We start from the raw sequence: 227,143 nt of genomic DNA, 5'->3' as shown, positions 1-227,143 counted from the left end.
TCAAGGCTGTTCTATCAGGCTACAGCTACTTTCCAAACCAGGCGCTCAATTCCGTGCGCTCCACCATGGGCAACGCCAGCGAAGCCGATATGGTCGAGCGCCTTTCGGGCAGAGAGATGATGGTGTTGCAACAATTGGCACGGGGCAAGACCAACAAGGAGATCGCCGACGGTATGTTCCTCAGCAACAAGACCGTCAGCACCTACAAGACTCGCCTGTTGCTCAAGCTCAATGCTCGGTCGCTGGTTGACTTGATCGAGTTGGCGCAGCGTAACGGACTGGTATAGGGGTGACGCAACTCCCCGAATAACCAGGGCAACCGGCAGAAAAAAGCCTCCGTCAGGGAGGCTTCCGGTCGTTGGTCGCTTGTTCAGAGGTCGAAGTCGTAATCGGCCAATTGTTTTTGCAAGCGTCGCTCTTCCAGAAGATTGTCGATGGTGCGGCGTTTGCTTAGATTGGTTTTTGCCACCTCTACAGGGGCTTCTGCCACATCGTCATCCGACTCAACGAGGTCGTCTTCTACTTCCAGTTGTTCCTTGCCAGTGCTCATAAGGTTAACTCCAGGCTAAGACTGCCGTTGGCGCTCCTTATAACGAGAATTGATGAAGCGGTAAAAAAGATTTTTTCAATCGACTCATCGAAAAAGTTAATGATCGCTCAATCGTCGGACGTCTTGTCCTTGTATTCGCACAGGTCTTCGATGCGGCAACTCCCGCAACGTGGCTTGCGGGCTTGGCAAACGTAGCGCCCATGAAGAATCAGCCAATGGTGGGAGTCCAGCAGATAGGGTTTGGGCACGAACTTCATGAGCTGCTTTTCTACTTCCACCACGTTCTTGCCGCGAGCGATACCGGTACGGTTGCTCACCCGGAAAATGTGCGTGTCCACGGCCATGGTCAGTTGCCGAAACGCGGTATTGAGTACCACATTGGCGGTCTTTCGCCCCACACCCGGCAACGCTTCCAGCGCTTCGCGCGTTTGCGGTACTTCACTGCCATGCCGTTCTATCAATAGGCGGCAGGTCTCGATGACATTCTTGGCCTTGCTGTTGTACAGGCCGATGGTCTTGATGTATTGCGACAAACCCTCCACACCCAAGGCATAGATCGCCTCTGGCGTATTGGCGACGGGATACAGCTTTGCGGTGGCCTTGTTGACGCCAACATCCGTGGACTGCGCCGACAGAATTACCGCAATCAGCAACTCGAACGGTGACGAGTAGGCGAGTTCGGTCTTGGGTTCCGGATTGTCTTCGTGAAACCGGCGGAAAATTTCCAGACGTTTTGCGGCATTCATGGGGCGCAGGGGTCCTTACGCTCGATCAGCGTTGTATCGAGTAGTGGGTCAAGCACCATGGGTATCTACCTGGCGCTGTGCTTCATCCAATCGGTGTTGCGCTTGGGCCAACTGTTGCGGGTCGGCATGCTGATCCTGGGCTTTTTTCAGCTCGGCGCGGCGCATAGCCAGCTGAATCTTGGCGCGTTTTAGATCGGCATTACTGGAGGGCGGCGTCGGCGTGATTGTATGGCTCGCCTCTAGGGCGGCCAGTGCCTGCTCCGACGTTTCGAACTGTTGCTGTAGCGCAATCAATTGCGATTGTTGCTCAAAGGTCGGTGGATGCCCAAACGCCTTCAAGGACTTGTGCAACTGGGCGCGGCTCATCGCGACATTGATCTTGGCTTTCTTTACCGCCGCGTCCCGGGCAGCCTGTGCTTCGTCAAGTTGAACGGGCTCTATCGCCGGCGATCGCTTGAGCCTGGCAAGGCGCTCGGCCAATTTGTGTTCTTCTTCCTGGTGTAGGCGCGCGTTACGTTGTTCGAAGCGCTGCCGTGCGCGGTTGCGCTTGAAATCGCGTTGGCGGCGCTCCTCGTCGCTCTTCGCCAGGCCGCCCACAATCGCCAGGACTGTCGTTGGTGGGCGCATTTCGATGCAGTCTACCGGGCAGGGCGCTACGCACAGGTCGCAGCCCGTGCACTCGTCGATGATCACTGTGTGCATCAACTTGGCCGCGCCGACGATTGCGTCCACCGGGCACGCCTGGATGCACTTGGTGCAGCCGATGCATTCAGCTTCACGGATATACGCCACCTGTGCAGGCGCCTCGCCCCGGGTTGTATCCAGCTTCAGTACCGGCACGCTCAGCAACTGCGACAACCCGATAATGGTTTCCTGGCCGCCCGGCGGGCACTTGTTGATCGCCTCACCCTGGGCAATACCCTCGGCGTAAGGCCTGCAGCCCGGATGCCCGCATTTGCCGCATTGGGTCTGTGGCAGGAGCGCGTCGATACGTTGAATGAGGTTCATGCGTTGGTCATTGCGTTGAAACCCAGGAGCGTCACCCGAGTGATGACAATCCCCAGGGCATGCCGGTTAAACAAACAGAACCTGATTATCCGGCAACCAAGAGAGGGGCACTAGCTGAAAAGCCCTGTCGCCGAGACGACAGGGCTGTTGGGCAGGGCTTACTTGATGCGCTGGCCCGGCTTGGCGCCGCTGTCAGGGCTCAGCAGGTAGATCTCTTCACCGCCGGGGCCGGCCGCCATCACCATGCCTTCGGAAATACCGAACTTCATTTTCCGAGGCTTGAGGTTGGCGATCATCATGGTCAGGCGACCATCGAGTTTGGACGGGTCCGGATAAGCGCTTTTGATTCCGGAAAATACGTTGCGTTGCTCGTCACCGATATCCAATGTCAGGCGCAGCAGCTTGTCGGCACCTTCCACGGCTTCGGCCTTGACGATCAACGCGACGCGCAGGTCCACGGCGGCAAAGGCGTCGAACTCGATTTCTGGAGAAATCGGGTCCTTGGCCAATTCACCATTACCTGCCGGTGCCGTCGAGCCGGTATCGGTCTGGCTGGCAACCAGGTCTTCTTTCGAGGCGTCGGTCATGGCCTGGACTTTTACCGGGTCAATACGGGTCATCAGCGGCTTGAACTCGTTCAACGTGTGATTGCTGAGCAAGGTGGCGTGGTCGTTCCAGGTCAACGGCGCCACATTCAGGAACGCTTCGGCGTCGGCGGCCAGCAACGGCAACACCGGCTTGAGGAAGATCACCAGTTGGCGGAATAGGTTGACGCCGGTGGCGCAGATCGCCTGGACTTCAGCCTGCTTGCCTTCCTGCTTGTTCAACGACCACGGTGCCTTGTCGGCGATCCAGGCGTTGGCGCGGTCAGCCAGGCCCATGATTTCGCGCATGGCGCGGGCGAAGTCGCGTGCTTCATAGGCGTCGGCGATGCTTGGCGCGGCGGCCAGGAACGCGTCGGTCAGTTCCGGCGCAGCGTTTTCGGCGACCAGTACACCGGCGTTACCCTTGTGGATAAAACCAGCGCATCGGCTGGCGATGTTGACGACTTTGCCCACGAGGTCCGAGTTGACCTTCTGTATGAAGTCTTCCAGGTTCAGGTCCAGGTCATCGACGCCACGGCCCAGCTTGGAGGCGTAGTAGTAGCGCAGGTATTCAGGCGACAGGTGGTCCAGGTAGGTGCGCGCCTTGATAAAGGTGCCGCGCGACTTGGACATTTTCTGACCGTTGACCGTCAGGTAGCCATGCACGTTGATGCCGGTCGGCTTGCGGTAGCCCGAGCCTTCGAGCATCGCCGGCCAGAACAGCGCGTGGAAATTGACGATGTCCTTGCCGATGAAGTGGTACAGCTCGGCGGTGGAGTCTTTGCCCCAGAACGCATCGAAGTCCAGCTGCGGCGTACGCTCGCACAGGTTTTTGAAACTGGCCATGTAACCGATCGGCGCGTCCAGCCACACATAGAAGTACTTGCCCGGCTCACCCGGGATCTCGAAGCCGAAATACGGCGCATCGCGGGAGATGTCCCACTGCTGCAGGCCACTGTCGAGCCATTCGGAGAGTTTGTTGGCGACGGCGTCCTGCAAGGTGCCGCTGCGGGTCCAGGTTTGCAGCATTTGCTGGAAATCCGGGAGCTTGAAGAAGAAGTGCTGGGAGTCCTTGAGCACCGGCGTGGCGCCGGAAATCGCCGACTTCGGATCCTTCAGGTCGGTCGGTGCGTAGGTGGCGCCGCATTTTTCGCAGTTGTCGCCGTACTGGTCTTCGGTGCCGCATTTCGGGCAGGTGCCCTTGATGAAGCGGTCGGCCAGGAACATTTTCTTTTCCGGGTCGAAATACTGGGTCACCGAACGCTGGTCGATGTGCCCCGCTTCCTTCAATCGCAGGTAGATCTGGCTCGACAGCTCGCGGTTTTCTTCGCAGTGGGTCGAATGGAAGTTGTCGAAGTCCACCAGGAACTCGGCAAAGTCGGCGCTGTGTTCAGCCTGCACGTTGGCGATCAGTTGTTCCGGGGTGATGCCTTCCTTTTCGGCGCGCAACATGATGGCCGAACCGTGGGCGTCGTCCGCGCAGACATAGATGCATTGGTTGCCGCGATGTTTCTGGAAACGCACCCACATATCGGTCTGGATGTACTCAAGCATATGGCCAAGATGGATGGAACCATTGGCATAGGGCAGGGCGCTGGTGACGAGGATCTTGCGTGGCTCGGACATGGGGCTCGGCTACTTGATGAAACGGAGGTCGGCCACTATAAAGCGCCGGCGGATATATTTCACCCCGTGGCGCTGTTTCCGAATCTTCCGAACCTTCGAAAGCATGCCGTTAATTCGCCGGAACGGTTAGGATAGCCGCCTGTTTCAGTCAGTCTTTTTCGGGAGTAGCTCATGAGCGCCGTGAATCGCGCAGCGGTGGAAGCCGTTCTTCGCCAGTACACCGACCCCTATTTGAACCAGGACCCGGTCAGTGCCGGCTGTGTGCGTGGCATCGAGGTCCAGGGCGATCAGGTGTCAGTGCAAATGGAACTGGGCTACGCCGCCGGCTTGTTCAAGAGCGGCTGGGCGCAGATGCTGCAAATGGCCATCGAAAACCTCGACGGCGTGCGCTCGGCCAAGGTTGACATTCAATGCGTGATCGCGCCGCACAAGGCCCAGGCGCAGATCCCGGGCCTGGCCAACGTTAAAAACGTTGTCGCGGTGGCGTCCGGCAAGGGCGGCGTGGGTAAATCCACCACAGCGGCCAACCTGGCGCTGGCCCTGGCCCGTGAGGGTGCGCGCGTGGGCATCCTCGACGCGGACATTTACGGGCCCAGCCAGGGCGTGATGTTTGGCATTGCCGAAGGCACGCGGCCCAAGGTCAAGGACCAGAAGTGGTTCGTGCCGATCGAGTCCCTGGGCGTGGAAGTGATGTCCATGGCCTTCCTCACCGACGACAACACGCCGATGGTGTGGCGTGGGCCGATGGTGTCCGGGGCGTTGCTGCAATTGGTCACCCAGACCGCGTGGGGCGACTTGGATTACCTGGTGATCGACATGCCGCCAGGCACTGGTGATATCCAACTGACCCTGGCGCAGAAAGTCCCGGTGGCCGGCTCCGTGGTCGTGACCACCCCTCAAGACCTGGCGCTATTGGACGCGAAAAAGGGCGTTGAGATGTTCCGCAAGGTCAACATTCCGGTGTTGGGTGTGGTGGAGAACATGGCCGTGCACATCTGCTCCAACTGCGGTCACGCCGAGCATCTGTTCGGTGAAGGTGGTGGCGAAAAGCTGGCGACCCAGTACGGGGTGGAACTGTTGGCCTCGCTACCGTTGTCGATGCAGATTCGCGAACAGGCTGACGGCGGTAAGCCAACGGTGATGGCAGAGCCGGATAGCCAGATCGCCCTGATTTATCAGGAACTGGCTCGTCATGTGGGCGCGCGGATCGTGTTGCAGGAAGCCGCTGCCCCGGCGATGCCGACGATTACCGTCAGCGACGACTGAGATTGTTTAAGGTAAAAGGCCTCGACAGTGTCGGGGCTTTTTTACGCCTGGCAGAGGGGCAATGTGCGCTGATTACCCCTTTACGCAATTGTTCGTGTAAGCAATGGCTTACTTTTTCGTAAGCGTTTGGGGTTTTTATTCGCCGTATCCGTCTCGAAATTGCGAACGTGTTTTCTATCTTATTGAAATATAAGAATTATTTTCTGGTGTCTAAGCGGGTAAGCCCATCAGTGCGCTGGTAGCATCTCGTTGAACTTCCCTTGGAACTCTCTAACATCAGCCCTGTGTCCACGGATTGGCACGGCCATCACGGAACGATGGTTCAAGGAATATCGCGGGATGCGATTCATCAGGATGATGAAAAGGAATACAGGGACTAGGGAAAAAATGTGGGCGGGTCATACCGCCCCTTTTTTCGCCTGTAGGAAAGTGAACGCAGGCACCAGAATGCAAAAAAGGCCCTTGAGGGCCTTTTTTTGTTGGGCAGCGGCGTTTTAGCGCTCTAGTTGCTCAATCTTATTGGGTTTGCCATCCCACTCAGCGGCATCCGGCATCGGATCTTTGCGCTCGGTGATGTTCGGCCACACTTCTGCCAGCTCGACGTTCAACTGGATGAACTGTTCCATACCCGCAGGCACTTCGTCCTCGGAGAAAATCGCAACGGCCGGGCATTCTGGCTCACACAGGGCGCAGTCAATGCACTCGTCCGGGTGGATAACCAGGAAGTTCGGGCCTTCGTAGAAGCAGTCCACCGGACACACTTCTACGCAGTCGGTGTACTTGCACTTGATGCAGTTGTCGGTGACGACGAAGGTCATTTCTAATTTTCTCCTCAGGCGGCGGCAGCGAAACCCTTTATGGCAGGGCTCGCGAGGTTCGGGAGCGATAGTCTGCAGGCCAGGCTAAAAGTCTGCAGCATCCCAAACCGCGCGAGAGTCTACCAGCTTGCAAGCGTCTGCGTTATATCCGAGTCTTCAGTGCATATAACATTTCGAGCGCTTTACGCGGAGTCAAGTCATCCAGATCAAGCTTTGCCAACTCATCCAGCACCGGATGGGGCAGGCTGGCGAACAGGTCGCTCTGGTGTGGCGCCGAGGGCTTGCGGTTGCTCTTGGCAGGGCTGGCGACCACGGTTTCGTGCGGCATGGCCGTGGTTTCCAGGCGGCTGAGGTGCTCGCGGGCGCGCAGGATAACGTCGTTCGGCACACCCGCCAGTTGCGCCACGGCCAGGCCGTAACTCTGGCTGGCCGGCCCTGGCAGCACATGGTGCAGGAATACAATGCGCTCGTTGTGCTCGGTGGCATTGAGGTGCACGTTGGCCACCAGCGGCTCGCTTTCAGGCAACACGGTCAGTTCGAAATAGTGGGTGGCGAACAGCGTATAGGCGCGCAGATGGGCCAAGCGCTCGGCCGCCGCCCATGCCAGGGACAGGCCGTCAAAGGTACTAGTGCCGCGACCCACCTCGTCCATCAGCACCAGGCTGCGTTCGGTGGCATTGTGCAGGATGTTTGCGGTTTCACTCATTTCGACCATGAAAGTCGAACGACCACCGGCCAAGTCATCGCTGGAGCCGATCCGCGTGAAAATACGGTCGACCAGGGACAGCTCGCAACTGGCCGCCGGCACAAAGCTGCCGATGTGCGCCAGCAACACGATCAACGCGGTCTGGCGCATGTAGGTGGATTTACCGCCCATGTTCGGGCCAGTGATCACCAGCATGCGGGTGTCGTCGTCCAGCGACAGGTCGTTGGCGACGAACGGCGTGGTCAACACCTGCTCCACCACGGGGTGGCGTCCTTGCACGATGCGCATGCACGGTTCGCCGACAAAGCGCGGGCAGTTCAGGTCCAGGTTCAGCGCACGTTCCGCGAAGTTGCTCAGTACGTCCAGTTCCGACAGGGCTGCCGCAGTGTCTTGCAGCGGCGCCAGTTGGCCGATCAAGTCCTCCAGCAGCGCCTCGTAGAGCATCTTTTCGCGGGCGAGCGCACGGCTCTTGGCCGACAGCGCCTTGTCTTCGAACTCTTTCAGCTCCGGGGTGATAAAACGCTCGGCTCCCTTGAGGGTCTGGCGGCGCTGATAATCAATCGGCGCCTGCTCGGCCTGTTTGCTCGGCAGCTCAATAAAGTAGCCATGCACGCGGTTGTAGCCGACCTTCAGGTTGGCCAGGCCGGTACGGGCTTTTTCGCGGGCTTCCAGGTCGATCAGGAATTGCCCGGCGTTTTCGCTCAGGGCTTGCAGCTCGTCCAACTCACTGTCGTAACCGGTCTTGAGCACTCCGCCGTCGCGGATGATCGCCGGCGGGTTGTCGATGATCGCTTTGTCCAGCAGCGCCGCGAGTTCTGGGTAAGTGCTGCTGGTGACGGCCAACTGTTGCAGGTGCGGTGCGTCCAGGTCGGTCATCGCTGCTTGCAGTTGCGGCAGCGCGCCGAGTGCGTCGCGCAGGCGCGCCAGGTCACGGGGGCGCGCGTTACGCAGGCCGATACGCGCCAGGATGCGCTCGATATCGCCGATTTCTTTCAGTTGGGGTTGCAGCTTTTCAAAGCGATAGCCGTCCAGCAGGCACGTGATAGAGGACTGACGCGCTTGCAGCACCTTCAAGTCCCGCAGCGGACGGTTCAGCCAACGGGTCAGCAAGCGGCTGCCCATGGCCGTTTGGCAGCGATCGACCACCGATTGCAGGGTATTGTCGCGTCCGCCGGACAGGTTGGTGTCCAGCTCCAGATTGCGACGGCTGGCGCCATCCAGCACGACGGTGTCATCCAGGCGTTCGTGGCGCAGGCTACGCAAGTGCGGCAGGGCGGTGCGCTGGGTTTCCTTGGCATAGCTGAGCAGGCAACCGGCGGCGCCGATGGCGAGGGTCAGGGTTTCGCAACCGAAACCCTTGAGGTCCTGTACGGAAAATTGCTGGCACAGGCTCTTTAACGCCGAATCGCGCTCAAAATCCCACGGCGCGCGCCGCTTGGTCCCACGACGTTTTTCCGCCGGCAGGTCTTTTGGCCAATCATCCGGGATCATCAACTCCACCGGATTGATCCGCTCCAACTCCGCCAGCAGGTTCTCCCAGCCCTTGATCTCCAGCACCGTGAAATTACCGCTGGTGATATCCAGCACCGCCAGTCCGAACAAGCGTTCATCGCCCAGTACCGCGGCGATCAGGTTATCGCGACGCTCATCCAGCAGCGCTTCGTCACTCACCGTACCCGGCGTAATGATGCGCACCACCTGACGCTCCACCGGCCCCTTGCTGGTGGCGGGGTCACCGATCTGCTCACAGATCACCACCGATTCACCCAGTTTCACCAACTTGGCCAGGTAACCTTCCAGTGAGTGGTAAGGAATCCCACACATCGGAATCGCCTGCCCCGCCGACTGCCCGCGCGCGGTCAGGGTGATGTCCAGCAGCTTGGCGGCCTTCTTCGCATCTTCGTAGAAGATCTCGTAGAAATCGCCCATGCGATAGAACATCAACTGATCAGGGTGCTGGTTTTTCAGGCGCCAGTACTGCTGCATCATCGGGGTGTGGGAGGACAGATCGGACGTATTTTTACTCATTGGGTAGTAGGCAAATTCGTTGAAAGTGATGGGGCAAAGGGCGCGCTTGGCCCAGCAGTTTTTGCGATGGCGGCAAGGTTAACATGCGAGGTCGGCCCTTCGCAGGTCGCAAACGGAGAGGCAAAATATGAAAGGGTATGACTCAACCACGTGGGTTACAAATTCAGGTCATACACCGTAGAAGTGGTTCAGCAGTATCAGCTCACATACGGCTACAAAAATGCACAACACAATGAAGCCGGGGCTGAAGACGCGCTTGCGGTGGGACGAGCCCTCTCCCAGAGAACTTAGGTCTGCACCATCGGACACTACGGCCATAAGTGCCAGGAGGCCGAGGATCCAGGCCTTGGTCCAGAAACTATAGGTTCGCCATTGACTCATCCTTGCCCGCCCATCCCGTCGATATCTGCGATGTAGAAAAGGTTAACACTCAAGCCTGACCTTCGCAGGTCTGCTAAAAGGTATGCCGAGTGCATAAATAATGCATTTTGATGCAGGTCAGCATTTGCCAACCCCTTAAACACCCGGCACTATCCTCGTTATGCAAAAACGCAACGTTTCTATCGTCTTAAGAGAACTGCTGGGCCGCGACCGGATCTCCCCCACGGAGCTTTACCGGCGCACCGGAGTGCCTCAATCCACGCTGTCCCGGATCCTCAGCGGCAAAATCGTTGATCCATCGGACAAGCACATTTCCCGTATCGCCGAGTATTTTTGCGTCAGCACCGATCAACTGCGCGGACGTGTGGCGCTGGGCGTTTCGCGCGAAGAGGGGCGCGACCCGATGCATTCGGAACTCAAGGACATAAGCCTGTGGGACGATGACACCCCCGTGAATGATGACGAGGTATCGATCCCCTTTTTGCGCGAGGTTGAATTGGCTGCTGGATCAGGAAGATTCGTCATTGAGGAAAGCGAAAAGGCCAGCCTGCGTTTTGGAAAGCGCAGCCTGCGGCATAACGGAGTGCAGTTCGACCAGGCCAAATGTGTGACGGTGCGCGGCAATAGTATGTTGCCGGTGCTGCGCGATGGCGCGACGGTCGGAGTGAATGCCGGAAAAAGCGCGATTGGCGACATTGTCGATGGCGACCTGTATGCCATTAATCACAATGGCCAGTTGCGGGTTAAACAGCTCTATCGCCTGCCCTCGGGTATTCGCCTGCGCAGTTTCAATCGTGATGAGCACCCGGATGAAGACTACAGCTTCCAGGATATTCAGGATGAGCAGATCAGCATCCTCGGCCATGTGTTCTGGTGGGGCATGTACGCCCGCTAACCATCTTCTGTCAGACGAAGCCCGCCAACGTGCGGGCTTTTTTACCTGTAAAAAATCACTAAACCCTAAGCCTGTCGGGCTATAAATGCGTATGTGCATTTTGCCGAGAGAAATAAATGCATTAATGCATTGACTGTATATGCATCCAGTAATACTCTTCATCTCAAGCCAGCCAACAAGGTCTGGTGGAGGCGGCAAGGATGCTGCCTAGGAAGACAGGGAAGGCACGCAACATCGGCAAGGACGCCATCCGAGCGATGGCAAGGACGCCAGGCAACACCGGCAAGGATGCCGACGCTCTTTAGTTACAAGGTTGTATCCAGATAAACAGTAATGAATCGGCTTTGACGGTTCGGAAGGTTGGTCTGGGTGTACAGCTTGAAGCATCAGAACAGTTATCCGGCAGACAAGGATCGTGGTCGGAAAAACATCAAGGACCAATCCGTAACGCGCCAGTAGCGCCGAAGGACCGTATTACTGAAAAGCCTGGGCAACCGGGCTTTTTGGAATGCCTGCCTATACGGAATTACCCAGACACCGGCATGTTGCCGGCGTTGCTCAGCCAGGAGGCGCGACATGACAACCGAGCAGCAAGCGTTAGCGGAAATGCCTATCTGGCTGGTGATCGTACTGGCGCTGATCGGCGCAGTGTCCGGCGAAATGTGGCGCGCCGACAAGGAGGGCGCTCGCGGTTGGTCCCTGGTACGGCGCCTGGCGCTGCGATCCGGAGCGTGCATGGTCTGCGGTGTTTCGGCGTTGATGTTGTGCTACGCCGCGGGTATGTCGATCTGGACCGCCGGCGCGATTGGTTGCCTCACCGCCATGGCGGGGGCCGACGTCGCCATCGGCCTTTATGAGCGTTGGGCGGCCAAGCGTATCGGCGTCAACCAGGGCCCACCTTCCCGGCCGGATCAGCAATAACTGTGTGCTTTTTAGTCGAAGGGGGGCGTGCCTGCCAGGCCTATGTGCGTGGCGTCGCCTGTTAGCGTCTTGATTCAGTCTGTCGCTTGCGTGTGCGATTCGCTCCTGTAGGGTAGGCGAACGCCCGCCCACTTCTGGAGACGCCCGTGAACGACATCACCCCACTTGCTGCTGAACTAGGCCGACGTTTGCAGGTGCTCAATGCCCATGTCACCACCGCTGAGTCCTGTACGGGCGGCGGGATCGCCGAAGCCATCACGCGGGTTCCGGGGAGTTCTGCCTGGTTCGAAGCGGGGTACGTCACCTACTCCAATCGGCAGAAGACCCGGCAGTTGAACGTGCCGGAGGATTTGTTTCCAAAAGTGGGCGCGGTCAGTCGGGAAGTGGTGGAGGCCATGGTGCGCGGCGCCCAGGAAAAAAGCCTGGCGCGGTTTGCCGTGGCGGTCAGCGGTGTGGCGGGGCCGGACGGCGGCTCGCCGGACAAGCCGGTGGGCACTGTATGGCTCGCGTTCGGTGTGGGCGATGAGGTGACCGCCGAGCTTGAGCACTTCGCCGGCAACCGCGACGAGGTCCGCCGACAAACGGTAAAGGCCGCCCTTGAGGGCTTGTTGCGACGAGCTGCAGCAGAAATAGAAAATCAGGGGTAGGCGATCTCCGATCTTTGTGGAACAATACTGTCTACTTATACAGGTGTTGGCCGTCAGGCCTTATTGATTACGTGAGGACTTTAATGGACGACAACAAGAAGAAAGCCTTGGCTGCGGCCCTGGGTCAGATCGAACGTCAATTCGGCAAGGGTGCCGTAATGCGTATGGGCGATCACGACCGTCAGGCGATCCCGGCTATTTCCACTGGCTCTCTGGGTCTGGACATTGCGCTCGGCATTGGCGGTCTGCCAAAAGGCCGTATCGTTGAAATCTACGGTCCTGAATCTTCGGGTAAAACTACCCTGACCCTGTCGGTGATCGCCCAGGCACAGAAAATGGGCGCCACCTGTGCGTTCGTCGATGCCGAACATGCCCTAGACCCTGAATACGCCGGCAAGCTGGGTGTCAACGTTGACGACCTGCTGGTTTCCCAGCCGGATACTGGTGAGCAAGCCCTGGAAATCACTGACATGCTGGTGCGCTCCAACGCCATCGACGTGATCGTGGTTGACTCCGTGGCTGCCCTGGTACCGAAGGCGGAAATCGAAGGCGAAATGGGCGACATGCACGTGGGCCTGCAAGCCCGTCTGATGTCCCAGGCGTTGCGTAAAATCACCGGCAACATCAAGAACGCGAACTGCCTGGTGATCTTCATCAACCAGATCCGTATGAAGATCGGCGTAATGTTCGGCAGCCCGGAAACCACCACCGGTGGTAACGCGCTGAAGTTCTACGCTTCGGTCCGTCTGGACATCCGTCGTACCGGCGCGGTGAAGGAAGGTGACGAGGTTGTCGGTAGCGAAACCCGCGTCAAGGTTGTGAAGAACAAAGTGGCTCCACCATTCCGTCAGGCCGAGTTCCAGATTCTCTACGGTAAGGGTATCTACCTGAACGGCGAGATGATCGATCTGGGCGTGCTGCACGGTTTCGTTGAGAAGTCCGGTGCCTGGTATGCCTACAACGGCAGCAAGATCGGACAAGGCAAGGCCAACTCGGCCAAGTTCCTGGCAGATAACCCGGACATCGCTGCCACGCTTGAAAAGCAGATCCGCGACAAGCTGCTGACGGCCGCGCCAGACGTGAAAGCAGCCGCCAACCGCGAGCCGGTTGAAGAAGTAGAAGAAGCCGACACTGACATCTGAAGCAAACGATGACAGTTGTACTGGATACACTCGTCGCCGTTCGGCGCACTGCGATGGACCTGCTCGCTCGACGCGAGCACGGTCGAGTCGAGCTGACGCGTAAACTGCGTCAGCGCGGCGCAGACCCCGAGATGATCGATACAGCACTCGACCGGTTGACGGAAGAAGGGTTGTTGTCGGAATCCCGTTACCTTGAGAGTTTTGTCTCCTACCGCGCCCGCTCCGGTTACGGCCCTGCGCGAATTCGTGAAGAGTTGAGCCAGCGTGGTCTGCAACGTGCCGATATCGACCTTGCCCTGCGCGAGTGCGGTATCAGTTGGCAGGCGCAGTTGGAAGACACTTGGCGGCGCAAGTTCTCTGGCCAGATGCCCATCGATGCCAAGGAGCGAGCGAAACAAGGCCGCTTCCTGAGTTATCGCGGATTTTCTATGGAGATGATCAGCCGCTTGTTGAGCGGCCGAGACATGGATGACTGAGTTGACTGTGGCGAGGGAGCTTGCTCCCGCAGAGCTGCACAGCAGCCCTAAATCCTCCATCACCGACCTGATTCGCCACAAAAAAGACCCACTATGAAAATAGTGGGTCTTTTTTTGCGCTTAAAAATCAAGCCGTTTCCGGCGCCACCCGCTGCTGTGTCTTCCCTTGAGCCGATGCCCAGTTCTCCGGCAAGTTGATGTAATCCACCAACTCTCGCAACCGGCCCTGATCTCGCCCATTGAAGTTGAACACCAGCCGTGTCAAATGGCTGAATTTTGGCTCGTCATGATCCTCACCCGTATAGGCAAGTTGCTGGAATTCCCCGCTCAATCGCAGGCTGGCAAATTCACTCTGCAGATATTTAAGCGCTCGATCACTCAGCGGGTGATTCATACGCACCACAAACTCGCGCTTCAACCAGCGCGTGGAATGGAAGTTCGCATAAAACTGATTGATTTCCTCCACCGCTTCTTCAGCGCTGTATACCAAGCGCACTAACTTGAGGTCGGTCGGCAAGATATAGCGATTGGCTTCTAATTGGTTACGGATAAAGTCCAGGGCACCTTGCCAAAACCCGCCACCTGGCGCGTCCAGCAATACCACCGGTACCAGCGGACTCTTGCCGGTCTGGATCAGGGTCAGCACTTCCAGCGCTTCATCCAGTGTGCCGAAGCCGCCCGGGCACAGTACCAACGCATCGGCTTCCTTGACGAAAAACAGCTTGCGCGTAAAGAAGAAGTGGAACGACAGCAGATTCTCGGTGCCATCAATGGTCGGGTTGGCGTGCTGTTCAAACGGCAGGGTGATATTGAACCCCAGGCTGTGCTCCAGGCCGGCGCCTTCATGCGCCGCGGCCATTATGCCCCCGCCGCCGCCGGTGATTACCATCAAGTCGGAGCGTGCCAGCGCGGCGCCCACTTCACGGGCCAGGGCATACAGGGGACTTTCCACGGGCGTGCGCGCGGAGCCGAATACCGTGACTTTGCGTCGGCCCTTGAACTGTTCGAGCACGCGAAAGGCATGGTCCAGTTCGCGGATGGCTTGCAGGGTGATCTTGGCGTTCCAACGGTTGCGGTCGTCCTGGGCCATGCGTAGCACGGTGAGGATCATGTCGCGATACAGAGGGATATTCGGGCTGTTGGGGGCGATCAGATGGAGTTGCGCTTCGACCTGTTGCGTGAGGTCGGCTCCACTTTCTTCAAAGTGCCGGAGCAGGCTGTCATTCGGTTCGTATGGCATTCAACGTCTCCTTCTTACAGGGCCCGGATGGCCGACGAGCGATTCGCCGGAGGCTACGACACTGCATGTGTCGCTGCTTGCCGCAGAGGGCAACCTTCTTTTGCCCTGAAAATGTTACAGAACAGCATGAGAAATGCTGTGAGTGAGCTGTGGGGGATGGCCTGATGATGGGCTGAAAAACCCTTGCCTGGCAACCGCTTATTGGTCACTCACACGGAGTCTAGCTGCAGGCGGAGCGTTGAAGCGGGGGAAGTGCGCGTCACTGGCCAGCAACGCGCGAAGTCAGGCAGAGGTTACTTTTTCTTCTTGGCTGAAGCGGGGGCAGGGCAATCCGCTTCCACGAACTTCACCGACGCCACCGGGCGGTTAGTTTTGTTCTCGGTGATTTCGTAGCGCATGACCGCGCCCTTGGCCATCAGCTCGCGATAACCCTTGTTCAGGCACACGCTCTGGCCCAGCTGGAAATACACAGCCTTAGGGTTGGCCCGCATCTGTTCGGCGCGGTCGGGCAGTACGCTGAGGTGATCGATCAGTTGCATGCCTTCAACGGTGTAGGCCACTTCCAGGGTTTTTTCATCGATTTCCCGGGGCAGGTCCTTGTTGCTTTCGGTTGCGACGCTTTGCAGCTTCCTGTTCATTTGCGCCTCCAGCAGCGAGGCCGCCTGGGCGCCTACGGGCAAAACCAGCGCAAGCGCAATGGATGGGGCGGCAAGGCGCAGCATGGAACGCAGCATGAAACTCTCCTGATTCGGTTACTGGTGCATAGACCAGCCACTGCGCTGTGCGTTCAGTGGCGGGCAATTATAGGTGAGCCCTTGCCACTACAGCCAGGCGTATCGCTGGTAAACTGCCGCCACTTCAACCTTTCTTGAGCTATCCCGTGTCGATCTCTCCGTCCCTGCGGCGCATCCGATGAACCACGCCGTCTCCCGCCTGCGTACCCAGCGTCTGGCGCGTGCTATCAAGCCCTTCGTCAACCGGGGCTCCCGTGCCGAACGCTGCCCCGGTTGCCGGGTGATCCCCGAGTACTGCCTGTGCGATTGGCGGCCCAGGGTCCAGGCCAAGTCCGCCATGTGCCTGCTGATGCATGATGTCGAGCCGATGAAGCCCAGCAACACTGGCTGGTTGATCGCCGATGTCATCGAAGACACGACCGCCTTCGCGTGGTCGCGAACCGAAGTCGATCCCGAGTTGCTCACCTTGCTCGCTGACCCGCAATGGCAGCCCTATATCGTGTTCCCCGGCGAATTCGTGGCGCCTGAACGGGTGGTCGGTGAGGTCAAGGTGGAAGAGGGCAAGCGCCCGTTGTTTATCCTGCTGGATGGCACTTGGAGTGAAGCGCGCAAGATGTTTCGCAAGAGCCCTTATTTGGAGCATTTGCCGGTCCTGAGCCTGGCGCCTGAGCAACTGTCGCGTTACAAACTGCGCCGGTCCAAGCGCGATGATCATTTCTGCACCGCCGAAGTCGCCGCCTTGTGTCTGGAGTTGGCCGCCGACGGTGCCGCCAGCGAAGTACTGGACGCCTACCTCGACGTCTTCAGCACTCATTACCTGGCCGCCAAGTTCCAGATGCCTTTGGACCCGACTGATATCGTCCATACTCGACTGGCGCCCTATATACCGAGCGTATAGCCAGACGACGTTTGCATGATGGCACCGTAAAGCCACTCGCCGCTAAAATGCCCACTGGGCGTGGTGCTTGACCCCCCAGGCTACGCTGGGCATGCTGGGCGCCGATTGGGGCGCAACCGTGACTTTTCGACGTCGTTCCAGGCGCTTTTGACGTCGAGTTTGCCCTGTGGCAATGGCTGCCTGGCCGCTGCCGTGTGTACTGGCGAACCCTGAACCCATCAGGGCTGCCTTAAAAAACAGGATCATTTAATCAATGGCCACATACGAAATCCTGATAGCCGATGACCATCCGCTGTTTCGCAGTGCGCTGCATCAAGCGGTGACCCTGGGCCTTGGCCCGGACGTGCGCCTGGTCGAAGTGGCCAGCATTGCCGAGTTGGAGACCCGCCTCGCCGAAAAGTCCGACTGGGATCTGGTGCTGCTCGACCTGAACATGCCCGGTGCCTACGGTTTTTCGGGGTTGGTGTTGTTACGCGGGCAATACCCGCAGATCCCGGTGGTGATGGTCTCGGCCCAGGAAGACGCCGACGTGGTGGTGCGCTCCAAAGAGTTTGGCGCTAGCGGTTTCATTCCCAAGTCCAGCGCCATGGACGATATTCAGAACGCCGTGCGCAAAGTGCTCGATGGCGATGTGTCCTGGCCGCCGCAGGCGTTCGAAGAAATCAACGTGTCCGACGAAGCCAAGGCTGCCCGTGACGGCCTCGCCAGTTTGACGCCCCAGCAGTTTCGGGTGCTGACCATGGTCTGCGAAGGGCTGCTGAACAAGCAGATTGCCTACGAGCTGAGCGTGTCGGAAGCGACCATCAAGGCGCATGTGACAGCAATTTTCCGCAAACTGAATGTGCGGACGCGGACTCAGGCGGCGCTGCTTTTGCAACAACTTGAGTCAATTTCGTCGCAATAAAATGTCACGGGTTCACGCTTTTTTGACTTTGCGTGATCTAGCTTCCCCACTTCTTTGGTTCAGTTGCCTACGTCTATGTCGCCTTTCAAGGGTCAAACCGGTATCAAACGTATCTTCAATGCGGGGGGCTATTCCCTGGATGGCCTGCGCGCGGCTTTCACTGGCGAGGCGGCTTTCCGTCAGTTGGTGCTGCTCAACGTGATCCTGATCCCGCTGAGCTTTTTCCTGAACGTCAGCCGGGTCGAGCGCGCTTTGCTGATTGCGGTATGCCTGTTGGCCCTGATTGTCGAGTTGCTCAACTCGGCGGTGGAAGCGGCCATCGATCGCATCTCCCTGGACCGCCACCCCCTGTCGAAAAACGCCAAGGACATGGGCAGCGCCGCGCAATTCGTCGCGCTGACCATGATCACTCTGGTATGGGCAGTGATCCTGGTCTGAGCCTCAGGCAATGTTCGGCAGTACGATCTCGTCGCTGCGTTGAACCCCAGCGGTGAAAGCGCGACACAGCTCCAAAAACTCGCGCATCGCCGAGGTCTGGTACTTCTGCTTGTGCCAGATGAAGTAGAACTGTCGTGCCAGGTCCAGGTCCGGGGTCTCCACCGGCACCAGGCTGCCGCGCCGAAACGCGTCGCGCAGCGCCAAGCGCGAGATGCAGCCAATCCCCAATCCGGATTCCACGGCGCGCTTGATCGCTTCGGTGTGTTCCAGCTCCAGGCGGATATTCAGTGCGCTGCGGTGATGGCGCATGGCCTGGTCGAAAGTCAGGCGCGTGCCTGAGCCTTGTTCGCGCAGGATCCACGCTTCATGGGTCAGCTCTTGCATCGTTGCCACGCCGCGTTTGGCCAAGTGATGCTGCGGCGCGCAAAACACCACCAACTCATCTTCGACCCAGGTTTGCACTTCGATGTCCGGATGGCTGCAGTCGCCTTCGATTAGACCCAGGTCAATTTCGTAATGCGCAACCTGGTGCACGATATTGGCAGTGTTTTGCACATGCAGCTTCACTTGGCTTTCCGGGTGCTGCTGCATGAAGCTGCCGATCAACAGCGTCGCCAGGTAATTACCGATGGTCAAGGTGGCGCCGACTGCCAGGGAGCCGAAGCCGGACTTGCCATTGAGCAAGTCCTCGATCTCCTTGGCCTGGTCCAGCAATGCCACCGCCTGCGGTAATAGCTGATGGCCGAGCGCGTTGAGGCTCAGGCGTTTACCGGCACGGTCGAATAATTGGCAGCTGGATTGGCGCTCCAACTCGGTAATCGACGTGCTGGCCGCAGATTGGGATAAGGCCAGAAGGCCAGCAGCGCGTGAGACGCTTTCCTGCTGGGCGACGGCGACGAAGACTTGCAGTTGACGGAGAGTAAATCGCATATCGATATAACCGATAACCCTTATCTTAATAATCCAGTTAACAGATATTGTCGCCGCCATTAGAATGCTGTGCAATTGCGCGCTTCATCTCTGGCGCAGACCCACTTCCAGGAGTCCCCCGTACATGAGCAACATGAACCACGAGCGTGTCCTCAGTGTTCATCACTGGAACGACACTCTGTTCAGCTTCAAGTGCACCCGTGATCCGGGCCTGCGCTTCGAGAACGGTCAGTTCGTGATGATCGGCCTGCAACAGCCCAACGGCCGCCCGCTCATGCGTGCTTACTCCATTGCCAGCCCGAACTGGGAAGAACATCTGGAGTTCTTCAGCATCAAGGTGCCGGATGGCCCGCTGACTTCCCAATTGCAGCACTTGAAGGAAGGCGACGAGATCATCATCAGCAAAAAGCCGACAGGCACCCTGGTGCTTGACGATTTGAAGCCGGGCAAACACCTGTACTTGCTCAGCACGGGTACCGGTTTGGCGCCGTTCATGAGCGTGATCCAGGACCCAGAGACCTACGAACGCTTCGAAAAAGTGATCCTGTGCCACGGCGTGCGTTACGTCAACGAAGTCGCCTACCGCGAATTCATTACCGAGCACCTGCCGCAGAACGAATTCTTCGGCGAGGCCCTGCGTGACAAGCTGATCTACTACCCGACCGTGACCCGCGAGCCCTTCGAGAACGAAGGTCGCCTGACCGACCTGATGCGCAGCGGCAAACTGTTCCGCGACATCGGCCTGCCGCCGATCAACCCCGAGGACGACCGCGCCATGCTGTGTGGCAGCCCAAGCATGTTGGATGAGACCAGCGAAGTGCTGAACAGCTTCGGCCTGAAAGTTTCGCCACGGATGCGTGAGCCGGGTGACTACTTGATCGAGCGTGCATTCGTCGAGAAGTAAAACAGTCAGGCCATGTGCTGACTTCGCAACACAGTAGAACCCAATGTGCGAGGGGCTTGCCCCTTCCACATTGGGTTTCCGGTTTATCCGGCAGGCACCACTTCCAATACACAAATGACGCCAGCTTCAGGGTAGTGCCACCGCACATCCACATCCCAGAACTGCGCTCCGTATTCGCGCTCAGGCCCAGGCGTTTGATACGCCGGCCGTGGATCTTGCGCCAAACACTGATCAATCAACTCCACCAACGGTTCACCAAGGCGCTGCGCATGGCCTTGTGCCTGCTGCAGCGCTGTCTTCAGCCACTGCACCGCAATCAACGCCGGCGCACCACTGGCGATGCCATTGGTGGCCGTGTCGACAATATCGGCATACGGCACATACGGCTTGATATCCAAAACCGGTGTGCCATCGAGCAAATCGATCCCGGAAATCCATAGCCGGCCCGCTTCCACCTTGTCCAGCTTGACCACCGACTGGCCGATGCCGTTGGGCCGATGGGTCGCACGGGTGGCAAATACGCCCATGGACGTGTTGCCGCCCAGGCGAGGCGGGCGCACTTTGAGGCGTGGTGTGTCTTCCAGGGCCTGGTGGAACAGGAACAGCAACCACACATGGCTGACCTGCTCCAAGCCCTGCACCGCCTCACCACCGTCGAACGGCGCCACCAACTCCAGCACGCCCCGGGCTGCAGGCGCCAGTTGCGGTTGGCGCGGGATGGCGAACTTCTCCTTGAAGCAGGAGCGAACGAAGCCGACGGGCGAGACTTGATAGCTCATGGTTTACGCACGAACCCGCAGGGTCAGCCCCTTGAGGAAGTTGCGCAGCAACTGGTCACCACAGGTGCGGTAGTTGGTGTGGCCGAACTTGCGAAACAGCGCGCTCAGTTCCGGCTTGGACACCGGGAATTCGGCGGCCTTGAGGATGGCATGCATGTCGTCTTCCTTGAGTTCGAAGGCCACGCGCAGCTTCTTGAGGATGATGTTGTTGGTCACCGGCGTTTCGATCGGCTGCGGTGGACGGCTTTCGTCCTTGCCGCGCTTGAAGATCACCAGGCCGTCCAGAAAGTGGGCCATAACGTCGTCCGGGCAGAACACAAAGCCTTCTTCTTCGTCTTTCTTGAGGTAGGTCAGCAGGTCGTCCTTGGTCACGTCCATGCCGCCGAGCTTGATGATCTCGACCATCTTGTTGTCGCTGATGTCGAGCATGTAGCGCACGCTGCGCAGTACGTCGTTGTGAATCATGGTGGGCAATCCTGGTATTCAACTGAGGGCACCGCCTATCGGGCGGTACCGAGAAAAGGGGAGCGGCTTAGAACTTCTCTTTGCCGGACAGGTAACGCCATTGACCGACCGGCACCTTGCCGATGGACACGCCGCCGATGCGGATGCGGCGAATGGCCACAACCTTCAGGCCAACGGCTTCGCAGAACAACGCGATCACGCCGGGCTGTGGGTTTTTCATCGCAAAGCGCAGGCGGTTTTCGTTCTGCCAGCTGGCTTTGACCGCTGGCAGCTCTTTGCCTTTGTAGGTCAGGCCGTGGTTGAGGCGGTTGAGCCCGTGGGCAACCATGTCGCCCTCGACCTCCACCACGTATTCCTGCTCGATCTTGGCTGCATCGGCGGTCAACTTGCGCAGAATTTTCCAGTCCTGGGTAAAGACCAGCAGGCCGCTGGCCTTGGCCTGCAGGTCGGCGCTGGCGGTCAGGCGCAGGAAGTGGCCCTTGAGCGGGCGCTTGCTGAAGCGGTGTTCTTCGGACAGGGTGTCGGCGCTGATCGAGGCCATGGCCGTCTCGGCATCCACGCCGGCAGGGGCGTGAAGCAGGATGGTCACCGGCTCCGGCGCGGTGGCCTTGGCCTCGGGGTCGAGTTCGACCTTCTCGGTGGTGACCTTGAACTGCGGCTCGTCGATCACTTCGCCGTCCACCGAGACCCAGCCGCCTTCGATAAACAGCTCAGCCTCCCGACGGGAGCAACCGACCAGTTCGATAAGGCGTTTGGAGAGGCGTATGGGGTCAGTCATGACAAGGGCCGTAACAAAAGGGGGCGGCTATTGTACCTGCCTGGCGCCGGTTAATCCCGGCCCCATTTCAGCGCGGTGCTCTATTGATCAAACGCAATTCAAAATGGCGCGGTGTGGGTCAGCCACGGCATCGTTGCTGCTGCTGGCGCAAACGCAGATGCAGCAACGGATAAGGCTGGCCCAGGCCGTCATGCGCCGAACGACCGATTACTTCGAACCCAAACTTTAAATAAAACCCCAGGGCCTGGGGGTTCTGTTCGTTGACGTCCAGTTCCTCGGCGTTCATATGCTCAACCGCATACCCCAGCAGTTGCCGGCCGAGGCCCTGGCCACGGTGCTGTGGGTCGATAAACAGCATCTCCACTTTGCCCGCTGCTACGCCGGCAAACCCGGTGATGCGCTGGCGCGAGTCCTTGGTGCAGATCAGCATCACGGCGTCGAGGTAGCGGGTCAGCACCAACTCTTTGAGCAACACGATGTAACTGTCCGGCAAGAAATCGTGGGTGGCCCGCACCGAAGCCTCCCAGATCCGCGCCAATGCTGGGTAGTCACTGGTTTTAGGTGTGTGGATAACCGAATGCTGACGCATGCCCGCTGCCCCTCGCTGTGAACGGTGCTGATGGGCGAAACAATAGACCTAAAAAAGCCCTGCATCTTGTCCAGAAGCAGGGCTTTTTTATTCTTTACCGATCAGGCGCGTTTTTCCGCCCACAAGTCGTACTCGTCGGCATCGGTCACCGTGCACCACACCTTGTCGCCCGGCTTCAAGCCGCTGGCGTCGTCGATAAACACGTTACCGTCGATTTCCGGCGCGTCGAAGAAGCAGCGGCCAACGGCACCTTGCTCGTCGACTTCGTCGATCAATACTTCGATTTCCTTACCGATGCGCAGTTGCAGGCGCGCCGAGCTGATCGCCTGTTGGTGCGCCATGAAGCGTTCCCACCGGTCTTGCTTGACGTCGTCCGGCACCACGGCCAGGTCCAGCAGGTTGGCGGGGGCGCCTTCCACTGGCGAATACTGGAAGCAGCCGACGCGGTCCAACTGGGCCTCGGTCAGCCAGTCCAGCAGGTACTGGAAGTCTTCTTCGGTTTCGCCGGGGAAGCCGACGATGAAGGTGGAGCGGATGATCAGCTCAGGGCAGATCTGGCGCCAGTTCTTGATGCGCGCCAGGGTCTTGTCTTCGAAGGCCGGGCGTTTCATGGCCTTGAGCACTTTCGGGCTGGCGTGCTGGAACGGAATGTCCAGGTACGGCAGGATCTTGCCAGCGGCCATCAGCGGAATCAGCTCATCGACGTGCGGGTACGGGTAAACGTAATGCAGGCGCACCCACACGCCCAGGCTGCTGAGGGCTTCGCACAGTTCGGTCATGCGGGTCTTCACCGGCGCGCCGTTCCAGAAACCGGTGCGGTATTTCACGTCGACGCCGTAGGCGCTGGTGTCTTGGGAGATCACCAACAGCTCTTTGACGCCGGATTTGACCAGGCGCTGGGCCTCGTCCAGCACATCGCCCACCGGGCGGCTGACCAGTTTGCCGCGCATCGACGGGATGATGCAGAAACTGCAGCTGTGGTTGCAGCCTTCGGAAATCTTCAGGTACGCGTAGTGGCGTGGCGTCAGCTTGATGCCTTGCGGCGGCACCAGGTCGATCAGCGGGTTGTGGTCCTGGCGCGGCGGCACCACGTCGTGCACGGCGTTGACCACCTGCTCGTACTGCTGCGGGCCGGTCACCGCCAGCACGCTGGGGTGCACGTTGCGGATATTGCCTTCTTCCACGCCCATGCAGCCGGTCACGATGACCTTGCCGTTTTCCTTGATCGCTTCGCCGATCACTTCCAGCGACTCAGCCTTGGCCGAGTCGATGAAACCGCAGGTGTTGACCACCACCACATCGGCGTCCTGGTAAGTGGACACGACGTCATAGCCTTCCATACGCAGTTGCGTGAGGATGCGCTCGGAGTCGACGAGCGCCTTCGGGCAACCCAGGGAAACAAAGCCAACCTTGGGGTTGGCTTTTGCGATGGTGGTGGACATGTCTAACCTCGGTATTGAATGACGCCGCCGGTCGTGCACGACGAGGCAACGGACGGGCGCTTGGCGCGCCTCTGATCAAAAAGTGCGCAATTCTAGCGACGGGCAAAGCAATTGACCAGCTTTATGCAGGGAAATGCGACGAGTGCTGCGCTGGGTAATTCGCAGTGCGGCTACTTACGCTTTTTAAGCGTGAACATCTTGCTCTGTACGGTGAGATACGACTTTGGACATCCCCACGCCCAACGCCTGAAGCACTTTGAGCAGGGTGGAGAGCTTCGGGTCGCCGCCGACTGCAATGGACCGGTACAGATTTGCCCGATTGAGTCCCGTGTTCTGGGACAGGTTGAGCATCCCTCCACGCGCTTCCACCACTCGACGGACAGCGACAAGAAAGGCGTCCTCACCACCCGCTTCATCGATTTCTTCAAGTGCGGCGGATAGATACTCCAGAGCGAAGGCTTCGTTGTCTCGGAGCATTTCAAGGACGCTGTCTTCATGAGAGCGAGTACGAATAGTCATTTTTGCTGCACCTTATAGGATTTCCAGAGAGCCTTGGCTTGCTCGATGTCGTTCTGCTGCCTGGCCTTTGAGCCACCGCCCAACAGGAAAACAATTTTTCGGTCCTGGAGTGCGTAATACACGCGAAACCCAGGCCCAAAGTCGAGCTTCATTTCAAAGACCCCATCACCCACCGGCTCGGTTATTCCGAAGTAACCGAGTGACGCTCGGTCCACTCGGGTGGTGATTCTTGCTTTAGAACGATTGTCTTGAACGGTGTCTAGCCAGGCTTGGTAGATATCCACGCCATTGGCGGACAGCACGTGTTTCACTTCGTACATAAGGAATGTACCTTAAAAGAGACATGTCGATGATTGAGTTTCTATATCGACTGCGATCGCCGTGCGCGGGCACGTTTGATAGAGCGAACCAAGCCGGCCAAGGATTTCTTAATCGCATCGTTAAGGTAGGCACCGCCGAGTCGCGCCAAAATATACGGTCGGTGGTAAGTGTGATCAATGCAGGCAAAAAGGCTCCAAAAGGCTGTGTCAGTCATAACTGATCGCCTAAAGCAGCCTCTAAAGCACTTGAGCAGGGAAATGCGACGAGTGCTGCGCTATGCTTCGCGCCGTTACCCACCGGGAAAACCCGTGGGTCAACAAAACGTCTGTTACGAGAAGTAAAACAGCGCATGCTAGGGTCAGCTTAGAGGCGTTGTTTATAAAAGACCGCAGGTCAAAGGGCAGGAGTGGTTGATGGGTCAGGCAAGTAGTCAGGCAGCGGGTGCCGAGCATTCCAACGTCAAGCCGATTGGCATGCTGGTGGCAGCGGTTGGGGTGGTTTACGGCGATATCGGGACCAGCCCGCTCTATACCCTTAAAGAGGTGTTCACCGGCGGTTATGGGGTTCAGGTCAATCATGATGGTGTGCTTGGGATCCTGGCGCTGATCTTCTGGTCGCTGATCTGGGTGGTGTCGATCAAATACATGTTGTTTGTGCTGCGTGCCGACAACCAGGGGGAGGGCGGCATCATGGCCCTGACGGCGCTGGCTCGACGGGCGGCAGGGGAGCGCAGGAAGTTGCGCAGTTTCCTGGTGGTCTGTGGCCTGTGCGGCGCGGCGCTGTTCTACGGCGACAGCATGATCACCCCGGCGATTTCCGTATTGTCGGCGGTAGAAGGCCTGGAACTGGCGTTCGATGGCCTGGAAAAATGGGTCGTGCCCATTGCGCTGGTGGTGCTGGTGGCGCTGTTCCTGATCCAGAAGCACGGCACCGACCGTATCGGCAAGTTATTCGGACCGGTGATGGTGACCTGGTTCCTGGTGCTGGGCGGCCTGGGCATCTATGGCATCTCCCAGCATCCGGAAGTGCTCAAGGCCTTGAACCCGATCTGGGCCGTGCGGTTCTTCGAAGCTCACCCAGGCATTGGCGTGGCCATCCTTGGCGCCGTGGTGCTGGCATTGACCGGCGCTGAAGCGCTGTATGCCGATATGGGCCATTTTGGCCGCAAGCCCATCGCTCGCGCCTGGTTCATGCTGGTACTGCCGGCGCTGGTGCTCAATTATTTCGGCCAGGGTGCCCTGCTGCTGGGCGACCCGGAAGCCGCGCGCAACCCGTTCTACCTGCTGGCGCCGAGCTGGGCGCTGATCCCGCTGGTGGGGTTGTCGACCCTGGCTACGGTGATCGCCTCCCAAGCGGTGATTTCCGGGGCGTTCTCGTTGACGCGCCAGGCGATCCAGCTGGGTTACATCCCGCGCATGCATATTCAACACACCTCCAGCGCCGAACAGGGCCAGATCTATATCGGCGCGGTGAACTGGTCGCTGATGGTCGGCGTGATCCTGCTGGTGCTGGGCTTCGAGTCCTCCAACGCGTTGGCCTCGGCCTACGGTGTGGCCGTGACGGGCACCATGCTGATGACCACCATCCTGGTCTCGGCCGTGATGCTGCTGCTGTGGAAATGGCCACCGGTGCTGGCCGTGCCGGTACTGCTTTGCTGCCTGTTGGTCGACGGGCTGTATTTTGCGGCCAACGTGCCGAAAATCATCCAGGGCGGCGCGTTCCCCGTGGTCGCGGGGATCGTGCTGTTCGTGTTGATGACGACCTGGAAGCGCGGCAAGCAATTGCTAGTAGATCGCCTCGACGAAGGCGGCCTGCCGCTGCCGATCTTTATCAGCAGCATCCGCGTGCAACCGCCCCATCGCGTGCAGGGCACGGCGGTGTTCTTGACCGCGCGGCCGGATGCAGTGCCCCATGCGCTGTTGCACAACCTGCTGCATAACCAGGTGCTGCACGAGCAAGTGGTGCTGCTGACGGTGGTGTACGAAGACATTCCGCGCGTACCGGCCTCTCGGCGTTTCGAGGTGGATGCCTACGGTGAAGGTTTCTTCCGTGTGATTCTGCATTTCGGCTTCACCGACGAGCCGGATGTGCCTCAAGCGCTGAAACTGTGCCATCTGGACGATCTGGATTTCAGCCCGATGCGCACCACCTACTTCCTCAGCCGCGAAACGGTGATTGCCTCCAAACTCGAGGGCATGGCGCGCTGGCGCGAAGGTTTGTTTGCCTTCATGTTGAAGAACGCCAACGGCAACCTGCGCTTCTTCAAACTCCCGGTAAACCGAGTGATCGAGCTGGGCACCCAGGTCGAAATGTAGCCTGGCGCTGTACGGGGGCCGGCAATCGGCTCCCGTTTTGTCTTCTGAACCCTGTGCAATCGAGCGTTGTCGACTAGGCTCTACTCACCGTTAGAGAGTCTTGAAGCTCGCCCACAGAACCCGGAAGAGGTGCGCCATGAGTCAGCTGCTCGAACCCTATACCCTGCGTCAATTGACCCTGCTCAACCGCATTGCGGTGTCACCGATGTGCCAATACTCCAGTGACGATGGCCTGGCCAATGATTGGCACCTGGTCCACCTCGGCAGTCGTGCCGTCGGCGGGGCCGGGCTGATATTCACCGAGGCCACCGCCGTGACCGCCGACGGCCGCATCACCGCCCAGGACCTGGGCCTGTGGAATGACCAGCAGATTGAACCGCTGCAACGGATCACCCGTTTCATTGCCGCCCAGGGCGCGGTGGCGGGGATTCAACTGGCCCATGCCGGGCGCAAGGCCAGCACCCACCGGCCATGGATCGGCAAGCATGGCAGTGTCAAGCCCGAGGATGGTGGCTGGGTGCCGGTAGCGCCTTCGCCGATTGCCTTCGACCCGCAACACACCCAACCCAAGCAGCTGGATGAAGGGCAGATCCAGCAAGTGGTCGCCGACTTTGTCGCCGCCGCCAAACGCGCATTGACGGCGGGTTTCGAGGTGGTAGAGATCCACGCCGCGCATGGTTACCTGTTGCACCAATTCCTCTCGCCCCTCAGCAACCAGCGCCAGGACCAGTACGGCGGCTCGTTTGAAAATCGCATCCGCCTGGTGCTTGAGGTAACCAGGGCCGTGCGCGAAGTCTGGCCCCAAGAACTGCCGCTGTTCGTACGGGTGTCGGCCACCGACTGGGTGGAAGACGGCTGGAACCCCGATGAAACCGTGGAACTGGCGCGCCGCCTGAAAGATTTGGGCGTGGACCTGATCGACGTTTCCTCCGGTGGCACCGCCGCCAATGCCGAGATCCCCACTGGCCCCGGCTACCAGACACGGTTTGCCGAGCGCGTGCGCAAAGAGTCGGGCATCGCCACCGGCACCGTGGGCATGATCACCGAACCGGCCCAGGCCGAGCACATTCTGCGCACTTGCCAGGCCGATATCATCTTCCTGGCCCGCGAACTGCTGCGCGACCCGTACTGGCCGTTGCACGCCGACGATGACCTGGGCGGGCGCAAAGCGATCTGGCCGGCGCAGTACCAACGGGCGACTCATCGGGACCAGCCGATTCATGAGTCTGACTTGCGCGATTGAGTTTTTCTCGGCAGTCGTAAACCCACCCTGAGCCGGTGGGTTTTTTTTTGCGTATGGTCGTGGGATTTGGCTGTAGGTATTTGTTACCGAAGGGGTTTTTTAAGTGAATGCTCTAAAAAAATCCCACACGTAACGAGATTGTTTCTACGCTTAGGGTAGGACTGGTTGCTGGCCCAAGAAGTCAGTCTTGTCCAGGGAGGCGTAGCGCTTCACAGAAGGCACTGGGTGGGTGGGCGCCGTGAGTATTTGATCGAGATCAGGAGAAGCAGTCCATGGCCAAGTCCTATGGTGTAGCGGGTGTGGTGGCGTCTTTTTTGGCCCGCAGGCTGTCCTTGCGTGGTCGCAGGTTGAGTTCGGATGAGGCCGAATTGCTTACGCAGTATCGCGCTTTGAACGAAAACGATCAGGTGGCGATGCGTTATCTGGTGGGAGCGATGAAGAGTGTGTCGCGGTTTTAGGGTCAACGTAGAACCAGGGTGGGAGGGGGCTTGCTCCCGATGCGGTGTACCAGTCGGCTAACCTGTCACTGACACATCACTCTTGAGAGCAAGCCCTTCTCACATGGGTATCAGGTGTACTTGCGCAGCTCCGGCGCCGGCGGGAAGTACTGATACAGCCAGGTTTCACTCAAGGTGCGGTCCTGCGTGCGGATAAACAGGCGCAGCTCCACCGGTTCAACGCTGTCGCTGGTCGGGTACCAATCGAACAGGATGCGGTAGCCCTTGATGTTGTCCAGCACCAGCACGCTGAAGTCTTTCACTTCACCGTGGGAACAGGTCACCACCGGCTCGATCCCGGTGCCGGCGGGCAGGCGATCCAGGCCACCGCCTTTGAAGTCCACGGCGAAACGGCGCGCCCACACGTCCGGGTAATGCTCGCCCGGCGCCCAGCCTTCGGTGAAGCCGCCCATGCCTGAGCGGGTCGCGTCGACTTGCGCCAACGGTGTGCTCACCGGCGGCAAGGCGCTCCAGTACAGCTTGTAGCCGTAGTTGAGCGAGTCGCCGGCCGCCACCGGTTTTTTCGGGGTCCAGAAGGCCACGATATTATCCAGGGTTTCGCCCGTTGTCGGAATTTCCAGCAGGTCGATCGAGCCTTCGCCCCAGGCGGTGGTCGGTTCTACCCACAGGCTTGGGCGCTTGCTGTACCAGTCCACGGTGTCCTGGTAGCTGGCGAACTCATGGTCGGTCTGCACCAGGCCGAAGCCTTTCGGGTCTTTGTCGGTGAAGGTGTTGAACTGCAGCTTGGCCGGGTTATTCAGCGGGCGGCAGATCCACTCGCCATTGCCGCGCCACATCGCCAAGCGGTCCGAGTCGTGGATCTGTGGGTGGATGGTGTCGCACATCCGACGCTCATGGGTGCCGCAACTGAACATGCTGGTCATCGGTGCGATGCCCAGTTGTTCGATGGTGGTACGTGCATTGATATGCGCATCGATGGCCATCACCACCTGGCTGGCCTGGCAGTCGATATCGAAACGGTAGGCGCCGGTGGCGCTCGGCGAGTCGAGCAGGGCGTAGACCACGAAGCGGGTGGCGTCCTTGTCCGGGGTTTCGAACCAGAACTGCGTGAAGTCGGGGAATTCCTCGCGTTTTTTTGCATAGGTGTCGATGGCCAGGCCACGTGCCGACAGGCCGTATTGGCCGGTGGCATCCACCGCGCGGAAGTAACTGGCGCCGAGGAACGACAGCACGTCATGGCGATCCAGTTCCGGTGCCTTGAACAGCTTGAAGCCGGAGAAGCCCAGGTCGCCGGTCAGCTGTTGGGTGTCGACGGTGGTTTTTTCATAGTTGAACAGTGACGGACGAAAGTGCACCTCCCGCGCTTCACGGGTCTTGGGGTCGACGCTGTGCATGCGCACCGGCGTCTTGAAACCCATGCCGACGTGAAAGAACTGCACGTCCAGTTGGCCGTTCAACTCTTTCCACAGCGAATGCTTGCCGTCGTAGCCGATGGCGTTGAAATTCTGCGGGGTCATGCTCGCCAGGGTTGGCGGCAGCACCTGTTTGGTGTCTTTGTACGCGGTCCCGGCGAGTTGCTTGGCCTGGGCTTTCAGCGTGTCGAAGTCGAACGCCACGGCCTTGCCATCGGCGGCGCGGTTACCCGCCCAAGCCTGCGCGGCCAGCAGGCCGCTGGCCGATAAACCGGTGTAAGCCGCAATGGCCATGGACGCTTTGAGCAAATTCCTGCGATGCATAGAGACAACCTGTCGTGAGCAAATCCCGCGCCGTACCTGGCACGTGCTGGATCAGAAATTACGGTTCGGACATGCCTTCGGCCAAACGCAACGGACATTAAACAGACGCCGGATAGCTTAAGCGGTTCGGTGGGGAAGGAAAATTGATTGATGGCGGGGTGATGGCAGTGCATATGAAACAAGACGTTTCCGAGCCTGTGAGGGGAATACCCTACCCCGAAATCATGCAGATAAAAAACGGGGAGGGACTTGCTCCCTCCCCCATTGGCTTCAGTGCTTGAACATCACATGGCGAACGGTGGTGTAGTCCTCCAGCCCATACATGGACATGTCCTTGCCATACCCCGACAGTTTCTGACCGCCATGGGGCATTTCGCTGACGAGCATAAAGTGGGTATTTACCCAGGTGCAGCCGTACTGCAAGCGTGCGGCCAAGCGATGGGCTCGCCCTACATCGGCGGTCCATATGGATGACGCCAGGCCGTAGTCCGAATCATTGGCCCAGTTCAGCACCTGGGCTTCGTCGGCGAACTTGGTCACCGACACCACCGGCCCAAACACCTCGCGGCGCACGATCTCGTCGTCCTGCTGCGCATCGGCCAATACCGTCGGCTCAAAGAAGAACCCATTGCCTTGCACGGCCTTGCCACCCGTGACCAGGCGGATATGTGGCTGCGCCACGGCACGTTCGACAAACCCGGCGACGCGGTCCCGGTGCTGCGCGGTGATCAACGGGCCCAACTCGGTGGCCGGGTCATCCTGCAAGCCGTACTTGATGCTCGACACGGCGATGCCGAGTTTCTCGACGAAGGCATCGTAGATATCCGCCTGGGCATAAATGCGGCACGCGGCGGTGCAGTCCTGGCCGGCGTTGTAAAAGCCGAAGGTGCGGATGCCTTCCACGGCGGCGTCGATGTCTGCGTCGTTGAAAATAATCACCGGGGCCTTGCCACCCAGCTCCATGTGCATGCGCTTCACGCCGTCAGCGGTGCTGGAAATGATATTCGCGCCGGTGGCGATGGAGCCGGTCAACGACACCATGCGCACTTTCGGGTGGCTGACCAATGGGCTGCCCACCGTAGGCCCACGACCGAACACCAGGTTGAGCACGCCAGCCGGAAAAATCCGCGCCGCCAGCTCAACCATGCGCAACGCCGTCAGCGGGGTTTGCTCCGACGGTTTGAGCACCACGGTATTACCGGCGGCCAGGGCCGGGGCGATTTTCCAGGCGACCATCATCAGTGGGTAGTTCCACGGCGCGATAGAGGCGATCACGCCCACCGGATCGCGGCGGATCATCGACGTATGGCCCGGCAGGTATTCACCGCCCGCCGAGCCGCTCATGCAGCGGCTGGCGCCGGCAAAAAAGCGGAACACGTCGGCAATCGCCGGTATCTCGTCGTTCAGTGCGGCGTTGTACGGCTTGCCGCAGTTGTCCGATTCGAGCTTGGCCAGCTCAGCGCCGTGGGCTTCGATCGCGTCCGCCAGTTTCAGCAGCAGCAGCGAACGGTCCTTCGGCGCGGTTTGCGACCAGCTTTCAAAGGCCGCGTCGGCGGCACGCACGGCGGCGTCGACCTGGGCTTCGCTGGCTTCGTTGATTTCCACCAGCACCCGGCCCAATGACGGGTTGAATACGGCCTGGGCCGGGCCTTCGCCTTGTACCAGTTGGCCGTTGATCAGCAGTTTGGTTTGCATGGTTCAGCTCTCCTCAAACGAATGTTATTTCCCTGAAGAAACCGGCTCTAAATGTGGGAGGGGGCTTGCCCCCGATGGCAGTACATCAGACAGCCCTGTATTGACTGAAATACAGCTATCGGGAGCAAGCCCCCTTCCACATTGGAATCGCATTCCTCCAGTCAAGTTATTTACCGCCACTACCGGCCACGCTTTCCCCGCCACGTGTCAGGTAATAGGCCCCCAGAATCGGGACCATCGTCACCAGCATCACCAGCATCGCCACCACATTAGTCACCGGCACGTCCCGTGGGCGGCTGAGCTGGTTGAGCAGCCAAAGCGGCAAGGTGCGCTCGTGGCCGGCGGTGAAGGTGGTGACGATGATTTCGTCAAACGACAGCGCAAAGGCGAGCATGCCGCCGGCCAGCAGCGCCGAGCCCAGGTTGGGCATGATGATGTAGCGAAAGGTCTGCCAGCCGTCGGCGCCCAGGTCCATCGAGGCTTCGATCAGGCTGTGGGAGGTACGGCGCAACCGTGCGATCACGTTGTTGTAGACGATCACCACGCAGAACGTTGCGTGGCCGACGATGATGGTGAACATCCCAGGCTCGATGCCCAGCGTCTTGAACGTGGCCAGCAAGGCGATACCGGTGATGATCCCCGGCAGCGCAATCGGCAGGATCAGCATCAGCGACACACCTTGCTTGCCGAAGAACTCCCGGCGATACAACGCCGCCGACGCCAGCGTGCCGAGCACCATGGCAATCAGGGTGGCAATCGCGGCGATCTGCAGCGACAGCTTGATCGCTTCCAGCACATCCGGCCGGGCGAAGGCCACGCTGAACCACTTCAAGGTAAACCCCTGGGGCGGGAAGCTGAACGCGGCCTCTTCGGTATTGAAGGCGTAGAGGAAGATGATCAGGATCGGGAAGTGCAGAAACACCAGGCCGCCCCAGGCTGCGATTTTCAGGCCCAGTGATGATTGATCAGAGTGCATCGAAGGCCCCCAGGCGTTTGACGATGGACAGGTACACGGCGATCAACACGATCGGCACCAGGGTGAACGCCGCGGCCATGGGCATATTGCCGATGGCGCCTTGCTGGGCGTAGACCATGCCGCCGACAAAGTAGCCCGGCGGGCCCACCAGTTGCGGCACGATGAAATCGCCCAGGGTCAGTGAAAACGTAAAGATCGAACCGGCGGCGATCCCTGGCACCGACAACGGCAGAATCACCTGCATAAAGGTCTGGCGCGGCTTGGCGCCCAGGTCGGCCGAGGCTTGCAGCAGCGACGGCGGCAAACGCTCCAGCGCTGCCTGGATCGGCAGGATCATGAACGGCAGCCAGATATACACAAACACCATGAACCGCCCGAGGTGCGAGGTGCTCAAGGTGCTGCCGCCCACGCCGGGAATGCCCAGCACGAACTGCAACAGCGGCTCCAGCCCCAGGTGCTGCACGAACCACTGCGCCACGCCGCCCTTGGCCAGCAGCAGTGTCCAGGCGTACGCCTTGACGATATAGCTGGCCCACATCGGCATCATCACCGCGATATAGAAAAACGCCTTGGTCTTGCCCGTGGTGTAGCGCGCCATGTAGTAGGCGATAGGGAAGGCCACGATCGCGCTGGCGATCGACACCACGATGGCCATGCTCAAGGTGCGCAGGATGATGTCGAAGTTCGACGGCTGGAACAGCGCGGCGAAGTTGGCCAGGGTCAGGTCCGGCGTGACCGCCATGGTGAAATCGTCGAAGGTGTAGAAACCTTGCCAGAGCAGGGTCAGCAGCGAACCCAGGTAGATCGCGCCGAACCAGATCAACGGCGGTATCAGCAACATCGCCAGGTAGAGGTTGGGCTTGCGGTACAGCAGGTTGGAAAACCTGCGCAGCGGCGGTTGTCGGGAAACGGCCAGGCTCATCTCACACCTCGCCTGTGCTGTCGGCCAGCGGCGTCATGGCTTGCCGCGCCCAGCGTGCGGTGATGGTCTGGCCGACCTGATGCGCACTGCTGGTATCGAGCCACTGGTTGTTGGCCTGGCTGATGTTCAGCGCCTGGCCGTTTGCCAGTTTCAACTCGTAGCGCGTGGCACTGCCCTGGTACTGGATGTCGTGGAGCACACCGCTGATTTCCACGTCACCGGCCGCCACCGGGCCTTCGGCAAAACGCACGTGTTCCGGGCGGATCGAAAACGCCTGCGCACTGCCGCTCAGCAGCTGGGCCAGCTCGCCGCGAATCACGTTGGAGGTGCCGACAAACTCCGCCACGAACGCGGTGGCCGGTTTCATATAGAGGTTGCGCGGGGTGTCGACCTGTTCGATGCGGCCTTTGTTGAATACCGCCACGCGGTCGGACATTGACAGCGCTTCGGTCTGGTCGTGGGTCACGAAGATAAACGTGATGCCCAATTGCCGTTGCAGCTTTTTCAGCTCGCTTTGCATCTGTTCGCGCAGCTTGAGGTCGAGGGCGCCCAACGGTTCGTCGAGCAGCAACACCCGCGGGCGATTGACCAGCGCGCGGGCCAGGGCTACGCGTTGGCGTTGGCCGCCGGAGAGTTGCACCGGTTTGCGCTCGCCATAGCCGCCCAGGGCCACCATGGCCAGGGTTTCTTCGGCACGGCTCAGGCGCTCGGCCTTGCCCACGCCTTTGACTTTGAGGCCGTAGGCCACGTTGTCGCGCACGGTCATGTGGGGGAACAGCGCGTAATCCTGGAACACGGTGTTGACGTCGCGCTGGTAGGGCGGCAAGCCGGCGGCTTCCTCGCCATGAATACGGATCGAGCCCGCGCTCGGCTGCTCGAAGCCTGCGATCAGGCGCAGGCAGGTGGTCTTGCCCGAGCCCGAAGGGCCGAGCATGGAAAAGAACTCGCCGTCCTGGATATCGATGCAAACCCGGTCAACGGCCTTTACTTCGCCGAACTGACGAGAAACGTGGGTGAATTGGACTGCAAGCGTCATGGTGCGGTGCTCCAAAAAAGCATGGGCCGTCGCAGCGGCCCGGCCTGGGCTTCTGAAAAAACAACAGATCTGTGAATACGGTCAGTGTGGGAGGGAGCAAGCCCCCTCCCACAGGGGCCTATGTTGTCTGAAGGGCCTCAGCGCCCACCCATGATCGCGATGTAATCCTGGGTCCAGCGGCTGTACGGCACGAACTTGCCGCCTTCGGCCTGCGGGGTTTTCCAGAAGGCGATCTTGTCGAACTGGTCGAACCCGTTGGTCTTGCAGCCTTCGGCGCCGAGCAGTTCGCTCTCTTTACACGCTGCGGGCACCGCCGGCAGCGAGCCGAACCAGGCGGCCACATCGCCCTGGACCTTGGGTTGCAGCGACCAGTCCATCCACTTGTAGGCGCAGTTGGGGTGTTTGGCCTCGCTGTGCAACATGGTGGTGTCGGCCCAACCGGTGGCGCCTTCTTTCGGGATGGTCGAGGCGATCGGCTGCTTCTCGTTTTGCAGGCCGTTGACCTGATACGGCCAGGCGCTGGAGGCCACCACGCCTTCGTTTTTGAAGTCACTCATTTGCACGGTGGTGTCGTGCCAGTAGCGGTGGATCAGCGGTTGCTGGGCGCGCAACACGTCGAGCACGGCCTTGTATTGGGTTTCGGTCAGTTCGTACGGGTTCTGGATACCCAGCTCCGGCTTGGTCGACTTGAGGTACAGCGCCGCATCGGCGATGTAGATCGGGCCGTCATAGGCCTGCACGCGACCCTTGTTCGGTTTGCCGTCCGGCAGGTTCTGCGCCTTGAACAGCACATCCCAACTGGTGGGCGCGGTCTTGAACACGTTGGTGTTGTACATCAATACGTTCGGGCCCCATTGGTAAGGGGTGCCGTAGGTTTGCTGGCCTACCACGTACCACGGCCCGTCCTTGAGGCGCGGGTCGATGTTTTTCCAGTTGGCGATCAACGCGGTGTTGATCGGTTGCACCCGTTTGCCGGCGATCAAGCGCAGCGATGCGTCACCCGACGCGGTGACCAGGTCGTAACCCCCCTTGGCCATCAGGCTTACCATTTCGTCCGAGGTGGCGGCGGTTTTCACGTTGACCTTGCAGCCGGTTTCCTTCTCGAAACCGGTGACCCAGTCGTAGGCCTTGTCGCTTTCGCCGCGTTCGATATAGCCGGGCCAGGCGACGATATCCAACTGGCCTTCACCTGCGCCAACGGCCTTGAGCGGTTCGGCGGCCTGAACGCTGACGCTGGCCAGCAGCGCGGTGGTCAAGGCGCTGAGTAATGCTGTCTTGTGCGCGGACATGGGGGTTCCCTCTTCTTTAATTATGGTCGGGGCAGTGTTTTGAACCGGTGACGCATGAGCGTAGTTGTTGTTTTAAAGATGCTGGCCGTGGCGAGCCATGATGTGGCGCACCACGCTGTAGTCCTGTAGCGAATCGCTGGACAGATCCTTGCCATACCCCGAGCGCTTCAAGCCGCCGTGGGGCATCTCGCTGACCAGCATGAAATGGCTGTTGATCCAGGTGCAGCCGTATTGCAGACGCGCCGCCACTTGCATGGCCTTGTCCAGGTTTTGCGTCCACACCGACGAGGCCAGGCCGTATTCGGACTCGTTGGCCCAGTCCACCGCGTGTTCCAGCTCGTCAAACCGCGTCACGGTGACCACCGGGCCGAACACTTCGCGCTGCACGATTTCATCATTCTGTTTACAGCCGGCGAGCAAGGTCGGCTGGTAATAAAAGCCCGCCCCGGAATGCACGGCGGCACCGGTGACGCGTTCGATATGCGGCTGGCCGAGGGCGCGTTCGACAAAACTGGCCACGCGGTCGCGCTGGCGCGTGCTGATCAGCGGGCCCAGTTCATTGTCGGCATCGCGCTTGCCGGCAAAACGCAGGCTGCTGACCGCTGCGCCCAGTTCGGCGACCAAGGTGTCGTGGATACCGGCCTGGGCGTAAATACGGCACGCGGCGGTGCAATCCTGGCCAGCGTTGTAATAACCGTAAGCGCGCACGCCCTCGACCACGGCTTGCAGGTCGGCGTCGTTGCACACAATGACCGGGGCCTTGCCGCCCAGTTCCAAATGGGTGCGCTTGAGGGTCTTGGCGGCGGCCTGGAGGATCTTTTGCCCGGTGACGATATCGCCGGTCAGCGAGACCATGCGTACTTTCGGGTGACTGACCAAGTGGCTGCCGACGCCTTCCCCGCCGCCACACAGGATGTTGATCACCCCGCGTGGTAACAAATCCTTCAGGGCCGGCGCCAGGGCGAGGATCGACAACGGCGTGTGCTCCGACGGCTTGAACACTAAGGTGTTGCCGGCGGCCAGTGCCGGGGCGATTTTCCAGGCGGCCATCATCAACGGGTAATTCCATGGGGCGATGGACGCCACCACGCCAATCGGGTCGCGCCGCACCATGCTGGTGTAGCCCGGCAGGTATTCGCCGCTGAGCTGGCCGGTTTGGCAACGTACGGCACCGGCGAAGAAGCGGAACACGTCGACGGTGGCACTCAAGTCATCCTGGCGCGCCAGGTGCAGCGGCTTGCCGCAGTTCAGGGATTCCAGGCGGGCCAGGTAGTCGGCTTGTTTTTCGATGGCATCGGCGATGCCGAGCAGGATGTTGGAGCGTTGCTGCGGCGTGGTGCGCGACCAACCGGCAAATGCACGGTGGGCGGCCAGGATGGCGCTTTCGACTTGCTCGGGGCTGGCTTCGGCGATCTGGGTGAGCACTTCGCCGGTGGCCGGGTTGAGGATCGGCTCGACAAACCCTTGGCCAGGGACCAGTTCGCCGTCGATCAGCAACGCAGTGAGCAGCGGAGTGGGCGCGCCGGACATTTTTCGTGATCTCTTTTCTTGTGCGGTCATGGGCGTTCTCTTACAAGGCGCCTGACCTTCTCTTAGGGGATCAACAGAGACTAGAGGCCAGGCACGAGCTCAACAAATACTAAATACTGAATGCAGCATTCGATTAAATAGATGACTTGCGTGGGTGTGGCTGCTCCCGGGCCACGGTAAGGAATGGGTCGACCAGCGCGGGCCTTGCCGTGCCACGGCGCCAGGCCAGGCCTACGTCGAGGGTCTGGCTGAGGTCGGCAATGGGCCGCGCTTCAATGATGTCGCCCTCCAGTGACCAGGGCCGGTAGGTCATGTCGGGCTGGATCGACACGCCCAGGCCTGCGGCAACCAGGCTACGCACGGCTTCCGTCGATGCCGTGCGCAATGTGACGCGCGGTTGCAACCCTGCGCTGGTCCACAGGCGCTGGGCGTTGTGGCCCATTTCGTCGACGTTCAGTTGGATCAGCGGCTCGCGCGCCACATCGGCGAGGTTGATGCTGTCGTGCTCCAGCAGCGGATGTTGCGCCGGCAGCCACAGGCGATGGGGCGAATGGGTCAGCACTTCGGTCTGCAACGCATGGCGGTCTTCCAGGTTGGAGAGGATCAGCACGCCCACGTCGATCTCGCCGCTGACCAGCAAATGCTCGATATACGGGCGCTCGTCTTCCATCACGCGGAGTTCCACATTGGGGTAGGCACGCTGGAAACGGGTGAGCAGGTCCGCCAGGTAATAGCCGGCGACCAGGCTGGTCACGCCGATGATCAGCTGCCCAGCCACCTGGTCGGTGCTCTGTTGCAGGCTGCGCTTGGCGTTGTCGACGGTGGCGAGGATCAGGTGCGCCTGGCGCAGGAACTGGTGGCCCTGGTGGGTCAGCGTCATGCCCTTGGCGTGGCGGTTGAACAGGTTGACGCCGATTTCCTGCTCCAATTGCTGGATCGCCAGGGTCAGGGTCGATTGGGAGATGAACGCGGTTTGCGCGGCGGCGGAGATCGAACCGGTCTCGGCCACGGCAATGAAGTGCCGGATTTGACGCAGGGTCATCATGCTGGAATTACCGGTGGGGTGTTTTTATAGATTTGATCGAGTGTATATCGATTTTAGCGAACGGCACCGGCGTTACATCTGGAAGCACTCTAGATCGGGGTTTTTTGGCACTTAGTTTTACGCTGGTGGCCTATTGGTCCTATGAACCCAAGTGTCTGGAGGCTTTTATGAACACCCGTGGATTGCTCGATCAGTTGCTCAAATCGGGCCAGGACATGTTGCAAAACAAAGCTGGCGGCCAACGTAAGCAGGACGATAAAGGCGCATTGGGCGGTTTGCTCGGCAGCGGTGGGCTGGGCAGCCTGCTCGGCGGCGCGGGTGGCGGTGCCTTGGCGGCCGGCGCCATGGGCCTGTTGCTGGGCAACAAAAAGGCGCGCAAATTCGGCGGCAAGGCCCTCACTTATGGCGGGCTGGCGGCGCTGGGCGTGATCGCCTACAAGGCCTACGGCAACTGGCAGGCCAATCAGGCCGGCGCCCCTCGGGGCGAACCGCAAACCATTGACCGCCTGCCACCGGCCCAGGTCGAGCAACACAGCCAGGGCATCCTCAAGGCGCTGGTGGCCGCGGCAAAAGCCGACGGGCATGTGGACGAGCGCGAGCGCGCACTGATCGAGGGTGAATTCACCAAACTGGACAATGACCGCGAACTGCAAAGCTGGCTGCACGCCGAACTGAACAAACCGCTGGACCCGGCCGACGTGGCGCGAGCGGCCGGCACCCCGGAAATGGCCGCCGAGATGTATATCGCCAGCGTGATGTTGGTGGACGAAGAAAACTTCATGGAAAAGGCCTATCTGGACGAATTGGCGCGTCAACTCAAGCTTGAACCAGGTTTGAAACTGGAGCTGGAAAAGCAAGTGCGCCAAGCCACCCTCTGAGCCTTTGCGCTTATATCAGGCACCCCGTCTGGTGCAATACCCCGGGGTGTTTTTGCAATTTGCGAGCGCTGCATCCAAACCCATTGATTTATGAGGGCTTGCGCTCGGCTATACTGCCCTCCATTTGAATGGCCCTCCGAGGAATTACTGTGAAGAATTGGACCTTGCGCCAACGCATCTTGGCAAGCTTTGCGGTCATTATCGCCATCATGCTGCTCATGGTTGTGGTCTCGTATTCGCGGTTGATGAAGATCGAATCCAGCGAAGTCGCGGTGCGCGACGATGCGGTGCCGGGGGTGTACCTCAGTTCGATGATCCGCAGCGCGTGGGTCGACAGTTACCTGCATACCCTGGAACTTCTGGGCCTGCGCGAAGATAAAAAGCTCAGCGATGCCGACAAGGCCGAGTTCATAAGCTTCGAAACGCGCATGCTGCAGCAGATGGCGCTCTACGAGAAAACCATCGCCGCCGGTGACGACCGTTCCGAGTTCGACAAATTCGAAACCTTGCACCAGCTCTACAACAAGAGCCTGGCCACCGTGAAAGAAAGCTTGCAGCGCGGTGACGTCGCGGCCGCGCGCAAAGAGTTCGACACGCAACTGACTCCGGCCTGGACCGCAGGCCGGATGAAGCTCAACGACATCATTACCGAAAACAAGAATGTCGCCGACCGTGCGACCAACGCCATTGATGATGCGGTGTCCGCCGCGAAAATCAGCATGTTCCTGTCGCTGCTCGTGGCCCTCTTCGCCGCCGGCCTGTGCGGCCTGCTGCTGATGCGCGCAATCATGGCGCCGATGCAGCGTATCGTCGAAATCCTTGAGGTCATGCGGACCGGTGACCTGAGCAAGCGCCTGAACCTTGAGCGCAAGGACGAATTCGGCGCCGTGGAAACCGGCTTCAACGACATGATGACCGAACTGACGGCCCTGGTGTCCCAGGCCCAGCGCTCGTCGGTACAGGTGACCACCTCGGTGACAGAGATTGCCGCCACCTCCAAGCAGCAGCAGGCCACGGCCACTGAAACCGCTGCCACCACCACCGAAATCGGCGCCACCTCGCGGGAAATCGCCGCCACGTCCAAAGACTTGGTCCGCACCATGACCGAAGTGTCCACCGCCGCCGACCAGGCTTCGGTGGCCGCCGGTTCCGGCCAGCAGGGCCTGGCCCGCATGGAAGAGACCATGCACTCGGTGATGGGCGCCGCCGACTTGGTGAACGCCAAGCTGGCGATCCTCAACGAGAAGGCCGGCAACATCAACCAAGTGGTGGTGACCATCGTCAAGGTGGCCGACCAGACCAACCTGTTGTCGCTCAACGCGGCCATCGAGGCCGAGAAGGCCGGTGAATATGGACGCGGTTTTGCCGTGGTCGCCACTGAAGTGCGCCGCCTGGCCGACCAGACCGCCGTGGCCACCTACGACATCGAGCAGATGGTGCGCGAGATCCAGTCGGCGGTCTCCGCCGGGGTGATGGGCATGGACAAGTTTTCCGAGGAAGTGCGTCGTGGCATGTTCGAAGTGCAGCAGGTGGGCGAGCAACTCTCGCAGATCATCCACCAGGTGCAGGCGCTGGCGCCGCGCGTGTTGATGGTCAACGAAGGCATGCAGGCCCAGGCCACCGGTGCCGAGCAGATCAACCACGCGTTGGTGCAACTGGGCGATGCCAGCAGCCAGACGGTGGAGTCCCTGCGCCAGGCCAGTTTTGCGATTGATGAGCTGAGCCAGGTTGCGGTGGGCCTGCGCGGCGGCGTTTCGCGTTTCAAAGTCTGATGAGCGACCTCGCGGCTAAACGCGGCGCCGTCCTGGCAGCGAAAAAGGCGTTGTTCCTGGTGTTTCACATCGGCAGTGAACGGTATGCCCTCAAGGCCACCGAAGTGGCCGAAGTGCTGCCACGCCTGCCGCTTAAGCCGATCGCCCATGCACCGCTGTGGGTCTCGGGCATCTTTGCCCATCGCGGCGCGCTGGTGCCGGTGATCGACCTCAGCGCATTGACCTTCGGCACCCCGGCCCAGGCCCGCACCAGCACGCGGCTGGTGCTGGTCAATTACCAGCCGCACCCGTGGATAGAAGCGCGCTGGCTGGGGCTGATCCTGGAGCAGGCCACCGACACCCTGCGTTGCGACCCGGCGCAGTTCCAGCCCTACGGCCTGGACAACCGCCAGGCGCCGTACCTGGGGCCCGTGCGCGAAGACGCGCAGGGCCTGATGCAGTGGATCAGCGTGAATGACCTGCTCACCGATGAAGTGCGCGCCTTGTTGTTTTCTGCCGAGCTGAGCCTATGAGCCACGACCCACGCTTCTTTGTCTTCTTGAAAGAACGTATCGGCCTGGACGTCGCATCGGTCGGCGAAGCGATCATTGAGCGCGCGGTGCGCCAACGCAGCCAGGCGGTGCAGGCGCAAACCGCAGGCGAGTACTGGCAGCACCTGCAAAGCAGCGAAGATGAACAGCAAGCGCTGATCGAAGCGGTGATCGTCCCCGAAACCTGGTTTTTCCGTTACCCCGAGTCCTTTGCAACCCTGGCCCGACTGGCCAAGGCGCGCCTGCTGGAGATCAAGCAGATGCGCGCGCTGCGCATCCTCAGCCTGCCGTGTTCGACCGGCGAAGAACCCTATTCGATCGCCATGGCCTTGCTCGATGCGGGCCTGGCGCCGCACCAGTTCAAGGTGCAGGGAATGGACGTCAGCCCGCTGTCGGTGGAGCGCGCGCGACGGGGTGTGTACGGCAAGAACTCCTTTCGCGGTGGCGACTTGGCGTTTCGCGAGCGCCATTTTGTGGAGTGCGGCGACGGTTATCACATCGCCGACCGCGTGCGCGAACAGGTGCGCTTGCAAGTCGGCAACCTGCTCGACCCGGCGCTGCTGGCCCATGAGGCGAGTTATGACTTCGTGTTTTGCCGCAACCTGCTGATCTATTTCGACCAGCCGACCCAGCAGCAAGTGTTCGATGTGCTCAAGGGCCTGACCCACGTGGACGGGGTGCTGTTTATCGGCCCGGCCGAGGGCAGCCTGCTGGGGCGCCATGGCATGCGCTCGATTGGCGTGCCGCAGTCATTCGCGTTCAGCCGGCATGCGGAGCCGGTGGCGCCTGCGCCAACCTTTGTGCCCATGCCCCTGCCGCCGCGCAGTGCGGCACCCATCCCCGTCAAGCCGCGACCGTTCAGCACCGCCAGCGCGCACGTCGTGCCGATCAAGCCGGCGCTCGCCGATGCAAGCACCTTGCTCAGCCGTATCGCCACCCTGGCCAATGAGGGCAAAAGTGCCGAGGCGCGGGCCGCGTGCGATCAGTATTTGAGCAGCCACCCGCCGGCCGCCCAGGTGTTTTACTGGCTGGGGCTGCTCAGCGATGTGGACGGCAGCGCCCTGCAAGCCCAGGGGTATTATCGAAAAGCCTTGTACCTGGAACCCCAGCATCCGCAGGCCTTGATGCACCTGGCCGCGTTGCTTGAGTCCCAGGGCGACAGCGCGGGGGCGCGCCGTTTGCAGGCGCGGGCCGCCCGTAGCGAGCGAGCTGACAGTGAGTCCAAACGATGAGTAGCCCTGACGCGCTCGACACCGCCGGCCTCGACCTGACGCTGGCCGATACCCAAGCCATCGACGATTGCTGGAACCGCATCGGTATTCACGGCGACAAGTCGTGCCCGCTGCTGGTGGATCACATCCATTGTCGCAATTGCTCGGTTTACTCGGCGGCCGCTACGCGCTTGCTGGACCGTTATGCCTTGCAGCAGGATGACCGCCGCCCGACGGCCGCCAAGGTCGACGAAGAGATCGTGACCCGCTCCTTGCTGATGTTTCGCCTCGGCGAAGAATGGCTGGGGATTGCCACCCGCTGCCTGGTGGAAGTGGCACCGTTGCAACCGATCCACTCGCTGCCGCACCAGCGTTCGCGCGCGCTGCTCGGCGTGGCCAATGTGCGTGGCGCGCTGGTGGCGTGCCTGTCGCTGGTGGAACTGCTGGGCCTGGACACCACCGGCAACGGCACCGGCGGTGGGCGAGTCATGCCGCGCATGTTGATCATCGCCGCGCAGGATGGGCCGGTGGTGGTGCCGGTGGATGAAGTGGACGGCATCCACGCTATCGACGAGCGCACCCTGGACGCCGCGTCGGCCTCGGGCGCCCAGGCCAGCGCACGCTTTACCCAGGGGGTATTGCAGTGGAAGGGCCGCAGCCTGCGTTGGCTGGACGAGGCGCAATTGTTGTCCGCCGTGACTCGGAGCCTCACATGACCCCCGACCAGATGCGCGATGCCTCGCTGCTGGAACTGTTCAGCCTGGAAGCCGATGCGCAGACCCAGGTGCTGAGCGCGGGGCTGCTGGCCCTGGAACGTAACCCGACCCAGGCCGACCAGCTCGAGGCCTGCATGCGTGCGGCGCACTCGCTCAAGGGCGCGGCGCGCATTGTCGGCATAGACGCCGGGGTGAGCGTGTCGCATGTGATGGAGGACTGCCTGGTCAGTGCCCAGGAAGGCCGCCTGTACCTGCAACCCGAACATATCGACGCCTTGCTGCAAGGCACCGACCTGCTGATGCGCATAGCCACGCCGGGCAACAGCCTGGGCCCGGCGGATATCGACGCTTATGTGGTGCTGATGGAGCGCCTGCTCGACCCCTCGCAGCCGACCGCCAAAGTCGCGCCGCCGCCCGCCGTACCCGCCCCCGTCGTTGAAGCGCTGGCGCCGGACCCGGAGCCTGCGCCGCCGGTCGTCGGCGACACGCCACGCCAGAACAAACACATGACCGAAGGCGGCGAGCGCGTATTGCGTGTGACCGCCGAGCGCTTGAACAGCCTGTTGGACTTGTCCAGCAAGTCGTTGGTGGAAACCCAGCGCCTCAAGCCCTACCTGGCCGGCATGCAGCGCCTCAAGCGCATTCAAAGCCAGAGCGTGCGCGCCCTCGACGTCCTGGACGGCCAGCTCAAGCCGCTGGCCCTGAACCTTGAAGCCCAGGAAGCCCTGGCCGATACCCGCCGCTTGCTGAACGAAGCCCAGGCCTTGCTGGCGGAAAAAGTCGCCGAACTGGATGAGTTCGGCTGGCAGGCCGGGCAGCGTGCCCAGGTGCTCTACGACACCGCACTGGCGTGCCGCATGCGCCCGTTTGCCGATGTGCTGGCCGGGCAAACGCGCATGGTGCGGGACCTGGGCCGCAGCCTGGGCAAGCAGGTGCGCCTGGAGATCGAAGGCGAAAAAACCCAGGTCGACCGCGACGTGCTGGAAAAGCTCGAAGCGCCACTCACCCATTTGCTCCGCAATGCCGTCGACCACGGCATCGAAACCCCTGAACAGCGCCTGCTGGCGGGTAAATCGGCCGAAGGGCTGATCCGCCTGCGCGCGTCCCACCAGGCCGGGTTGCTGGTGCTGGAACTGAGCGACGATGGCAATGGTGTCGACCTGGAGCGCCTGCGCGGCAGCATTGTGGATCGCCACCTTTCGACCCTGGAAACGGCGCTGAACCTGAGCGAAGAGGAACTGCTGACGTTCCTGTTCCTGCCGGGCTTCAGCCTGCGCGACAAGGTCACCGAAGTGTCCGGGCGCGGCGTCGGGCTGGACGCGGTGCAGCATATGGTGCGCCAGTTACGCGGCGCGGTGGTGCTGGAGCAGACGGCGGGGCAGGGCAGCCGGTTCCATCTGGAGGTGCCGCTGACCTTGTCGGTGGTGCGCAGCCTGGTGGTGGAAGTCGGCGAAGAAGCCTACGCGTTTCCATTGGCGCACATCGAGCGCATGTGCGACCTGGCCCCCGAAGACATCGTGCAACTGGAAGGCCGCCAGCATTTCTGGCACGAAGGCCGGCATGTCGGCCTGGTCGCCGCCAGCCAGTTGTTACAGCGCCCGCCGGGGCAGAACAATGATCAAACCTTGAAGGTGGTGGTGATACGCGAGCGCGATGCGGTGTACGGTATCGCCGTGGAGCGTTTTGTCGGCGAACGCACCCTGGTGGTGTTGCCGTTGGATGCGCGTTTGGGCAAGGTCCAGGATATTTCCGCCGGTGCCTTGCTGGACGACGGCTCGGTGGTGCTGATCGTCGATGTGGAAGACATGCTGCGTTCGGTGGACAAATTGCTCAACACCGGTCGCCTGGAACGTATCGCCCGGCGCAGCCAGCAGGCCACCGAGGCGCCGCGCAAACGCGTGCTGGTGGTGGACGACTCGCTCACCGTGCGGGAGTTGCAACGTAAATTGCTGCTTAATCGTGGTTACGAAGTGGCTGTGGCGGTCGACGGTATGGACGGTTGGAACGCCTTGCGCTCCGAAGACTTCGACCTTTTGATCACTGACATTGATATGCCTCGCATGGACGGTATTGAATTGGTCACACTCTTGCGCCGTGATACTCGCCTGCAATCATTGCCGGTGATGGTGGTGTCGTACAAAGACCGAGAAGAAGATCGTCGCCGTGGCCTGGACGCCGGCGCCGATTACTACCTGGCCAAGGCCAGTTTCCACGATGACGCGCTGCTCGATGCCGTGGTCGAGTTGATCGGAGGCGCGCGGGCATGAAGATCGCGATCGTCAATGACATGCCCCTGGCGGTAGAGGCGTTGCGCCGTGCCTTGAGCTTCGAACCCGCGCACCAACTGGTGTGGGTGGCCGCCAATGGCCTGGAAGCGGTGCGGTGCTGCGCCGAGCTGACGCCGGACCTGATCCTGATGGACCTGATCATGCCGGTGATGGACGGGGTGGAGGCCACGCGACAGATCATGGCCGAGACGCCGTGCGCGATCCTGCTGGTGACCGTCGACCGCCAGGCCAATATGGGCCGGGTCTTCGAAGCCATGGGGCATGGCGCCCTGGACGTGGTGGACACCCCGGCGCTGGGCGTGGGCAACCCCAAGGATGCGGCGGCGCCGTTACTGCGCAAAATCCTCAATATCGGCTGGTTGATCGGCCAGCGTGGCAGTCGCGTACGGGCCGAAACCACGCCGGCGCGCCATACCGGCAAACGCCAGAGCCTGGTGGCTATCGGCTCCTCGGCCGGTGGCCCCGCAGCCCTGGAGATCCTGCTCAAGGGCTTGCCCCGCGACTTTTGCGCCGCCATTGTGCTGGTGCAACACGTGGATCAGGTGTTCGCCGCCGGCATGGCTGAGTGGCTGAGCAGTGCCTCCGGGTTGCCGGTGCGCCTGGCCCGTGAAGGCGAACCGCCGCAAGGCGGGGTAGTGCTGCTGGCGGGTACCAACCACCATATTCGGTTACTCAAAAACGGAACGCTGGCCTACACCGCCGAGCCGGTGAATGAGATTTACCGGCCGTCGATCGACGTTTTTTTCGAAAGCGTGGCCAGCTACTGGAGTGGCGATGCGGTCGGCGTACTGCTGACCGGCATGGGCCGCGACGGTGCTCAAGGCCTCAAGTTGATGCGGGAACAAGGATATTTGACCATCGCCCAGGATCAGCAAAGCTGCGCGGTGTATGGCATGCCCAAAGCGGCGGCGGCAATTGATGCTGCTGTTGAAATTCGCCCACTGGATAGAATTGCGCCCCGGTTGCTGGAGGTCTTTGCACAATGAGCAGGGTCTTTGGCAGCGCTGGCTTGCAGGCAGTAATTCAGGTGACTGCACATGAATGATTTACAGATCGATGGCATCAAGACTGACGAAAACGCCGCCATGGTATTGCTGGTCGACGACCAGGCCATGATCGGCGAAGCCGTGCGACGCGGCCTGGCCCATGAAGAGAATATTGATTTCCACTTCTGCGCCGACCCGCACCAGGCGATTGCCCAGGCCATTCGCATCAAACCGACGGTTATCCTGCAGGACCTGGTCATGCCAGGCCTCGACGGCCTGACCCTGGTGCGTGAATACCGCAACCACCCGGCCACGCAGAACATCCCGATCATCGTGCTTTCCACCAAGGAAGACCCGTTGATCAAGAGCGCGGCGTTTTCGGCCGGGGCCAACGATTACCTGGTCAAACTGCCGGACAACATCGAACTGGTGGCACGTATCCGCTATCACTCGCGCTCCTATATGACCCTGTTGCAGCGCGATGCGGCTTATCGTGCGCTGCGGGTCAGCCAGCAACAGCTGCTGGACACCAACCTTGTGCTGCAACGGCTGATGAACTCCGATGGCCTGACGGGGCTGTCGAACCGTCGCCACTTCGACGAATACCTGGAACTGGAGTGGCGCCGCGCCATGCGTGACCAGACCCAGCTATCGCTGCTGATGATCGACGTGGACTTCTTCAAGACCTACAACGACAGCTTCGGCCACGTCGAGGGCGATGAAGCGCTGCGCAAAGTCGCCGACACCATCCGTGGAGCAAGCAGTCGCCCCTCGGACCTGCCGGCGCGCTATGGCGGCGAAGAGTTTGCCCTGGTGTTGCCGAACACCTCGCCGGGTGGGGCGCGTCTGGTGGCCGAGAAGCTGCGCATGGCCGTGGCCGCGCTGAAGATCCCGCACATAGCCCCGGTTGAAGGCTCGAGCCTGACCGTCAGTATCGGGCTGTCGACGATGACACCGGTGCAGGGCACCGATTGCCGAAAATTGATCATGGCGGCGGACAAGGGCTTGTATACCGCCAAGCACAACGGGCGCAATCTGGTCGGCATCGAGTAATTCGAGGCGGGCACAGCTTCATCAACTGACAGGCCCTCATCGGGAGCAAGCCCCCACATGTGATCGCGGTTATTCGGTGAATCGTGTGTAAACACTGGCCTTTTCGCCAAGCGGGCTGCCGCTCCCGCCCGTTTGCCGTTATACTCGCCGGCTTTCAAAAGTTCGCCAACGAGTGCTGCCCGCCATGGAAATCAACCCGATCCTTAACACCATCAAGGACCTGTCCGAGCGCTCCGAAACTATTCGGGGGTATCTTTGACTACGATCAAAAGCATGAGCGTCTGACCGAAGTCAATCGCGAGCTTGAAGATCCGAGTGTCTGGAACAAACCTGAATACGCCCAGGAACTGGGCCGCGAGCGCGCTGCGCTGGCGCAGATCGTCGATACCCTCGACGAGCTGAACACCGGTCTGGCCGATTGCCGTGACCTGCTGGACATGGCCGTCGAAGAAGACGACGAAGGCGCAGTGGGCGATGTCGTCGCCGAGCTGGCCCGTCTCGAGGAAAACCTCGCCAAGCTCGAATTCCGCCGCATGTTCAGCCACGAAATGGACCCGAACAACGCCTACCTGGACATCCAGGCCGGTTCCGGCGGCACCGAAGCCCAGGACTGGGCCAACATCCTGCTGCGCATGTACCTGCGCTGGGCCGACAAGCGCGGTTTCGACGCGACCATCATGGAACTGTCGGCCGGCGAAGTCGCGGGTATCAAAGGCGCTACCGTGCACATCAAGGGTGAATACGCCTTTGGCTGGTTGCGTACCGAGATCGGCGTACACCGTCTGGTGCGCAAGAGCCCGTTCGACTCCGGCAACCGCCGCCACACCTCGTTCTCGGCCGTGTTCGTTTCGCCAGAGATCGACGACAAAGTCGAAATCGAGATCAACCCGGCCGACCTGCGTATCGACACCTACCGCTCCTCCGGTGCCGGTGGCCAGCACGTAAACACCACCGACTCGGCCGTACGTATTACCCACGTACCGACCAACACCGTGGTCAGTTGCCAGAACGAGCGCTCCCAGCACGCGAACAAGGACACCGCCATGAAAATGCTGCGGGCCAAGTTGTACGAGCAGGAAATGCAGAAGCGCAACGCCGCTTCCCAGGCGCTGGAAGACACCAAGTCGGACATCGGCTGGGGTCACCAGATCCGTTCTTATGTGCTCGACGCGTCGCGGATCAAGGATCTGCGTACCAACATCGAACGCAGCGACTGCGACAAGGTGCTCGACGGCGATATCGACGAATACCTGGAAGCCAGCTTGAAATCAGGGCTGTAAACCGTCAGCCAAGACCCAAGTCCCCCGCCACCAGTGGGGGCAACGAACCTGTAATGGAATTTCAAAAGACATGAGCGACCAACAACTCGACCCGCAAGCCCTGCAACAGGAAGAAAACTCCCTGATCGCCCTGCGCAAGGAAAAGCTTGCTGCCGAGCGCGCCAAGGGTAACGCCTTCCCCAACGACTTCCGCCGCGACAACTACTGCGATGCCTTGCAGAAGCAGTATGCGGACAAGACCAAGGAAGAGCTGGCAGAGGCTGCGATCCCGGTCAAGGTGGCGGGTCGCATCATGCTCAACCGTGGCTCGTTCATGGTGATCCAGGACATGACCGGGCGTATCCAGGTCTACGTCAACCGCAAAACCTTGCCTGAAGAAACCCTGGCCTCGGTGAAAACCTGGGACATGGGCGACATCATCGCGGCCGAAGGCACCCTGGCCCGTTCGGGCAAGGGCGACCTGTATGTCGAGATGACCAGCGTGCGCCTGCTGACCAAGTCCCTGCGCCCCCTGCCGGACAAGCACCACGGCCTGACCGACACCGAGCAGCGCTACCGCCAGCGCTACGTTGACCTGATCGTCAACGAAGACGTGCGCCAGACCTTCCGCGTGCGTTCGCAAGTCATCGCCCACATCCGCAGCTTCCTGATGCAGCGCGACTTCCTGGAAGTGGAAACCCCGATGCTGCAAACCATCCCCGGTGGTGCCGCGGCCAAACCGTTCGAAACCCACCACAACGCCCTGGACATGGAAATGTTCCTGCGCATCGCGCCTGAGTTGTACCTCAAGCGTCTGGTGGTGGGCGGCTTCGAAAAGGTCTTCGAGATCAACCGCAACTTCCGTAACGAAGGCGTCTCGACCCGTCACAACCCTGAATTCACCATGTTGGAGTTCTACCAGGCCTACGCCGACTACGAAGACAACATGGACCTCACCGAAGAACTGTTCCGCGAGCTGGCGCAGTTGGTCCTGGGCAGCACCGACGTGCCGTACGGCGACAAGGTGTTCCACTTCGGCGAACCGTTCGTGCGCCTGTCGGTATTCGACTCGATCCTCAAGTACAACCCTGAGCTGACCGCTGACGACCTCAACGACATCGACAAGGCTCGTGCCATTGCCAAGAAAGCCGGCGCCAAGGTGCTGGGCTTCGAAGGTCTGGGCAAGCTGCAAGTGATGATTTTCGAAGAGTTGGTGGAGCACAAGCTGGAACAGCCGCACTTCATTACCCAGTACCCGTTCGAAGTGTCGCCGCTGGCGCGTCGCAACGACGACAACCCGAACGTCACCGACCGTTTCGAGCTGTTCATCGGTGGCCGCGAAATCGCCAACGCCTACTCCGAGCTTAACGACGCCGAAGATCAGGCCGAGCGCTTCATGGCGCAGGTGGCCGACAAGGACGCCGGCGACGACGAGGCGATGCACTACGACGCTGACTTCGTACGTGCCCTGGAATACGGCATGCCGCCAACGGCCGGCGAAGGCATCGGCATCGACCGTCTGGTGATGTTGTTGACCAACTCGCCATCGATCCGCGATGTGATCTTGTTCCCGCATATGCGGCCACAAGCGTAACCGTAGCGAAATCCGAAGCCGCCTTTTATAAGGCGGCTTTTTTATGTGGCGTTTATAAGCGTCAAGCAAACGACGCCAGGTTTTTTACTCTCAAGGATGTGTTTGGTGAACCGCGTAACCGCACAAGAAGGCGCCGCCGGCATCGCTGCTGCCGTGGCTGAAAGCGTCCAGTACCAGGGCCGCAAGGCCAGCCGTCGAGGCAGCGAACAGCGCCGACAAGACATTCTCGACGCGGCCATGCGCATCGTGGTGCGCGATGGCGTGCGTGCCGTGCGCCATCGGGCGGTGGCGGCGGAGGCGGGGGTGCCGTTGTCGGCCACCACCTATTACTTCAAGGACATCGACGACCTGCTCACCGATACCTTCGCCCAGTACGTGGAGCGCAGCGCCGCGTACATGGGCAAGCTGTGGGTACGCAACGAAGGCTTGCTGCGCGAGATGGTCGCCTATGGCGATGGCAGCGCAGCGTCGCGCTCGCAGTTGGCCGATGACATTGCGCGGTTGACCGCCGACTACGTGCTGCGCCAACTGACCAACCGTCGCGACTACCTGATGGCCGAGCTGGCCTTCCGCCAGGAAGCGCTGCTGAACCCCCGCCTGGCTGAACTGGTGCGCTCTCACCAGCAGATCCTGTTGCAGGGCACCGGGCAGTTTTTTCAGGTATTGGGCTCCCGCGAGCCGCAACAGGACGCCAAGGTGTTGACGGCGATTATCAGTCGGATGGAATATCAGGGCCTGCTGGGCGGCGCAGAGCCTCTGACCGGTGAAGAGATGCTTGAGATTCTCAAGCGCTACATGCATTTGGTGTTGGCCTCGGTCTAGCCTGGCCCCATGCACGATCTGCTTTATGTGGGAGCTGGTGTGTCGGCGCCTCACATCTGACGGGGTATTACATGAAAACCTGGCGTATCGCGGTAGTCGCCTTGTCGTTACTGTTGCTCAGCGGTTGCCTGGTGACCTTCAAGTCGCCGCTGGCAACGCAGGATACGGCGCCGGCTGAACTACTGGGCAAGTGGGCCAGCAAAAACGCCTGGGGCGAGCCGCTCAACCTGCACATCACCCGCGCGGGCGAGCAGCGATATAAAGCCGTGAGCTACCCTGTCGCCAAGCCGGGCCAGCGGGATGAGTACCTGTTCAGCGTGTCGCGCCATGGCAGCCGCTGGTATCTGTCGGCACCTTTGCCGGCCAAGCTGGGCGGGCATTTTATTCTGGCGGGCTTCGAAATCAACGAAAAGCACGAATTGGTGGTCTACAACCTCGATCTGGAGCAAATCCACCAAGCCATCGGCCAGCAGGCATTGCGCGGCCACACCGTAGAAACCGTCGAAGGCGACGGCGTATTGGTGGACAGCCCGATGGAGCAGGTGTTTGCCTACCTGGATAACCCGGCCAACGCCGATGTGTTCGTTGAAGCCGTGCGCTACCAGCGTGCGGGCAAATAACGTTTAAAGAAGGAAGCCCCCGGTGGACGATTACCAGCAGACGATACGCAGCTTGTCCGATCGCATTGTGCTGGCGCAAACACCGATTCGCGTGCTCGACGCCGTGAAGTGGGACGACAACATTCGCCAGGGCTTTCTCAAGGCCAAGGGCAAGGCGATGCCTGCGGTGGACCGCGACTATTACCTGAACCGGCCGCTGTCGTTCGACTCCAGCGCGGTGAAGCTGGAGTTCCAGAACATCGAGCGTGACATCACCCGCCGGCTCGGCCAGTTCAGCCCGGTGGGGCAGATCATGCGCCGCATGTGCCGTGAATATCGCATGGTGGTGCGCATGCTCGAAGCACGCGGCACCGAGGACTTCGGCCTGATCTCCCAGGAACTCTACGGCGCCGCCTCCGACGCCTTCCACGCCGGTGACCCGACCCTGGCCGACCTTGGCCTGATGCTCTCCGACTACCTGAACAATATCGACGGGCGTGGCGACCTCAAGGACGAAGCCAAGACCCTCACCGCCAAAGACGCCGTCGCGCTGTTGCAAACCCGCCTGAACAAGGTGTTTGGCGAGGCCGAGGAAACCATCCGCGTGTTTGAGTCCGACGGTATCGTCGCCGACGCGGCGGCGGGGGCCGACTACATCAAGATCCGCGCCGACGCGATGTTCAACAGCCGTGACGTGCGTGCCCTGGAAGTGCATGAAGGCCTGGTCCACGTCGGCACTACCTTGAACGGCCAGAACCAGCCGATCTGCACGTTCCTGTCCAAGGGCCCGCCGTCGTCCACCGTGACCCAGGAGGGCCTGGCGATCCTGATGGAGATCATCACGTTCGCGTCCTACCCCAGCCGCCTGCGCAAACTGACCAACCGCACCCGCGCCATCCATATGGTGGAGGAGGGCGCCGACTTCCTGCAGGTGTTCGAGTTCTTCCGCGAGCAAGGCTTTGAAATGGCCGAGAGCTATGGCAACGCGAGTCGGGTGTTCCGTGGTTCGGTGCCCAATGGCCTGCCGTTTACCAAGGATTTGTCCTACCTCAAGGGCTTTATCATGGTCTACAACTACATCCAGCTGGCCGTGCGTAAGGGCAAGCTGGAGCAAGTGCCGTTGCTGTTCTGCGGCAAGACCACCCTGGAAGACATGCGCACCCTGCGCCAACTGGTCGACGAAGGCCTGGTGGTGCCGCCCAAGTACCTGCCCGAACAGTTCCGCGACATGAATGCGCTGGCGGCGTGGATGTGCTTCTCCAACTTCCTCAACCACCTGAGCCTGGACCGGATTGAGGCGGATTACTCCAACATCCTGTAACAGATATGACAGACGAAACCGGCTCACTGTGGGAGGGAACAAGCCCCCTCCCACAGTGGATCTGCACAAGTCGGCATATTCCAACTCAATCACGAGGCTTCAACGGATGAGAATCCTCGGCATTCTGTGCCTGCTACTCACACTGAACGGCTGCAGCTCACTGCTGTTCTACCCCGAACCGGGCCTGCCGTTCACACCGCAAAAGGCCGGGCTTGCCTACCGCGACGTCACCCTTACCACCGCCGATGGCGTGAAGTTGCACGCGTGGTGGCTGCCGGCCAAGCCGGGCGTGCCGCTCAAGGGCACGGTGCTGCACCTGCACGGCAACGGCGGTAACCTGGCCTGGCACCTGGGGGGAGTTGGTGGCTGCCCGAGCAGGGCTATCAAGTGTTGCTGCTGGACTATCGCGGGTACGGCTTGTCGGAGGGCAAACCCTCGCTTCCCGCGATCTACCAGGATGTAGACGCCGCCTTCAGTTGGATCGACGAGGCTCCCGAAACCCAGGGCCAACCGTTGATCGTCCTCGGCCAGAGCCTGGGCGGCGCGCTGGCGGTGCATTACCTGGCGGCGCACCCCGAGCGCCAGGCCAGGCTCAAGGCGCTGGTGCTGGACGGCGTGCCCGCCAGTTATCGTGACGTAGGACAATTCGCCCTGAGCACCTCCTGGTTAACATGGCCGTTACAAGTGCCTTTGTCCTGGCTGGTGCCGGATGCCGACAGCGCAATCAACGCCATGCCCCAACTGACCGGCGTGCCGAAACTGTTGTTCCACAGCCTGGATGATCCGATCGTGCCGCTGGCCAATGGCATCCGCCTGTACCAGGCCGCGCCGCCGCCCAGGGTGTTGCAACTGACGCGCGGTGGGCATGTGCAGACCTTTGCCGACAAAACCTGGCAAACCGTGATGCTGCGCTATCTGGATGACCCGCAACACTTCAATGGCCTGCGTCGCCTGGGCGAAATCGCGAACTACCCCACTTCTAAAGTTGATTGATCAGAGAGCCCGCAATGAGCGAAGAACGCAACATGATCCCGCTGATCCTCACTGGCATCGGCACCATCATCGGTACCGTCGGTTGCCTGTGGTACTACGGCTACCTGCACTTTGCCAAGCCGCAGGATGCGCTGCTGCTCAGTGACTTCACCATGCTCAAGACCGTACCCGGCGAGGACTACAAGATCTCCCTGACCCCGGCGGCCCAAGTGGCGCAATGTGTGGACGGTGTGCTGGTGATGTTCGACACCGAGCAAAAGGGCCTGAGTGGCGTGCTGGTAAACAACAAGAAGCAAGCCGTGCGCTGCATGGGGCAGGAAACCCCGCAACTGCAGCAATAGGAGGATCGCGCCAATAGCTGGAAACATCTGGAACCGTTTTTCGTAGGGCGCCACTGACGGGTCTGTCAGTGCGACTGGCAGATCACTTACGAATACGGAACTTTGGAGAGTAAAAGATGGATATCGCTGCCATAGGCAAGATGTTGAGAATGGCCAGGGGCCATGAACGACTGGGACAGGACGCCGCCCAAGGCACTGTCCAGCGCCAGGAAAAAATAGACCCGGACGTGCTCAAGAAACTGATGGAGATGCTTTCGGATGGCGCTCAGGGCGGTGGCGGTGCTGACGGTCAAGTGGATCAAGAGCGGATCAGCAAGATGATGTCGGGGCGCCAGGGTATGGAAGCGCTGATGCCGGACAGTGACAACGGTCGCCAAATAGTGAGCTGACCCAAAAAAACCCACCGTCAGGTGGGTTTTTTTTCAGGCTGGATCAATCAGTTCGTCATCGACGAACGTGGCTTGACCGGCTGGTTGTCGTTGGAAATGGTCACTTCAACGCGACGGTTCATGGCACGGCCCGACACGCTGCCGTTATCGGCAACCGGGTATTCCTTGCCGTAACCGGTAGTCACGATGCGGCGCGGGTCAACGCCCATCTTGATCAGCGCGACCTGCACCGACGCGGCGCGACGCTCCGACAGGCTCTGGTTGTAGGCATCGCTGCCAGTGCTGTCGGTGTAGCCTTCAACGATCACCTGACGATCAGGGTTTTCCTGAAGGAACTGCGCCAGTTTGTTGATGTTCACCAGGCCGCTGGATTTGAGGTCGGCCTTGTTGGTGGCGAACAGCACATCACCAAAGGTCACCAGGGTGCCGCGATCGGTTTGCTTGGCATTCAAGCTGTCTTGCAGTTGCTTGATCTGTGCATCACGGGCATCCAGAAGGGCGCGGGCGCGTTCGTCACCGGCGTTTTTCAGCTTGGCTTCGGACTCGCGCAGCACGATGGTGTCTTTGGCTACTTCAACCCGCTGGTTGGTCAGGTAGGCCAGTTGGTCGACCTTCTTCTGGTCTTCCTTGTCGCGGTACGCCTTGTCGGCCTTGTCCAGCCAGTCTTGGGCGTCCTTGGTTTCCAGAGCGGCAACCTTGGTTGCGTTCGGGTTGGCTTGCAGGGCCGAGAAGTTGGTTCGTGCGTTTTCCAGGTTCGCGTTCGGCGGGGTAGAGCACGCCGCCAGGGCAACGCTCATCGCCAACAGGGCAGGGATCATCAATTGTTTACGCATAATCGTGTCGTCCTTTCAATTCGATATCGGGTGCGATGCAGTCAAGGCGCGTGGCTTATTTCTGCTGGATAGCCGCCGGGCGCATGCCTTCCTTACGCAGCTCGTCAACAGCCTTCTGGGAATCCTTCACGGCCTGCTCAGCCTTGGCGGCCTGGGCTTTGCGCTCTGCAACGCGAGCGTCCCACTCGGCTTGTTCAGCCAGGCGACGGGCTTCATCGTAGTTTTTGTCATGCATAGCCAGTTCAGCTTGCTTGAGCTTGTCTTGGGCCGACTTCATTTCTACGGCCGCGTACTCAGTGCCGCCGGCGCTCACAGCGCTGTTGACCGCCGATTGAGTCACCGCGTATTGCTCGGTCGGAGGGTTGCCGGCGCAGCCAGCCAAAACGAAGCTGGTGCCGATTGCCAGCGCGGCCAATTTGAGCCCGCGCAAGTGGTTAAACGTGGATTTGGCAGTGCTGGTCTTCATCGTCTTCAACTCCATTGGATAACTCCTGAAAAACTTCAAAATCCATCGCTGTGGGTCAACGGTTCAGGGCTCGACGGTAACGCTCATGGTGCCCTTTTAAACGACCGTTCCAAGTGATGGCTTACTGGCTGTGACTGGCGGCTTTTTTGAATAGTTCAGAGAAGATGGCGATTTGCCTAAAAAAATATCTGACTGAATGGTCAGCGTAAAAACTTGGAACTTTCGGCAGGCGCAGCGGTACGCCGGGCCTTTACCAAGGCCCGGCGTAAAAGGGTGTGGCGGGGTTTTATCAGTGCTTGGGTTTGTCGGCGCCGGCAGCCATATCGTGCAGGTAACGCCGTGACAAGGTGAGAAAGCGCGGGGTAGGGCCGACGTCTTCGTACAGCGGATCGCCTTCCTCATCGGTGGCGATGACGTGCTGGCCCTTGATATAGGGAAAGCTGGCTTCCAACTCTTCAAGGGCGGCGCCGATCAGCTCGCCGAGCAGTTCTTCGGGGTGGCGCTTGGGATACATTTCGGCGATGGCCGCCAGCCGCGCGGCAGCTTCTACATCCAGGTGGATCGCGTACTCGGTCTTGGTCAGGCGACCCTTGGCGTTCTCTTCCCAATGCTGGGCCAGTTCTCGAATTTTCATGGCAACCTCAATAAAACCCACGATAGCGGGCGGTGATGAGTGACCAGTCGCCCGCGTGGATAAACGCGACGACTCAACAGTGAGACTAGCTGCACGCCGCAAGGTTTAAAGTCTTGTCATAAAACGAGGCTGGCGGCACTCTGACACACCTGCGCGTCCCGGATTTCTGGCTGGAGATTGGCTGATGAGTGATATCGATGCACGCTTGCGTGAGGATGTTCACCTGCTGGGTGAACTGCTGGGCAACACCATTCGAGAGCAGTACGGCGCTGATTTTCTCGACAAGATCGAGCAGATCCGTAAAGGCGCCAAGGCCGACCGCCGCGGCGCCGGCGATGAACTGAGCAGCAGCCTCAACCAATTGCAGGAAGACGAACTGCTGCCGGTGGCCCGGGCGTTCAACCAGTTTCTCAACCTGGCCAATATCGCCGAACAGTACCAGTTGATTCACCGCCGCGATGAGTCGCAACCGGCGCCGTTCGAGTCTCGGGTGTTGCCGCAACTGCTGGCGCGCCTGCAAAGCGAAGGTCACAGCAACGAGTCCCTGGCCCGTCAATTGGGGCGCCTGGAGATCGAACTGGTCCTCACCGCCCACCCCACCGAAGTGGCGCGCCGCACCCTGATCCAGAAATACGATGCCATCGCCGCGCAATTGGCGCTGCAGGACCACCGCGACCTCACCACGGCCGAGCGCGAACAGATCCGCCAGCGCCTGCAACGGTTGATCGCCGAAGCCTGGCACACCGAAGAAATCCGCCGCACCCGGCCCACCCCGGTGGACGAAGCCAAGTGGGGCTTTGCCGTCATCGAGCATTCGTTGTGGCACGCCATCCCCAATTATTTGCGCAAGGCTGACCAGGCCTTGCACGCCGCCACCGGCCTGCGCCTGCCGCTTGAGGCCGCGCCGATCCGGTTTGCGTCCTGGATGGGCGGCGACCGTGATGGCAACCCGAACGTGACCGCACCGGTGACGCGCGAAGTGTTGTTGCTGGCGCGCTGGATGGCCGCCGATTTGTACCTGCGCGATATCGATCACCTGGCGTCCGAACTGTCGATGCAAAAAGCCAGCCCGGCATTGCAGGCCAAGGTCGGCGACAGCGTCGAGCCCTACCGCGCCTTGCTCAAGCAACTGCGCGAACGCCTGCGCGCCACGCGCCAGTGGGCCCATACCGCGTTGGGCAGCAGTACGCCGGCACCGGCTGAAGTGTTGCAGAACAACCGCGATCTGTTGGAGCCGCTGGAGCTGTGCTACCAGTCGCTGCATGAATGCGGCATGGGGGTGATCGCCGATGGCCCGTTGCTCGACTGCCTGCGCCGGGCCGTGACGTTTGGCTTGTTCCTGGTGCGCCTGGACGTGCGACAGGATTCCAGTCGCCATTGCGCGGCAATGACTGAAATCACCGATTACCTGGGCCTGGGCCGCTATGAGGACTGGGACGAAGACGCACGCATCAGCTTCCTGATGAAGGAACTGGCCAACCGTCGTCCGCTGCTGCCGGGTTATTTCAAACCGTCGGCGGATACCGCTGAAGTATTGAATACCTGCAAGGAGATCGCTGCCGCACCGGCCGCCTCGTTGGGCTCCTACGTCATCTCCATGGCCGGCGCCGCCTCGGATGTGCTGGCGGTGCAACTGTTGCTTAAAGAGTCGGGCGTGCAACGGCCGATGCGCGTGGTGCCGCTGTTCGAAACCCTGGCCGACCTGGATAACGCCGGCCCCGTGATCGAGCGATTGTTGCTGCTGCCGGGTTACCGCGCGCGGTTGCAGGGGCCGCAGGAAGTGATGATCGGCTACTCCGACTCGGCCAAGGATGCCGGCACCACCGCCGCCGCCTGGGCGCAATATCGGGCGCAGGAACGGCTGGTGGACATCTGCCGCGAACAACAGGTGGAACTGCTGTTGTTCCATGGTCGCGGCGGCACCGTCGGGCGCGGTGGCGGCCCGGCTCACGCGGCGATTCTGTCGCAGCCGCCGGGTTCGGTGGCGGGGCGTTTCCGTACGACTGAACAAGGCGAAATGATCCGCTTCAAGTTCGGCCTGCCGGACATCGCCGAACAGAACCTCAATCTTTACCTGGCGGCGGTGCTGGAGGCGACGCTGTTGCCTCCGCCGCCACCCGAGCCTGCCTGGCGGCATTTGATGGACGAACTGGCCGCGGACGGTGTCAGCGCTTACCGCGCCGTGGTGCGGGAAAACCCGCAATTCGTCGAGTATTTCCGCCAGTCCACCCCAGAGCAGGAACTCGGCCGTTTGCCGTTGGGCAGCCGCCCGGCCAAGCGCCGCGCCGGTGGTATCGAAAGCCTGCGTGCCATCCCGTGGATCTTCGGCTGGACCCAGACCCGCCTGATGCTGCCCGCCTGGCTGGGCTGGGAAGCCGCCTTGAGCAAGGCTCTGGAGCGTGGCGAGGGCGAACTGCTGGGGCAGATGCGCGAGCAGTGGCCGTTCTTCCGTACGCGCATCGATATGCTGGAAATGGTGTTGGCCAAGGCCGATGCCGATATCGCGCGTTTATACGATGAGCGCCTGGTGCAGCCCGACCTGTTGCCATTGGGTGCGCATTTGCGCGACCTATTGTCGCAGGCCTGCGACGTGGTGCTTGGCCTGACCGGCCAGTCGCAACTGCTGGCCCATAGCCCTGACACCCTGGAGTTCATCCGCCTGCGCAACACCTACCTCGACCCGCTGCACTTGTTGCAGGCCGAGTTGCTGGCACGTTCGCGCCAGCAGGAAGCGGCACAGGACAGCCCTCTGGAACAGGCGCTGCTGGTCTCCGTGGCCGGTATCGCCGCTGGTTTGCGCAACACCGGTTGAGGTTTTCGGCGTGTTCTCAATGGCTTGCAGCTAAACCGCGACGGCCGCCCCGAAACGGGCGGTCGTTGTTTGAACGGTCGGGTTGCACCCAGGCACACCCTACCTATGGCGCATGCGTGGCACGGGTTCCTGCGACTTTTGGCGGCTTGTGTGGTTAAGGCCTGCTGTGTATCTTGATCAGCCTTTGGCCGTTTGGGCGGCCTCGGCTCACATTTTTAAGAGCCATATTTTTACGAGATTGGCCCCACGCGGCGAATCCGAGCGTCATCTCTATAAAAAATTGAGGAGCACATCGATGCGCGTCATTCTGCTGGGAGCTCCCGGGGCCGGTAAAGGTACTCAGGCTAAGTTCATCACCGAGAAATTCGGCATTCCACAAATCTCCACCGGCGACATGCTGCGCGCGGCCGTAAAGGCCGGCACCGAGCTGGGCCTGATCGCCAAGAGCGTGATGGACAGCGGCGGCCTGGTCTCCGATGACCTGATCATCAACCTGGTCAAGGAACGCATCAGCCAGCAAGACTGCAAGAACGGTTTCCTGTTTGACGGTTTCCCACGCACCATTCCCCAGGCCGAAGCCCTGGTGAAGGCGGGCGTCGAGCTGGACGCCGTGGTCGAAATCGCCGTTGAAGACGAAGAAATCGTTCAGCGCATTGCCGGCCGTCGCGTTCACGAAGGTTCGGGCCGCGTGTATCACGTTGTCTACAACCCGCCAAAGGTTGAAGGCAAGGACGATGTCACCGGTGAAGACCTGGTACAGCGCAAAGACGACACCGAAGAAACCGTGCGTCATCGCCTGTCGGTCTACCATTCGCAGACCAAGCCGCTGGTGGACTTCTACCAGAAGCTGTCCGCTGCCCAGGGCAAGCCGAAGTACAGCCACATTCCTGGCGTTGGCTCGGTGGAAGCGATTACTGCCAAGGTGCTTGAAGCACTGAAATAACCCTTGCGCTCAGCTTCACAGACAACGGCCCGCTTGCGGGCCGTTGTTGTTTATACTGGCGCACTTTTTTTCGACTTGGACACCCACACCGATGAGCACCCTGCTGGCCCTGGACACCGCGACTGAAGCTTGCTCCGTTGCCTTGCTGCACGACGGCAAAGTAACCAGCCACTACGAGGTGATCCCGCGCCTGCACGCGCAGAAGCTGTTGCCGATGATCAAGCAGTTGCTGGAAGACGCGGGCACCACCCTGGCCGCCGTCGATGCCATCGCCTTTGGTCGTGGCCCGGGTGCCTTCACCGGTGTGCGCATCGCCATTGGCGTGGTGCAGGGCCTGGCGTTTGCGCTGGAGCGGCCAGTATTGCCGGTGTCCAACCTCGCGGTGCTGGCCCAGCGCGCGTTGCGCGAACAAGGGGCCTTGCAAGTGGCCGCAGCCATCGACGCGCGAATGGACGAGGTCTATTGGGGCTGCTACCGCGAAACGGCTGGCGAGATGCGCCTGGTGGGGGTGGAGGCGGTGCAGCCCCCCGAGTCCTCGGTGCTACCTGAGGGCGCCGGCGGTGACTGGTTTGGTGCTGGCACCGGCTGGGGCTATGGCGAGCGTATCGGCGTGCAACTGGCTGGCCAGGACGTCACGATGTTGCCTCACGCCGAAGACCTGCTGACGCTGGCACGCTTTGCTTTTGAGCGGGGCGAGGCGATTGCTGCTGATCAGGCGGCACCGGTTTACCTGCGCGATAAAGTCGCGCAGACCAAGGCGGAACGAGGAATTATTTGACGCCAAAAATGATGGCAATTTGGGGCAAAAGTCGCCAATCGTCAGAATTTGCCCCCGTTTTTAAACCTTTTTCAAATTATGTGTTCTAGTTATCACCAGAGCATTTGCGCACAACGGACAGTGCTGCCAAAATGCCATCACTGATAGCGAGTTCGCGCCCATGCGTATTGACGGATTTTCCTCACAGTCGTACCCAATCAAGCGTAAGCCGCGTAAGGCAAACGCCACGGTGGACGACTCCGTCGAGGATTCGCCGGATTTCATCGAAGTGCAGTCCGACGCGCAGGCCAGTTCTCAAGCACGCATCAGCGGCCTTCCAGCCCGTCAGCAAGACATGATCTTCCCGCGCTCCATGAGCAAAAGCGTTGCCACTGCCCTGGCCAGTTACCTGACCACCGCCAGCTTTGTCGAATGGGATATGGAAGTGCTGGGCCTCGACATCCATATCTGATGCGTCTGCCTTACTACCTCGGTTGCCCGTCCTGGAGTGAAAACGCCTGGCGCGAGTACCTGTACCCCGCCGATGCTCACTCCAGCGATTACCTTGCGCTGTATTCCCAGGTCTTCAACGCGGTTGAAGGCAACACCACGTTTTATGCCCGCCCCTCGGCCGCCACGGTGCAGCGCTGGGCCGACATCATGCCCGCAGATTTCCGCTTCACCGCCAAGTTCCCCGGTGATATCAGCCATGGTGGCGATTTGCGTGAGCAATTGCCGGCGGCGCAGAGTTTTGTTGGCTTGATGAGCCCATTGGGTGAGCGGGTTTCACCGCTGTGGCTGCAATTGTCGGCGAGTTTTTCGCCGCAGCGCCTGGCCGAGCTGGCCGGTTTTATTGAGGGTCTGGAGCGTCCCATGGCGGTGGAAGTACGCCACCCGGCGTTCTTCGCCAAGGGCGATGCCGAACGCATGCTCAACCGTTTGCTGCGTGACCGTGGTGTGGAGCGCATCTGTCTCGACCCACGTGCACTGTTCAGTTGCACCTCGACCTCGGCGGCGGTGCTGCATGCCCAATCAAAAAAGCCCAAGGTGCCGCCGCGTCCGGCCGCGCTGACGCTGTTTCCGCAGGTGCGGTTTATCGGCCACCCCGAGCTTGAGGCGAATGACCCCTTCCTGGTTCCCTGGGTAGAAAAAATCGCCGGTTGGATCGAAGAGGGCCGCACACCCTATGTGTTCCTGCACACCTCCGACAACCGCCTGGCCGCGCAACTGGCGCTGCGGTTCCACGAAAAACTGCGCGAGCGCCTACCCGGCCTGCCGGCGCTGCCTACGCTCAATCGCACTCCCGAAGTGGAACAACTGGGGTTACTCTAGGCTCCTTTTTCCGCCAGGAGCCAGACATGGATGCTCAAACCCTTCGCGCCGAAACCTTCAAGGCCCTGCACGAGCGTGACCGTGCGTTCGTCATGCCCAACCCATGGGACGCCGGCTCCGCCGTGATGCTGGCCAGCCTGGGTTTCGAAGCGTTGGCCACCACCAGTGCCGGCTATGCGTTCAGCCTGGGGCGCCCGGACGCGGAAGGCGCGCTGTCCCTGGAAGATACCTTGCTCAATGCCTCGATGATCGCCAACGCCACCGCGTTGCCGGTAGCGGCCGATCTGGAAAACGGCTTCGGCGACGCCCCCGATGACTGCGCCCGCACCATCCTGCGTGCCGCGGCCACCGGCATTGTCGGCGGCTCGATCGAAGATGCCACGGGTGTTGCCGTCGACCCGATCTATTCCTTCGACCTCTCTGTTGAACGTGTGGAAGCTGCTGTCGCGGCTGCCCGCAGCCTGCCATTCCCCTTCACCCTGACCGCCCGCGCGGAAAACCTCCTGCATGGCCGCCTGGATTTGCCCGACACTGTTCGCCGCCTGCAAGCCTACGCCGAGGCCGGTGCCGACGTGCTGTATGCGCCCGGCTTGCGCAGTGCCGAGGAAGTGCTGGCGGTGGTCAAGGCTGTGGCGCCCAAACCGGTGAATGTGTTGATGTCCGGCGGGCTCAAACTCAGCGTGGCGCAATTGAACTCGATGGGCGTCAAGCGCATCAGTGTCGGTTCGGCAATGGCGCTGGCGGCCTATGGCGAGTTTTATCGCGCGGCTCAGGAGGTTTATGAGTTGGGCACATTCAGTTTTACCGAGCGCTCGATGCCGTTCAGCCGGGCCAACCAGTTCTTCAAAGGTTAAGCCGTGCGTTTTTTCAACGTCATGGGGGCGCTGCTGGTGCTCGGCGGCGTTATTGCCGTTGGGGTCTGGCGCGGCTGGGTGCCGGTAGCGGATCAATGGAACCCCTGGGCGCCGCTGGATGTACGCGCCACCCCCAACCTGCTGACCCGCTACAAACTGGGGCGTCTGGCAAATGACCCCGCGTTGTGCGAACAGGTGCTGGAAACTTCCGGCCTGCATGTGAGCCATCAAGCTGATACGCCCTCCGACGTTGCCTGTCCCTTGCGCAATACCTTGCGCGTGCAGGGCGCGGCGGTCGGCTTGAGCGGCAGCTTTCTCGCCAGTTGCCCGTTGGCCGTGGCGTTCGCCCTGTTCGAGCGTCACAGCCTGCAACCGGCGGCCCAGGCGATATTTGGCCAGGCGGTGACGCGGGTCGATCATTTGGGCAGTTTTGCCTGTCGCAACATGTATAACCGTGCCGAAGGGCGGCTGAGCCAGCATGCCTCGGCCAACGCCTTGGATATAGCCGGGTTTCGCCTGGCGGATGGGCGCAGCATCAGCGTGCTCAAGGACTGGCCGGGGGAGGGCGACAAGGCGCGCTTCCTGCGACAGGTACGCGACAGCGCCTGTGATGATTTCAACGTGGTGTTGGGGCCAGACTACAACGCCGCGCACCGCAACCATTTCCACCTGGACATGGGCCCCTGGTGGGTGTGTCGCTGAAGGTCAGGCGGCCAGGCGCAGGTTCTGGGTGACCAGCGGGCGTGCCCAATGGTAGTCAAAGTCCAGGGCCTGTTGTTGCGCCAGCAGCTCCTCGGTCGGGTACGGCGTGGCGGGAGGTGGCAGCAGGTCCAGCTCGAACTCGGCAATCGGCAGATGCAATGGGCGTGGTTGCGGCGCCGGGCCTGGCTCGGGCAATGGCTGGCCGGCGCTCAGCACGATGGGGCGTACCCAACCGCTTTCAAAATTCTGCTGGCGTTGCTGGGCAACGATCTCTTCTTGCGGGAATGGCGTGGCGGCCGGTGGCAGCAACTCGGTGTCGAATTCGGCGATGGGCAGGAACAGCGGCTCAGGCGGGGCGATGATGGTGTCTTTCACGTCGCACTCACGCTGGGTGAGGATCTGCGCCAGCAGGTCGGCGCCTTCGCTGGGTTCTACCGCCGGGTCCATCGCAGCCGACGCCTGGGCAGCCGGCACGCCTGGCGTATCGCCAAGCTGCTCGGCCAACGCGCGGGCGAAGAAGTCCTGCCACACATGGCTCACCCCGGCCAGCGCTTGGGTATTGCGCAGGCCGTAGTGGTTGTGGGTCGGCAGTACACCGATGGTTAGGGGGAGAATGTCTGACATTTTTTTCGGTCGACGCTCAGCTCTGGCAAAATACCTGACTGTGATTTTTATCGGCCGTTGTTTGCCGATCCTTAATATTTTTGAGCGTAGCGATTGATGAGCGAACATCCAGCGGCCAGCCGCATCCAGGTCGAGGCTTTGGCCGAAGGTTTCCAGGCTCGCGCCGAGCAATGGGCTTCGTTGCTTGGTCTGCCTTTACAGCTCGCGGATGCGGAGTTTTCCCTGCAGGTCGGGGAACATGGCCTGCAACTGCAACAGCTCGGGCCTGACGCACCGGGGCCGGTGCGTGTGGACTTTGTCGAGGGTGGCGCCGCGCACCGGCGTTTATACGGTGGCGGCAGCGGGCAGATGATCGCCAAGGCCGTTGGCGTTGCCCAAGGCGTGCGCCCACGCGTACTGGATGCCACGGCCGGCCTGGGCAAGGATGCGTTCGTACTGGCCAGCCTCGGTTGCGACATGAGCCTGATCGAACGCCAGCCGCTGATCGGCGCCTTGCTTGAAGACGGCCTGGCGCGCGGCGCGGAGGATTTCGAAGTGGCGCCCATCGTGGCACGCATGAAGCTGCTCAAGGGCAACTCCATCGAGGTGATGCGTCATTGGGAAGGCGAGCCGCCGCAGGTTATCTACCTCGACCCCATGTTCCCTCATCGTGAGAAAACTGCCCTGGTGAAGAAAGAAATGCGCCTGTTCCGGCCGTTGGTGGGCGATGATCCGGACGCGCCGGCCCTGTTGGCCGCGGCACTGGCCCTGGCCAGCCACCGCGTGGTGGTCAAGCGCCCACGCAAGGCGCCCTGCATCGAAGGGCCCAAGCCGAGCCATGCGCTGGATGGCAAGTCCAGCCGCTATGACATCTATCCGAAGAAAGCGCTCAAGCCTTGATGTTCAAGGCCTGTAGGCCCGCATAAACAACCCCACCACGTCCTGCACATGCGCTTCGGCGGCATCTTCAGTCAGTTGCCCGCCGCAGCCATACAGCAAGCAGAAATTCGCCGTGCCCTTGAGCAGGCAAAAAAAGTGCTCGGCGGCCTTAAAGGGTTTGTCGATGCTCAGGGCGCCGCTTTGGTCGATCTTACCGAGCAGGCGCTCCATGCCTTGCAGCATGCGCATCGGGCCGGCTTCGAAAAAGATCCGCGACAGTTTCGCGTCCTGATTGCCGGTGGTCATCATCAGGCGATGCAGGTTGACCGACTCCTCACTGTTGATCAGGCGATGAAAGCCCCGTGCGATGTTCAACAGCACCGTCTTGACGGGCATGCCGTCGGGCAGCTCGAAGTACATGACCGGTAATTGCTCTTCGCACTTGGCCACGACGGCGGCGGTGAATAGCGTCTCTTTGTCGGTGAAGTGGCTGTAGACGGTCAGTTTCGATACGCCGGCTTCAAGGGCCACGGCATCCATGCTGGTGTTGGCGTAACCATGACTCAAAAACAGAAATTTCGCTGCTTCGAGGATCGCCTGGCGTTTTGCCATGTCCTTGGGGCGCCCGGGGCTGTTGGTGTTCAATGGATTGTCGGACATTTTCACCTTTAATACTGGACTGGTGAGTTTGGTATTAATAACATACTGGCCAGTATAATTATTCCTAGCTCCATTTGCGAAAGGTCCTTCAGCATGCGCAGTACTTTCCTGCCCCTTGCGTTGCCTGTCAGCCTGGTCTTCCTATTGGCCGCCTGCGGCCATGAAGAAGCGGCCCAGACCACCGTCCGCCCGGCCATGGTGGTGCAGCCGCAGCCATCGGCGCAGTCGACGGACAGCTACCCCGGCGAAGTACGTGCCCGCTATGAACCGGACCTGGCCTTTCGCATCGGCGGCAAAGTCAGCAAACGGTTGGTGGAAGAGGGCGAGCGCGTCAAGGCCAACCAAGCCCTGGCGGAACTCGACCCCCAGGACGTGCGCCTGCAATTGGAAGCCACCCGTGCCCAAGTGGCCGCCGCCGAGGCCAACCTGAGCCTGGTGCGCGCTGAACGTGACCGCTACAAAACCCTGATGGACCGTCAGATGGTCAGCCGTTCGCAGTACGACAATTCCGAAAACCTCTACCGATCCGGTGAAGCGCGCCTCAAGCAGATCAAGGCCGAGTTCGATGTGGCCAGCAACCAGGCCGGTTATGCCGTGCTTCGTGCGCCGCAGGACGGTGTGGTTGCCAAACGTGCGGTGGAAGTCGGCCAGGTGGTGTCCGCCGGGCAAACCGTGTTCACCCTGGCCACCGATGGCGAGCGGGAGGTCCTGATCAGCCTGCCGGAGCAGGGGTTTGGCCGCTTCAAGATCGGCCAGCCGGTGGCGGTGGAGTTGTGGAGCCAGCCGGACCAGCGCTTTGCCGGGCGCATTCGTGAGCTGTCACCGGCTGCCGATCCCAAGTCGCGCACGTTTGCTGCACGCGTTGCGTTCACCGGTGGCAAGGTGCCGGCGGAACTGGGCCAGAGCGCCCGCGTATTTATCCAGGCCGACGGTGTTATTCCACTGTCGGTGCCGTTGTCGGCCCTCAGCGCGGAGAATGGCGCGTCCTACGTTTGGCGTGTGCAGCCGGACAACACCCTCAAGCGCGTGCCGGTGCGTATCGGCGCGTTCGGCGAAAAAACCGTCCCGGTGCTGGAAGGCCTGACCCCCACCGACTGGGTAGTCGCGGCGGGCGTGCACGTGCTCCACGAGGGCCAGCAAGTGCGCCCGGTGGATCGCTCCAACCGTGTGGTCAATCTAGCGGCCAAGGAGTAGTCCCTGATGGGTTTCAATCTTTCCGAATGGGCGTTGCGTAATCGCCAGATCGTACTGTTCCTGATGATCCTGCTGGCGGTGGTCGGCACTTTGTCCTACACCAAACTGGGGCAAAGCGAAGACCCGCCGTTCACCTTCAAGGCCATGGTGATCAAGACCAACTGGCCGGGTGCTACCGCCCAGGAAGTCTCGCGCCAGGTCACCGAGCGCATCGAGAAAAAACTGATGGAGACCGGCGAGTACGAACGCATCGTTTCGTTTTCGCGTCCCGGTGAGTCCACGGTCACCTTCATTGCTCGCGACTCCATGCACTCCGTGCAGATTCCCGAGTTGTGGTACCAGGTGCGCAAGAAAATCAGCGACATCCGCCAGACCTTGCCGCCGGACATCCAGGGGCCGTTTTTCAACGATGAATTCGGTACCACCTTCGGCAACATCTATGCCCTGACTGGCGACGGCTTCGACTACGCCGTGCTCAAGGACTACGCCGACCGCATCCAGATTCAACTGCAACGTGTGCCGGATGTGGGCAAGGTCGAACTGCTTGGCCTACAGGACGAGAAGATCTGGATCGAACTGTCCAACCTCAAGCTCGCTACCCTCGGCCTGCCGTTGGCGGCGGTGCAGCAGGCGTTGCAGGAGCAGAATGCGGTGTCCACCGCCGGCTTCTTTGAAACCCCGAGCGAGCGCGTGCAACTGCGCGTGTCGGGTAACTTCAAAACGGTGGAAGAGATCCGTAACTTTCCGATTCGCGTCGGCGACCGCACCTTCCGCATTGGCGATGTGGCCGACATCCATCGGGGTTTCAATGACCCACCGGCGCCGCGCATGCGTTATATGGGCGCGGATGCCATCGGCCTGGCCGTGGCCATGCGCGACGGCGGCGACATTCTGGTACTGGGCAAGGCCCTTGAGGGTGAATTCGCACGCCTGCAGAAGAACCTTCCGGCCGGCATGGAGCTGCGCAAGGTATCGGACCAACCGGCAGCGGTGAAAACCAGTGTCGGAGAGTTCGTCCAAGTGTTGGCCGAGGCCTTGGCGATTGTCTTGCTGGTGAGCTTCTTCTCCCTTGGCGTACGCACCGGCATGGTGGTGGCCCTGGCGATTCCGCTGGTGTTGGCGATGACCTTTGCCACCATGTATTACCTCGGCATCGGCCTGCACAAGATCTCTCTCGGTGCGCTGGTATTGGCCTTGGGCCTGCTGGTGGACGACGCGATCATCGCCGTGGAAATGATGGCGATCAAAATGGAGCAGGGCTATGACCGGCTTAAAGCCGCGAGTTTCGCCTGGACCAGTACCGCCTTCCCGATGCTCACCGGTACGCTGATCACCGCCGCCGGCTTCCTGCCGATTGCCACCGCGCAATCCAGTACCGGCGAATACACGCGCTCTATTTTCCAGGTGGTGACCATCGCGTTGCTCGCCTCGTGGGTCGCCGCTGTGGTGTTTGTGCCGTATCTGGGGGAAAAGCTCCTGCCTGACCTGGCGAAGATTCACGCGGCCAAACACGGCGCGGATGGCCCTGACCCCTACGGCACACCGTTTTACCAGCGCGTCAGACGTTTGGTGGAATGGTGCGTGCGCCGGCGCAAAACCGTGATCGTGTTGACCTTGCTACTGTTTATCGGCTCGGTGGCCTTGTTCCGCTTTGTGCCGCAGCAGTTCTTCCCGGCTTCCGGTCGCCTGGAGTTGATGGTTGATCTGAAACTGGCCGAAGGCGCCTCCCTGAGCAACACCGCCGACCAGGTAAAACGTCTGGAAGGATTGCTCAAGGCCCACGCCGGCGTCGAAAACTATGTGGCCTATGTCGGCACCGGCTCGCCACGTTTCTACCTGCCCCTGGACCAGCAACTGCCGGCGGCCAGCTTCGCGCAGTTTGTAGTGCTGGCTAAAACCATCGAAGAACGCGAAGGCCTGCGTACCTGGTTGATCGAAACCCTCGACGAACAATTCCCCGCACTGCGCGGGCGCGTCACCCGGTTGGAGAACGGACCGCCTGTGGGTTATCCGGTGCAGTTTCGTGTAACCGGCGAGCACATCGAAGAGGTCCGCGCCCTGGCTCGGAAAGTGGCGGCCAAGGTCCGCGAAAATTCCCACGTCGCCAATGTGCATCTGGACTGGGAAGAACCGAGCAAAATCGTCTACCTGAATATCGACCAGGACCGCGCCAGGGCGTTGGGGGTCAGTACCGCCAACCTGGCCAAATTCCTGCAGAGCTCGCTGACCGGCTCCAGCGTCAGCCAGTACCGGGAAGACAACGAGTTGATCGAGATCCTGTTGCGCGGCACGGTTCATGAACGCACCGAGTTGTCGCTGCTGCCAAGCCTGGCCGTGCCGACCGACAACGGCAAAAGCGTCGCGCTGTCGCAGATCGCCACCCTCGAATACGGCTTCGAGGAGGGCATTATCTGGCACCGTAACCGCCTGCCGACCGTGACCGTGCGCGCCGATATCTATGGCAAGGAGCAACCGGCGACCCTGGTCCAGCAGATCCTGCCAACGCTCGCCGACGTACGTGCCGAACTGCCGGACGGTTATCAGCTGGAGGTCGGCGGCACCGTCGAAGACTCCGCCCGTGGGCAGAACTCGGTGAAGGCCGGGGTACCGCTGTTTATCGTGGTGGTGCTGACCTTGCTCATGCTGCAACTGCGCAGCTTCTCGCGCAGCGCCATGGTGTTCTTGACCGCGCCGCTGGGCCTGATCGGTGTGACGCTGTTCCTGCTGGTGTTCCGCCAGCCGTTCGGTTTCGTGGCGATGCTCGGCACCATCGCCCTGTCGGGCATGATCATGCGCAACTCGGTGATCCTGGTGGACCAGATCGAGCAAGACATCAAGGCCGGCCTGGCACCGTGGCAAGCCATTATCGAGGCCACCGTGCGGCGCTTTCGCCCGATTGTGCTGACGGCACTCGCGGCGGTGCTGGCGATGATCCCGCTGTCGCGCAGCGTGTTCTTCGGGCCGATGGCGGTAGCGATCATGGGTGGGTTGATTGTGGCGACGGCGTTGACACTATTGTTCCTGCCGGCGCTGTATGCTGCGTGGTTCCGAGTGAGGAAGGACGTCGCGTAATCATGTTGGCCACTGTTTCAGCCCTGTTGCTGCTGCTGCTCGCCCCAGGCCCCACCAATACCCTGTTGTTTCGCGCCGGGGTGTTGTTCGGGCTTCGGGCTTCGTGGCTGTTGGTGTTTATCGAATGCCTGGCGTACCTGCTCCAAGTGTCGGTGTGGGGCGTCGCGCTGCTCTACCTGGGGGCTTATTCACCTTGGGCATTGCAAGCGACGCAACTGGCCGCCGCCTGCTACCTGTTGTATGTCTCGTACAAGCTCTGGCAACGCAAAAACAGCGCCCTCGACCCACGGCACGACCGCTTCTCTGGGCTTTATTTTTTCTGGCTGACGGTCATGAACCCCAAGGGGCTGTTGATCGTATCCTTCATCGCGCCGGCCAGCACCTTTGCCACGCTGCAAGGTTATGTCACGTTCATGGGCACGCTGGCGCTGGTGGTGATACCGGTGGGGGCGGCCTGGATCGTGCTGGGCAGTCGCTTTGCAGGGATTCAAAAAACCTGGCTCACGCCGTTGAGGATCAATCGCGCAACGTCCGTGGCGATCGGTTGTTTTGCCACGCTCATGATGGGGCGGTTGGCCGAGGCGGTTATGCATTGATTGGCCGGCGTTTCACATGCTGATGCAAACACGCCTCAGGCCAGGTGGAACGTTCATGGGTTTCACTCCACTCAGATTTGCCTGATGGACAGGCACAGGTCTTGGTTCCGCCCGTTGGCGGCCGGCCTGATTTCACTGAGTTCAAGGAGTGTCAGATGTCGTTTTTCAGCGCAATTGCTGCGTTCAAGGGTGCATTTCTGGGGGCGTTGCTGGGTGGCTACTTGCCGCGCGAAGGCACTGCTCCAGCTTTACAGCAAAGACCAGGAGGCGAGGCTCATCGCCCCCATCCAACCCGGCCAGGTTATGGGCGGCCGCACCCCACGCGTCCCGCTTGTGCCACACCGCATCACCCGCATACGCACCCGATCAGCCATCCTCAATTGCCGAGCCGGCCGTTGTTTGCGTTGTTTAACCGCTAAGCGTCAGGCGTAAGACCACTGCGCCCAGTTTCGCAGGAAGCGGCCTGGGCGCAGTGAGGAAGGGGTTACAGCGCGCCGAACACCTTCTTCGCCAGGCTGGTGGCCGCCGCCGCCGGATTCTTGCGAATGGTTTCTTCCTGTTCGGCAATCATCTTGAACAAACCGTCCAGCGCCTGCTCGGTCACGTAGTTTTCGACGTTGGCGCTCTTGGCATCCACTGCGCCGAATGCCGCCGCCTTGCCTGCCAGGGCGTTGTACTGCTGAGCCACGCCGACCTTGTCGGTGGCGGCCTTGACGATGGGCAGGAACTTGGCGCGAATCTCTTCGCGGCTGGTTTTATTCAGGTACTGGGTTGCCGAGTCCTGGCCACCGCTGAGGATGCCCTTGGCGTCGGTGACGCTCATTTTTTTCACGGCATTGACCAGGATCGGCTGAGCCTGGGTCACTGCTGTTTCCGCCGCTTTGTTCATGCTGGTTTCCAGTTGCGTGACCTGGTCACCCATACCGAACATTTTCAGCTTGTCGGCGACTTTGCCCAACTTGCCGGGCAGGCCGATCTTGACCTCGGGGTTGTTGCTGAAGCCGCCGGGTGTGCCCAGTTGTTTCACGGCGATCTGTGCGCCTTGGGTGAGGGCATCCTTGAGGCCGCCGCTGGCGTCGCCTTGGGACAGGCTGCCAAGGTCCAGGGCCATGGCGTTGGCACCGAGCAGCAGGCCGGCACACAGGGCGGTAAGGCGAAGGGAGTTACGGAGCATGGGCGCTTCCTTATGATCGAATTCAGTGGGCCACGGCATCGACGCGCAGGCGCAGAGGTTGTGGGTCCTGGCCGTTGAGCTGAACAGCGTGCCGTTCGGTAGTGGTAAACAGTAGCTTGCCGTCCAGTTCGATGCGAGCGCTCACCGAATAAGTGTGGCCGGGCTTGACCTGCGCCGGGTCGTAGCTCAGGTGAAACGGCAGGGGCACCTGGCCTTTGACCGGGCCTTTCTGTTCGGCGAGGGTCACGGCCGGCGCGTCCATCAGGGATACGTCTTGCAGGCTGACGCTCAAGGTCGCGGCCGCAGGAAGAGCGATGCGTTGCAGGTAGAACACCTCGCCGTCGAGGCTTGCCTGGGGGGAGTGGTGCACGGATTGGCAGGCTCCAAGCAGGGCGGTAAGGCCCAGCAGGATAATTTTTTTCATGGTGCGGCTCCTTTCAATGGCGCCTGCATCCAACGGGCACCTGTTTAAATCTAGCGGGTTTCTTGCGCCTCGACTGACGCTTCGGCTGCGCCGTCCACACGGTGCAGGGCCACTTGGCGGATCGACAGGCGAATGTCGGCCGGCAACACGCGTTTGGCGGCGCCTTCGGCCAGTTCGCCGAGCAATGCGTGGTAGCTCAACTTGCCGGCTTCGTCGCGGCGCAGCACATCCTGCTCCAGCAACGTCTGAATAAAATGTCGGAAAAGGCTCTTATCGAAGAACTCCGGAGCATTGAGGCCATGCAGGATCGACAGGCGCTGGGCCATGATCGTGCACAGGTCCTCCAGTTCTTCGGCGCTGATACTGTTCTGGCCGCTGTTGAGCAGCAGCGAAATCGCCATGTAGAAGCGTTGCAGGGTCTGGGCGATGCTCTTGGACAGCAGCGTCAGCAACACGAAGTGCCGCGAACTCGGCGCCGGGCGCAGGTACACGTCTTTTTCGAAGCGCAGCAGGCCCTGTTCGACAAACGCTTGCAGCCACTGGTCGATGACCGCGTCGAGCTCTTCCAGCGACCAGCGAATAAACAGCTCCGATTGCAGGTACGGGTACAGCGCGTGGGTATAGCGCAGGATCTGCTCGCGGTTCATGCGCGAACTGCTCTGGAAGAAACTCGCCAGCAACGCCGGCAGGGCGAAGATGTGCAGCACGTTGTTGCGGTAGTAGGTCATCAGGACGGCGTTCTGCTCGTCCAGGTACAGGATCTTGCCCAGGGCGTCGCTCTGTTCCGACAGCAGGTTCATGTCCTTGACGTGCTTGATCAGCGCCAGGCCATCGCCTTCCGGCAGGGTGGTGTGCGGCGAATAAGGCACGCGGCGCAACAGCGCCAGGTACAGGTCCAACTGGCGGGCCATGGCCTGTTCGTCCAGGGCCAGGCGCGTGGTCGACAGCAGGGCCAGGGCCACCAGGTTCACCGGGTTCACCGCTGCGGCTTCGTTCAAGTGGCGGGCCACTTGTTCGCCGAGGCGGTTGGTGGTTTCGTTGAGCCAGGCCGGTTTGTAGTTCGGGCCCAGCTCCTGGGCGCGCCAGTCGGGTTGTTCGTTGTCGAGAAACTCAGCCAGCTTGATCGGCTCGCCGAAGTTGACCGCCACCTGGCCGAAACGCTGCTTGAGCGCGCCGACCACTTTGAAGATGTCGAAGATCGATTCTTTCTTCTTGCTCGCACCGCGCAACTCACCGAGGTAAGTACGGCCTTCCAGTACGCGTTCATAGCCGATATACACCGGCACGAACACAATCGGCATGCGCGAGGAGCGCAGGAAACTGCGCAGGGTAATCGCCAGCATCCCGGTTTTCGGCTGCAGCATGCGGCCGGTGCGCGAACGCCCGCCTTCCACGAAGTACTCCACCGGGAAGCCCTTGGTGAACAACGTGTGCAGGTATTCGTTGAACACCGAGGTGTACAGCGGGTTGCCCTTGAAGGTGCGGCGCATGAAAAACGCACCGCCACGGCGCAGCAGGCTGCCGATTACCGGCATGTTCAGGTTGATGCCGGCCGCGATATGCGGCGGCGTCAGGCCATTTTTGAACAGCAGGTACGACAGCAGCAGGTAGTCGATATGGCTGCGGTGGCAGGGTACGTAGATCACCTCATAGCCCTGGGCAACCTTTTGCACACCTTCGATGTTATTGACCTTGATGCCGTCGTAGATCTTGTTCCAGAACCAGCTCAGCACCACCTCCAAAAAGCGGATCGCGGTGTAGGTGTAATCCGAGGCGATTTCGTTGCCATAGCGCAGGGCCTGGGCCTTGGCTTTTTCCGGGCTGATTTTTTCGCGCTCGGCTTCATCAAGAATGGCCTGGCGCACCAGCGGCATATTCACCAGGCCCTTCACCAGGTTGCGGCGATGGGACAGGTCGGGGCCGATCACGGCGGTCTTCAGGTTACGAAAGTGCACACGCAGTATGCGTTGGGCCATGCGCACGGTGCGTTCGTGCCCTTTATTGTGCTCGATCAACTCACGCAGGTTGATAGGCGCAGAGAATTGCACACGGGTCTTGCGACCCAGGATCAGGATGCTTAACAAGCGGCGTAGACGGCCGGTGACGGCCCAGCTGTCGGCAAACAGCAGTTTCCACGGGCTGGACTCGCTCGCCGGGGTCTGCCCCCAGAACACACTGACCGGAATGATTTGTGCATTCTCTTCGGCGTGTTCGCTCAGGGTGTTGACCAGGCGGGTCAGGGTCGGCGGCGCGCCGCGCTTGTCCTGGCGGCCGAGCCAGTCGGGTTCCGGCGTGAGGTAGAAGAACGCTGCCGGTTCCATCAGCGGGCCTACCGATACCGGCAGCACCGGGCGCGGCAAGCCGGCCTTGGTGCACTCGGCATCGACCACGGCCAGCTCGGTGAGGGAGGGCGATTGCAGGACGTAAAACACCGGCCGGCTGCGGTCCAGGTTAAGGGTAAGGGACGACTGGTTGATCGTCTCCGAGCGAACCCAGAGGTACAACAGTCGGCGCAAGGTGCCAAATACCAGACGGCGGAACGGGGAGCGGGTCATAGGCGAGCTGCTTGAAGTGGAAAAAACCGAGCGGGCGCTCGGGCGGGTAGTGTGCCGTATTCGCCGAAAATCGGCAAAAAAGCAGCGATGTAAACTTGAGTTGATCGTTTTTGAGCCTGTCTTATACTCGGCAGTTCAACGCGAACCGGCTCAACAATAAAAAAACCGAAGGGGGAGTGAGACAAATGGCAACGCGCGAAACCGGGAATGTGAAGTGGTTCAACGATGCAAAAGGCTATGGGTTCATTCAGCGTGAAGACGGCAAGGATGTGTTCGTGCATTACCGCGCCATTCGCGGGGACGGGCATCGCTCGTTGGCCGAAGGCCAGCAGGTGGAATACGCCGTGGTGAGCGGTGAGAAGGGCTTGCAGGCCGAGGATGTGGTCGGTTTGTAATGCGGGCTTTTGTTACACCGCAGAACCCATGTGGGAGGGGGCTTGCTCCCGATGGCTGAGTGTCAGTCACTGAATACATTGACTGACCCACCGCCATCGGGAGCAAGCCCCCTTCCACATTTTTGATTGGGTGTTCAGCTTAAGATCAGGCGGTTTTCCAGGTGATCTGCTCTTCACCGTCTGCGCTGATGCGAATCCAGATGTCAGCGCTTTCCTCGCCTTCTTCCTCAATCCACGTGCCCGGTGCACAACGCACTTCGACGTTCAGCGCGGCAAAGGCCGCCCGGGCGCAGGCGATGTCGTCGTCCCACGGGGTCTGGTCGCTTTCCAGATACAGGCTGTTCCATTTGCCGACGGCCTTGGGCAGCCAGGTTACCGGCACATTGCCGGCCTTGCATTTGTAGGTCTGGCCCTTCTGGACCCAGTCGGTGCATGGGCCGAGGGCGGCGCCGAGCCAGGCGGCGATGGCCTTGTGGTCGACGTCAGCGTCCTTCAGGTAAATCTCGATATCGGGTTGGCGCATGGATGTTCCTCGTTGCGGGATTCGAAAATCCATTCGCGGATGTAGAAAAGTCGGTTATTGAAGCACGAAATAGTCGTAGCGCATCGACACGGTGACCAGCAGCGGCTCGGCAGCCTCGATCACCTCGCTACGGCGCTCGGCGCTGGCACGCCAGCCGTGGGGCGTCATGGCCAGCAGGTTGGCGCGGTCCTGGGGTTCATCCAGGCGCAGAGTGAATTCCAGGGTCTCGCTGTGCGCCAGGCTCATACCCTCGGGCACCAGGGCCAGGTGCTTGTCGTCGGTGTACTCGCGCACTTCGTCGTACAGGCGCTCGCGCAATTGCATCAGATGGCCGCGGGTGGGGCCGACCTTCATCAAGCCGCCGCCAGGGCTGAGCAGGCGCTTGGCTTCCTGCCAGTCCAGCGGGCTGAACACACTGGCAAGGAACTGGCAGCTGGCATCGGCCAACGGCACGCGGGCCATGCTGGCGATCAACCAGGTCAGCGCCGGGTTGCGCTTGCAGGCGCGCTTGACCGCTTCCTTGGAAATATCCAGCGCGTAACCGTCGGCCTGGGGCAGGGCGTCGGCGATTTGCGCCGTGTAGTAACCCTCGCCACAGCCGATGTCCACCCAGCGCTGCGGCGCGCGTTCGGCGGCCAATTGCGCCAGGCGCCTGGCCACCGGGGCGTAGTGCCCGGCGTTGAGGAAGTCGCGGCGCGCCTCGACCATGGCCAGGTTGTCGCCTGGATCGCGGCTGTTCTTGTGCTGCACCGGCAACAGGTTCAGGTAACCCTGGCGCGCGCGGTCGAAACGGTGCCCGGCCGGGCACGCCACGCCATTGTCTACCGCGTTGAGCGGGGCGCTGCAAATGGGGCAAGCGAGCATCAGGCGAGCAACTTGATCAGGGTCTGGTAGTAGATTTCGGTCAGCACATCGAGGTCGCTGGCGAGAATGCGCTCGTTGACCTGATGAATCGTCGCGTTGACCGGGCCCAACTCGACCACTTGGGTTCCGAGGGTGGCGATGAAACGCCCGTCCGAGGTGCCGCCGCTGGTGGACGCCTGGGTCTCGCGCCCGGTGATCGCCTTGATGCTGGCGGAGACGGCATCGAGCAACGCGCCCGGTTCGGTGAGAAACGGCAGGCCCGACAGCGCCCATTCCACGTGCCAGTCCAGGCCATGCTTGTCGAGGATCTGCGCGACGCGCTGTTGCAGGCCTTCGACGGTGGATTCGGTGGAGAAACGGAAGTTGAATACCGCCGTCAGGTCGCCGGGAATCACGTTGGTGGCCCCGGTGCCGGAGTTGAGGTTGGAGATCTGGAAGCTGGTCGGCGGGAAGAACCTGTTGCCGTCGTCCCAATGCTCCGCGGCCAATTCGGCCAGGGCCGGCGCGGCCAGGTGGATCGGGTTTTTCGCCAGGTGCGGGTAGGCCACGTGGCCTTGTACACCGCGCACGGTCAGGGTGGCGCCGAGTGAGCCACGGCGGCCGTTCTTGACCACGTCGCCCACCAGGGTAGTGCTCGACGGTTCGCCGACGATGCACCAGTCCAGGCGCTCTTTGCGCGCGGCCAGGCGTTCGATGACCGCTTTGGTGCCGTGGTGCGCCGGGCCTTCTTCATCGCTGGTGATCAGGAAGGCGACCGAGCCCTTGTGGTCCGGGTAGTCGGTGACGAAGCGCTCGGCAGCCACCAGCATCGCCGCCAGGCTGCCTTTCATGTCGGCCGCGCCACGCCCGCACAGCATGCCGTTTTCATCGATCAGCGCGTCGAACGGGTCGTTCTGCCAGGCCTGCACCGGGCCGGTCGGCACCACGTCGGTGTGGCCGGCAAAGCACAGCACCGGGCCTTCGTGTTTGCCATGGGTGGCCCAGAAATTGTCTACCTCGAAGATGCGCATCGGCTCCAGCGCAAAACCAGCGTCGCCCAGGCGCTGCATCATCAGCTTCTGGCAATCGGCGTCGATCGGCGTGACCGAGGGGCGCCGGATCAGGTCGATGGCAAGTTGAAGGGTCGGCGAAAGGTCGGCATGGGCCGTCATGGGGGAAACTCCGGAAAGCGTATTTGGGAGAGCCGGGCGGGCGCACAAAAGGGCCGTTATCTTATAGCAAAACGGCGGCCAAGGGCCGCCGTTTAGTGCATTGCGCAAGTTTTTACAGCGCGCTTGCAGGCTCCACTGCGGCCGCCGGTTTGGGCAGCGACGACAGGAACGCCATGATCAACGCCGCCACATACGGCAGCGATTGCACCAGCAGCATCACCACCCAGAAGCGCATGTCATTGCTCGGCAGGCCCTGCACCAGGTAGATCCCCAGCGCCGCGCCCCACAACAGCAGCATGATGAACATCTCTTCGCGGGCTTCGGAAATAGCCACCCAGAAGCCGTGGTTATCCGCGTTTTTCGGTGTACGAAAGAACGGAATACTGCTGGTGAAGAAGCCATACAGCACCGCCTTGGCGATGGTGTGGGACAACGCCAAGCCGGCCAGGGCCGCGCAGAACGCGTCCTTGAGGTTTACGCCTACCGCACGGCGGTACAGGAAGATGATCTTGCCCACCTTGAACACGAACAACGCCAGGGGCGGGATCGCGAAAATCAGCAGCGGCGGGTCGACCCGCGTCGGCACGATGATCATCGCCGCCGACCACAACAGCGCACCGACGGTAAAGAAGATGTTCATGCCATCCGCCACCCACGGCAACCAGCCCGCGAGGAAGTGGTAGCGCTGGCCACGGGTCAGCTCGGTGTCCTTGCCGCGCAAGAGGCTGGCGGTGTGACGCTTGATGATTTGGATCGCGCCGTAGGCCCAGCGGAAACGCTGTTTCTTGAAGTCGATAAAGGTGTCCGGCATCAGGCCTTTGCCGTAGCTGTCGTGGTAATACGCGGCCGACAGGCCTTTCTCGAATACGCGCAGGCCCAATTCGGCGTCTTCACAGATGCACCAGTCGGCCCAGCCCAGTTCTTCGAGCACCGAACGACGGGTCATGGTCATGGTGCCGTGCTGGATGATCGCGTCGCGGTCGTTACGGGTGACCATGCCGATATGGAAGAAGCCTTTGTATTCCGCGTAGCAGAGCTTCTTGAAGGTGCTTTCGTTCTGGTCGCGGTAATCCTGCGGCGACTGCACCACGGCGATTTTCGGGTCGGCGAAGTGCGGCACCATGTGCTTGAGCCAGTTTGGCGACACGCAGTAGTCCGAGTCGATCACCGCGATCACTTCGGCATCCTTGGCCGTGTGCGGGATCAGGTAGTTCAGTGCGCCGCCCTTGAAACCGGCCAGCGGGGCGACGTGGAAGAACTTGAAGCGCGGGCCCAGGGTTTCGCAGTAGTCGCGCACCGGTTCCCAAACGGCAGGGTCCTTGGTGTTGTTGTCGATGATCAGGACTTCGTAGTCCGGGTAATCGAGGGCGGCCAGGGCATCGAGGGTCTGTTTGACCATTTCCGGCGGTTCGTTGTAGCACGGCACGTGGATCGACACTTTCGGGCGGTAGTGCGAATCCCCTTCAACCGGCAGGAATTCACGCCGACGCTTGTGGGTCCACACCGCTTCGGCCAGTTCGTGGGCTTCGGTGAGCAGCACGATAAATACGCCCAGGGCGCCGAGCGCCAGGAGGATACCCACGGTGACGCTGAACCAGGTGCTGTATTGCTGACTGTAGTCGTAGCCGATCCACACCAGCACCGAACCGCACAGGAACGCAATAAACGTCAGGAAGGTACGGCCACGTTGGCGCAGGGCCGAGCCGTCGATCATCAGCAACGTCAGGGACAGCAGCGCGAGCACCACCGAGCCGATGGCCAGCACGCGCCATTGCGGGATCGCGACCACAGGCCCTTCAAAGTTGAATTTCTGCTGGCGCGCAGCGTTGAACACCCCCCAATAGGCGCCTGCCGAACCTTCGTCGCTGACTTTCCACGGCTGATCGAAGGCCTCGATCACGAAGTAGTTGTAGCCCTGGCGATTAAGCTTGTTCACCAGGGTGCGTAGGTAAATCGCCTGGTCTGCGGGGGACGTTTCGTTGCCACCGCGCATGCGTCCGTTACTCGGCCAGCCCACTTCCGACAGCAGCAACGGCTTTTTCGGGAACAGTTTCTTCAGGTCCTTGGCACGGTCAAGTACGTACTGGCCGGCCTTGTCCATCGGGATGAACTCCCAGAACGGCAGGATGTGCGCGGCGATCAGGTCGACGTGCTTGGCCAGTTGCGGGTTTTTTTCCCAGATGTGCCATTGCTCGGAGGTGGTCACCGGCACTTTCACGGCGGCGCGCACGCGGTCCAGCAGCACGATCAGTGCCTCTGGGGTGATCTCTTCACGGAACAGCGCTTCGTTACCCACCACCACTCGTACGACGCTGCGCGAGGTGTTAGCGATCTCGATGGCGCGCTGGATCTCGCGTTCGTTGCGTTCCAGGTCCGGGCTGATCCAGATCCCGAGGGTCACGCGCAGGCCGAACTCTTCCGCCAGCTTGGGGATGTCCCCCAGGGTGCCGTCGACCGAATAGGTGCGGATGTTGTCCGTCAGCTTGCTCATGATCGCAAGGTCCTGACGCATCTGCTCATCGGTGGGGTACTGGTTTTTCTGCGGGTACTGGCCTTGCTGGAACGGCGAGTAGGAAAACCCCGAGATCTGCTCAGGCCAGTTGGGAGCGGTGACCGGGCGGTTGATCAGCGCCCAGAAGCCGGTGAACAGCGCGGCAATTGCCAGCACCACCACCAGGTTGAGTCCAAATTTACGCGATGCCATGGTTATGTCGGGTTCCAAAAGGTGTGGAACGAAAAGAGGTGCCGGCCTGCGCCGAACGGCGCGCATCCTACACCGGCCTTTCCCCGAGCGTACAGCAGACAGAGAAAAGCCGGACGTTAGTCAGCGAAAGACCATCTAAGTTCTTTACTTGTAGCTTGTCGTTTCGAACTTGTCGCTGCGTAGTCCATAATGCGCGCCGGTTTTTGGGGTAATGGTCATGAGTACAGAAGATCCGCGGTTTGCAGGCGTCGCCCGCTTGTATGGCATTGAAGGCCTGGAGCGCTTGAAAGCGGCCCACGTGGCGATCGTCGGTGTCGGCGGCGTAGGCTCCTGGGCAGCCGAGGCCATGGCCCGTTGCGGGGTGGGTGAAATTTCGCTGTTTGACCTCGATGACGTCTGCGTGAGCAACAGCAACCGCCAGTTGCACGCGCTGGACAGCACCGTGGGCAAGCCCAAGGTCGAGGTGATGGCCGAGCGCCTGCGCGGCATCAACCCGGACTGCACGGTGCATGCGGTGGCGGATTTCGTGACCCGCGACACCATGGCCGAGTACATCACCCCAAACATCGATTGCGTGATCGACTGCATCGACGCCGTTAACGCCAAGGCCGCGCTGATTGCCTGGTGCAAGCGTCGCAAGATCCAGATCATCACCACTGGCGGCGCCGGCGGGCAAATCGACCCGACGCTGATCCAGGTGTGCGACCTGAACCGCACCTTCAACGACCCGCTGGCTTCGAAAGTGCGCTCTACGTTGCGCCGCGACTATGGTTTCTCCCGCACCGTGACCCGCCATTACAGCGTGCCGTGCGTGTTTTCCACCGAGCAACTGCGTTATCCCAAGCCGGACGGCAGCATCTGTTTGCAGAAGAGTTTTGTCGGTGACGGGGTGAAGCTGGACTGCGCCGGTGGGTTTGGCGCGGTGATGATGGTCACGGCGACCTTCGGCATGGTGGCGGCCACCAAGGCGGTGGACAAGATTGTCGCCGGGGTGCGCCGGCCTTCAGAGCGGGTCAAGCCCGCCTGAATGTCAGTGTGGCGAGTGGCTGAGTTCGCGCATGCGCTGCAGGACGGCATTCAAGCCATTGCTGCGCGACGGCGACAGCTGGCGCGAAAGCCCCAGTTGGTTGAACCAGTCAGGCAAATCCACCGCCTGCAACTCAGCCGCCGACAACCCATTAACCCGCGCCAGCAATAACGCCACCAGCCCCCGGATCATTCGCGCATCACTGCTGGCGGCAAACTGCCAATGGCCGTCGTGCAAGCGCCCTACCAACCACACCAGGCTTTCGCAGCCCTGCACCAGGTTGGCATCGACCTTCTCTTCATCGGCCAAGGCGGGCAGACGCTCGCCCCATTGCATCAGCAGGCGCGCACGTTGTTCCCAACTGCCGACTGACTGGAATGCCGCCAGCGCCGCGACTGCGTCGATTGGCACGCTCATCGCAACATATCCAGCGCCTGGTCCAGTGCGTCAAAGAAGCGCTCCAAGTCGTCTGAATCGTTGTACAGCGCCAGGGATACACGGATCGCTCCTGACAAATGCAGCGCTTTGAACAGCGGCATTGCACAGTGATGGCCGGCACGCACGGCGATGCCTTGTTCGGTCAGCAGGTGCGCAAGGTCGGCGTTATGCACGCCTTCTACCACAAAGCTGACCAACGCCACCTGCGGCGCGCCCAGCACGTGCACGCCATTGCGCGCTTTCAAGCCGCGTAAGAGGTAGTCGTGCAGGGCGGCTTCGTGGGCCACGACGGCCTGCTGGTCCAGTGAACTCAGGTAATCGAGGCTCGCGCCCAAGCCGATCACGCTGGCGATCGGCGGCGTGCCGGCTTCGAAGCCCAGCGGCGCGGGGCGAAAGCTCGCGCTGTGGTAGTCGGCCTGTTGCACCATCTCGCCGCCGAATTGCCAGTGACGCAGATGATGCAGGGCTTCGTTGCGGCCATACAGCACGCCGACGCCGTCGGGGCCGTAGAGCTTGTGGCTGGAAAACACATAAAAGTCGCAGCCCAGCGCCTGCACATCGTGGCGGCCATGGACGATACCCTGGGCCCCGTCGATCACGCTCAGGGCGCCGTGGGCCTTGACGCGCGCGAGCAGGGCTTCCAGCGGTTGCCAGGCGCCGAGTACGTTAGAGAGCTGGCTCACCGCCAGCAGGCGCGTACGTGGGCCGATCAGCTCGGCGGCGGCATGCAGGTCGATCACGCCGTCATCGCCCAGTGGCAACACCACCAGTTGCAGCGCGCGGCGTTTGGCCAGTTGCTGCCAGGGCAGCAGGTTGGCGTGGTGTTCCAGGGCGCTGATCACAATCTCATCGCCCGCATTGAATAAGTGCTCAAGGCCGTAAGCCAAGAGGTTCAGCGCAGAGGTCGCGCCGTGAGTAAACACGATTTGCCCGGTGTCGCCTGCATTCAGCCACTGCGCAACCTTGCTGCGACTGTCCTCGAAGGCCTGGGTGGCATGAGCCCCAGGCAAATGCTGGGCACGGTGCACATTGGCTGCGCCATTGGCGTAGTAATGGCTGATGGCATCCAGCAGGGCTTGGGGTTTTTGCGTGGTGGCGGCGTTATCCAGATAGGTCTGGTCTTGCCGTTGCAGGGTGGCGATGGCCGGGAAATCGGCGCGCCAGGGGGAGGGCACAAGCATGGTGGTCAAGACTCGTATAAACGGGCCGCCCCGGAAGGCGCGGCCCGTTAGTGGCATCGAGTGGCTGCTTAGTTGTGAGCGTGCAGCGCTTCGTTCAGTTCGATCGCCGATTTGTGGGTTTTGCACTCCACGGCACCGGTCTCGGAGTTACGGCGGAACAGCAGGTCCGGCTGGCCGGCCAGTTCGCGCGCCTTGACTACCTTGACCAGTTGGTTTTTCTCGTCGAGCAGTGCGACCTTGGTGCCGGCGGTGACGTACAGGCCCGACTCCACGGTGTTGCGGTCGCCCAACGGGATACCGATACCGGCGTTGGCGCCGATCAGGCAGCCTTCGCCAACCTTGATCACGATGTTGCCGCCGCCCGACAGGGTGCCCATGGTGGAGCAACCGCCGCCCAGGTCCGAACCCTTGCCGACGAACACGCCGGCCGACACACGGCCCTCGATCATGCCCGGGCCTTCGGTGCCCGCGTTGAAATTGACGAAGCCTTCGTGCATCACGGTGGTGCCTTCGCCTACATAGGCACCCAGGCGCAGGCGGGCGGCATCAGCGATACGCACACCGGCCGGCACCACGTAGTCGGTCATTTTCGGGAATTTGTCCACCGAGAACACTTCCAGCAGGTCGCCACGCAGGCGCGCTTCGAGCTGGCGCTCGGCCAGTTCCGCGATGTCGATCGCGCCCTGGCTGGTCCAGGCCACGTTCGGCAACTGTGGGAACACACCGGCCAGGTTCAGGCCGTGAGGCTTGACCAGGCGATGGGACAGCAGGTGCAGTTTGAGGTAGGCCTCAGGGGTGGAGGTCAGCGCGGTGTCTTCGGCCAGCAGAGTGGCGACCAGCGGCGTGTGGCTTTCGGCCAGGCGGCTCAGCAGGGCCGCTTGGGCAGCATCGACGCCTTTAAGTGCGTCAGCCAGTTGCAGGGCCTGGGTCACGGTGAAGGTGATGGCCTGGTTGCCTTGGGTGTAACCGAGGATCGGTGCGATAGCCGCCACGATTTCAGCCGATGGGTTGAGCAACGGTTGTGCGTAAAACACTTCCAGCCAAGCACCTTGGCGGTTCTGAGTGCCGACGCCGAAGCCCAGGCTGAACAGGGAATTGGACATGCTGTTACCTCTACAAAAATGGAAGGGCTGGCCTACTTGAGGGCCGCCGAATAACTTTCTGGCTTGAAGCCAATCAGGGTTCTGTTACCGAGATCGAGCACTGGGCGCTTGATCATCGAGGGTTGTGCGAGCATCAATTCAATGGCTTTCGACTGATCGAGATCGGCTTTGCGTTCGTCTTCGAGTTTGCGAAAGGTGGTGCCCGCACGGTTCAACACCACCTGCCAACCGTGCTCGTTGCACCATTGGGTCAAGTGTTCGCGGTCGATACCGGCCGTTTTGTAGTCGTGGAATTCATAGCTCACCGCGTGCTCATCGAGCCACGTGCGCGCCTTTTTCATGGTGTCGCAGGCTTTGATGCCGAAAAGGTGCAAGGTTTTGCTTGAAGCGGTCAAGGAATTGCCCCCTTTTGGACTGATGAAAACGAAAGGTTACGGATTATGCCACGACCAGCGGCTTTGGGTGCCGATCGTCCTGCGCGCTGCGACTTTTGTGCAAAAGCCATCGCGTAGCCTGGGTGGGTACCATAGCCGGGAAATATGGCACTTCAACGGCTACGTGTTGCCTGATGTGTCGTAGTAAGTCGATTGTCCGGGAAATCCGCGTTATGCAAACCGCCTACACCGTTCTTATCCTGCTGATGCTGGTCAGCGTTTCGCGTTTGGTGGGGCGTGTCATCCCGCTGCCGCTACCCCTGGTGCAAATTGCCGCCGGCGCCTTGCTGGCCTGGCCCACGCTGGGGTTGCATGTGGCGCTGGACCCGGAGTTGTTTCTGTTTCTGTTCTTGCCGCCATTGCTGTTCTCCGACGGTTGGCGCATGCCCAAGCGCGAGTTGTGGCGCCTGCGCGGGCCGATCCTGACGTTGGCGGTGGGGCTGGTGCTGTTTACCGTGGTGGGTGCCGGTTACTTCATCCATTGGCTATTGCCTACCATCCCTTTACCGGTCGCCTTCGCCCTGGCGGCGGTTTTATCACCGACAGATGCCGTAGCGGTGTCGGCCATTTCCCAGAACCGTTTGCCCAAGCCGTTGATGCATATGCTTCAGGGCGAGGCGCTGATGAATGACGCGTCGGGCCTGGTGACGTTCAAGTTCGCCCTGGCGGCGGCGTTGACTGGGGTGTTTTCCCTTGCCGACGCCAGCCTGACCTTTGTATTGGTAGCGGTGGGCGGCCTGGCGGTTGGTGTAGCGCTGAGCTGGCTGGTCGGTCGTTTGCGAGCCTGGATGATCGCCCGTGGTTGGGATGATCCTGCGACCCATGTGGTGTTCATGTTGTTGCTGCCATTTGCCGCGTATGTATTGGCTGAGCGTCTGGGGGCCTCGGGGATTCTGTCGGCGGTGGCGGCGGGCATGATGCAAAGCTGGCTCGACCTGCTGCCACGCCAGACGAGCACGCGCCTGCTCAACCGCAGCGTGTGGGCGTTGTTGGAGTTTGCGTTCAATGGCTTGATCTTCTTGCTGCTGGGCCTGCAATTACCGGACATTATCAAGGCCGTGGTGAGCCATGAGTCGACGCTGTGGCCGGCGCTGCTCTATCGCGGCCTGGAGGTGCTGGGGATCTTCCTGGTGCTGGTGGTATTGCGTTTTATCTGGGTGCAGAGCATCTGGCGGTTGTCGGGGTTATTGCGTCGCCTGCGGGGGAAAAGCGAGCTGACATTGGTGCCCACTGCGCGATCCTGTTGGCTCTTGACGGTCGGCGGTGTGCGCGGTGCCGTGACCTTGGCGGGTGTGATGTCGGTGCCGTTGTTGCTGGCGCCGGGCAAAGACTTTCCCGAGCGCGATTTGCTGATTTTTATTGCCGCCGGCGTGATCCTGTTTTCGTTGGTCGCCGCCTGCATCGCCTTGCCATTGTTACTGCGCGGCATCGAAAAGAGCCCCGACGAGAAGCGGCATAACGAAGTGCGTGAAGCCTGGAAAAAAACCGCCGTGGCCGCGATTCATGCCCTTGAAGCTGAAGAGCCTGGCGAAAGTGAAACCCCGGACGCCGCCCAGGCCGCGCTGGCCGCCGAACTCAAGGCGCGGCTGATGTCGGAATATCGCCATCAGTTGGACGTGTTCAACGACTCGGCCGAAGCCCAGGCGCTGGCGCGTCAGATGGATTTGCTGGAGCGAAAGTTGCGACTCAAGGCCCTGCGCGCGCAACGCTTGGAGCTTTACAGCCTGAGCCGTCATCACCAGATCGGTGATGACGTATTGCGCGAAGTGTTGGCGGATCTGGATATGAGCGAGGCGAATCTGGGCGTGATGAAATAGCGGCCGGCAGGCTCTGCACGCCGTCAGGGGGTCAGCTGTACAGCCTGCGCGCGATGGCTTTGTCGCCGTCAGAAAGCCAGTGTTGGGTATCGACACCTTTGGCGTCGTGGGTTACGTAACCGGGGTACGCGTAGTGCATGACGGATCGACTGTCATAGCGTGTGACCTCCAACCGATCACCCACCGGCAGTTCCAGGATCTGGCTATAGACCAGTTCTCTGGGGAACTGATCACTGGCGTAAGCCTTGTAGATCGCGGGTTTGTTCCAGTTGATCGTGTGCTCGGGGTTCTGGTGTTCGTGCAGCAGCCCCAGGGCATGTCCGAACTCGTGCAAAACAGTTGCGCGAAATGTCTTCGAGTCATCGTTGCGCTCCAAATGCATCGTGGGCTCGTTCAGGGGGATGTTGCCCGCGTCGGTGCCGATCACGGACCAGTTTCCCTTCAGACTTTCGTCGTCGCAAATGCGGATATCACCCTCTCTGCTTCTGACGATGCGAAATTGCAGGGCCGGAGTGTTGTGGGCCCACTCCTGGATTGCATCTACCGCCAAGGCGGTGCTTTTTTGATCTTTCAAATCCAACGAAACGGTAATAACGCCGGGAGGCCAGAGCTTGCGGTTATCGGCCAGGCCTCTTTTCACTCGCGAGGTGCCGGCAGAAGCTGGCGGTTCGTGGTCGATGGGCGACAGGTTGGAAGGGAGGTTGACCGAGTGTTGGGATGTCAGACGCATGCGTTCTACTCTTGTGGTAATGCGCCGAGTAGTGGCAAGCGCGTGGCAGCTGGTTCCCTGTGCTATCGCGCCGGGCGCCCGCACTGCATTGCACAGTGCGGGTTTTGCAAGGGTTACGACCTGCGCTGAATAAACGCGCGAATCCGTTCAGCCGCTTCGACGCACTCGGCCAGCGGCGCAACCAGTGCCAGGCGCACTCGCCCGGCGCCCGGGTTGAAGCCGTCCACTTCGCGCGACAGATACGAGCCCGGCACCACGGTCACGTGTTCCTCCACGAACAGGTCACGGCAGAAGGCGGCGTCGTCGCCATTCACATTCGGCCACAGGTAAAAACCGCCGTCGGGGTGTTGCACGTCCAGCACCGGCTTGAGGATCGCCAGCACGGCGTCGAATTTCTCGCGGTACAGGTCGCGGTTGGCCTGTACGTGGGCCTCGTCCTGCCAGGCGGCGATGCTGGCCAACTGGGTTTGTACCGGCATCGCGCAGCCATGGTAGGTGCGGTAGAGCAGGAAGGCCTTGAGGATATCGGCATCACCGGCGACAAAACCAGAACGCAGGCCGGGCAGGTTGGAACGCTTGGACAGGCTGTGAAATACCACGCAACGCTTGAAGTCCTGGCGACCCAGTTCAACGCAGGCGCTCAGCAGGCCCGGCGGCGGGGTTTGTTCGTCGAAGTACAGCTCGCTATAGCACTCGTCGGCGGCGATGACGAAGTCGTATTCGTCGGCCAGGGCGATGAGTTTTTTCAGGGTCTCGACCGGGATCAGTGCACCGGTCGGGTTACCGGGGGAGCACAGGAACAGGATCTGGCAGCGTTTCCAGATATCCGCCGACACCGCATCAAAGTCCGGGTTGAAGCCATTTTTGTCCAGGCAAGGCAGGTAGTGTGGCTTGGCCCCGGCCAGGAACGCGGCGCCTTCATAGATTTGGTAGAAGGGGTTCGGGCTGACCACCAATGCATTGTCGCCACGGTTGACCACGGTCTGGGTGAAGGCGAACAGCGCTTCGCGAGTGCCATTGACCGGCAGGATATGGCGCGCCGGGTCCAGCCACCCCTTGGGCACATCGAAGCGGCGTTCGCACCAGGCGCCGATGGCCTCGCGCAAGGCCGGGGTGCCCAATGTGGTGGGGTATACCGCCATCTGGTCGAGGTTGTTGCTGAGCGCCTCGGCGACAAAGGTCGGCGACTTGTGCTTGGGCTCGCCGATGGACAGCGCAATCGGGCGCTTGTCCGGGTTCGGTGTGACGCTGCCGAGCAGGGCGCGCAGTTTCTCGAATGGGTAGGGCTGCAGCTGGTTCAGGGCGTTGTTCATGGGAATCTCGTGCAAGGCGTTAAAAACTGGAATGAGGTTTAGATCGTCAGGCGCGTCAGCTCGACACCGGGTTCCTGAGTCACGCTCAACTGCTGCACGATGGCTTCCTGCAATCGTAGGCACAGCTCAGGATCGGACAGCGGCTGGTTGTCGGCGTCGGTAATGAAGAACACGTCTTCCACGCGCTCGCCGAGGGTTGCAATCTTGGCGTTCTGCAGCGACAGGTCGAATTCCAGGAAGATCCCACCGATGCGTGCCAGCAGGCCTGGGCGGTCCGGTGCGCTGAGTTCCAGCACCGTGACCGGGCGTTGCGCATCATTGGAGATGGTCACCTGGGGCGCGAAGGCAAAGTGCTTGAGCTGGCGGGGCACACGACGCTGAATGATGGTGGGGTAGTCGTCCGGGTTGCGCAGGGCTTCGGTGAGGCCTTCGCGAATCTTTTTCACCCGCGCCGGGTTGTCGCCGATGGAGTCGCCGTCGGTGTCGAGCACGATGTAGGTGTCGAGGGTGAACTGGCTGCTGGAGGTGATCACGCGTGCGTCATGGATGTTCAGGTTGAGCTGGTCCATGGCGGCCACGGTTACGGCGAAAAAGTCATGCTGGTCGGGGGCGTAGATGAAGATTTGCGTGCCCCCTTCGAACTCGCGCTGGGTGGTTTCCTTGATCAGCACCAACGGGCCGCCATCGGCCGGCTGCTGCAGGATCGCGTCGGTGTGCCAGGCCACGTCGCCTGCGGTGTGGCGCAGGAAGTAGTCGTCGCCCAGTTGCGACCACAATTGCTCGACATCGTCCGGGTCGTTGCCGCCGCGCACCAGAATATCCAGCGCCGCGCTTTGGGTGCGGCGGATCTGCTCTTCGCGGTCCACCGGGTTTTCCAGGCCACGGCGCAGGGCACGCTTGGTCTCGGTATACAACTGGCGCAACAGGCTGGCGCGCCACGAGTTCCATAGCGTCGGGTTGGTGGCGTTGATATCGGAGACCGTCAGCACGTACAGATAGTCGAGGCGGGTTTCATTGCCGACGATCTGCGCAAAGTCGTGGATCACCTGCGGGTCTGACAAGTCCTTGCGCTGGGCGGTGGTCGACATCACCAAGTGGTTCTGCACCAGCCAGACGATCAGGCGGCTGTCCCATTGCGGCAGCTGATGACGCTGGCAGAACGCCTCGGCGTCGACCGCGCCGACTTCCGAGTGGTCGCCATGCCGGCCCTTGCCGATGTCGTGATACAGGCCGGCCAGGTAGATCAGTTCCGGCTTGGGCAGCTTGGCCATCAACTTACTGGCCAGCGGGAATTTCTCTGATACCTGGGTGTATTGCAGCTTACGCAGGTGCTTGATCAGGTTCAGGGTGTGGGCGTCTACCGTATAGATGTGGAACAGGTCGTGCTGCATTTGCCCGACGATAAAGCCGAATTCCGGCAGGTAGCGCCCAAGGATGCCGTAGCGGTTCATGCGGCGCAGGTTGCGGTGGATGCCGATCTTGCACTTGAACAGCTCGATGAAGAGGCTGGTGTTACGGATGTCGTTGCGAAAGTCGTCGTCGATCAGGTGTCGGTTTTCCCGCAGCAGGCGGATGGTGTCGGCGCGTACGCCTTTGATTTCCGGCTGCTGGGCCATCAGCACGAAGATTTCCAGCATGGCGAACGGGGTACGCCGGAACACGCTGTCGTTGCGCGCCTCGATATAACCGTCATGCAACTGGAAGCGCGCATTGATCGGCTGCGGCGGCGCTTCGTCTTCGGGGGCCAGGATCACTTCTTCGAAGTGCTGGATGATCAGGTCGCTGAGCTGGGCAATGCTCATGACCACCCGGTAGTACTGCTGCATGAAGCTTTCGATGCTGGTCTTGGCGTCCTCGCCTTCGAAACCCAGCAGGGTGGCGATGGAGCGCTGGTGGTCGAACAGCAGGCGGTCTTCCGAGCGCCCGGCGAGCATGTGCAGGGCGTAGCGCACCTTCCACAAAAACTCCTGGGACGAAGCCAGCAGGGCGTTTTCGCTCTCCACCAAAAAGCCTTCGCCGGCCAGGGCGCGCAGGTTCAGGGTGCCGTACTGGCGACGGGCGACCCACAAAATCGTCTGGATGTCGCGCAGCCCGCCCGGCGAGCCTTTGACGTTGGGCTCCAGGTTGTATTCGGTGTCGTTGTATTTGTGATGCCGGGCCTTCTGCTCGGCACGCTTGGCCAGGAAGAACTCCTTGCTCGGCCACATATGCGCGGTGCTGGTGACTTCGAGCATGCGCTGGCGCAGGCGCTCGGGGCCGCAGATGGTGCGGCTTTCCATCAGGTTGGTGACGACCGTCAAGTCGGCACGGGCTTCTTCGGCGCATTCGTCGACCGAACGAACGCTCTGGCCGACTTCCAGGCCGATGTCCCACAACAGTGTAAGAAACCGCTCAATGGAATCGCGAAAGATCTCATGGTCGGCGCTGTCCAGCAGGATCAGTAGGTCAATATCGGAGTAGGGATGCAGCTCGCCCCGACCGTAGCCACCGACCGCTACCAGCGCGATATCGGCATCTTCGCTCCAACTGAACTGTTCCCAGGCCTTTTGCAGGATGTTGTCGACAAACCAGGCGCGGTCTTCGATCAGCCGGCGGATGTCCCGGCCGCTGCGAAAGCGCTCATCGAGCACCTCGCGAGCCTGGCGGATCGCCTTCTTGAATGCGGCAATGGGGCTCGCCTTCAGGGCCAGCTCGGCCTGGAACTGGCCACGGTCGAAGAGTTCGGGATCCACCTGGGGCATCGATCGGCTTTCCTTTCTATCTGTCAGTCAGTCACAACACGCTGTGGGGGAAAACCTGGGCAACCTTCAGGCTGAAACGCGTGGGATCGTGTCGTCGGCGCGCAGGGTGAAGATCTCGTAACCGGTCTCGGTGACCAGCAAGGTGTGTTCCCACTGGGCGGATAGCTTGCGGTCCTTGGTGATGGCGGTCCAGCCGTCGCCCAGTACCTTGGTGTCGGCCTTGCCCTGGTTGATCATCGGCTCGATGGTGAAAGTCATGCCCGCCTTGAGTTCCATGCCGGTGCCGGCACGGCCGTAATGCAGGATCTGCGGCTCTTCGTGAAAGACTGTGCCGATACCGTGGCCGCAGAACTCGCGTACCACCGAGAAACCGTTCTTTTCGGCGTGCTTCTGGATGACTTCACCGATATCGCCCAGGCGGCAGCCAGGCTTGACGATTTCAATGGCTTTGTACATGCATTCCTGAGTCACCTGGGACAGGCGCTCGGCCCAGACCGGCACGGTGCCGACGTGGAACATGCGGCTGGTGTCGCCGAAGTAGCGGTCCTTGATCACGGTGACGTCGATGTTCAGCGTGTCGCCATCCTTCAATGGCTTGTCGCCCGGAATGCCGTGGCAGACCACGTGGTTGACCGAGGTGCAGATCGACTTGGGGAAGCCTTTATAGTTGAGCGGGGCAGGGATGGCCTTTTGCACATTGACTATATAGTCGTGGCAGATCTGGTTCAGCTCTTCGGTGGTGACGCCGGGCTTGACGTGCTCGGCAATCATTTCCAGCACGTCGGCAGCCAGCTTGCCGGCAATGCGCATGCCGGCGATGTCTTCGGCGGTTTTCAAACTAACGGTCATACAGGCTCTCTCTAGCGCGACGCGCTGAAATCAATACGGTTTACGGGCGTGCGACAAAAGGTTACAGAATTCGCACAAGCCACAAAAAACGCGATTCTACCAGACGCGGGTGGTAAACCATGAGCCCCTGACGATCGCTTCTCTCTATAGGGTGGGGTTAAATCCGCTCTATTCAACGGGTTGCCTATACGCCGCTCACGTCAGGTGTGATTGCGGGTTTCGTTTTCGCCCTTCGTGTGGTATAAAATGCGCCGCTTTCCGGGGATGCCCCGAAAGGCTTAAATCCACACACGTGTCGACACGATGACCTGGGTGCCGGAGGCCTTGATGCCGCTGGTTGGTCATTGGGATACGTGGAGGCCAAACCCGACTTATTAAGGAACTATCATGTCCCAAGTCAACATGCGCGATATGCTGAAGGCCGGTGTGCACTTCGGTCACCAGACCCGTTACTGGAACCCGAAAATGGGTAAGTACATTTTCGGCGCGCGTAACAAGATCCACATCATCAACCTTGAAAAAACCCTGCCAATGTTCAACGAAGCTCTGACTTTCGTAGAGCGCCTGGCCCAGGGCAAAAACAAGATTCTGTTCGTCGGCACCAAGCGTTCCGCTGGCAAGATCGTTGCTGAAGAAGCAGCACGTTGCGGTTCGCCGTACGTCGATCACCGCTGGTTGGGCGGCATGCTGACCAACTTCAAAACCATCCGTGCTTCCATCAAGCGTCTGCGTGACCTTGAAGTGCAAGCCGAAGACGGTACTTTCGCCAAGCTGACCAAGAAAGAAGCGCTGATGCGCTCCCGTGACCTGGAAAAGCTCGATCGTTCGCTGGGTGGCATCAAGGACATGGGCGGTCTGCCTGACGCACTGTTCGTTATCGACGTTGATCACGAGCGCATCGCGATCACTGAAGCCAACAAGCTGGGCATCCCTGTTATCGGCGTTGTCGATACCAACAGCAGCCCGGAAGGCGTTGACTACATCATCCCAGGCAACGATGACGCAATCCGCGCTATCCAGCTGTACATGGGTTCGATGGCTGACGCTGTAATCCGTGGTCGCAACCACGTTGCTGGTGGTACCGAGCAGTTCGTTGAAGAAGCTCCGGTAGCCGCAGCTGAGTAAGTGACGCCCTGGCGTTGACTCAGTAAGCAAAAAGGGGGCTTGGCCCCCTTTTTGCCACCTCGAAAACCATTTGTCGGCAGCGCAGCTACAACATCTGTAACGTGCAGCGGCTAACAAGGGTGGTTCGGGAAGAATTGATCCCCCGTTCGATCGGGTGGAATGGTTGAAAACCTATCCAAGAGGAATTTGAAAATGGCAGCAATTACTGCAGCGTTGGTTAAAGAACTGCGTGAGCGTACCGGCGAAGGCATGATGGATTGCAAGAAGGCCCTGGAAAAGGCTGACGGCGACATCGAAAAAGCCATTGATGACATGCGTGCTTCCGGCGCCATCAAGGCTGCCAAGAAAGCAGGCAACGTGGCTGCTGAAGGCGCTATCGCTCTGAAAGAAGACGGCAAGTCTGCTGTTCTGCTGGAAGTGAACTCCCAGACCGACTTCCTGGCTCTGCAGGACGACTTCAAGGCATTTGTTGCTGCCAGCGTTGAAAAAGCGTTCGCCGACAAACTGACTGACGCCGCTCCGCTGATCGCCGCTCAAGAAGCTGATCGCCTGGTACTGGTCGGCAAGGTTGGCGAAAACGTCAACATCCGTCGCCTGGTGCGCGTTGAAGGTGATGTGGTTGGTGGTTACCTGCACGGCAACAAGATCGGTGTTGCGGTTGTGCTCAAAGGCGGTAACGTTGAACTGGCCAAAGACATCGCTATGCACGTAGCGGCCAGCAACCCTGAGTTCCTGCTGCCTTCGGAAGTTTCTGCCGAAGCCATCGAGCGTGAAAAAGCTGTGTTCCTGCAGCTGAACGAAGAAAAAATCAAAGGCAAGCCAGAAAACATTGTTGAGAACATGGTCAAAGGCCGTATCAGCAAGTTCCTGGCCGAAGCAAGCCTGGTTGAGCAGGCGTTCGTCAAGAACCCTGAAATCAAGGTTGGCGAGCTGGCTAAGAAAGCCGGTGCTGAAATCGTTTCCTTCACTTACTTCAAAGTAGGCGAAGGCATCGAGAAGCCGGTCGACAACTTCGCTGAAGAAGTTGCTGCCCAGCTGGCTGCCGCTAAGCAATAAGACAGTTTTCAACTGTCGCCCGAAAGAGGCTGCCCGCTCACGCGCGCAGCCTCTTTTCAAATGGGCAGGCCAATTTTATTTGGCTTCCCCTCGGAACTGGCTTACAAAGCCGTGTTCCGATGGCGCTGTGATAGCGTCCAGCTAGAGTGAATGCAAGCCGCAAACGGCTCGCCAAGAATTTTTAAAATACGCCGCAGGAGAGATTCGCAATGGCTCAGCAGGGCAGTGGTTATCAGGCTCGCTATAAACGCATTCTACTCAAGCTCAGCGGCGAGGCCCTGATGGGCTCGGAAGAGTTCGGGATTGATCCCAAGGTGCTCGACCGTATGGCGCTGGAAGTCGGCCAACTGGTCGGTATCGGCGTACAAGTCGGCCTGGTGATTGGCGGCGGCAACCTGTTCCGCGGCGCGGCACTGAGTGCGGCCGGCATGGATCGGGTTACCGGCGACCACATGGGCATGCTGGCCACTGTGATGAACGCCCTGGCAATGCGCGACGCCCTGGAGCGTGCCAATATCTCGGCAATCGTGATGTCGGCTATTTCCATGGTCGGCGTGACCGATCACTATGATCGCCGCAAAGCCATGCGCCACCTGAACGCCAAGGAAGTGGTGATCTTCGCCGCTGGCACGGGTAACCCGTTCTTCACCACCGACTCGGCAGCGTGCCTGCGCGCCATCGAGATCGATGCTGACGTGGTGCTCAAGGCTACCAAGGTGGATGGCGTGTACACCGCAGACCCATTCAAAGACCCGCATGCCGAGAAGTTCGATCATCTGACCTACGATGAAGTGCTGGATCGCAAGCTGGGTGTGATGGACCTGACGGCTATTTGCCTGTGCCGCGACCACAAGATGCCGCTGCGCGTATTTAACATGAACAAGCCCGGCGCCCTGCTGAATATCGTACACGGCGGCGCGGAAGGGACTCTGATCGAGGAAGGCCAACAATGATCAACGAAATCAAGAAAGACGCCCAAGCGCGTATGCAAAAATCCCTGGAGTCTCTGAGCCACGCATTCGGCCAGATTCGTACCGGCAAGGCGCACCCAAGCATCCTGGGCAGCGTGATGGTGCCGTACTACGGCACTGACACTCCGCTGAGCGGCGTGGCCAACGTGACCGTTAAGGATTCGCGCACCCTGCAGGTCGTAGCGTTTGAGCGCAACATGCTCGCCGCTGTCGACAAGGCCATCCAGAGCGCCGGCCTGAACCTCAACCCGACCAACCTGGGTGAGTTGCTGCTGATCTCCATGCCTGCCCTGACTGAGGAAACCCGCAAGGGCTTCACCAAGCAGGCGCGCAGCGCGGCTGAAGATGCACGCGTTGCTGTGCGTAACATCCGTCGCGATGCCTTGGGTGACCTGAAAAAACTGGTCAAGGACAAGGAAATCAGCGAAGACGAAGAGCGTCGTGCCGTTGCCGATATCGACAAGCTGACCAAAGATGCCGAGGCCCAGATCACCAAGGCCACGGAAGAAAAAGAAAAGGACCTGATGGCCGTATAAGGGGTCAGGACACCTTCATGGAAAAGACCAAGCAGACTGTACCCTCAGTGGTGCCGCGCCATGTCGCGATCATCATGGATGGGAATAATCGCTGGGCGAAAAAACGCTTTATGCCAGGTGTCGCCGGGCATAAAGCGGGTGTCGATGCGGTGCGGGCGGTGATCGAGGTGTGCGCTGAGGCGAAGGTCGAGGTATTGACCCTGTTCGCCTTCTCCAGTGAAAACTGGCAGCGCCCGGTCGACGAAGTCACGGCTTTGATGGACTTGTTCTTCAAAGCGTTGCGTCGCGAGGCCAAGCGCCTCAACGATAACAACATCAGCCTGCGCATCATCGGTGACCGCTCGCGGTTCCACCCTGAATTGCAGGCGGCTATGCGTGAAGCCGAGGCCATTACGGCGGGTGCGGACCGTTTTGTGCTGCAGATTGCAGCCAACTACGGTGGCCAGTGGGATATCGCCCAGGCCGCGCAACGGCTGGCCCGTGAAGTGCAGGCCGGTCATCTGCGGCCCGAGGACATCACGCCTGAACTGTTGCAAACCTGTCTGGTAACCGGCGACCTGCCGTTGCCGGACTTGTGCATCCGTACCGGTGGCGAGCATCGCATCAGCAATTTCCTTTTGTGGCAGCTGGCTTACACCGAGCTGTACTTCTCCGACCTGTTCTGGCCGGACTTCAAACACGATGCCATGCGCACTGCGCTGGCAGATTTCGCTTCCCGTCAGCGGCGTTTCGGTAAAACGAGCGAGCAGATCGAAGCTGGAGCCCGGGTTTAAATGCTAAAACAACGAATCATCACAGCACTGATCCTGTTGCCGATCGCCTTGTGTGGGTTTTTCCTGCTCGATGGTTCCGGTTTCGCCCTGTTTATCGGTCTGGTCGTCACCCTGGGTGCCTGGGAGTGGGCGCGCCTGGCAGGTTTCAGCGCGCAGCTGCCACGCGTGGCCTACGCCGCTGCCGTGGCAGTGTTGCTGTTCCTGATGCATACCCTGTCGAGCATCGTCGTGCCCTGGGTGTTGGGCGCTGCGGTGTTGTGGTGGGCGCTTGCGACCTACCTGGTGTTGACGTACCCGCGTACCAGCGCGCAGTGGTCCAGCGTGGCCAGCAAGTTGGTGATCGGTTTGTTGATTCTGTTGCCTGCCTGGCAAGGGCTGGTGGAAATCAAGAATTCGCCGATGGGCAACTGGCTGATCATGGCGGTGATGGTGCTGGTGTGGGGGGCCGATATCGGTGCCTACTTTTCGGGGCGAGCATTCGGCAAGCGCAAGCTGGCGCCCGCAGTCAGTCCCGGTAAAAGCTGGGAAGGCGTATACGGCGGTCTCGCGCTGACCTTGCTGATCACCGTGGTGGTGGGTGTGGTGCGCGATTGGCCGGTGAAGGAAATCTTCCTGGCCCTGGTGGGCACGGCCATTGTCGTCTTCATCTCGGTCGTGGGCGACCTCACCGAAAGCATGTTCAAGCGCCAGGCCGGGATCAAGGACAGCAGTAACCTTCTGCCGGGTCATGGTGGCGTGCTGGACCGTATCGACAGCCTCACCGCGGCCATTCCGATCTTTGCCGTACTGTTGTGGATGACCGCTTCGTGAGCCGCCTGCAACAAGTAACCGTGCTGGGTGCCACCGGTTCGGTGGGCCTGAGCACCCTGGATGTGATCGCTCGTCACCCGCAGCGCTATCAAGTCTTTGCTCTCACCGGGTTTACTCGCCTGGCCCAGTTGCTGGCCCTGTGCGTACGCCATGCGCCGCGCTTTGCCGTGGTGCCTGAGGCGGGCGACGCGCAAGGTCTGCAGGAGGATCTGCGGGCTGCCGGGTTGGCTACGCGTGTGCTGGTGGGGGAGGAGGGCTTGTGCCAGGTCTCGGCCGACGCCGAGGTGGACACCGTGGTGGCTGCTATCGTCGGTGCCGCGGGCCTGCGCCCGACCTTGGCGGCCGTCGACGCCGGTAAGAAAATCCTGCTGGCCAATAAAGAAGCACTGGTGATGTCTGGCGCGCTTTTTATGCAGGCCGTGCGTAAAAGCGGTGCCGTGTTGCTGCCGCTGGATAGCGAGCATAACGCCATCTTCCAGTGCATGCCTGGTGACTATGCCCGTGGCTTGAGTCAGGTAGGCGTGCGCCGCATCCTGTTGACCGCTTCCGGTGGCCCGTTCCGGCAAACTCCGTTGAGCGAGCTGGAGCATGTGTCGCCAGATCAGGCGTGTGCGCATCCCAACTGGTCCATGGGGCGCAAAATCTCCGTGGATTCGGCAAGCATGATGAACAAGGGCCTTGAGTTGATCGAGGCGTGCTGGCTGTTCGATGCGCGGCCTGATCAGGTCGAGGTGGTGATCCACCCGCAAAGCGTGATTCATTCCTTGGTTGACTACGTGGACGGCTCGGTATTGGCGCAGTTGGGAAACCCCGATATGCGCACGCCGATTGCCAACGCCCTGGCCTGGCCGGAGCGAATTGATTCCGGTGTGGCTGCCTTGGACCTGTTTGCAATTGCCCGCCTGGACTTCGAGGCGCCGGACGAGCAGCGCTTTCCTTGCCTGCGCCTGGCGCGGCAGGCGGCGGAGGCGGGTAATAGCGCGCCGGCGATGCTCAATGCGGCAAATGAAGTGGCGGTGGCGGCATTTCTCGAACGGCGCATCCGCTTTCCACAGATCGCGAGTATCATCGAGGACGTCCTGAGCCTTGAGCCAGTTGTGGCGGTGGATGATCTGGATGCGGTATTCGAGGCGGATGCCAAGGCCCGGGCGCTTGCCGAACACTGGTTGAGCCGCAACGCGCGTTAGCCTGTGGGGGCGTTTGCGCCTCCAGGCACTGGATTGGAATGCGGAGAAATTAGATGAGTGCGCTTTACATGATTGTCGGCACCCTGGTTGCTCTGGGTGTACTGGTTACCTTTCACGAATTCGGTCACTTCTGGGTGGCGCGTCGTTGCGGCGTCAAGGTATTGCGCTTTTCCGTTGGTTTCGGCATGCCGCTGGTTCGCTGGCATGATCGTCGTGGCACCGAGTTTGTAATCGCGGCCATCCCGCTGGGTGGTTACGTCAAGATGCTCGACGAGCGCGAAGGGGAGGTGCCGGCTGATCAGTTGGACCAATCCTTCAATCGCAAGACCGTTCGTCAGCGTATTGCCATCGTCGCCGCCGGCCCGATCGCCAACTTCCTGTTGGCGATGCTGTTTTTCTGGGTCCTGGCCATGCTGGGGAGCCAGCAGGTACGTCCGGTTATCGGCGCGGTTGAGGCGGACAGTATTGCGGCCAAGGCCGGTCTGGTAGCGGGGCAGGAAATTGTTTCCATTGATGGCGAGCCGACCACGGGGTGGGGCGCCGTCAATTTGCAGTTGGTGCGTCGCCTGGGTGAAAGCGGCACCGTCAATGTCGTGGTGCGTGAGCAGGATTCCACTGCTGAAACCCCGCGTGCACTGGCCTTGGACCATTGGCTCAAAGGGGCCGATGAGCCTGATCCGATCAAGTCCCTGGGTATTCGTCCGTGGCGACCTGCACTGCCGCCGGTGCTCGCCGAGCTGGATCCGAAAGGTCCGGCCCAGGCCGCAGGTCTGAAAACCGGTGACCGTTTGTTGGCGCTCGATGGCCAGGCGCTGGGCGATTGGCAGCAAGTGGTCGACCTGGTGCGTGTCCGTCCTGATACCAAGATTTTGCTGAAAGTTGAGCGCGATGGTGCTCAGATTGACGTGCCGGTGACTCTGGCGGTTCGCGGGGAAGCCAAGGCGGCCGGGGGGTACCTGGGGGCTGGAGTCAAAGGTGTCGAGTGGCCGCCATCCATGTTGCGTGAGGTGAGTTTCGGGCCGTTGGCGGCAATTGGCGAAGGCGCGAAACGCACCTGGACCATGAGTGTGCTGACCCTCGAATCCCTCAAGAAAATGTTGTTCGGTGAGCTCTCGGTAAAAAACTTGAGTGGACCGATAACCATTGCTAAAGTGGCGGGCGCTTCTGCCCAGTCGGGTGTCGCGGATTTCCTGAATTTCCTGGCTTATCTGAGTATCAGCCTGGGGGTTCTGAATTTGCTGCCCATTCCCGTATTGGATGGGGGGCATCTGTTGTTTTATCTGGTCGAGTGGGTGCGTGGTCGCCCCTTGTCGGATCGGGTGCAGGGTTGGGGGATACAGATCGGTATCAGTTTGGTGGTCGGGGTGATGTTATTAGCCTTGGTCAACGATCTGGGTCGACTGTAACGCTTCGCTGAATTGCGAATCTGCCGCATTTTGCGGCAGTTTGTTTATTGCCAGTTGGAATAAGAAAGGACTTCATGAAACGTCTGCTGCTAACTGCGGTTCTCACCGTATTGATGATCGCCGAAGTTCACGCCGAGTCCTTCACCATCTCCGATATTCGCGTCAACGGCCTCCAGCGGGTTTCCGCGGGTAGCGTCTTTGGTGCCTTGCCGTTGAACGTCGGGGAACAGGCTGATGACCGTCGCCTGGTGGAATCCACTCGTGCGCTGTTCAAAACCGGGTTCTTTCAAGACATCCAACTGGGTCGCGAAGGCAACGTCCTGGTCATCACCGTCGTCGAGCGACCTTCCGTCGCCAGTATCGAGATCGAAGGCAACAAAGCGATCTCCACTGAAGACCTGATGAAGGGCCTCAAGCAATCCGGCCTGGCCGAGGGCGAGATCTTCCAGCGCGCCACCCTTGAAGGTGTGCGTAACGAACTGCAACGCCAATACGTTGCCCAGGGCCGCTACTCCGCGACCGTGGAAACGGAAGTGGTGCCGCAACCTCGCAACCGTGTCGGCCTCAAGGTCAACATCAACGAAGGTACCGTGGCGGCGATCCAGCACATCAACGTGGTGGGCAACACCAAGTTTGCCGATGAAGACCTGATCGACCTGTTCGAACTCAAGACCACCAACTGGCTGTCGTTCTTCAGGAACGATGACAAGTACGCCCGTGAAAAACTCTCCGGTGACCTGGAACGTCTGCGTTCCTACTACCTGGATCGCGGCTATATCAACATGGATATCGCCTCCACCCAGGTATCCATCACCCCGGACAAGAAACACGTCTATATCACCGTCAACGTCAACGAAGGCGAGAAATACAAGGTTCGTGACGTGAAGCTGAGCGGCGACTTGAAAGTGCCTGAAGACCAGGTCAAGTCACTGCTGCTGGTGCAGAAAGACCAGGTGTTCTCGCGCAAGCTGATGACCACTACGTCCGAACTGATCACCCGCCGCCTGGGTAACGAAGGCTATACCTTCGCCAACGTCAATGGCGTACCGACTCCGCACGATGAAGACCATACCGTGGACATCACTTTTGTGGTCGACCCGGGCAAGCGTGCCTATGTAAACCGCATCAATTTCCGTGGCAACACCAAGTCCGCCGACGAAGTGCTGCGTCGTGAAATGCGCCAGATGGAAGGTGGCTGGGCGTCGACTTACCTGATCGACCAGTCCAAGACCCGTCTGGAACGCCTGGGCTTCTTCAAGGAAGTCAACGTCGAAACGCCAGCCGTACCCGGTGTGGACGACCAGGTCGACGTGAACTACGCCGTAGAGGAACAAGCCTCGGGTTCGATCACCGCCAGCGTTGGTTTTGCACAGAGTGCCGGCCTGATCCTGGGTGGTTCCATTACCCAGAACAACTTCCTCGGTACCGGTAACCGTGTGTCCATCGGCCTGACCCGAAGCGAATACCAGAGCCGCTATAACTTCGGTTATACCGACCCCTACTGGACTGCTGACGGTGTGAGCCTTGGCTACAACGCCTTCTATCGCACCACCGACTACAAAGATCTCGATGTTGATGTTGCAAGCTATGCGATCGACAGCCTGGGTGCCGGCGTCAACGTCGGTTACCCGATCAGCGAGACGTCGCGTCTGACGTTCGGCCTGACCGCGCAACAGGATGAGATCAAGACCGGTGTGTACACCGTGGATGAAATCTTCGACTTTACCCGTCGCGAAGGCGACAAGTTCCTGAACTTCAAGGCGTCTGCCGGCTGGTCCGAGTCGACCCTGAACAAAGGCGTGTTGGCAACCCGTGGTCACTCCCAGAGCCTGACCCTGGAAACCACCACGCCGGGCAGTGACCTGTCGTTCTTCAAACTCGACTACCGTGGCCAGTTGTTCCAGCCGCTGAGCGATAACTACACGATGCGCCTGCACACTGAGCTGGGTTATGGCGACGGTTATGGTTCGACCAATGGCCTGCCGTTCTATGAAAACTACTACGCGGGTGGTTTCAACTCCGTACGTGGCTTCAAGGACAGCACCCTGGGGCCGCGTGGTACACCAAGCCGTGGTGTTGGCGTGACCGGTAACCAAGGCACTACGGTCGACTCCGACAATGACCCGCTGCCATTCGGTGGTAACGTGTTGATCCAGGGCGGTGCGGAAATTCTGTTCCCGCTGCCGTTTGTTAAAGATCAGCGGTCGCTGCGTACGTCGGTCTTCTGGGACGTGGGTAACGTGTTCGACTCCAAGTGCGAACAGGTCACCAACCCAAGCGGCGTGAAGTCCAACACTCAGTGCAACGACGTGAGCCTCAGCAATCTGGCGAGCTCCGTGGGTGTGGGTGTGACCTGGGTGACTGCGCTTGGCCCGTTGAGCTTTGCTCTGGCCATGCCGATCAAGAAACCGGATAACGCTGAAACCCAGATTTTCCAATTCTCCCTCGGCCAGACGTTCTAAGCGTCTGACCCAAGATAACGACAACGGATTCTGTAGGAGTTGCATTGTGCGTAAGTTGACTCAATTGGTTCTGCTGGCCACCGTGCTGGTAACCACCCCGGCCTTCGCCGAAATGAAAATCGCCGTTCTGAACTATCAGATGGCTCTGCTCGAATCCGACGCGGCCAAGAAGTACGCCGTGGATGCCGAGAAAAAATTCGGTCCGCAACTGACCAAGCTCAAGACCCTGGAAAGCAGTGCCAAGGGCATCCAGGATCGTCTGGTAGCCGGTGGTGACAAGATGCAGCAAGGCGAGCGCGAGCGTCTGGAGCTTGAATTCAAGCAAAAGGCCCGTGACTACCAGTTCCAGTCCAAGGAACTGAACGAAGCCAAGGCTGTTGCCGACCGCGAAATGCTTAAGCAGCTCAAGCCTAAACTCGACAGCGCAGTGGAAGAAGTCATCAAGAAAGGTGCCTTTGACCTGGTGTTCGAGCGTGGCGCAGTGATCGACGTCAAGCCTCAATACGACATCACCCGTCAGGTGATCGAGCGCATGAATCAGCTGAAGTAAGCCATGACCGCGATTATCAGGCTCGGCGAGTTGGCCGAGTTCCTGGGGGCTACCTTGCGTGGCTCCCCGGAGAAGGAAATTACTGGGCTAGCCACCTTGCAGGAGGCTGGCCCAGCTCAGTTGAGCTTCCTCGCAAATCCTCAATACCGTAAATACCTCATCGACAGCCGCGCTGCAGCCGTATTGCTGAAGGCCGCTGATGCTGAAGGGTTTGCCGGGGATGCGCTGGTGGTGGCCGACCCCTACCTGGCCTATGCGCGGGTGTCGCACCTGTTTGATCCGAAACCCAAGGCTGCCGGTGGTATTCATCCGTCGGCGGTCATCGCCGATGATGCCCAGGTTGACCCTGCGGCGAGCATTGGTGCGTTTACGGTGATCGAGAGTGGCGCCCGTATCGCGGCCGGTGTAACGGTTGGTGCGCATTGTTTTATTGGCGCACGCTGCGAAATCGGTGCGGATGGTTGGTTGGCCCCGCGCGTGACCTTGTACCACGATGTGCGTATCGGTGAGCGTGTGGTAATTCAATCCGGTGCTGTGATCGGTGGTGAAGGCTTTGGCTTTGCCAATGCCAAAGGTGTCTGGCACAAGATTGCCCAGGTCGGCGGCGTATTGATCGGCGACGACGTGGAAATCGGGGTGAACACGGCTGTCGATCGCGGGGCCCTGGCCGATACCGTGATCGGTAATGGTGTGAAGCTCGACAACCAGATCCAGATCGCTCACAACGTTCAGATTGGCGATCACACCGCCATGGCCGCATGCGTGGGGATTTCCGGCAGCACCAAGATCGGCAAGCATTGCATGCTCGCCGGTGGCGTAGGGCTGGTGGGGCATATCGATATTTGCGACAACGTATTCATCACCGGCATGACCATGGTCACTCACTCGATTACCGAGCCTGGGGCCTACTCTTCCGGTACCGCCATGCAGCCTGCGGCTGAATGGCGTAAAAGTGCAGCGCGTTTGAGGCAGCTCGACGACATGGCTCGACGTCTCAAACAGCTGGAAAAGCGTGTTGGGGACGTGACCCCTGGCGGTAATGCTTCATCAGAAGGCTGATACCATTTCCATATCAAGTGTGCACAGCCGCTAGACTTGCCTCCTTGATTTGCTAGCGGGGCGTGCGTTATTCGCCCGCCCCCAATCTTTATTACAGGCTTCCCCCCGAAATGATGGACATCAACGAGATTCGCGAATACCTGCCTCACCGTTACCCGTTCCTGCTGGTGGACCGCGTAGTGGACCTCAATGTTGAGGAAAAGCGCATTCGTGCCTACAAGAATGTCAGCATCAACGAACCGTTCTTCAACGGTCACTTCCCTGCGCATCCAATCATGCCAGGCGTATTGATCATCGAAGCAATGGCCCAGGCTGCCGGTATCCTTGGTTTCAAAATGCTCGACCTCAAGCCTGCCGATGGCACGCTTTACTATTTCGTGGGCTCCGACAAGTTGCGTTTCCGCAACCCGGTTACCCCGGGTGACCAGTTGATCCTGGAAGCCAAGTTCATCAGCTGCAAGCGCCAGATCTGGAAATTCGAATGCCAGGCCTCGGTAGACGGCAAGCCGGTATGCTCCGCCGAGATCATCTGCGCGGAACGCAAACTATGAGTTTGATTGACCCTCGCGCAATCATCGATCCGTCGGCCATTCTGGCCGCCGACGTTGAGGTCGGCCCTTGGTCGATCATCGGCGCAGGTGTGGAAATCGGCGAGGGGACTGTCATCGGGCCGCACGTGATCCTTAAAGGTCCGACCCGCATTGGCAAACACAATCGTATCTACCAGTTCTCGTCGGTAGGCGAAGACACCCCGGACATGAAGTACAAGGGTGAAGAAACACGTTTGGTAATCGGTGACCACAACATCATCCGTGAAGGCGTGACCATTCACCGCGGTACTGTGCAGGATCGTGCGGAAACCACCCTGGGTGATCACAACCTGGTGATGGCCTATGCCCATATCGGCCACGACAGTGTGATCGGCAACCACTGCATCCTGGTCAACAACACTGCGTTGGCGGGCCATGTGCACGTTGATGATTGGGCGATCCTGTCCGGTTTCACCCTGGTACATCAGTACTGCCATATCGGCGCCCACAGCTTTTCCGGCATGGGTACCGCCATCGGCAAGGACGTTCCGGCGTTCGTCACGGTGTTCGGCAACCCGGCCGAGGCCCGTAGCATGAATTTTGAAGGCATGCGCCGTCGTGGTTTCAGCGAAGATGCGATCCATGCGCTGCGCCGCGCCTATAAGGTGGTGTATCGCCAAGGGTTGACGGTAGACCAGGCATTGACCCAACTGACCGAGCCGGCAGCGTTGTTCCCGGAAGTCGCGGTGTTCCGTGACTCGATCCAGGCGTCGACTCGCGGCATCACCCGCTGACCATGGCCAATCTGCGTATCGCGCTGGTGGCGGGAGAGGCTTCCGGCGATATTCTGGGCTCAGGTCTTATGCGGGCTCTCAAGGCCCAGCACCCTGCGGTTGAGTTTATTGGCGTCGGCGGTCCGCTGATGCAGGCTGAAGGCCTCACGTCTTACTTCCCCATGGAGCGCCTGTCGGTCATGGGCCTGGTGGAAGTGCTGGGTCGCCTGCGTGAGCTGCTCGCTCGGCGCAAGCTGCTGATCCAGACGCTTATCGAAGAAAAGCCTGACGTCTTCATTGGCATCGACGCGCCGGACTTCACCCTCAATATCGAACTCAAGTTGCGTCAGGCCGGCATCAAGACCGTTCACTACGTCAGCCCGTCTGTGTGGGCCTGGCGGCAGAAACGTGTGCTGAAGATCCGTGAAGGTTGTGACCTGATGCTGACGTTGCTGCCCTTCGAGGCCCGTTTCTACGAAGAGAAGGGCGTGCCGGTTCGGTTTGTCGGGCACACATTGGCCGACACCATCCCTTTGCAGGCAGACCGCACAGCTGCGCGTGCCGAACTGGGCTTGCCCGACGGTCCACTCGTCGCATTGATGCCTGGCAGTCGCGGTGGCGAGGTTGGTCGTTTGGCCAGTGTGTTTTTCGATGCCGCCGAGCGACTGCAAGTGTTGAAGCCAGGCGTGCGTTTCGTGTTGCCCTGCGCCAGCCCGCAGCGTCGTGCGCAGATCGAAACGCTGCTGGAAGGTCGCACCCTGCCGTTGACCTTGCTCGACGGCCAGTCGCACCTGGCGTTGGCGGCCTGTGATGCGGTGCTGATCGCCTCGGGTACAGCGACGTTGGAGGCTTTGCTGTACAAGCGTCCGATGGTCGTGGCCTACCGTCTGGCGCCGCTGACGTTCTGGATTCTCAAGCGCATGGTCAAGAGTCCCTACATCTCTTTGCCCAATTTGCTGGCCCAACGCCTGTTGGTACCGGAGTTGTTGCAGGACGATGCAACGCCCCAAGCCTTGGCGCAAACCCTGCTCCCCTTGATCGACGGCGGCGAAGAACAGACCCGCGGATTTGACGAGATTCATCGCACCTTGCGTCGTGACGCGTCAAACCAGGCGGCAAACGCCGTATTGAGCTTGATTGGCCATAAACAGGAAGCCTTATGAGCACGCAGATGGGGCTGGATTTCAGCCTGGTTGCCGAGGCCCACGAACTGGTGGCCGGGGTTGATGAGGTGGGGCGCGGGCCTTTATGTGGCGCCGTGGTTACTGCGGCGGTGATCCTTGATCCGAGCCGTCCGATCCTCGGCCTCAACGACTCGAAAAAACTCACCGAAGCGCGCCGTGAAAAGCTCTTCGACGAGATATGTGAGAAGGCCTTGAGCTGGCATATCGCCCGGGCCGAAGTCGAAGAAATCGACCAGTTGAATATTCTCCACGCCACCATGCTCGCCATGCAGCGTGCGGTGGAAGGCCTGCATATCACGCCAAAAATGGCGATGATCGATGGCAATCGTTGCCCGAAACTGACCATGCCCTCCGAGGCGGTGGTCAAGGGTGATAGCAAGGTGCCGGCCATTGCGGCTGCCTCAATCCTGGCCAAGGTCAGCCGTGATCGTGAAATGGCGGCTTTCGAATTGATCTACCCCGGCTATGGCATCGGCGGCCATAAAGGCTACCCGACCCCCGTTCATCTGGAAGCCCTGGCCCGCCTTGGCCCCACGCCGATCCATCGTCGCTCGTTTGCCCCTGTACGGCTGGCTTACGAGACGCGCGAGAGTCTCATCGAGGTTTAGTCGCGAGGCTGATGTTTTTGCCAAGGCCCGGTACAATCCGGGCCTTGTTGTTTCCACGTATAAGACAGGATCACTATGCCGGCTTCATTCGTTCACCTACGCCTGCACACTGAGTACTCCCTGGTCGACGGCCTGGTACGGATCAAACCGCTGGTCAAAACCCTGGTGGGCATGAACATGCCTGCGGTCGCGGTGACCGATCAGAACAACATGTGTTCCCTGGTCAAGTTCTACAAGAACGCCATGGGTGCCGGCATCAAGCCGATCTGCGGCGCCGACCTGTGGCTGTCCAACAAAGATCCGGATAATGCCCTGAGCCGCATCAGCCTGTTGGCGATGAACGGCGTGGGGTATCGCAACCTCACCGAACTGATCTCCCGTGGTTTTATCGAGGGCCAGCGCAACGGTTCGATCATTATCGAGCGCGAATGGGTCGCCGAGGCCAGCGAAGGCCTGATCATGCTGTCGGCCGCCAAAGAGGGCGAGATCGGGATCGCACTGCTGGGTGGCAACCCCCATGAAGCCGAAGTGCTGGCGAAGGAGTGGATGCAGGTCTTTCCCGATCGGTTCTACCTCGAAGTGCAGCGCACCAACCGTCCCAATGATGAAGAGCACCTGCACGCCGCCGTGGCGTTGGCCGACAAGCTGGGCGCACCGTTGGTGGCGACCAATGATGTGCGCTTTATCAAGAAGGAAGATTTCGAAGCCCACGAAACCCGCGTGTGCATCGGCGAAGGCCGGGCCCTGGATGACCCGCGTCGCTCCAAGAACTACAGCGAAGAGCAGTACCTCAAAAGCGCCGAGGAAATGGCCGAGTTGTTCAGCGACCTGCCCGAGGCCCTGGAAAACTCCGTCGAGATCGCCAAGCGCTGCAACATCGAAGTGAAGCTGGGCAAGCACTTCCTGCCCAACTTCCCGATCCCCGACGGCATGACCATCGACGAGTACTTTCGCAAAGTGTCGTTTGACGGCCTGGAAGAACGCCTCTCGGTCCTGCTGCCCAAAGACACCACCGAAGATTACGAAGCCAAGCGCCAGGTCTACGTTGACCGGCTGAATTTCGAGCTGGATATCATCATCCAGATGGGCTTCCCCGGTTACTTCCTGATCGTAATGGACTTTATCCAGTGGGCCAAAAGCAACGGCGTACCGGTCGGCCCGGGTCGTGGGTCGGGTGCCGGCTCGCTGGTGGCCTATGTGCAGAAAATCACCGACCTCGACCCCCTGGAATATGACCTGCTGTTCGAGCGGTTCCTGAACCCGGAACGGGTTTCCATGCCCGACTTCGACGTCGACTTCTGCATGGACGGTCGCGACCGCGTGATCGAATACGTGGCCGAGAAATATGGCCGCAACGCGGTCAGCCAGATCATCACCTTCGGTTCGATGGCCGCCAAGGCGGTAATCCGTGATGTGGCGCGAGTGCAGGGCAAGTCCTATGGCCTGGCGGATCGTCTGTCGAAAATGATCCCGTTCGAAGTCGGCATGACCCTCGAGAAGGCCTACGAGCAGGAAGAAATCCTGCGCGACTTCATCAAGGTCGATGAGGAAGCCGCCGAAATCTGGGACATGGCGCGCAAGCTCGAAGGTGTGGTGCGTAACGTGGGTAAACACGCCGGTGGCGTGGTGATCGCGCCTACCAAACTCACCGACTTTTCGCCGATCTATTGCGACGAAGAGGGCGATGGCCTGGTTACCCAGTTTGACAAGGACGATGTGGAGGCGGCCGGCCTGGTGAAGTTCGACTTCCTTGGCCTGCGAACCCTGACGATCATCGACTGGGCGCTCAAGACCATCAACCGCGACCGCGCCAAGGTCGGTGAAGAGCCGCTGGATATCGCGTTTATCCCGCTGGATGACAAGCCGACCTACAGCTTGCTGCAAAAGGCTGAAACCACGGCGGTATTCCAGCTTGAATCGCGTGGCATGAAAGAACTGATCAAAAAGCTCAAGCCCGACTGCCTGGAAGACTTGATCGCACTGGTGGCCCTGTTCCGTCCTGGCCCGCTGCAGTCAGGCATGGTTGATGACTTCATCAACCGCAAGCACGGGCGCGCCGAACTGGCTTACCCGCATTCGGACTACCAATACGAAGGCCTCAAGCCCGTACTGGCGCCGACCTACGGCATCATCCTGTATCAGGAACAGGTGATGCAGATCGCCCAGGTGATGGCGGGTTACACCCTCGGCGGCGCGGACATGCTGCGTCGAGCCATGGGTAAGAAGAAACCCGAAGAAATGGCCAAGCAGCGCGGCGGTTTCATTGAAGGGTGCGCCACCAACAATATCGACGCCGACCTGGCCGGTAACATTTTCGACCTGGTAGAGAAATTCGCCGGTTACGGCTTCAACAAATCCCACTCCGCCGCCTACGGCCTGGTGTCGTACCAGACCGCCTGGCTGAAGGCCCACTACCCGGCGCCGTTCATGGCGGCGGTACTCTCGGCGGATATGCACAACACCGACAAGGTCGTGACCTTGATCGAAGAAGTGCGCACCATGAAACTGCGCCTCGACGCGCCGGACGTGAACGCCTCGGAGTTCAAGTTCACGGTGAACGACGAAGGTCGCATCATCTATGGCCTGGGCGCGATCAAGGGCGTGGGCGAAGGCCCGGTGGAAGCGATCACCGAAGCGCGTCAGGACGGCCCGTTCAAGGACCTGTTCGACTTCTGCGCACGGGTTGACCTCAAGCGCATCAACAAGCGAACCCTCGATGGCTTGATCCGCAGCGGCGCGCTGGACCGTCTTGGCCCGTATTTCCATGACGAGCCGAAGGCGTATCAAGCGAATATCGACCGCAACCGCGCGGTGCTGCTCGCCGCCATGGAAGAGGCGATCAAGGCCGCCGAACAAACCGCCCGCACCCATGACAGCGGTCACGCCGACCTGTTTGGCGGGCTGTTCGTCGAAGAAGACGCGGATGTGTACGCCAACCATCGCAAGGCTAAGGATCTGACCCTCAAGGAGCGTCTCAAGGGTGAGAAAGACACCTTGGGCCTGTACCTCACCGGGCACCCGATTGACGAGTACGAAGGCGAGATCCGCCGTTTCGCCCGTCAGCGCATCATCGACCTCAAGCCTGCGCGCGACACCCAGACCGTCGCCGGCATGATCATCGCCCTGCGGGTGATGAAGAACAAAAAGGGCGACAAGATGGGTTTCATCACCCTTGACGACCGTTCGGGCCGCATCGAGGCGTCGCTGTTTGCCGACGCCTTCCATTCGGCGCAGTCGTTGTTGCAGACCGATGCCATGGTGGTGGTGGAAGGCGAGGTCAGTAATGATGACTTCTCCGGCGGCCTGCGCCTGCGCATCAAGCGGGTGATGAGCATGGAAGATGCGCGCACCAACCTGGCCGAGAGCCTGCGCTTGAAGGTGAAAACCGAAGCGCTCAAGGGCGATCAGCTACGCTGGTTGGGTGACCTGCTCAAGCGTCACCGTGGTGCGTGCCCGGTGACCATGGAGTACACCGGCAACGACGCCAAGGCGATGTTGCAGTTCGGCGAGACCTGGCGAATTGATCCGGCGGATGGCTTGATTCAAGCATTGCGTGACCAGTTCGGCCGTGACAACGTCTTCCTCCAATACCGTTGACGGTCTCGCGATAGCATTTCGCCTGATCTTGACTGAACATTTAATCTCGACCTAAACGCGCCTCTCCCTTAAGGTAGGGCGCGAATAGACAACCGGCTGGCCAGGCTCACCCTGGCCGTCGACCCAAGACGGACGCTTATGAACCCGAATTTTCTTGATTTCGAACAGCCGATCGCTGACCTGCAAGCCAAGATCGAAGAACTGCGCCTGGTCGGCAATGACAATTCGCTGAATATCGGCGATGAGATCGCTCGCCTGCAAGACAAGAGCAGCACGCTCACCGAGGACATCTTCGGCAAGCTGACCAGCTGGCAGATCGCGCGTCTGGCTCGCCATCCGCGCCGCCCGTACACCCTGGACTACATTCAGCATATCTTTACCGAGTTCGATGAGCTGCATGGCGACCGCCACTTCTCTGACGACGCGGCCATCGTTGGCGGTATTGCTCGCCTGGACGACCAGCCGGTGATGGTGATCGGTCATCAGAAAGGCCGTGAAGTACGCGAAAAAGTACGTCGCAACTTCGGTATGCCGCGTCCTGAGGGCTACCGCAAGGCGTGCCGCCTGATGGAAATGGCCGAACGCTTCAAGATGCCGATCCTGACTTTCATCGACACACCGGGTGCTTACCCGGGCATCGATGCCGAAGAGCGCAACCAGAGCGAAGCGATTGCCTGGAACCTGCGTGTCATGTCCCGCCTGAAGACTCCGATCATCGCCACCGTGATTGGTGAGGGGGGGTCCGGCGGTGCATTGGCCATTGGCGTCTGCGACCAACTGAACATGTTGCAATATTCGACCTACGCAGTGATCTCGCCGGAAGGTTGCGCCTCGATCCTGTGGAAAACCGCAGAAAAGGCGCCCGATGCTGCCGAAGCCATGGGCATCACCGCTGATCGCCTCAAAGGCCTGGGGATCGTCGACAAAGTCATCGCCGAGCCACTGGGTGGCGCGCACCGCGACCCGGCCGCTGCCGCCGCGACCATCCGTGCCGAGTTGAGTTCGCAACTGGCGATGCTCAAGAAGCTTGATAACGAAGCGCTGTTGGCCCGTCGTTACGAGCGTCTGATGAGCTACGGCCTCTAAGCCGACGCTGGCACTTAATGTGGGAGGGAGCTTGCTCCCGATGGCGGTGGATCAGCTTGCACATGCGGTGGCTGACACTGCGCTATCGGGAGCAAGCCCCTCCCACATTTGCTTTGTGTATGCTGGTAAACCTATTCCAGATTTGCAGCGTTGATGTGTGATGAAACCGGATGTTGCCGCAAGACTCCTGCAAGCCCTGGCCCCCTGGCGCAATGCCCCGGCCTGGCACATCGCATTTTCCGGTGGGCTTGATTCCACCGTCCTGCTGCATCTTCTCGCCTCCCTGGCAAACACCCAAACCCTACCGCCCCTTCGCGCCGTCCATGTCCACCACGGCCTGCAAGCTGCTGCCGACGCATGGCCAGCTCATTGCCAAGCGGTCTGCGACAGCCTGGGCGTACCCTTGCGCCTCATGCGTGTGCAGGTGAGGCCGGGCGCGAGCCTTGAACGTGCGGCGCGGGATGCGCGCTATCAGGCGTTCATGCAGGCAATGGGGGCAGGGGAGGTGCTTTTCACCGGCCAGCATCGCGACGATCAGGCCGAAACGCTGCTGTTTCGCCTGCTGCGCGGTGCCGGTGTGCGAGGGTTGGCGGCGATGCCTGAGCACCGCCCCTTGGCGCAGGGCCACTTGGTGCGGCCGTTGCTGGCATTTTCCCGTAGCGAACTGGAAGCCTACGCGCAACAGCATCAATTGCACTGGATCGAGGATCCCTCCAACGTTGATCCACGGTTTTCCCGCAATTACCTGCGTCACCGTGTACTTCCCAGCCTTACGGAGCGCTGGCCGCAGGCGATCACCCAGCTGGCTCGCACGGCTGAACACATGGCTGAGGCTCAAGGGCTGCTCGACGAGTTGGCGCAGATGGACCTGCAGCGCGCCGGTCAGCCTTCTGCGTTTCCCTGGTTGCCTCTGCCGTCCCTGGCGCTTGAACCCTTACGCCAATTGTCCGATGCCCGCCAGCGTAACGTTTTGCGGTATTGGCTGACGCCACTGACCCGTTTGCCCGACAGCGATCACTGGACCGGTTGGAACGCCCTGCGCGATGCCAAGGGTGACGCACAGCCTCTATGGCGCCTGGCCGACGGCCAAATGCAGCGTAGCGGTGAACGCATCTGGTGGTTGCCCACAACCTGGTCGACGTTTTCCGACGCATCGGTGAGCTGGCCCGATCCCCAACAACCACTCGAGTTGATGGGCAATGGCCAGCTGAGATTTATCGGCCGGGCCCCCGAAGGCCCGTTGGTGGTCCGCTATCGCCAGGGGGGCGAAATCTTCGATGTGCCGGGGCGAGGTCGGCGTGATCTCAAGCGCCTGCTCAATGAAAGTGGTTTGCCGGGCTTCGTCCGTGGCAGATTGCCGCTGGTCTATCGGGGCGAGCAATTGCTGGCTGTGCCAAGCGTCGCGGGGGCATGGACCCGCTCGGTGGATGACGGGCAATTGGATTGGTTGCCACAGAGCTGCGATCAAGGTTTGAGCTGATAGCGCCTTTCCGGTAGACTACGCTCCCTTCTTGATACAACTTCTGTGGATTCGCCTGAATCGCAGCAGTTGCCGATTACCAAGCAGTCTTTGCTGGGCGATTCCAAAAAATGTGTAGCGATCAACGTACCGGTGTTTCATTGCTGGTCTGTCACAACGCGGCGGTTTTTTTGAAAGGTGCACTGTGATTAATGCAGGTGATCGGGGGCTTCGGCCTCTCTTCGCTTTCCCCGGCGGCTCGGACCGCTTTAACGCAGACTTCTAGGGTTTTTCATGACGCGCTACATATTCGTCACGGGCGGTGTTGTTTCTTCATTGGGGAAAGGCATTGCCTCCGCTTCATTGGCGGCCATCCTGGAGGCGCGGGGGCTTAAAGTCACCATGCTCAAGCTGGACCCGTACATCAACGTCGACCCGGGCACCATGAGCCCGTTCCAGCACGGTGAGGTGTTCGTCACACACGACGGCGCCGAGACCGACCTGGACCTGGGCCACTACGAGCGGTTCATCCGCACGACCATGACCCAGAACAACAACTTCACCACCGGCCGTGTCTACGAGCACGTGCTGCGCAAGGAGCGCCGTGGTGACTACCTGGGTGCAACCATCCAGGTGATCCCGCACATCACCGACGAAATCAAGCGCCGCATCATCAAGGGCGCGGGCGATGCCGACGTGGCGATGGTCGAGATTGGTGGCACCGTGGGTGACATCGAATCCCAGCCGTTCCTCGAAGCCATCCGCCAACTGCGTTTCGAAGTCGGCGCCAAGCGCGCGATGCTGATGCACCTCACCCTGGTGCCATACATCGCCACCGCCGGCGAAACCAAAACCAAGCCTACCCAGCACTCGGTCAAGGAACTACGTTCCATCGGCCTGCAGCCAGACGTGCTGGTGTGCCGCTCCGATCATCCGATCGACATTTCCTCGCGTCGCAAGATCGCCCAGTTCACCAACGTTGAAGAACGTGCGGTGATTGCCCTGGAAGACGCAGACACCATCTACAAGATCCCGGGCATCCTGCATTCACAAGGCCTGGATGATTTTGTGGTCGAGCGTTTCGGCCTGCAATGCAACGGCGCGGATCTGTCCGAGTGGGAAGCCGTGGTCGATGCCAAGCTCAACCCTGAGCACGAAGTCACCATCGCCATGGTCGGCAAGTACATGGAGCTGCTGGATGCGTACAAGTCGCTGATCGAAGCGATGAGCCACGCCGGCATCAGCAACCGTACCAAGGTCAACCTGCGTTATATCGATTCCGAAGACATCGAGAACCAGGGCACCGCGCTGCTCGAAGGGGTCGACGCGATCCTCGTGCCAGGCGGTTTCGGCCTGCGTGGCGTGGAAGGCAAGATCACCGCCGTGCAGTACGCTCGTGAGAACAAGGTGCCGTACCTGGGTATCTGCCTGGGCATGCAAGTGGCCGTCATCGAGTTCGCCCGTAACGTGCTGGGCTGGAAAGACGCCAACTCCACCGAGTTCGACAGCAAGAGCGGCCACCCGGTCGTGGGCCTGATCACCGAGTGGGAAGACGCCACCGGCGCGGTCGAGACCCGTACCGAAAGCTCCGACCTGGGCGGCACCATGCGCCTTGGCGCGCAAGACTGCCTGCTGGAGGCCGGTTCTTTGGTTCACGATTGCTATGGCAAGGACGTGATCGTCGAGCGTCACCGTCATCGCTACGAAGTGAACAACAACCTGCTGCCGCAGATCAAAGCCGCCGGCCTGAAGATTTCCGGTCGCTCCGGTGATGGCGCGCTGGTTGAAGTGGTCGAAGCACCGGATCATCCATGGTTCGTCGCTTGCCAGTTCCACCCGGAGTTCACCTCGACGCCACGTGACGGCCACCCGTTGTTCAGCGGTTTCGTCAAGGCGGCACTGACGCAACACCAGAAGAAGGCGTAAACCTGATGGCCCAGAAGATCATTCGCGTAGGCGACATCGAGATCGCCAACGACAAGCCCATGGTGCTGTTCGGCGGCATGAACGTGCTGGAAAGCCGCGACATGGCGATGCAGGTCTGCGAAGAGTACGTCAAGGTTACCGAGAAACTGGGTATCCCTTATGTGTTCAAGGCCAGCTTCGACAAGGCCAACCGTTCGTCCGTGACCTCCTATCGCGGCCCGGGCCTTGAAGAAGGCATGCGGATCTTCCAGGACATCAAGCAAGCCTTCGGCGTGCCGATCATCACCGACGTCCACGAGCCTGAACAGGCTGCCGTGGTCGCCGAGGTGTGCGACATCATCCAGCTGCCGGCCTTCCTGTCGCGCCAGACCGACCTGGTCGTGGCGATGGCCAAGACCGGCGCCGTGATCAATATCAAGAAAGCCCAGTTCCTTGCGCCTCAGGAGATGAAACACATCCTGAACAAGTGCGTGGAAGCGGGTAACGACCAGTTGATTCTCTGCGAGCGGGGTTCGAGCTTCGGCTACAACAACCTCGTGGTGGACATGCTCGGTTTCGGCATCATGAAGCAGTTCGAATACCCGGTGTTCTTCGACGTGACCCACGCGCTGCAAATGCCCGGTGGTCGTGCAGACTCCGCTGGTGGTCGCCGCGCCCAGGTGCTGGACCTGGCCAAGGCGGGTCTCAGCCAGTCCCTGGCCGGCCTGTTCCTGGAAGCCCACCCGGATCCGGACAACGCCAAATGCGACGGCCCCTGCGCTCTGCGCCTGGACAAGCTGGAGCCATTCCTGGCCCAGCTCAAGCAGTTGGACGAACTGGTCAAGAGTTTTCCGACGGTAGAGACCGCGTAAGCGGCGTTTCTCCGGTAGACTTTCCCACGCTTTCTGCTCAGGCCGTCGGGCCTGAGCCTTGTCGCCTGCAAGCCTGCCCCGTTGTTCCACCCTTGCGGTCGGTCAAAAGTTTCCCTTCAGCTGCGTCGTTTTCGTCAACTTTGGAGTGTTTACAACAATGGCAAAAATCGTCGACATCAAAGGTCGTGAAGTTCTCGACTCCCGTGGCAACCCCACCGTCGAAGCCGACGTGCTTCTCGATAACGGCATCATCGGCAGCGCCTGCGCGCCATCCGGTGCTTCCACAGGTTCGCGCGAAGCGCTGGAACTGCGTGATGGCGACAAGAGCCGTTACCTGGGCAAGGGTGTCCTCAAGGCTGTAGCCAACATCAATGGCCCGATCCGTGACCTGCTGCTGGGCAAAGACCCGCTGGACCAGAAAGCCCTGGACCACGCGATGATCAAGCTCGACGGCACTGAAAACAAAGGCAGCCTGGGCGCCAACGCCATCCTCGCCGTGTCCCTGGCTGCCGCCAAGGCCGCCGCCCAGGACCAGGACCTGCCGCTGTACGCGCACATTGCCAACCTGAACGGTACACCGGGTGTTTACTCGATGCCGGTGCCGATGATGAACATCATCAATGGTGGCGAGCACGCCGATAACAACGTCGATATCCAGGAATTCATGGTACAGCCGGTGGGTGCCAAGACCTTCTCCGAAGGCCTGCGCATGGGTACCGAGATTTTCCATCACCTCAAGGCTGTATTGAAGGCCCGTGGCCTGAGCACTGCCGTGGGTGACGAAGGTGGTTTCGCACCGAACCTGGCGTCCAACGAAGATGCGCTGAAAGTCATCTCCGAAGCCGTGGCCAACGCGGGTTACACACTGGGTACCGACGTGACCCTGGCCCTGGACTGCGCAGCCAGCGAGTTCTATGAAGACGGCAAGTACAACCTGTCCGGTGAAGGCCAGGTGTTCAACTCCGAAGGCTTCGCTGAGTACCTCAAGGGCCTGACCCAGCGCTATCCGATCATTTCGATCGAAGACGGCCTGGACGAGTCCGACTGGGATGGCTGGAAGATCCTCACCGACAAAATCGGCGAAAAAGTCCAATTGGTGGGCGACGACCTGTTCGTGACTAACACCAAGATCCTCAAAGAAGGCATCGATAAAAAGATCGCCAACTCGATCCTCATCAAGTTCAACCAGATCGGCACCCTGACCGAAACGCTGGAAGCCATCCAGATGGCCAAGGCTGCGGGCTACACCGCCGTGATCTCCCACCGCTCGGGCGAAACCGAAGATTCGACCATTGCCGACCTGGCCGTGGGCACCTCGGCGGGCCAGATCAAGACCGGTTCCCTGTGCCGTTCCGATCGTGTTTCCAAGTACAACCAATTGCTGCGTATCGAAGAGCAATTGGCCGGCAAGGCCAAGTACAACGGTCGCGGCGAGTTTCGCGGTTGATCGCTACTGGTTGGTAGGGCGTGGTAAAAGTCAGCGGATTGCGTCGGAAAGTTCACGATAGTGAACATTTCGGCGTTAATCTGATGGCTATCAAGCACAAGCCTGGTTCTTCCAGGCTTCGTGCTATCAGTTGCTTCAAAAGTGATGCATGGCTGTCTTTTTTCACTGGATACCCGATATTCGATGCGCAGTCCCAATTGGTTGTTCCTCGTCTTGCTCTTGTTGCTGGCTGGCCTGCAGTACCGCCTGTGGGTGGGTAATGGCAGCTTTGCGCAGGTAAAAGACCTGACCCAGCAAATTGCCGACCAGCACGCCGAAAACGAACGCCTGTTGGAGCGCAACCGCGTCCTTGATGCCGAAGTGCTTGAGTTGAAAAAAGGTACGGAGACCGTTGAAGAGCGGGCTCGCCATGAATTGGGCATGGTCAAGGAGGGCGAAACCCTCTACCAGTTGGCCCAATGAGTCAGTGTTTGCCGGCCTTCTGGGCCGTGATTCCTGCCGCGGGCGTCGGTGCCCGTATGGCCGCGGACCGTCCCAAGCAGTATTTGCAGTTGGGTGGCCGCACTATTCTTGAACACAGCCTTGGCTGTTTCCTTGATCACCCAGACCTCAAGGGGCTGGTGGTCAGTCTGGCTTCTGATGATCCCTATTGGCCCACGCTGGCCTGTTCTGTCGACCCCCGTATCCAGCGTGCGGACGGTGGTTCAGAGCGCTCGGGGTCGGTGCTCAATGCATTGCTGCAGTTGAACGCCTTGGGCGCCAGTGATGATGACTGGGTGTTGGTGCATGATGCTGCCCGGCCGAATTTGAGCCGCGATGATCTCGACAAACTGTTACGCGAGCTGGCCGATGATCCTGTCGGTGGCCTGCTGGCCGTACCGGCTCGCGACACCCTTAAACGCGTCGACAGGCACGGTCGGGTGGTGGAAACCGTCGACCGCCGCTTGATCTGGCAAGCCTACACACCGCAAATGTTCCGCCTCGGTGCCTTGCACCGTGCATTGGCCGACAGCCTGGTGGCCGACGCAGTCATCACCGACGAAGCCTCGGCGATGGAGTGGTCCGGCCAGGCGCCGCGCCTGATCGAAGGGCGCTCGGACAATATCAAGGTGACCCGACCGGAGGATCTTGAGTGGCTTAGGTTGCGGTGGGCGAATCGGCGCTAGTCGGTTAAACCGTGTCCAGCGCAAACACCGAATAATCACCCGCTGTACTCCGGCCGCCCAGCCAACCCTTCCTTCAAAAAATCCACCAACTTCCTGACCTTCGGCGACAAATGCCGCTGTTGCGGATACAACGCCCACACTGCCGTGTTCGGCGGCTGGTGGGCCTCCAGCAACGACACCAACGCCCCGCTGTGCAAATGTTGCAGCACGTAATAGTCCGGTAACTGGCACAACCCCACCCCCTGCAGCGCCGCATCCAGCACCGCTTGCCCACTGTTGCAGCGCCAGTTTCCCTGTACTCGCTGGGAAAATTCGCGCCCATCCTGAGCCAGTTGCCAGATATCCGAACTGCCGATCAGGCAGTTATGCCGACTCAGTTCCGACAAGCTATGCGGGCGCCCGTACCGTTCCAGATAGGACGGCGATGCGCACAAATACATGCGTCGGGGCGCCAGGCGGCTGGCGACCATCCTTGAATCAGAAAGACGCCCCAGGCGAATCGCCAGGTCCAAGCCTTCGTGTACCAGGTCGAGCTGGCGATTGCTCAGTTCGATATCCACCCGCAACTGCGGATAAAGCCCCATGAACCGCGTCACCAGCGGCACGATGAAGCGTTCGCCATAAGCCACTGCGCAGGTCATGCGCAACATGCCTTTGGGTTCGCTGGCCAGGTCGCCCACCGCGCGCAGCGCTTCTTCGCGGCCGTCTTGCAGGCGCTGGCAATGTTGCAGGAACGTTTGCCCGGCTTCGGTCAGGGTGACTTTGCGGGTACTGCGATACAGCAAACGGGTTTGCAATCGCTCTTCCAGGCGTGCGACCTGTCGGCTGATATGGGATGACGACACGCCCAGACGCTCGGCTGCCGCCGTGAATTGGCTGCACTCAGCCACGGCGACGAACTCGTCGATGCCTTCCCAGCGGTTTTCCTGCGTCATGGTTATCCCTGTACAGCAATAATGTTTTGCTTTGTGCTGGATTATTAATCAATGAGCCGTGTTTTACACTGCTCTTCTCAATTTTCAGTGCCTGGAGAAAACCGGATGATCAAGTCACGCGCCGCTGTCGCCTTTGAAGCCAAAAAACCGCTGGAGATCGTGGAAGTGGAGGTCGCCATGCCCAAGGCTGGCGAAGTGCTGCTGCGCGTGGTGGCTTCCGGCGTATGCCACACCGACGCCTATACCCTGTCGGGCGCTGACCCGGAAGGTATTTTCCCATCGATCCTGGGCCATGAAGGCGGTGCGGTGGTTGAAGCCGTCGGCGAAGGCGTGACCTCGGTGGCCGTCGGCGATCACGTGATCCCGCTGTACACCCCTGAATGCGGCAAATGTAAATTCTGCCTGTCGGGCAAGACCAACCTGTGCCAGGCCATTCGTGCCACTCAGGGCAAGGGCTTGATGCCGGATGGCACTACGCGTTTTTCCTACAAGGGTCAGCCGATTTTCCATTACATGGGGACTTCGACCTTCTCCGAATACACCGTACTGCCGGAAATTTCCGTGGCGAAAATTCCTAAAGAAGCCCCGCTGGAAAAAGTCTGCCTGCTGGGTTGCGGCGTCACCACTGGTATTGGCGCGGTAATCAATACCGCCAAGGTCAAGCCGGGCGACACGGTGGCGATCTTCGGTCTCGGCGGTATCGGCTTGTCGGCGGTGATCGGCGCGGTCAAGGCCAAGGCCGGTCGCATCATCGCCATCGATATCAACCCGGCCAAGTTTGAAATCGCCAAGCAATTGGGTGCCACCGACTGCATCAACCCAAAAGACTATGACCGCCCGATCCAGGACGTGATTGTCGATTTGACCGACGGTGGCGTCGACTTCTCCTTTGAGTGCATCGGCAATGTGCAACTGATGCGCGCCGCCCTCGAGTGCTGCCATAAAGGTTGGGGCGAGTCGGTAATCATTGGCGTGGCCGGGGCCGGCCAGGAAATCGCCACCCGTCCATTCCAGCTGGTGACGGGTCGCGTCTGGCGCGGTTCGGCCTTCGGCGGCGTGCGCGGCCGTACCGAATTGCCAAGCTACGTGGAGATGGCTCAGACCGGCGAGATCCCGCTGGATACTTTCATTACCCACACCATGGGCCTGGAAGACATCAACAAAGCGTTCGACCTGATGCATGAAGGCAAGAGCATTCGCACCGTCATCCATTTCTGAGGTCGGCCATGAGTCTGGAAAACCTGTCGTGCCAGAAGAGCTTCGGCGGCTGGCATAAACGTTACAAGCATCACTCGGATGTGCTCGGTTGCGACATGACCTTTGTCGTCTACCTGCCGCCGCAAGCGGAGCAGGGCGGCAAGCTGCCGGTGCTGTACTGGCTGTCCGGGTTGACCTGCACCGATGAAAACTTCATGCAGAAGGCCGGCGCCCAACGCATGGCCGCCGAGCTGGGGCTGATCATCGTCGCGCCGGACACCAGCCCGCGCGGGCCCGGTGTGCCGGGTGACCCGGACAGCGCCTGGGACTTCGGCCTGGGCGCGGGCTTTTATCTGAATGCCACCCAGGAACCTTGGGCTAAGCACTATCGGATGCATGACTACGTGGTGCAGGAATTGCCGGCATTGGTTGAAGCGCATTTCCCGGCGTCGGACAAACGCGGTATCAGTGGCCACTCCATGGGCGGCCACGGTGCATTGGTGTGTGCCTTGCGTAACCCGGGGCGTTACCTGTCGGTGTCGGCGTTTTCGCCGATCAACAACCCGATGGATTGCCCTTGGGGCCAGAAAGCCTTCTCCCGTTACCTGGGCGACGAGCGCTCGAAGTGGCGTGAATGGGACGCCTGCGTACTGATCAGCGAAGCCTCGCAAAAGCTGCCGCTGCTGGTGGACCAGGGCGACCGCGACGATTTCCTCGCGGTGCAGCTCAAGCCTGAAGCCTTGCAGCAGGCGGCCAAGGCAGCCGGGCATCCGCTCGAACTGCGCCTGCAACCGGGCTATGACCACAGCTACTTCTTCATCGCGAGCTTCATCGAAGACCATTTGCGGCACCATGGCCGTGCTTTGCTCGGTTAATGTGCGGCAAAAGTAGGTAGAATCACGCCCTGAATAAAATCGGGGCGTTTTTTTATGCGTATTGGCCACGGCTACGATGTGCACCGTTTCGCTGAAGGCGATTTCATCACCCTGGGCGGCGTGCGCATTGCGCACCACCACGGGTTGCTGGCTCATTCCGACGGCGACGTTGTGTTGCATGCCTTGAGCGATGCCTTGCTCGGCGCGGCGGCGTTGGGGGATATCGGCAAGCACTTTCCGGATACCGACCCGACGTTCAAGGGCGCGGACAGCCGGGTGTTGCTGCGGCATGTGGTCGGCCTGATCCATGCCAAGGGCTGGAAGGTCGGCAACGTCGACAACACCATCGTGGCCCAGGCCCCGAAAATGGCGCCCCATATCGAATCGATGCGCGCACTGATTGCCGCAGACCTGCAAATTGAATTGGATCAAGTGAACGTGAAAGCCACCACCACCGAAAAGCTCGGGTTTACCGGTCGTGAAGAGGGCATCGCGGTGCACTCCGTCGCCTTGTTGCTGCGCGCATGAATGATCTGCAACTGTTGGGCCCGCGAGCCTATGGCGAAGCCTTGGGCAGCGCCGTCCTGAAGGCCACCGCTGAAGATTTCCAAGTGGACGAAGTGCTGGATATCCCCCTGACCGGCGACGGCGAGCACCTGTGGTTATGGGTGGAAAAACGTGGCCTCAACACCGAGGAAGCCGCGCGCCGTATCGCCAAGGCCGCCGGCGTGCCGTTGCGCACCGTCAGCTATGCGGGGCTCAAGGATCGCCAGGCGCTGACCCGCCAGTGGTTCAGCGTGCAGTTGCCGGGCAAGGCTGACCCGGACATGAAGGGTGCCGAAAACGACACTCTCAAGATCCTTAAAACCGCTCGCCACAGGCGCAAGCTGCAACGGGGCGCGCATTCGGCCAATGGTTTCACCCTGCGCCTGACCCAGTTGGCCGGCGATACCGCCGCCATCGACGCACGCTTGCAACAGATTGCACAACACGGCATCCCCAATTACTTCGGCGCCCAGCGTTTTGGCCATAACGGCGGTAACGTGGTTGACGCCCGTGAGTGGGCCGCTCGCAAGGCTTTGCCCGAACAGCGCAATGTGCGTTCGCGACTGTTGTCCACCGCGCGCAGTTTTCTCTTTAATAAGGTGCTGGCCGCACGCGTGGCCGACGGTTCGTGGCAACGGGCCCAGGTTGGCGACTTGCTGGCATTTACCGACAGCCGCAGTTTTTTCCCGGCTGGCGAAGCTGAATGCAGCGACCCGCGCCTGGCAATCCTGGACCTGCACCCGACCGGGCCGCAGTGGGGGGAGGGCGATTCGCCCGCAACCGGCGCGACCCATGAACTTGAGCAGGCGATCGCCGCAAGCGAAGCCGATCTGCGTGATTGGCTGGTGAATGCCGGCATGAGCCAGGAACGTCGCATTCTGCGGCTGCCCATTGGCGGGTTGACGTGGCATTATCCCGGGCCTGACATTCTGCAATTGGAATTCGTCCTGCCGGCCGGATGCTTCGCCACTGTCTTGGTGCGCGAGCTTGTTGATCTGGTGCCGGTGGGGCAGACGGACAGCCCATGCGTATTCTGATATCAAACGATGACGGTGCCACCGCACCCGGTCTTGCCGCGCTTCATGCTGCGCTGGCGGATTACGCCGAGTGCGTGGTGGTTGCCCCCGACCAGGACAAGAGCGGCGCCGGCAGTTCGCTGACGCTCGACCGTCCCCTGCATCCGCAGGTTCTGGCCAATGGCTTTATCAGCGTAAACGGTACCCCTACCGACTGCGTACACCTGGCGATCAACACCCTGTTGGACCGGGAACCGGACCTGGTGGTGTCGGGTATCAACCTCGGCGCCAACCTGGGCGATGACGTGCTGTATTCCGGCACCGTGGCGGCAGCTCTTGAAGGGCGCTTCCTAGGCCGTACCTCGTTCGCGTTTTCCCTGGCGTCGCGCCAACTCGACAACCTGCCCACCGCCGCCTATTTCGCGCGCAAGCTGGTGGAGGCCCACGGCTCCCTGGACTTGCCGCCGCGCACGGTGCTCAACGTCAATATCCCCAATTTGCCCCTCGACCACATTCGCGGCATCCAGCTGACACGCCTGGGCCATCGCGCCCGGGCAGCGGCCCCGCTGAAAGTGGTCGACCCGCGCGGCAAGGAAGGGTATTGGATCGCTGCCGCGGGCGACGCCGAAGACGGTGGCGAGGGCACGGACTTTCATGCGGTGATGCAAGGTTATGTGTCGATTACCCCGTTGCAACTCGATCGCACTTTCAGTGATGCCTTCCGTGGTCTCGATGGCTGGCTGGAGGGGCTGCGCTGATGGCTCGTGAACAAGACGACCTGCTGCGTCGCGGTATCGGGATGACTTCCCAGCGTACCCGTGAGCGTTTGATCCAGCGCCTGTACGAAGAAGGCCTGTCCAACGCCCAGGTGCTGGAAGTGATCCGCCGCACGCCGCGCCATCTTTTCGTCGATGAGGCCTTGGCCCATCGCGCCTATGAAGACACGGCGTTACCCATCGGCCATAACCAGACCATCTCCCAGCCCTACATGGTTGCGCGCATGAGCGAGCTGCTGTTGGCGGCGGGGCCGTTGGATAAGGTGCTGGAGATCGGCACCGGCTCCGGCTATCAAACCGCGGTACTGTCGCAGTTGGTGGAGCGGGTGTTCTCGGTGGAGCGCATCAAGGTGTTGCAGGATCGCGCCAAGGAGCGTCTGGTTGAGCTCAACCTGCGCAACGTGGTGTTCCGCTGGGGCGATGGCTGGGAAGGCTGGCCGGCGCTGGCGCCATACAACGGCATCATCGTCACCGCCGTGGCCACCGACGTACCGCAGGCATTGCTCGACCAGTTGGCCCCCGGTGGGCGGCTGGTCATCCCGGTGGGCTCCGGTGAAGTGCAACAATTGATGCTTATTGTGCGTGAAGAAGAGGGGTTCTCTCGGCACGTGCTGGGGGCCGTGCGCTTTGTTCCGTTGCTCAACGGCCCACTGGCCTGATCAATTTTTGCCGACAGTGAATTCTGCTGGTGTGGATGTGTCTTACAGCGGGGTCTATCAAGTCAACATGATGGGCGCAGCGATTCAACACGCTGGATGATTCGTTTCAGTCGTGTGCCGGTAAAACTTCAATGCCCAGTTATACTTGCGACATATTTCAAGCCTGATACAGGCATACATGTTCAGCCACCACAAAGGGAGCGGCGGGTGAGTCTCACAGGTCTTGCGCAGCGTATGGGTAAAACAAGTTTTCAGCGACTGGTGCTTGGCCTTGTCTTCGGTTCCTTGTTGGTAGGCTGTTCCAGCTCGCCAAGCAGTGGCGCGCGGGTCGTCGATCGTAATAATGCCGCCCCACAAAAGCCGACGGTCACCACCGGCCAGTACGTGGTGCGCAAGGGCGATACATTGTTCTCGATCGCCTTTCGTTACGGTTGGGACTACAAGGCGCTTGCAGCCCGTAACAACATTCCTGTGCCCTACACGATTCATCCGGGTCAGACGATTCGCTTTGACGGCCGCACCGGCTCAACGCCCACGGCAGTTGTGACAAACACCGGATCTTCGCCGTCGTCTTCGAGCAAAACCACCGTCTTTACAAGGCCTGCCGGCACGGTTGCGGCGACGCCTGCAAGCAAGCCGGCACCCGCGCCGCTGCCACCTGCGGGGCCTGCGCCGACCGGTTGGGGATGGCCCTCAAATGGAGTGTTGATTGGAAAATTCTCTTCAAACGGTAGTTTGAATAAAGGCATTGATATCGCCGGGGATTTGGGACAGCCTGTTTTAGCTGCGTCTGATGGGACAGTGGTGTACGCCGGGAGTGGTTTGCGGGGCTACGGCGAGCTGGTCATCATCAAACACAGCGATACCTACGTCAGTGCCTACGGTCATAACCGCAGGCTTTTGGTTCGGGAGGGGCAACAGGTCAAAGTCGGACAGACAATTGCCGAAATGGGGTCAACTGGTACGGACCGGGTGAAACTGCACTTTGAGATTCGCCGTCAAGGGAAGCCTGTAGATCCGCTGCAATTCCTACCCCGTCGTTGATGTGTTGCACAGCCTGTTCCTTACGTAGAAGGAACAGGCTCCAGCGTTGCCAAGGATAAAGGCGTCGCTTGAGCTTGAGGTCGAACTCACCAAAGGACTATAACAATGGCTCTCAGTAAAGAAGCGCCGGAGTTTGACATCGACGATGAGGTTCTCCTTATGGAGACCGGTATCGCTATGGAATCGATGTCGAATGAGGGACCTGTAACACCTTCAGTTCGCACCAAATCCAAGAACTCCACCGCGTTAAAGCAACATAAGTACATTGATTACACACGGGCGCTCGACGCGACCCAGTTGTACCTCAATGAAATCGGCTTTTCCCCTCTGCTCACTCCCGAAGAAGAAGTCCATTTTGCGCGTTTATCGCAAAAGGGTGATCCGGCTGGGCGCAAACGCATGATTGAAAGCAACCTGCGCCTGGTGGTGAAAATCGCCCGACGCTACGTCAATCGTGGGTTGTCCCTGTTGGACCTGATCGAGGAGGGCAACCTGGGCCTGATCCGGGCGGTGGAGAAGTTCGACCCTGAGCGGGGCTTTCGCTTTTCAACCTATGCCACTTGGTGGATTCGCCAGACCATCGAACGGGCGATCATGAATCAGACCCGTACCATTCGGTTGCCGATCCATGTGGTCAAAGAGCTGAACGTCTACCTGCGGGCAGCGCGTGAGCTGACTCAAAAACTCGATCATGAACCCTCGCCCGAAGAAATTGCCAACCTGCTGGAAAAACCGGTGGGTGAGGTCAAGCGCATGCTCGGTCTGAACGAGCGCGTGTCTTCGGTCGATGTCTCGCTGGGTCCGGACTCGGACAAAACCCTGCTGGACACCCTGACGGATGATCGCCCTACGGATCCTTGCGAACTGTTGCAGGACGATGATCTGTCGCAAAGCATTGACCAGTGGTTGTCTGAGCTTACGGACAAGCAGCGCGAGGTGGTGATTCGCCGCTTCGGCCTGCGTGGCCATGAGAGCAGTACCCTGGAGGACGTAGGCCTGGAGATCGGCCTGACCCGTGAGCGGGTGCGGCAGATCCAGGTCGAAGGGCTCAAGCGCTTGCGTGAGATCCTGGAGAGGAATGGCTTGTCGAGCGAGTCGTTGTTCCAATAACGACGCAACCTGAAAGCTTAAATGTGGGAGGGGGCTTGCTCCCGATTGTTGAGTGACAGTCAATGGATGCATTGACTGATTCACCGCTATCGGGAGCAAGCCCCCTCTCACATTTTTTATGCCTGGCGTTTGTTCGGGTATTTCAAGAAAATCCAGGCATAAAAAAACCCCGCTTTTAAGGGCGGGGTCTTTTCGACTAAGTCAGTACAAGTTAGATAACTTGAACTTCTTCAGCTTGCATGCCTTTCTGACCGCGGGTAGCGATGAAAGAAACCTGTTGGCCTTCTTTCAGGCTTTTGAAGCCGTCGGATTGGATAGCTTTGAAGTGAACGAACAGGTCGTCACCGGATTGTGGAGTGATGAAGCCGAAGCCTTTTTCATCGTTGAACCACTTAACGGTACCAGTTTGGCGATTAGACATGGTGTAACTCCTTGAACAAAGTTAACTGCGACTCAGGAAAAGCCCTGGCCGAGACTGAGTGCAAAGAGCAGGAAAAATTCTTGGAGATGGTTGGATCGAAATTCAACATATCGTGTAGAGATTCTCAGTGACACAAGCAACACAGTGACGCCACCTTAACCGTTTTTCCGGAACGTGCCAATGGTATTTCCGAAGGTTTCTCTAATTTCGTGACTGGCGGTGGTATTTACGGTCGCCGGGCACCGTCGTCCGGGTACCGGCCCCGCGGGCTGCGGCCTATGCCGGGCAGGGCATTCATCAAGAAAACCCCCACGGCCTTTGAACCCCAACGTCTGCCCCGGTAAGATGCCACACAGAATTTTTCCACCTCGCTATTCAGGACACCCGCCATGAGCATCAAATCGGACAAGTGGATTCGCCGCATGGCGCAAGAGCACGGCATGATCGAGCCGTTTGTCGAGCGCCAGATTCGTGGCGAAGGCGACGAGCGTGTGATTTCGTACGGGGTTTCCAGCTACGGCTACGATGTGCGTTGCGCCGATGAATTCAAGGTGTTCACCAATATCAATTCGGCGATCGTCGATCCGAAAAACTTCGACGAAAAGAGCTTCGTCGACGTCAAGAGTGACGTGTGCATCATCCCGCCAAACTCTTTCGCCCTGGCGCGCACTGTGGAGTTCTTCCGTATTCCCCGCGACGTGCTGACCATTTGCCTGGGCAAAAGCACCTACGCGCGCTGCGGCATCATCGTTAACGTGACACCGCTTGAGCCCGAGTGGGAAGGTCATGTAACCCTGGAGTTCTCCAACACCACCACGCTGCCGGCGAAGATCTACGCCAATGAAGGCGTGGCTCAGATGCTGTTCCTGCAGTCCGATGAGGCTTGTGAAGTGTCCTACAAAGACCGTGCCGGCAAGTATCAGGGCCAGCGCGGCGTCACCTTGCCGCGCGCTTGATCGAAAGGTCCTACGCGCAAAGGGAATTAGTCTGCAGAAAGTGACTCTATTGGGTGTACTGCCTCGGCGCGTGTAAAGCGCGCCGAGCCACGCTTGAGGAGTGCCTTATGAAAATCAACCCGCGAATCAGCGCAGAACTTGCCCGGCTTGAACCCAACCAGATTGGTGTTCTGGCCTGGTCCCTGATGGCCGACCCCACTTATGCGGGCGGCATCCCCGGCCAACCCGAGCCGGATTACCCGCAGCCTGCCGAACCTGGTGAGCCGACCCTTCCGGACGAGCCGCCACCCGCGCCTGTTGCCTGATACCTGGATGGCCAGTGGGGGCTTTCAGTGTACTGGCCAGACCTGCTGGTCGCCGATCACGAAAATTCGGTGATCATCGTCCTGCTCCACCGCGTATCCGCCGGTAAACGCTCCAAACGCCGGCAGCAAACTGACCCGCGTACCCAACTGAAAGCACGGCAGGCGCAAACGTTGGTGCCCCTTGCCGCGCAGGCGATACACCGGATGCACATGCCCCGCCAGCACATGATGGCTGGCATGGGCGTGCGGTTCGTGTTGCAGGGCGAAAGGGCCGAGCAGCAGCGGCTCGGCCACCACCTCGATCCTCAAGCCGGCAGGTGGATCGCCCGCGCGTTTATCGTGATTGCCGCGGATCAGGGTCATGGGCAGGTCGCGATGGCGCGCCCGCCAGGCATCGAGCGCGCCCAGGGTGCCGCTGGCATGGGAGCCGGGGCCGTGCAGAAAGTCACCCAGAAAGATCAGCTGTTGGCAGGGATAAGTCGCCAGCAGCCGGTCCAATCGCCGCAAATTCTCGGTGGTAGTGCCTTGCGGTACCGGTTGCCCCAGGCTGCGATAGGCAGACGCCTTGCCGAAATGCGCATCGGCGATCAGCAGGCATTGGCGCGCAGGCCAATACACCGCCTTATCCGCCAGCAGCCAAAGTTCTTCACCCTCAAGCGTCACTGAGCAATGCATCAACGTTTCCCGTTATCCGCGACTTTCTCCAGGTCCTTGACCATCCGCGCGATGCGCTCCGACAGCTTTTCCGAACTCATGCTCTCGCGCATCCGCTCCACCAACAGCGGGAAGGCCAGCGGCGTAGCGCGCTCGATGACGTGTAAGTCCAGTTTCAGCGCAGACAGACGAGATAAGGTCTCTTCCAGCCGACGAATGTCCAACTCATCACGTAGGACTTCTTCTCCAGCTTGGGCCAGCAACAGGTTCTGCGGGTCATATTGCTTGAACACTTCAAAGAACAAACCGCTGGACGCCTGCACTTGCCGGGTACTTTTCGGCGCGCCCGGGTAGCCAGCAAATACCAGCCCGGCAATCCGCGCGATTTCGCGAAAGCGGCGCAAGGCCAGTTCCCCGGCATTCAGGCTGGCCGCCACGTCCGCGAGCAAGTTTTTCGGGCTGAGCAGCGCGTTGTTCAACACAACCGGCCACTCCACCGCCGTGGCACTCAACAGCTCCAGGCCGTAATCGTTGACCGCAATGGAGAAGGTCACCGGTTGCACCTGGCCGACCCGCCACGCCAGCAGGCTTGCCAGCCCCACGTGCACTTGCCGCCCGGCGAACGGGTAGAGGAACAGGTGCCACCCCTCCCGCGATGTCAACGCTTCGGCCAGCAGATGCTCGCGTGTGGGCAAGCCCGACCAGCGCAACTGCATTTGCAACAAGGGTTGCACCGCTTGCATCTCCCGGCCTTCGAAATGCCCGCGCGCCGCCGCTTCGAAGCGCTCTACCACGGCTTGGGCCAGTTCGTTGGAAAGCGGCATCCGCCCGCCATTCCAGCGCGGCACGGCGGCTTTCTTGACGGTGCTGCGGCGCACATAGGCGGTCATGTTTTCCACGCGCACCAGTTCCAACAAGCGCCCGGCGAACAGGAAGCCATCACCGGGCTTGAGCCGCGCGATAAAACCTTCTTCGACGCTACCCAGGTTCTTGCCGCCGCCGCCTTTGCTCCAGAACTTCAACTGGATGCTCGCATCGCTGACAATGGTGCCGACGCTCATGCGATGGCGCCGCGCCAGTCGTGCGTCGGGGACGCGCCACACGCCGTGCTCATCGGGTTCCACGCGGCGGTAATCCGGATAAGCCGTCAGCGACAGGCCGCCATGGCGCACAAACCCCAGGGCCCAGGCCCAATCGGCGTCGGTGAGGTCGCGATAAGCCCAGGCACCGCGCACTTCCTCCAGCAGCGCATCCGGCGTAAAACCACCCCCCAGCGCCATGCTGACCAAGTGCTGTACGAGCACATCCAGCGGCTTGTAGGGTGATTCGCGGGCTTCGATGCGTCGCGCGGCAATCGCGTCCTGGGCTGCCGCCGCTTCCACCAATTCCAGGCTGTGTGTGGGCACCAGCGTCACCCGTGACGGCCGCCCCGGTGCATGGCCGGAGCGCCCCGCGCGTTGCATCAGGCGCGCCACGCCTTTGGCTGAACCGATCTGCAACACCCGCTCCACCGGCAGAAAATCCACCCCCAAATCCAGGCTGGATGTGCATACCACGGCTTTGAGTTGCCCGTCTTTCAAGGCCCGCTCCACCCAGTCACGGGTTTCCCGCGAGAGCGAACCATGGTGCAGGGCAATCACGCCGGCCCAATCCGGCCGCGCCTCCAATAGCGCCTGGTACCAGATTTCCGACTGTGCCCGGGTATTGGTAAACACCAGGCAACTGCGGCTCCCGTCCACCTGCGCCACGACTTGCGGCAGCATCTTCAAGCCGATATGCCCAGCCCAGGGAAAACGCTCGGCAATCGGTGGCAATAAGGTGTCGACTGTCAGCTGTTTGGCCGTTTGCCCCTGCACATTGACCCCACCGCCCTGTGGGACTAAGACCTCTAGCGCGTGGGCCTGGTTACCCAGGGTCGCCGAGATCCCCCATACCATCAACCCCGGATGCCAACGTCGCAACCGCGCCAATGCCAATTGCAACTGCACGCCACGCTTGTTGCCGATCAATTCATGCCATTCATCCACGACGACCATGCGCAGGTGCGCCAGGCTCACCTCGCTGTCGGCGCGGGCCAGCATCAGCGTGAGGCTTTCGGGCGTGGTGACCAGTGCGCTCGGCTGGCTACGCGTCTGACGGGCGCGCTCGCTGCTGCTGGTGTCACCTGTGCGCAGGCCGACGCTCCAGGGAATCTGCAAGGCTTCAAGCGGCGCTTGCAGGGCGCGCGCGGTGTCGGCCGCTAGCGCACGCATGGGCGTGATCCATAACACCGTCAGCGGTTCGGCGGGTGGTTTGCGTTTACCGGCAACGGGCACGCGGGTGATGGCCAAGCGATTGAGTGCGGCGAACCACAGCGCATAGGTTTTGCCGGCGCCGGTGCTGGCATGCAGTAACCCGGACTGGCCGTGCTTGACCGCCGCCCACACGTCTTTTTGAAAGGCGAACGGCTTCCAGCCTTTGGCGGCAAACCATTGCTTGGCGAAGTCGGTGGGTTTTGCCATACGGCGGCTGACATTCCGGAGGGTCTATTGCCACAGACCCTCCAGGCACCGCAAAGGTTTACTTCAAATTGCCACTCAGAAATTGTTGCAGGCGTTCGCTTTTCGGATTACCCAACACGTCTTCCGGCGCCCCTTGCTCCTCCACCAGGCCCTTATGCAGGAACAGCACCTGGCTCGACACCTTGCGCGCAAAGCTCATCTCGTGGGTGACCATGATCATGGTGCGACCCTCTTCGGCCAGGCCCTGGATCACCTTCAGCACTTCACCCACCAGTTCCGGGTCCAGCGCGGAGGTCGGTTCGTCGAACAGCATGACCTCGGGCTCCATCGCCAATGCACGAGCAATGGCCACCCGTTGCTGCTGGCCGCCGGAGAGAAACGCCGGGTATTGATCGGCCACTCGCGCCGGCAGGCCGACTTTGTCGAGGTAACGACGGGCACGGTCTTCGGCGTCCTTCTTGTTGCAGCCCAGCACCCGGCGCGGGGCCATGGTGATGTTTTCCAGCACGCTCATGTGACTCCACAGGTTGAAGTGCTGGAATACCATCGCCAGTCGCGTGCGCAGGCGCTGCAGCTCGGCTTCGTCGGCCACGCGCATGCCGTGGCGGTCGCTGACCATGCGGATCTGCTGGCCGTCCAGCGTCATGGCGCCGTCATTGGGGGTTTCCAAAAAGTTGATGCAGCGTAAAAAGGTACTCTTGCCCGATCCGCTGGCGCCGATCAGGCTGATCACGTCACCGGTCTTGGCCTTGAGCGAGACACCTTTGAGCACCTCATTGTCGCCATAGCTTTTATGCAGGCCTTCAACGGTCAATTTGTACATGGGGCGTGCATCCTCAAGGCGAAAGTAGATAGCCGCTACGGTAAGCCTGGGTCCCGGCGACATGGCCGATGACCATTCCGGCAGTGGCCATGCGGCGTAGCGAACGGGCGTAAAGCAGGCCTGCGTTCCGGCAGTGCACGGGCGTTACGCGGTCGGTAATGGGGTCGATGATTTCGGCGATCAGTTGCCCGGCCTCCAGGTATTCACCGGGCAGGGCGCTGAACACCAGCAAGCCGCCCACCGGCGTGGCCACCGGCTCGACGCCGGCCAGCGGGGTGGCCGGGTAGGGCAGCGCGGGCAGTGGCGCCGGGTCGCCGGTAATGGCGCCGAAGTGGCTCAGGTAGTCGATGATCGCCTGGCAATCGAGGCGGGCCAGGCCGTGGTTCACATCGCCCTGGCCGCGCAGTTCGACGGTCACCGAAAAGCTGCCCAAGGGAATCGGGAAGCGCTCGCCGAAGCGTTGTTGCAACTGCCACCACACCAGGGTGAAACATTCGTCGAAGGACTGCCCACCGGAATCGGTGGCCAGCAAGTTGGCCTCCGAGCCGATATAGCGCGCCAACGGCTCCACCTGCGGCCAGGCTTCGGGGGTGGTGTACAGGTGGGCCACGGCTTCGAAGTCGCAATGCAGGTCCAGCACCATGTCGGCCTCGCAGGCCAGGCGTTGCAACACCAAGCGCTGGGACTGCAATTGGGTCGCGGCGTGTTGCTCGGCCAGGGCGGCGCTCAATGCCGCGCGGATCAGCCGGGCATTATGTTGCGCATCATCGCCGAGCAATGCCTCGACCCGATCGCCGACGGCTTCGCCGAGGTCGACAAACAGGCGGTTGAAGTTCTGCCCGCTTTCCAGCTCGTAGCGGCCCAGCGGCGTGTCCATCAGCACCTGTTCCAGGCCCGCCGGGTTGGCGATGGGCACCAGTACGATCTCGCTCGACAATCGCCCGGCCGCTTCCAGCTCGGCCAGGCGCACCTTCAAGTGCCAGGCCACCAACATGCCCGGCAACTCATCGGCATGCAGCGATGACTGGATATAAACCTTGCCTTCGGCCTGGGCAGGGCCGAAGTGGAAGCTGTGAATCTGCCGCGCGGTACCTGGCACCGGCGCGATCAGTTCATGCACCTGATGACGCATAGGATCTCCTTAGTGGCTCGGCCCGAGGAAGGCCAGCCAGCGCCGCTCCGCCAGCCGAAACAGGCCGACCAGGGCGAAGGTCACGGCCAGGTAGATCAGCGCCGCGATGCCGAACGATTGAAAGGTCATGAAGGTGGCCGAGTTGGCGTCCCGCGCGACTTTGAGAATGTCCGGGATCGTCGCGGTAAACGCCACGGTGGTCGAATGCAGCATCAGGATCACTTCGTTACTGTAGTAAGGCAACGAGCGGCGCAGGGCCGAGGGCATGATCACGTAGGCGTACAGCTTCCAGCCGCTAAGGCCGTAGGCTTTGGCCGCCTCGACTTCGCCGTGGGCCATGCTGCGGATTGCCCCGGCGAAAATCTCCGTGGTATAGGCGCAGGTGTTGAGGGCGAACGCCAGGATCGTGCAGTTCATCGCATCGCGAAAGAACGCATCCAGCACCGGTTGGGCGCGCACGGCGGCGATGCTGTAGATGCCGGTGTAGCAAATCAGCAGCTGTATATAGAGGGGCGTGCCGCGAAACAGGTAGGTATAGAACTGCACCGGCCAACGCACCAGCCGCTTGTGCGACACGCGGGCAATGGACAACGGGATCGACACCAGAAAGCCGATCACCAGCGCGGCGCTGAGCAACCACAGGGTCATGGCCAGGCCGGTGATGTGTTGGCCGTCGCTATAAAGGAACGGGCGCCAGTATTCCTGCAAGAGTTCGATCATCGCACGGCCTCCCGGGCGCCCGCGGAGTAGCGGCGTTCAAGACGGCGCAAGACAAAGTTGGAGGCGCTCGTGATCAGCAAGTAGATCAGCGCGGCGAGGACCAGGAAATAGAACAGCTGATAGGTGCTTTTGCCCGCGTCCTGGGCGGCTTTGACCAGGTCGGCCAGGCCGATGATCGACACCAGCGCGGTGGCCTTGAGCATCACCATCCAGTTATTGCCGATGCCGGGCAGGGCAAAGCGCATCATCTGTGGGAAGGTCACATAGCGAAACCGCTGGCCGCGCTTGAGGCCATACGCGGTGGCGGCTTCCAACTGACCACGGGGGACGGCCAGGATCGCGCCGCGAAACGTCTCGGTGAAATAGGCACCATAGATGAAGCCCAGGGTGATGACCCCGGCGCTGAATGGGTCGATCTCGATGTATTCCCATTCCATAAAGTCGGTAAGACCGGTGAGCCAGGTTTGCAGGCTGTAGAAAATCAGCAGCATCAGCACCAGGTCGGGCACCCCGCGAATCAGCGTGGTGTAGAGCTGGGCGGGAATGCGCAGGAAGGGCAGGCTGGACAGTTTGGCGCTGGCGCCGAGCAGGCCCAGCAATACGCTGACGGCCAGGGACAGCACCGACAACTTAAGGGTCATCCAGGTGCCTTGCAGCAACAGCGGGCCGAAACCCTTCAAGCTGAACGCGCTCAGCCCGAGGGTTTGCAACAGATCTTCGAACATAAATCAGGACCTATGGCGATAAAAAAGCGCCCCTCCAGAGGAGGGGCGCCCCGGGCATTACTTGCCGCTGTACAGGTTCAGATCGCCAAAGTGTTTCTTCTGGATAGTGGCGTAGGTGCCATCATCGTGTAACGCTTTGATACCTTTATCCAAAAGCGCCTTGAGTTCAGTGTTACCTTTTTTGATACCGACTGCGGTTTTCGATGGCAGCAGCGGGTCGTCAATGGCCGCACTCACTTCGTAGCCGGCACCGGCTGGCGACTTCAAAAAACCCAGTTCGGCTTGCAGCATGTCCTGCACGGACGCGTCGAGGCGGCCGGACGTCAGGTCAGCGTAAACCTGGTCCTGGTTGGCGTAGGCCTTGGTGGTCACACCGGCCTTGTCCAGCACAGCCTTGGCGTAGGCTTCCTGAATGGTGCCTTGCTCATAGCCCACGGATTTGCCCTTGAGCGATTCAGGGGTGGAGTAACCCGCGCCTTTCTTGAACACCAGCGACGTGGGGCCGGAGAACAGTTCATTGGAGAAGTCGATGGCCTTTTCGCGCACCGGGGTCACGGTCATGGACGAAATCACACCGTCAAATTTGTTGGCTTTCAGGCCCGGAATCATGCCGTCGAAGTCACTTTCGACCCACTTGCACTTCACTTTCAGCTCAGCGCAGATGGCATTGCCCAGGTCGATATCGAAGCCCACCAGGCTGCCGTCGGCGGCTTTGGATTCAAACGGCGCGTAGGACGGATCGACACCAAAACGCAATTCCTTGTATTCCTTGGCCAAGGCGGAACCTGCGGCCATGCACAGTGCCAGTGCAGAAAGGGTCAGCAATGCTTTTTTCATTATGTAATCCCTGGAAACCAAGATAAGCGCTTGTGGCGCGTGTAGGACTGTTACTGAACGGTGTCAGACGGATCACTGGTAGCAATTTCTGCACCATAGTTCCGGATTTGTTTCCGAATACTCGTTTTAAAAGGTAGGACTAGGAAGTTTGGAGTGTAGGAGGTGCCCGAAAATGGGCATTGAAAATTGAGTGCACTTTTTCGGGGCGTGTGGGAGGGGGCTCCCACCAGGGTTCTGCGTCAGGCCAATAGGTCTTGTAGGGTGGCCAAATTATCCGCCTCATCCACGGCCTTATCCTGGCGCCAGCGCAGCATCCTCGGAAAGCGCACCGCAATCCCGCTTTTGTGGCGCTTGGACAAGGCAATACCTTCAAACCCCAGCTCAAACACCATGCTCGGCGTCACGCTGCTGACCGGGCCGAATTTTTCCACCGTGGTTTTGCGCACAATGGCGTCGACCTTGCGCATTTCTTCGTCGGTCAGCCCGCTATATGCCTTGGCGAACGGCACCAGGCTGCGCTCGCTGCCGGGCGGGCCGTCCCACACGGCGAAGGTGTAGTCGCTGTATAAACTGGCGCGCCGACCATGCCCGCGTTGGGCGTAGATCAACACCGCATCGACGCTGAACGGGTCGACTTTCCACTTCCACCACAAGCCCATGTCCTTAGTGCGGCCCACGCCGTAAAGGCCGTTGCGGTCCTTGAGCATCATGCCTTCCACGCCAAGGCTGCGCGAGGCTTCGCGTTGCTGGGCCAGTTCCTCCCAGGTCGCGCCCGTCAATACGGGCGAGGGCTGCAAGACGGGCTGGTTGCACTGGGCAATCACCTGTTCCAGTCGGGCGCGACGTTCGGCCTGGGGGTGGTTGCGCCAGTCGCAGCCCTGATACTCCAGCAGGTCGTAGGCGAGCACCGCGACCGGCGCCTCTTCGAGGACTTTTTTGCTCAGGGTTTTGCGGCCGATACGCTGCTGCAACAGTGCAAAGGGTTGCACCGAGTCCTTCCACACCACGATTTCGCCGTCGATCACCGTGCCATCGGGCAAGCCACTCACCAGGCTGTGGAGTTCGGGGAAGCGTTCGGTTACCAGCTCCTCTCCACGCGACCAGACCCACAACCGGCCTTCGCGCTTGACCAATTGCGCGCGGATGCCATCCCACTTCCATTCCACCTGCCAGTCGGCGGGTGAGCCGAGCAGCGCCTCAAACTGCTCCACCGGTTGCGATAGGGCATGGGCGAGAAAAAACGGATAAGGCTGCCCACCGCGTTGCGCATGTTCGTCAGACGATTCGGCGGCGATCAGCTTGAGGTAACCCTCAGGCGTGGGCCGGTTGGACAGGTCGGTGTAGCCGACCAAACGCTGGGCCACGCGCTTGCTGTCCAGCTCGGCCAAGGCGGCGAGGGCGCGGGTGACCAACAGTTTGGACACGCCGACGCGAAAGCTGCCGGTGATCAATTTGATGCACACCATCAGGCTGGGTTGATCCAGTTGTGCCCACAAAGTCGGCAAACGTGCGGCCAGGTCCTGGGGAGACAGGCCGCGCAAGGGTAGGAGTTTTTCTTCCAGCCACACGGCCAGGCCGTCTTCTGAGGTGTAGGTCGATTCTGGCAGCAGCAGGGAAATTGTCTCGGCCAAATCCCCCACCGCTTGGTAGCTTTCCTCGAACAACCACGGCTCGATGCCCGAGGCTTCGCTGGCCATGTCGCGCAGCAGGCGTGTCGGTACCAATTGCCGGGGGCGCCCGCCCGCCAGGAAGTACACGGCCCATGCAGCATCTTGCGCGGGGGCTTGCCGCAGGTAAGCCTGCAACGCCGCGAGCTTGGCGTTACTGGACGTGGTGGCGTCGAGGTTGGCGTACAGTTCGGCGAAGGCCTTCATGCGCTGGCTTCCTCTTCGTCATCGCCGTATTCAGTGCTGAACCCCTGGGCGTCCAGGCCTTTTTCCCGCAGGTGCCGCACCAATACGCCTACAGAACCGTGGGTGACCATCACCCGCTCTGCGCCGGTTTGTTCGATAGCCCACAACAGGCCCGGCCAATCGGCGTGATCGGACAGCACAAAGCCACGGTCCACGCCACGCCGCCGCCGTGTGCCCCGCAGGCGCATCCAGCCGCTGGCGAACGCATCACTGTAATCGCCGAAGCGGCGTATCCAACTGCTGCCGCCGGCGGAGGGCGGGGCAATGATCAGGGCTTGGCGCAGCAAGGGGTCGGTCTTTTTGAAATCACCGGCATAGAGGGTTTCGGGGATATAGACGCCGGCCTCGCGGTACACCCGGTTCAAGGGTTCGACCGCGCCGTGGCTGAGGATCGGGCCGATGCCGGCATCGATGCCGTGCAGGATGCGCTGCGCCTTGCCGAAGGAATAGCAGAACAGCACGCTGGCCTTGCCGGCCGCGATGTTCGCCTGCCACCAGTCATTGATCCCGGCGAAGATCTGCGCCTGGGGCTGCCAGCGGTAGATCGGCAGGCCAAAGGTCGACTCGGTGATAAAGGTGTGGCAACGCACCGGTTCGAAAGGCGCGCAGGTGCCATCGGGTTCGACCTTGTAGTCGCCGGACGCGACCCAGACTTCGCCCTGGTATTCCAGGCGCACCTGCGCCGAGCCGAGTACATGCCCGGCGGGGTGGAAACTCAGGGTGACGCCGTGATGCAGCAGTTTTTCACCGTAGGCCAGGGTTTGCAGGTTGATGTCCTGGCCCAGACGTGAGCGCAGGATGCCTTCGCCGGGGGCCGCCGCCAGGTAATGCTCGTTGCCGGTACGGGCGTGATCGCCGTGGGCGTGGGTGATGACCGCGCGTTCCACCGGGCGCCAGGGGTCGATGTAGACATCTGCGGCGGGGCAATAGAGGCCTTCGGGGCGGGCGATGACGAGGTCCATGGGGTGACCGGGGAGGTGGGCTTGTTACTTATGAGATGAGGCCGGACACGGAAGTTCTATCTGAATGCATGGGATCCCAATGTGGGAGGGGGCAGGCCCCTCCCACATTGGGTGGCTGTTATTTCCCCGGTGTCAGGGTCAACCGCGCCTTCCCATACACCTTCTCAAAGTTCTGCGGCTGCATCGGGAAGCTCAGGTATTGCGCCTTGAGCGAGGGGTCGATGCCGTTGGCATAGTTGGGGCTGGCCGGGTTGCCCGATTGGCCGATGCCGCCCTGGCCCATCATCGGTTCCGCCTGGCCGAAGTCGACGATCATGCGCAGCGCCGGCACTTGGGTGGTGTTGAAGTCCTGGCCCCAGCTATACGGCGCGGGGTTCAGGGTGTTGTGGTCGCCACCGGACGCCAGCGGGCCACGAATGATCTGGCCGGCGGCATTCTTCCAGGTGGTGCTGTGGAGTTTGCCCCACTGCCAGGCCTTGTGATCGGCGCCCAGTTGGCTGTCGCCGGCGGTGATCGCGGCGGCCAGGCTGCGGGCGAGGATCGCCGGTTTGTCTTCTTTGGTGGCGGTGCGCACGTCATCCCAGAACGGGCTGTCTTCACGGCCCAGCAGGTGGTCGGCCTGAGCGGCATAGGACAGGTTGGCGTTGCTCACGAAGGCTTTCCAACTGGCGCTGTTTTCCGGGCCGAGTTCGTCGAGGAAGATCTGCCGGGTGCTTTCCTGCAGGAACAATTCGTACAGCGCGGCGTCGGCGGATGTCGAGGCAAGGCGGCCGTCGAACGCCATCAGGCGATTCAACGCTTCGCGTGCCTTGGCCTGTTCGACCACCGGCAATGCGTCGATTGCCTGCTTCAACGGAAGGGCCATGCCCGGTGCCTGGAACATGGTCTTGAGCTTGGCGGCGAAGGTGGTGGTCTGGTCGTATTGCATGGCGATCAGGCTGCGGTTGTCATGCTTGCCGGCATTGGCCAGTTGCGCCAGGCGCTCGCTGCGCTCCGGCGCGTCCCACGAGTTGGACAATTGCATGCCATAGCCGCGCGGCGCGGTGCGCTGGTTGGCGGTGCCGATCCAGCCCTGGGCCGGGTCCTGGTCATAGGGGTGCAACATCGCGTCGGCGTATCCGTCCCAGTCAAAGCGCGTGTCCCAACCAGGGGAGGGCAGCAGGCCTTCACCTTCGCGGCGGTTAGGGAAGCGGCCGGTGACCTGCCAACCAATATTGGTGGCATCGGCAAACACCATGTTCAAGGCGATGGCGCGGATTTCCCGGGTGGCATCCGAAGCCTTGGCGACGTTTTGCGCGCGAGACAGGTCGAAGAACGCATCCAGGCTCTTGTCGTCTTTGAAGTCGGCGGTTTGCAGGGCCAGGCCCAGGCCGCTGGTCAGGGCCTGGCTGCTGTTGAGCAGGGCGCCATGACGGGTTTCGTACACCACTTCGCGAATCGAGCGCTGGCCTTTGATAAAGAAGGTTTCGTTACGCACGCCGGCCGGCAGCCATTTACCGTTGTTCTCGTAGTACAGCGCGTTGCCCTGGCGCTTGACCTTCTCCAGGAACAGGTCCTGGGTGTCGCCCTTGACCGTGCTCATGCTCCACGCCACTTTGCCGTTGAACCCGGACAGCAGGGTCGGCAGGCCGGCAATCGAGGCGCCGACGGCCTGGTATTTCGGTGCGCGGATCTGTACGTAGTTCCACGGCGACGGGGCCTGTGGCTGCGCGGCGAGGTCGCCGGCCAACAGGCTTTTGCCGCTACGGCTGCGTTGCGGGCCGATCGCCCAGTTGCTCGAGGTGGTGACCGCCAGCGAATTGAGGCTGCCCAGTTGCTGGCTGACCGTGTCCAACCCGGCCAAGCCGGTGATCTGGCTGAGGTTCACGCCTTTGAGTTTGTCGGCTTCGGCCAGGGGGATCGGTTCATCCGGTGCGCTGGGGGTGAGCCAGGCCAGTTTGTCGACCCCGACTTTTTGCGCCAGCACCAGGGAGGCCAGCTCTTCGCGCAGGTTGGCCGACTCGCTGAAATTGAGCAGGCAGAACAACAGCGCCGAATCTTCCGGCTTCCAGTACTCGGGCTTGTAGCCGGTCTGGGCCAGGTCTGGCGGCAGCTTGTCGCGATAGCGGAACAGGTAGGCGTTGACGCCTCGGGCATACACTTCGAAGAAGCGCTTGAGGCGCGGCGAAGAGGCGCTGTACAGCTCGCCGGCGCTTTTTTTCAGGTTGACCGCCCGCATGAAGCGGTCGATATCCAGCACCTCGGCCCCGGACATTTCCGCCAGACGGCCCTGGGCCAGCAGGCGCAAGGTGACCATTTGGGTGATGCGGTCACTGGCGTGCACATAACCGAGGCTGAACAGCGCGTCGTGGAAGGTGTTGCTTTCGATCAGCGGCATGCCCTGGGCATTGCGGCGCACCGACACATTCTGTGCCAGACCTTTGATCGGCTGCACGCCGGTAACCGGCGGCAGGGTGTCCTGGGTGCTCTGGAGCTGGCAACCGGCCAGGCTTAAAGCACTGGCCACTGCCGCGGCTACGCCGAACCGGGGAAGAAAATGTGAGAGGGCTGGCGAGGCCATGGCAAAGCTCCTGCGGGGGTAGCGTCAGTAAAGGCGCTACGTTAGTGAGCGCGGTGAAACGACGCAAGCGGGAGTTGTGGCCGGGCGTGAAATCTTGGGATTTGCGCAAATTAATGTGGGAGGGAGCACGCCTCTCCCACATCAGGCATCAGGATTATCTGTGTGGCTTACGCGCCATGGCACTTCTTGAACTTCTTTTCGCTGCCGCATGGGCAAGGATCGTTGCGGCCAACATCCTTCAGGGCGTTGCGCACCGGTTCTTGGTGGGCGTGGCCGCAGTTCGGGCCGTGGACATGACCATGGTCGTGATCATGGTGATCGTGATCGTGGTTGCAGTCAGGACCGTGGACATGGGGTTGCTGAGTCATCGATGTTGCTCCGGAATAAAATCGCCGGGGATTATCTCGCCATTGTGGGCCACCTGCACGTCATAACCGATGAATAATCCGGTTTTCAGCTCGCCTTCCAGACGATAAGGCACGGGTTTGCGGGGTTTTTTCAGCATCTGCACCACATCCCGTATCTGCGGCCAGAGGTTGGTGCGCACCGATACCTTGAAAAACCCATGGCCGCGAGGAGGTACGGTGAGCCATTCGTTGGACTCGCCTTCGGTGAGCACAAAGTCGTCCAGGGTCACTTTGTAGATCAGGCCACGCACGGTCAGGTCGGCGTCGTCGCGATTGTCTACGCGAAAGTACAGCTTGAATTTCTGCTCCAGCAGCTTGGCCCGCACCACTTCGACCTTGACCAGGGAGACATGGGGCGGCGGCGAATCGTCTTCGAACCACGACGTACACCCGGTCAGGCCGAACGTTAACGCCAGCATCAAGCTGTAGATCCGGAGCATGGCGTGGGTCCTTGGGGGTCAGAGATAGCTGGAGCAGCACTTCTTGAATTTTTGCCCGCTGCCGCACAGGCACGCATCGTTGCGTCCGGTTTTCACTTCCACCGTCGGGTCGATGAAGTACCAGCGCCCGTCATTCTGTACGAAAGACGACTGCTCGCGGTGACTATGTTCGCCGCTGCTGTCATGCCAGCGCGCGGTAAAGGTCACGAAGGCATGTTCCGGCTGGCAGCCGAATACCTCGCAGCTTTCCACTTCAAGGCCGAGCCAGGTGCTTTGCGCGCTCCAGGCGCCGATGGCGTCACGGTCGAGGCCGGCCTGTTGCGCGGGCAACGTAGTGGCAACCAGATAGTCCACCAGGCCCAGCACATAGGCGCTGTAGCGCGAACGCATCAGTGCGCTGGCGCAGGGCGCGGGATGGCCGGCGTGATAATGGCCGCAGCAGGCGTCCAGCAGGTTGCCACTGCCGCAGGGGCAAATGGATGTACTCATTGGGTTACCACCAATACTTGCCAAAGTTTTCCGGGTTGGCCCAGAACCGCGCGTTAAGCCAGTCCGGCACCTGTTTATAGTCAAGCAGATCATAGGTAAACAGCGTCAACACCTGTTCATCACGCTGGAAGCGTTCGCCGGCCTCCAGGGCCAGTGAGAAGAAGTCGGTGTCCTTCCAGTCGCAGGCCGCCAGGTCTACCAGCACCGCAATGCGGCTGGCATTGAGGTTGCGAATACCGCCGAGCAAGGTCAGGCCTTGCGGTTTTGACAGGTGCTCCAGGCAGTCGACCACCAGCGCCAGGTCAAAACGCTGCGCGGCCAACTCCGCAGGCAGCGCCCCGGGCCCGGCGACGGACACCTGCGTCTCGGGATGCGCTTCTATGAACGCATCCAGCGCCGGAAACCGGCTGGCGCCCAACAATAACAGGCGTTTTGGCTGGTGCAGATCCAGCAAGGCGGCCAGCGCCTGCTGGGGTGTACGGGCAGAAATACCAGCGGTCATCACAGATCCTCACATCAGAACCCTAGAGACTAGCGCGGCTGAGCGTGTGGGCCTAGAGCGGGCGGCGGCGAAAAGTCCTACATGGAGCGCAAAGCTCAATGAATACGGGGGCGTGGCGTAGTGGCGCAGTTGAAAAGAGCGGTCTTTACTTGCTTTGTCGGCCCCCGCCGACGCCCTCAGGAGAAAACAGATGAGCATCATGCGGACAGCTCTACCCTTGGTTCTGCTAACCGGAGTATTGACAGGTTGCGCAGGTTTGCAAAAAACCGACTGGCCTACCTGTGCCGCTGTCGGCGGTGTGACCGGTGCGGCGATCGGCGCAACGGAAAGCTCAGCCTACGCGGGCTATGGCGCGCTGTTGATCGGCGGTATGGCCGGCGCCTATTGCTGGGTACATGGCGACGGCGATGAGGACGGCGACGGTGTGCCGGACAGCCGCGACAAATGCCCAGGTACGCCCAAAGGCGTACAGGTGGATGCCGATGGTTGCCCTCCTGCGCCCCCGGCGGCGGTGGTTGAGGACGTCGTGGCGGTCAAGGAAGAAACCATCGTGATTCGCGATGTGCACTTCCAGTTCGACTCGGCCAAGTTGACGGCGGCCGACAAAACCAAGCTCGACACCATCGCCACTCGTTTGAAACAGGAAGCGCCCAGCGCCCAACTGCGGGTCAGCGGGCATACCGACAGCGTCGGCGCAGAGGCCTATAACCAGAAACTATCGCAAAAGCGTGCGCATTCGGTCACGGAGTACCTGATCGGTGCCGGCGTGCCGCGCAGCAATTTTGTGTCGGTGACCGGCGCGGGTGAAAGCCATCCGGTGGCCGACAACAAAACCGCTGACGGCCGCGCACTGAACCGTCGCACGGAAATCCAGATCAACCGCTGATAACCCTTGCCCCCGTGGTTTCCACGGGGGCATTGTCGGCGATCCTCGTTGAAGCCTCCCCTTTATTAACTTTTTTGATCCTTCACTGGCAAAGCGCCTGTAGAAGTCGTTACTGTGCGTCCAAAGAAAAATTCAAAAAATACTCAGGAGCCCCATGATGCGTAAGGTTTTCCTGCTGGCCCTGTTGGTCAGCCCCGTTGCCCTGGCTCAGAGCGTCAGCGTTGAAACCAACTCCTTGATGCGCCTGCCCAGCAGCACCGGTGTGTTGCAACTGGAGCGCCTTGAGGTGGCGGATTACGGCACATTGCTGATTCCGGCGACCATCAGCCAGGTCACTGTGGATCAACTGCATTTGGGGCGCGACGCCCGCATCACCATTGTGCCCGGCAATACTGCGTTGCAATTGCAGGTGGGGGCTGCGCAACTCGAGCATGGCAGCCAGATTACCTCGCGCGGCGCCCCCGGTACCCACGAGAAACCCGCCAAGGCCGGACGTGACCTGACCTTGCGGATCAATAAGCTGACGGCTGAAGAACTGTCGGTGGATGCCCGTGGTGGCAGCGGGGCCAAGGGCTATGCCGGGCTGGACGGCGCCAACGGCGAAGACCCAGGTTGCACCTGGGGCTCGGCCGGGCGCGGCTTCAATGGCGATAACGGCGGCGATGGCCTGCCGGGCGCGGCGGGGGCGCAAGTGCGTGTCGAGTTGCCGAAGGACTTCCCGGCACAACAGATCAAGGTCTGGGTGGACGGCGGTGCGGGCGGTTTGCCCGGCACGGCGGGTAAACCCGGCAAGGGCGGCGAATCCAAAGGCTGCCTGGTGTACCGCGCCGATGGTGGTGAGAAGGGGCGGCCAGGGTTGGAAGGGCAACCGGGGCCGGTGGGGCCTGCGGGTTCTGTGACGATCCAGAGGCTTTGATTCGGTTGCTCTGAGGCCATCGCGGGCGTGCCCCGCGATGGGTCCCTCTAACGCTGCTTCAGAACATCGGCCGAGCCGAAGCAATCGCCACCACGATCAAGCCCACACTCAAATTAATCCCCACCAACTTGCGGATCTGCCCCAGCGCAGTCGCGCCCGCCGGCCAATCCTGCGCCGCCACGGCTGCCTTCAGCTCCGGGAGCTTCAACGCCTGGATGCGGATAAACAACGCCGTCATCACCAGATACAACCCCATCATCACCTGTACATAGCGCGGCGCGGTTTCAAACCCGCTGAAGCGCAGGTGCAACAGGCCCACACCGCTGATCGGTAAAATCAGCACCGCAACCCACACCCATACGAAAAAACGTTGAAACACATTTACCCACAGCGTGAGGCGGGCAGGGCCTTCAAGTGCCGCCACAGCGGCGGGGCGCAGGATCATCCAGGCGAAAAACATACCGCCGACCCAGATCAGGGCGGCCAATACATGCAGGGTGTAAGCGAGGCTAAACGCGGTCATGGTGGTACTCCGTTCTGCGCGGGATTAATTAGCGGGGTATGATAGCGGCCGATCCGAACCACTGAAAATTTATCCAGCGTTTTTTGCGCCCGACTATTCATGATCAGCACTGAACTCAAAACCACGATCCAGGGCGCCTATTCGCGTTTTCTCGAAGCCAAAAGCTTGAAACCGCGCTATGGCCAACGCCTGATGATCGCCGAAGTGGCCAAGGTCCTCGGGGATATCGACACCGACGATGAAGGTCGCCGCGAAGGTGAGCCCGCGGTCGTGGCCGTCGAGGCCGGCACCGGTACAGGCAAGACCGTGGCCTATAGCCTGGCGGCGATTCCGACCGCCAAGGCCGCCGGCAAGCGCCTGGTGATCGCCACCGCCACCGTCGCCCTGCAGGAGCAGATCGTCTACAAAGACCTGCCCGACCTGATGCGCAACAGCGGCCTGAACTTTACCTTCGCCCTGGCCAAGGGGCGTGGCCGCTATATGTGCCTGTCCAAGCTCGACGTGTTGTTGCAGGAAGGCCACGCGCAAACCGCCACGGCGTCGCTGTTCGAAGAAGAAGGCTTCAAGATCGAGGTTGATGAAGTCAGCCAGAAGCTGTTTACCAGCATGATCGAGAAACTGGCCGGCAACAAATGGGACGGCGACCGCGACAGCTGGCCCACCGCCCTGGAAGACGCCGACTGGGCGCGCCTGACCACCGACCACAGCCAATGCACCAATCGCCATTGCCCCAACTTTGGCCAGTGCGCTTTCTACAAGGCCCGCGAGGGTATGGGCAAGGTCGACGTGATTGTCACCAACCACGACATGGTGCTGGCCGACCTGGCCCTGGGCGGCGGCGCCGTGCTGCCCGACCCGCGCGACACCCTCTACGTGTTCGACGAAGGCCATCACCTGCCGGACAAGGCCATCGGCCACTTTGCCCACTACACGCGCCTGCGCTCCACCGCCGACTGGCTGGAGTCCACCGCCAAGAACCTCACCAAGCTGCTGGCCCAGCACCCGCTGCCCGGCGATTTGGGCAAGCTGATCGAACAAGTGCCGGAGCTGGCGCGGGAGATCAAGACCCAACAGCAATTCATGTTCAGTGCCTGCGAACAGGTGGCCGACTTCAAGCCCGGCGAAGACGTGGAAGGCCGCGAGCGGCCGCGCCACCGTTTTGTCGGCGGGATGATCCCCGAGCACATGCGCGAAATGGGCATCGAGCTGAAGAAGGGTTTTTCACGCTTGACCGACCTGTTCACGCGCCTGACCGACCTGCTCAAGGAAGGCATGGATGGCGAAGTCAATATCGGTATCGCCAGCAACCAGGCCGAAGAATGGTACCCGCTGTTCGGCAGCCTGTTGTCCCGCGCCCAGGGTAACTGGGAGTTGTGGACCGCCTTTACCGTTGAAGACCCTGAAGACAACCCGCCCATGGCCCGTTGGCTGACCCTGTCGGAAAGCGGTGCGTTGTTTGATATCGAAGTCAACGCCAGCCCGATCCTCGCCGCCGAAATGCTGCGCCGCAACCTGTGGAACGTGGCTTACGGCTGCCTGGTGACTTCCGCCACGCTGACCGCCCTGGGCACCTTCGATCGCTTCCGCATGCGCGCCGGGTTGCCGAAAAAAGCCGTCACTGCGGTAGTGCCGAGCCCCTTCCACCACGCGGATGCCGGCGTGCTGCGGGTACCCGATCTCAAGGCCGACCCACGGGACGCAGCGGCGCACACCGCTGCGATCATCCGCGACCTGCCGGAGCTGGTGCAAGGTTCGCGCGGCACCCTGGTGCTGTTCTCCTCACGCAAACAAATGCAGGACGTGTTCGACGGCCTGGATCGCGACTGGCGCAAGCAGGTGTTTATCCAGGGCAACCTGTCCAAACAGGAAACCCTCAACAAACACAAGGCACGGGTAGATGGTGGCGACTCCAGCGTGCTGTTCGGCCTGGCGAGTTTTGCCGAGGGCGTGGACTTGCCCGGTGCCTACTGTGAACACGTGGTGATCGCCAAAATCCCGTTTTCGGTGCCGGATGATCCGGTCGAGGCGGCGTTGGCCGAATGGATCGAAGCGCGTGGCGGTAACCCGTTCATGGAAATCTCCGTGCCGGATGCCTCTCTGAAACTGGTGCAGGCCTGCGGGCGCTTGCTGCGTACCGAAGAAGACCGCGGCACTATCACCTTGCTCGACCGTCGCTTGGTCACTCAGCGCTACGGCAAAGCTATCCTTAATGCTTTGCCGCCCTTCAGGCGCGAAATTTCTTAAGCCACCGTGGGCGGTTTCGCCCACTTCGTGGTCTATCTCATGTCGTTCATCAGGCCATTCATCGGCCCTCTGGGAGAACCTTGCTCGTATGATTCGCACGCTGCCCGCCCTTTTTGCCTTGTTGTTCGCGGCGCCCTTGATGGCCGCGCCCGCCGGGCAACAAACGCTGTTCAACTTCGTCCGGCCTGCCGATGTGGTCAAGGTGGCGACCCAGGACGCCAGCCTGCCGCAATACAACGCCGAACAAACCCCTGAAGGCGAGGTGCTTCGTCGTATCACGTTCAACCCTGCCGCCGAGCCGAGCCTGGTGCTCAGCCCGCAAAGCGGCGTGTGGGACTGGTCGCAGTCCGGTGCCATGAGCCTGCGGATCCAGAGTGCCATGGACTGGGCATTGACCCTCTACGTCAAGGTGCAGAGCAATGACGGCCGAACGTTGGTCAGTCGCATCGACCTGCCGGCCGGTCCGGCCCAGACCCTGCTGGTTCCGTTACAAGCCAACTCACCACTGAGCCAGGGCATGAAAGCCGGCCCGCCGATGCCGATCACCGTGGATGGCCAACGCGTGTTGCTGGCCGCCAGCGCCGGTGAAATCGACCGCAGCCAGGTGGTCTCGGTGACCTTGTCGATGCTCAAGCCCAACGCGGCCCAGAGCATTCTGTTGGAGCGCTTTGGCGTGCAGGACAGTGAGCCGGTGCTAAAGGCGGCCTACAGCGAATTGGTGGATGCTTACGGGCAATCTACCCGTGCGCGTTGGCCCGAGAAGGTCAGCAGCGACGAACAGCTCAAGGCCGCCGCAGCCAGGGAACACACCCAGCTCCAAGGTTGGCTGGCCGCGCGGGACAAATCCTCACTGGATCAATACGGTGGCTGGAGCAAGGGCCCGGCGTTCAAGGCCAGCGGGTTCTTCCGCACCGAAAAGCGCGACGGTCGCTGGTACCTGGTAACTCCGCTGGGCCATCCGTTTTATTCCCTGGGCGTCAATACCGTGGCCCCGGACAACAGCCAGACCTACGTAGCCGGCCGTGAGTGGATGTTTGCCGCATTGCCCAAGGCCGGTGAGCCGTTCGACAAGTATTACGGCAGCGGCGACAACCGCACCGGTAATGGTGCGGGCGAAGGGCGCAGTTTCGGTGCCGGCCGTTGGTACGACTTTTATGCGGCCAACCTGCAGCGCACCTATGGTGGCGAAGGCTTCGACCCGAAACGTTGGGTCAGCCATACCCTCGACCGTCTGCAAGCCTGGGGTTTCAACACCGTCGGCAATTGGAGCGACGATGCGCTGGCCGCCGCCGACCGCGTGCCCTACACCTTGCCGCTGTCGATCGTCGGCGACTACACCAGCATCAGTACCGGCACCGATTGGTGGGGCGGCATGCCCGACCCGTTCGACCCGCGCTTCGCCATGGCCACCGAGCGCGCCGTGGCCATTGCCGCCCGCGATCATCGTGATGACCCGTGGCTGATCGGCTTCTTTGCCGATAACGAACTGGCCTGGGCCGGCCCCGGTGATGACCCCAAATCCCGTTACGCCTTGGCCTACGGTACGTTGCGCATGACCACCGACGTACCGGCCAAGCGTGCGTTTCTCAAGCAATTGCGCGACAAGTACCGCAACGAAGCGGGCTTGTCGAAAGCCTGGGGCATTCAGTTGGCGGGCTGGGAACTGATGGAAGATCCCGGTTTCGAGCCACCGATGCCTAGCCCTGAGCACCCGGAAATCGAAGCGGACTTCAAATACTTCCAGAAGACCTTCGCCGACGCTTACTTCAAGACCCTTTCCGATTCGCTCAAGTGGCATGCCCCCAATCAGCTGCTGCTGGGCGGTCGTTACGCGGTGAGCACCCCGGAAGCGGTTGCTTCCTGCGCACAGTATTGCGACGTGTTGAGCTTCAACATGTACACCCTCAAGCCACAGGACGGTTATGACTTCGCGGCGCTGCGCGCACTGGACAAGCCGGTGCTGATCACTGAGTTCAACTTTGGCTCGGCCGATCGTGGCCCGTTCTGGGGCGGCGTGACCCAACTGGCCAAGGAAGACGATCGCGGCGTGGCGTACGCCAACTTCCTCAAGCAGGCCATGGCCGAACCGTCGATTGTCGGTGTGCATTGGTTCCAGTACCTGGACCAGCCGGTGACCGGCCGTTTGCTTGACGGGGAAAACGGACACTTCGGCCTGGTGGGCATTACCGATGTGCCGTATCAGGGCTTTGTCGACAGCGTGCGCAAAAGCAACCTGGCGGCGGTCGATCAACTGGGTAGGCAAGCGCAGAAAACCCAGGCCGCCGACGTGGTTCGCGAAAGCGAGGGCGGCAAGCCGGGGCATGCAGGCCAAGGCGCGGGGCAGGGCGCCGGGCACGCCGGCGGGCATTCGGGAAATGGCCATTGATTGCGCGTTGACGGGTTCACAAAACCCACCAGGGCTGGAACAATGTCGGCCACTTTTCATGGTGTTTTTCGAGGGGGCTTAGGTGCAGGTTCAGGGTCATTACGAGCTCCAGTTCGAAGCGGTGCGTGAAGCGTTCGCCGCGTTGTTCGATGACCCGCAGGAGCGTGGCGCCGGGCTGTGTATTCAGGTCGGCGGTGAGACGGTCGTCGACCTGTGGGCCGGTACCGCTGACAAGGACGGCGCCGAGGCCTGGCACAGCGACACTATCGTCAATCTGTTCTCCTGCACCAAGACCTTCACCGCCGTCACGGCCCTGCAACTGGTGGCCGAGGGCAAACTGCAATTGGACGCGCCGGTGGCCCGGTATTGGCCGCAATTCGCCGCAGCCGGCAAAGAGGCCATCACCCTGCGCCAGTTACTCTGCCACCAGGCCGGGTTGCCGGCGATCCGCGAGATGCTGCCCGCCGAAGCCCTTTATGACTGGCAGTTGATGGTCGATACCCTGGCCGCCGAAGCGCCGTGGTGGACGCCGGGCCAGGGCCATGGCTACGAGGCCATCACTTACGGCTGGCTGGTCGGTGAATTGCTGCGCCGCGCTGACGGGTGTGGGCCGGGTGAGTCCATCGTGGCGCGGGTGGCACGCCCGCTGGGGCTGGACTTTCATGTGGGGCTGGCGGACGCAGAGTTTCATCGCGTAGCCCATATAGCGCGTAGCAAAGGCAACATGGGCGACGAAGCTGCGCAACGTTTACTGCAAGTAATGATGCGTGAGCCGACTGCAATGACGACGCGGGCATTTGCCAACCCACCGTCCATTCTGACCAGTACTAATAAGCCAGAATGGCGACGCATGCAGCAGCCGGCGGCAAATGGTCACGGTAATGCACGCAGCCTGGCCGGTTTTTATAGTGGTTTGTTAGACGGTAGTTTGCTTGAAGCCGACATGCTCGAAGAGTTGACCCGTGAACACAGTATCGGGCCGGACAAAACATTATTGACCAACACCCGTTTTGGCCTGGGCTGCATGTTGGACCAACCGCAGTTGCCCAATGCGACGTTCGGCCTTGGCCCGCGTGCTTTCGGGCATCCTGGCGCGGGTGGTTCGGTCGGGTTTGCCGACCCGGAGCATGATGTAGCCTTTGGTTTCGTAACTAATACATTGGGACCCTATGTACTTATGGACCCGCGCGCGCAGAAGTTGGTCGGAATATTGGCCGGTTGTCTGTAAACCCCTTGCTGTTTCACAATTTTTTGTTACAAAGGCAACTATAAGAAGGCGCTGAACGAAATTTTGTAACTTTAAAGTTCTGTAAGCGTCTGTTTAACGGGTCATCCAGACCCCCGTTTCTTTTCTCATTTTGTGGATATCTCATGTTATCGAACAAGTCCTTGGCACTGGCTCTTTGCCTCACCATTACCGGCTGCGCACAAACGCCACAAAATGATGCCGAAGGTGGGCATTGGTGGTCATTTGGATCTGATAAGGCCGTTACCAAGGACGCAGTCACCCAAACCGACGCCAAGCCGGATGCCAAGCCCGCCGCTGGCGCCAAGCCTGCCGCACCGGTAGCCGCCACCGCCGCTCCCGCTCCAGCCGTAGCGCCGGCCGCGAAAACCGACACCGGCTCCAGCTGGTGGCCGTTTGGTTCCAAAACCGCTGATGAAAAGGCCGCTGACGCCAAGGCTGACCTGAAGGCCGATCTGAAGGCCGCCGAGCCAGCCCCGTCCGCTGCCAAAAACGAGACTGAAACCCACTGGTGGTGGCCGTTCGAAAGCAAACCCAAGCCACTGGCCAAGGTCGATGTGACCAACGTGCCGATGCCTGACCCGAAAATCACCCAGGCCTGGCTGGATGACTATGAGCCGCGCCTGCGCGCCGCCATCAAGGACAGCAACCTGCAACTGGAACGTCGCGACAACGTGCTGGTGGTCATTGCTCCGGTAGACGGTTCCTACAACCCGAAGCGTCCGGCCATGCTGCTGCCGGTTACCCTCGGTCCGTTCACACGCGTGGCCAAGGCGGTTGAAGCCGACCCGAAAACCGCCGTTCTGGTTCTGGGCCACGTCGATGCCACTGGCACGGCGCCAGCCAGCCAGGCGTTGAGCAAGGAGCGCGCGCAATCCATCGCTTCGATTTTCAGCCTCAGCGGCCTGAAGCAGGATCGCCTGATGCTGCGTGGCATGGGGGACCTGATGCCGCGTGCCGCCAACGACAGCTCCCAGGGCCGTGCCCTGAACCGTCGCATGGAAATCATGTTCACTCAACGCAGCACCATGTTGGCGTTGCTGAGCAAGTACAACTCGGGCAAGACCCCGCCTGTGGCTGAAATGGTCGCGGTGCAGAACGTTCCCGCCCCGGCACCGGCTGCAAAAGCCCCGGCAAAAAAGGCCGCCGCCAGCAAGGCAACCACCAAGAAAGCCGCCGCCAAACCAGCCGCCAAGAAGGCCCCGGCCAAGCCAGCAGCGAAGAAACCCGCGCCGGCCAAAGCCAAGGCCGATGCACCGGCGAACGACCAGGCAAAAAACTGATTTGCTGAACCAGAAGGATAAAGCCGCATGACTCAGGCACTGGCCGATATGCGCCGTGACTACACACGGGACGGTTTGAGCGAGGCCCAGGCCCCGAGCGAGCCGTTTGCGTTATTCCACCAGTGGTTTGCCGATGCGGTGAACACCGAGCAGCCGCCGGTGGAAGCCAACGCCATGACCCTGGCCACGGTCGACCAGGACGGTCGCCCGCACTGCCGTATCCTGTTGCTCAAAGGCCTGGATGCGCAGGGCTTTACCTTCTTCACCAACTATCAGAGCGCCAAGGGCCAACAGCTCGCGGCGCGGCCGTTTGCGGCCATGACCTTTTTCTGGCCGACCCTGGAGCGCCAGGTGCGTATCGAAGGGCGGGTGGTCAAGGTCACGCCCGAAGAGTCGGACGCGTATTATCAGGTCCGCCCACTGGGCAGCCGTCTGGGGGCCTGGGCGTCGCCGCAGAGCCAGGTCATTCGTGACCGTGAAGAACTGCAAGACTTGCTCAAGGCCACCGAACAGCGTTTCAGCGATACCCAGCCTGACTGCCCCGAGCATTGGGGTGGCTATCGCCTGTTGCCCGAGCGCATCGAGTTCTGGCAAGGCCGCGCCAGTCGCCTGCATGACCGCCTGAACTACCGCCTGCAAGGGGCCGACTGGACCCGCGAGCGCCTGGCGCCCTGAGCGGCACCTTTCGTCACCTCACCTGAATGATGCACATCACCCCGACGTCTCTATAACGAGGCATCGGGTGTGTAGTGCTGCGCGGCGTTTTTCAGCCAGCCCGGCAAGTCGCCGCGTTTGATTTTCAAGGTGCGAGCCTGCTCCAACTGTTGCAGCATGAAGGCCCGCTTGAGCGGATCATCGCCGGCCAGAGACAGTGCGAGGTCGCGGTCTACCCACCGTTTGATCCGCAGGTACAGCCAGCCATGGAAATACAGGCCGGCTAGAGTAGTGACTACAATGATGAAGTAATCCATGAACGTCCCTGTTGAGAAGAGTGCTACCGTTCGTCGAGGTTTTTGGTGCTGGCAGTCTGTACTAAGGCTGAATGAAAGCAATTTTCTGCCGCGCTTGCCGTGACAGGCGTCAAGCCGCAGCGTCTAATGAATACCTGTCCTTTGGAGTTGATGCTATGCGTAAGTCCGTTTTACTGGTTGCCTGCTTTACCACCCTGTCCTTGCTGTTGGGTGGCTGCGCCTCGAGTCTGACCGGCGACTCGTACTCCCGTGATGAAGCGCGTCGTGTACAGACTGTGCGCATGGGTACCATCGAATCCCTGCGTCCGGTGAAAATCGAAGGCACCAAGACCCCAATCGGCGGCGCGGCCGGTGCTGTCATTGGTGGCGTGGGCGGCAGCGCCATTGGCGGTGGCCGTGGCAGTATCGTCACTGCCGTGATCGGCGCCGTTGCCGGCGGCCTGCTGGGTTCGGCCACCGAAGAAGGCCTGACCCGCACACAAGGCGTGGAAATCACCGTTCGTGAAGACGACGGCAGCATGCGCGCCTACGTACAGGCCGTGCAGGAAAATGAAATCTTCCGCATTGGCGACCGCGTGCGCATCATGACCGTCGACGGCACCAGCCGCGTTACTCGCTGAACATCGGTTGTAGAAACACAAAGCCCCAACCGGGTGACCGGTTGGGGTTTTTGTTGAATGGCTTTTCGGAAGGTGTCAGGTAAACATTTCGATGTCATCCATTGCACTTCCAATGACACCGCTGAGCGCAGGGCATTTACGCATAGCTTGTTGCAGTGCCGGCATTACCTTGTCCATGTCCAATGTCCCAAATCGACGTGCAATGTGGCCTATGGCAACTATGGCAGCTGACGCGATGTCTTCGTTGTCGTCACGCATATGTTGTAAGCAAACGCTTTGTGCCCAGGTACAATCGGTTTCGTTGAGCCCCACTGAAATCAGTGCTGTGGTGACTTTGCTTACGTCACCAGTGGCAAGATCAGTCACTGATTCATCGTGAGTCAAGTCAGGATCGTGATAGCGCATATTCATTTCAGGTCTCCTAGGACTTTTCCTTTGCGGTTAGTTTTTCCAGCCCTTATCAATGCGTTTTTCATATGTTGGTTAAGTGCGCTCCATGGTCGTACGTGGCCGTGAAAAGTGTCATCTGTTGACTTGTCAACAATCACAAACTCCTTCGTATGCGGGTCAATACCTATCCGGCGAGGCTCTCCAGGCTTGACCAACACTGAGTCGTTCAAAGCGTCCAGGCCGTTAGTGGGGTTTTTACTTTTAACCGAGTTGCCCTTCTTGCTGTGATAAGGCGCATCCTCATACTTCCAGCTCACAACGACATACAGGGGCCTGACACCGGAGTCCGCCGGGAAGACAAGAATGAAATCCCTGTACTCAGGCGGATAAATCGGGTCCACGATGATAGCGGCGGCTTTTTCGGTCGGCGGATACACCCATATGTGTGGTGTCGATGGCGCCGCTTCCAGTGCTGGTATTCCGAGTGTATCGGCGGTGTCTGCGGCGGGTGTCCAGATCAGCTCAATGCCATCCCCCAAGTGGGCGATGTACTGCGTGTCGGATACCTCAAACTGCACGACGTCGATCATCTCCCAGCCGGGATTTTTTCCGGTATAGAAGGCATACCCCTTGAGCGTGCCGTCGTCGCGTTGCTCGATATGCAGGCGTACCCGAGTGCGCGCCCTGGCCATGGAGCGCAATTCACGCACCCCACCTTGGGCAGTTCAGGCGGTGGCGATTCAACCTGAAAGTACGCGTCTTCGGCAATCTGACGGTCGATCGATTCTCGTTGAGCTTGTTGCCGGATTGCCGTCCAGGCCGCTGACTCAGCCTCAGTCATGGGTTCAAGTCGGCGATATCCGCCGGTACCCGTGCCGTAGGACCGCCAGACTTTAAATACGTCCTTGTTGTTTGCCATTTGCCCTCCTGGCGTGATGCTTAACGAAATCCGGCGTAGAAGCCGGGTGCTGACGTTAGAGCAAGCCGAGGAGGGTGGGTGTAGGAAGGAACTGCTAAAGAGGGAGGAATCGGATGAAGCAGGAGCCGGCTTGCCGGCTCCTGCAAACGGTCAGGCTTTTTTGCGACTCGCCATCGCCGTTACCGCATAACCCATACAGGCCGCCAGTATCGACCCGGTCAGGATGCCCATTCGATCCTCGCCGGCAAACTCGCTGGCGCCCGGTACGAACGCCAGGGAGCCGACGAACAGGCTCATGGTGAAGCCGATGCCGCACAGGATCGCCACGCCGAACACCTGGCCCCAGCTGGCGCCGCTGGGCAATGCCGCGAGGCCGGTCTTGATGGCCAGCCAGGTCAGGCCGAATACGCCGATGGTCTTGCCGATCAGCAGGCCGGCGGCGATGCCCATGGGGACGTGATGGGTGAAACTATCGAGGCTGACGCCGGTGAGGGATACGCCGGCATTGGCAAACGCGAACAGCGGCAGGATGGCATAGGCCACCCACGGATGCAGGGCGTGTTCGAGCGTCAGCAGCGGTGAGGTCTCGGCGTTTTTGGTGCGCATCGGAATGCAGAACGCGAGCGTCACGCCGGCCAGTGTGGCGTGGACGCCACTCTTGAGTACACACACCCACAGGATCAGGCCGATGATCAGGTAGGGGCCGAGCTTGATCACACCGAGGCGGTTCATCGCGATCAACGCCACCAGGCAGGCGCCCGCACCCGCCAGGGCCGCGCCGGACAGATCGGCGGAATAAAACACCGCGATAACGATGATCGCACCAAGGTCATCGATGATGGCGAGGGTCATCAGGAACAGTTTCAGCGACACGGGTACACGCTTGCCCAGCAGCGCCAGCACGCCCAATGCAAAGGCAATGTCGGTGGCCATCGGGATCGCCCAGCCCGAGAGCGCGGCGGGATAGTCTTTGTTGATGGCCCAGTAGATCAGCGCCGGCACCACCATACCGCCGATGGCGGCAGCGCCAGGCAGGACAACCTGGGATGGTTTGGACAGGTGGCCATCGAGCAGTTCGCGCTTGACCTCCAGGCCGATCAGCAGGAAGAACAGCGCCATCAGGCCATCGTTGATCCACAGCAGGGCCGGCTTGGCGATTTTCAGCGCGCCAATCTGCGCCACCACCGGTACATCCAGAAACGCGGCGTACAGGTGTGACAACGGTGAGTTGTTGACGATCAGCGCGAGAGCGGCGGCGGCGATCAATAACAGACCGCTGGCGGCTTCCAGCTGGAAGAAACGGGTGAACGTGCTACGCAGAGCCAAGGGATGCTCTCCAATCCGGATTCAATAGGTGGGTACCCTAACCCGTACCGTTAGTTGTTAAAACAAAAGTTATATTCTTATTTGTTATAAAAATGGACAGATTTGGCGTTGCGCCTTGGCCCGGCAATTGTGTGACCAATTGAGTCGTTACTGTATCGGTATGCGGTGTTGGAAACATCTTAAAATTCTGATTGAAAATCCTTAGAGATCCCCCTTATGAGCGACCACCGTCCCTGGGCCCGCGAAGCCATTCGCATCATTGAAGCCGACTTCCAGCGCAGCGCCGATACACACCTCATCCCCTTGCCGCTGCCGGGTTTGCCTGGCATCGAGTTGTATTTCAAGGACGAGTCGAGCCACCCCACCGGCAGCCTGAAACACCGGTTGGCCCGCTCGCTGTTCCTGTACGCGCTGTGCAATGGCTGGCTCAAGCCGGGAGCGCCCGTGATCGAAGCGTCCAGCGGTTCTACCGCGATTTCCGAAGCGTATTTCGCACGGCTGCTCGGCCTGCCATTTATTGCCGTCATGCCCGCCACCACGTCCCAGGAAAAGATCGCACAGATTGCTTTCTATGGCGGCAAGAGCCATCTGGTACAGGATCCGACGCAGATCTACGCCGAATCCGAACGCTTGGCGCAGGAAAGTGGTGGTCACTTCATGGACCAGTTCACCTACGCCGAACGCGCCACCGACTGGCGCGCTAACAACAACATCGCTGAGTCGATCTTCCAGCAGCTGCGTTTTGAACGGCATCCCGAGCCGAGCTGGCTGATTTCCAGCCCCGGCACGGGCGGCACCACGGCCACCCTCGGTCGATACGTGCGTTATCGCCAGCATTGCACGCGCGTGTTGTGCGCCGATGCCGAGCGGTCGGTATTTTTTGATTACTACCAGACGGGTGATGCCAGCCTGCGCCTGGACTGTGGTTCACGGATCGAAGGCATTGGCCGGCCACGGGTCGAGGCGTCGTTTTTGCCGAAGGTGATCGATGCAATGGTCAAGGTGCCGGATGCGTTGTCATTGGCGGCCATGCATTACCTGGCCGAGCGGTTGGGGCGCCGGGTCGGTGGTTCCAGCGGGACCAACCTGATCGGCGCGTTGATGGCGGCGCAGCAGATGAAAGCCGCCGGCGAGTCGGGCTCGATCGTGGCGATCTTGTGTGATGGCGGCGAGCGGTATGCCACTACCTATTACGATCAGGCGTGGTTGGCGGCGCAGGGGTATGCGCTGCCAGGGTTGATCGCGGCCGTTGCGGCCAGCGTGGAGCGGGGCGAGCCATTGCCGGATAGCATCCTGCGCGCGAATATCTGAAAACAACGCAAAACCAAATGTGGGAGGCTTGCTCCCACATTCAACATGCGGCGTTTCTCACGCCTCGATACCCAACATATCCCGCGCCAGCGCCTCGGCAATCCGGATCCCGTCGACACCCGCCGAGAGAATCCCACCGGCATAGCCGGCACCTTCACCGGCCGGGAACAGGCCTTTCACGTTCAGGCTTTGCATCGATTCGTTACGGGTAATCCGCAGCGGCGAGGAGGTGCGCGTTTCGATGCCCGTCAATACTGCATCGTGCAGCGAGTAGCCCTTGATCTGTTTCTCGAACGCCGGCAGTGCTTCTCGGATCGCCTCAATGGCGAACTCCGGCAGCGCCAGGGCCAGGTCGCCCAACGAAACGCCCGGTTTGTAGGACGGTTCCACGCTGCCAAGGGCCGTGGATGGCTTGCCCGCGATGAAGTCACCCACCAGCTGTGCCGGGGCCTCGTAGTTGCTGCCGCCGAGGATATAAGCGTGGGACTCCAGGCGTTCCTGCAATTCGATACCTGCCAACGGGCCACCTGGGTAGTCCACTTCAGGTGTGATGCCGACCACGATGCCCGAGTTGGCGTTGCGCTCGTTACGCGAGTATTGGCTCATGCCGTTGGTCACGACGCGGTTCGGCTCGGAGGTGGCGGCTACCACCGTGCCGCCCGGGCACATGCAGAAGCTGTAGACCGAGCGGCCGTTCTTGGCGTGGTGTACCAGCTTGTAGTCGGCGGCGCCCAGTTTCGGGTGCCCGGCGTATTTACCCAGGCGTGCCGCGTCGATCAGCGACTGCGGGTGCTCGATACGGAAGCCCACCGAGAACGGCTTGGCCTCCATGTACACGCCACGGCTGTGCAGCATGCGGAACGTGTCGCGGGCGCTGTGGCCCAAGGCGAGGATCACGTGCCTGGACAGGAGTTGTTCGCCGCTGTCCAACACCACGCCATTCAACTGGCCATCATCGATCAGCACGTCGGTAACCCGCTGCTCGAAGCGCACTTCGCCACCCAGGGCGATGATCTGCTGGCGCATGTTCTCCACTACGCCGGTCAGGCGGAACGTACCGATATGCGGCTTGCTGACGTAGAGGATCTCTTCCGGCGCACCGGCCTTGACGAACTCGTGCAGCACTTTGCGGCCGTGGAATTTCGGGTCTTTGATCTGGCTGTAGAGCTTGCCGTCGGAGAAGGTGCCGGCGCCGCCTTCACCAAACTGTACGTTGGACTCAGGGTTGAGCACACTTTTGCGCCACAGGCCCCAGGTGTCCTTGGTGCGCTGGCGCACTTCCTTGCCGCGTTCGAGGATGATCGGCTTGAAGCCCATTTGCGCCAGCAGCAGCCCGGCGAAGATCCCGCAGGGGCCAAAACCCACCACGATCGGCCGCTCGACCAGACCTTCCGGCGCCTGGCCCACCACTTTGTAGCTGATGTCCGGGGCCGGGTTGACGTTACGGTCATCGGCAAACTTGAGCAGCAGGGCGGCTTCACCCTTTACGTTCAGGTCGATGGTGTAGATGAAGCACAGCTCCGAGGTTTTCTTGCGGGCGTCGTAGCTGCGCTTGAATAGGGTGAAATCGAGCAAGTCATCACTGGCGATGCCCAGGCGCTGCACAATGGCGGGCCGCAGGTCTTCTTCGGGATGGTCGATGGGCAGCTTGAGTTCGGTGATTCGTAACATGACGGGATCCGGTAGGCGGCGGGCTTCGATGCCGGCTGTTTTAGCAAACCGGCGATTATAAGCCCCAATGGCCGGTTTCCGTCATGTTAAAACAGCGCAGGGCCGATTCAGTCGTCGCGCGAACCGCCAAACGCCGCGCAGCCCTGCTGCACCTGGCCGTTGACGCGCAACTGCGCGGTCATGTGTTGCAGGCTGCCGCTGACACTGTCGACGCAACGTTGCGGGGCCACCCACAGCTCAATGTGCTGGTTATCGGCTTCGGTCATCAGGTTGAAGCGGCCGTCACCGATTTGCTCTTCCACATAAGGCACCGCCAGGGGTGGCTGGCCTTCGCGCTCCAGCACCATGCCCTTGGCCGTCACGTTCATTGCCCAGGCTGGCTTGTGGCCATTGGCGCGCAGGATCATGCGTTTGAAGTCCGGATCGTCACAGGCCGCGGTCGACCGCTCGACACGGTACAACTGCTGCAGCTCCACTTCGCCCTGGGTGCCGGCGGCGACCCCGGAAAACTTGCCGCGCAGATCGGCAAACAGCACGCCTTGCTGGCCGGCCAAAGAGGCCGCTTCCTGCAGGATGTTGGTGCCGCCGGTGTCCTTGACCAAGTAGTTGCGCTGATCGCGGCACGGCTGGAACAACAGCTTGCCACCGACCGCCGTGAGTTGCCCCTGCATGCGGGTCAGCCCGACGGTAGACGGCTTGGCCGGCTCGCTTTCGAACATCTGGCAAGCGGCGAACAAAGGAAGCAAGGCACATAAAGCGAGGGTACGGACGGCACGCATAAGGGGTCTCCAGACAAGTGCCGCCACGTTACGCAGGCTGGCGATGCATCACAAGCCCGCCTGCCAGCTTCAGGCGTTTCTGACAGACGTGGCATTCAACCCACGATGAATGTCTGACCCGTCTGCAAGCCTTCCACACTTTTGGCGTAGGCCAAGGCCACATCGGCGCCGCTGGCCGGTTTGTAGCCGCGGAAATAGGGTGCATAGCTGCCCATGGCCTCCACCAGCACCGTCGGGCTGACGGCATTGACGCGCAAGCCCCGTGGCAGTTCGATCGCGGCCGCTTTCACAAAAGCGTCGATTGCGCCGTTGACCAGCGCGGCCGACGCGCCGGTACGAATCGGGTCACGGTTGAGGATGCCGCTGGTCAAGGTGAACGACGCACCGTCGTTGGCGTATTCGCGGCCGATCAACAGCAGATTCACCTGGCCCATCAGCTTGTCACGCAGGCCCAGCTCGAAATCGCTTTCGCTCATGTCGCCCAGTGCCACGAAATTCACGCGGCCTGCCGCACACACCAGGGCATCGAACTTACCGGTCTGTTCGAACAGTTTGCGGATCGAGGCGCTGTCACTGATATCTACCTGAAAGTCACCGCTGTTGCGGCCGATGCTGATCACCTCGTGACGCTGGGCCAGTTCCGCCTTGACCTGCGATCCGACGGTGCCGCTGGCGCCAATCAATAGAATTTTCATGATGCAGTTACTCCAGGGGTCAATGAGGGTCCAGTCTAGGGTGGCTTTTCAGGTGGATAAACGTGCTAATAGGCAACCTTTGGTTTTCAATTGGAAACAATCCATGAGCGAGATGGATGACCTGGCAGCCTTTGCCGTGCTTATCGAAGCCGGCAGCTTTACCGTGGCGGCCGAGCAACTGGGCTGCAGTAAAGGGCAGTTGTCCAAGCGCATCAGCCAGTTGGAGGCGCAGTTTGGCGTGGTGCTGCTGCATCGCACCACCCGCAAACTGAGCCTCACGGCAGCCGGCGCGGCGTTGTTGCCGCAGGCCCAGGCGCTGGTGGTACAGGTGGATCGCGCCCGTCAGGCCTTGGCGCGACTCAAGGATGATTTGGCCGGGCCGGTGCGTATGACAGTTCCCGTTTCGTTAGGCGATACATTCTTCGATGGGTTGTTGCTGGAATTTTCCAGGCAGTACCCCCAGGTGCAGATCGAGCTGGAACTCAACAACAGCTACCGCGACCTTGCGCGGGACGGTTTTGACCTGGGGGTGCGTTCGGGCGCGCTTGAAAACCAGCGCCTGGTGGCCAGGCCGCTGCTGGCCTGGCACGAAATGACCTGTGCCAGCCCGGCCTATCTGGACCAGTACGGCGAACCCCAGACTCCCGCCGACCTGGCCGCCCACAACTGCCTGCTCAACAGCCACTACAGTGGCCGCGAAGAGTGGCTGTATCACCAACAGCATGAGCTATTGCGCGTGCGGGTCAGCGGCACGTTCGCCTCCAACCATTACAACTTGTTGAAGAAGGCCGCCTTGGTGGGCGCCGGTATCGCCCGCCTGCCGTCCTACGTGCTGCCGGCGGAGTTGGCTGACGGCCGATTACGCTGGCTGTTGCGTGATTACCAGACGCGGAGCCTGCCGATGTACCTGGTGCATCCCTATCAAGGGGGGTTGCCGCGTCGCACCCAAGTGCTGGCAGACTACCTGGTGGATTGGTTCAAGCGCAGCGGCGAGGCGTTGGATCGGCTTTAGCGATAGCGGCGTGCAATCAGTTGGTCGATGGACAAACGCCCCGGTCCCTTGGCGACCAACAGCAGCATCAAGGCGACCCAAGTGCCGTGGGTGGGGTAAGCGTCGGGGTAGACGAATAGCTGAATGACCAGTGTCATACCGATCAAGGCCAGGGCCGAGAAGCGCGTGGCGAACCCCACCAGGATCAGCACCGGGAAGAAGTGTTCGGCGAATGCCGCCATATGCGCGGCCACCTGCGGCGACAGCAACGGCACGTGGTATTCGCTGCGAAACAGCGGCAAGGTGGAGGCGGCAAGCCTGGGTTCGCCGAGCTGGAAGGTGCCGCTGACCAGGTCAATGGCAAAACCTTCAACCTTGGTTTGCCCGGACTTCCAGAACACGGCGGCAATGGAGAACCGTGCGATAAAGGCGATCAGGCTGTAGGGGATTTTTTCGAAAACGGCGATGACCTGTTTGATCAGGCACGAAGGGCGGATATTCATAGCGATACCTTTTGTTCTGGAAGGAGTTGAGTGATGGCGTCGTGGCTGATCAGCAGCGACAGGCATTGCTGCAGGTTGAAGTCGGCCGAGGCTTCGAGGGCCTGCGCCACGGCCATTTCCAATGCCGTGCCCTGGTTCAGGCTGTCGATAAACGCCGCCGCGCCGCTGTCGATGGCAAACACCTTGACCTCCAGCCCGTGGCGCAAGACCAGTGCGGCTTGAGCATGCCAGGGGTTCAAGGTGGCCACGGCGCCCTCGACCTGGTGCGCTGCCCAAATCGCGACAATGGCGTAGGGCGAAGTGAGCGTGGCGAGGGACGGGTGCAGTTGCAGGCGCAGTTGCCCGAGGTCTGTTGAGCCTTGCAGTTGCTGGAGCACGCTGAGCGGGTCGAGTGGCCGGGCGTCCGCTGCGTGATAGGCGCGCACTCGATGGCGCTCCAGGCGTGCGATGTCCGCCAGGTAAGGCACGCTGGCGGCAGGTTTGAAGCCCTGGATGAAATCGGCGAATGTGCTGCCGTACTCGCTGATCAACGGGCTGCCGGGTGGCGATGTTTGTACGTAAACGCTGGCCATTGCGCGAAAAAAATCATCGCCCACCAGTTGCAGGGTGACGGGGTAAGCAGCCACCAATGCGTTGATCAATGAGCTGTGCACATTGTTGCGGTACACCGCAAAGCGGCTTTGCGGGTCGGCTCCGTTGCTGCTGAACAGGCCGTCGGGGCAAGGCTGGTCGGGCGCCAACAAGGCGTTGGCAAATATGGTTTGAACGCTCATGAGCGTGCCTGCGTCAGATGCCATTCGGCCCGCCGGGCTTCGGTCATCAATACACCGAAGGCGGGCACGTGGTTGTCGCGCTCGATCAGCGTGGCCATCGGGCCGATGCGCGCCAGTACTTGCTCGTACAGATGCCATACGGTGCTGGCAACGGGCGCGCCGTGATCATCGATCAGCAGGCGATCACCCAGGCTGTCGGTGTCTTCGGCAAAACCGGCCAGATGAATCTCACCCACCGCGTGCAGTGGCAAGGCGTTGATGTAGGCCAACGGGTCGCGCTGATGGTTGATGCACGACACATACACGTTGTTTACATCGAGCAGCAGGCCGCAACCGGTACGTCGGATGATCTCGCTGAGAAACTCGGTTTCGTCCAGGGTGGAGCGTTGGAACTGCAGGTAGGTAGACGGATTTTCCAGCAGCATCCGTCGCTTGAGGGCACTTTGTACCTGGTCGACGTGGGCGCACACCCGGTCCAGGGTATCGGCGTCGTAGGCCAGGGGCAGCAGGTCATTGAGAAACACCTCGCCATGGCTCGACCAGGCCAGGTGTTCGGAAAAGGACTGAGGTTGATAGCGCTCGATCAGCCTGCTCAAACGTGTCAGGTGCTCGGCATTCAGCGGGCCTTCGCCGCCGATGGACAGGCCCACGCCGTGCAATGACAGCGGGTACTGCTCGCGGATCAACCCCAGGTAGTGATGAAACGGGCCGCCGGCCACCATATAGTTTTCGGCGTGCACTTCAAAAAAACCGATGTCGGGGCAGGTATGGAGCACTTCGCTGAAGTGCTCGCGCTTGAGCCCCAGCCCCGCCCGAGAGGGGAGGCCGGGCGCCTGGGCCTGGGAGACGGCTGTCGGGGATGAACGGGGCATCATCGGTGCTCAGGCTGTGGTGGCGGTTCAGGACTTGGCGGTGAAGGCCGCTTCCTGGCCAAAGCCGGTCGGCGAGGTGGAGCTTGGGGTTTGGGTGCAAGTACCGGCGGGGACCAGTTTCCAGGCGTTGGCCTGGTCTTTGGTTTTCGAGGTGCCGGCGCAGGAAGTGCCGGCGCCCGCGGCGCAATCGTTCTTGCCGGCTTCAGCGACGCCGAAGCACTTTTGCATGTCGTCGGCGGCGTGGGCGGTGCCTGTCAGGGCGGACAGGCTCAGGGCGGAACCCAGGGCCAGGACGAGGGTAGCGGCGGACAGTTTGGTGGTCATGGTGTTTCTCCAGCAGTGGTTGAATGCGCAGGCTCGATTGCCTGCATGCACCACTAGAGACGGGGGGACTGAGTTCGTTACAACCTCAGTCAAAAAAACTTCATAGCACACAAAACAAATGTGGGAGGGGCAACACCCCTCCCACATTTTTTGCGCCGGTATCTACAGCAACCGTGGGTTAACCGCCCAAATAGGCCTCGCGCACCTTCGGATCGGTCAGCAACTGCTCACCCGTGCCTTGCATCACTACCCGGCCGTTTTCCAGTACGTAGGCGCGGTCGGCGATTTTTAGCGCCTGGTTGGCGTTCTGTTCCACCAGAAACACGGTCACACCGTCTTTGCGCAGCTGTTCGATGATGTCGAAAATCTGCTGGATGATGATCGGCGCCAGGCCCAGGGACGGTTCGTCCAGCAGCAACAGCTTGGGTTTGCTCATCAGTGCGCGGCCGATGGCGAGCATTTGCTGTTCGCCGCCGGACATGGTGCCGCCGCGCTGACTGAAGCGCTCCTTGAGCCGGGGGAACAGGTGCAGCACCTTGTCCATCTGCTCTTGGTAGTCGCCCTTGTCGGTGAAGAACCCGCCCATGGCCAGATTCTCTTCGACGGTCAGGCGCGAGAACACACGACGGCCTTCCGGCACCACCGCAATGCTCTTGCGCATGATCTGCGACGACTGCTGGCCCACCAGTTCTTCACCCATGTAGCGGATGCTGCCGCTGTGCGCCTGGGGCGAACCGCACAAGGTCATCAGCAGGGTGGACTTGCCGGCGCCGTTGGCGCCGATCAGGGTCACGATCTCACCCTGGCGCACTTCCACATTGACGCTGTGCAGGGCCTGGATCTTGCCGTAAAAAGTGGAAACGTTTTCGAATTGCAGCATTTTACGCTTCCCCCAAATAGGCTTTGATCACTTCAGGATTGTCGCGGATCTGCTCCGGCGTCCCGTCGGCCAGTGGCGTGCCCTGGTTGATCACCACGATATGGTCGGAAATGCTCATGACCAGTTTCATGTCGTGTTCGATCAACAGCACCGTGGCGTTGTTTTCCTCACGCAACACGCTGATCAGCGCCTTGAGGTCTTCGGTTTCCTTGGGGTTCAGGCCGGCGGCCGGTTCGTCGAGCATCAGGATCCGCGGGCGGGTCATCATGCAGCGGGCGATTTCCAGGCGACGTTGCTGCCCATAGGCCAGGGTGCCGGCAGGGCGGTTGGCAAACTCGGTGAGGTTGACCTTGTCCAGCCAGTACTCCGCATATTCCATGGCCTCGCGCTCGCTTTTGCGGAACGCGGGGGTCTTGAACAGGCCGGCGAAGAAGTTGGTGTTCAAGTGACGGTGCTGGGCGATCAGCAGGTTTTCGACCGCCGTCATGTCCTTGAACAACCGCACGTTCTGGAAGGTCCGCACCACGCCCTTGCGGGCGATCTCGTGACCGGCCAGGCCCTGGATCGGCTGGCCGTCCAGCAGGATGCTGCCGCCGCTCGGCTTGTAAAAACCGGTGAGGCAGTTGAACACCGTGGTTTTGCCCGCGCCGTTGGGGCCGATCAACGCAACCACTTGTTTCTCTTTCACGGTCAGGGCTACGCCGTTGACCGCCAGCAAGCCGCCGAAGCGCATGCTCAAGTTTTCGACTTTCAGGATCTCGCGGCTCATTTGCGCAGCTCCATGTGAGGACGTTGCATGGGCAGCAGGCCTTGAGGGCGCCAGATCATCATCAGCACCATCATGGCGCCGAACATCAACATGCGGTATTCGCTGAACTCACGCATCATTTCCGGCAGCAGGATCATCACGATCGCGGCCAGGATCACGCCCAACTGCGAGCCCATGCCACCCAGTACCACGATGGCGAGGATGATCGCCGACTCGATAAAGGTGAACGACTCCGGGGTCACCAGGCCTTGGCGCGCGGCGAAGAAGCTGCCGGCGAAACCGGCGAACGCAGCGCCCAGGGTAAATGCGGAGAGCTTGATGATGGTCGGGTTGAGGCCCAGGGCACGGCAGGCGATCTCATCTTCGCGCAGCGCTTCCCATGCACGGCCGATCGGCATGCGCAGCAGGCGGTTGATCACGAACAGGGCGGCCAATGCCAGCAACAGCGCCACCAGGTACAGGAACACCACTTTGCTCACCGGGTTGTAGGCGATCCCGAAGTACTCGTGGAAGGTCTGCATGCCTTCAGCGGCGCTGCGGTCGAACGACAGCCCGAAGAACGTTGGCTTGGGGATGCTGCTGATGCCGTTGGGGCCACCGGTGATATCGGTGAGGTTACGCAGGAACAGGCGAATGATCTCGCCGAAGCCCAGGGTCACGATCGCCAGATAGTCACCGCGCAGACGCAGCACCGGGAAGCCCAGCAGGAAGCCGAACGTGGCCGCCGCCATGCCCGCCAGCGGCAGGCAGATCCAGAAGCTCCAGCCCAGGTAGTGCGAGAGCAGCGCGTAGGTATAGGCACCCACGGCATAGAAACCCACATAACCCAGGTCAAGCAGGCCGGCCAGACCCACCACGATGTTCAGGCCCAGGCCCAGCAACACGTAGATGAGGATCAGGGTGGCGATGTCGACGGCGCCGCGCGAGCCGAAGAACGGCCAGATCAGCGCGGCCACGATCAGGCCGATGATGATGTAGCGCTGGGTGCGCGGCAGGGTCAGGAATTGGCTGACCTTGGGCGACACCAACGGAGCGCGGTTGCCCTTGAACAAGGCACCGACCTGCTGGGTGAATAGCACACGCAGGAACATCAGCACCGAGCACAGGGCAATGATGGTCAGGGTCACGGGACCTGTGCCATGCACTTCAAGGTTGATCCCGACAATGCTCAGCTTGAGGCCGAGTACCGGGAAGGCCACGGCCCACACCAGCAGGGCGCTGAAGAACGCCGATTTAAGATATCTGCTCATACTTTCTCAACCTCCGGACGGCCCAGGATGCCGGTCGGACGGAATAACAGCACCAGAACCAGCAGGCCGAACGCCACGACGTCCTTGTACTGGTCGCCGAAGATATCGGCGCCGAACGCTTCGGCCACACCCAGCACCAGCCCGCCGAGCATCGCGCCCGGGATACTGCCGATGCCGCCCAATACCGCCGCAGTAAAGGCCTTGAGGCCTACCAGGAAACCGGCGTTGGGGTTGATCACCCCGTACTGCATGCTCAGCAGTACCGCCGCGACGGCTGCCAGCGCGGCGCCGATCACGAAGGTCAGGGCGATGATGTTGTTGGTGTTGATGCCCAGCAGGTTGGCCATCTTGATGTCTTCAGCGCACGCCCGGCAGGCGCGCCCCAGACGGGAGCGGGAGATGAACAGGGTCAGGCCGAGCATGGCCACCAGGGTGACGACGAAGACCAGCACTTGCATGTAGGAAATCAGGACTTCTTCCGCGCCACCCGGGCCGAAGGAGAAGCTCCCCGGGATCAGGTTGGGGATGGATTTATCCTTGGAGTCCTGGGACAGCAATACGGTGTTCTGCAGGAAAATCGACATGCCGATGGCGGAAATCAACGGGATCAAACGGTTGCTGCCACGCAAGGGACGGTAGGCAACGCGCTCGATACTGTAGCCATAGGCACTGGTCACGACGATCGACGCAAGGAACGCGGCGGTCATCAACAGCGGCAGGGAGTGGATACCCATCATGGCCAGCCCGGCAAGGGCGATGAAGGCCACGTAGGAACCAATCATGTACACCTCGCCATGGGCGAAGTTGATCATTCCAATGATGCCGTAAACCATTGTGTAGCCAATGGCTATCAAGGCATAGGTGCTGCCAATGGTCAGGCCATTAACCAGCTGTTGGAAAAAATGATAGATCTCAGGCATTACAGCGCTCCTAAAAACCCGATACGCATTTCACTGGTGGAGTCATGTTCCGGCCCCGTGCTGTGTTCTGTGAGCACATTTGCACAAAGCGTTTGCCAGCGAACCGCTGGTGACGGTTTTAAGATTTTCAGGTGAGCCAGCGCCCGGATCGCGGGTGACAGGCCCATAAACCTCGTAAAACAAAGCCCACTGCTTTCACAGTGGGCTTGTAGGGCCAGTAACGCCTGGCTTACTGAGGGGAAACTTCGGTTTTAGGTTTGCCGAAGTGCCATTCGTAGACCACGAACTTGAAGTCCTTCAGGTCGCCCTTGGCGTCGAAGCTCAGGTCGCCGGTTGGGGTCTTGAAGGTACCGGCGTGAATGGCTTCGGCCACTTTGGCGGTGTCTTCGCTCTTGGCTGCCTTGATACCACCGGCGATGACTTCAATGGCCGAGTAGGCCGGGAATACGAACGGACCGGTTGGGTCCTGCTTGTTCTTGGCGAACTCTTCAACGATGGCTTTGTTGGCAGGGTCGGTGTCGAAGGACTTCGGCAGGGTGACCAGCAGGCCTTCGGAGGCGTCTTGGGCGATTTGCGAGATGGAGTCGTTGCCGACGCCCTCTGGGCCCATGAACTTGGCGTTCAGGCCTTTTTCCTTGGACTGGCGCAGGATCAGGCCCAGCTCTGGGTGGTAGCCGCCGTAGTAGACGAAGTCGACGTTGGCTTGCTTGAGTTTCTGGATGATCGAGGAGAAGTCCTTGTCACCGGCGTTCAGGCCTTCGAAGACGGCAACCTTCACGCCTTTCTTCTCAAGGGTCTGCTTGACGGCGGTGGCGATACCTTCACCGTATTGCTGTTTGTCGTGCAGCACGGCAACGATTTTCGGCTTCACGTGGTCGGCGATGTAGTTGCCGGCCGCCGGGCCCTGGGCGCTGTCGAGGCCGATGGTACGGAAGATCAGCTTGTAGCCACGGGAAGTAATCTCCGGGCTGGTAGCGGCAGGAGTAATCATGATGACGCCTTCGTCTTCATAAATATCCGACGCGGGCTGAGTGGAGCTGGAGCAGAGGTGACCGACCACGAACTTGACGCCGTCGTTGACCACTTTGTTGGCCACGGCAACGGCTTGTTTAGGATCGCAAGCGTCGTCGTATTCCTTGGCTTCAAGCATCTTGCCGTCAACGCCGCCCTTGGCGTTGATGTCGGCGATGGCTTGTTTGGCACCCATGAACTGCATGTCACCGTATTGCGTTACAGGACCGGTCTTGGGGCCGGCGATGCCGATCTTGATGGTGTCAGCTGCGAACGAATGGCCGGCAACCCCAGCCAGGACCATAGCGGCAAACAGTTTGGAAATCTGCTTAGTAGCCTTATTCATAGTGCTCCACTCTTACTGTTGTATTTTTTATAGTTCTAGCGGCCTCGTGAGCTGCTGAACCGGATCAGATATCTCGGATATCCCCCCGGCAGTGCCCTGGCAACTGTACCGGTACAGTGTAGAGCGCCGGTTGATCGCTTGAAAAGCTGGCTGCTGGGGGCAAAACCCGGGTGTGTCGCATAAATGAAAGAAAGAGACAGAATAGCGGCGGGGTGGTGCCAGACTTTCGGGCAATCCTTGGCGTTCCTGACACTTTCTCTCGATGACTCATTTGCAACTGGGTTTTTCTACCTGGGCTGCGACGTTATGATTGCGCCGATTTTTTCCCAAGGTGGATTCCCATGACGCAAGAACCTAGCACCCTCTATGCCAAGCTGCTCGGTGAAACCGCCGAAATTTCCTGGAAGGAGCTTGAACCGTTCTTTGCCAAGGGTGCCCTATTGTGGGTCGACGCCGGTCTGGATTTGATCGAGGCAGCCGAAGGAATGGCCGAGGATAACCGCGACAAAGTCGCCGCCTGGCTGGCCGCCGGGAGCCTTGGCGAAGTGTCTGCCACGCGGGCATTGGACCTGGTTGAGCGCGATCCGAGCCTGTGGGCGGTGGTGGTTTCGCCGTGGATTCTGATCCAGGAAAGGGCAGTGTAAGAAAAGTCCGCACGAAAAAGGTGCGTGATCCTGGTGCGGCAAGTGTGTAGCGGAGTAACCGCCGAGCCCGTGATGGCACCTTGCCGTAGAGAAAGGTCACAGGTCAGGGTGACGTAAACGTCACGGGAACAGTTACAAGAGCGGCCGAGACGGCGGGCAATTGTTTCCAAGTATTCCAGGCTGAGAAAATCAGTTGCCGGGTCTAGCGCCCGTTCGCGAACAAGCCCGCGCCCCCACATGACCGAATCTCAGCACACATGCGGTCAGGTAGGGGCGCGGGCTTGCTCGCGAACGGGCGCCTTGGTCTAAGCGGTCTTGCCCGTATGGTTATTCAGCGAAATAACCTTGGTCTTGCCGATGCGATGACGGTAAATCTCGCGCAGGTACTTAATCGCCTTCTTCACGCAATCGCGTGACAGGCGAATGTCATTGATCGACACAAACTTGTCTTTGTCGTTGATCAGCTCGCGGTACTTCTTCTCATACATCGGCTTGATCGCATACCAGTTGGTGTCGAGGATCTTGGCCGGGTTCTCGAATTCGTTGAGCAACTCGTCGATGCGGTCTTCATCGAAGTCCTCATGGATGATGAAGTCCAGGATCGAGTTGTCCAGCGTATCGTCGAAGCGGTACGGGTTACGGGCGAAGCAGCGCTTGATAAAGGCCACGATCAGCGTCAGGAAATCATCCGACAGGCAGGGGCTTTTGGCGATCAGGGTGGTCAGCGAAAGGTTGGCCGACGCGCCGATCACCAGCGCGTAACGTTTGAGCGTGGTGTTGGGGAACAGGCTGTTGAGGTGGGTCTTGAGCCGGTTCAGGTCCATATAGGACAGCTTGTAGTCCTTGGGCAGCGAGACGATGGACACCACCGACGAGCAGTTCTTGAAGAAGTGCAGGTCGTGCAGCGCCGCCGCGTCGTAGCCGGAGTTCTTGTACTGCTCCAGAGACGCCTTGTAACGCTTGGATTCGATCGGCAACAGGCTGATGCCTTCGATGGCTTGGGTGACCTTGTTGAAGTGCGGCAAGTCGATGGAGCGGAAGAACAGGTCGTCGATGTTCAGGCGCTGCGGCTCTTTTTCGAACACTTTGAACTTGTCATTCGACGGCGCCGGGGTTTCCGGGACGACGGATTCGGCGTAGGCAATTGCCACCGGGCCCGCCAGGCTCATAAACAGGTCGTTGGCATCCAGGCGGATGGTTTCGCCGATGTCGATGCCGGCGCGACGGAAGTAGTTCTGGTCGTAGTCGGTGGTCACGGCCTGGGCGGTGAGAATGTTGAAGATCTGTTGGGAGATGTACTGGTTGGCGTGTTTTTCCATGGCATTGACGTCAATGTTCTGGATGTTGCCGTCATCGCTCTCTTCGGCGTACCGCATGATGTCGTTGGAAATCAGCATCATCGCGTTCCACGGGCGGATACGGCCTTTCACGCTGGCTTCGCTGCTGTCTTCATTGGCGAAGTTGTACGAGAAGTCCCATTCCTCCGACAGGTACTTGCACAGCAGTCGCCCGGCGTTGATGTGCAGCGCCTCGGACATTTCACTGCGGTGATCGGAAATATTCGGCAGCACGCAGATGCCGCTGGTAAAGATCGGCTCGAACACAAATGCGTGGCCGCTCTTGCTGTCGTGCTCGTCGGCGGGCTTGGTGTCGAACGTTTTGTTCATGTACGAGTGCTGCTGGGCCAGGCCGAACTCCGAGGCCATGCCCGAGCCGGTACCGCCGCCGGCGCTGAAAATCGAAAAATACAGGCGCGACTGGTTGGCCTTGATGCCGCACGAGTCGATCAGGTACGAGTGGATCATCTTCCAGTCGGGGCTGGAGAAGCGCTGGGTGTCTTTGTTGAGGATGATCTTGGCCAGGTACTGGCCGAGGATCGGCGCGTTACCGGCGCCGCCGGCATGGACTTCGGAGAGGTCCATGATTTTCATCTTGCTGTAGTCGCGCAGGAACCCGCTTTTTTCGCCCTTGCGCGAAAAGCGGATGCGCCCGGCAATGTCTTTGTCCAGGTCGCCCAGCATCACCAGTGGCTCCACCAGGAACACCGGTTTGCTGGGTTTGCCGCCGCCCAGGCGCAGGTTATTGCGGATCCACTGGGTGGGGCTGTAGCCCTGGGTCTTTTTAAATTGAAGTTTGTCTTCGTTACTGAATTCGTTCAGGTAGAACTTGCGCGCGTTATAGACCAACTCCGCCACGTCCAGCGCAATGTTGGAACCGCAGCGGCCCAGGCCGATCAGGCACACCGAGGGAAATTCCTGTTCGCTGCGCGGATCGCTGTCGCCTTCAAGATGGGGCGGGCGCGGGAACACCATGTCGCGCAGGCCGTCGAGGTTGTCGAGGATGCGGTCAGTATTGGTTTCGGTGAAGTACAGGTACTGCTGGGTGGCCAGCGGGCGTGTGGTGCTCAATGACTTTGAACCTGAGGGTTTGTCCGCAGGAGCTGTGGGCAACACGTCGGATACCACGGTGGCAGGGTTATTTTTAGAAGTCATTGTGCGCCATGTGCCTGGGCGGATGGCTGAAAAGAATCAAATGGCCATCACGGAATGGGTGTTCGCGACTTTGCAGTGCGTCCTTGTCCGGCGTGTTCGGGCGTGTCCCTGTGTTCTCAAGGAAAACCTGGCCGGACTCTGATGAATCGGCCGTTTGTCGGCGATCTTTAGCTAACTGATGGCGAAATGCCAAAGTTTGGGCGTCAGCGTATTGGCCGGACGATGAAAGCACCGCTTCGACCAGGGGCTGGCTCGTTTGGCGAACGCGCCTTTTGGGCACCCGCCGTAGCGAGCGAACGAAGCGGGTTGTGTCTGTCGATGCCTTGCATTACGCCAATGATGTCACTGACGGGCACCGCCGGGCTCAGTAGATAGCCTTGAATGAAATCACAGCCGTGGTCATGCAATAGCTCGAATTGGGCCTGGGTTTCCACGCCCTCGGTCACGACCCGCAAGTGCAGGGTGTGGGCGATGCCGATAATCGCCTGGACGATCTCGAGGTCAGCGCTCGACTTGGGAATGTCTTGGATAAACGATCGATCGATCTTCAACATGTTGAGCGGAAGGCGCTTGAGGTAGGCGAGCGAGGAGTAACCGGTACCAAAGTCATCGATGGCCAGCGACACGCCCAGGGCGCGGAGTTGGCGCAGCAACGCGAGGGTGCTGCTGATATTTCCCATCAGGGCGTTTTCAGTGACTTCCAGTTCCAGGCGGTTTGCAGCGATCCCGCTGAAGCGCAGGGCATCTTCGATTTCGTCCGCCAGTTCATCACGGGCCAGGTTCAGGGCCGAGCAATTTATGGCCATCGTCAGTTCGGTGTAACCCTTGTCGGAGAGCAGGCTCAAGTCATGACAGGCCTGGCGCAGGACCCAGTGATCCAGTTCAGCGATCAACCCATTGCTTTCGGCGATGCCGATAAAGCGGTCCGGGGCCAGCAAACCATGCTGCGGGTGCTGCCAGCGCACTAAGGCTTCCAGGCGCGTTACCTTGCCCAGTTGCATGTCGAAGATCGGTTGGTAAAACAGCACCAGTTGTTTCTGGGTGTGCAGGGCACTGCGCAGCTCTTCTTCCAATTGCAGCTCGAGGAAGGCCCGGGTCTTCAGGTTGGAGCTGAAGAAATGCAAGCTGTTACGCCCGGCGTCTTTGGACTGGTACAGCGCCATGTCGGCGGTTTTGAGCAGTTCTTCGCAGGTCTGGCCGTCGTCGGGAAACAGGCTGATGCCAATACTGGTGGTCATCACCATGCGGCGGCCGGCCAGTTCGACCGGCTCTTTCATTTTTTGCAAAATGCGTTGAGCCAGGTGCCGGGCTTCGTCGCGGTGGTGAATGCTGATCAGGATGCAGAATTCATCGCCGCCAAACCGTGCGACTACGTCCGCATGGCTTCGCACAGAGCCTTTGATATGGCCGGCCAGTACGGTGAGCAGTTGGTCACCGGCGTCATGACCGAGGCTGTCGTTGATACGCTTGAAGTGGTCGATATCGAGGAAGATAACCGCCAGCATGCCACCTGAAACGGTTTTTTCCGCGATTTTCTCTGCAAAAATCTGGTTGAAGCCTCGGCGATTGAGCAAATCGGTCAGCGCGTCGTAATGCGCGACCTGTTGCAGTGAGACGCGGGCCTGGTCCAGTTCGCTGAGCAGCGTATTGACCCGACGCAGGTCGCGCTCCTTGTGTTGCAGCTTCTTGTCCGCCAGGGCCGCGCTGATGCTGCTGCCGATCACCAGCAGGGTGATCACCGCCACCGACAGGCCTAGTTGCGTGGGGTTATCGGCCAGGGGCAATGATAGGTCCGCCCCGTCCGGCACCAGCATCTGCATGGCGGCCATGCCGGTGAAATGCATGCTCAGAATGCCCGCGCCCAACACCAGGCTGGCGGCGTATTTGAGCAATTGATGAAACATGCCCGCGCCGGTGCGCAGGTAGCTCGACAACAATAGCGCGGCCAGGCTGGCCCCAATGGCGATAACCACTGAGGCGAAGAAGCGCCCGGTCTCAAAATACACCAGGGCCTGGGAGCGCATGGCCGACATACCGACGTAATGCATCAAGGCAATGCCCAGCCCCATCCACAGCGATGCCAGCAGGTATTGATGCAGCTGCAGGTTCGTATGGCTGAGGGTGCGCATGGCGAACAACGAGGCGATCAGGGCGATGACCAGCGAGGCGAACGTTGTGATCAATTCGTAATGAATGGCGATGGGCGCCTGGAAGGCCAGCATGCTGATGAAGTGGGTGGACCAGATACCGCCTGCCAGGCAGCTGGCACCGAGCCAGCGCCAGTGGCGACGGGCGGTGGGGTCTTCGACATGGCCGACCCGCTCAGCCATGTCCAGCGTGCCGAAGCCAGCTGCGCAGGCGACCAAATAAGCCAGCAGCACCAGAAAAGGGTTATGGCTGCAATTGAGCAATAAGTGCCCGTTTTCTGGAAGGTCGGTGAAAAAAATCAGCCCCAGCCATTCCATAGCACGCCCCGTCATAGCTCCCACGTCACTGCCTAGGGCGGTGACCTATGGGCTCGAGTATAGAAGCCGCGCGGGATTTTCCACGGATAATGGCACTTTGCCTTTAACTAATTTGGCATCGCATCCATAGCGTTCGCTGCTAAGCGCTGATGGGCAGGTCCAAATCGAATGGGGCTTGCAGCGGCGGCAGGCCGAATGCGGCGCGCGCGGCATCGCAATCGACGTTGTGTTCACCCTGGCTCCACGATGCATCGAATTCTCGGCAAGGGCTTGCGCGTTGCTCATAAATCGAGCAACGCGTGCCTTTGCCCACTTCGCCCTCAAGGCTGCAGCATCGTGCGGGTTTTTGGTCGGTGCCGATCATCGCCACGCGGGTGGGGTTGATCTGCACCACCAGGTCATCGGGCACGGTGCCGCCCGATGAGGCGCACTCGCCCCAGAAGAAAGACACACGAAAGTATGAACAGCAGGCACCGCAACTCAGACACGGACTGGCTTCGGACATGGGCGTCATCAATAAAAAGTAAGGGAGGGGAACGACGGGAAGGCTCGCCATTCTATCCATGCCATGGCCATTAGGAAGGGGGGCACACACATATATTTTTGTCAGGAAAGTCCCGTAACGACGGGCGAAATTACGCCCTATCAGCCTTACGAATCATTACAGACAACCGTCGCGCGCCTGACTATGTTGCAGGTACCTGAGCAGGATGCATCGGGCATCGCAGCTCTCATAACAATAAAAGAGACGGACCCATGCAGAACTCGACCCAAGCGGCGAATGCCTGGCGCATTCTGTTCCTGCTGTTCCTCGCCAACCTGTTCAACTTCTTCGATCGCACCATCCCCGCGATCATCATCGAGCCAATCCGCATGGAGTGGCACCTGAGCGACTTCCAGCTCGGCATCATCGGCACCGCCTTCACCATCGTCTACGCCATCGCCGGGTTGCCGCTGGGGCGCATGGCCGACACCGGTTCGCGCAGCAAACTGATGGGGTGGGGCCTGTTTGCCTGGAGCGGGCTGACGGCGATCAACGGGCTCGTCGGCAGTTTCTGGAGTTTTTTGCTGGTGCGCATGGGCATTGGTATCGGCGAAGCCAGTTATGCGCCGGCCGCCAACTCGCTGATCGGCGATTTGTTCCCGGCGCACCGCCGGGCCCGGGCCATGGGGATTTTCATGCTGGGCCTGCCGCTGGGGCTGTTGTTGGCGTTCTTCACCATCGGCGCAATGGTCAAGGCGTTCGACAGCTGGCGTGCGCCGTTCTTTATTGCCGCGGTGCCGGGGCTGATCCTCGCGGTCTTCATGTTCTATATCAAGGAGCCCAAGCGCGGTGCGGCCGAAACCGTGCAAGTGTCCCAGGAACGCGTCGACCGCCCGATTCGCCGCGTCCTGGCGGTACCGACCTTCCTCTGGCTGGTGTTGGCGGGGCTGTGTTTTAACTTCGCCACCTATGCGTGCAATTCGTTTCTGGTGCCGATGCTGCAACGTTATTTCCTCATGCCGTTGCAGGACGCGGCGGTGGCCACTGGCGTCATCGTCGGCTTGACCGGCCTGGTGGGCCTGACCCTGGGCGGCTGGATTGCCGACAAGATCCATCAACGCATCGCCAATGGACGGCTGTTGTTCGCCGCGTTCAGCCTGATCATTTCCACCGTCACCACCGCTTGGGCCTTGCATGCCGGGCGCATCGAGATTGGTGTGTTCGTGGCTCTGTTCAGTGTGGGTTGGTTGTTCGCTTACAACTTCTATACCTGCGTGTACACGGCCATCCAGGATGTGGTTGAGCCACGCCTGCGGGCGACCGCGATGGCGTTGTTCTTTGCCGGGTTGTATTTGCTCGGCGGCGGCATGGGGCCGATCGTGGTGGGCGGCTTGTCCGATCACTTTGCCCATTCGGCGATGTACGCAGCGGGGGCTGAACAGATGACCGAGGCTTATAAAGCGGTGGGCCTGCACGACGCCATGTACCTGATCCCGGTGGCGCTGTTCTTGACCATGCTGTTTCTGTTCCAGGCCTCGCGCAGTTTTGTGCGCGATGCCAAGCGGATGAAAGAGGGGTTGAGTGCGGTTGAGGTGCCGGTTGCGGTGGCTACGGCCTGAGACAGTGGTGACGCTATCGGGAGCAAGCCCCCTCCCACATGGATACGCGGTCAAATGTGGGGGCTTGCTCCCGATGAGGCCCTAAAGGCCAATAAAAAGACCCGCATTGCGGGCCTTTTTTTGACTCAAATGCTGATCAACCCGCCACCAGCACCCGAATCGCTTCCAGTCGCAGCGCTGCCTTGTCGAGCATGGCCAGGCCTTGCTCGCGCTGGTGGCGCAGGGCAACCAGTTCGCTGTCACGCACGGTCGGGTTGACCGCTTGCAAGGCGCTCAGGCGTGCCAGCTCTTCGTCGGTGTCCGCTGCCAGGCGGCGCTTGGCCTCGGCCACGCGTTCGGCGTGGCGCGGGGTGATCTTCTCTTCACCGGCGTTGATGCGCGGGGTGAGTTGATCGCGTTGGGCCTGTACGAACTTGTTGGCGCTGGCGCGGGGCACGCTTTCGAGTTGGTCGTTCAAGGTTTCGAACGAGACGCGGCCGGAAAGGTCATTGCCGTTGGTGTCCAGCAGGCAGCGCAGCGCAGCCGGCGGCAGGTAGCGGCCCAGTTGCAGCGAGCGCGGCGCAACCACTTCGCTGACGTAGAGCAGTTCGAGCAACACGGTGCCCGGCTTGAGCGCCTTGTTCTTGATCAGCGCCACGGCGGTGTTGCCCATGGAGCCGGACAACACCAGGTCCATGCCGCCCTGCACCATCGGGTGTTCCCAGGTGATGAACTGCATGTCTTCGCGTGACAGCGCCTGGTTACGGTCGTAGGTGATGGTCACGCCTTCGTCGTCGCCCAGGGGGAAGCTGGCGTCGAGCATTTTTTCGCTCGGCTTGAGGATCAGTGCATTTTCCGAGTGGTCTTCGCTGTCGATGCCGAACGCGTCGAACAGGGTTTCCATATAGATCGGCAGGGCGAACTGATCGTCCTGCTCAAGGATGTCTTCGACCAGCGCATCGCCTTCACCCGCGCCGCCGGAATTAAGCTCCAGCAGGCGGTCGCGACCAGTGTGCAGTTCCTGCTCCAGGCGCTCACGCTCGGCGCGGGCTTCGTCGATCAGGGCTTGCCACTCGCCGTCGTCGGCGCTTTCCAGCAGCGGCAACAGGCGTGGCCCAAACTGATGCTGCAGGGCGTTGCCGGTCGGGCAGGTGTTGAGGAACGCATTCAGCGCTTCGTGGTACCACTGGAACAGGCGCTCTTGCGGGCTGGTTTCCAGGTAGGGTACGTGCAATTCGATCACATGCTTCTGGCCGATCCGGTCCAGACGGCCGATGCGCTGTTCCAGCAGGTCGGGGTGCGACGGCAGGTCGAACAGCACCAAGTGGTGGGCGAACTGGAAGTTGCGACCTTCGCTGCCGATTTCCGAGCAGATCAGCACCTGGGCGCCGAATTCTTCATCGGCAAAGTAGGCCGCCGCGCGGTCGCGCTCGAGGATGTTCATGCCCTCGTGGAACACCGTGGCCGGGATGCCGGAACGCACGCGCAGGGCGTCTTCCAGGTCCATGGCGGTTTCGGCGTGGGCGCAGATCACCAGCACCTTGGTGCGCTTGAGCATTTTCAGCTGGTCGATCAGCCACTCCACCCGTGGGTCGAAGCGCCACCAGCGGTTTTCTTCCTCGATGTCCGGCTGCGATTGGAAGCTGACTTCCGGGTACAGCTCGGCGTGTTCGCCCAGTGGCAGTTCCAGGTATTCGTCCGGGTTCGGCATCGGGTAGGCGTGCAGCTTGCGCTCGGGGAAGCCCTGCACGGCGGCGCGGGTATTGCGGAACAGCACGCGGCCGGTGCCGTGGCGGTCGAGCAGCTCACGCACCAGGCGTGCACCGGCTTCGGTGTCGCCATCGTTGACGGCGCTGAGCAGCGCTTCGCCTTCGTTGCCGAGGAAACCCTGGATGGTCTTGTGCGCCGCCGGTGACAGGCGGCCTTTGTCGAGCAGTTCCTGCACGGCTTCGGCCACCGGGCGATAGTTTTCGCTTTCGGCGCGGAAGGCTTGCAGGTCATGGAAACGGTTCGGATCCAACAGGCGCAGGCGCGCGAAGTGGCTGTCCTGGCCCAGTTGCTCCGGAGTAGCGGTGAGCAGCAGCACGCCAGGAATCACCTCGGCCAGTTGCTCCACCAGTGCGTATTCCGCGCTGGCCTTTTCTTCATGCCAGACCAGGTGGTGGGCCTCGTCGACTACCAGCAGGTCCCAGCCGGCGGCGAACAGCGCGTCCTGGGCCTTCTCATCGTCCACCAGCCATTCCAGGGCCACCAGGGCCAACTGGGTGTCTTCGAACGGGTTGGCGGCATCGCTTTCGATAAAGCGTTCTTCATCGAACAACGCAACCTGCAGGTTGAAGCGGCGGCGCATTTCCACCAGCCATTGGTGCTGCAGGTTTTCCGGTACCAGGATCAACACACGGTTGGCGCGGCCCGACAGCAACTGGCGGTGGATGACCAGGCCGGCTTCGATGGTCTTGCCCAGGCCCACTTCGTCGGCCAGCAACACCCGTGGCGCGATGCGGTCAGCCACTTCGCGGGCGATGTGCAGTTGGTGGGCAATAGGTTGCGCACGCACGCCACCCAGGCCCCACAGCGAGGACTGCAATTGGCGGCTGGTGTGCTCCAGAGTGTGGTAGCGCAGCGAGAACCAGGCCAGCGGGTCGATCTGCCCGGCGAACAGACGGTCGCTGGCCAGGCGGAACTGGATGAAGTTGGAGAGCTGGGTTTCCGGCAGGGTGACCTGCTCGTTCTGCCCGTTGAGGCCGTGGTAGACCAGCAAGCCGTCGACGTCGTCGACTTCCTGTACGGTCATTTTCCAGCCTTCGAAATGGGTGATGGAGTCGCCCGGCGAGAACCTCACGCGGGTCAGGGGCGCATTCCGTAGCGCATACTGGCGAGTGTCGCCAGTGGCCGGATAGAGCACGGTCAACAAGCGGCCGTCCTGTGCCAGAACGGTGCCTAACCCCAGCTCTGCTTCGCTGTCACTAATCCAGCGTTGCCCCGGTTGATACTCCTGCGCCATGCTGCCTGACTCCCGCCGTGAAAAAGCCGACTATCTTAACGGAACAAGGTCCTCAGCCAAAGGACTCTGACAAAAACTACTCCGTTTGAGGGCGGCGGCGAGCCGTGAATCGACAGGTGGCGGGCACTTGCGAGTGTCGACTGGGTCACAGGTTGGCGAACGGGTGTTCAAGTCGCCCTGTGTTGCGCCGACAGCCTGTTGATCAGGAGAAGAAAGATTATGTTGCCACCTATGCTGCCCGTGAGCGTTGTGCCGGTTACGTCACAACTCGACCCGGTCCGCCAGAAACCGGATATCCCGCCCGTGGTCCCCGTGCAAGCGGGCGCCAACGAAAGCACGATCGACCTGAAAAAGGGCGATGCCGAGCAGTCGACCTTTTTGCTGCGTGAAGAACAGCGCCGCCAGCAGGAACAACAGAAACGCCGGCGCGAAGCCGACGAGGACCCCGACCAGCACCTGGCGATCCCCGGCGACCTGCTCAACGCCGATAACACGGTACCCGTGGTGCCGCTGATCGAAGATGCACCGCGCCAGGGCTTGTGGGTGGACGTCGAGGTTTAACCGCGCAGTTCCCGCAGGCCAGCCATCAGCCGTTCGATGTCGTGATCGTTATTGAGGGGGCTGACGGAGATTCGCGCAATGCTGGGCAGGCCGCGCGCCTGCATATCCAGTGGGGTGTAGGCCACGCCGTTGGCACCGATATTGATCCGCTTCAAACCCAATTGTCGCTTCAGTTCAAAGGCGTCCCAACCTGCGAGGTTGAACGCGATCAAGCCGGATTGCTTCGCGCCCAGGTCATGCAGGCAAATGCCCGGAATCTCACACAGAGCTGCGCGGATTCGCGCGCTGGTTCGGGAGACGTGTTCCCACACGCGCTCAATCCCCAATCGATTCATCTCCTGCAGTGCATTGCCCAACCCCGCCAACAAGGCGAAAGACACCTCACTGGTTTCAAAACGCCGGGCGTCGTCGCGCAGGTCGAACCCCTGGGGGCTCCAGGGTGCCGAAAATACGTCGCGCTGAGCAGGGTTCAACCGCTGCAGGAAATCCGGGCGTACGTACAGCAATGCTGTGCCCCGAGGCCCGCGCAGGTGTTTGCGACCGGCTGACTTGAGCACATCGCAATGCAGCGCCTGCACATCCACGGGCACTTGGCCCACGGCTTGGCCGGCGTCGATGAAATAGGGGATCGCATGGCGCCTGGCCACTTCGCCGATGGCCTGCGCGGGGTTGATCAGGCCGCTGTTGGCCGGCAGCCAGGTGAGGTCGATCAGCTTTACGTGCGCGTCGATCATTGACGCCAGCGCCAGCGGGCAGGCCGCGCCGGTTTCATCGCAGGGGATCACTTCCACGCGCGCGCCCGCCTGCACGGCCAACTGCATGCTTGCCAGGTTGCCGCCCCATTCATGACGGCCCACCAGAATACGGTCGCCCGGCTGCCAGGGGCCCAAGGCCTGGAACGCCATATTCCAGGCGGCCGAACCGCTGCCGGCGAAGGCTACCGCGCGGGTGGGTGCGTTGAGCAATTGCGCGGCGGCACTGCGGGCGTTTTCCATCAGCACGGCGCCCTGTTCACCCGCCTCCATGGGGCCGTCGCGGGCTTCGCGTTGCAGTTGATCGATGATGGCATCGAGGGTTGCCTGGCTCGGTAGGGAGGCTCCGGCATGGTTGAAGTGCACGATGCCCGATTGGCAGCCGGGGGTGGCGGCCCGCAATTGCCGCACGTCGAGCGGGCTCATGGGCGCAGCTCGAAAATCGCGTCAACCTCCACCGCTACGCCGGCCGGCAGGCTGCAAACACCCACCGCCGTGCGCACATGGCGGCCCTTTTCACCGAGGACATTGACCAATAGGTTCGACGCACCGTTGGCCACCATACCTTGGCGCTGGAAATCGGCGCTGCTGGCGATAAACACGCCCAGGTGCAGGGAGTCGCTCATGATCTCAATCCTTCGGGTTCTAAAGGCGCGAGCATGTGGTGCTCGGGAGGCGGCGACAAACGGATAGAACTCACTCGACGTATCGAAATAACTCAAGCATCGCCGCAGGCTTGTTTCAACCACTGGCCAAAGCAGTCGGCCGCTTCGTTGGTGGCGCCTTGAGGGCTGATCAGCCAGTAGCCGATGTCGCTGTGGTAGGGCGGCCAGTCGAAAGCCTCGACCAGGCTGCCGTCCTGGAGCCGGCGCTCGATCAGGCGGTGACGCCCCATGGCAATGCCTTGGCCGGCCACGGCGGCTTCGACCACGATGTTGTAGTCGTGCAGCATCACGCGGGGGTGGAGTTGCAGGTCGACTTGATAATGCCGGGACCAATCCGTCCACTCGAACGGCCTGTGCGAGGTGGCCATCAACAGCGGTGCGTTGTGCGGTCGGCTGGCCTTGAACGCGGGGCTGCACACCGGTGAGATCACTTCCGGCATCAGTCGCGTGGCCTTTACATCGGGCCAACCGCCTTTGCCGTAACGAATGGCGAGGTCGACGTGCGCAGCGGCAACGTTGGCCAGTTGAATCGCCGGGAGCAGTTCCACCTGGATGTGCGGGTAGCGGCTGAGAAACCCGGCCAGGCGCGGGGCCAGCCACAGCGTGGCGAAGGACGCCAGCAGGCCGATGCGCAACACCGTGGTGCCGGGGGCTACCCGTTGCGCGCGGGTCGCGGCAGCGATGATGTCGAGGGCGGGACGGATTTCGTTGTAGTACTGCTGGCCATCGGCGGTCAGGTCGATGGCGCGGGTGCGTCGTACAAACAGCGATTTGCCCAAGTATTGCTCAAGCTTGTGTACCTGATGGCTGAGGGCACTCTGGGTCACCGACAACTCATCCGCCGCCTTGATAAAGCTCAAGTGCCGGGCCACCGCCTCAAAGGCGCGCAGGGCCAGCAACGGCGGAAGGTCTTTGTGCAGTGCCACCTGAATGGGCTTCCTGGGTCGGGTCGAGAATGTCGATTTTGGGCGAGGGCCTGCCTTTTGTCTTGCGCTGATTTGCCGTCAGGCGGGAGAGGCCGCATTATTGGGCCATTCCCGCCACGACGTAAGCCAAGCCATGAGTGAAGACGACAAGTTGATTGACCTGAGTGCCGAACGCGCCAAGCGAGTTCATGACCTCAATGACAAGCGCCTGAATGAAGTTCGCCAAGCGTTTGAGCAGGCGATGCCCTTAGGGAAAGCCAAGAAAAAATCAAAAAACAAACCTAAAAAGCGTTGAACCCCCCCCTGCATCTATTGATGCAGGTCAGTTATTGCCCTTCTTTACGCCCTGTTGTGGGCGACATTGATCCTCGTCAATTTTCCAACCCGCCTTCTCCATTAACTTAGCCCTATCGCAACAGGGCAAGCACAGGAGGCCGGTCATGTTTATCGATAATGTGGTATTCGCCGGAGTGCTGACTGTAAGCCTCATGGTGCTGTTTTTTGTAGGGTTTGGATTTTTTATCTGGAAAGACGCGAACAAGCGTAAAAAACCATAGGTTTTTCCGGGTTACATGAGCACGCAAGGCATTTTGGGCGACTTCGGTCGCCTTTTTTTTGCCTGTTATTTGATACATGAAGCGGGGGCGCGGGCTCCCGCAGTTGGACAATGGTGCGTTTGAAACACGCAATAAAAAAGGTGCGACCCTTGCGGATCGCACCTTTTTTTATTGCAGCGGACTATCAGCTGCCGAGCGCCTTTGATGCCAACCAGAACAACCCGGCCGACAGGCCAACGGTTGCCGGCAGCGTCAACACCCAAGCCATCAGGATGGTCTTGACCGTGCCGCCTTGCAGGCCGCTTTTGTTGGCAACCATGGTACCGGCCACGCCGGAAGACAGTACGTGGGTGGTGGATACCGGCAGGGCGAAGATGTTGGCAAAACCAATCATCGTCGCGGTGGTGATTTGCGCCGACATGCCCTGGGCATAGGTCATGCCCTGCTTGCCGATCTTCTCGCCGATGGTCAGGACCACGCGCTTCCAACCCACCATGGTGCCCAGGCCCAGGGCCAGTGCTACCGCAAGGATCACCCAGAACGGTGCGTACTCGGTGGTGGCGGTCAGGTCTTTGCGCAGCTTGTCCAGGTCAGCCTTCTCACGCGCTTCCAGGCCCGGTAGCTTGCCGACTTTCTTCGCGGTGTCATCCAGGCAGAGCAGGTAGCGGCGCACTTCGATACGCTGGTCGGAGGTCAACGAGTGGTAGTCGGAGACACCCTTTAACGTGCTGACGAGCGCATTGATGGTCGGCTCGGTCTGCTGCGGGTTGCACTGGAACTTGCCCGGCAGGTCATCCTTCACGCTTTTACCCAGTGCCAGGAATTCGCCGAGCGTGGCGTTATTGCGCTGGTAGAACTGGCTCAAATGCACGGTGGCGTCGCGGGTACGTTCGATCTGGTAGGTGGTGCTGCCCAGGTCGAGTACGAACTGGGCCGGCACGATACCGATCAGCACCAGCATGATCAGGCCGATACCTTTCTGGCCATCGTTGGAGCCGTGCACGAAGCTTACGGCCATGGCGGAGATCACCAGCACCAGGCGGTTCCAGAACGGCGGGTGCTTCTTGTCGTCGAGCTTGCGGCGCTGGTCCGGCGTCTTGTGCATTTTCGACAGCGGGCGCCACCACTTCAGGCCGATCAGCACCAGGGCTGCGACCAGGAAGCCGGCCATCGGCGAGAACACCAGGGAGGCGCCGATATCAATAGCCTTCTGCCAGTTCACACCGTCAGCCAAGGGGATATCGTTGATCAGGGCGTTGGCGAGGCCGACACCGAGGATTGAGCCGATCAGCGTGTGGGAGCTGGAAGCGGGGATACCGAAGTACCACGTGCCCAGGTTCCAGGTGATCGCCGCTGCCAACAACGAGAAGACCATGGCCAGACCGTGGCCGGTGTTCACGTTGATCAGCAACTCAACCGGCAGCAAGTGCACGATGGCGTAGGCGACACCGACACCACCGAGCAACACGCCGAGGAAGTTGAACACCCCGGAGAAGAACACGGCCAGATGCGGCGGCATGGCTTTGGTATAGATGACTGTGGCCACCGCGTTAGCGGTGTCATGAAAGCCATTGATGAACTCGAAGGCGAGGACAAAGGCCAGGGCGAGCAACAGGCTCACGAGAACCCAAGCATCCAGTCCGCTGAATAAATCGATCATGAAGGTTTTCTGACCCGGTCGTAAGGGGGCGCGATTATGCCAGAAAACCTCGGTAATCGATGCACTAGCTGCTCATCGGTAACAATCTTCAGTGAAAAAAACCGGGTAGAAGCGGGCTGTCCCAGGGTTTTCGGGGCTTTGGCAAGCCTTTGATTTATAACGCGCCGGGGCGAAAAGGCAGGGTTTTGTCATCAAAACGTCATGCCTGAAATATTTGTAAGAAATTTTACAGGTGATTAAGGGCGCGGGATTGCCGGCTGCCGGCATGGCGAGCAGCCGAGGCCGGCCCTGGGCTCAAACCGAAGCGCTTATGGCTCTTCGGCTTTGAGTTCCTGTTCAATCTTTTGGATTTCCTGGGCAAATGCCTGGTCGAGCAAGCTGGCGCGTTTGCGCCATGGTTTGCGCTCAGGTTCAGGCTGGGCGGCGTAGGTGGTGACTTCCCCGCCGTAAACGTCCTTGTAACGTTGCTCCTGGCGCTCAAGTTCCGCGCGCAGTTCATCTTTCGTCACATTGTTACCTAATTGAGTTGAGTGTAATTACAGTGCAACGTTATGCCTGACTGGCACCTTCGCGTTGTCCAAAGTTGAACCGTGGGTGTTCAACTTTGAATGAGGCGAGATTACTGGGTGTCGGCAGCCTTTCGAGGCGGGTAGTTGCAACCGCCGATGCACTGCATGTGCATGGCCTGGCGAACGTGGGCCCCGATAAAGGGTGACCCGCGCACAGGGTGCATTATAGCGGCGCATTTGAATAACACTATCGGCATAAAGTTAAAAAGCGTCAACGTTGTATGAGCGTTTTATTACACCAACGCGTGGGTAGTTTGCAGGCGTTCTGGCGTCGTAGATTGTATAAAGTGGTCAGAGTTAACAACTTCTCCTTAACGCTGCGGTGGGTTTACGCGGTTTTCTCGCTCGTAGCCCATGGGCGGCAGCCAAATTGCGATAATCGCCGGATCGTCCGATAATCGCCCAATGTTCTTGGCGCTGCCTTGTGCATCGCGGCCGACGCGGCTTGTAATAGCAGCCCCATCCCTCCAGTGGTTGACAATAAGAGAATAGGACCCCCACATGAACGATCAATTGCGCAACTCTTTCGCGTCAGTGGCGCCGCCGATCGTTGCATCGCCAGCCAAGCGCATCCAGGCTTTCACGGGTGATCCGGACTTTATGACTTCCCTGGCCCGTGGCCTGGCCGTGGTGCAGGCTTTTCAAGAACGCAAGCGCCACCTGACCATCGCCCAGATCAGCCATCGCACCGAAATCCCACGCGCCGCCGTACGCCGTTGCCTGCACACCCTGATCAAACTCGGCTACGCCACCACCGACGGGCGTACCTATTCGCTGTTGCCCAAGGTCCTGACCCTGGGCCATGCCTACCTGTCGTCCACGCCGCTGGCGGTGTCGGCGCAACCTTATCTGGACCGCATGAGCGAGCAGCTTCACGAAGCCTGCAACATGGCCACCCTCGAAGGTGATGACATTCTCTACATCGCTCGTTCGGCCACGACCCAGCGCCTGATTTCGGTCGACCTGTCAGTGGGAGGGCGGTTGCCGGCCTATTGCACCTCCATGGGGCGCATCCTGCTCGCGGCGCTGGATGACGCGTCACTGCAGGACTACCTCGACCACGCCGATCTGCCCACCAAGACCAGCCGCACCCTGACCACCCCCGAAGCGCTGTTCGAGTGCCTGCAACAAGTGCGTCAGCAGGGCTGGTGTATCGTCGACCAGGAACTGGAACAGGGCCTGCGTTCGATTGCCGTACCGGTGTATGACGCGTCGGGCCAAGTGCTGGCGGCGCTCAATGTCAGCACCCACGCCGGACGGGTCAGCCGCAGCGAGCTGGAACAGCGCTTCCTGCCGAGCATGCTCAGTGCCAGCCGTGAGTTGAGCGCGCAGCTGTTTGCCTAAGGTGTTCGGTGACCGCACAGATCCCGGCGTGATCAATTGACGGTGTTTCCCCAGGCTTATTAATGTGCGGCAGCGCTCTTGCCAGTGCCCCCAATAATAATGACGACCCCAGGTGGTCGGCCCGCCATCGGTGTGGAATAAAAATAATGAATCAGCCTTCTGTCGGTTCCACCCTGGACGTACAGTCCTTTATCAACGCCCAGCCACTGTCACGCTATCAGTGGCGCGTGGTGATTCTGTGTTTCCTGATTGTGTTCCTCGATGGCCTCGACACCGCCGCCATGGGCTTTATCGCGCCTGCGCTGTCTCAGGATTGGGGCATCGACCGCGCCAGCCTCGGGCCGGTGATGAGCGCCGCGTTGATCGGCATGGTGTTTGGCGCGCTGGGTTCCGGCCCGCTGGCCGACCGCTTCGGCCGCAAGGTGGTGCTGGTGGGCGCGGTGCTGGTGTTTGGCGCGTTCAGCCTGGCGTCGGCCTACAGCAGCAACGTCGATCAACTGCTGGTGCTGCGCTTCCTGACCGGGCTGGGCCTGGGGGCGGGGATGCCCAACGCCACCACGCTGCTGTCCGAATACACCCCTGAACGCCATAAGTCGCTGCTGGTAACCAGCATGTTCTGCGGGTTCAACCTGGGCATGGCCGGTGGTGGGTTTATCTCGGCCAAGCTGATACCAGCGTTCGGCTGGCACAGCCTGTTGCTGATCGGTGGCATCCTGCCGTTGATCCTGGCCGTGGTGCTGCTGGTGTGGTTGCCGGAATCGGCGCGTTACCTGGTGGTGCGCAATCGCGGCGCAGACAAGGTGCGCAAAACACTGTCACCCATCGAGCCCCATATCGTGGGTCAAGCCACCCATTTCAGCGTGCCCGAGCAAAAAACCGTAAAGGCCCGCAATGTGCTGGCGGTGATTTTCGCCGGCACCTACAGCGCCGGCACCTTGTTGCTGTGGCTCACCTACTTTATGGGCCTGGTGATTGTTTACCTGCTGACCAGTTGGCTGCCGACCCTGATGCGTGACAGCGGCGCCAGCATGGAGCAGGCCGCGTTTATCGGCGCGTTGTTCCAGTTTGGTGGCGTGCTGAGCGCTGTCGGCGTCGGCTGGGCGATGGACCGTTTCAACCCTCACAAGGTGATCGGCACTTTCTACCTGCTGGCCGGGGTGTTTGCCTACGCGGTAGGGCAGAGCCTGGGCAATATCACGCTCTTGGCCACTTTGGTGTTGATCGCCGGGATGTGCGTCAACGGTGCGCAATCGGCGATGCCATCCCTGGCTGCGCGTTTCTACCCGACCCAGGGCCGCGCCACGGGCGTGTCGTGGATGCTCGGCATCGGCCGCTTCGGCGCCATTCTCGGTGCGTGGATGGGCGCCACCTTGCTCGGCCTGGGCTGGAATTTCGAACAGGTGCTTACCGCCTTGGTGATCCCGGCCGCGTTGGCCACCGCAGCGGTCGTTATCAAAGGCATGGTCAGCCACGCCGACGCTACCTGAAGCCTGACGCCAGCAAGTGTGGGGCGAGTTCGCACAAGTGAGTAGCTTGATAACAATCGGTTCGATAATCGAACGGTTAGTCGATTATCGGATTGTTTGGCCCATTTGCCCGGCTTAATCTGCAGTCACTTCGGCGCCGCCTGCGCGCCTTTTTCGATCAACACCGGGAGCCCAACCCCATGGCTGAAATTCTCACCCTGCGTGATGCGGTCAAGCGCTTCGTGAACGACGGCGATACCGTTGCCCTCGAAGGCTTTACCCACCTGATCCCTACGGCCGCAGGCCATGAAATCATTCGTCAGGGCAAGAAAGACCTGACGTTGGTGCGTATGACGCCTGACTTGATCTACGACCAGTTGATTGGCGCCGGTTGTGCACGCAAGTTGATTTTTTCCTGGGGCGGCAACCCCGGCGTGGGGTCCCTGCACCGGCTGCGTGACGCGGTTGAAAAGCAATGGCCGCTGCCGCTGGAGATCGAAGAACACAGCCATGCCGACCTGGCCAACGCCTACGTCGCCGGCGCGTCCGGCCTGCCGTTCGCGGTGCTGCGGGCCTACGCCGGTTCCGACCTGCCCAAGGTCAACCCGCTGATCAAAAGCGTGACCTGCCCATTTACCGGCGAAGTGCTGGCAGCGGTGCCGTCGGTACGCCCGGACATCACCGTGATCCATGCACAGAAGGCCGACCGCAAGGGCAACGTGCTGCTCTGGGGCATCCTCGGTGTGCAGAAGGAAGCGGCCCTGGCGGCCAAGCGTTGCATCGTCACCGTGGAAGAAATCGTCGACGACCTCAACGCACCGATGAACAGTTGTGTGTTGCCGACTTGGGCCCTGACTGCGGTGTGCCACGTACCGGGGGGCGCGCATCCGTCCTATGCCCATGGCTACAACGAGCGCGATAACCGCTTCTACCAAGCGTGGGACCCGATCGCCCGTGACCGTGAGACCTTTACCGCATGGATTGACGAATACATCCACGGCACTGCCGACTTCAGTGAATTCCAGGCCAAACTGGCCACCGCGCAGGAGGCCAACTAATGGCTTACTCGACCAATGAAATGATGACCGTCGCCGCCGCGCGCCGCCTCAAGAACGGTTCGGTGTGCTTTGTCGGCATCGGCTTGCCGTCGAAAGCGGCCAACCTGGCGCGCCTGACGTCGTCGCCCGATGTGGTGCTGATCTACGAGTCCGGCCCGATTGGCGCCAAGCCCTCGGTGCTGCCGCTGTCCATCGGTGACGGCGAGTTGGCGGAAACCGCCGACACCGTGGTACCGACCGGTGAGATTTTTCGCTACTGGCTGCAGGGCGGGCGCATTGACGTGGGGTTTCTCGGCGCGGCCCAGGTTGATCGTTTCGGCAACATCAACACCACCGTGGTCGGTGACTATCACCGGCCCAAAGTGCGCCTGCCGGGTGCCGGTGGCGCGCCCGAGATCGCCGGCTCGGCCAAGAGCGTACTGATCATACTCAAGCAGTCTTCGCGTTCGTTTGTCGACAAGCTGGATTTCATTACCTCCGTAGGCCACGGCGAAGGCGGCGATTCACGCAAGCGCCTGGGCCTGCCGGGAGCCGGTCCTGTCGGGATTATTACCGACCTGTGCATCATGGAGCCGGAGGAGGGCACCCATGAGTTTGTGGTCACCGCGCTGCACCCGAGCGTGACCCGCGAACAAGTCGTGGCGGCCACCGGTTGGGCGATTCGGTTTGCCGACCAGGTTGATACCACCGCCGAACCCACCGAGCTAGAACTCACGGCCCTGCGTGACCTCGAAGCGCGCACCGCCGCCGCCCATGGCCAAGCGCCAGGAGAAGCCTGATGCGCGACGTATTTATCTGTGATGCCATCCGCACCCCCATCGGCCGTTTCGGCGGGGGGCTGGCCACGGTGCGTGCCGACGACCTGGCCGCCCTGCCGATCAAGGCGCTGATGGAGCGCAACCCGTCGGTGGATTGGACGGCGGTGGACGAGGTATTCCTCGGCTGCGCCAACCAGGCCGGCGAAGACAACCGCAACGTCGCCCGCATGGCGCTGTTGCTCGCGGGCCTGCCGGAGAGTATTCCGGGCGTGACCCTCAATCGTTTGTGCGCCTCAGGCATGGACGCCATCGGTACTGCCTTCCGTGCCATCGCCAGCGGCGAGATGGAGCTGGCGATTGCCGGCGGCGTCGAGTCGATGTCCCGTGCGCCGTTCGTGATGGGCAAGGCCGACGCGGCGTTCTCGCGCACCATGAAGCTGGAGGACACCACCATCGGCTGGCGCTTTATCAACCCGTTGATGAAAGCCCAGTACGGCGTGGATGCGATGCCGCAGACCGCCGATAACGTGGCCGACGATTACAACGTGTCGCGCGCCGACCAGGACGCTTTCGCCCTGCGTAGCCAGCAACGTACCGCTGCCGCGCAGGCCGCCGGCTACTTTGCCGAAGAAATCGTGCCGGTGCGGGTTGCGCATAAAAAAGGCGAAACCGTGGTGGAGCGCGATGAGCATCCGCGTGACACCACCCTCGACGCCCTGGCCAAACTCAAGCCGGTCAACGGCCCGGACAAGACCGTCACCGCCGGCAACGCGTCGGGTGTCAATGATGGCGCCGCCGCGCTGATTCTGGCCTCGGCCGAAGCGGTCAAAAAACATGGCCTTACCGCCCGCGCCAGGGTATTGGGCATGGCCAGCGCCGGTGTCGCACCGCGCGTGATGGGCATTGGCCCGGTGCCGGCAGTGCGCAAGTTGGTCGAGCGCCTGGGCCTGGCCGTCACCGATTTTGACGTGATCGAGCTCAACGAAGCCTTCGCCAGCCAAGGCCTGGCGGTGCTGCGTGAGCTGGGCATCGCCGACGACGCGCCGCAGGTCAACCCGAACGGTGGCGCCATCGCCCTTGGCCACCCGTTGGGCATGAGCGGAGCGCGGCTGGTACTGACGGCCCTGCATCAGTTGGAAAAAACCGGCGGCCGCAAAGGCCTGGCGACCATGTGTGTGGGCGTCGGCCAAGGCCTGGCCCTGGCGATTGAACGCGTCTAATAAGAGAGGATTGCTCCATGAGTGACAAGCCCGGTTACCGGCGCCCGCAAGCGGGCACCCAACCTGATTACCTGCACCCGGCCTACCAGTCGACGAACCTGCGTTCGCCGTCTCAGCCCTTGGTGTTTTTGCCCCATTCCCTGTCGGAAATCACCGGCCCGACCATCGGCGCCGAGCGGATCAATGCGCAGGACAACGACCTTACCGCCCAGCATGAAGGCGAGCCTCAGGGCGAGCGCATCATCATCCACGGCCGGGTGCTGGATGAAAACGGCCTGCCGGTGCCGGGCATTCTGGTGGAGATCTGGCAGGCCAACGCCGCCGGACGCTACAACCATAAACGCGACTTGCATAACGCGCCGCTGGACCCGAACTTCACCGGCACCGGGCGCACTGTCACCGACGCCGACGGCTGGTATCAGTTCCAGACCATCAAGCCCGGCGCCTACCCGTGGGGCAACCACCACAACGCGTGGCGCCCGGCGCACATCCACTTTTCACTGTTCGGCCCCAGCGTGCTGACGCGCCTGGTGACGCAGATGTATTTCCCCGGCGACCCGTTGCTGGAATACGACCCGATCTACAACTGTGTGCCTGATACCAGCGCCAAGGAACGCCTGATCGCGCGTTTCGACCTGGAGAAAACCATTCCTTCCTATGCCCTCGGCTACCGCTGGGACATCGTCCTGCGCGGCCGCGACGCCACGCCGATGGAGAAATGAGATGAGTCTTTACGCAACCACGTCCCATACCGTAGGGCCGTATTACCACATCGGCCTGACCTGGCTGAACCGCGAAGACCTGACCAGCGCCGCCACCCTCGGTGAGCGCGTGGCGATCAGTGGGCAAGTGGTGGACGGCAACGGTGATGCGGTCAACGACGCCATGCTCGAAGTCTGGCAGGCCAATGCCGCCGGCAAATACGACCACCCCGAGGACGAGCAGGACAAAGCCGTCGACCCGAACTTCGAAGGCTTTGGCCGCGTGCCGGTGGACGCCGAAGGGCGCTTCCGGTTTACCACGATCAAGCCGGGCAGCGTGCCGGGCCTTCAAGGCACGACCCAGGCGCCGCATTTGGTGGTGCTGGTGTTTGCGCGTGGCTTGGTCAAGCACCTGCTCACGCGGATTTACTTCGACGGGGAAGCGTTGAATGGCGATGACCCGTTGCTGGCCTGTGTGCCGGCAGAGCGGCGGGGCACCTTGATTGCCCAGCCGGATGGGGCGGGGGTATATCAGTGGAATGTGATCCTGCAGGGGACCGATAAGGAAACGGTGTTCTTCGATTATTGAGTCGCTTGTCAGGCCCTATCGGGGGCAAGCCCCCGATAGGGCCGCTTCAGAAGGCACCTACCCAAATGTCTGCTTGCGGAACATGGTTGTTGCAAAGTATGTCTAGGCTATAACCGTTCCCACTGAGTGAAAACGCCATGACCACAGAAACCAGTCATTACACCGGAGAAGAACGCAGCAAACGGATCTTTGCGATTGTTGGTGCGTCCTCCGGTAACTTGGTCGAATGGTTCGACTTCTACGTCTATGCCTTCTGCGCCATCTACTTTGCCCCGGCGTTTTTTCCGTCGGACAACCCCACCGTCCAGTTGGTCAACACCGCCGGTGTATTCGCCGCCGGGTTCCTTATGCGCCCCATCGGCGGCTGGCTGTTTGGTCGCGTAGCCGATAAACACGGGCGCAAAAACTCGATGATGATTTCGGTGCTGATGATGTGCGCCGGCTCGTTGGTCATCGCGTTTTTGCCCACCTACAACGACATTGGCGTGTGGGCGCCGATCCTGCTGCTGGTAGCGCGCCTGTTCCAGGGCTTGTCCGTGGGCGGCGAGTACGGCACCACCGCCACGTATATGAGTGAAGTCGCGCTCAAGGGCCAGCGCGGGTTCTTTGCGTCCTTTCAATACGTGACGCTGATCGGCGGCCAGTTGCTGGCCGTGCTGGTGGTGGTGATCCTGCAGCAGATCCTCACCGAGCAAGAGCTGCGTGCCTGGGGCTGGCGCGTTCCGTTTGTGATCGGCGCGATTGCGGCGGTTATCTCACTGTTGCTGCGGCGTACCCTGAAAGAAACCACCAGCAAGGAAATGCGCGAAGACAAGGACGCCGGCAGCGTCGCTGCGCTGTTTCGCGACCACAAGGCGGCGTTTATCACGGTGCTGGGCTACACCGCCGGTGGTTCGCTGATTTTCTACACCTTTACCACGTACATGCAGAAGTACCTGGTGAACACCGTGGGCATGCACGCCAAGACCTCCAGCTACATCATGACCGGCGCATTGTTCCTCTATATGTGCATGCAGCCGGTATTCGGCATGCTGGCGGACAAGATCGGCCGACGTAATTCGATGTTGTGGTTCGCAGGCCTGGGGACGTTGTTCACCGTGCCGATCCTGCTGACCCTCAAAACCGTGAGCAGCCCGTTCCTGGCGTTCGCGCTGATCACCTTGGCGCTGGCCATCGTCAGCTTCTACACCTCGATCAGCGGCCTGGTGAAAGCGGAAATGTTTCCTCCCCAGGTCCGTGCCCTCGGCGTCGGCCTGGCGTATGCGGTGGCCAACGCGATCTTTGGCGGTTCGGCGGAGTTCGTCGCCCTGGGGTTGAAATCCATGGGCATGGAAAACACCTTTTACTGGTACGTCACTGCGATGATGGCCGTGGCCTTCCTGTTCAGTTTGCGCTTGCCCAAGCAGGCGGCGTACCTGCACCACGATTTGTAAGGGATACGTTATGACGCTGCGCACGAGCAACCAATTGTTCGACGCTTACTTCACGGCCGACAGCATGGCCGAAGTGTTCTGCGACCAGGGCCGCTTGCAGGGCATGCTGGATGTCGAGGCCGGCCTGGCTCGCGCACAGGCCCAGGTCGGGTTGATCCCCCAGGCCGCCGTGGCGCCGATTGCCCAGGCGTGCCTGGCGTCGCTGTATGACGTCGATGCCTTGGGCGCGGCGATTGCCACGGCGGGGAATTCGGCGATTCCGTTGGTCAAGGCGTTGGGCAAATTGATTGCCGCTGAAGACGCCGGCGCCGAGCGTTATGTGCATCTGGGCGCGACCAGCCAGGACGTGATGGACACCGGCCTGGTGCTGCAACTGCGCCGCGCCGTGGAACTGATCGAAACCGACCTGGCTCGGCTGGGCGCGGTTCTCGCTGACCAGGCGCAGCGTTACGCCGATGTGCCATTGGCCGGGCGTACCTGGTTGCAGCATGCAACGCCGGTGACCCTGGGCATGAAAATCGCCGGTTGGCTGGGGGCGGTCAGCCGCAACCGGCAACGTCTTGTCGAGTTGAAGCCGCGCTTGCTGGTGCTGCAGTTCGGCGGCGCGTCCGGCACCTTGGCCGCGCTCGGCGACCAAGCCCTGCCGGTGGCCGAAGCGTTGGCGGCGCAATTGCAACTGACCTTGCCCGAACAACCTTGGCACACCCAGCGTGATCGCCTGGTGGAGTTCGCCGGCGTGCTGGGCTTGATCGCCGGTAGCCTCGGCAAGCTGGGCAGGGATATCAGCCTGTTGATGCAAACCGAAGCGGCGGAAGTGTTTGAACCGTCGGCGCCGGGCAAAGGCGGCTCCTCGACCATGCCCCACAAGCGCAACCCGGTGGGCGCCGCCGTGCTGATCAGCGCGGCTACCTGCGTGCCGGGGTTGGTCTCGACGATGCTCAGCGCCATGCCCCAGGAGCACGAACGCAGCCTGGGCCTGTGGCACGCCGAATGGGAAACCTTGCCGCAGATTTGCCGGCTGGTATCCGGCGCCCTGCAACAGGCGCTGCTGATAAGCGAAGGGTTGGAAGTCGACCCCGAGCGCATGCGGCAGAACCTTGACCTGACCCAAGGCCTGGTATTGGCCGAAGCGGTGAGCATCGTGCTGGCCCAACGCCTGGGCCGCGAAACCGCGCACCATTTGCTTGAGCAGTGCTGCAAACGTGCCGTCGCAGAGGGTCGCCACCTGCGCGCGGTGCTGGCGGATGAACCGCAGGTCACCGCCCAGCTGTCAGCCGCCGAGCTGGACCGCCTGCTCGACCCGGCCCACTACCTGGGCCAGGCGCGCACCTGGGTCACTCGCGCAGTAACCGAACACTTTCAATTGACTGCCTGAGGAGGCCACTGTGGCCTATGTACAACTCGCCGACGGCGAACTGCATTACCAACTCGACGGGCCCGTCGACGCACCGGTGTTGGTGCTCTCCAACTCCCTGGGCACCGACCTGCATATGTGGGATATCCAGATCCCGGCCTTTACCGAGCATTTTCGCGTGTTGCGGTTCGACACCCGTGGCCATGGCAAATCCCTGGTCACCGAAGGGCCCTACAGCATCGAGCAGTTGGGGCGCGACGTGCTTGCTTTGTTGGATGCGCTGGGCATTCAACGCGCGCATTTTTGCGGGTTGTCGATGGGCGGCTTGATCGGCCAATGGCTGGGGATCAACGCCGGCGAGCGCTTGGAGCGCCTGGTGGTGTGTAACACCGCCGCCAAAATCGGCACGCCGGACATCTGGAACCCACGCATCGAAATGGTACTGCGCGACGGCGCGGCGGCCATGGTTGCGCTGCGTGATGCGTCCATCGCGCGCTGGTTCACCGCCGATTTTGCCGCGGCCAACCCGCACCAGGCCAAGCAGATCACCGACATGCTGGCGGCCACGTCGCCGCCAGGCTATGCGGCCAATTGCGCCGCCGTGCGGGATGCCGATTTCCGTGAGCAACTGGCGGCAATCCAGGCGCCGACCCTGGTGATTGCCGGCACTGAAGACGCCGTTACACCGCCGGCCGGTGGCCACTTTATCCAGAGCCATGTGCGGGGCGCGGAGTATGCCGAGTTCTATGCGGCGCATCTGTCCAATGTCCAGGCCGGTGCTGCGTTCAGCGACCGGGTGATTGAATTTCTGCTGGCCCGCTAAGGAGCATTTTGTGGACGAGAAACAACGTTATGCCGAAGGCCTGCAGGTGCGCCGCGAAGTGTTGGGCGATGCCCACGTCGACCGCAGCCTCAATGCCCTGACCGAGTTCAACAGCGAGTTCCAGGAAATGATCACCCGCCACGCCTGGGGTGATATCTGGACCCGCCCGGGCCTGCCGCGGCACACCCGCAGCCTGATCACCATCGCCATGTTGATCGGCATGAACCGCGCCGAAGAACTCAAGCTGCACCTGCGCGCCGCCGCCAGCAATGGCGTGACCCGGGCCGAGATCAAGGAGGTGCTGATGCAGAGCGCGATCTACTGCGGGATCCCGGCGGCGAATGCCACTTTCCATCTGGCGGAGTCGGTGTGGGATGAGCTTGGCGTGGAGTCCCGCCAGGACTGAAATACGGTAGAAAAAGTGGGAGGGGGCTTGCTCCCGATAGCGGTGTGTCAGTCGATATATGTACTGACTGATACTCCGCTATCGGGAGCAAGCCCCCTCCCACATGTGTGTTCTTCACAAGGACTGTAGATTTCAGTGGGAATCGCCATCCCACACCCAGTTCCATACCCCCGGCAGATGCACTGGCTCGCTCACATCCTTCACCGTCCGCGCCAGCGCCGCGCGTTCCAGGGCGCCATGGTCGGTGTAGAACGGCTCGGCAGCCGTCTTCATGCCATTGACGCGGGCGCTGTCCATCAGGATTTGCAGGTATTCCTGCATATGCCGTGCGGTGTAGCGGTTGATGTCGTGGAAGGTCACCACCACCGGTATCACGCCGTCCACCGTCGGCAATTCACCCAGGGCAATGCGCTCGCGCACCACCGACAGTTGCCGATACAGGTTGGCGCGGCGACGCGGGCTGGCGTTGAAGCCCCAGATCTTGCCGTCGTTGGCGCTCAGGTCGGTCAGCAACACCTGCATGCCGTGGCGCTGATAGGCGGCGAAGGTGCGGCGGTCATAGTTCCAGAAGGGCGGGCGCACCAGCACCGGCGGCGCGCCGGTGATGGCGGCAATGTCTGCGGCGCCCTGGGTGAGGGTGCTTTCCAGCTCGGCGTTGTTCAGCCAGCGGTGGTTGGTATGAAACGCGGTAGCCGTGTGGAACGCCAGGACATGGCCGCCGGCGTACTCCCGTTCCATGGTCTTGCGGCCCCGTGAACTGCCGCCGGAACGGGTTGCTTCGGTCTGCAGGAAGAACACGGCCTTGATACCCGGCAATACCGGGTTGTCGGCCAGGTCGGCCACCACCGAACGGCTCGGGTTGTTGTAGCCCGACGCACTGGGGCCGTCATCGAAGGTCAGCAAAAACCGGATCGGCGCCTGGGCTTGCAGGCGTTGCGCGGTCTGTGGCGTCAAGGCGATGGGCGCGCCAATGCAGCCACTGAGGCTCATGGCCAGGGCAAGCACGGCGGATGCGATGGCAAAGGATTTCATGGTGGGCGCAGGCTCGAATAAGAGGCCGCTGCTGTGTGGATCAGCAGCGGCAGGCGCGCACGATACAGTAAGTGCCGCGCGGGTTTACAGCAGACTTATCGGGTAACTGACGATCAACCGGTTTTCATCGAACTCGTTGTTGCTGTAGTCGCGGCGCATGCTGGAATTGCGCAGACGTACCGTCAGGTTCTTCAGGCTGCCGCTTTGCACGGTGTAGCCCAATTCGCTTTCACGGCCCCATTCCTTGCCGTCGGTAATCGTGCCGGTGTGCACGTTGCTGCCGCTGATGTAGCGGTTCATCAGCGTCAGGCCCGGCACGCCGAGGGCGGCGAAGTTGTAATCGTGGCGCACTTGCCAGGATTTTTCCTGGGCATTGTCGTAGCTGGCGTTGTAGCTGTCGTTGGCCAGGGTGCCGCCGCTGGTGCCGTTGACGCGCATCCAGGCACTGTCGCCGGTGAGTTTTTGCAGGCCCACATAGAAGGTGTTACCGCCGTATTTGGCCGAGAGCAGACCGGACCAGGTCTTGTTGTCCAGCTTGCCGGCGCGGGCGCTGCCGTCGTCCTCGCCATAGAAGAAGCCGAGGTTGGCGCCCAGGGTCCAGGCACCGAGGGGCTGGCTGTGGATCAGGTTGATGAACTGCTGGCGGTAGATGTCCTTGAGCTGGGCATTCCACAGGCCAACCTGGGTGCGTTTGTCGTTGAACGTGTATTCGCCGCCCTGGAAGTTGAAACGGTCGGAGGTGAATGCGGTTTTACCGGTCATCGACAGGTCGTTCATGCTGCTGTCGTCACGCGGGCTGTTGGCGCGGAACTGGCCACCATAGAGGGTCAGGCCGTCGATTTCCTTTGACGTGATCTGCCCGCCGCGCAAGGTCTGCGGCAACGAGCGCCCATCGTCCGCGCGCAGTATCGGCAGCACCGGCATCCATTCGCCGACCTTCACTTCGGTCTTTGACATGCGCGCTTTGAACGCTACGCCAAGACGGCCGAACTCATCCGCCGGGCGGCCGTCATGGTCCAGCGGCAGCAGCTGGGTGCCACCCGTGCCGCGACCGCCATCGAGCTTGAGCGAGTACAGGCCCAACACGTCCACGCCAAAACCTACTGTGCCCTGGGTAAAGCCGGACTTGGCGTCGAGGATGAAACTCTGGGTCCACTCCTGTGCGCCGCCCTGGCTCTTGGTGGGGTTGGTGAAGTTACGGTTGATGAAGAAGTTGCGCAGGTTGAGGTTGGCGCTGGCGTCTTCGAGAAAACCCTGTTCTTGGGCGAAGACAGGCAAGGCAACACTGGCGACAGCGGTGGCCAGCAACAGCTGGCGAGGGCGGAACGTGCTCATGGCGGTGGACCTGTTGTTATTGGGGTTATGCAGGTGGCGGCCATGGTGCGTGGCGGTGCGGGGGCGGTTCAATTGGGGGAGGGCGGGTTGTGGGCGATGATCGAACGCAAGTTGCCGGGCGCTGAGGCCCGGCCGTGGCGGTCAGGGTTTGGGCGGGGTGAGGTGGGTCCAGGGGATCGCCGGCAAGTAATGCTGGGCGGCGATGATCAGCGCCACCATCACCGCCACGAACACCGCTTGCAGCGGGCTCCAGAATGCCCAGTGCAGGCCGTTCAGCCAGGGGTAACCTTCGCTGAGTTTCTGGCTCATCTGGCCGATGCGTTTCGTGTGCAGCAGGTTGATCAGCAGCGCGCCGGCATAGGTCACGGCGCCGAGTACGCCGAGCATCAAGGCACAGGCGATCAGCATGATCGCCTGGGGAACGCCGTGACGAATCACCAGCCAATAGTCGTTGGGGTTGAGTCGTTTGGGAATCAGGTACTGGCTCAGCCAGACGTCCGGCACCCGATACACCGAGCTCATGACCGCCCAGAACTGAGTGACGCGGAAGGCCACAAGGGCCGGCACGAATGACATCAGCATGAACAGAACCACCGACATCAGGTCCAGCTTGCCCGGGGTGTCGTGGGCAATGTTCAGGCCGATGGCGAGGGCGAGGATTGCCCACAGTCGGATAAACACCTGGGTGTAGATCGGCCGCGGCACGAACTTGCGCCAGAAAAACACATCGGCCTGAGGCAAGCGTTCAACCAGTTGCGGGTAGCGCCAGGTCAGGGTCTGGGCCAGGTGCTGGCAGGCATTCCACTCGTTCTCGCCAAACCCATCGATCATGTTGTTTTGCTGAGTGGCCGTCATGGGCGTCAGCAGCAAGCGTGCGGCCATGGCGTCGGCAGAGGTGCGTCGCGTGTCCTGGGCCTTGTCCTGCAAGTGGGCGTAGAAGCTTTCCTGTTCGCAGCGCCCCACCAGTTCGCGCCACATCCACGCCGGCTCCGGGTACACGCCTTTCTGGTCGTCCCAGGCGAAGGCCTGGCACACGCGCTCGAACAGCGGCACGCTCCACTGGGTATCGTGGAGCAGTTGCAAAATGATGCGTTGCCATTGTTGTTGCAGGTCGAACACCCGCAGCCACGCTTGGTTGTTGTAGTGAGTGAGCTGGCTGATGAACTCGCGCTCGGCCTTTTGCTCCAGCAATTCCTGCAAGGTGCGGCGGTAGTCTTGCAACAGCTCGCCGGTCAGCGCTTCGTGCTGCCAGGGGGTCATGGCGATCTGTTGCCACGGCGTCAGCCAGTCCAGGTGTTGCACCGCCCACTGGGCGATGGCGCTGCGCTCGCCGGGCGTATCGAAGCAATGGCGCAGCAGGCCGGCCTGGAAGGCCTCGGTGCAGTGCTGTTGCTGGGCCTGGGCCCAGCGCGCGTCGAGGTTGTGTGTGGTGAGGCCGCTGAGCAGGGCGTGGGCCGGGTCCGGCGCCGGGGCTTCGTAGGGGGCCGGTTGCAGGGGCCGGATGTCCATCAGCTCGGCCAAATCGTTGAGGTTGGCATAGGTCGGTTCGACCACCGGCACTTCGACGCGTTCTTGTGGCTCGCGGTCAGCTCGCCAGCGTGCCTCGCTCAAGGCTTGCTCGTAGGCTTCGCGCAGGCGCTGGAAGCCTGCGGCGTCGTCGTCCGGACGGCAGCTTTTGAGCAGCCGCGCATAGCTGCGCTTGATGGTGCGCTCGTCGGCATCTTCGGGCAGTTGCAGTACGTTCCAACACTCCATCGGGTCCTCCCTCAGCGCCAGAAGCCGTTGTCCAACTGCTCGAGTTGACGGGTCAGTTCGCTGCGGGCCTCGCGGATGCGGCGTTCGTCCTGGGTATCGAGCACTTGCTGGAACTGCGCCGCCCAGTGGCCGAGTTGCTCGCGCAGTTCGCCGAGGTTTTCCTGATAGAGCCGCTCAAGGCGCGCGGTAAGCACGGTGTTGACCTGCTGGTCGCGCGGGTGAACCTTCAACTGCGCCAGGGCTTGCAGGCGTTGCTGGATCTCCTGCGGGCTGAGCACGCCAGGGTTGTTCTCGATCACCAATGAGTGTTGCTCGCCGGTCAGCGGGATATTCACCTGGGCTTCCAACAGGCCGTTGTTGTCGTAGGTGAAGCGCACGTCCAGCGAGACCTCACCGGCCTTGCGCTTGGGCACGCTGATGTCCAGTTGGCCCAGTTCGATGTTGTCTTTGACCAGGCGGCTTTCGCCCTGATAGATCTTGAGCAGCACGCGGGTCTGGTCGTCGTACAGGGTGACCACGCTCTTGACCCGGCTCACCGGCACGCTGCTGTTGCGTTCGATCAACGGCAGGTAGTGGCCGCTTTCGATATGGCCGCCGTACTGGTTTGAGGTTTCGATGCCCAGGGTGTAGGGGCACACGTCGGTCAGCACTACTTCTTCCAGGGCAGCGGAACGCGCCTTGAGCGCGGCCTGGATCGCGGCGCCGTGGGCGACCACCTGGTCCGGGTCGAGGCTGATGGAAGGGAAGCGGCCGAACAATCCCGCGGCGAGTTTGCGCACCAGCGGCATGCGCGTGGTGCCGCCTACCAGCAATATTTCATCGAGGTCGCCGACGCGAATCCGCGCATCGCGCAGGGCGCGTTCGATCGGCGCGCGCAGGCGCTCCAGCAGCGGCGTGTAGAGTTTGGCCAGCTCTTGCTGGGTGATGGTCTTGACCCACTGCTGGCCGTCGACACGCAGTGCGAATTCGGCGCTGTCGTCCTGGCCCAGGGCTTTGCGCACGCGCTCGGCCTCCCGGCGCAGGGCGTGCAGCACGCTGCTGGTGGGTGGGAAGTCGGCGGCGTTGCGTTGGCTGTCGACGAAGTGCTCCAGCAGCAGGGTGTCGAAGTCTTCGCCACCGAGGAAGTTGTCGCCGGCGCTGGCGCGTACTTCCATCACGCCGTCGAACAGCTCGATGATCGACACGTCAAAGGTGCCGCCGCCGAGGTCGAAGACCAGGAATGATGTCTCTTTGTCACGCTGGTGCAGGCCGTAGGCCAGGGCGGCGGCGGTGGGCTCGTTGATCAGTTTTTCAACGTTGAGCCCGGCCAGCTCACCGGCGATGCGCGTGGCTTTGCGTTGGCCGTCGCTGAAGTAGGCGGGCACGCTGATCACGGCTTCGGTGACCGTATGGCCGTAGGTGCGCTCGATGTCTTCCTTGAGGCTTTTGAGCACCAATGCCGAGAGTTCTTCGGGGCGGAACGAGCGGTCGCCCAGGCGTACTTCGGTGGCACTGCCCATGTAGCGCTTGAACAGCGAAGTGGTCAGGTGCGGGTGGGTATGCAGGCGCTCTTTGGCGGCCTGGCCGACCAGCACACGGCCTTGATCATCCAGCCCGACTACGCTTGGCGTGAGCAGATGGCCAAGGGCGTTAGGCACCAATTCGGCGGCGTCACCCCGCCAGACAGCGGCGAGACTGTTGGTGGTCCCCAGGTCGATTCCTACGATCATTACGACAAGCTCCCTCTGTGGTCTGTAAGAATCAGTAACTAATTTTACCCTGAAAGGTTGGCGGAAAAGCAAGGCGGCAGGTTTAGGGCGGCTTGATGCAATTCCATGTGGGAGGGGGCTTGCTCCCGCTGGCAGTGGGTCAGCTGCAGATGAGCTGACTGACAGACCGCCATCGGGAGCAAGCCCCCACATTTAATCGATGGTGTAAAAAATGGCATAAAAAAACCGCCTCCTGGTGAGGAGGCGGTTTTTTTGTTTACAGCAGCACGATCAGAACAACTTCAGCGCCGGTGCTTCTTCTTTCAACGGCTCGTTCTTCGCGGTCTGCTCGTTCCAGCCGCCACCGAGGGCCTTGTACAGGTTGACCTCGGCGGTCAGCTGCGCCAGGCGGTCGGTGATCAGCGATTGCTGGGCACTGAACAGTTGGCGCTGGGCATCAAGGAAGGTCAGGTTGCTGTCGACACCAATGCGGTAGCGGCGCTCGGCCAGGCGGTAGTAGTCCTGGTTGGCCGCGACGAAGCCGCGCTGGGCGTCCAGTTGCTGCTTGTAGGTCTCACGCGCGGCGAGGCCGTCGGACACTTCCTGAAAGCCCGTCTGGATGGCCTTCTCGTAGTTGGCCACGTTGATCTCTTTCTGGATCTTCGAGTAGTCCAGGCTGGCGCGCAGGCTACCGGCGTTGAAGATCGGGATGTTGATCTGTGGCGCGAACGACCAGGTACCCGAACCGCCCTTGAACAGGCCGCCCAGTGTCGGGCTGGCGGTACCGGCGCTGGCCGTCAGGCTGATGCTCGGAAAGAACGCGGCACGGGCCGCGCCGATGTTGGCGTTGGCCGCCTTGAGGTTGTACTCGGCCTGCACGATGTCGGGGCGACGTTGCAACAGGTCCGATGGCAACCCGGCCGGGACTTCACTGAGCAGGTCATCCGACAGCGGCTTGCTGGCGATATTGGCCGGCAGGCCAGTGCCCAGCAGCAGGGTCAGGCTGTTTTCGTCCTGGGCCACCTGGCGGGTATAGCGCGCCAGGGCTACCCGGGCGTTTTCCACCGAGGTGCGCGCCTGGCTGAGGTCGAGGGCCGAAGCCACGCCGACTTCGTTGCTGCGCGAGGTGAGCTTGAAGCTCTGCTCATACGCGCCCAGGGTGTCCTGGGTGAGCTTGAGCAGTTCCTTGTCGGCCTGCCAGGTCAGATAGGCGTTGGCCACGCTGGCCACCAGGCTGATCTGGGTGCTGCGCCGCGCTTCTTCAGTGGCGAAGTATTTTTGCAGTGCTTCTTCACTCAGGCTGCGCACGCGGCCGAACAGGTCCAGCTCATAGGAACTGATCCCCAGGCCCGCCGAGTACTGGCTGGCGATGGTCGCCTGACCGGACTGCGACAGCTTGGCCGGCGTACGCGAACGACTGCCGTTGCCCGTGGCCGAGACGGCCGGGAACAGGTCGGCGCGCTGGATCTGGTACTGCGCGGCATAGGCGTCGATGTTCAGGGCCGCGACACGCAGGTCGCGGTTGTTCACCAGCGCGGTCTGGATCAGCTGTTGCAGCGCGGGGTCATGGAAAAACTGCTTCCAGCCCTGCTCGGCAGCGGCCTGGTTCGGCGCCTGGGCCGACGAATACGCCGGGCCCTGCGGGAACTGTGCCGCCACCGGCGCGTCGGGGCGCTGGTAGTCAGGTATAAGCGAGCAGCCACTGAGCACGAATGCCGTGACGGCTAAGGAAAGTAGCGACTTGCTCATTGGCCAGCCTCTTTAGGAGTTTGCTTGGGTTCAGTCTGTTTGCGTTCGCCTGCGGCGGACACGGTTGCAAAGAACAATGGCACCCAGAAGATCGCCAGGACCGTGGCCGTGATCATACCGCCGATCACACCGGTACCGATCGCGTGCTGGCTGCCGGAGCCGGCGCCCGAGGAGATCGCCAGCGGCAACACGCCGAGCACGAATGCCATGGAGGTCATGATGATCGGGCGCAGACGCATACGGGATGCTTCGATGGCCGATTCGACAATGCCTTTGCCTTGTTCATGCAGCTCTTTGGCGAACTCGACGATCAGGATGGCGTTTTTCGCCGCCAGGCCCACCGTCACCAACAAGCCGACCTGGAAGAACACGTCGTTGGACAGGCCGCGCAGGCTGGTTGCGATCAACGCACCCACCACACCCAACGGCACTACCAGTACCACCGCGATCGGGATCGACCAGCTTTCGTACAACGCCGCGAGGCAGAGGAACACCACCAGTAGCGACAGGGCGTACAACGCCGGTGCCTGCGAGCCGGACAGCCGTTCTTCGTACGACAGGCCCGTCCAGGCATAGCCTACGCCCGCCGGCAATTGCTTGGCGATGCGTTCGACTTCGGCCATGGCATCACCGGTACTGTAGCCCGGTGCCGGCGTACCGAGGATTTCCATTGCCGCAACACCGTTGTAGCGCGAGAGCTTGGGCGAGCCGTAGATCCACTTGCCCGAAGAAATGGCCGACAGGGGCACCATCTTCCCGGAGTCGCTGCGTACGAACCACTTGTTCAGGTCTTCCGGGGACATCCGGCTGGCGGCGTCGCCCTGCACGTACACCTTCTTCACACGACCACGGTCGATGAAGTCGTTGACGTAGCTGCCACCCAGGGCAATCGCCAGGGTCTGGTTGATGCTCGACAGCGTAATGCCTTGGGCGCTGGCCTTCTCGTCGTCGACGGTGAGTTCGTACTGCGGCTCATCGTTCACGCCGTTGGGGCGCACACCGGCCAGGATCTTGCTCTGGGCGGCCATGCCGAGGAACTGGTTGCGCGCTTGCATCAGCTTTTCGTGGCCGACACCGCCCTGGTCTTGCAGGAACACGTCGAAACCGGTGGCGTTACCCAACTCCAGGACCGAAGGCGGCACGATGGCGAAAACCATGGCGTCCTTGAAGGCCCCGAAGAAGTAACCCTGGGCACGCTTGGCCACTTCGAATACCGACTGCGAAGCATCGCGTTCATCCCATGGCTTGAGCATCACGAACGCGAGGCCCGAGCTTTGGCCACGGCCAGCGAAGTTGAAACCGTTGACGGTAAAGACCGATTTCACGGCCTTGCCTTCGCCGGGCTCGCCTTCCTTGTCGTTGAGCAGGAAAGCCCGCATGTCGTCGATGACTTTTTGCGTACGTTCAGCGGAAGAGCCGACCGGGGTCTGTACCTGGGCGAAGATCACACCCTGGTCTTCCTCGGGCAGGAACGCGCTTGGAATGCGGGTGAACAGCCAGATCATGCCGACGAAGATGATCAGGTACACGAAGAACGCCGGGTACTTGTGCTTGATCATGTTGCCCACGCCGCGCTCGTAGCTGATAACGCCACGGTCGAAGGTGCGGTTGAACCAGCCGAAGAAACCACGCTTGGGTTGGCCGTGCTTCTCGGGGTCGATCGGCTTGAGCATGGTGGCGCACAGGGCCGGGGTGAAGATCAGCGCAACCAGTACCGACAGCGCCATGGCCGAAACGATGGTGATGGAGAACTGTTTGTAGATCACACCGGTGGAACCGCCGAAGAACGCCATCGGCAGCAATACCGCCGACAGTACCAGGGCGATACCCACCAGGGCGCCCTGGATCTGGCCCATGGACTTGACCGTCGCTTCTTTGGGCGACAGATGCTCCTCGGCCATCACCCGCTCAACGTTCTCTACCACCACGATGGCATCGTCCACCAGCAAGCCGATGGCCAGGATCATGCCGAACATGGTCAGGGTGTTGATGGTGAAACCGAACGCCGCCAGGATCCCGAAGGTACCCAGCAATACCACCGGTACGGTCATGGTGGTGATGATGGTGGCGCGGAAGTTCTGCAGGAACAGGAACATCACCAGGAACACCAGCACGATCGCTTCGACCAGGGTGTGCACCACGCCGGAGATCGATTCGGTTACCACTGGCGTGGTGTCATACGGCACCACTGCCTTCATGCCTGGCGGGAAGAACGGCTCCAGGGACGCCACGGTGGCACGGATGGCCTTGGCGGTGTCCAGGGCGTTGGCGCCCGAGGCCAGTTTGATCGCCATGCCCGACGCCGGCTTGCCGTTGAACTGCGCACTGATGCTGTAGTTCTGGCCGCCCAGTTCGATACGCGAGATGTCACGCAGGCGAACCTGCGAGCCGTCGGCGTTGACCTTCATCAGGATCTTGCCGAACTCATCCGCGGTTTGCAGGCGGGTCTTGCCGATGATGGTTGCGTTCAGCTGGGTACCGGGCAGGGCGGGCAGGCCGCCCAATTGGCCAGTGGCCACTTGCACGTTCTGCGCGGAAATGGCGGTGCTGACGTCGACCGGGGTCAACTGGTAGTTGTTCAGCTTGGCCGGGTCCAGCCAGATACGCATGGCGTACTGCGAACCGAACACCTGGAAGTCACCGACACCCGCGGTACGGGAAATCGGGTCCTGGATGTTGGACACGATGTAGTTGGAGAGGTCGTCCTTGGTCATGCTGCCGTCTTCCGACACCAGACCGATCACCATCAGGAAGTTCTTCACCGACTTGGTCACGCGGATACCCTGCTGCTGCACTTCTTGCGGCAGCAATGGGGTCGCCAGGTTCAGCTTGTTCTGCACCTGAACCTGGGCGATGTCCGGGTTGGTACCCTGGTTGAACGTCGCGGTGATGGTCATGCTGCCGTCGGAGTTACTGTCCGAGGCGACATAACGCAGGTTGTCGATACCGTTGAGCTGTTGCTCGATGACCTGCACCACGGTGTCCTGCACGGTTTGTGCGGACGCGCCTGGGTAGGTCACCTGGATATCAATAGCGGTCGGCGCGATGGCCGGGTACTGGTTGATGGGCAACTTCAGGATCGACAGGGTCCCGACCAGCATGATCACCAGGGCAATTACCCAGGCAAAAATGGGACGGTCGATAAAAAATTTCGACATGGGTTACTCCCCTTTGCCAGCAGCGGCAGCAGGAGCGGAACCGGCGGGCTTGGCGTTGTCAGCGTCCTTGACCTGGACTTCGATGCCCGGCTTGATGAATTGCAGGCCTTCGGTGATCACGCGGTCACCGGCGTTCAGGCCTTTTTCCACCAGCCAGTAAGCGCCGTCAGTGCGGTTGGCCACCAGGGTGCGTTGCTCGACCTTGTTGTCCTTGTTCACCACCAGCGCCGTCGGAATGCCCTTGATGTCGCGGGTCACGCCTTGCTGTGGCGCCAGGATGGCCTTGCTGTTCACACCGGCTTGCAATTGGGCGTGTACGAACATGCCCGGCAACAGGGTGTGGTCAGGGTTGGGGAACACGGCGCGCAGCGTCACGGAACCGGTGGTCTGGTCGACCGACACTTCGGAGAACTCCAGCTTGCCTTCCTGGCCGTAGTCGCTGCCGTCTTCCAGGGTCAGCTTGACCTTGGCGGCATTGGCGCCGGCTTTTTCCAACTGGCCGCTTTCCAGGTCGCGGCGCAGTTTGAGCATTTCAGCCGACGACTGCGTGACGTCGACGTAGATCGGATCCAGTTGCTGGATCACGGCCATCGCATCGGCCTGGCCATTGCTGACCAGTGCGCCTTCGGTCACCGAAGAACGGCCGATACGCCCAGAGATCGGCGCGAACACTTTGGTGTAGCGCACGTTGATCTGGGCCGTTTGAACGTTTGCTTCGGCGGTCATGCGGTTGGCGACGGCGGTGTCGTATTCCTGGCGGCTGACGGCTTGTTCATCGACCAACTGCTTGTAGCGGTCGGTGATGGATTTGGTCTGGGTCAGGGTGGCTTGTGCGCTTTTCAGGGTCGCGTCGTACACCGACGGGTCGATCTGATAGAGCTGCTGGCCTTCCTTCACGTCTGCGCCTTCCTTGAACAGGCGCTTGAGAATGATGCCGTTGACCTGCGGGCGAACTTCCGCGATGCGGTAGGCGGTGGTGCGGCCAGGCAGCTCGGATGTCAGGGTATAGGCTTGCGGTTGAATGGTGACCACGCCGACCTGAGGGGTTTGAGCGGGCGGAGCCGCTTCTTCCTTTTTACATCCGCTGAGCAGCGATGCCAGGGCGACGGCAGTGACCAGAGCGGTAACAGCTGGCTTAAGTTGCATGAAGATCCTCGGGTCAGGCGCGCAGAGTGCGCACAAGCAGTGTGGAAGGGTAAAAAACAAACGGTGAGTAGATAAGTAGCTTGCTACGCAATATACTTACGTTCATGGTTGTTTGTAAACTCTTGACAGGTTTCGCGCTTTGTTGACAAAGCAACGCCCGAAACCTCGATTCCATTACGTTCGGCACCCGTGACGGTGTCGTCCCACAAATATTTTGATGATCGTCCGCGTCTATTAACGTTGCGTTAACGATAGTCTCAAGTGTCTTGATTGAGGTTTTACTGCCATGGTTCGTCGCACCAAAGAGGAAGCTCAGGAAACGCGCAGCCAGATTCTCGATGCCGCCGAGCAAGCCTTCTATGAGCGCGGCGTCGCGCGCACCACGTTGGCCGACATCGCCGCGTTGGCCGGTGTGACGCGGGGCGCCATTTACTGGCACTTCAGCAATAAATCCGATCTGCTGCGGGCGCTGCTCGATACGTTGCATGAACCGCTGGATGAATTGGCCAGGGCCAGTGAAAGCGAGGATGAACTCGACCCACTGGGCTGCATGCGCAAGCTGCTGATTCATCTGTTTCATCAAGTGGCCCTGGACCCGAAAACCCGGCGCATCAACGAGATTTTGTTTCATAAGTGCGAATTCACCGATGAAATGTGCGACATGCGCCGCCAGCGCCAAACCCATAGCCTGGAATGCAACTTGCGCATCGGCCTGACACTGCGTAACGCGGTCCATCGCGGGCAGCTTCCGCAAAACCTCGACACTACCCGGGGCGCTGTTTGCATCCATGCCTACATCAACGGGTTGATTGGCCAGTGGTTGCTGGTGCCCGACAGCTTTCAGTTACATCAGGAAGCCGAACGCTGGGTGGATGCAGGGCTCGACATGCTGCGCCTGAGCCCTAGCCTGCGCAATTGAGACAAAATGCGTAATTGCATCAGGTTGTGTCAACAGTAAAGCCTAAGGACAGTCAATCGTCCTTCTGCCTGATTGGTGGGGTGACTTTATATACGGGCTGGCAGGCGGTTGATAGGTAGTCGCCTAAGTATTTTGTAGCGATATTGTTGCCGCTATGTGAAGCAATGTTTCAAAGGTGAAACATACAGTCAAAAATGTGGGAGGGGGCTTGCTCCCGATGGCAGTGGATCAGTCAACACATACAGTGACTGACCCGCCGCCATCGGGAGCAAGCCCCCTCCCACATTTGGTTTTGCGTCTGAGGTGATTACAGCGTCGGGTAATCGATGTAACCCACCGGGCCCTTGCCGTAGAAGGTTTCCGGATGCGCTTCGTTGAGCGGCGCATCGGCCTTCAGGCGCGCAGGCAGGTCCGGGTTGGCAATGAACGGCACGCCGAACGCTACGGCGTCCGCTTTACCCTCGGCCAGCCAGGCATTGGCGCTGTCCTTGGTGAAGCGCTCATTGGCGATGTACACGCCGCCGAAGGCTTTCTTCAGTTGCGGGCCGAGGCTGTCGGCGCCTTCTTTCTCGCGGGAGCAAATAAACGCGATGCCGCGCTTGCCCAGTTCGCTGGCGACGTAGGTAAAGGTTTGCGCCAGGTTGTCGTCGCCCATGTCGTGAGCATCCGCACGCGGTGCCAGGTGCACGCCCACACGGCCGGCGCCCCAGACTTCGATGGCCGCATCGGTCACTTCCAGCAACAGGCGTGCACGGTTTTCCAGGGAGCCGCCATAGTTGTCGGTACGCTGGTTGGTGCTGCTTTGCAGGAACTGGTCGAGCAGGTAGCCGTTGGCGCCGTGGATTTCCACGCCGTCAAAGCCGGCCGCCTTGGCGTTTTCGGCACCGGTGCGGTAAGCGTCGACGATCTCGGCGATTTCCGCGGTTTCCAGGGCGCGCGGCGTCGGGTAGTCGGCCAGCGGGCGCACCAGGCTGACATGGCCTTTGGCCTGGATCGCGCTAGGGGCTACCGGGGTCTCGCCGTTCAGGTACGACTCATGGGAGATGCGGCCCACGTGCCACAGTTGCAGGAAAATCTTGCCGCCCGCGCCGTGAACGGCCTTGGTCACGTTGGCCCAGCCGCGTACCTGGTCGTTGGACCAGATGCCCGGCGTGTCCGGGTAGCCCACGCCCAGCGGCGTCACGGACGTGGCTTCGCTGAGGATCAGCCCGGCTGAGGCGCGTTGCACGTAGTACTCGGCCATCAGCGCGTTGGGCACCCGGCCTTCATCGGCACGGCAACGGGTCAGCGGTGCCATGATGATGCGGTTCGACAGTTGCAGGTCGCCCAGTGTGATCGGATCGAAAATAGTCGTCATGAAATAACACCTTTCAAGTGAGTTGATCAGTTGGTCGCAGGGGCCAGGTCGGCGTTGCCGCTCTGACGGAAAGTAATCAGGGTTACCAGCAGGGCGAGGATCGCCAGCGCCGCCGCCGCCAAAGGCACGCTGGCCAGGCCGAAGCCGTGGGCGATCACGCTGCCGCCAACCCAGGCGCCGAGGGCGTTGCCGATGTTGAAGGCGCCGATGTTCAACGTGGACACCAGGTTCGGTGCGGCCTTGCCGAAGGTCACCACGTTGATCTGCAACGCGGGCACGGCGGCGAACGAGGCGGTGGCCCACAGGAACAAAGTGATTTCGGTCGGGATCACCGCGACGCTGGTCCAGCTCAACGCCGTGGACACCACCGCCATGCTGATAAACACGCCGATCAACGTGGCCGCCAGGCGCTTGTCCGCCAGCTTGCCGCCGATGATGTTGCCCACGGTGAGGCCCAGGCCGATCAGCAGCAGCGTCCAGGTCACGCCTTTGGGCGACACGCCGGTGACATCACCGAGCAGCGGTGCCACATAGGTGAAAAGGGTGAACATGGAGGCGGCGAACAGTGCGGTCATGCTCAGCGACAACCAGATACCGGCACCCTTGAGGGCCGCCAGTTCGGCGCGCATGTTGAGTTTCTCTTCGTCACGCTTGGCGGGCAGGAAACGGATCAGGCCGATCAACGCCACCACACCAATCACCGTCACCGCCCAGAACGTCGAGCGCCAGCCGGCTTCCTGGCCCAGCGCGGTACCCAGCGGTACGCCGAGCACGTTGGCCAGGGTCAGGCCGGTGAACATCAAGGCCACGGCCGATGCGCGTTTGTTGGCCGGCACCAGGTTAGCCGCCACCACCGAACCGATGCCGAAGAACGCGCCGTGGCACAGCGCGGTGACCACCCGGGCAAACATCAGCACGTTGTAGTCGCTGGCCAGGGCGCAGAGCAGGTTGCCGATAATGAAAATACCCATCAACGCTACCAGTGCGGCCTTGCGCGGCAGCTTGGCGGTGGCCAGCGCCATGAACGGTGCGCCGATGGCCACGCCCAGGGCATAGCCGGTGACCAGCCAACCGGCGCCGGGGATCGATACGCCGAGGTCCGCCGCAACATCGGGCAGCAGGCCCATGATGACGAATTCGGTGGTGCCGATAGCGAAGGCGCTCAAGGCCAGGATAAGCAGCGAGAGAGGCATTTTCGTGTCCTTTACAGCGGCGCGCTGAATTCAGCGCTGAGTTCAGTGGTAAGCGCCGCGAGGAAGGCTTGGATCGTTTCCTCGTTGCGCCGGAAAAAATGCCACTGCCCGGCCTTCTGGCTGCTGATCAATCCCGCCCGTTGCAAGGTGGCCAGGTGGGCCGACACCGTCGACTGGGACAAGCCGCAGCGTTGGTCGATCTGCCCGGCGCAGATGCCGTATTCGTGGTTGTGCAGTTGCTCGGGGAATTGCACTTTCGGGTCTTTGAGCCAGGTGAGAATGTCTCGTCGTACTGGGTGCGCCAGGGCTTTTATTATTTCGTCGAGGTCGATGGACATGGCAGTTGCTCGTTTCGGAAAGCGTTATATCGCGATGAGGCGAACTTTAAATCGCTACATCCCGATATACCAATATGATTTTGATCTGAGACCCTTCTGAATCGGTATATCGAGTTATAACGATACGTGGTTGGCAGTGCTAGACTGCGCGCCATGAATTATCTCGCACATCTGCATCTGGGCGGCCAACTTCCGGCACAACTGCTGGGTAGCCTTTATGGCGACTTTGTCAAAGGTCGCCTGCAGGGCCAGTTCAGCCTGCCGATCGAATCGGCGATCCAGTTGCATCGTTCCATCGACCGCTTCACCGACAGCCACCCGCTGGTAGGGGCGGCGTTATCGCGCTTCAGCCTTACGCGCAGGCGCTATGCGGGGATCGTCCTCGATGTGTTTTTCGACCACTGCCTGGCGCGGGATTGGGCGCTGTATGCCGACCAGCCGCTGGAGCATTTCACTTCGCAGGTGTACCGCGTGCTCGCGGCCGAACCGCAACTGCCGGGGCGGCTGGCGCAGATTGCACCGTATATGGCAGCGGACGATTGGCTGGGCTCGTACCGTGAGTTCGCGGTGATGGAGCAGGTGCTGCGCGGGATTTCGCGGCGGTTGACTCAGCCGCAGGCGTTGGAACATGCGATGCAGGAGTTGCGTGTGTTGTATGAGCCGCTGAGTGAGGACTTCCGGATGTTCTATCCACAATTGCAGGCATTTGCACAAGACCAACTGACTACTGAGATCTAGCTGTGGGAGGGGGCTTGCCCCCGATGGCGGTGGGTCAGTCACTGTATAGGTTGACTGAACTACTGCTATCGGGAGCAAGCCTCCTCCCACATTGGAACCGTGTTTAGCTCATATCAGGCGGCGAACGCTGGCCGAACAGCCACTTGTTCGGTCTCCGGCAACGGCCCGAATAACGCCTTCTGCACCGCCTGCTGCGCCTGATACGCCAGCGCCGCGCGTTCCTGCCCGGCGCAGGCAATCGGTTTGAGTACGTGGATTTCCACATCGCCCTGATCGTTGGCAAACAAGCGCATCAGGTGCGACAGCAAATCGTCATCGCCAATAAACGGCGCCAGCGCATCCACTTGCCCGTCGCGCAGGTAGCGGATCGCCACCGGTTGCAGCGATACGTGCGCGTCGATTGCGCTGGCCAGCAAACGCCCGTGGAACGTGCGCAGGCTGCGCCCGTCGGTGGTGGTGCCTTCGGGGAACATCAGCAGCGGGTGCTGTTGTTCCAAGTGACGGGTCATCTGCTTGCGGATCAGTTGGCTGTCACCCGAACCGCGACGGATAAACAGGCTGCCTGCCTTGGCGGCCAGCCAACCGGCGACCGGCCAGGTGCGCACTTCCGCCTTGGACAGGAACGACATCGGCGCCACCGCGCCCAGCAGTGGAATATCGGTCCAGGACACGTGGTTGCTCACCCACAGCATCGGCTGCGTCGGCAACTCGCCGTGCACCGTCACGCGAAAGGGCAGGGCGTTGGTCAGCCGGGCCATAAAGAACCGCGACCAGCGCTGGCGACGCACCATCGAATTGGCCACGCCCAAGCGTTCGAACAGGCCAAATACACTGGCCATGCTCAAGCCCAGCGCCACCACCACCAGCACGCGGGCGATGCGCCCGTAGATGCGTAGCCGGCTCATCACATGGCCGCCTTGAAGTGACGTGCGTAACGCGGGCAGAGCTCGTCGCGCTTGAGCAGGATGAACACGTCGGCGACCTGGAAGTCTTCGTCCCAGCATGGCTCGCCGCAGATCTTCGCGCCCAGGCGCATATAGGCCTTGAGCAGCGGCGGCATTTCGGCAATTACGTTGGACGGCAAGTCCAGCGCCGGCAGCGGTTTTTTCGGTTCGGCGCGCAGGTGTTCGTTGCACAGGTAGCGTTCGCGCAGGCGCTGCATGATGGCGTGGGCCTGGATACCGCCGTCGTGCATCGGAATGCTCGCGCAACCCATCAAATAGCTGTAGCCGCCCTGGTTGAGCACTTCGGCCAACTCGCCCCACAACACCGCGATGGTGCCGCCGTTGCGGTAAGCCGGGTCGACGCAGGTGCGGCCGATTTCCAGGATCGGCCCTTGCAGGTGCAGCAGGCCATGCAGGCTGAATTCTTCTTCGCTGTAGAACCGGCCCAGGGTGCTGGCGGCCTGGTGGTCGAGCAAACGGGTGGTGGCGACCAATCGACCGCTGTTCAAATCCCGCACGCCGATGTGGCTGCAGTGAACATCATAGTCATCCATGTCCAGGCCATGTTCCGCGCCTTTCAGCTTGGCGTTGAATTCGCCGCTGAACACGTTGAACCGCAGGGCCTGGGCTTCCTGCAAAGCGTTGGCGCCAACCAGGCGTTCGGCTTGCAGGCGGCGTTCATTGCCGGTGTCGCTGATGCGGGCGATCTGAGTCATGGCGAATCTCCGAGTGCCAGCCACTTTCGGCCGGTCGACTTGTTTGTCCAAACTCAGGCTATGTAGCCCCGGTGTCATCTCCATGAAGTTATGGTGACGCTTGGATGACAGCCCCTCTGTCGTCAATCTGTCATGCGCCTGGGCTAGGCTCGCGGGCTCGAATGCCCCCTTGAGTCTGCGTCCATGGTCAGAGGCTTGTTGTGTGTTGCCCTGCTGTTCATCACCGTTACCGCCCGCGCTGAAACCTGGCCCGACACGGACTGGGTCAAGGGCCCGCCACTGTCCGGCCCCGCCGTCGAAGCCCTCGAAACCTACGCATTCCCTGCGCGTGATGACGCCACCCGCCAAGGCATTCGCACCGACGCGTTGCTGGTGATTCGCGACGGCCAGGTCATTTATGAACGCTACGCCGCGCCCACCACCGCCAGCACGCCGCACCTGACCTGGTCGATCAGTAAAAGCCTGATGGCCACCGTGCTCGGCGTGGCCTACGGCGATAACCGCTTCAAACTCAGCGACCCCGTGGCGCGTTTTTACCCGCCAATGAAACAGCACCCGACGGTGACCATGGCCGACCTGCTGCACTGGGCCTCGGGCCTGGACTGGCAGGAAGACTACGAATACGCGCCGCTGAAATCTTCGGTGGTCGCGATGCTCTACACCCGAGGCCGCAGCGATATGGCCGAGTTCGCCGCCAACTCCGACTCATTCAGCGCCCCCGGTCAGGCTTTCCGTTACTCCAGTGGCGACAGCAATTTATTGTCCGCCGCGCTCAAGGGCATGCTCGGCCACAAGGCCTACATGAGTTACCCGTGGGATGTGCTGTTCCAGCCGCTGGGCATTCGCAACGCCACCTGGGAAACCGATGCCGACGAAACCTTCGTCGCCTCGTCCTACGCCTACCTCACCGCCCGCGACCTGGCTCGCGTAGGGTTGTTGATGGCACGTGACGGGCGTTGGCACCAGCAGCAATTGCTGCCCAAGGAGTGGGTCGCCTTCAACCGCCAGCCGTTCGCTCACTACAACACCGGCCAGGACGAAGCCGTTCCCGGCGGCCACTGGTGGCTTAACCAGGGCACGCCAAAGCCTTGGCCCGACGCCCCCGCCGACACCTTCGCCGCCCTTGGCCACTGGGGCCAGGCACTGTTCATAATGCCCGCCGAACACGTGGTGATCGTGCGCTACGGCGATGATCGCGACGGTACTTATCGTCACAACGAACTGCTTAAACGCGTACTCGCAGCGGTGCAGCCATGATCCGTCGTCGGCCGTTTACCAGCCTGTTCCTGCTGCTGTTGCTCGCCTTGCTCGGCTGGGGGTGGCACGAGCGCGTCAACCTGCAGGCCTTCCCCGACATCATCGCGGCGTACACCGCCAAGGAATACTGCTCGTGCCGGTACGTGGCGAATAACCCGGCGCCGTATTGCCTGGGGTATGTAAAGCAATACGTACCCACCAGCGCGTTCAGGGATAACCCGCAGCGCAGCGAGGTGACGGCGACTGGGTTGGGGCGCACGCACACGGCGCGGTGGTTGGGCGAGCGGCAGGGGTGTCGGTTGACCCCCTGATTCAGCCCTTCTCCCACATTTGGATTTGCGCCGCTCGTGACATGCGCTTAAGGTTCGTCCAGGTTTTTCGCCCCACGAGTTTTTATGTTCAACGCGTCTGTGTTCAAACCCCTGGCCTTCACCTTGCTGGCCGGTGCCGCCGTGCCCGCCCACGCCGACTGGTACCTGGACAACGAGTCCTCACGCCTGTCGTTTGTCACCACCAAAAACACCGAGATCGCCGAAGTGCAGCGCTTTCTGGTGCTGCACGGCAAGGTCGATGGCAAGGGCGCCGCGCAGTTGGAGGTGGAGTTGGAGTCGGTCAACAGCGGCATCCCGCTGCGTGACGAGCGCATGCGCAATAGCCTGTTCCAGATCAAGACCTTCCCTGAAGCGCTTATCAACACGCAGATCAACCTGCAACCCATCAACGAACTTGCCCCCGGCGCGCAATTGGAATTGCGTTTGCCGCTGAGCGTGACCCTGCACGGCAAAACCCAGACCTACAGCGCCGAATTACTCGCCACGCGCCTGGATGACCGGCGCTTCCAAGTGGTCACCCTGGAACCTGTGGTGTTGCATGCCGAGGATTTCGACCTCGCGCCGGGTGTGGCGGCGTTGCGCAAGGCGGCGGGGCTCAAGTCGATCAGTTTGTCGGTGCCGGTGGGTGCGGTGCTGATTTTTACGGCGCGCTGAAGTGAGTGGCGCGGTGTTCCCGTGGCGCAGCGCCAACCGTTTCGAGTTGCTGATCGACGGGCCGCGTTTTTTTCCGCAGATGCTGGTGGGCATTGCCCGCGCCGAACGTCAGGTTGATCTGGAGTTGTATTTGGTGGAGGCCGGTGCCTGCGCCGAAGCCATGGTGCAGGCGTTGGTGCTGGCCGCCGAGCGCGGCGTGCGGGTGCGCTGCCTGTTCGATGATTACGGCAGCCTGGCGTTTACCCTCGGGCTGCGTAAGCGCTTGACCGAGGTGGGTGTGGAGTTGCGTTTTTACAATCGCCTGAATTGGCGGCGTTGGATGCGCAACCTGTATCGCGACCACCGCAAGTTGCTGTTGATTGACCAGAGCATCGCCGTGGTTGGCGGTACCGGCGTTACCGATGAATTCTGGACGCCAGGGCAGGACACCGCCGACTGGCATGAAGTCATGGTGCAGATCAGCGGCCCGCTGGTACTGGACTGGCAAGCGCTGTTCGACCGGCAATGGCACGCCAACGTGGCTCGCCGGGAGTGGAAGCCGGCCACCCACTTTGGGTTGCCGCGCCTGCCCAAGCTGCCGGCCACCGGGCCTGGGCTGGGTCGCGTCGCGTATGCCGACGCCCGTCAACACCGCGACATTCTGCAATCGTTGATCCGTGCACTTAACAACAGCAAGGCACGCATCTGGCTGGCCACGCCTTACTTCCTGCCCACGTGGGGCGTGCGCCGTGCGTTGCGCCGAGCGGCCGGGCGTGGGGTGGATGTGCGTTTGCTGCTCACCGGCCCGCGTACCGATCACCCCTCCGTGCGTTACGCCGGGCACCGTTATTACCCGCGTTTGCTGCGCTCGGGCGTGCGGATATTTGAATACCAACCGTGTTTTCTGCACCTGAAGATGGTGCTGGTGGACGACTGGGTCAGCATCGGTTCGTGCAATTTCGACCACTGGAATCTGCGGTTCAATCTGGAAGCCAACCTTGAGGCGTTGGACCCTGAGTTGACGCAGGCGGTCGCGGGCAGTTTCGAGCGTGATTTCGGGCAAAGCCAGGCGGTGAGCCTGGAGGCCTGGAAAGCACGGCCATTGTGGCGGCGGGTTAAGCAGCGGGTGTGGGGCTGGATTGATCGGTTGGTGGTCAACCTGTTGGATCGGCGGGGGTAAGGCACCCCCGCCGGTGGCTTAAAACTGCAGCGTGTACTGGGCGGTGAGGCTTTGGTCGCGCGTGCGTTCGCCCCGCTGCCGAGTGAAGCTCAGGTCGATGGCACTCGCGCGGGTCAGGCGCGCGGTGGCGCCCAACTCCATGCGGGTACTGAGGCGATCCAGCGGCGCACCGCTGACAGTCATCACCCCTGCGCCATCCCAGGCGGCCTGGGTGGAAGGCTGCAGGTCGCCGCTGGCATGGGTGTAGGCCAGAGCGCCACGCACGCTCAGCCATGATGGGCCGATTTGCGCCTTGCCCAGGTCGAGGTTGAGTCGCACACCGCCGGTGGTCAGGTTGACGCTTTCTTTCGAACCTTTGCCGCGCAGTGCCGCCACGCCGCCTCGCTCGTTGTAACCCTTGCTGCGCTGCTGCACGTTGGCCAGTTGCACATAGGGCTGCCAATCCCAGAAGTCATGGATGAACCTGTAGTTGGCTTCGGCAAACGTCTGCACCGTGCGGCTGGCGTAGTGGGCGGACAGGCGGTTCTCTACGCCGGGGAAGCTGACGCGGCGCTTGGTCTGGATGTCGTGTTGCGCATAGGCGATGCCGCCATAGAGGCCGAACGCGTCCCAGGTGTGCCCGGCGTGCAGGCCCAACTGGTAGGTGTCGACAGTCGCTTTGCCGCGTGGCCCGGCCTTGATTTCGGTGCTACCGGTGCCGGCCACCAGCCCCATGCGCGTGCCTTGTTCCAGTTGATGATCGAAACCGACCAGCAGGCCCGTGCTGCTGTGCGACGTGCGTGCGCTGCCGTTATCGCCTGCCAGTTGGCCGGATTGGCGGGGCAGCAGCACCCATGCGCCACGGCTCGCCGCATCTGATTCGTCGGCGCGGCTGTCGTGCGCAACGCGTTGACGCTCAAGCACCGCCTGGCGCAGCACACGGCTGTTTTCGATCAACACCGCCTGGGTGCTGGCATGCAGTTCGCCGCTCAACTGGTCGAGGGCGGACGGCGCCTGGTCCGGAAACAGTGCTGTCAGGCGTTGCAGCAACGGGGTGGGCGAGGTTTGCGCGTCTGCCGCAGCGGCGACGGCGCGTTGGTTGGCAGTGTCGGCCGCTGACGCCAGGGAGCGCCCACGGCCGAATTCCACCAGCAAGTCATTGCCCTGCTTGAGCTGCGAAACGCTCAGGAAGGGGGAGAACTCACGATGGTCAATCGAGGCAAACTCGCCGTTCAACGTGCCTTTGGCCTGCAGGATGTTGTAGCGCTGGCCCAAGGGGTAGCTGTTGGGCGATGCGTTCAGGTACAGCGTGCCGCCGTTGATCGAAGCCTGCCGGCTGACCTGCAGGTTTGCCGCAGCGGGCTGAGCCACCAGGCCGGTCATCAAGGTTGCGCCGCCGGCTTGCTGATAATCACCCTCTACAGCCAGCGTGCCATTGAGGCGCAGGACACCGCCGTCGAGTGCGACGTCGCCCTTGAGACGGTTGGTACCGTCCAGTTCCAGAACGCCTTCCTTGAGCGTGGCCCCGGCAAAACTGTTATTACCGCTCAGGCGCAGCCAGCCGATACCGGTTTTTTCCAGGCGTCCGGGGCCGCTGATATCGTTGCGCCAGTCGTCCCAGGCAGCGCCTTGCCAGACGATGGCGCCGCCGGCAGGACGGTCCATATTCACCACGGTATCGACGCGCAATTGGCCGGGCCCATCGATGGCTTTTTTCAGGTTCATCAGGCCCCAGCCGTAGACGTCGTCCACGCCCGGCTCGCCGAGGTCGGTGGCCGTGGTCAGCAGTACGTCGCGGATCTGCGGGTTGCTGAGGTAAGGGAAGCGTTCCATCAGCAACGCCAGCCCGCCGGTGACGTGGGGGGCGGCCATGGAGGTGCCTGACTGAGTCGAGTAAGCGAGTTCGGGTGTGTCGCCGGTCACTTTGAAACCGTCGACCGCGCCTTCGTCGTCGTAGTGATTTTCGGTGTTTACCGAGCCTGCCACCCAGGTGGATTGGATGCCCGTTCCCGGTGCGGCCAGGCACCAGTCTTTGCTGAAACCGCAGCGGTAGGAACGATCGCTCAAGGTCAGCTCTTTATTTAAATTGACCACGCTCAACCAATACGGCTCAAGCTCTGCCATGGCGCGTGGCAGGCTGGCATGAAGTCCGGGAAAGGGCGCCGTTTGCGGGGACATGTTTTCTACCCGGGTATTGCCCGCTGCCCAGACTTGCAGCATGCCGTATTTGACCGCGCTGTCGGCAATGGCCTTGAGCTCTGGGTATTGGAGGTTACTGGTGTTGTTTAACAACGCGTCCAGCGCTGCTTCATCCGCCGGCAATGTCGGGGCGCCCCAACTGTGGTTGACCACACGCACGCCCTGCCTGTGCAGGTCGGCGTAGGCGAGGTCGACCGCTTCGCGCGTCATATTGGCGACCATGAAGGGTGATTCACCAGGCGTCCCTTGGTAGGTATTGCTGAACCGGCGCACCGCACTCACGGTGGCGGCGTAGGCAACGCCCTGTGCGCCTTCGCCATTTCGATTGGCCAGCGCGATACCCGCAACGTGAGTACCGTGCGGGTCGTATCGGTTGCTCACGTTCTTGAGGTAGTTGTCCAGTTCCTCTCTGGTGAGGTCACCATTTTCAATGGCCTCTTCCAGGGCGAGCAACGCTTCGGGTGGCAGTGCATCCACAACGTTTACGGCACCACGGTCACCTTCGCTGTAGAAGCAGCCGTCGTACAGCACGGTATCGCTCATGCACCCAGGGTCTGCCAGACGCACGCCATTATTGGGCTTGCCCGCAAACTCGCTATGACGCAGGTCGGTTCCGGAGTCATACACCCCCAGGCGTACACCCGCGCCGCTCAAACCTCGGGCATAGGCGTAATCGGCACCTACGGCGCCCAGCCCCCAGTTACGTTTGAATTCTTCGCTGCGCCAACTGGCCGCGTCGTGCAGCCGGCCTTGTTCCACATAATTTGCAGCATCAACGGGCGTACCCGAGAGGCCGCCAAGGACACAGAGGGCGAACGCATTCCGCTTGAACGATGATGGATCGAACGTCTTTCGAGTTGCCGCTCGGGCGTTTTTCGTGGGCGACATAGTCCACACACCTGCACATGAAATTGGGCGGACAGGGTGTGCGAGTACGCAGGGGGCTTGATGTAGGACTTGGCTTGGAGAGGTGAGCGAAAGTTAACTTAGCGCGGCTCGACACGGGCGAGCACGTGGCCCCCTCTTTTGCTGAAGAGGGGGCCGCGGGTATTACAACAATTCGAACGTCTGCTGCTGCACGTCCTGGGAGTCCAACCCGATCTGCACATTGAACTCACCCGGTTCCGCCGCGTACTTGAGCTGGGTGTTATAGAACTTCAAGTCTTCTTCGGTAATGGTGAAGTGCAGGGTGCGCTCTTCGCCGGCCTTGAGCATGATTTTCTGGAAGTTCTTCAGCTCTTTGATCGGGCGGATCATCGAGCCGGCCACGTCTTGGATATACAGCTGCACCACGGTCTCGCCGTCGACCTTGCCGGTGTTTTGCACGGTGACGCTGGCGTCGAGCTTGCCGGTCTTGTTCAGGGTGGTGGACGACAGCGCCATGTCCGACAGGCTGAAGGTGGTGTAGCTCAGGCCGTAGCCGAATGGAAACAGCGGCCCGGTGGTGTCATCGAAATACTGCGAGGTGTAGTTGCCCGGCTTGCCTGGGGTGAACGGCCGGCCGATGGTCAGGTGGTTGTAGTAGGTCGGAATCTGCCCCACGGAGCGTGGGAAGGTGATCGGCAGCTTGCCCGACGGGTTGTAGTCACCGAACAGCACATCGGCGATGGCGTTGCCGCCTTCGGTGCCGGCGAACCAGGTTTCCAGGATGGCGTCGGCCTGTTGGTTCTCTTCGAGGATCGACAATGGACGACCATTCATCAGCACCAATACCAGCGGTTTGCCGGTGGCCTTGAGGGCTTTGATCAGGTCGCGCTGACTTTGCGGGATGTTCAGGTCGGTGCGGCTCGACGACTCGTGGGACATGCCACGGGACTCGCCAACGGCGGCGACCACTACGTCGGCCTCCTTGGCGGCCTTGACCGCTTCGTCGATCATTACCTGCGGCGCGCGCTTGTCATCCACCACTTCCGGGGCATCGAAGTTGAGGAAATTGAGGTAGTCGACCACCGCCTTGTCGTTGGTGATGTTGGCGCCACGGGCGTAGATGATTTTGCCTTTCTCGCCGATCACCGCGTTCAGGCCGTCAAGCAGGGTCACCGATTGTTCGGGTTTGCCAGCAGCCGCCCAACTGCCCATCATGTCGATCGGCGCCTTGGCCAGCGGGCCGACCAGGGCGATGGTCGCGGATTTTTTCAGGGGCAGGGTGTGGTTGTGGTTTTTCAGCAGCACCAGGCTGCGGCGCGCGATATCACGCGCATCGGCGCGGTGCAGGCGGCTTTCGGCGTAGGTGTCGGCCGGGTCGTCCTCGGCCTTGCCGATACGCAGGTACGGGTCCTTGAACAGGCCCATGTCATATTTGGCGCCGAGCACTTCACGCACGGCGTTGTCGATGTCGCTCTGCTCGATCTCGCCGGACTTGAGCAACCCTGGCAGCTCCTTGCCGTACAGCGAGTCGTTCATGCTCATGTCGATGCCGGCCTTGATCGCCAGCTTGGCGGCTTCACGCCCGTCCTTGGCCACGCCGTGTTTGATCAGCTCGAAGATCGCGCCATGGTCGCTCACGGCCAGGCCCTTGAAGCCCCAGTCCTTGCGCAGCAGGTCGTTCATCAGCCAGGTGTTGGCGGTGGCGGGCACGCCGTTGATCGAGTTGAGCGCCACCATCACGCCGCCGGCACCGGCCTTGATTGCCGCGTGGTAGGGCGGCAGGTAGTCCTGGTACATCTTGACCGGGCTCATGTCGACCACGTTGTAGTCGCGCCCGCCTTCCACCGCGCCATACAGGGCGAAGTGCTTGACGCTGGCCATGATGCTGTCGGCGTTCGCGGGGCTGGCGCCCTGGAAGGCGCGCACCATCACTTGGGCAATGCGCGAGACCAGGTAGGTGTCTTCACCGAAACCTTCGGACGTGCGCCCCCAGCGTGGGTCGCGGGAGATGTCGACCATCGGCGCGAAGGTGATGTCGAGGCTGTCGGCGGCGGCTTCCTGGGCGGCGATGCGCCCGGAGCGGCCGATGGCGTCCATGTCCCAGCTGGACGCCAGGGCCAGGCTGATCGGGAAAATGGTGCGGTGGCCGTGGATCACGTCATAGGCGAAGAACATCGGGATCTTCAGGCGGCTGCGCATGGCCGCGTCCTGCATCGGACGGTTTTCCGGGCGGGTGATGGAGTTGAACGTGCCACCGATGCGGCCGGCGGCGATTTCCTTGCGGATCAGCTCACGGGGCATTTCGGGGCCGATGCTGATCAGGCGCAATTGGCCGATCTTTTCATCCAGGGTCATCTGCTTGAGCAGGTCGCTGACGAAGGCGTCCTTGTCTTTAAGCGCAGCAGGCTTTGTTTCTGCCCATACGGGGTGACTGGCCAGAGTGGCAACAAGGCCGAGCAAACACAGCTTTTTCATGAATATCCTTTTTCGGCTCACTGCACAGCACCATGGGCGCCGTCGGCCAAAATGTGGGGAGCGTCTATTGTTGTTCGGGTGTTGTTCAGATAAATGCAGCACACTCTGAACTCTTTTTCGCGCTGGGCATCTTTGTAGCTGATTGGCTCGATGCATTCCAGTGGTGGCGGATTATGCCCCAAGCGCGTGGTTTATAGGGTTAGTCGTCAAATTCCATCAAAGATTGGGCAGGAGATACACCATGCAAGCAGCACACGGTTACCGCTGGGGCTTCAAGGCCGCGGCTTTGCTATTGATCAGCACCGTGCTGAGCGGTTGCGGCATCAATAACATCCCCACGCTGGATGAGCAGGCCAAAGCCGCCTGGGGCCAGGTGCAGAACCAGTACCAGCGCCGCGCCGACCTGATCCCCAACCTGGTGGAAGTGGTCAAGGGCTACGCCGCCCACGAGCAGGACACCCTCACTGCCGTGATCGAGGCGCGGGCCAAGGCCACCTCGATCCAAGTGGACGCCAGCACCCTCGACAACCCGGAAAAACTCAAGCAGTTCCAGCAAGCCCAGGACGGTTTGAGCGGCGCCCTCAGCCGCTTGATGGTGGTGTCCGAGCGTTACCCGGACCTTAAGGCCAACCAGAACTTCCTGGCCCTGCAATCGCAACTTGAAGGCACCGAAAACCGCATTGCCGTGGCCCGTCGTGATTTCATCCAGGCTGTGCAGGCCTACAACACCGAGATCCGCACCTTCCCCGGTCGCCTGTGGCACAGCGTGATGTACAGCGACTTGCCGATCCGCGCCACGTTTGAAGCCACCAGCGCCGATGCCGATAAAGCACCGCAAGTGAAGTTCAAATAAGGCTGCACTGAGGTGTCGATGCGTTTATTACGGATAGGCCTGGCGCTGTGGCTGTTGGCCTGCGTGGGCGCGGCCCAGGCGGCGTTGACCTTCCCGGCGTTGACCGGGCGGGTGGTGGATAACGCCCAGATGCTCGACCCGGCGACGCGCCAGCAGCTAACCCAACAGTTGCAGGCGCTGGAGCAAACCTCCGGTGACCAGATCGTGGTGGTTACCGTGCCCGACCTGCAGGGCGTGCCCATTGAAGACTACGGTTATCAATTGGGGCGTGCGTGGGGCATTGGCCAGAAGGGCAAGGACAACGGCGCACTGTTGATCGTCGCCCGCGATGAGCGCAAATTGCGCATCGAAGTGGGTTACGGCCTGGAAGGCGTGCTCACCGACGCGCAGTCCTGGGTGATCGTCAA

At 60.9% G+C, this 227,143-nt stretch carries 209 protein-coding genes and 3 pseudogenes (2 of these 212 only partly in view); 111 read left to right on the top strand and 101 right to left on the bottom strand.

What is annotated here, in order from left to right; all coding sequences use genetic code 11:
• Positions 1-287 carry the 3' end of a response regulator transcription factor gene (locus AB4N98_RS06900; RefSeq protein WP_017526358.1) on the top strand. It extends 346 nt beyond the left edge of the window, so only the last 287 of its 633 coding nucleotides appear in the window; the start codon falls outside the window, past its left edge; its stop codon occupies positions 285-287.
• 83 nt (positions 288-370) lie between these two features.
• Here the strand turns inward: AB4N98_RS06900 and AB4N98_RS06895 are convergent, their stop codons facing one another.
• From AB4N98_RS06895 to metG, 4 genes are all read right to left on the bottom strand, one after another.
• On the bottom strand, positions 371-550 hold the full coding sequence (locus AB4N98_RS06895; protein WP_017526359.1) for a PA3496 family putative envelope integrity protein: 180 nt from the start codon (positions 548-550) through the stop codon (positions 371-373).
• A gap of 107 nt (positions 551-657) precedes the next feature.
• A complete protein-coding gene (gene nth, locus AB4N98_RS06890; protein WP_017526360.1) occupies positions 658-1,296 on the bottom strand; it encodes an endonuclease III in 639 nt (212 codons plus the stop codon).
• Between the two features lie 48 nt (positions 1,297-1,344).
• Positions 1,345-2,304 carry an electron transport complex subunit RsxB gene (gene rsxB / locus AB4N98_RS06885; protein ID WP_065877196.1) on the bottom strand — a complete coding sequence of 320 codons (960 nt, stop codon included), beginning with the start codon at positions 2,302-2,304 and terminating at the stop codon, positions 1,345-1,347.
• 158 nt (positions 2,305-2,462) lie between these two features.
• Complete coding sequence (metG, locus tag AB4N98_RS06880) at positions 2,463-4,514, bottom strand: methionine--tRNA ligase (RefSeq protein ID WP_017526362.1); 2,052 nt, start codon at positions 4,512-4,514, stop codon at positions 2,463-2,465.
• Positions 4,515-4,685: 171 nt separating this feature from the next.
• Between metG and apbC the strand changes: the two genes are divergently transcribed.
• Positions 4,686-5,780, top strand: a complete 1,095-nt coding sequence (gene apbC / locus AB4N98_RS06875) for an iron-sulfur cluster carrier protein ApbC (RefSeq protein ID WP_460149327.1) — start codon at positions 4,686-4,688, stop codon at positions 5,778-5,780.
• 494 nt (positions 5,781-6,274) lie between these two features.
• Here apbC and fdxA read toward each other — a convergent pair whose 3' ends face one another.
• The 3 genes from fdxA to AB4N98_RS06860 all read right to left on the bottom strand — a co-directional run bounded on the left by fdxA (position 6,275) and on the right by AB4N98_RS06860 (position 9,713).
• Positions 6,275-6,598, bottom strand: a complete 324-nt coding sequence (gene fdxA / locus AB4N98_RS06870; protein ID WP_003172109.1) for a ferredoxin FdxA — start codon at positions 6,596-6,598, stop codon at positions 6,275-6,277.
• Positions 6,599-6,740: 142 nt separating this feature from the next.
• On the bottom strand, positions 6,741-9,332 hold the full coding sequence (gene mutS, locus AB4N98_RS06865; RefSeq protein ID WP_017526365.1) for a DNA mismatch repair protein MutS: 2,592 nt from the start codon (positions 9,330-9,332) through the stop codon (positions 6,741-6,743).
• Between the two features lie 168 nt (positions 9,333-9,500).
• The gene (locus tag AB4N98_RS06860; RefSeq protein ID WP_017526366.1) at positions 9,501-9,713 is read right to left on the bottom strand and encodes a hypothetical protein; all 213 of its coding nucleotides are present in this window, start codon (positions 9,711-9,713) and stop codon (positions 9,501-9,503) included.
• A gap of 160 nt (positions 9,714-9,873) precedes the next feature.
• On the opposite strand from AB4N98_RS06860, the gene AB4N98_RS06855 reads away from it, so the two are divergent.
• From AB4N98_RS06855 to recX, 5 genes are all read left to right on the top strand, one after another.
• Positions 9,874-10,608 carry a LexA family transcriptional regulator gene (locus AB4N98_RS06855; protein WP_017526367.1) on the top strand — a complete coding sequence of 245 codons (735 nt, stop codon included), beginning with the start codon at positions 9,874-9,876 and terminating at the stop codon, positions 10,606-10,608.
• Between the two features lie 576 nt (positions 10,609-11,184).
• Positions 11,185-11,529 carry a phage holin family protein gene (locus tag AB4N98_RS06850; protein WP_017526369.1) on the top strand — a complete coding sequence of 115 codons (345 nt, stop codon included), beginning with the start codon at positions 11,185-11,187 and terminating at the stop codon, positions 11,527-11,529.
• A 146-nt stretch (positions 11,530-11,675) separates the two neighbouring features.
• On the top strand, positions 11,676-12,176 hold the full coding sequence (locus tag AB4N98_RS06845; protein WP_065877194.1) for a CinA family protein: 501 nt from the start codon (positions 11,676-11,678) through the stop codon (positions 12,174-12,176).
• 83 nt (positions 12,177-12,259) lie between these two features.
• A complete protein-coding gene (recA, locus tag AB4N98_RS06840) occupies positions 12,260-13,318 on the top strand; it encodes a recombinase RecA (RefSeq protein WP_003189042.1) in 1,059 nt (352 codons plus the stop codon).
• 8 nt (positions 13,319-13,326) lie between these two features.
• Positions 13,327-13,794, top strand: coding sequence for a recombination regulator RecX (gene recX, locus AB4N98_RS06835; RefSeq protein ID WP_068937524.1), 468 nt, complete (start codon positions 13,327-13,329; stop codon positions 13,792-13,794).
• A gap of 127 nt (positions 13,795-13,921) precedes the next feature.
• Here the strand turns inward: recX and AB4N98_RS06830 are convergent, their stop codons facing one another.
• The gene (locus tag AB4N98_RS06830; RefSeq protein ID WP_017529773.1) at positions 13,922-15,034 is read right to left on the bottom strand and encodes an LOG family protein; all 1,113 of its coding nucleotides are present in this window, start codon (positions 15,032-15,034) and stop codon (positions 13,922-13,924) included.
• A 293-nt stretch (positions 15,035-15,327) separates the two neighbouring features.
• Positions 15,328-15,768 (bottom strand): PA3611 family quorum-sensing-regulated virulence factor, encoded by a 441-nt coding sequence (locus AB4N98_RS06825; protein ID WP_017529772.1) that lies wholly within the window; start codon positions 15,766-15,768, stop codon positions 15,328-15,330.
• Positions 15,769-15,946: 178 nt separating this feature from the next.
• On the opposite strand from AB4N98_RS06825, the gene AB4N98_RS06820 reads away from it, so the two are divergent.
• From AB4N98_RS06820 to AB4N98_RS06810, 3 genes are all read left to right on the top strand, one after another.
• The gene (locus tag AB4N98_RS06820; RefSeq protein ID WP_017529771.1) at positions 15,947-16,666 is read left to right on the top strand and encodes a tRNA-uridine aminocarboxypropyltransferase; all 720 of its coding nucleotides are present in this window, start codon (positions 15,947-15,949) and stop codon (positions 16,664-16,666) included.
• A gap of 253 nt (positions 16,667-16,919) precedes the next feature.
• A complete protein-coding gene (gene erdR / locus AB4N98_RS06815) occupies positions 16,920-17,570 on the top strand; it encodes a response regulator transcription factor ErdR (RefSeq protein ID WP_017529770.1) in 651 nt (216 codons plus the stop codon).
• 75 nt (positions 17,571-17,645) lie between these two features.
• The gene (locus AB4N98_RS06810; RefSeq protein ID WP_065877192.1) at positions 17,646-18,008 is read left to right on the top strand and encodes a diacylglycerol kinase; all 363 of its coding nucleotides are present in this window, start codon (positions 17,646-17,648) and stop codon (positions 18,006-18,008) included.
• Between the two features lie 3 nt (positions 18,009-18,011).
• Here AB4N98_RS06810 and AB4N98_RS06805 read toward each other — a convergent pair whose 3' ends face one another.
• Positions 18,012-18,938 carry a LysR family transcriptional regulator gene (locus AB4N98_RS06805; RefSeq protein ID WP_065877191.1) on the bottom strand — a complete coding sequence of 309 codons (927 nt, stop codon included), beginning with the start codon at positions 18,936-18,938 and terminating at the stop codon, positions 18,012-18,014.
• 124 nt (positions 18,939-19,062) lie between these two features.
• On the opposite strand from AB4N98_RS06805, the gene fpr reads away from it, so the two are divergent.
• Positions 19,063-19,842 (top strand): ferredoxin-NADP reductase, encoded by a 780-nt coding sequence (gene fpr, locus AB4N98_RS06800; protein ID WP_017529767.1) that lies wholly within the window; start codon positions 19,063-19,065, stop codon positions 19,840-19,842.
• A gap of 83 nt (positions 19,843-19,925) precedes the next feature.
• Here the strand turns inward: fpr and tsaA are convergent, their stop codons facing one another.
• The 7 genes from tsaA to AB4N98_RS06765 form a co-directional block, all read right to left on the bottom strand.
• Positions 19,926-20,621, bottom strand: a complete 696-nt coding sequence (tsaA, locus tag AB4N98_RS06795; RefSeq protein ID WP_065877190.1) for a tRNA (N6-threonylcarbamoyladenosine(37)-N6)-methyltransferase TrmO — start codon at positions 20,619-20,621, stop codon at positions 19,926-19,928.
• A 3-nt stretch (positions 20,622-20,624) separates the two neighbouring features.
• Complete coding sequence (locus tag AB4N98_RS06790; RefSeq protein ID WP_017529765.1) at positions 20,625-21,086, bottom strand: YehS family protein; 462 nt, start codon at positions 21,084-21,086, stop codon at positions 20,625-20,627.
• Positions 21,087-21,153: 67 nt separating this feature from the next.
• Positions 21,154-21,864 (bottom strand): rRNA pseudouridine synthase, encoded by a 711-nt coding sequence (locus AB4N98_RS06785; protein ID WP_065877189.1) that lies wholly within the window; start codon positions 21,862-21,864, stop codon positions 21,154-21,156.
• A 118-nt stretch (positions 21,865-21,982) separates the two neighbouring features.
• Complete coding sequence (locus AB4N98_RS06780; protein ID WP_017529763.1) at positions 21,983-22,453, bottom strand: GNAT family N-acetyltransferase; 471 nt, start codon at positions 22,451-22,453, stop codon at positions 21,983-21,985.
• Between the two features lie 101 nt (positions 22,454-22,554).
• Positions 22,555-23,895, bottom strand: a complete 1,341-nt coding sequence (rimO, locus tag AB4N98_RS06775; RefSeq protein ID WP_017529762.1) for a 30S ribosomal protein S12 methylthiotransferase RimO — start codon at positions 23,893-23,895, stop codon at positions 22,555-22,557.
• Between the two features lie 183 nt (positions 23,896-24,078).
• Positions 24,079-24,414: a helix-turn-helix domain-containing transcriptional regulator gene (locus tag AB4N98_RS06770; protein WP_017529761.1), complete on the bottom strand. Its 336-nt coding sequence runs from the start codon at positions 24,412-24,414 to the stop codon at positions 24,079-24,081.
• Positions 24,411-24,734, bottom strand: coding sequence for a type II toxin-antitoxin system RelE/ParE family toxin (locus AB4N98_RS06765; RefSeq protein WP_017529760.1), 324 nt, complete (start codon positions 24,732-24,734; stop codon positions 24,411-24,413). The genes AB4N98_RS06770 and AB4N98_RS06765 overlap by 4 nt, the downstream gene beginning before the upstream one ends.
• A gap of 414 nt (positions 24,735-25,148) precedes the next feature.
• Here AB4N98_RS06765 and AB4N98_RS06760 point away from each other — a divergent pair, with 414 nt between their 5' ends.
• The 3 genes from AB4N98_RS06760 to AB4N98_RS06750 all read left to right on the top strand — a co-directional run bounded on the left by AB4N98_RS06760 (position 25,149) and on the right by AB4N98_RS06750 (position 28,751).
• The gene (locus AB4N98_RS06760) at positions 25,149-27,050 is read left to right on the top strand and encodes a potassium transporter Kup (RefSeq protein ID WP_017529759.1); all 1,902 of its coding nucleotides are present in this window, start codon (positions 25,149-25,151) and stop codon (positions 27,048-27,050) included.
• Positions 27,051-27,186: 136 nt separating this feature from the next.
• Complete coding sequence (locus AB4N98_RS06755) at positions 27,187-28,293, top strand: NADH:flavin oxidoreductase/NADH oxidase (protein WP_460149326.1); 1,107 nt, start codon at positions 27,187-27,189, stop codon at positions 28,291-28,293.
• A gap of 272 nt (positions 28,294-28,565) precedes the next feature.
• Entirely contained in the window at positions 28,566-28,751 is a 186-nt protein-coding gene (locus AB4N98_RS06750) for a hypothetical protein (protein WP_017529757.1), read from the top strand.
• 110 nt (positions 28,752-28,861) lie between these two features.
• On the opposite strand, the gene AB4N98_RS06745 is transcribed toward AB4N98_RS06750, so the two are convergent.
• From AB4N98_RS06745 to AB4N98_RS06710, 8 genes are all read right to left on the bottom strand, one after another.
• Positions 28,862-30,487: a glucan biosynthesis protein D gene (locus AB4N98_RS06745; protein WP_137219937.1), complete on the bottom strand. Its 1,626-nt coding sequence runs from the start codon at positions 30,485-30,487 to the stop codon at positions 28,862-28,864.
• A 270-nt stretch (positions 30,488-30,757) separates the two neighbouring features.
• Entirely contained in the window at positions 30,758-32,182 is a 1,425-nt protein-coding gene (locus AB4N98_RS06740; protein WP_137219936.1) for a gamma-aminobutyraldehyde dehydrogenase, read from the bottom strand.
• Between the two features lie 166 nt (positions 32,183-32,348).
• A complete protein-coding gene (locus AB4N98_RS06735) occupies positions 32,349-33,158 on the bottom strand; it encodes an ABC transporter permease (RefSeq protein WP_116078351.1) in 810 nt (269 codons plus the stop codon).
• Complete coding sequence (locus AB4N98_RS06730) at positions 33,148-34,080, bottom strand: ABC transporter permease (protein WP_017529753.1); 933 nt, start codon at positions 34,078-34,080, stop codon at positions 33,148-33,150. The genes AB4N98_RS06735 and AB4N98_RS06730 overlap by 11 nt, the downstream gene beginning before the upstream one ends.
• A 1-nt stretch (position 34,081) precedes the next feature.
• The gene (locus AB4N98_RS06725; protein WP_460149325.1) at positions 34,082-35,116 is read right to left on the bottom strand and encodes an ABC transporter ATP-binding protein; all 1,035 of its coding nucleotides are present in this window, start codon (positions 35,114-35,116) and stop codon (positions 34,082-34,084) included.
• A gap of 137 nt (positions 35,117-35,253) precedes the next feature.
• Entirely contained in the window at positions 35,254-36,405 is a 1,152-nt protein-coding gene (gene ydcS / locus AB4N98_RS06720; RefSeq protein ID WP_065877183.1) for a putative ABC transporter substrate-binding protein YdcS, read from the bottom strand.
• Positions 36,406-36,477: 72 nt separating this feature from the next.
• Positions 36,478-37,965, bottom strand: coding sequence for a gamma-aminobutyraldehyde dehydrogenase (locus tag AB4N98_RS06715; RefSeq protein ID WP_080598170.1), 1,488 nt, complete (start codon positions 37,963-37,965; stop codon positions 36,478-36,480).
• Positions 37,966-38,068: 103 nt separating this feature from the next.
• Positions 38,069-38,980 carry a LysR family transcriptional regulator gene (locus AB4N98_RS06710; RefSeq protein WP_460149324.1) on the bottom strand — a complete coding sequence of 304 codons (912 nt, stop codon included), beginning with the start codon at positions 38,978-38,980 and terminating at the stop codon, positions 38,069-38,071.
• Positions 38,981-39,147: 167 nt separating this feature from the next.
• Between AB4N98_RS06710 and AB4N98_RS06705 the strand changes: the two genes are divergently transcribed.
• The 16 genes and pseudogenes from AB4N98_RS06705 (at position 39,148) to AB4N98_RS06630 (ending at position 55,732) form a co-directional block, all read left to right on the top strand.
• Positions 39,148-39,858, top strand: coding sequence for a tellurite resistance TerB family protein (locus AB4N98_RS06705; protein WP_017529748.1), 711 nt, complete (start codon positions 39,148-39,150; stop codon positions 39,856-39,858).
• A 149-nt stretch (positions 39,859-40,007) separates the two neighbouring features.
• A complete protein-coding gene (locus AB4N98_RS06700) occupies positions 40,008-41,630 on the top strand; it encodes a methyl-accepting chemotaxis protein (RefSeq protein ID WP_460149323.1) in 1,623 nt (540 codons plus the stop codon).
• Complete coding sequence (locus AB4N98_RS06695; protein WP_017529746.1) at positions 41,630-42,142, top strand: chemotaxis protein CheW; 513 nt, start codon at positions 41,630-41,632, stop codon at positions 42,140-42,142. Before AB4N98_RS06700 ends, AB4N98_RS06695 begins: the two co-directional genes overlap by 1 nt.
• On the top strand, positions 42,139-43,392 hold the full coding sequence (locus tag AB4N98_RS06690; RefSeq protein WP_065877181.1) for a CheR family methyltransferase: 1,254 nt from the start codon (positions 42,139-42,141) through the stop codon (positions 43,390-43,392). Before AB4N98_RS06695 ends, AB4N98_RS06690 begins: the two co-directional genes overlap by 4 nt.
• Complete coding sequence (locus tag AB4N98_RS06685) at positions 43,389-44,087, top strand: chemotaxis protein CheW (RefSeq protein WP_137219934.1); 699 nt, start codon at positions 43,389-43,391, stop codon at positions 44,085-44,087. The genes AB4N98_RS06690 and AB4N98_RS06685 overlap by 4 nt, the downstream gene beginning before the upstream one ends.
• Positions 44,084-46,354 carry a response regulator gene (locus tag AB4N98_RS06680; RefSeq protein WP_460149322.1) on the top strand — a complete coding sequence of 757 codons (2,271 nt, stop codon included), beginning with the start codon at positions 44,084-44,086 and terminating at the stop codon, positions 46,352-46,354. Before AB4N98_RS06685 ends, AB4N98_RS06680 begins: the two co-directional genes overlap by 4 nt.
• Positions 46,351-47,361 carry a chemotaxis response regulator protein-glutamate methylesterase gene (cheB, locus tag AB4N98_RS06675; protein WP_017529742.1) on the top strand — a complete coding sequence of 337 codons (1,011 nt, stop codon included), beginning with the start codon at positions 46,351-46,353 and terminating at the stop codon, positions 47,359-47,361. The genes AB4N98_RS06680 and cheB overlap by 4 nt, the downstream gene beginning before the upstream one ends.
• A gap of 51 nt (positions 47,362-47,412) precedes the next feature.
• Entirely contained in the window at positions 47,413-48,414 is a 1,002-nt protein-coding gene (locus tag AB4N98_RS06670; RefSeq protein ID WP_017529741.1) for a diguanylate cyclase, read from the top strand.
• 184 nt (positions 48,415-48,598) lie between these two features.
• A protein-coding gene (gene prfB / locus AB4N98_RS06665) for a peptide chain release factor 2 (RefSeq protein ID WP_100226016.1) occupies positions 48,599-49,694 on the top strand; the annotation gives its coding sequence in 2 pieces (ribosomal slippage) (positions 48,599-48,670 and positions 48,672-49,694; 1,095 coding nt in all).
• A gap of 70 nt (positions 49,695-49,764) precedes the next feature.
• Positions 49,765-51,267 carry a lysine--tRNA ligase gene (gene lysS / locus AB4N98_RS06660; RefSeq protein WP_065877178.1) on the top strand — a complete coding sequence of 501 codons (1,503 nt, stop codon included), beginning with the start codon at positions 49,765-49,767 and terminating at the stop codon, positions 51,265-51,267.
• A gap of 105 nt (positions 51,268-51,372) precedes the next feature.
• Positions 51,373-52,089, top strand: coding sequence for a TetR/AcrR family transcriptional regulator (locus AB4N98_RS06655; protein ID WP_017529739.1), 717 nt, complete (start codon positions 51,373-51,375; stop codon positions 52,087-52,089).
• A gap of 71 nt (positions 52,090-52,160) precedes the next feature.
• Positions 52,161-52,709, top strand: a complete 549-nt coding sequence (locus AB4N98_RS06650) for a hypothetical protein (protein WP_017529738.1) — start codon at positions 52,161-52,163, stop codon at positions 52,707-52,709.
• A 22-nt stretch (positions 52,710-52,731) separates the two neighbouring features.
• Positions 52,732-54,009, top strand: a complete 1,278-nt coding sequence (locus tag AB4N98_RS06645; protein ID WP_017529737.1) for a flavohemoglobin expression-modulating QEGLA motif protein — start codon at positions 52,732-52,734, stop codon at positions 54,007-54,009.
• Positions 54,010-54,115: 106 nt separating this feature from the next.
• Positions 54,116-55,002, top strand: a pseudogene (locus tag AB4N98_RS06640) (alpha/beta hydrolase).
• Between the two features lie 14 nt (positions 55,003-55,016).
• Positions 55,017-55,343 carry a hypothetical protein gene (locus AB4N98_RS06635; RefSeq protein ID WP_017529735.1) on the top strand — a complete coding sequence of 109 codons (327 nt, stop codon included), beginning with the start codon at positions 55,017-55,019 and terminating at the stop codon, positions 55,341-55,343.
• Positions 55,344-55,459: 116 nt separating this feature from the next.
• Complete coding sequence (locus AB4N98_RS06630; protein WP_116078341.1) at positions 55,460-55,732, top strand: hypothetical protein; 273 nt, start codon at positions 55,460-55,462, stop codon at positions 55,730-55,732.
• Between the two features lie 47 nt (positions 55,733-55,779).
• On the opposite strand, the gene AB4N98_RS06625 is transcribed toward AB4N98_RS06630, so the two are convergent.
• The 3 genes from AB4N98_RS06625 to AB4N98_RS06615 form a co-directional block, all read right to left on the bottom strand.
• Positions 55,780-56,565, bottom strand: a complete 786-nt coding sequence (locus tag AB4N98_RS06625; RefSeq protein ID WP_017529732.1) for an OmpA family protein — start codon at positions 56,563-56,565, stop codon at positions 55,780-55,782.
• 55 nt (positions 56,566-56,620) lie between these two features.
• Complete coding sequence (locus AB4N98_RS06620; RefSeq protein WP_017529731.1) at positions 56,621-57,046, bottom strand: DUF4398 domain-containing protein; 426 nt, start codon at positions 57,044-57,046, stop codon at positions 56,621-56,623.
• Between the two features lie 274 nt (positions 57,047-57,320).
• Positions 57,321-57,665: a hypothetical protein gene (locus AB4N98_RS06615; RefSeq protein ID WP_017529730.1), complete on the bottom strand. Its 345-nt coding sequence runs from the start codon at positions 57,663-57,665 to the stop codon at positions 57,321-57,323.
• A 184-nt stretch (positions 57,666-57,849) separates the two neighbouring features.
• On the opposite strand from AB4N98_RS06615, the gene ppc reads away from it, so the two are divergent.
• The 7 genes from ppc to AB4N98_RS06580 all read left to right on the top strand — a co-directional run bounded on the left by ppc (position 57,850) and on the right by AB4N98_RS06580 (position 65,065).
• A complete protein-coding gene (ppc, locus tag AB4N98_RS06610) occupies positions 57,850-60,477 on the top strand; it encodes a phosphoenolpyruvate carboxylase (RefSeq protein WP_017529729.1) in 2,628 nt (875 codons plus the stop codon).
• A 295-nt stretch (positions 60,478-60,772) separates the two neighbouring features.
• Positions 60,773-61,420 (top strand): adenylate kinase, encoded by a 648-nt coding sequence (gene adk / locus AB4N98_RS06605; protein WP_017529728.1) that lies wholly within the window; start codon positions 60,773-60,775, stop codon positions 61,418-61,420.
• A 91-nt stretch (positions 61,421-61,511) separates the two neighbouring features.
• Positions 61,512-62,198: a tRNA (adenosine(37)-N6)-threonylcarbamoyltransferase complex dimerization subunit type 1 TsaB gene (gene tsaB, locus AB4N98_RS06600; protein WP_065877175.1), complete on the top strand. Its 687-nt coding sequence runs from the start codon at positions 61,512-61,514 to the stop codon at positions 62,196-62,198.
• Between the two features lie 160 nt (positions 62,199-62,358).
• Positions 62,359-62,649, top strand: coding sequence for a hypothetical protein (locus AB4N98_RS06595; protein WP_017529726.1), 291 nt, complete (start codon positions 62,359-62,361; stop codon positions 62,647-62,649).
• Positions 62,649-63,509 (top strand): DUF72 domain-containing protein, encoded by an 861-nt coding sequence (locus AB4N98_RS06590; protein ID WP_017529725.1) that lies wholly within the window; start codon positions 62,649-62,651, stop codon positions 63,507-63,509. Before AB4N98_RS06595 ends, AB4N98_RS06590 begins: the two co-directional genes overlap by 1 nt.
• 26 nt (positions 63,510-63,535) lie before the next feature.
• Positions 63,536-64,363 carry an isocitrate lyase/PEP mutase family protein gene (locus AB4N98_RS06585; protein WP_135196496.1) on the top strand — a complete coding sequence of 276 codons (828 nt, stop codon included), beginning with the start codon at positions 63,536-63,538 and terminating at the stop codon, positions 64,361-64,363.
• 3 nt (positions 64,364-64,366) lie between these two features.
• Positions 64,367-65,065: an extensin-like domain-containing protein gene (locus AB4N98_RS06580; protein WP_267864229.1), complete on the top strand. Its 699-nt coding sequence runs from the start codon at positions 64,367-64,369 to the stop codon at positions 65,063-65,065.
• Positions 65,066-65,068: 3 nt separating this feature from the next.
• Here AB4N98_RS06580 and AB4N98_RS06575 read toward each other — a convergent pair whose 3' ends face one another.
• On the bottom strand, positions 65,069-65,689 hold the full coding sequence (locus AB4N98_RS06575; RefSeq protein WP_017529722.1) for a hypothetical protein: 621 nt from the start codon (positions 65,687-65,689) through the stop codon (positions 65,069-65,071).
• Positions 65,690-65,785: 96 nt separating this feature from the next.
• Between AB4N98_RS06575 and AB4N98_RS06570 the strand changes: the two genes are divergently transcribed.
• On the top strand, positions 65,786-66,568 hold the full coding sequence (locus tag AB4N98_RS06570) for a class I SAM-dependent methyltransferase (RefSeq protein ID WP_065877172.1): 783 nt from the start codon (positions 65,786-65,788) through the stop codon (positions 66,566-66,568).
• A gap of 3 nt (positions 66,569-66,571) precedes the next feature.
• Here the strand turns inward: AB4N98_RS06570 and AB4N98_RS06565 are convergent, their stop codons facing one another.
• Positions 66,572-67,207, bottom strand: coding sequence for a TetR/AcrR family transcriptional regulator (locus AB4N98_RS06565; protein ID WP_068934100.1), 636 nt, complete (start codon positions 67,205-67,207; stop codon positions 66,572-66,574).
• A 93-nt stretch (positions 67,208-67,300) separates the two neighbouring features.
• Between AB4N98_RS06565 and AB4N98_RS06560 the strand changes: the two genes are divergently transcribed.
• The 3 genes from AB4N98_RS06560 to AB4N98_RS06550 are packed head-to-tail and all read left to right on the top strand — an operon-like array spanning position 67,301 to position 72,069.
• The gene (locus AB4N98_RS06560; RefSeq protein ID WP_065877171.1) at positions 67,301-68,401 is read left to right on the top strand and encodes an efflux RND transporter periplasmic adaptor subunit; all 1,101 of its coding nucleotides are present in this window, start codon (positions 67,301-67,303) and stop codon (positions 68,399-68,401) included.
• A gap of 6 nt (positions 68,402-68,407) precedes the next feature.
• The gene (locus AB4N98_RS06555; protein ID WP_065877170.1) at positions 68,408-71,473 is read left to right on the top strand and encodes an efflux RND transporter permease subunit; all 3,066 of its coding nucleotides are present in this window, start codon (positions 68,408-68,410) and stop codon (positions 71,471-71,473) included.
• Between the two features lie 2 nt (positions 71,474-71,475).
• A complete protein-coding gene (locus AB4N98_RS06550) occupies positions 71,476-72,069 on the top strand; it encodes a LysE family translocator (RefSeq protein ID WP_065877169.1) in 594 nt (197 codons plus the stop codon).
• 484 nt (positions 72,070-72,553) lie between these two features.
• Here the strand turns inward: AB4N98_RS06550 and AB4N98_RS06545 are convergent, their stop codons facing one another.
• Genes AB4N98_RS06545 through plsB form a run of 3 tightly spaced genes read right to left on the bottom strand, consistent with a single transcriptional unit; the run spans position 72,554 to position 76,222 of the window.
• Positions 72,554-73,243, bottom strand: a complete 690-nt coding sequence (locus AB4N98_RS06545; protein ID WP_017529716.1) for a DUF4197 domain-containing protein — start codon at positions 73,241-73,243, stop codon at positions 72,554-72,556.
• Positions 73,244-73,265: 22 nt separating this feature from the next.
• The gene (locus tag AB4N98_RS06540; protein ID WP_065877168.1) at positions 73,266-73,667 is read right to left on the bottom strand and encodes a YbaY family lipoprotein; all 402 of its coding nucleotides are present in this window, start codon (positions 73,665-73,667) and stop codon (positions 73,266-73,268) included.
• A 50-nt stretch (positions 73,668-73,717) separates the two neighbouring features.
• Positions 73,718-76,222, bottom strand: a complete 2,505-nt coding sequence (gene plsB, locus AB4N98_RS06535; protein WP_116078334.1) for a glycerol-3-phosphate 1-O-acyltransferase PlsB — start codon at positions 76,220-76,222, stop codon at positions 73,718-73,720.
• Positions 76,223-76,407: 185 nt separating this feature from the next.
• On the opposite strand from plsB, the gene AB4N98_RS06530 reads away from it, so the two are divergent.
• Positions 76,408-76,617 carry a cold shock domain-containing protein gene (locus AB4N98_RS06530; RefSeq protein WP_017529713.1) on the top strand — a complete coding sequence of 70 codons (210 nt, stop codon included), beginning with the start codon at positions 76,408-76,410 and terminating at the stop codon, positions 76,615-76,617.
• A 145-nt stretch (positions 76,618-76,762) separates the two neighbouring features.
• On the opposite strand, the gene AB4N98_RS06525 is transcribed toward AB4N98_RS06530, so the two are convergent.
• The 4 genes from AB4N98_RS06525 to AB4N98_RS06510 form a co-directional block, all read right to left on the bottom strand.
• Positions 76,763-77,140, bottom strand: coding sequence for a hypothetical protein (locus AB4N98_RS06525; RefSeq protein WP_017529712.1), 378 nt, complete (start codon positions 77,138-77,140; stop codon positions 76,763-76,765).
• 54 nt (positions 77,141-77,194) lie between these two features.
• Entirely contained in the window at positions 77,195-78,004 is an 810-nt protein-coding gene (locus AB4N98_RS06520; protein WP_065877165.1) for a putative RNA methyltransferase, read from the bottom strand.
• Positions 78,004-79,155, bottom strand: a complete 1,152-nt coding sequence (gene dapE, locus AB4N98_RS06515; protein WP_017529710.1) for a succinyl-diaminopimelate desuccinylase — start codon at positions 79,153-79,155, stop codon at positions 78,004-78,006. The genes AB4N98_RS06520 and dapE overlap by 1 nt, the downstream gene beginning before the upstream one ends.
• Positions 79,156-79,267: 112 nt before the next feature.
• Positions 79,268-81,859, bottom strand: coding sequence for a glycosyltransferase (locus AB4N98_RS06510; RefSeq protein WP_017529709.1), 2,592 nt, complete (start codon positions 81,857-81,859; stop codon positions 79,268-79,270).
• Positions 81,860-82,076: 217 nt separating this feature from the next.
• Here AB4N98_RS06510 and tcdA point away from each other — a divergent pair, with 217 nt between their 5' ends.
• Positions 82,077-82,886 carry a tRNA cyclic N6-threonylcarbamoyladenosine(37) synthase TcdA gene (gene tcdA, locus AB4N98_RS06505; RefSeq protein ID WP_065877359.1) on the top strand — a complete coding sequence of 270 codons (810 nt, stop codon included), beginning with the start codon at positions 82,077-82,079 and terminating at the stop codon, positions 82,884-82,886.
• Between the two features lie 3 nt (positions 82,887-82,889).
• On the opposite strand, the gene AB4N98_RS06500 is transcribed toward tcdA, so the two are convergent.
• The 4 genes from AB4N98_RS06500 to AB4N98_RS06485 all read right to left on the bottom strand — a co-directional run bounded on the left by AB4N98_RS06500 (position 82,890) and on the right by AB4N98_RS06485 (position 85,949).
• Entirely contained in the window at positions 82,890-83,303 is a 414-nt protein-coding gene (locus AB4N98_RS06500; RefSeq protein ID WP_065877163.1) for a SufE family protein, read from the bottom strand.
• Complete coding sequence (locus AB4N98_RS06495) at positions 83,300-84,505, bottom strand: aminotransferase class V-fold PLP-dependent enzyme (protein ID WP_068937595.1); 1,206 nt, start codon at positions 84,503-84,505, stop codon at positions 83,300-83,302. The genes AB4N98_RS06500 and AB4N98_RS06495 overlap by 4 nt, the downstream gene beginning before the upstream one ends.
• Positions 84,506-84,573: 68 nt before the next feature.
• Positions 84,574-85,608 carry a 2,3,4,5-tetrahydropyridine-2,6-dicarboxylate N-succinyltransferase gene (gene dapD / locus AB4N98_RS06490; RefSeq protein ID WP_017529705.1) on the bottom strand — a complete coding sequence of 345 codons (1,035 nt, stop codon included), beginning with the start codon at positions 85,606-85,608 and terminating at the stop codon, positions 84,574-84,576.
• A gap of 32 nt (positions 85,609-85,640) precedes the next feature.
• On the bottom strand, positions 85,641-85,949 hold the full coding sequence (locus AB4N98_RS06485) for an arsenate reductase (RefSeq protein ID WP_460149536.1): 309 nt from the start codon (positions 85,947-85,949) through the stop codon (positions 85,641-85,643).
• Positions 85,950-86,215: 266 nt separating this feature from the next.
• On the opposite strand from AB4N98_RS06485, the gene AB4N98_RS06480 reads away from it, so the two are divergent.
• Entirely contained in the window at positions 86,216-87,859 is a 1,644-nt protein-coding gene (locus AB4N98_RS06480; protein WP_065877161.1) for a Na+/H+ antiporter, read from the top strand.
• 31 nt (positions 87,860-87,890) lie between these two features.
• Here AB4N98_RS06480 and AB4N98_RS06475 read toward each other — a convergent pair whose 3' ends face one another.
• From AB4N98_RS06475 to map, 4 genes are all read right to left on the bottom strand, one after another.
• Positions 87,891-88,589, bottom strand: a complete 699-nt coding sequence (locus AB4N98_RS06475; protein ID WP_116078331.1) for a M12 family metallopeptidase — start codon at positions 88,587-88,589, stop codon at positions 87,891-87,893.
• Between the two features lie 113 nt (positions 88,590-88,702).
• Positions 88,703-89,902 carry a succinyldiaminopimelate transaminase gene (gene dapC / locus AB4N98_RS06470; RefSeq protein ID WP_460149318.1) on the bottom strand — a complete coding sequence of 400 codons (1,200 nt, stop codon included), beginning with the start codon at positions 89,900-89,902 and terminating at the stop codon, positions 88,703-88,705.
• Positions 89,903-89,940: 38 nt separating this feature from the next.
• On the bottom strand, positions 89,941-92,643 hold the full coding sequence (locus tag AB4N98_RS06465; RefSeq protein WP_017529699.1) for a [protein-PII] uridylyltransferase: 2,703 nt from the start codon (positions 92,641-92,643) through the stop codon (positions 89,941-89,943).
• Between the two features lie 66 nt (positions 92,644-92,709).
• Complete coding sequence (gene map / locus AB4N98_RS06460) at positions 92,710-93,492, bottom strand: type I methionyl aminopeptidase (RefSeq protein WP_017529698.1); 783 nt, start codon at positions 93,490-93,492, stop codon at positions 92,710-92,712.
• Positions 93,493-93,879: 387 nt separating this feature from the next.
• On the opposite strand from map, the gene rpsB reads away from it, so the two are divergent.
• From rpsB to ispD, 23 genes are all read left to right on the top strand, one after another.
• Positions 93,880-94,617: a 30S ribosomal protein S2 gene (gene rpsB, locus AB4N98_RS06455; protein ID WP_003189158.1), complete on the top strand. Its 738-nt coding sequence runs from the start codon at positions 93,880-93,882 to the stop codon at positions 94,615-94,617.
• 192 nt (positions 94,618-94,809) lie between these two features.
• Positions 94,810-95,673, top strand: a complete 864-nt coding sequence (gene tsf, locus AB4N98_RS06450) for a translation elongation factor Ts (protein WP_017529697.1) — start codon at positions 94,810-94,812, stop codon at positions 95,671-95,673.
• A gap of 209 nt (positions 95,674-95,882) precedes the next feature.
• Positions 95,883-96,626, top strand: coding sequence for a UMP kinase (gene pyrH, locus AB4N98_RS06445; protein ID WP_003172271.1), 744 nt, complete (start codon positions 95,883-95,885; stop codon positions 96,624-96,626).
• Positions 96,623-97,180, top strand: a complete 558-nt coding sequence (frr, locus tag AB4N98_RS06440) for a ribosome recycling factor (protein ID WP_017529696.1) — start codon at positions 96,623-96,625, stop codon at positions 97,178-97,180. Before pyrH ends, frr begins: the two co-directional genes overlap by 4 nt.
• 17 nt (positions 97,181-97,197) lie before the next feature.
• Positions 97,198-97,953: a polyprenyl diphosphate synthase gene (uppS, locus tag AB4N98_RS06435; RefSeq protein ID WP_017529695.1), complete on the top strand. Its 756-nt coding sequence runs from the start codon at positions 97,198-97,200 to the stop codon at positions 97,951-97,953.
• Positions 97,954-98,763, top strand: a complete 810-nt coding sequence (locus AB4N98_RS06430) for a phosphatidate cytidylyltransferase (RefSeq protein WP_017529694.1) — start codon at positions 97,954-97,956, stop codon at positions 98,761-98,763.
• Positions 98,760-99,950 carry a 1-deoxy-D-xylulose-5-phosphate reductoisomerase gene (gene ispC / locus AB4N98_RS06425; protein WP_065877160.1) on the top strand — a complete coding sequence of 397 codons (1,191 nt, stop codon included), beginning with the start codon at positions 98,760-98,762 and terminating at the stop codon, positions 99,948-99,950. The genes AB4N98_RS06430 and ispC overlap by 4 nt, the downstream gene beginning before the upstream one ends.
• Positions 99,951-100,003: 53 nt before the next feature.
• Positions 100,004-101,356, top strand: a complete 1,353-nt coding sequence (rseP, locus tag AB4N98_RS06420) for a sigma E protease regulator RseP (RefSeq protein WP_223495483.1) — start codon at positions 100,004-100,006, stop codon at positions 101,354-101,356.
• 74 nt (positions 101,357-101,430) lie between these two features.
• Complete coding sequence (bamA, locus tag AB4N98_RS06415) at positions 101,431-103,818, top strand: outer membrane protein assembly factor BamA (RefSeq protein WP_460149317.1); 2,388 nt, start codon at positions 101,431-101,433, stop codon at positions 103,816-103,818.
• Positions 103,819-103,864: 46 nt separating this feature from the next.
• Entirely contained in the window at positions 103,865-104,368 is a 504-nt protein-coding gene (locus AB4N98_RS06410) for an OmpH/Skp family outer membrane protein (protein ID WP_003172279.1), read from the top strand.
• A 3-nt stretch (positions 104,369-104,371) separates the two neighbouring features.
• The gene (gene lpxD, locus AB4N98_RS06405; protein WP_017529690.1) at positions 104,372-105,427 is read left to right on the top strand and encodes a UDP-3-O-(3-hydroxymyristoyl)glucosamine N-acyltransferase; all 1,056 of its coding nucleotides are present in this window, start codon (positions 104,372-104,374) and stop codon (positions 105,425-105,427) included.
• Positions 105,428-105,537: 110 nt separating this feature from the next.
• Positions 105,538-105,978 (top strand): 3-hydroxyacyl-ACP dehydratase FabZ, encoded by a 441-nt coding sequence (gene fabZ / locus AB4N98_RS06400; RefSeq protein WP_003172281.1) that lies wholly within the window; start codon positions 105,538-105,540, stop codon positions 105,976-105,978.
• Positions 105,975-106,751 carry an acyl-ACP--UDP-N-acetylglucosamine O-acyltransferase gene (gene lpxA / locus AB4N98_RS06395; protein ID WP_135196490.1) on the top strand — a complete coding sequence of 259 codons (777 nt, stop codon included), beginning with the start codon at positions 105,975-105,977 and terminating at the stop codon, positions 106,749-106,751. The genes fabZ and lpxA overlap by 4 nt, the downstream gene beginning before the upstream one ends.
• A gap of 2 nt (positions 106,752-106,753) precedes the next feature.
• The gene (gene lpxB / locus AB4N98_RS06390; RefSeq protein ID WP_460149316.1) at positions 106,754-107,893 is read left to right on the top strand and encodes a lipid-A-disaccharide synthase; all 1,140 of its coding nucleotides are present in this window, start codon (positions 106,754-106,756) and stop codon (positions 107,891-107,893) included.
• Entirely contained in the window at positions 107,890-108,522 is a 633-nt protein-coding gene (gene rnhB / locus AB4N98_RS06385) for a ribonuclease HII (protein ID WP_017529687.1), read from the top strand. Before lpxB ends, rnhB begins: the two co-directional genes overlap by 4 nt.
• Positions 108,523-108,597: 75 nt before the next feature.
• On the top strand, positions 108,598-112,119 hold the full coding sequence (dnaE, locus tag AB4N98_RS06380; RefSeq protein WP_068931575.1) for a DNA polymerase III subunit alpha: 3,522 nt from the start codon (positions 108,598-108,600) through the stop codon (positions 112,117-112,119).
• A 138-nt stretch (positions 112,120-112,257) separates the two neighbouring features.
• Positions 112,258-113,205: an acetyl-CoA carboxylase carboxyltransferase subunit alpha gene (locus tag AB4N98_RS06375; RefSeq protein ID WP_460149315.1), complete on the top strand. Its 948-nt coding sequence runs from the start codon at positions 112,258-112,260 to the stop codon at positions 113,203-113,205.
• 160 nt (positions 113,206-113,365) lie between these two features.
• On the top strand, positions 113,366-114,685 hold the full coding sequence (gene tilS, locus AB4N98_RS06370) for a tRNA lysidine(34) synthetase TilS (protein ID WP_068936348.1): 1,320 nt from the start codon (positions 113,366-113,368) through the stop codon (positions 114,683-114,685).
• Positions 114,686-114,958: 273 nt separating this feature from the next.
• A complete protein-coding gene (locus AB4N98_RS06365; protein WP_017529683.1) occupies positions 114,959-116,590 on the top strand; it encodes a CTP synthase in 1,632 nt (543 codons plus the stop codon).
• A 5-nt stretch (positions 116,591-116,595) separates the two neighbouring features.
• Positions 116,596-117,441 carry a 3-deoxy-8-phosphooctulonate synthase gene (gene kdsA, locus AB4N98_RS06360; RefSeq protein ID WP_065877156.1) on the top strand — a complete coding sequence of 282 codons (846 nt, stop codon included), beginning with the start codon at positions 116,596-116,598 and terminating at the stop codon, positions 117,439-117,441.
• Positions 117,442-117,598: 157 nt separating this feature from the next.
• Positions 117,599-118,888, top strand: coding sequence for a phosphopyruvate hydratase (eno, locus tag AB4N98_RS06355; protein WP_053137218.1), 1,290 nt, complete (start codon positions 117,599-117,601; stop codon positions 118,886-118,888).
• A 183-nt stretch (positions 118,889-119,071) separates the two neighbouring features.
• Positions 119,072-119,350, top strand: a complete 279-nt coding sequence (gene ftsB, locus AB4N98_RS06350) for a cell division protein FtsB (RefSeq protein WP_003172294.1) — start codon at positions 119,072-119,074, stop codon at positions 119,348-119,350.
• Positions 119,347-120,054: a 2-C-methyl-D-erythritol 4-phosphate cytidylyltransferase gene (ispD, locus tag AB4N98_RS06345; protein WP_017529680.1), complete on the top strand. Its 708-nt coding sequence runs from the start codon at positions 119,347-119,349 to the stop codon at positions 120,052-120,054. The genes ftsB and ispD overlap by 4 nt, the downstream gene beginning before the upstream one ends.
• Before the next feature lie 35 nt (positions 120,055-120,089).
• Here ispD and AB4N98_RS06340 read toward each other — a convergent pair whose 3' ends face one another.
• Positions 120,090-120,989 (bottom strand): LysR substrate-binding domain-containing protein, encoded by a 900-nt coding sequence (locus AB4N98_RS06340; RefSeq protein WP_017529679.1) that lies wholly within the window; start codon positions 120,987-120,989, stop codon positions 120,090-120,092.
• Between the two features lie 105 nt (positions 120,990-121,094).
• Here AB4N98_RS06340 and AB4N98_RS06335 point away from each other — a divergent pair, with 105 nt between their 5' ends.
• The 8 genes from AB4N98_RS06335 to rpoS all read left to right on the top strand — a co-directional run bounded on the left by AB4N98_RS06335 (position 121,095) and on the right by rpoS (position 128,212).
• Positions 121,095-122,207 (top strand): S-(hydroxymethyl)glutathione dehydrogenase/class III alcohol dehydrogenase, encoded by a 1,113-nt coding sequence (locus tag AB4N98_RS06335; protein ID WP_017529678.1) that lies wholly within the window; start codon positions 121,095-121,097, stop codon positions 122,205-122,207.
• Positions 122,208-122,215: 8 nt separating this feature from the next.
• Positions 122,216-123,061: an S-formylglutathione hydrolase gene (gene fghA, locus AB4N98_RS06330; protein WP_460149314.1), complete on the top strand. Its 846-nt coding sequence runs from the start codon at positions 122,216-122,218 to the stop codon at positions 123,059-123,061.
• Between the two features lie 54 nt (positions 123,062-123,115).
• On the top strand, positions 123,116-123,589 hold the full coding sequence (gene ispF / locus AB4N98_RS06325) for a 2-C-methyl-D-erythritol 2,4-cyclodiphosphate synthase (RefSeq protein ID WP_012722614.1): 474 nt from the start codon (positions 123,116-123,118) through the stop codon (positions 123,587-123,589).
• Complete coding sequence (truD, locus tag AB4N98_RS06320) at positions 123,586-124,644, top strand: tRNA pseudouridine(13) synthase TruD (protein WP_017529676.1); 1,059 nt, start codon at positions 123,586-123,588, stop codon at positions 124,642-124,644. The genes ispF and truD overlap by 4 nt, the downstream gene beginning before the upstream one ends.
• Positions 124,632-125,381 carry a 5'/3'-nucleotidase SurE gene (gene surE, locus AB4N98_RS06315; protein ID WP_017529675.1) on the top strand — a complete coding sequence of 250 codons (750 nt, stop codon included), beginning with the start codon at positions 124,632-124,634 and terminating at the stop codon, positions 125,379-125,381. Before truD ends, surE begins: the two co-directional genes overlap by 13 nt.
• 41 nt (positions 125,382-125,422) lie before the next feature.
• Positions 125,423-126,058 (top strand): protein-L-isoaspartate(D-aspartate) O-methyltransferase, encoded by a 636-nt coding sequence (locus AB4N98_RS06310; protein WP_169865481.1) that lies wholly within the window; start codon positions 125,423-125,425, stop codon positions 126,056-126,058.
• A 207-nt stretch (positions 126,059-126,265) separates the two neighbouring features.
• Positions 126,266-127,102, top strand: a complete 837-nt coding sequence (locus tag AB4N98_RS06305; RefSeq protein ID WP_017529673.1) for a peptidoglycan DD-metalloendopeptidase family protein — start codon at positions 126,266-126,268, stop codon at positions 127,100-127,102.
• Positions 127,103-127,207: 105 nt separating this feature from the next.
• Entirely contained in the window at positions 127,208-128,212 is a 1,005-nt protein-coding gene (rpoS, locus tag AB4N98_RS06300; RefSeq protein ID WP_017529672.1) for an RNA polymerase sigma factor RpoS, read from the top strand.
• A gap of 211 nt (positions 128,213-128,423) precedes the next feature.
• On the opposite strand, the gene AB4N98_RS06295 is transcribed toward rpoS, so the two are convergent.
• Positions 128,424-128,633: a cold-shock protein gene (locus AB4N98_RS06295; RefSeq protein ID WP_002554837.1), complete on the bottom strand. Its 210-nt coding sequence runs from the start codon at positions 128,631-128,633 to the stop codon at positions 128,424-128,426.
• A gap of 389 nt (positions 128,634-129,022) precedes the next feature.
• On the opposite strand from AB4N98_RS06295, the gene dcd reads away from it, so the two are divergent.
• A complete protein-coding gene (dcd, locus tag AB4N98_RS06290; RefSeq protein ID WP_003189215.1) occupies positions 129,023-129,589 on the top strand; it encodes a dCTP deaminase in 567 nt (188 codons plus the stop codon).
• Positions 129,590-129,696: 107 nt separating this feature from the next.
• The gene (locus AB4N98_RS06285; RefSeq protein ID WP_017529671.1) at positions 129,697-129,894 is read left to right on the top strand and encodes a hypothetical protein; all 198 of its coding nucleotides are present in this window, start codon (positions 129,697-129,699) and stop codon (positions 129,892-129,894) included.
• 24 nt (positions 129,895-129,918) lie between these two features.
• On the opposite strand, the gene pdeM is transcribed toward AB4N98_RS06285, so the two are convergent.
• From pdeM to AB4N98_RS06215, 14 genes are all read right to left on the bottom strand, one after another.
• Complete coding sequence (pdeM, locus tag AB4N98_RS06280; RefSeq protein ID WP_065877153.1) at positions 129,919-130,569, bottom strand: ligase-associated DNA damage response endonuclease PdeM; 651 nt, start codon at positions 130,567-130,569, stop codon at positions 129,919-129,921.
• Positions 130,569-133,049 (bottom strand): ligase-associated DNA damage response DEXH box helicase, encoded by a 2,481-nt coding sequence (locus AB4N98_RS06275; RefSeq protein ID WP_135196489.1) that lies wholly within the window; start codon positions 133,047-133,049, stop codon positions 130,569-130,571. Before AB4N98_RS06275 ends, pdeM begins: the two co-directional genes overlap by 1 nt.
• 58 nt (positions 133,050-133,107) lie before the next feature.
• Positions 133,108-133,872 carry an ABC transporter ATP-binding protein gene (locus tag AB4N98_RS06270; protein ID WP_017529668.1) on the bottom strand — a complete coding sequence of 255 codons (765 nt, stop codon included), beginning with the start codon at positions 133,870-133,872 and terminating at the stop codon, positions 133,108-133,110.
• 13 nt (positions 133,873-133,885) lie between these two features.
• Positions 133,886-135,004 carry a succinylglutamate desuccinylase/aspartoacylase family protein gene (locus AB4N98_RS06265; RefSeq protein ID WP_460061216.1) on the bottom strand — a complete coding sequence of 373 codons (1,119 nt, stop codon included), beginning with the start codon at positions 135,002-135,004 and terminating at the stop codon, positions 133,886-133,888.
• Between the two features lie 9 nt (positions 135,005-135,013).
• On the bottom strand, positions 135,014-135,724 hold the full coding sequence (locus AB4N98_RS06260) for an ABC transporter permease (protein ID WP_017529666.1): 711 nt from the start codon (positions 135,722-135,724) through the stop codon (positions 135,014-135,016).
• Positions 135,721-136,449: an ABC transporter permease gene (locus tag AB4N98_RS06255; protein WP_003172331.1), complete on the bottom strand. Its 729-nt coding sequence runs from the start codon at positions 136,447-136,449 to the stop codon at positions 135,721-135,723. Before AB4N98_RS06255 ends, AB4N98_RS06260 begins: the two co-directional genes overlap by 4 nt.
• A gap of 57 nt (positions 136,450-136,506) precedes the next feature.
• Complete coding sequence (locus tag AB4N98_RS06250; RefSeq protein ID WP_017529665.1) at positions 136,507-137,286, bottom strand: transporter substrate-binding domain-containing protein; 780 nt, start codon at positions 137,284-137,286, stop codon at positions 136,507-136,509.
• A gap of 239 nt (positions 137,287-137,525) precedes the next feature.
• Positions 137,526-139,160: an ATP-dependent DNA ligase gene (locus tag AB4N98_RS06245; RefSeq protein WP_065877150.1), complete on the bottom strand. Its 1,635-nt coding sequence runs from the start codon at positions 139,158-139,160 to the stop codon at positions 137,526-137,528.
• Complete coding sequence (locus tag AB4N98_RS06240) at positions 139,157-140,161, bottom strand: ligase-associated DNA damage response exonuclease (protein ID WP_065877149.1); 1,005 nt, start codon at positions 140,159-140,161, stop codon at positions 139,157-139,159. Before AB4N98_RS06240 ends, AB4N98_RS06245 begins: the two co-directional genes overlap by 4 nt.
• A gap of 118 nt (positions 140,162-140,279) precedes the next feature.
• Positions 140,280-142,721, bottom strand: a complete 2,442-nt coding sequence (locus AB4N98_RS06235) for a penicillin acylase family protein (RefSeq protein ID WP_135196488.1) — start codon at positions 142,719-142,721, stop codon at positions 140,280-140,282.
• A gap of 167 nt (positions 142,722-142,888) precedes the next feature.
• The gene (locus AB4N98_RS06230; protein ID WP_003189235.1) at positions 142,889-143,089 is read right to left on the bottom strand and encodes an SEC-C metal-binding domain-containing protein; all 201 of its coding nucleotides are present in this window, start codon (positions 143,087-143,089) and stop codon (positions 142,889-142,891) included.
• On the bottom strand, positions 143,086-143,568 hold the full coding sequence (locus AB4N98_RS06225; protein WP_065877147.1) for an LEA/WHy family protein: 483 nt from the start codon (positions 143,566-143,568) through the stop codon (positions 143,086-143,088). The genes AB4N98_RS06230 and AB4N98_RS06225 overlap by 4 nt, the downstream gene beginning before the upstream one ends.
• A gap of 18 nt (positions 143,569-143,586) precedes the next feature.
• On the bottom strand, positions 143,587-144,057 hold the full coding sequence (locus AB4N98_RS06220) for a YchJ family protein (protein WP_460149313.1): 471 nt from the start codon (positions 144,055-144,057) through the stop codon (positions 143,587-143,589).
• Between the two features lie 4 nt (positions 144,058-144,061).
• On the bottom strand, positions 144,062-144,559 hold the full coding sequence (locus tag AB4N98_RS06215; RefSeq protein ID WP_065877145.1) for a DUF6231 family protein: 498 nt from the start codon (positions 144,557-144,559) through the stop codon (positions 144,062-144,064).
• A 190-nt stretch (positions 144,560-144,749) separates the two neighbouring features.
• On the opposite strand from AB4N98_RS06215, the gene AB4N98_RS06210 reads away from it, so the two are divergent.
• Together AB4N98_RS06210 and AB4N98_RS06205 are read left to right on the top strand one after the other, a co-directional pair.
• Complete coding sequence (locus AB4N98_RS06210; RefSeq protein WP_017529658.1) at positions 144,750-145,445, top strand: OmpA family protein; 696 nt, start codon at positions 144,750-144,752, stop codon at positions 145,443-145,445.
• A gap of 157 nt (positions 145,446-145,602) precedes the next feature.
• Complete coding sequence (locus AB4N98_RS06205) at positions 145,603-146,361, top strand: collagen-like domain-containing protein (RefSeq protein WP_026067409.1); 759 nt, start codon at positions 145,603-145,605, stop codon at positions 146,359-146,361.
• Positions 146,362-146,419: 58 nt separating this feature from the next.
• On the opposite strand, the gene AB4N98_RS06200 is transcribed toward AB4N98_RS06205, so the two are convergent.
• Complete coding sequence (locus AB4N98_RS06200) at positions 146,420-146,884, bottom strand: CopD family protein (RefSeq protein ID WP_017529656.1); 465 nt, start codon at positions 146,882-146,884, stop codon at positions 146,420-146,422.
• 99 nt (positions 146,885-146,983) lie between these two features.
• On the opposite strand from AB4N98_RS06200, the gene dinG reads away from it, so the two are divergent.
• The 5 genes from dinG (at position 146,984) to pdxH (ending at position 154,718) form a co-directional block, all read left to right on the top strand.
• The gene (gene dinG, locus AB4N98_RS06195) at positions 146,984-149,128 is read left to right on the top strand and encodes an ATP-dependent DNA helicase DinG (RefSeq protein WP_017529655.1); all 2,145 of its coding nucleotides are present in this window, start codon (positions 146,984-146,986) and stop codon (positions 149,126-149,128) included.
• A gap of 88 nt (positions 149,129-149,216) precedes the next feature.
• Positions 149,217-151,514, top strand: a complete 2,298-nt coding sequence (locus AB4N98_RS06190) for a beta-galactosidase (protein WP_460149312.1) — start codon at positions 149,217-149,219, stop codon at positions 151,512-151,514.
• A gap of 82 nt (positions 151,515-151,596) precedes the next feature.
• Positions 151,597-152,742 carry an EstA family serine hydrolase gene (locus tag AB4N98_RS06185; protein WP_017529653.1) on the top strand — a complete coding sequence of 382 codons (1,146 nt, stop codon included), beginning with the start codon at positions 151,597-151,599 and terminating at the stop codon, positions 152,740-152,742.
• A gap of 143 nt (positions 152,743-152,885) precedes the next feature.
• Positions 152,886-154,043, top strand: coding sequence for an OmpA family protein (locus tag AB4N98_RS06180; RefSeq protein ID WP_135196486.1), 1,158 nt, complete (start codon positions 152,886-152,888; stop codon positions 154,041-154,043).
• A 27-nt stretch (positions 154,044-154,070) separates the two neighbouring features.
• Complete coding sequence (gene pdxH / locus AB4N98_RS06175) at positions 154,071-154,718, top strand: pyridoxamine 5'-phosphate oxidase (protein WP_116078319.1); 648 nt, start codon at positions 154,071-154,073, stop codon at positions 154,716-154,718.
• Positions 154,719-154,768: 50 nt separating this feature from the next.
• Here pdxH and AB4N98_RS06170 read toward each other — a convergent pair whose 3' ends face one another.
• Positions 154,769-155,014 (bottom strand): hypothetical protein, encoded by a 246-nt coding sequence (locus AB4N98_RS06170; protein ID WP_065877142.1) that lies wholly within the window; start codon positions 155,012-155,014, stop codon positions 154,769-154,771.
• A 155-nt stretch (positions 155,015-155,169) separates the two neighbouring features.
• Between AB4N98_RS06170 and AB4N98_RS06165 the strand changes: the two genes are divergently transcribed.
• Positions 155,170-155,634: an outer membrane lipoprotein gene (locus tag AB4N98_RS06165; protein WP_003189251.1), complete on the top strand. Its 465-nt coding sequence runs from the start codon at positions 155,170-155,172 to the stop codon at positions 155,632-155,634.
• A gap of 75 nt (positions 155,635-155,709) precedes the next feature.
• Here the strand turns inward: AB4N98_RS06165 and AB4N98_RS06160 are convergent, their stop codons facing one another.
• The 3 genes and pseudogenes from AB4N98_RS06160 to nhaA all read right to left on the bottom strand — a co-directional run bounded on the left by AB4N98_RS06160 (position 155,710) and on the right by nhaA (position 158,269).
• Entirely contained in the window at positions 155,710-156,045 is a 336-nt protein-coding gene (locus AB4N98_RS06160; RefSeq protein ID WP_065877141.1) for a hypothetical protein, read from the bottom strand.
• Positions 156,046-156,335: 290 nt separating this feature from the next.
• A pseudogene (locus AB4N98_RS06155) lies at positions 156,336-156,728 on the bottom strand (S-type pyocin domain-containing protein); the annotation flags it as partial.
• 365 nt (positions 156,729-157,093) lie between these two features.
• Entirely contained in the window at positions 157,094-158,269 is a 1,176-nt protein-coding gene (gene nhaA / locus AB4N98_RS06150; RefSeq protein ID WP_017529649.1) for a Na+/H+ antiporter NhaA, read from the bottom strand.
• 216 nt (positions 158,270-158,485) lie between these two features.
• Between nhaA and AB4N98_RS06145 the strand changes: the two genes are divergently transcribed.
• Positions 158,486-159,580, top strand: a complete 1,095-nt coding sequence (locus tag AB4N98_RS06145; RefSeq protein WP_065877140.1) for a PLP-dependent cysteine synthase family protein — start codon at positions 158,486-158,488, stop codon at positions 159,578-159,580.
• A gap of 57 nt (positions 159,581-159,637) precedes the next feature.
• Here AB4N98_RS06145 and AB4N98_RS06140 read toward each other — a convergent pair whose 3' ends face one another.
• The 3 genes from AB4N98_RS06140 to AB4N98_RS06130 all read right to left on the bottom strand — a co-directional run bounded on the left by AB4N98_RS06140 (position 159,638) and on the right by AB4N98_RS06130 (position 162,725).
• On the bottom strand, positions 159,638-161,251 hold the full coding sequence (locus AB4N98_RS06140; RefSeq protein WP_017529647.1) for an NAD(P)/FAD-dependent oxidoreductase: 1,614 nt from the start codon (positions 161,249-161,251) through the stop codon (positions 159,638-159,640).
• Positions 161,252-161,358: 107 nt separating this feature from the next.
• Positions 161,359-162,030 (bottom strand): COG3650 family protein, encoded by a 672-nt coding sequence (locus tag AB4N98_RS06135; RefSeq protein ID WP_017529646.1) that lies wholly within the window; start codon positions 162,028-162,030, stop codon positions 161,359-161,361.
• 95 nt (positions 162,031-162,125) lie between these two features.
• Complete coding sequence (locus AB4N98_RS06130) at positions 162,126-162,725, bottom strand: short chain dehydrogenase (protein ID WP_065877138.1); 600 nt, start codon at positions 162,723-162,725, stop codon at positions 162,126-162,128.
• A gap of 103 nt (positions 162,726-162,828) precedes the next feature.
• Here AB4N98_RS06130 and AB4N98_RS06125 point away from each other — a divergent pair, with 103 nt between their 5' ends.
• Positions 162,829-163,737, top strand: a complete 909-nt coding sequence (locus AB4N98_RS06125) for a LysR family transcriptional regulator (protein WP_017529644.1) — start codon at positions 162,829-162,831, stop codon at positions 163,735-163,737.
• On the opposite strand, the gene AB4N98_RS06120 is transcribed toward AB4N98_RS06125, so the two are convergent.
• The 9 genes from AB4N98_RS06120 to AB4N98_RS06080 all read right to left on the bottom strand — a co-directional run bounded on the left by AB4N98_RS06120 (position 163,734) and on the right by AB4N98_RS06080 (position 171,364).
• A complete protein-coding gene (locus tag AB4N98_RS06120) occupies positions 163,734-164,219 on the bottom strand; it encodes a DoxX family protein (RefSeq protein WP_017529643.1) in 486 nt (161 codons plus the stop codon). The two genes, AB4N98_RS06125 and AB4N98_RS06120, sit on opposite strands and share 4 nt — an antisense overlap.
• The gene (locus tag AB4N98_RS06115; protein WP_116078315.1) at positions 164,216-164,992 is read right to left on the bottom strand and encodes an HvfC/BufC N-terminal domain-containing protein; all 777 of its coding nucleotides are present in this window, start codon (positions 164,990-164,992) and stop codon (positions 164,216-164,218) included. The genes AB4N98_RS06120 and AB4N98_RS06115 overlap by 4 nt, the downstream gene beginning before the upstream one ends.
• Positions 164,989-165,867 carry an MNIO family bufferin maturase gene (gene bufB / locus AB4N98_RS06110; RefSeq protein ID WP_017529641.1) on the bottom strand — a complete coding sequence of 293 codons (879 nt, stop codon included), beginning with the start codon at positions 165,865-165,867 and terminating at the stop codon, positions 164,989-164,991. Before bufB ends, AB4N98_RS06115 begins: the two co-directional genes overlap by 4 nt.
• A gap of 24 nt (positions 165,868-165,891) precedes the next feature.
• Entirely contained in the window at positions 165,892-166,188 is a 297-nt protein-coding gene (locus AB4N98_RS06105; RefSeq protein ID WP_017529640.1) for a BufA1 family periplasmic bufferin-type metallophore, read from the bottom strand.
• 178 nt (positions 166,189-166,366) lie between these two features.
• Positions 166,367-167,068 carry an ABC transporter ATP-binding protein gene (locus AB4N98_RS06100; RefSeq protein ID WP_010212366.1) on the bottom strand — a complete coding sequence of 234 codons (702 nt, stop codon included), beginning with the start codon at positions 167,066-167,068 and terminating at the stop codon, positions 166,367-166,369.
• A gap of 1 nt (position 167,069) precedes the next feature.
• Positions 167,070-167,837: a high-affinity branched-chain amino acid ABC transporter ATP-binding protein LivG gene (gene livG, locus AB4N98_RS06095; protein WP_016975067.1), complete on the bottom strand. Its 768-nt coding sequence runs from the start codon at positions 167,835-167,837 to the stop codon at positions 167,070-167,072.
• Positions 167,834-169,087 carry a high-affinity branched-chain amino acid ABC transporter permease LivM gene (locus AB4N98_RS06090; RefSeq protein WP_003172374.1) on the bottom strand — a complete coding sequence of 418 codons (1,254 nt, stop codon included), beginning with the start codon at positions 169,085-169,087 and terminating at the stop codon, positions 167,834-167,836. The genes livG and AB4N98_RS06090 overlap by 4 nt, the downstream gene beginning before the upstream one ends.
• Entirely contained in the window at positions 169,084-170,007 is a 924-nt protein-coding gene (livH, locus tag AB4N98_RS06085; RefSeq protein WP_065877136.1) for a high-affinity branched-chain amino acid ABC transporter permease LivH, read from the bottom strand. Before livH ends, AB4N98_RS06090 begins: the two co-directional genes overlap by 4 nt.
• Positions 170,008-170,236: 229 nt before the next feature.
• Complete coding sequence (locus AB4N98_RS06080; protein WP_017530445.1) at positions 170,237-171,364, bottom strand: branched-chain amino acid ABC transporter substrate-binding protein; 1,128 nt, start codon at positions 171,362-171,364, stop codon at positions 170,237-170,239.
• A gap of 341 nt (positions 171,365-171,705) precedes the next feature.
• Between AB4N98_RS06080 and AB4N98_RS06075 the strand changes: the two genes are divergently transcribed.
• Complete coding sequence (locus AB4N98_RS06075) at positions 171,706-172,008, top strand: DUF2288 domain-containing protein (protein WP_010212359.1); 303 nt, start codon at positions 171,706-171,708, stop codon at positions 172,006-172,008.
• Between the two features lie 305 nt (positions 172,009-172,313).
• Here the strand turns inward: AB4N98_RS06075 and AB4N98_RS06070 are convergent, their stop codons facing one another.
• The 3 genes from AB4N98_RS06070 to AB4N98_RS06060 form a co-directional block, all read right to left on the bottom strand.
• The gene (locus tag AB4N98_RS06070; RefSeq protein WP_017530447.1) at positions 172,314-174,500 is read right to left on the bottom strand and encodes a hypothetical protein; all 2,187 of its coding nucleotides are present in this window, start codon (positions 174,498-174,500) and stop codon (positions 172,314-172,316) included.
• 203 nt (positions 174,501-174,703) lie between these two features.
• Positions 174,704-176,965: a putative bifunctional diguanylate cyclase/phosphodiesterase gene (locus AB4N98_RS06065; RefSeq protein WP_068935515.1), complete on the bottom strand. Its 2,262-nt coding sequence runs from the start codon at positions 176,963-176,965 to the stop codon at positions 174,704-174,706.
• Between the two features lie 139 nt (positions 176,966-177,104).
• Complete coding sequence (locus AB4N98_RS06060) at positions 177,105-177,470, bottom strand: YkgJ family cysteine cluster protein (protein WP_017530449.1); 366 nt, start codon at positions 177,468-177,470, stop codon at positions 177,105-177,107.
• A 251-nt stretch (positions 177,471-177,721) separates the two neighbouring features.
• On the opposite strand from AB4N98_RS06060, the gene AB4N98_RS06055 reads away from it, so the two are divergent.
• The gene (locus AB4N98_RS06055; protein WP_017530450.1) at positions 177,722-179,068 is read left to right on the top strand and encodes a spinster family MFS transporter; all 1,347 of its coding nucleotides are present in this window, start codon (positions 177,722-177,724) and stop codon (positions 179,066-179,068) included.
• A 136-nt stretch (positions 179,069-179,204) separates the two neighbouring features.
• Here AB4N98_RS06055 and rapA read toward each other — a convergent pair whose 3' ends face one another.
• Positions 179,205-182,051 carry an RNA polymerase-associated protein RapA gene (gene rapA / locus AB4N98_RS06050; protein ID WP_068935517.1) on the bottom strand — a complete coding sequence of 949 codons (2,847 nt, stop codon included), beginning with the start codon at positions 182,049-182,051 and terminating at the stop codon, positions 179,205-179,207.
• 219 nt (positions 182,052-182,270) lie between these two features.
• Here rapA and AB4N98_RS06045 point away from each other — a divergent pair, with 219 nt between their 5' ends.
• Positions 182,271-182,612, top strand: a complete 342-nt coding sequence (locus tag AB4N98_RS06045) for an aspartate-semialdehyde dehydrogenase (protein ID WP_065877132.1) — start codon at positions 182,271-182,273, stop codon at positions 182,610-182,612.
• On the opposite strand, the gene AB4N98_RS06040 is transcribed toward AB4N98_RS06045, so the two are convergent.
• From AB4N98_RS06040 to AB4N98_RS06030, 3 genes and pseudogenes are all read right to left on the bottom strand, one after another.
• A complete protein-coding gene (locus AB4N98_RS06040; protein WP_017530453.1) occupies positions 182,609-183,790 on the bottom strand; it encodes an aminotransferase class V-fold PLP-dependent enzyme in 1,182 nt (393 codons plus the stop codon). The two genes, AB4N98_RS06045 and AB4N98_RS06040, sit on opposite strands and share 4 nt — an antisense overlap.
• Positions 183,787-183,978 (bottom strand): annotated as a pseudogene (locus AB4N98_RS06035) (RidA family protein); the annotation flags it as partial. The pseudogene AB4N98_RS06035 and the gene AB4N98_RS06040, both read right to left, overlap by 4 nt.
• Positions 183,979-184,082: 104 nt before the next feature.
• Positions 184,083-184,955 carry a LysR substrate-binding domain-containing protein gene (locus AB4N98_RS06030; RefSeq protein WP_065877131.1) on the bottom strand — a complete coding sequence of 291 codons (873 nt, stop codon included), beginning with the start codon at positions 184,953-184,955 and terminating at the stop codon, positions 184,083-184,085.
• Between the two features lie 133 nt (positions 184,956-185,088).
• On the opposite strand from AB4N98_RS06030, the gene AB4N98_RS06025 reads away from it, so the two are divergent.
• Both AB4N98_RS06025 and ccoM read left to right on the top strand, forming a co-directional pair.
• Entirely contained in the window at positions 185,089-185,250 is a 162-nt protein-coding gene (locus tag AB4N98_RS06025; protein WP_085984199.1) for a hypothetical protein, read from the top strand.
• Between the two features lie 145 nt (positions 185,251-185,395).
• On the top strand, positions 185,396-185,512 hold the full coding sequence (ccoM, locus tag AB4N98_RS06020) for a cytochrome c oxidase subunit CcoM (protein ID WP_017530457.1): 117 nt from the start codon (positions 185,396-185,398) through the stop codon (positions 185,510-185,512).
• Positions 185,513-185,696: 184 nt separating this feature from the next.
• Here the strand turns inward: ccoM and AB4N98_RS06015 are convergent, their stop codons facing one another.
• Together AB4N98_RS06015 and AB4N98_RS06010 are read right to left on the bottom strand one after the other, a co-directional pair.
• Positions 185,697-187,172, bottom strand: coding sequence for an inorganic phosphate transporter (locus tag AB4N98_RS06015; protein WP_017530458.1), 1,476 nt, complete (start codon positions 187,170-187,172; stop codon positions 185,697-185,699).
• 308 nt (positions 187,173-187,480) lie between these two features.
• Positions 187,481-187,681 (bottom strand): hypothetical protein, encoded by a 201-nt coding sequence (locus AB4N98_RS06010; RefSeq protein WP_003172389.1) that lies wholly within the window; start codon positions 187,679-187,681, stop codon positions 187,481-187,483.
• A gap of 561 nt (positions 187,682-188,242) precedes the next feature.
• On the opposite strand from AB4N98_RS06010, the gene pcaR reads away from it, so the two are divergent.
• The 11 genes from pcaR (at position 188,243) to pcaC (ending at position 198,893) form a co-directional block, all read left to right on the top strand.
• The gene (pcaR, locus tag AB4N98_RS06005; RefSeq protein ID WP_017530459.1) at positions 188,243-189,085 is read left to right on the top strand and encodes a pca regulon transcriptional regulator PcaR; all 843 of its coding nucleotides are present in this window, start codon (positions 188,243-188,245) and stop codon (positions 189,083-189,085) included.
• 146 nt (positions 189,086-189,231) lie between these two features.
• Positions 189,232-190,572 (top strand): 4-hydroxybenzoate transporter PcaK, encoded by a 1,341-nt coding sequence (locus tag AB4N98_RS06000; protein ID WP_116078308.1) that lies wholly within the window; start codon positions 189,232-189,234, stop codon positions 190,570-190,572.
• Between the two features lie 179 nt (positions 190,573-190,751).
• Entirely contained in the window at positions 190,752-191,609 is an 858-nt protein-coding gene (locus AB4N98_RS05995; RefSeq protein ID WP_460149310.1) for a CoA transferase subunit A, read from the top strand.
• Positions 191,609-192,388 (top strand): CoA-transferase subunit beta, encoded by a 780-nt coding sequence (locus tag AB4N98_RS05990; RefSeq protein WP_460149309.1) that lies wholly within the window; start codon positions 191,609-191,611, stop codon positions 192,386-192,388. The genes AB4N98_RS05995 and AB4N98_RS05990 overlap by 1 nt, the downstream gene beginning before the upstream one ends.
• On the top strand, positions 192,385-193,587 hold the full coding sequence (gene pcaF / locus AB4N98_RS05985) for a 3-oxoadipyl-CoA thiolase (RefSeq protein ID WP_175404187.1): 1,203 nt from the start codon (positions 192,385-192,387) through the stop codon (positions 193,585-193,587). The genes AB4N98_RS05990 and pcaF overlap by 4 nt, the downstream gene beginning before the upstream one ends.
• A gap of 17 nt (positions 193,588-193,604) precedes the next feature.
• A complete protein-coding gene (gene pcaH, locus AB4N98_RS05980; RefSeq protein WP_017530464.1) occupies positions 193,605-194,309 on the top strand; it encodes a protocatechuate 3,4-dioxygenase subunit beta in 705 nt (234 codons plus the stop codon).
• A 1-nt stretch (position 194,310) separates the two neighbouring features.
• Positions 194,311-194,877 carry a protocatechuate 3,4-dioxygenase subunit alpha gene (gene pcaG, locus AB4N98_RS05975; protein ID WP_017530465.1) on the top strand — a complete coding sequence of 189 codons (567 nt, stop codon included), beginning with the start codon at positions 194,311-194,313 and terminating at the stop codon, positions 194,875-194,877.
• A 137-nt stretch (positions 194,878-195,014) separates the two neighbouring features.
• Positions 195,015-196,310, top strand: coding sequence for an MFS family transporter (locus tag AB4N98_RS05970; protein WP_017530466.1), 1,296 nt, complete (start codon positions 195,015-195,017; stop codon positions 196,308-196,310).
• A gap of 10 nt (positions 196,311-196,320) precedes the next feature.
• Positions 196,321-197,685, top strand: a complete 1,365-nt coding sequence (locus tag AB4N98_RS05965) for a 3-carboxy-cis,cis-muconate cycloisomerase (RefSeq protein WP_017530467.1) — start codon at positions 196,321-196,323, stop codon at positions 197,683-197,685.
• Positions 197,686-197,695: 10 nt separating this feature from the next.
• Complete coding sequence (gene pcaD / locus AB4N98_RS05960) at positions 197,696-198,487, top strand: 3-oxoadipate enol-lactonase (protein ID WP_017530468.1); 792 nt, start codon at positions 197,696-197,698, stop codon at positions 198,485-198,487.
• 10 nt (positions 198,488-198,497) lie between these two features.
• Positions 198,498-198,893, top strand: coding sequence for a 4-carboxymuconolactone decarboxylase (pcaC, locus tag AB4N98_RS05955; RefSeq protein ID WP_003172401.1), 396 nt, complete (start codon positions 198,498-198,500; stop codon positions 198,891-198,893).
• Between the two features lie 132 nt (positions 198,894-199,025).
• Here pcaC and AB4N98_RS05950 read toward each other — a convergent pair whose 3' ends face one another.
• The 7 genes from AB4N98_RS05950 to AB4N98_RS05920 all read right to left on the bottom strand — a co-directional run bounded on the left by AB4N98_RS05950 (position 199,026) and on the right by AB4N98_RS05920 (position 210,756).
• Positions 199,026-199,925, bottom strand: coding sequence for a polysaccharide deacetylase family protein (locus AB4N98_RS05950; RefSeq protein WP_017530469.1), 900 nt, complete (start codon positions 199,923-199,925; stop codon positions 199,026-199,028).
• A gap of 84 nt (positions 199,926-200,009) precedes the next feature.
• Positions 200,010-201,260 carry an OprD family porin gene (locus tag AB4N98_RS05945; RefSeq protein ID WP_017530470.1) on the bottom strand — a complete coding sequence of 417 codons (1,251 nt, stop codon included), beginning with the start codon at positions 201,258-201,260 and terminating at the stop codon, positions 200,010-200,012.
• 141 nt (positions 201,261-201,401) lie between these two features.
• The gene (locus AB4N98_RS05940; protein ID WP_460149307.1) at positions 201,402-203,015 is read right to left on the bottom strand and encodes a J domain-containing protein; all 1,614 of its coding nucleotides are present in this window, start codon (positions 203,013-203,015) and stop codon (positions 201,402-201,404) included.
• 11 nt (positions 203,016-203,026) lie between these two features.
• On the bottom strand, positions 203,027-204,724 hold the full coding sequence (locus AB4N98_RS05935) for a molecular chaperone HscC (RefSeq protein ID WP_017530472.1): 1,698 nt from the start codon (positions 204,722-204,724) through the stop codon (positions 203,027-203,029).
• 270 nt (positions 204,725-204,994) lie between these two features.
• Positions 204,995-206,452 carry an AdeC/AdeK/OprM family multidrug efflux complex outer membrane factor gene (adeC, locus tag AB4N98_RS05930; protein WP_017530473.1) on the bottom strand — a complete coding sequence of 486 codons (1,458 nt, stop codon included), beginning with the start codon at positions 206,450-206,452 and terminating at the stop codon, positions 204,995-204,997.
• Entirely contained in the window at positions 206,449-209,610 is a 3,162-nt protein-coding gene (locus tag AB4N98_RS05925) for an efflux RND transporter permease subunit (RefSeq protein WP_135196481.1), read from the bottom strand. The genes adeC and AB4N98_RS05925 overlap by 4 nt, the downstream gene beginning before the upstream one ends.
• A 3-nt stretch (positions 209,611-209,613) precedes the next feature.
• Positions 209,614-210,756, bottom strand: coding sequence for an efflux RND transporter periplasmic adaptor subunit (locus tag AB4N98_RS05920; protein WP_017530475.1), 1,143 nt, complete (start codon positions 210,754-210,756; stop codon positions 209,614-209,616).
• A 286-nt stretch (positions 210,757-211,042) separates the two neighbouring features.
• Here AB4N98_RS05920 and AB4N98_RS05915 point away from each other — a divergent pair, with 286 nt between their 5' ends.
• Positions 211,043-211,675 carry a TetR family transcriptional regulator gene (locus AB4N98_RS05915; protein WP_017530476.1) on the top strand — a complete coding sequence of 211 codons (633 nt, stop codon included), beginning with the start codon at positions 211,043-211,045 and terminating at the stop codon, positions 211,673-211,675.
• A 307-nt stretch (positions 211,676-211,982) separates the two neighbouring features.
• Here the strand turns inward: AB4N98_RS05915 and AB4N98_RS05910 are convergent, their stop codons facing one another.
• Genes AB4N98_RS05910 through AB4N98_RS05900 form a run of 3 tightly spaced genes read right to left on the bottom strand, consistent with a single transcriptional unit; the run spans position 211,983 to position 214,563 of the window.
• Positions 211,983-213,032, bottom strand: coding sequence for an alkene reductase (locus AB4N98_RS05910; protein ID WP_017530477.1), 1,050 nt, complete (start codon positions 213,030-213,032; stop codon positions 211,983-211,985).
• Between the two features lie 26 nt (positions 213,033-213,058).
• Entirely contained in the window at positions 213,059-214,225 is a 1,167-nt protein-coding gene (locus AB4N98_RS05905; protein ID WP_017530478.1) for an MFS transporter, read from the bottom strand.
• 11 nt (positions 214,226-214,236) lie between these two features.
• Positions 214,237-214,563, bottom strand: a complete 327-nt coding sequence (locus AB4N98_RS05900; protein WP_017530479.1) for an ArsR/SmtB family transcription factor — start codon at positions 214,561-214,563, stop codon at positions 214,237-214,239.
• Positions 214,564-214,716: 153 nt separating this feature from the next.
• Here AB4N98_RS05900 and AB4N98_RS05895 point away from each other — a divergent pair, with 153 nt between their 5' ends.
• A complete protein-coding gene (locus AB4N98_RS05895; RefSeq protein ID WP_017530480.1) occupies positions 214,717-215,301 on the top strand; it encodes an acyl carrier protein phosphodiesterase in 585 nt (194 codons plus the stop codon).
• 113 nt (positions 215,302-215,414) lie between these two features.
• Here AB4N98_RS05895 and AB4N98_RS05890 read toward each other — a convergent pair whose 3' ends face one another.
• A complete protein-coding gene (locus AB4N98_RS05890) occupies positions 215,415-216,206 on the bottom strand; it encodes a lysophospholipid acyltransferase family protein (RefSeq protein ID WP_017530481.1) in 792 nt (263 codons plus the stop codon).
• On the bottom strand, positions 216,206-216,961 hold the full coding sequence (gene olsB / locus AB4N98_RS05885) for an L-ornithine N(alpha)-acyltransferase (protein ID WP_017530482.1): 756 nt from the start codon (positions 216,959-216,961) through the stop codon (positions 216,206-216,208). The genes AB4N98_RS05890 and olsB overlap by 1 nt, the downstream gene beginning before the upstream one ends.
• 183 nt (positions 216,962-217,144) lie before the next feature.
• Here olsB and AB4N98_RS05880 point away from each other — a divergent pair, with 183 nt between their 5' ends.
• The 4 genes from AB4N98_RS05880 (at position 217,145) to AB4N98_RS05865 (ending at position 220,363) form a co-directional block, all read left to right on the top strand.
• Positions 217,145-218,218: a serine hydrolase domain-containing protein gene (locus AB4N98_RS05880; protein WP_017530483.1), complete on the top strand. Its 1,074-nt coding sequence runs from the start codon at positions 217,145-217,147 to the stop codon at positions 218,216-218,218.
• Positions 218,215-218,529, top strand: coding sequence for an amidase (locus AB4N98_RS05875; protein WP_460061157.1), 315 nt, complete (start codon positions 218,215-218,217; stop codon positions 218,527-218,529). Before AB4N98_RS05880 ends, AB4N98_RS05875 begins: the two co-directional genes overlap by 4 nt.
• A gap of 84 nt (positions 218,530-218,613) precedes the next feature.
• Positions 218,614-219,204 (top strand): YceI family protein, encoded by a 591-nt coding sequence (locus AB4N98_RS05870; protein WP_017530485.1) that lies wholly within the window; start codon positions 218,614-218,616, stop codon positions 219,202-219,204.
• Position 219,205: 1 nt separating this feature from the next.
• Entirely contained in the window at positions 219,206-220,363 is a 1,158-nt protein-coding gene (locus AB4N98_RS05865; protein ID WP_068937774.1) for a phospholipase D-like domain-containing protein, read from the top strand.
• A gap of 18 nt (positions 220,364-220,381) precedes the next feature.
• On the opposite strand, the gene AB4N98_RS05860 is transcribed toward AB4N98_RS05865, so the two are convergent.
• Entirely contained in the window at positions 220,382-223,300 is a 2,919-nt protein-coding gene (locus AB4N98_RS05860; RefSeq protein WP_368949840.1) for a S8 family serine peptidase, read from the bottom strand.
• A 291-nt stretch (positions 223,301-223,591) separates the two neighbouring features.
• Positions 223,592-225,883 (bottom strand): beta-glucosidase BglX, encoded by a 2,292-nt coding sequence (gene bglX, locus AB4N98_RS05855; protein ID WP_065877123.1) that lies wholly within the window; start codon positions 225,881-225,883, stop codon positions 223,592-223,594.
• A 241-nt stretch (positions 225,884-226,124) separates the two neighbouring features.
• Here bglX and AB4N98_RS05850 point away from each other — a divergent pair, with 241 nt between their 5' ends.
• Together AB4N98_RS05850 and AB4N98_RS05845 are read left to right on the top strand one after the other, a co-directional pair.
• Positions 226,125-226,736: a LemA family protein gene (locus tag AB4N98_RS05850; RefSeq protein WP_017529636.1), complete on the top strand. Its 612-nt coding sequence runs from the start codon at positions 226,125-226,127 to the stop codon at positions 226,734-226,736.
• Positions 226,737-226,754: 18 nt separating this feature from the next.
• Positions 226,755-227,143 carry the 5' portion of a TPM domain-containing protein gene (locus AB4N98_RS05845; protein ID WP_026067408.1) on the top strand. Its footprint extends 337 nt past the window's final position, so the window shows 389 of its 726 coding nt (coding positions 1-389); the start codon lies at positions 226,755-226,757; its stop codon lies beyond the right edge, outside the window.

The sequence above is a fragment of the Pseudomonas sp. S3_E10 genome (assembly GCF_054667615.1).
The sequence above is the reverse complement of the archived record's forward strand: the minus strand, read 5'-3'. Positions and strand labels throughout refer to the sequence as shown.

Bases quoted from the DNA above. Each gene is read 5' to 3' on its own strand.
- rapA (WP_068935517.1), bottom strand. From the start codon at position 182,051: ATGGCGCAGGAGTATCAACCGGGGCAACGCTGGATTAGTGACAGCGAA.
- AB4N98_RS06745 (WP_137219937.1), bottom strand. From the start codon at position 30,487: ATGCATCGCAGGAATTTGCTCAAAGCGTCCATGGCCATTGCGGCTTAC.
- map (WP_017529698.1), bottom strand. From the start codon at position 93,492: ATGACCGTTAGTTTGAAAACCGCCGAAGACATCGCCGGCATGCGCATT.
- ppc (WP_017529729.1), top strand. From the start codon at position 57,850: ATGAGTGATATCGATGCACGCTTGCGTGAGGATGTTCACCTGCTGGGT.
- AB4N98_RS06510 (WP_017529709.1), bottom strand. From the start codon at position 81,859: ATGGCATCGCGTAAATTTGGACTCAACCTGGTGGTGGTGCTGGCAATT.
- AB4N98_RS06715 (WP_080598170.1), bottom strand. From the start codon at position 37,965: ATGACCGCACAAGAAAAGAGATCACGAAAAATGTCCGGCGCGCCCACT.
- AB4N98_RS06555 (WP_065877170.1), top strand. From the start codon at position 68,408: ATGGGTTTCAATCTTTCCGAATGGGCGTTGCGTAATCGCCAGATCGTA.
- rsxB (WP_065877196.1), bottom strand. From the start codon at position 2,304: ATGAACCTCATTCAACGTATCGACGCGCTCCTGCCACAGACCCAATGC.
- dapC (WP_460149318.1), bottom strand. From the start codon at position 89,902: ATGAACAACGCCCTGAACCAGCTGCAGCCCTACCCATTCGAGAAACTG.
- fpr (WP_017529767.1), top strand. From the start codon at position 19,063: ATGAGCAACATGAACCACGAGCGTGTCCTCAGTGTTCATCACTGGAAC.
- pdxH (WP_116078319.1), top strand. From the start codon at position 154,071: ATGACTCAGGCACTGGCCGATATGCGCCGTGACTACACACGGGACGGT.
- AB4N98_RS06495 (WP_068937595.1), bottom strand. From the start codon at position 84,505: ATGCTTGTGCCCTCCCCCTGGCGCGCCGATTTCCCGGCCATCGCCACC.
- AB4N98_RS06015 (WP_017530458.1), bottom strand. From the start codon at position 187,172: ATGATCGATTTATTCAGCGGACTGGATGCTTGGGTTCTCGTGAGCCTG.
- AB4N98_RS05915 (WP_017530476.1), top strand. From the start codon at position 211,043: ATGGTTCGTCGCACCAAAGAGGAAGCTCAGGAAACGCGCAGCCAGATT.
- uppS (WP_017529695.1), top strand. From the start codon at position 97,198: ATGGAAAAGACCAAGCAGACTGTACCCTCAGTGGTGCCGCGCCATGTC.
- AB4N98_RS06090 (WP_003172374.1), bottom strand. From the start codon at position 169,087: ATGAGCAGATATCTTAAATCGGCGTTCTTCAGCGCCCTGCTGGTGTGG.
- surE (WP_017529675.1), top strand. From the start codon at position 124,632: ATGCGTATTCTGATATCAAACGATGACGGTGCCACCGCACCCGGTCTT.
- AB4N98_RS06115 (WP_116078315.1), bottom strand. From the start codon at position 164,992: ATGAGCGTTCAAACCATATTTGCCAACGCCTTGTTGGCGCCCGACCAG.
- dinG (WP_017529655.1), top strand. From the start codon at position 146,984: ATGATCAGCACTGAACTCAAAACCACGATCCAGGGCGCCTATTCGCGT.
- AB4N98_RS06685 (WP_137219934.1), top strand. From the start codon at position 43,389: ATGAGTAGCCCTGACGCGCTCGACACCGCCGGCCTCGACCTGACGCTG.
- lpxD (WP_017529690.1), top strand. From the start codon at position 104,372: ATGACCGCGATTATCAGGCTCGGCGAGTTGGCCGAGTTCCTGGGGGCT.
- tsf (WP_017529697.1), top strand. From the start codon at position 94,810: ATGGCAGCAATTACTGCAGCGTTGGTTAAAGAACTGCGTGAGCGTACC.
- AB4N98_RS06120 (WP_017529643.1), bottom strand. From the start codon at position 164,219: ATGAATATCCGCCCTTCGTGCCTGATCAAACAGGTCATCGCCGTTTTC.
- AB4N98_RS06310 (WP_169865481.1), top strand. From the start codon at position 125,423: ATGACTTCCCAGCGTACCCGTGAGCGTTTGATCCAGCGCCTGTACGAA.
- AB4N98_RS05850 (WP_017529636.1), top strand. From the start codon at position 226,125: ATGCAAGCAGCACACGGTTACCGCTGGGGCTTCAAGGCCGCGGCTTTG.
- AB4N98_RS06260 (WP_017529666.1), bottom strand. From the start codon at position 135,724: ATGATCGAACTCTTGCAGGAATACTGGCGCCCGTTCCTTTATAGCGAC.
- livH (WP_065877136.1), bottom strand. From the start codon at position 170,007: ATGCCTGAGATCTATCATTTTTTCCAACAGCTGGTTAATGGCCTGACC.
- AB4N98_RS06165 (WP_003189251.1), top strand. From the start codon at position 155,170: ATGCGTAAGTCCGTTTTACTGGTTGCCTGCTTTACCACCCTGTCCTTG.
- pdeM (WP_065877153.1), bottom strand. From the start codon at position 130,569: ATGCATTGCTCAGTGACGCTTGAGGGTGAAGAACTTTGGCTGCTGGCG.
- AB4N98_RS05950 (WP_017530469.1), bottom strand. From the start codon at position 199,925: ATGAAATCCTTTGCCATCGCATCCGCCGTGCTTGCCCTGGCCATGAGC.
- rpoS (WP_017529672.1), top strand. From the start codon at position 127,208: ATGGCTCTCAGTAAAGAAGCGCCGGAGTTTGACATCGACGATGAGGTT.
- AB4N98_RS06245 (WP_065877150.1), bottom strand. From the start codon at position 139,160: ATGAAGGCCTTCGCCGAACTGTACGCCAACCTCGACGCCACCACGTCC.
- lysS (WP_065877178.1), top strand. From the start codon at position 49,765: ATGAGCGACCAACAACTCGACCCGCAAGCCCTGCAACAGGAAGAAAAC.
- AB4N98_RS06690 (WP_065877181.1), top strand. From the start codon at position 42,139: ATGAGCCACGACCCACGCTTCTTTGTCTTCTTGAAAGAACGTATCGGC.
- dcd (WP_003189215.1), top strand. From the start codon at position 129,023: ATGAGCATCAAATCGGACAAGTGGATTCGCCGCATGGCGCAAGAGCAC.
- adeC (WP_017530473.1), bottom strand. From the start codon at position 206,452: ATGAGCAAGTCGCTACTTTCCTTAGCCGTCACGGCATTCGTGCTCAGT.
- apbC (WP_460149327.1), top strand. From the start codon at position 4,686: ATGAGCGCCGTGAATCGCGCAGCGGTGGAAGCCGTTCTTCGCCAGTAC.
- AB4N98_RS06630 (WP_116078341.1), top strand. From the start codon at position 55,460: ATGGATATCGCTGCCATAGGCAAGATGTTGAGAATGGCCAGGGGCCAT.
- AB4N98_RS06100 (WP_010212366.1), bottom strand. From the start codon at position 167,068: ATGCTGCAATTCGAAAACGTTTCCACTTTTTACGGCAAGATCCAGGCC.
- tsaB (WP_065877175.1), top strand. From the start codon at position 61,512: ATGAGCACCCTGCTGGCCCTGGACACCGCGACTGAAGCTTGCTCCGTT.
- pcaR (WP_017530459.1), top strand. From the start codon at position 188,243: ATGAACGATCAATTGCGCAACTCTTTCGCGTCAGTGGCGCCGCCGATC.
- AB4N98_RS06075 (WP_010212359.1), top strand. From the start codon at position 171,706: ATGACGCAAGAACCTAGCACCCTCTATGCCAAGCTGCTCGGTGAAACC.
- AB4N98_RS05890 (WP_017530481.1), bottom strand. From the start codon at position 216,206: ATGAGCCGGCTACGCATCTACGGGCGCATCGCCCGCGTGCTGGTGGTG.
- AB4N98_RS06850 (WP_017526369.1), top strand. From the start codon at position 11,185: ATGACAACCGAGCAGCAAGCGTTAGCGGAAATGCCTATCTGGCTGGTG.
- rseP (WP_223495483.1), top strand. From the start codon at position 100,004: ATGAGTGCGCTTTACATGATTGTCGGCACCCTGGTTGCTCTGGGTGTA.
- rpsB (WP_003189158.1), top strand. From the start codon at position 93,880: ATGTCCCAAGTCAACATGCGCGATATGCTGAAGGCCGGTGTGCACTTC.
- AB4N98_RS06160 (WP_065877141.1), bottom strand. From the start codon at position 156,045: ATGAATATGCGCTATCACGATCCTGACTTGACTCACGATGAATCAGTG.
- AB4N98_RS06205 (WP_026067409.1), top strand. From the start codon at position 145,603: ATGCGTAAGGTTTTCCTGCTGGCCCTGTTGGTCAGCCCCGTTGCCCTG.
- AB4N98_RS05995 (WP_460149310.1), top strand. From the start codon at position 190,752: ATGGCTGAAATTCTCACCCTGCGTGATGCGGTCAAGCGCTTCGTGAAC.
- AB4N98_RS06285 (WP_017529671.1), top strand. From the start codon at position 129,697: ATGAAAATCAACCCGCGAATCAGCGCAGAACTTGCCCGGCTTGAACCC.
- AB4N98_RS06025 (WP_085984199.1), top strand. From the start codon at position 185,089: ATGAGTGAAGACGACAAGTTGATTGACCTGAGTGCCGAACGCGCCAAG.
- ispF (WP_012722614.1), top strand. From the start codon at position 123,116: ATGCGTATTGGCCACGGCTACGATGTGCACCGTTTCGCTGAAGGCGAT.
- AB4N98_RS06585 (WP_135196496.1), top strand. From the start codon at position 63,536: ATGGATGCTCAAACCCTTCGCGCCGAAACCTTCAAGGCCCTGCACGAG.
- AB4N98_RS05935 (WP_017530472.1), bottom strand. From the start codon at position 204,724: ATGATCGTAGGAATCGACCTGGGGACCACCAACAGTCTCGCCGCTGTC.
- AB4N98_RS06590 (WP_017529725.1), top strand. From the start codon at position 62,649: ATGCGTCTGCCTTACTACCTCGGTTGCCCGTCCTGGAGTGAAAACGCC.
- AB4N98_RS06250 (WP_017529665.1), bottom strand. From the start codon at position 137,286: ATGAAAAAAGCATTGCTGACCCTTTCTGCACTGGCACTGTGCATGGCC.
- AB4N98_RS06855 (WP_017526367.1), top strand. From the start codon at position 9,874: ATGCAAAAACGCAACGTTTCTATCGTCTTAAGAGAACTGCTGGGCCGC.
- lpxA (WP_135196490.1), top strand. From the start codon at position 105,975: ATGAGTTTGATTGACCCTCGCGCAATCATCGATCCGTCGGCCATTCTG.
- AB4N98_RS06480 (WP_065877161.1), top strand. From the start codon at position 86,216: ATGCAAACCGCCTACACCGTTCTTATCCTGCTGATGCTGGTCAGCGTT.
- AB4N98_RS05965 (WP_017530467.1), top strand. From the start codon at position 196,321: ATGACGCTGCGCACGAGCAACCAATTGTTCGACGCTTACTTCACGGCC.
- AB4N98_RS06335 (WP_017529678.1), top strand. From the start codon at position 121,095: ATGATCAAGTCACGCGCCGCTGTCGCCTTTGAAGCCAAAAAACCGCTG.
- mutS (WP_017526365.1), bottom strand. From the start codon at position 9,332: ATGAGTAAAAATACGTCCGATCTGTCCTCCCACACCCCGATGATGCAG.
- AB4N98_RS06530 (WP_017529713.1), top strand. From the start codon at position 76,408: ATGGCAACGCGCGAAACCGGGAATGTGAAGTGGTTCAACGATGCAAAA.
- AB4N98_RS06765 (WP_017529760.1), bottom strand. From the start codon at position 24,734: ATGTACGAAGTGAAACACGTGCTGTCCGCCAATGGCGTGGATATCTAC.
- bamA (WP_460149317.1), top strand. From the start codon at position 101,431: ATGAAACGTCTGCTGCTAACTGCGGTTCTCACCGTATTGATGATCGCC.
- AB4N98_RS06670 (WP_017529741.1), top strand. From the start codon at position 47,413: ATGAATGATTTACAGATCGATGGCATCAAGACTGACGAAAACGCCGCC.
- livG (WP_016975067.1), bottom strand. From the start codon at position 167,837: ATGAGCCGCGAGATCCTGAAAGTCGAAAACTTGAGCATGCGCTTCGGC.
- AB4N98_RS06785 (WP_065877189.1), bottom strand. From the start codon at position 21,864: ATGACTGACCCCATACGCCTCTCCAAACGCCTTATCGAACTGGTCGGT.
- AB4N98_RS06620 (WP_017529731.1), bottom strand. From the start codon at position 57,046: ATGGAGTTGAAGACGATGAAGACCAGCACTGCCAAATCCACGTTTAAC.
- AB4N98_RS06230 (WP_003189235.1), bottom strand. From the start codon at position 143,089: ATGACTCAGCAACCCCATGTCCACGGTCCTGACTGCAACCACGATCAC.
- AB4N98_RS06755 (WP_460149326.1), top strand. From the start codon at position 27,187: ATGAGTCAGCTGCTCGAACCCTATACCCTGCGTCAATTGACCCTGCTC.
- AB4N98_RS05970 (WP_017530466.1), top strand. From the start codon at position 195,015: ATGACCACAGAAACCAGTCATTACACCGGAGAAGAACGCAGCAAACGG.
- AB4N98_RS06760 (WP_017529759.1), top strand. From the start codon at position 25,149: ATGGGTCAGGCAAGTAGTCAGGCAGCGGGTGCCGAGCATTCCAACGTC.
- AB4N98_RS06235 (WP_135196488.1), bottom strand. From the start codon at position 142,721: ATGGCCTCGCCAGCCCTCTCACATTTTCTTCCCCGGTTCGGCGTAGCC.
- AB4N98_RS06550 (WP_065877169.1), top strand. From the start codon at position 71,476: ATGTTGGCCACTGTTTCAGCCCTGTTGCTGCTGCTGCTCGCCCCAGGC.
- AB4N98_RS06375 (WP_460149315.1), top strand. From the start codon at position 112,258: ATGAACCCGAATTTTCTTGATTTCGAACAGCCGATCGCTGACCTGCAA.
- ydcS (WP_065877183.1), bottom strand. From the start codon at position 36,405: ATGTCCGCGCACAAGACAGCATTACTCAGCGCCTTGACCACCGCGCTG.
- pyrH (WP_003172271.1), top strand. From the start codon at position 95,883: ATGGCTCAGCAGGGCAGTGGTTATCAGGCTCGCTATAAACGCATTCTA.
- metG (WP_017526362.1), bottom strand. From the start codon at position 4,514: ATGTCCGAGCCACGCAAGATCCTCGTCACCAGCGCCCTGCCCTATGCC.
- AB4N98_RS06710 (WP_460149324.1), bottom strand. From the start codon at position 38,980: ATGATGACCCTGCGTCAAATCCGGCACTTCATTGCCGTGGCCGAGACC.
- AB4N98_RS06430 (WP_017529694.1), top strand. From the start codon at position 97,954: ATGCTAAAACAACGAATCATCACAGCACTGATCCTGTTGCCGATCGCC.
- AB4N98_RS06190 (WP_460149312.1), top strand. From the start codon at position 149,217: ATGATTCGCACGCTGCCCGCCCTTTTTGCCTTGTTGTTCGCGGCGCCC.
- AB4N98_RS06520 (WP_065877165.1), bottom strand. From the start codon at position 78,004: ATGCTCGCTTGCCCCATTTGCAGCGCCCCGCTCAACGCGGTAGACAAT.
- AB4N98_RS06270 (WP_017529668.1), bottom strand. From the start codon at position 133,872: ATGTACAAATTGACCGTTGAAGGCCTGCATAAAAGCTATGGCGACAAT.
- fabZ (WP_003172281.1), top strand. From the start codon at position 105,538: ATGATGGACATCAACGAGATTCGCGAATACCTGCCTCACCGTTACCCG.
- dapE (WP_017529710.1), bottom strand. From the start codon at position 79,155: ATGACGGCCCATGCCGACCTTTCGCCGACCCTTCAACTTGCCATCGAC.
- AB4N98_RS06545 (WP_017529716.1), bottom strand. From the start codon at position 73,243: ATGCTCCGTAACTCCCTTCGCCTTACCGCCCTGTGTGCCGGCCTGCTG.
- AB4N98_RS06540 (WP_065877168.1), bottom strand. From the start codon at position 73,667: ATGAAAAAAATTATCCTGCTGGGCCTTACCGCCCTGCTTGGAGCCTGC.
- ispD (WP_017529680.1), top strand. From the start codon at position 119,347: ATGAGTCAGTGTTTGCCGGCCTTCTGGGCCGTGATTCCTGCCGCGGGC.
- AB4N98_RS06790 (WP_017529765.1), bottom strand. From the start codon at position 21,086: ATGATTCACAACGACGTACTGCGCAGCGTGCGCTACATGCTCGACATC.
- AB4N98_RS06475 (WP_116078331.1), bottom strand. From the start codon at position 88,589: ATGCGTCTGACATCCCAACACTCGGTCAACCTCCCTTCCAACCTGTCG.
- AB4N98_RS06340 (WP_017529679.1), bottom strand. From the start codon at position 120,989: ATGACGCAGGAAAACCGCTGGGAAGGCATCGACGAGTTCGTCGCCGTG.
- kdsA (WP_065877156.1), top strand. From the start codon at position 116,596: ATGGCCCAGAAGATCATTCGCGTAGGCGACATCGAGATCGCCAACGAC.
- AB4N98_RS06750 (WP_017529757.1), top strand. From the start codon at position 28,566: ATGGCCAAGTCCTATGGTGTAGCGGGTGTGGTGGCGTCTTTTTTGGCC.
- AB4N98_RS06825 (WP_017529772.1), bottom strand. From the start codon at position 15,768: ATGCTGCGTTCCATGCTGCGCCTTGCCGCCCCATCCATTGCGCTTGCG.
- AB4N98_RS06040 (WP_017530453.1), bottom strand. From the start codon at position 183,790: ATGAGCCCGCTCGACGTGCGGCAATTGCGGGCCGCCACCCCCGGCTGC.
- AB4N98_RS06895 (WP_017526359.1), bottom strand. From the start codon at position 550: ATGAGCACTGGCAAGGAACAACTGGAAGTAGAAGACGACCTCGTTGAG.
- recA (WP_003189042.1), top strand. From the start codon at position 12,260: ATGGACGACAACAAGAAGAAAGCCTTGGCTGCGGCCCTGGGTCAGATC.
- fghA (WP_460149314.1), top strand. From the start codon at position 122,216: ATGAGTCTGGAAAACCTGTCGTGCCAGAAGAGCTTCGGCGGCTGGCAT.
- recX (WP_068937524.1), top strand. From the start codon at position 13,327: ATGACAGTTGTACTGGATACACTCGTCGCCGTTCGGCGCACTGCGATG.
- AB4N98_RS06135 (WP_017529646.1), bottom strand. From the start codon at position 162,030: ATGCGTGCCGTCCGTACCCTCGCTTTATGTGCCTTGCTTCCTTTGTTC.
- AB4N98_RS05945 (WP_017530470.1), bottom strand. From the start codon at position 201,260: ATGAGCACGTTCCGCCCTCGCCAGCTGTTGCTGGCCACCGCTGTCGCC.
- AB4N98_RS06780 (WP_017529763.1), bottom strand. From the start codon at position 22,453: ATGCGTCAGCATTCGGTTATCCACACACCTAAAACCAGTGACTACCCA.
- AB4N98_RS06635 (WP_017529735.1), top strand. From the start codon at position 55,017: ATGAGCGAAGAACGCAACATGATCCCGCTGATCCTCACTGGCATCGGC.
- AB4N98_RS06485 (WP_460149536.1), bottom strand. From the start codon at position 85,949: ATGAAAAAGGCGCGCACGTGGCTCGATGAGCACGCGGTGAGCTATGAA.
- AB4N98_RS06170 (WP_065877142.1), bottom strand. From the start codon at position 155,014: ATGGATTACTTCATCATTGTAGTCACTACTCTAGCCGGCCTGTATTTC.
- AB4N98_RS06565 (WP_068934100.1), bottom strand. From the start codon at position 67,207: ATGTCCGACAATCCATTGAACACCAACAGCCCCGGGCGCCCCAAGGAC.
- truD (WP_017529676.1), top strand. From the start codon at position 123,586: ATGAATGATCTGCAACTGTTGGGCCCGCGAGCCTATGGCGAAGCCTTG.
- AB4N98_RS06615 (WP_017529730.1), bottom strand. From the start codon at position 57,665: ATGAAAATTCGAGAACTGGCCCAGCATTGGGAAGAGAACGCCAAGGGT.
- AB4N98_RS05880 (WP_017530483.1), top strand. From the start codon at position 217,145: ATGGTCAGAGGCTTGTTGTGTGTTGCCCTGCTGTTCATCACCGTTACC.
- lpxB (WP_460149316.1), top strand. From the start codon at position 106,754: ATGGCCAATCTGCGTATCGCGCTGGTGGCGGGAGAGGCTTCCGGCGAT.
- AB4N98_RS06735 (WP_116078351.1), bottom strand. From the start codon at position 33,158: ATGCACTCTGATCAATCATCACTGGGCCTGAAAATCGCAGCCTGGGGC.
- AB4N98_RS06810 (WP_065877192.1), top strand. From the start codon at position 17,646: ATGTCGCCTTTCAAGGGTCAAACCGGTATCAAACGTATCTTCAATGCG.
- AB4N98_RS06000 (WP_116078308.1), top strand. From the start codon at position 189,232: ATGAATCAGCCTTCTGTCGGTTCCACCCTGGACGTACAGTCCTTTATC.
- erdR (WP_017529770.1), top strand. From the start codon at position 16,920: ATGGCCACATACGAAATCCTGATAGCCGATGACCATCCGCTGTTTCGC.
- AB4N98_RS05870 (WP_017530485.1), top strand. From the start codon at position 218,614: ATGTTCAACGCGTCTGTGTTCAAACCCCTGGCCTTCACCTTGCTGGCC.
- pcaH (WP_017530464.1), top strand. From the start codon at position 193,605: ATGAGTGACAAGCCCGGTTACCGGCGCCCGCAAGCGGGCACCCAACCT.
- tilS (WP_068936348.1), top strand. From the start codon at position 113,366: ATGAAACCGGATGTTGCCGCAAGACTCCTGCAAGCCCTGGCCCCCTGG.
- AB4N98_RS05910 (WP_017530477.1), bottom strand. From the start codon at position 213,032: ATGACGACTATTTTCGATCCGATCACACTGGGCGACCTGCAACTGTCG.
- AB4N98_RS05920 (WP_017530475.1), bottom strand. From the start codon at position 210,756: ATGCAACTTAAGCCAGCTGTTACCGCTCTGGTCACTGCCGTCGCCCTG.
- AB4N98_RS06725 (WP_460149325.1), bottom strand. From the start codon at position 35,116: ATGACGCTTGCAGTCCAATTCACCCACGTTTCTCGTCAGTTCGGCGAA.
- frr (WP_017529696.1), top strand. From the start codon at position 96,623: ATGATCAACGAAATCAAGAAAGACGCCCAAGCGCGTATGCAAAAATCC.
- AB4N98_RS06570 (WP_065877172.1), top strand. From the start codon at position 65,786: ATGAGCGAACATCCAGCGGCCAGCCGCATCCAGGTCGAGGCTTTGGCC.
- AB4N98_RS05940 (WP_460149307.1), bottom strand. From the start codon at position 203,015: ATGGAGTGTTGGAACGTACTGCAACTGCCCGAAGATGCCGACGAGCGC.
- AB4N98_RS06595 (WP_017529726.1), top strand. From the start codon at position 62,359: ATGCGTATTGACGGATTTTCCTCACAGTCGTACCCAATCAAGCGTAAG.
- AB4N98_RS06060 (WP_017530449.1), bottom strand. From the start codon at position 177,470: ATGTCCGAAGCCAGTCCGTGTCTGAGTTGCGGTGCCTGCTGTTCATAC.
- plsB (WP_116078334.1), bottom strand. From the start codon at position 76,222: ATGACCCGCTCCCCGTTCCGCCGTCTGGTATTTGGCACCTTGCGCCGA.
- AB4N98_RS06500 (WP_065877163.1), bottom strand. From the start codon at position 83,303: ATGAGCGTGCCAATCGACGCAGTCGCGGCGCTGGCGGCATTCCAGTCA.
- AB4N98_RS06805 (WP_065877191.1), bottom strand. From the start codon at position 18,938: ATGCGATTTACTCTCCGTCAACTGCAAGTCTTCGTCGCCGTCGCCCAG.
- nth (WP_017526360.1), bottom strand. From the start codon at position 1,296: ATGAATGCCGCAAAACGTCTGGAAATTTTCCGCCGGTTTCACGAAGAC.
- rimO (WP_017529762.1), bottom strand. From the start codon at position 23,895: ATGTCCACCACCATCGCAAAAGCCAACCCCAAGGTTGGCTTTGTTTCC.
- AB4N98_RS06365 (WP_017529683.1), top strand. From the start codon at position 114,959: ATGACGCGCTACATATTCGTCACGGGCGGTGTTGTTTCTTCATTGGGG.
- AB4N98_RS06140 (WP_017529647.1), bottom strand. From the start codon at position 161,251: ATGTTACGAATCACCGAACTCAAGCTGCCCATCGACCATCCCGAAGAA.
- AB4N98_RS06575 (WP_017529722.1), bottom strand. From the start codon at position 65,689: ATGTCAGACATTCTCCCCCTAACCATCGGTGTACTGCCGACCCACAAC.
- tcdA (WP_065877359.1), top strand. From the start codon at position 82,077: ATGAGTACAGAAGATCCGCGGTTTGCAGGCGTCGCCCGCTTGTATGGC.
- AB4N98_RS06265 (WP_460061216.1), bottom strand. From the start codon at position 135,004: ATGCGTCATCAGGTGCATGAACTGATCGCGCCGGTGCCAGGTACCGCG.
- AB4N98_RS06080 (WP_017530445.1), bottom strand. From the start codon at position 171,364: ATGAATAAGGCTACTAAGCAGATTTCCAAACTGTTTGCCGCTATGGTC.
- AB4N98_RS06255 (WP_003172331.1), bottom strand. From the start codon at position 136,449: ATGTTCGAAGATCTGTTGCAAACCCTCGGGCTGAGCGCGTTCAGCTTG.
- AB4N98_RS06770 (WP_017529761.1), bottom strand. From the start codon at position 24,414: ATGACTATTCGTACTCGCTCTCATGAAGACAGCGTCCTTGAAATGCTC.
- AB4N98_RS06045 (WP_065877132.1), top strand. From the start codon at position 182,271: ATGTTGCCACCTATGCTGCCCGTGAGCGTTGTGCCGGTTACGTCACAA.
- AB4N98_RS05990 (WP_460149309.1), top strand. From the start codon at position 191,609: ATGGCTTACTCGACCAATGAAATGATGACCGTCGCCGCCGCGCGCCGC.
- AB4N98_RS06275 (WP_135196489.1), bottom strand. From the start codon at position 133,049: ATGGCAAAACCCACCGACTTCGCCAAGCAATGGTTTGCCGCCAAAGGC.
- olsB (WP_017530482.1), bottom strand. From the start codon at position 216,961: ATGACTCAGATCGCCCGCATCAGCGACACCGGCAATGAACGCCGCCTG.
- AB4N98_RS06220 (WP_460149313.1), bottom strand. From the start codon at position 144,057: ATGAGTACATCCATTTGCCCCTGCGGCAGTGGCAACCTGCTGGACGCC.
- AB4N98_RS06210 (WP_017529658.1), top strand. From the start codon at position 144,750: ATGAGCATCATGCGGACAGCTCTACCCTTGGTTCTGCTAACCGGAGTA.
- AB4N98_RS05900 (WP_017530479.1), bottom strand. From the start codon at position 214,563: ATGTCCATCGACCTCGACGAAATAATAAAAGCCCTGGCGCACCCAGTA.
- AB4N98_RS06130 (WP_065877138.1), bottom strand. From the start codon at position 162,725: ATGAAAATTCTATTGATTGGCGCCAGCGGCACCGTCGGATCGCAGGTC.
- bufB (WP_017529641.1), bottom strand. From the start codon at position 165,867: ATGATGCCCCGTTCATCCCCGACAGCCGTCTCCCAGGCCCAGGCGCCC.
- AB4N98_RS06225 (WP_065877147.1), bottom strand. From the start codon at position 143,568: ATGCTCCGGATCTACAGCTTGATGCTGGCGTTAACGTTCGGCCTGACC.
- AB4N98_RS06525 (WP_017529712.1), bottom strand. From the start codon at position 77,140: ATGCGCCAACCCGATATCGAGATTTACCTGAAGGACGCTGACGTCGAC.
- AB4N98_RS05925 (WP_135196481.1), bottom strand. From the start codon at position 209,610: ATGTCGAAATTTTTTATCGACCGTCCCATTTTTGCCTGGGTAATTGCC.
- tsaA (WP_065877190.1), bottom strand. From the start codon at position 20,621: ATGAGCTATCAAGTCTCGCCCGTCGGCTTCGTTCGCTCCTGCTTCAAG.
- AB4N98_RS06625 (WP_017529732.1), bottom strand. From the start codon at position 56,565: ATGCGTAAACAATTGATGATCCCTGCCCTGTTGGCGATGAGCGTTGCC.
- ccoM (WP_017530457.1), top strand. From the start codon at position 185,396: ATGTTTATCGATAATGTGGTATTCGCCGGAGTGCTGACTGTAAGCCTC.
- AB4N98_RS06240 (WP_065877149.1), bottom strand. From the start codon at position 140,161: ATGGACCTCGTCATCGCCCGCCCCGAAGGCCTCTATTGCCCCGCCGCA.
- dnaE (WP_068931575.1), top strand. From the start codon at position 108,598: ATGCCGGCTTCATTCGTTCACCTACGCCTGCACACTGAGTACTCCCTG.
- AB4N98_RS06070 (WP_017530447.1), bottom strand. From the start codon at position 174,500: ATGACTTCTAAAAATAACCCTGCCACCGTGGTATCCGACGTGTTGCCC.
- AB4N98_RS06820 (WP_017529771.1), top strand. From the start codon at position 15,947: ATGAACCACGCCGTCTCCCGCCTGCGTACCCAGCGTCTGGCGCGTGCT.
- AB4N98_RS06730 (WP_017529753.1), bottom strand. From the start codon at position 34,080: ATGAGCCTGGCCGTTTCCCGACAACCGCCGCTGCGCAGGTTTTCCAAC.
- AB4N98_RS06740 (WP_137219936.1), bottom strand. From the start codon at position 32,182: ATGCAAACCAAACTGCTGATCAACGGCCAACTGGTACAAGGCGAAGGC.
- eno (WP_053137218.1), top strand. From the start codon at position 117,599: ATGGCAAAAATCGTCGACATCAAAGGTCGTGAAGTTCTCGACTCCCGT.
- AB4N98_RS06860 (WP_017526366.1), bottom strand. From the start codon at position 9,713: ATGAGTCAATGGCGAACCTATAGTTTCTGGACCAAGGCCTGGATCCTC.
- AB4N98_RS05875 (WP_460061157.1), top strand. From the start codon at position 218,215: ATGATCCGTCGTCGGCCGTTTACCAGCCTGTTCCTGCTGCTGTTGCTC.
- AB4N98_RS06295 (WP_002554837.1), bottom strand. From the start codon at position 128,633: ATGTCTAATCGCCAAACTGGTACCGTTAAGTGGTTCAACGATGAAAAA.
- AB4N98_RS06680 (WP_460149322.1), top strand. From the start codon at position 44,084: ATGACCCCCGACCAGATGCGCGATGCCTCGCTGCTGGAACTGTTCAGC.
- AB4N98_RS06650 (WP_017529738.1), top strand. From the start codon at position 52,161: ATGAAAACCTGGCGTATCGCGGTAGTCGCCTTGTCGTTACTGTTGCTC.
- AB4N98_RS06065 (WP_068935515.1), bottom strand. From the start codon at position 176,965: ATGGAATGGCTGGGGCTGATTTTTTTCACCGACCTTCCAGAAAACGGG.
- cheB (WP_017529742.1), top strand. From the start codon at position 46,351: ATGAAGATCGCGATCGTCAATGACATGCCCCTGGCGGTAGAGGCGTTG.
- AB4N98_RS06055 (WP_017530450.1), top strand. From the start codon at position 177,722: ATGCAGAACTCGACCCAAGCGGCGAATGCCTGGCGCATTCTGTTCCTG.
- ftsB (WP_003172294.1), top strand. From the start codon at position 119,072: ATGCGCAGTCCCAATTGGTTGTTCCTCGTCTTGCTCTTGTTGCTGGCT.
- AB4N98_RS06125 (WP_017529644.1), top strand. From the start codon at position 162,829: ATGAGCGAGATGGATGACCTGGCAGCCTTTGCCGTGCTTATCGAAGCC.
- AB4N98_RS05895 (WP_017530480.1), top strand. From the start codon at position 214,717: ATGAATTATCTCGCACATCTGCATCTGGGCGGCCAACTTCCGGCACAA.
- bglX (WP_065877123.1), bottom strand. From the start codon at position 225,883: ATGAAAAAGCTGTGTTTGCTCGGCCTTGTTGCCACTCTGGCCAGTCAC.
- rnhB (WP_017529687.1), top strand. From the start codon at position 107,890: ATGAGCACGCAGATGGGGCTGGATTTCAGCCTGGTTGCCGAGGCCCAC.
- adk (WP_017529728.1), top strand. From the start codon at position 60,773: ATGCGCGTCATTCTGCTGGGAGCTCCCGGGGCCGGTAAAGGTACTCAG.
- AB4N98_RS06145 (WP_065877140.1), top strand. From the start codon at position 158,486: ATGAGCGACCACCGTCCCTGGGCCCGCGAAGCCATTCGCATCATTGAA.
- AB4N98_RS05905 (WP_017530478.1), bottom strand. From the start codon at position 214,225: ATGCCTCTCTCGCTGCTTATCCTGGCCTTGAGCGCCTTCGCTATCGGC.
- AB4N98_RS06215 (WP_065877145.1), bottom strand. From the start codon at position 144,559: ATGACCGCTGGTATTTCTGCCCGTACACCCCAGCAGGCGCTGGCCGCC.
- AB4N98_RS06180 (WP_135196486.1), top strand. From the start codon at position 152,886: ATGTTATCGAACAAGTCCTTGGCACTGGCTCTTTGCCTCACCATTACC.
- AB4N98_RS06705 (WP_017529748.1), top strand. From the start codon at position 39,148: ATGAACACCCGTGGATTGCTCGATCAGTTGCTCAAATCGGGCCAGGAC.
- AB4N98_RS06200 (WP_017529656.1), bottom strand. From the start codon at position 146,884: ATGACCGCGTTTAGCCTCGCTTACACCCTGCATGTATTGGCCGCCCTG.
- fdxA (WP_003172109.1), bottom strand. From the start codon at position 6,598: ATGACCTTCGTCGTCACCGACAACTGCATCAAGTGCAAGTACACCGAC.
- AB4N98_RS06695 (WP_017529746.1), top strand. From the start codon at position 41,630: ATGAGCGACCTCGCGGCTAAACGCGGCGCCGTCCTGGCAGCGAAAAAG.
- AB4N98_RS06465 (WP_017529699.1), bottom strand. From the start codon at position 92,643: ATGCCCCAGGTGGATCCCGAACTCTTCGACCGTGGCCAGTTCCAGGCC.
- AB4N98_RS06560 (WP_065877171.1), top strand. From the start codon at position 67,301: ATGCGCAGTACTTTCCTGCCCCTTGCGTTGCCTGTCAGCCTGGTCTTC.
- AB4N98_RS06830 (WP_017529773.1), bottom strand. From the start codon at position 15,034: ATGCCATACGAACCGAATGACAGCCTGCTCCGGCACTTTGAAGAAAGT.
- pcaG (WP_017530465.1), top strand. From the start codon at position 194,311: ATGAGTCTTTACGCAACCACGTCCCATACCGTAGGGCCGTATTACCAC.
- dapD (WP_017529705.1), bottom strand. From the start codon at position 85,608: ATGTCCAATTCCCTGTTCAGCCTGGGCTTCGGCGTCGGCACTCAGAAC.
- AB4N98_RS06105 (WP_017529640.1), bottom strand. From the start codon at position 166,188: ATGACCACCAAACTGTCCGCCGCTACCCTCGTCCTGGCCCTGGGTTCC.